A 230,686-nucleotide genomic window follows, 5' to 3' on the forward strand; every position below is an offset into this window, starting at 1 on the left:
TGATAGCACATATATTTATGAATGGGATTTTAAAGAAAATATTACAAAAAAAATTCATGCGTATTCAGGCTCTTTTTATACCCCAAAAGTATTTTTTGATAGAGCAAATGATTTATATTTTTTAAACTTGATTAATAATGTAGATATATATCGAAACAATCATACTGAATTATCTTCTTTTGGAGACATGGATGGATTTATGAAAAAAATTATTCATAAAGAAGATACTGAATACTTTGTTTTAGATACTTACGGTATAAGAATATATTTAATAGACATCCTTTCAAAGAATAGTTCAGAAATATTTCATAACAGGTTTTTAAAAGATATTGTTCTAGTAAATAATCATAATATACTTGTCTCTAATAATTCAAGTGTTAGTAGCCCCTATTCTTCTGAAATTTTCTTTTTAAATAGAAACACACATTCCGTTTCATTACAAAAGAATATTAATAACAAAATACTTTCTTTGAGCTATAACCCCAATCTTGATCAATTAATTATGAGAAATCCTTCTGGGTATAGTTTCTATGACTTTAATAATTTGTGGGAATGGGTTGATAATTGACTCAAACAACCCCAATCCCATCCGGTTCCCACCACAGATCGGGTGTTTGAGCATTACTCAGAAATTCAGTTTTAATTCCGTTAATATTTTCTCTGGTTCGATAAACCGTTTGCACTGAGTTGCCAAATCTACTCTTCAGCTCTTTAACCTTATTATGATCTCCCACAACCCAGTTTAGCACAAATTCCTGATCGGGGAAGTCATCGGTTTCCTGAACCAGAAAATCATCCAACCATGCCTGATCCCTTTCAATGGCTTTATTGAATGCAAACTGATACGCCAGATTTTCTTTGGGCTTTTTAAGCTGAGGATTGTTCAGCCAGAATTCCTCTACATAATCGGTAAAGTGACATTTTACTTTTGAAAGAGTGAACGGACTAACAATGACAGCTACAGAACGACAACCTTTCCCTCCGTATCTGAACACCGCTTCGATCATATCTCTCAAGGTTTCAGGCTCTTCATTATCCAGATAGGCTATGGAGAATTTAGCTGTCCGAATTACAAACTCTGTGTTGTCATTTACAGCATTTAGCTTAAAAAGCTCTTCTTGAACAGGGACAACAGATTCTTCCGAGCCCGCAAACAGAACTTTATCAGCTTGCAGATCTTTGAAATCGGCTAACTCTGTCGAGTATTGAATTTGAATATCAAGATCAACTTCATCCATCATCTTCAAAAAACTTGATAACAAATACGGATCTTTTTTCGAGAGTTTTCCATAATAATCAGCACCGGATAAAATTGTACCTAGTGCATCTTGAAATCCCACCAAGGGAAGATTCCCCGCATGCAAGCAAAGAACTTTTTGTCCTACTGAATTTTTTATTTCTGATAATTCAACCCGCTTAGCCCATTCTTCAACCTGTCCGGAATCCACTTTCTGCTTTAATGTTCTAATCTGAAATTTAATGTCTTCAAAACTGAACATACCTTCTTCCACCGTTTTATCAATGGCTTTTTTTAGCGATAAATTATCGGGTTGGAGCCATTCCTTTGTAGCTTGGGAGACTTTTTGGATGTGATCTTGGAAATTATTTTCCATTGTTTCATTCATGTTGACCCTCCCCTTGTTCCCCTCCTTTGAGGGGAAACTCGTTGTTTGAGTTCAGATAATTACAGCATTCTATGCTTTTGTGATTCTGGGGCATTTCTTCAATCCTGGTCGATGAGAAAATTACAGCCTCGTAAATTCTTTGGATTCCATCTGCCTAAAACCTGAAATTGATTCTCAGCATTCATAATGCCTTTATCCCCTGTTAAAATAAACGAACAGGAATAGAAATTTGCCAGATCCGTCACTCCTATCAACCCTTCTTCTCCTTGTTCAACTTCCTGCATCGGGTTTTCAGGATTTCGAATACTTACATGCATCCAGGAAGGACAATCAAACCATTCGGAACCTCGACTATATGCCTGACTCAATAATTCTGTCATGCCGTATTCTGAATGGATCTGCTCCAGAGGCAATCCAAAGTCCTTCGCTAACTGTTCATGAAGAGCTTGTTTTGTCATTTCTCTTCTGAATGTTTTCATACCACCCGTTTCCATCACAATGGTATCTTTTGCAAGATCAACATTACTGCGTTCGGCCAAGTCCAGAAGTCCGAATGCAGCGCCGAACAGCATCAGATTTTTGCCTGAGGCTCTGATCTTATCTATTTCACTTTGGAGCAACGATTTATCCAGTTCCAGAAACTTACTGTGACCTGAATCTTCTCTTTCTATCAATGCATTCAGCATCCACACCAAAGAAGAATTGGGACTGGAATTATAGCCCGGAGTGTACGCCCAAATCACATAATCATGCAGATCGTAGAATTCCCACATTCCATCAAAAATCGACTGTTTATACAGATCTGGATCAACAACAATATGCTTACTTCTTTGCATCCCTGAAGTACCACTACTTTGAAAAAACTGATAGCCGTCAGCTGACATATTTTTCTTAGATGTCACTATTTCTTTCTCTTTGAATGCCTGAATGGGTAAAAGCGGGATTTCTGCAATATTTATAGAACTAGCAATCCCAAGAGCTTTGCAGAATCGTCCGTAAACAGGATTATTTTCTGATTGGTATTTAAAGATGTTGAGTGCTTTTTCTTCGAAAGAAACAGACTCATCAAATATTTGGTAGGGCTCGAATTCCAAGATTTTAGAAAAAGATACTTGCCGTTAAACTTGTTGCTGTATTAAAATTTATGTTTCCGGGATTACCGAATCTAAATGAACCTTCATCTGAAATGGTAAAATTACCCTGAAGTTCGATTCCAACACTTAAACTTGAATTAAAAAAGTATTCAGCACCACCTCCAAAACCTGCCAAAAAATCCACAATAGCATCACCTGAATTAGGAAATCCAATGATAGCTCCTCCTCTAAAACTCACAAACGGAACTGCTTCAACAGGATCTGATAAATAGAACTTAGGACTCAGTCCCAAAGACAGATCACTTCCACCGTCTTGTGCAGCAATAAAAGAAACAGAAGGCGAAAGTGTTGCTGTTTCACTCACCCATATTGGCAATAGAAATTCAAATTGAGATGATTGAATACTTGCTGTAACTCCCCACGTTTTTTCTTCTTGTGCTTTTACTATAGTTGTGGATAGAAGGATTATTATAAGCGTAATTAATTTTTTCATAGAAATGATTTTGAAATTTTTTAACGGAAGTAAAGATAATTTTTTAACCCAGGAGGAGGATTACTTCCTTCTCCCCCAATATAAATATCATGATATGCGATAAATGAACCCGCCTGAAGAAAAACTCTATAAAAACCGGGAGCAATTCGTTCGCCATTCTCATCAAATTCATCATTATTATTTAGAAGAGTAGCTAGCTGTACACTATGAATTCCAGCTGGCTTATTCTGATCTTTTATCATATACACCTTTCTAAATTTCCTTTCTATTTTACTTTGATTTGGCAATGGGACATCAGACTGATCCAAATATGCTGTTTCATACCAAAGATTTATCGAGGTTGCTACAGGTAATTGGAATTGAACTGTAGCGGAACCAGCGAACGGATTTGGGTAAGGTATATTTAACTCGAAACTATTTGGTGCGTATGGCAGTTCTTCATCTGATAATTCTACCTCTTTTTTCTTTCTTATACCATTCTTATCAGAGCTGGGATTCCCCCAAACACCAATGATTTCTAAAGATTCAGACGTAATATAGATTCCGGTTACTTTATTTTTCCCTTGAGTTCCGGGAGTAGTAGCAAATGGATTATCACAATTAGAAAAGAAAAGTACTATAGAAAAAAATAAGAGATAGCTATACTTCACTTTTATAAAGATATTTTTAATAAAGAGTTACTTGTTAAGATAAAAATATCATCATCAATCACCATTATTTTAGTAACTAGTGTTTCCGATTTAAAATCATATAAGTTTTTTATCTGTCCTTTTCCGTTTGATTTCAAAGAAGAACCTTGAATTAAATAAACTATTTCGTCTTTGTAATAAAAAGTATTACCTCTCTTAGCAGGATAAAACGTCTCATAAAATCCATTTCCTGAAAGCCGATGTATAAACCCTGATTTACGATCTAAAATAAAAACCTTATCACCCGAAATTTGAATTCCATCAACTGATATTACCTCTGAAGGAATCGGAATTTCATCCAGCATTGAGCCGTCTTCATTATACTTTCCAAGTGACCCGGAGCCATCATTATAAAAAATAACTTCCCCAAACTTGTTCACTCCTAAAAACATTGGATTAATTTCTGATCCGGTTTGGAATTGCTCTTTAGCTTTAATGGAACTCAGATACTGCCAGCGTTTATCAAAAACCTGAATCCTGTTATTTCCTTTATCAGATACAAATAACTTCAACCCGTTTGTGGTTGCAATATCCACAGGATTGTCGAATTGGTAGTTGCCGCTCCCTCTTTTTCCATATCTCTCGATCAGCTTTCCCTCAAACCCCAATTTAAGCACACGGTGTGCTCCGGCTTCAACGATGTAAATAGCATCGTTTCCAAAAGTAAAAGAAGTCGCTTTATTTAAACCGGTATATAAAGTATCAACAGAATTTTGTTGGGCGAACGCTGAATTTGCAATTAAAACACTCAAAATCGCTATGAGGTACAAGCGACTCATGCAAGGCGTTTTATTCCTTTTGCTCCAATATCATTTCTGAAAAATGCTTTTTCGAAGCTGATCTTTTTTACCTGAGTGTAAGAATTATCGATGGCTTCATGCAGGGATTCCCCTTCCCCAACGATATTTAAAACCCGACCGCCATTTGTAAGAAGCTTTCCATTTTCGATCTTGGTTCCGGCATGGAATAAAATACCACTGTCAACTTTATCAACTCCGCGGATCTCTTTGCCTTTGTCGTAGCTTTGTGGATATCCACCGGAAACCATAACAACCGTACACCTGTATTTATCGTCCAACTCAATATCTGTTTCTGATAATCTTCCTTCCGTACAAGAAATGATCACCTCCAGCAGATCGGATCTCATCGCGGGCACGATCACCTGACATTCAGGATCCCCGAACCGACAGTTATACTCAACAACTTTTGGTCCATCTTTTGTGATCATCAAGCCTACGTAAAGAATTCCCTGATATGGATTTCCCTCGGATTTCATTCCGGATACTGTAGGCTGAATAATTTCTGACTCAACTCTTTTAAGAAGTTCTTTTGTTACGATCGGAGCCGGAGAGTACGCTCCCATCCCACCTGTATTTAAACCGGTATCACCTTCTCCAATACGTTTATGATCCTGAGCATTGCCGATCACTTTGTAGCTGTCTCCATCGCAAATAGCAAAGACCGAAGCTTCTTCGCCTTCCATAAACTCTTCGATCACTAATCGGGAAGCGGCATCACTTAACGATCCGTCCTGAAGTTCTTCCAGTGCTGAAATAGCATCTGATTCATTTTCAGGGATCAGAACTCCTTTTCCTCCGGCTAAGCCATCAGCTTTTAGAACTACCGGATACTCGCCCTTTTCTATGATATATTCCGCAGCCTTGTCAAATTCATCCTGGCTGAATACTTCATATCCTGCTGTTGGGATGTCGTGCCTTTTCATGAAGTCCTTAGCAAATTCTTTGCTTCCTTCCAGCATTGCTGCTTGTTGCTTAGGGCCAAACACAGCATGACATTTTTCTTCCAGAAAGTCAGCGATTCCTTCAACAAGAGGCTGTTCAGGTCCTACAATTGTTAAATGAATAGAATGGGCTTGTATAAATTCCCAAACCTCATCAAAATCTGAAGCATTAAGTTGCACATTTTTTCCCAACGATTCTGTTCCGGGATTTCCCGGAGCAATAAAAAGCTGTTCAAGTTTTGGAGACTTTGCTATTCCCCAAGCCAGTGCATGTTCTCTTCCTCCGCTTCCCAACAAGAGTACATTGTATTTCATGATTCAGGAAAGTTTTTCGGCAATAGAAATAATTTCAGAAAAGCTGTCGGCTTTTAAACTGGCTCCGCCGATCAAGCCTCCGTCAACATCCGTCTGCGATAATAGTTCTTCAGCATTTGCCGGTTTCATACTTCCACCATACAAGATTCGGATGGCTGATGCTGTTTCTTCATTGTATAAAGCGGCAATTTCAGCTCTAATAAAAGCATGCATTTCCTGAGCTTGTTCAGGTGAGGCGGTTTCTCCAGTTCCAATTGCCCAGATAGGTTCGTAAGCAATTACAACATCTAAGATCTCACTATCTGAAATATCTTGAAGTGCTTTTTTAACTTGATCAGAAACTACATCAAAGTGCGTGTCTTTCTTCCGTTGATCCAAAGATTCTCCCACACAAACAACCGGAGCTATTTTATGTGATAATGCCGTATGAGCTTTTTTGTTTACCGTTTCATCGTTCTCACCAAAGTATTGGCGACGTTCAGAATGTCCGATGAGTACAAAATTACAACCACTTTCTGCGAGCATAGTTGCACTTATTTCTCCGGTGAAAGCTCCGTTATCTTCAAAGTGAAGGTTTTGAGCGCCGACCTGAATGTCCGAGTCGTGAAGATATTTTACGGCCATTCCAAGAGATACAAACGGCGGACAAACCAATACATCTACTTCCTCTGATATCTCATTTTTTGCAGATCTCAATCCCTCAAGCAATTCCGCGGCCTCAAAAGGACCTCCATTCATCTTCCAATTTCCGGCTATTAAAAACTGCCTTTCGCTCATTTAACTTTCTATTTTTGATTGATTGATCACGGTGTTCATTCCTTGAATTACATCTGTAAATTCTGAAGCAACATACTTCCGGACAATATTTCCATTTTGATCAACTAAAATTCTGGTTGGTACGTCAGTAACATTAAAGGTCTCGATCAGTTTTTGGATATCAAAAGTACCAAAAGCAGCAACTCCCCAATGCTTTACACGTTCTTCAAAAAATGCATTTACGGTCACTTCACTTCTGTCGAGAGGAATAGTAAATATCTCCAGATCATAGTTTTGATAGATCTGGTGGATCACCACAGTACGATCGTATTGATCCTGATAAAGGCGACTTGCAACCGGTGTAATTTCAATTATATAAGGCTTTCCAATTAACGTTGATGAATTAATGGAATCTCCTTCCTGAGTCGCAAACGAGAAGTCAGGAACTCTGAAACCCGGAGCCAAATAAGCCAGATCATATCCAATGTTCTTTGCCCATTGCATTGCATTGGTTTTACTGTTGTACTTCTTCTCAAATATTTCAAGAGCCGACTTAGCTTCATCCACCCTTGAGCTATCATATAAAACTTCGATCTTCTTTTGATCCAGACCCAAAATAAGATCTTCACGTTCTGTAAGTTCTGAAAGTGAATCCAGATACGATATTCCTTTGTCCAAGCCCTTTTCTTTAGCTATATATGGAAACCCGAAGCTAACGGCAGCAAAAATAGCATCCTCACTGGTAAGAGCGTCATTGATTCTCTGCATCATCATTGGCTTATCAATTGTATTAAGCAATCTGGCAGATTCTGAAGCTGCTAAGTTCGCAGCTATTGTTTCAGTATGCTTTTCATGGATTTCCCAATACAGATCACTCCATTTTAAAACCTCATCATAAATAAGAGAATCTTCAATTGCGCCTGCAGCAATATATGCGGCTACTCTTTTAAAACCCCGGTCAACCCGATCAAAGGTTTCCATTGCTCGATGCTCTCTTGAATCTAATTCAAAATTAACATTTAAGGCCGGTAGCACTCCTGAAAAAGTAAGAGTGTCATTGTCGGCTAGTATAAACTGAGTAGTTGCAACCTGATTTCCATTTCTGTTAAAGAAAACCGGATAGATTCCTTTTTGAGGAAACTCCACTTTTCCCTTAACGATTCCATTTGCATTAGTTGCTTTATTGAAAATTGTATCAACTTTACTTGTAGCACTTTCCTGATAAGTGATTATCAATTGAATGCCCGAATAATCTTTTGAATCATCAACAGAATCTGCAACAGTTATTGTTCCATTCAGATAGGCCGTCTCGAATTCCGGATCGTTGCTACAACTAGCAAGAGCATATGCAAGAAAAACTAAATAAAATATATTTCTGATCTTCATAATAGTTTGATTCACCTAGAATCAATTTTGTAATTTTTTTGAAACCATTTCTGTAACTAATTTCGGGTTGGCTTTACCTCTAGATGCTTTCATAGCCTGTCCCACAAAAAAGCCCATCAATTGTTTTTTTCCTTCCTTATATCTTTGTACTTCATCCGGGTTATTCGCAATTATTTCATCAACAATTGGCTCTAAGAAACCCGAATCTGAAACTTGTATTAAATTCATCTCTTTTGCTAATTCTTCCGGAGATTTTTTATTGCCTAACATCGCATTAAAAATATCCTGCATAGCAGATGAATTGATCTTGTCTTCCTCTTTAAGTTTTACCAATTCAGCTAAGCGTTCAGGGGTAACCGAAAACTCTCCGATATCGATACTCTGCTCATTCAAAACTCTCAAAACTTCACTCAAAACCATATTAGAAGCTGATTTTGGAGATTTTGTGAACGAAACAACTTCTTCAAAGTAATCTGCCAGATACCGACTCTCTGTCAAGGTAACCGCATCATTTTCGCTCATAGCATATTCTTCCATGAATCGCTTTTGACGTACATCAGCCAATTCCGGAAGCTCTTCTTTTATGTCAGCGAGCAATTCTTCAGTAACAATTACGGGTGGCAGATCCGGTTCCGGGAAATACCGATAGTCATGAGCTTCTTCTTTTGAGCGCATCACTCTGGTCTGATTTTTTGTAGTATCCCATAATCTGGTTTGCTGAACTACTTCACCACCTTCTTCGATCAACTCGATCTGTCTGTAAATTTCAAACTCAATGGCTTTTTCAACATTCCGAAAAGAGTTCATATTCTTTAACTCAGTTCGGGTACCAAATTTTTCTCTTCCTCTTGGACGAACAGACACGTTTGCATCACAGCGCAAGCTTCCTTCTTCCATATTTCCATCACAGATCTCCAGATACTGTACGATTTGCTTGATCTTGGTCAAATAAGCGTATGCTTCCTGTGGAGTTCTTAAGTCCGGTTCTGAAACTATTTCTATCAGCGGAGTACCTGCACGATTCAGATCCACTAATGTGTTATAAGGATCCTGATCATGTATTGACTTCCCTGCATCTTCTTCCATGTGAATGCGGGTAATCCCGATTCTTTTATCATACTCATCCAGTTCAATATCAATAAAACCGTCGAAACAAATGGGAGTGTCGAATTGAGAGATCTGATATCCCTTTGGAAGATCGGGGTAGAAATAATTTTTTCGGGCAAAAATGGATTTCGGAGCAACGCTACAATCTGTTGCCAGTCCCATTTTAATGATATAGCGAACTAAGTTCTCATTAATAACCGGTAACGTTCCGGGGTGTCCCAAGCAAAGTGGTGAAACCTGTGTATTCGGAGCTTCTCCATACTGTGCTGCAACCGGTGCAAAAGCTTTACTTTTGGTTAATAATTGTGCGTGTACCTCAAGGCCAATTACTGCCTCAAACCGTTCATGGGCAATTGTGCTCATTTAGTCCTGTTTCAGAATCGTGATTTATGAAGGGTAAAGATATTAAAGTAAATACTTAGATAGTAAACTTAATATGCATTACTTGTGCTGTTTTAGTATGTTCTTTTAGAATAGTGGTTTGGTCATCATCTTCACTACGAATTTAATTTCAAAAAGGATAAGCATGTCTGAAAAAGTGAAAATTTCAACAAAGAAATACTTCGCTGTATTTGCGGTAATATTCCTTGTAGCTAATAAAGCTTTTGCTTATCAGGAAGAAAACCCTGTAAGTCTCCAATCTTTTGTCATTGTAGACTCGCTTGCAATTTTAGAAAAAGTAATACCTCATGATATCAATCAAGACGGACATACTGACTTAGTTTTCCAGCAAATATTTAACAAAAATTCCCCGGGCGATAAAAAAATTGATATAAAGTATATAAAGGGAACTGAGAACGGTCTCGATTTTAATAATGCTTTCACTTTACGATCAGCTTCAGATATTTCTAACTTTTTCTTGTCAGATTGGAACAATGATGGTGATACAGATTTAATATTTACAAAGACCCGAAAAGAAGAAAATGGAAGTACTTATAATGATGTTATGGAGATACAATTGCTTTCAGGAACCAAAACACTTGAAACCATTTCATTTCGGGTTCCTTATCAGATCTATCTTGGGAATGCATCAAAAGCAAAGGAGCTCAAAAACTTAAAAGACATGGATCTGGATGGTTTTCCTGACATGGTTTTAATTGGGTTTAGCCACGTTACAATTGGGTGGAATAATAAGGGAGGCGAACCGGAATTTGATGAAATAACAAACTTTGGTTTTAATACTTATTCCTCAAAAATACTCGACTATAATCAGGACGGCTATCCTGATTTCATAAATGATGATCAATATTGGAAAGAACCTGTTGTGCATCAGAATAATAGGAACAGAACGTTCACAAGAAAATCAATAAATCTTCCAAAATGGTCTTTTTCTGATGAGTCTTCTCTTTACTGGAATTTTGAACCATTATGGCTGAATGAAGATAAATTTCCTGATCTTATGGTTCAAAAAACCAATCAAGGTTTAACGAATGCAACTTATATTATTTATGAATTTGAGGAAAGCAGCAACTCATTTGTAGAAGCAGATTATCAAATTAAGTCTGAAGATCTGGGCTTACTTAAAGCCTTCCATTTCAATAATGATGGATTAACCGACTTTATCGAGATAAGAGAAGGAGGGCTTAGGTTAAGGGTCAGTAATCAAAATAGCGAATACAATACGTACCAATTAAATTTTGAAACCAGATACGGAATAAAGAATATTTTCAAGTTTGATGGTGATGGTGATGGTGATTTGGAAGTATTCTTTTCGTTCAATAATGGAAATCTTCTTTATCAAGCTTCAAATGAATTGCTTTTAAATAATGAGCGACCCAGTTCAGTTTCATTCAATTATATTTATGAACAAGAAAATTCTCTCGCTACCTCATGGGCTCCAAGTAGTGATATAGAGTCATCAGAAGGACATATTGAATATTTGATATCAGTAATTTCTGAAAAAGATTCTATCTCTATTAATACCAACTCTACTTATTTAAATATTCTAAACTTACCTAAAGGCACTTATCAAGTTAATGTAAAAGCCTTAGATCCATTGGGGTTATACTCAGAAAGTGCAGTTTCTGAACCACTTGTAATCACTTCAAATCTTCAAGAATCTTTACCTTTCAAGTTTAACCTTTATCAAAACTATCCGAATCCCTTTAATCCCACTACAACGATTCAGTTTGAATTAGATAAATCTACTTTTACAAAACTTGTGGTATATGATGTACTTGGAAGAAAAGTTCAGGAATTAGTGAATGAAATTCGTCCGGCAGGTCCCAACACTATTGAGTTCAATGCCACCAATTTAGCCAGTGGAGTATACTTATACAGATTGGAAGCGAATGGAGTTGTGCAAACTAAAAGACTCACGCTGATCAAATGAAGAGGCTTTATTTTATAATACTTTTCTGTTTGTTTGGCTCATCAATTTCAGCTCAGGAACGCTATTTTCATGAATTAAAAGGGTTTGAAGATTCTACCGATACAACTCAACTGTTCTTTCAGATTCATGAAACTCCCGAAGAAGGAGAGCAGTTCAATTACCGATATGATCATATCTATCACTTTGATGTTGTAACTAACACTTATTACAAGCTCTTCAATAATTATTATGAAGAATGGACTATTCCGGGAATGTACACGGCAAGTTATACCACCGACTACCATTTTTTTGATAGTGATCCTTCTAAGTGGATAAGGATGACTACAAATGGAGAAGGCTCTGCCCCTTCGTTTCATGATCATAGAAATGCCGGCTTTGGGTTTCCTTTTCCAATTATTATTAAAGCTCAGATGAATAATGAATTTTATTACGCTGCTAATAAATTTTTACTGAGTATCGCAAATGATTCGCTTTACTATATCACAGACGACTTTACTGTACCATTCTCACCCGATAGTTCAAAGTGGCCTTATTTTGATGACGATGATTCAGGTTATGATGAGATGATTAGCTACTTCGACAGTACTCATTTCGATTATAGTCTTTTGGATATTCATCCGAATAATGATTCTCTTTATTTCGGAATTGATGGGAATGGACATCTATTCAGAAGCGAAAAATATTCTTCTGATTTTGAACTAGCTGACTCTTCTATGTTTTTTTCAGCCTTATTTTTTGATCAAAATCCGAGCTATATATATGGCAGGAATGCAAATATGCTAAGAATTTCGAATAATGGTGGCATTCAAGGCTCATGGGATAAAATTACATTACCTGAAAACCTAAACAAATTACTTTTTGTCTCTACAGATACTTCAATCTCTGGTAGTTTGTTCATTTCCGATTCCGCTTCTGTCTACCACTCTTCTGATTATGGGAACAGTTTCGAAATGCTTCTGGAATTCGATTCTCAAATTACCGGACTCTACAAAAAGCCAGATTCGGATATTTTATATGTATTGACACGAACGGATCTTTACAAGGTAGAAAACGGTCAACCAACTTCCATCAAACAAGTTCCGGTTAGTAATGAAGAATCTCCTGAAATCCCGAATGCGGTTTCTCTAAAACAAAACTATCCGAATCCTTTTAATCCAACCACTACAATAGAATACGAACTAGATAAAACTACATTTACCAAACTGACCGTGTTCGATGTACTTGGAAGAAAAGTTCGGGAATTGGTAAATGAAATTCGTCCGGCAGGAACCAACACCGTTGAATTTAAAGCCACCAATTTAGCTAGCGGCGTATATCTGTACAGATTGGAAGCAAACGGCGTTGTTCAAACTAAAAGACTCACGCTGATCAAATGAAAAGGCTTCTTTTCACCATATCGTTTGTGTTTTTCAGCTTTCCATTGATTGCACAAGAATCAAACCCCAATTTCTTCCATGATCTAAGTGGTTTTGAGGATTCCACGGGAACAACACAATTATTTTATCGACTGTATGAACCTAAAAATAGAATATGTTCTTATCAGGAAGACGGCCAAACTTATACAACTAACATAAACCCATACAAAAATCACATTTATCATTTAAACACCGAACTTAATTCAGATTCAGTTATTCTAAGAGATTACGTTCAACTGTCTGCCTTTTGTCAGGAAGTACCATATAAAATCGAGTCTTATATTTTCGTCGATAATAAGGTCACTAAACCGGTAGCTATCTATGAATCTATTTATGGTTTGAGTGGCAATGCTACTTTAGAAACTTATGACGAAAACATTTTCCAAATCGGAATTGCCAACCCGCTTGGTTTAAGTTATCAAAAAAGTACAAACAGTCTGATTGTTACATCTCCTATTTACGAAATATTAATAAAGGCTGTTTCTGGATATGACGCTACTCTCAAAAAAACCTACCGATTTCCTCTAAACCAAGACAGTTTATGGAATGAAAAAAGTTACTATGATGATTATCCGGATTCACTCTTAATTGACTTCTCTGTTCTTGGAATTGTTGATTATGATGATGAAATCTTTATCGGATTTAAAGATTCAAGTCTAGTATTGTCTTATGATTCAGGAGATACTTCCGAGGTAATCATTGATAATTTTTTTGAAAAATATTCCATGCTTGATGTTTCATTTGAGCCACTAATTATACCACCCTCAAAGGTTTTTTACCTTAGGAATAAGGCAAATTATATTGGAAATGGTATTACTTCCGACATCATTAGAGTTAAAAGATTTGTAATTTTTGATGGTTATGTCTGGGAAGATGATGAGTTATTGGAAAATTCTGAAAACAAAAGAATATCTATAGACTACTCAAACCCTGATCATCTATATTTATCTGATACTACAAAAGTTTTCTTCTCTGAAGATTACGGCGAAAACAGGCAGGAAATTCTGGAATTTGAGGCAGAAGTAACCGGTCTCTACAAAAAACCAGATTCGGATATTTTGTATGTGCTTACTAAAACTGATCTGTACAAAGTTGAAAACGGTCAACCTACCTCCATCAAACAAGTTCCGGTGAGTAATGAAGATACTCCTGAAATCCCGAATGCGGTTTCTCTAAAACAAAATTACCCGAACCCATTTAATCCAACGACAACTATTCAATTTGAATTGGATAAATCCACCTTCGCCAAGCTAACTGTATTTGATGTGCTTGGCAGGAAAGTACGGGAATTGGTGAATGAAATTCGACCGGCCGGAACCAACACCATTGAATTCAACGCCACCAATTTAGCCAGTGGGGTTTATCTGTACAGATTGGAAGCAAACGGCGTAGTTCAAACTAAAAGACTCACGCTTATTAAGTAACTATGAAAACTTTCAAGCTAGTTATTTCTTTGATATTTATGCTTCACCTGACAACCTTGGATAGCTATACTCAGGAAGTAACTTATAATAACCTGAAAGGTTTTGAAGATTATTCCTCAAACTCACAGCTGTATTATGTGAAAAGACATACTACTCCTTGTGATAATGGAATAGAACTAGTTAGAGAATCAAATATTTACCATTTCGATACTTCAAATTCTTCAGATTCATTACGATTTAGAGGAACAAGCAGACAAAATAATTATGAAAACTGCTATAATATTGGATATAAGGATTTGACAGATTTTCATATTGGAAAAGCTGATTCAAATTTTGTAATCAATTTTAAATTCGGAACACATAAATATTCAAGTAATGAAATATACGGATCACTAAGGATGTTTGACCCGGGTCTATTAATTAACTTTATCAGACATCCATATTTACGCGATAAACTCTTAATAGAATATTTAAGCTATTCAGCAGGGGAAGGAAATAAAACCAATGAGCTTTTTTTCAATTATGAAGATGATGAGAATCCAGCTGATACCTTATATTTTTCTTCCAGTTTAGGATATAGATTTTTAGAACCATCCATCCAACGCTCTGATAGTACTATTTTTATACTTGAGTCCGATTCCTTGTTTTTAACTAAAGACCTTAACAAAGCTACATCGCTTAGTTTACCAAATGTCATTAATTTTATAGATTCTTCAAATGATTCATTGAGCATTTACGGTGACTCTCATTTAAATATCTATCATACTAAAAATTCTGACCTCTTTTATTGGTTTGTTGATCTTAAAGATTCCCAAAATGATTCGGTTCAAACTTACTTACTGAAAAATTCTGCTAAAGGGGAAATTGATAACTGGGAAGTTTCTTCACTCTTTACAGATATTGAAGACGCCTCCTTGAATACCAGTTATTATGCTGTTTCTTCAGATTCAGTACTTTTTGCATCTGTGGGAACCAAATTATTTCAGTCGGTAAATGCCGGAAACAGTTTTAATTCTTTCATTACTTTCGATCATACTATTACCGGTTTATATGCTAAACCTGATTCTGATATCCTTTATGTATTAACCAAAAAAGCACTTTTTAAAATTGAAAACGGACAACCTACTTCCATCAAACAAGTTCCTGTTAGTAATGAAGAATCTCCTGAAATCCCGAATGCGGTTTCTCTAAAACAAAATTATCCGAATCCCTTTAATCCAACCACTACTATTGAATTCGAACTGGACAAATCCACTTTCACCAAATTAACAGTGTTTGATGTGCTAGGCAGAAAAGTCCGGGAATTGGTGAATGAAATTCGTCCGGCCGGAACCAACACCATTGAATTTAACGCCACCAATTTAGCCAGTGGCGTGTATCTATACCGATTGGAAGCAAATGGAGTTGTGCAAACAAAGCGATTAACATTGATCAAGTAATTCAATATTGAATATTCATTGTTGGATATTCAATATTCATCTGTTCCATAAAGCTGCTGAGTGATACAATGAATACTCCCCTGTCCCCAAACCAGATCAGCACATTCAATTCCGATGATTTCTCTATCAGCAAAATACTTTTTAAATAGATCCAGCGCTTGCTGGTCATACCGTTCATCATACAGAGGAACTAACACACATCCGTTTCCCACATAAAAATTAGCGTAGCTTGCCGGTACAAATTCTGAGCCGTCTACCGTGGTTCCTTCAATTTTGGTTTTGGGAAGAGGCAGTGTCTCTATATTCAATTTACCACCGCTCTTTAATGTAGCAGTTTGAAGGATCTCCAGATTTTTATGAAGAGCTTTGTAATTGACATCATCTTCATCTTCACAAACCATTGTTAGCACAGTTTCCTCATTCAGGAATCTAGTCAGATCATCAATATGACCATCGGTATCGTCACCAGCTAATCCTGATTTGAGCCAAATAATATTTTCTGCACCTAAATAGCTCTTAAGATTTTGTTCGATTTCATCCTTAGTCAATTTGGGATTTCTATTCGAATTCAGAAGTACCGACTCTGTAGTCAGTAAATCCCCAACTCCGTTCACATCAATGGAACCGCCTTCTAAAACCATCTTTGTGGATAATCTTTTAATCCCAAAAAGCTCAGAAATGAATTCAGGAATATTATTGTCGGAATCCCAGGGCGGATATTTTTCTCCCCAAGCATTGTATTCCCAGTCTGTAATTACAAAGCTGTTTCCATCTTTCACAAAGATCGGTCCGCAATCCCTTGCCCAAACATCGTTTACCGGATACACTTTGATGAGAACTTGTTTAGCATCAACTCCTTCAACTTTAAAAAGCTTTAAAACCCTACTTAGTACTTCGTTATTTTCTACTAAAAGTAAAATTTGTTCGAACTCAGAAAGGCTTTTTATGATATCAAGATATACTCTTTCAACTCTTTGAAGTCTCTCGTCAGGCCAGGTCTCTTTATTTGATGGCCAATGAAGCAAAGTTGCAGAATGCTTTTCCCATTCAGCAGGCATTAAAAGGTTATTCAAATTCTGTTCGATATTCATGATTCCTTGTTCACTATTCGATATTTAAAATCAGTCAATCAACCTTTTCATGATTCCATCATAAACATCAATTCTACGGTCTCTGAAGAATGGCCATTCTCTTCGCTGACTTTCTATGGAGTTAAGATCGACCTCTGCAATAACGATTTCTTCTTTTTGTCCACCCTGTTTGAGAATTTCTCCAAATGGACCTGCGACAAAAGAGTTGCCCCAGAACTTGTTTCCTTTTTCTTTTCCTACTCTGTTTGTAACTGCTACAAAACATCCATTAGCAATAGCATGACTTCTCTGAATAGTTATCCAGGCATCCATAAATATTTTTTTCTGCTTTCTGGTTTCTTTCTTCAGCATTCCAATCGCAGTTGGATAAAAAATGATCTCAGCGCCTTTCAGAGCTGTTATTCGGGCGGCTTCAGGATACCATTGATCCCAACAAATGAGCGCTCCGATCTTACCAAAAGCCGTATCAAAAACCTGAAATCCCGTTTCTTTATCACCCGGAGTAAAATAATATTTCTCGTGAAAACCGGGATCGTCCGGAATATGCATCTTCCGATAGTTCCCTAAAACACTTCCATCTGCATCTATTACTACCAGTGAGTTATGATAAACCCCCTGAGTTCTTTTCTCAAAGAATGGAGCTATTAGCACAACACCTAATTCTACAGATAAATCACTAAGCTCCTGAACCAGCTTTCCGTCAATTGGTTCTGCCCAATCAAAGTTTTTTTCATCATGCTGATTGCAGAAATAGATAGTATTAAAAAGCTCCTGTAGACAAATAATATTGGCCCCTTCTTCAGCAGCAGATCTTATCAATACTTTAGCTCTTTCTACATTTTGTGATGGGTCTATTTCACAATAAGTTTGTATCAAACCCAGCTTTATTACTCGTTTTTCATTTTCCATATCTAAAGTTACAAATTATCCGCTTTTTAAGGATTTTATTTTTCATTCAATCTTTAAAACCACTATGAATATTTAGGTATTTAATCATCCTTCCCTTAATTAAAAAAGCGCTTCCACAAACTTTCTTTAATGCCTAAGAAATTAAGGTTTAAATGGTTTTTTACTTAAAATTAGACAAGTAAATCCTTAACTTTAAGGCTTCACTTAAAACTTCATTATTAAAAATGACACCTAACTACGACAAGCACCCTAAAAGCAAGATCGGATTAGACTATTTAGGACTGGAGAGTAATAAAAATGTACACTGGAATTTATCGCCGGCAGAATTGTATGAAAGAGCTATTGCACGAGGAGAAGCTTTTCTTACTAAAGACCATGCACTGGTAGTACACACCGGGAAATTTACCGGTCGCTCCCCTAAAGACAAATTTATTGTTGACCAACCTTCCATTCATGATGACATAGATTGGGGTGATATCAATCAACCAATTTCTGAAGAAGTATTTGATAAATTATTCAAGAAGGCTCAGAATTATCTTTCTGATAAAGAACTCTTTGTAAAAGATCTGCATTGCGGAGCTGACAAAGCTACGCAACTTCAGGTGAGAGTAGTTAGTGAAGTTGCTTATCACGGGTTATTTGCTCATAACATGTTTCGTCGCCCAACTAACGATGAGCTTGTGAATCATGAGCCTGAGTTTACAGTAATGGCAGCACCATTTCTGGAAGCAGACCCGACTGAAGACGGTACAAAATCCAGTACATTCATAATTTGTAATTTTGAGAAGAAGATCATCCTAATCGGAGGAACATTATACTCCGGAGAAGTTAAAAAGGGAATTTTTGGGGTAATGAATTACCTGCTTCCTAAAAAAGGAATTATGGCAATGCATTGTTCCGCTAACCATGATGAAAATGGTAAAACGGCTGTTTTCTTTGGTTTATCCGGAACGGGAAAAACAACACTTTCTGCCGATCCTGAAAAAACACTGATTGGTGATGATGAGCATGGCTGGAGTGATGATGGTGTTTTCAATTTCGAGGGTGGTTGTTATGCAAAAACGATCAATCTTTCTGAAGAAGGCGAGCCAATGATCTACGCAACCACCAAAATGCCGGGTACTATTTTAGAGAACGTTATTCTGGATGATAATCGCGAACCGGATTTCGATGATGTAAGTCTTACTCAAAATACCAGATGTTCTTACCCGATCGATTTTATTCCTAATGCCAGCAAAACCGGAACGGGCGGACATCCGGAGAATATTATTTTCTTAACTGCAGATGCTTTTGGTGTGCTCCCTCCTATTTCTAAACTGACACCTGAACAAGCTATGTATCACTTCATCAGTGGATACACAGCAAAAGTAGCAGGAACTGAACGTGGTGTTACTGAGCCTCAAGCTACTTTTTCAGCTTGCTTTGGTTCTCCTTTTATGCCTTTACATCCTACTGAATATGCTGAGTTGCTTGCTGAAAAGATCAGAAAGCATGGATCTCAAGTTTGGTTGGTAAATACAGGATGGACCGGCGGTGCTTATGGTGAGGGTTCCAGAATGAAGCTTTCTCATACACGCAGAATGCTTAGTGAAGCAATAGCAGGCAATCTTGAAAATGCAGTTTATACCAAGGATTCGATTTTTGGGGTTGAAGTTCCAACTGCTGTAGATGGTGTACCTTCTGAAGTACTAATTCCAAGAAACACCTGGAAAAGTGCTGACGAATATGACATCAAAGCGAAAAAGCTTGCCAAAATGTTCGTAGACAACTTTAAGAGGTTTGAATCTGAAGCTAGTGATGCATTATTGGCAGCAGCTCCAAAAGGAGACTGAGTTTATTTAATTTCAGTCTGAAGTCTTTCAAAGCCCATTCTGTTCAGGATGGGCTTTTTTTATTTAAATGAATTAATACGTATTTTATGATAAAATTCATACGTATGAAAACGAAACTTACATTAAGCCTCGAAGAAGATGTTATAAAGCAGGCGAAAGCTTACGCAAAGGATCAGGAAACTTCGATTTCTAGCCTCGTTGAGAACTACCTGAAAGTCATTACTTCTGCTAAAAGAAAAGAAGGAGAGCAATTAAAAATTGAAGAAGAATCTGTGAATTACAAATCTGAAAATACTCCTATCGTTCAAAGGTTGAGAGGAATTCTTGATCCAGATAAAGTTACAGGTCACGAACGCTATGATTATTTAATGGAAAAACATAAATGACTAAGACATTTATAGATTCTGATATTTTCCTGGATGTAATTCTAGATCGAAAACCTTATGCAAAGAATTCCTCTAAAATATTTGATCAAGCCATTTATAAAAATATATCTTTGTACACTTCTGCCGTTTGTTTTGCTAACATTTATTACATAGCTAGCAAAAACATAGGAAAGGTAAAAGCAAAAAAGCTAATTACTGAATTCAAAACATTATTTGAAGTAATTCCTACTTCTGATCGGGCTATCCATTTAGCAATACAATCTTCTTTTACTGATATTGAAGATGCAATTCAATATTTCACGGCTCTAGAAAACAGATTAGATTTGATTATAACCAGAAATAAAAAACACTTTAAATTATCTGAAATACCCGTACTTAGTCCGACTCAGTATTTAGCAACTTTGATCTAATCTTCTACCAACTCGTTCAGTTTATCCAGATTATCCTGAACACGGAGTGCATCAATGGCTTCGTGAAGATCACCTTTCATGATGTTATCTAAATTATACAGCGTAAGATTAATTCTGTGATCGGTAAATCGTCCTTGTGGGAAATTATAAGTCCGGATCTTAGCGGAACGATCCCCTGTAGAAACCTGACTTTTTCTTTCGGCCGCTCTCGCCTTTTCTTTCTTTTCCAGTTCAATATCATACATCTTTGAACGAAGCATGGTCATTGCTTTCTCTTTATTCTGATGCTGTGAACGCTCTTCCTGACATTCTACTACAATTCCGGTTGGCTCATGCGTAATTCTGATTGCGGAATCCGTTTTGTTTACATGCTGACCACCAGCTCCACTTGCCCGAAAAGTATCAATTCTCAGATCTGCTGTGTTGATATCAACATCTACTTCTTCTACTTCAGGAAGTACTGCTACCGTTGCAGCTGATGTATGCACCCTGCCCTGACTTTCAGTTGCAGGAACTCTTTGTACCCGGTGAACTCCTGATTCATACTTCATCTTCCCGAAAACTTCATTTCCTTCCAACGAAAACACAATTTCTTTGTAGCCGCCTTTATCTGATTCAGTGATGCTCATTAAACTCATTTTCCAATTTTGAGAATCAGCATAACGTCTGTACATATCAAACAGATCTCCCGCAAAAATAGCAGCCTCGTCTCCTCCCGTACCGGCTCTGACTTCAATAATAGCATTTTTTGAGTCTTCAGGATCTTTCGGAACCAACTTCATTTTGATGTCATCTTCAAGCTTCGCTAATTGCTCCTTGATCTCTTTGTTTTCATCTTTAGCCATTTCGGTGATCTCTGCATCCTCATCCATCTCGATGAGTTCTTTGTTGCCCTCTTGCCTGTCATGCAGATCTTTCCAACTATCGTAATCTTGTACTAATTCTTCGAGATCGCTTCTCTCTTTAGTTAGCTCAGTATATTTATCAGGATCATCAAAAACCGAAGGATCGCTCATTGCTGCGTTCACTTCTTCAAATCTTGATTTTATCTGCTTTAATTTTTCTTCTATATCCATTTACTATCTGTCGAGTACTTTTATTTATAAGGTAAGAATATAGAAGTTAGGAGTTAAGAATCTTTTTTCGATAAGCTCTGAGCATTTTACTTACTTCCATTAGATTTGAGATTAATACTCCTGTCTCAGCATAGTTAAGATCCTGACATAAAATCAAATAGTAATGACACTCTTCCAGCGATCCCTGAGATATATTATAGAATCTGGCTTTATCTTTATCAGTTCTTTTCCTAAATCCTTCAGCGATATTTGCCGCAATTGAAACTGCCGCTCTTCTTAGTTGCGAAGTTAAACCATAAATCTCTGTCTTTGGAAAATTTTCTGACATTCTATAAACATCCAAAACAAATTGGTGAGACTTTTGCCAAACAATCAGATCTTTAAAACTTTGTGCTGGCGTATTATTCATAATATCCTCCTACATTCTAAATTTTACTTTCTGTATCTTAAGTTTAAAACAACCAAAATCTATTAAAGTTGATAAATTCATTAAAAGCAACAACAAAACTCGGTTTTTTAGGGGCCGGACAACTAGCACGAATGAGTGCTCTCGAAGCTTTCAAATTAGGAATTCAGGTTGCTGTTTTTTCTGATCGGACTGAGAACGAACCCGTTCAGTTTATGACTCCATTCTCTACTTCAGGCTCTTTTGATTCTGTTGATGATATGGTTGAATTTGCTAAAGGATGTGATGTTATCACTTTAGAAAATGAGTTCATCAGTTCCGAAATTCTTCAGGAAGTTCAGGATAAAAGCGGTACTCCGATCTTTCCATCCCCAAAAAGTTTTTCACTGATCGAGAATAAGCTGATCGAAAAACAAACCTTTGAAAATGCCGGGATACCGGTTACTCCTTATAAACTGGTTAGATCAGGATCAGATCTGAAAGAATTCGGGAACACACACGGCTGGCCTTATTTGCTGAAATCTTCCAAAGGCGGTTACGATGGTTATGGAAATGATACCGTTCGGGATCTCGAATCAGCAAGAGAAGGATTTGAAAAACTTGGCGGTAACAAAGACCGAGATATATTAGCGGAAGCATTTGTGCCGTTTACTAAAGAAATAGCCGTTCAGGTTGCTCGAAATGAAATAGGAACTGTAGTTTATCCTTGTTGTGAAACGGTGCAGGAGAATCATATTTGTGTAGCTGTTCTGTCTCCCGCTCCGATTGAAGAAAAGTATCAGAAAAAAGCTCAGGAACTTGCTGTAAAAGCAGTTGAAGCTATTGACGGAAAAGGAATCTATGCTTTCGAATTTTTTCTGACAGAAGATGGTAATATTCTTTTAAATGAATCTGCTCCAAGACCACACAACTCCGGGCATTATACTATTGAGGGATGCATTGCTTCCCAGTTTGAAAATCATGTACGGGCTGTACTTGGACTTCCGCTTGGTTCAACTAAAATGAACGCTCCGGCTGTTGCGATGATCAATTTACTGGGAACACATAATCGTCCGACAGAAGCTGATAACATTCAAAAGGGATTAGAAATTGAAAACGGACATCTTCATGTTTATGGAAAAGTACAGAGTAAAGTAGGTAGAAAAATGGCTCACTACACTTTGCTTGGGGATGATTTAGAGAAAATTTTTCATCTAGCTAAAGAATCAACCAAAAATATTGAGATCTAAAACAGAAAACTTGTCTTTAGAAAAAAAGTAAATCTGTGTTCTCGACTAAGTGGGTTTTTCCTGTAAAACTGATCTGTAATATTTCTAAGATCAATACTAAAAGCGAGCTTTTCTTCCCATAAATATTTCTTAAAACCCAAATCCAAAAGAGCTCTGGTATTGAAGTTCGTATCATAACTGTACGTAGATACAGTACCAAATCTCTGCAATCTAATTTCTTTACCATCTAAAGATTCTAAATTAGCCCAACTTGTACGTGACTGTATCTGAAGCCTTGCCCAAATTTTTAAAGAACTTTCAGGCTTCCAATTGATTGAGTATATAAATTTATGCTTTGGTAACATCGAAAAAAACTTCCTATTACCAGAAACTTGTCGGCTCCATGTAAACCTAAGTTCTTGAAAAGTTTTATTATGGTTCAGGTTAATCCTTATTGGAATTCTAAAAAAGTCTGCGCTGTAATTATTAATGAAATCTAACGATTCTGGAAAAATTTCCCCTTTTTCATTTAAGTTCAGATCTATATCAGCAAAGTACTCGTTAACATGCTTTGAAAACACTGCTGAGACTGATAGTAACAAATTCTCTTTTTTTGTTTTCCAACCAAATCTTATATCCTTATAAATAGGGTTGTATGTAAGCTGAACATCATCAAAAGCAGATAGTGTATCGCTACCAAACCCTTTTTTTGCTATCCAATACCATATACTATTGTCTTCAGCTGGTGAACGTTGTGAATAAGAGCCCTCCGTATAAAAAGTATTAGTATTAGATACTTTATAATTCAACCCAGTATGATTCTTTAAGTCATAATCTTCATTTCGACTTAACTTACCGGAATAAAACACGCTAATTTTTTTTGAAAGTTGATAATCTATAAAATAAACAGAGCTAATATTATTCATATTTAATCTGTTTCCTGACAAATCATCCTTCAAAGAAAAAAACTTATACTCTAAACCAATCTGTGCAATTCCTCTTTGAAATTTCTGGTTTATTGATGTTTTCAGGCTAGTAATATCTTGGTTCCAACTAACCCATAGATCATCCTTATTCGGGTAATTTTCTAGTCTCTGCTGATTGTAACCTGCTTGATAAGAAAATGATAAATCCTTAAGTATCTCCCCGTTGCCTTGAATTGAGGCATAACTAAAATTTCTACTTACAGGTACTTCGGAAGTGTAAACCTCTGTATAAATAAAATCTTCCGCTTCAGAAGTACCAGCCAAAATTTCATGGTTAAAAACCTCACCACTATAATCCAGCTTTAGAAATCCTGAGTTCTTAATAATCTTAACTTGACTTGTTGGGGTAACTGTGTGTTTAAAGGGTTTTAGTCGAGCATAGGCTAACAGATTATCTGTTAATGGATGGGTTGTATGTGAGCCTCCAACTTTTATCCCAAATTTGTTATCTCTATAAGATATTTGTCCGTTAATAAATGGACCAATTCGTTCACTATTAGGAGAAATATGTTCTGTATAAGCGTATGGGCCGGGATCTCCTGAATTACTTCCAAAACTAATACTTCCTTCTGATCTTAGCCCCTCTTCATTATCTTTCATATACAGAAAAACCCCTCCTTTTTCTGTAAATACTCCTTCATAAACCATAGGTTTTTCAATTATAACCACAGAATCTAATTGAGAAATATCAAAAGGAATTATATGTAAGCTATTCGTCCCCCATGCTTCTGTTTCTACTTGAACACCGTTTATATAAACCGGCCACCAAGCACCTCCAATTCCTGCAAGACCATTTCTTGAAAATTGAATATTTGCATCATCATTTGTTGAATTGACCCAATTGGAAGAAATAGAAAAAAGATCGAACCATGTTTCTAATTCAATCCTAAGTAAATCCTCTGATTTCCATGTTGTTTTTTGTCCAAAACCAATGTTTTGAAATACTACTACAAAAAAAAATAAAATAATTGATTCCTTCACTTCAATATTTTTTCTATGAAACTTGGAGTTTTAAACACGTGGTAAACCCCAAAGCCAACGTAATTCAATTGTATTTTTTTATTGGTGTAAATAATACTCCGACTAACCTCAATTTGTACACCCCAAAGTTCCGTAAATGAGTACTTTAAGTCGGAACTAAATAAGAATCCTACTTCATTTTCTAAACCATCACTAGCAAATCCTTCTTGAGCAAATCTTTTTTGTTCTTCTGTTAATTCTTCAAAACTAAATATTGAAAAAAGAAGACCAATAGAACCTCCAATACTTACATTTTCTAATATATCTTTACTCAACCCAAAACCGACAGAAAGCTCATAATTTTTAAAGGAAGGAAGCTTCTCTTCTAAATTTGAAAAAGAATTGTATCTACCACTTAAAAACAAGCCTCCCATGTAGAATGGTGTTTCCAAATCTACTTGAAGTGCATTATTACCCTCCCAGAACTCATGAAAATCGGTTCTGTTAAAATTATTCAAGTATGAAAAACCTAAACTGATTTGCTCAAAAGATTCGGTATTTTTTTGGGCAATAATATCATCGTACGATAAAAAAACTATTAATAGCCCTATATATAAGTAAAAATGTTTGAAACGCAATTTTCTAGTTTTTTATCTGAATTTCCGGTTTTATTATTGTGATCATCTCGTTATTTCCGCATCTTTTACAAGCCAAATATCCTAATAATAAAAACTAAAAGATATGAGCAATTCTAATCCAATCATCGGGGTAGTAATGGGCAGCGACAGCGACTGGCCAACCATGAAACAAGCAACAGACATTCTGGATCAATTTGGTGTCAGCTACGAAAAGAAAGTGGTTTCTGCTCATCGTACCCCAAATGACATGGCTGATTATGGCGAAACAGCCCGTGACCGTGGATTGAAAATAATTATAGCAGGAGCCGGTGGAGCCGCACATCTTCCGGGAATGCTGGCAAGTCATACTACTCTTCCTGTTATCGGTGTACCTATTCAAACTTCTGCCCTAGGTGGTTTGGACAGTCTGTATTCTATCGTTCAAATGCCCAATGGGATACCGGTTGCTACAGTAGCTATCGGTAAAGCACAAAATGCCGGGTTACTGGCGATAAGAATGTTAAGTATGAACGATTCCGGTATTTCAGATAAACTGGCTGATTACCATGCAAATCTAGCTGATGAGAGTAGAGAGAAAACTAAAAACCTTAGCTAAACTTATTCTTTTTTCGCACGTATTTTCATCAGGTTTCAACGAATCTGATTAACTACATGGCTTCATCAAAAAAAAGAAAATTTATCCGTTACTTTTTATTGCTGTTCTGGAGTTCAGTAATTCTGTGGCAATTTTTTCAAATGAATGCACGAGGATTTGATAAAGACAGCGTGCTTGCATCAGATCAAGATATTCTATTTGCAGAAACCGATGAATACTTGTCTTTTATTCCGCAAACAGATTCAATGAATACTTCCGTATTATTCTTTCCGGGAGCTTTGGTGCAACCTGAAGCCTATACCCCACTGGCAAAAAAATTAGCTCAAAAAGGTTATTCTTCTTATATACAAAAGATTCCATTCCGCATTGCCATCACAGATAATATGGAACAAGAAGCATTGAAAAAGGCATCTGAATTTATAACTAATTCAAAAGAAGGAAACTGGATTGTTGCAGGACATTCACGAGGCGGAAGAATAGCTGCAAATTATGCAGCGCAGTATCCACAAACGATTTCAGGATTAATATTGATTGGGACATCACATCCCAAAGAAAAAGATCTTATAAATCTTACTATTCCGGTTTTGAAAATTTCAGCCAGTGAAGACGGTTTAGCAAGCCCTTCAGAAATAAAACAATTTGCTCATAATTTGCCTTCTAGTACTAAATTTGTAATGATTGAAGGAGGAAATCACTCACAATTTGGATATTACGGATTTCAATTCGGTGCGGGTTCAGCAATTATAACAAGAGCAGAACAACAAATAATACTACAAGCAGAAATTTTAGATTACTTAAAACACATCAACTAGATTCTAGTTTAGAAAATATCCCACTTACAAAAATAATTGGCGATACGATAATTTAAGCGTACTTTATGCACGGATTGGTTCTGATATCTCGACTACGGTATTGAACTACTTGGGTTTAGGGTTGATCTGATCATTCCGAAATTTAGTTTTAACAAGATATATATACACATGAACATTTATGTAGGGAACCTTAGTTACGGAGTTTCTGAAGACAATTTACGGGAAGTATTTGAAGCTTATGGAGAAGTAAGCTCTTGCAAAGTAATCACTGACAAATATTCCGGCCGTTCAAAAGGCTTTGGGTTTGTTGAGATGGATAATGATTCAGAAGCACAAGCAGCTATTGATCAATTAGACGGAGCGGAAATCGACGGACGTGCAGTTCGTGTAAACGAAGCACGCCCCAGAGAAGACAAAAAGTAATTAGCTTTTTCTCTTTTTAATGAATTTAACCCGATCTGAAAACAGGTCGGGTTTTTTTGTGCCTGAATTTTCAGTAACATTTTTTCTTTGATTCAGTATCACTCAAACATAATAAAAACTTAAATCAACGGAGCACAATCATGATCATGTCAACAACTAACAATTTGGACGGAAGAGAAGTAAAGAAATATCTGGGAGTGGTAACCGGAGAAGCGATCTTAGGAGCTAATATCTTTAAAGACTTTTTTGCAGGCATCAGAGACATTGTTGGTGGTAGATCTGCTGCTTATGAGCGTGAACTTCAGGAAGCCAGAAGATTAGCTTTCGGAGAAATGGAAGACAAAGCCTCCAGAGTTGGCGCTACTGCAATTATCGGTATCGACATTGATTACGAAACTATTGGTGCCAACGGAAGCATGCTGATGGTGTCAGTAAGCGGAACTGCGGTACTTGCTGAATAAGATCTAACCACAGAGAACACTGAGTTTAACATTCTCTGTGACCTCTGTGGTTTATCGATTACCCGAAAACGTCTTTCATTTTTGAAAAGAATCCTTTTTCCTGCTGTTTCATATTTACAGCATCAAAGTTTTCTGATTCTCTAAAGCTTTCCATTGCTTTACGTTGTTTATCAGTTAGTTCGCTTGGCATATAAACATTTACTCTAAGTAATTGATCTCCTGTTCCTGAATTATTCAAACCAACTATTCCTTTGCCACGCATACGAAGAAGTTTACCAGGCTGAGTTCCTTCTTCGATCTTGAGTTTTGCTTTTCCTTTAAGTGTCGGCACCTGAACTTCTGTTCCTAAGACTGCATCAGGTATACTTAAATTTAAGTTGTAATAGATATTATTTCCTTCTCTTTCAAAGTGCTCATGCTCTTTTTCTTCTATAAGAACAATAAGATCCCCGGCAGGTCCACCTCTTCTTCCGGCATTTCCTTGACTGCGAAGAGTAATGTAGTTTCCGTTTGAAACGCCTGAAGGAATATTGATCTTAACGGTTTCTTCACCCTTGATCCTTCCTTCTCCTACACATTTAGAACACTTGGTTTTAATGATCCTTCCATCACCGCTACAAGTAGGGCATGGTTGTACATTTACCATTTGTCCAAGCATAGTTCGGGTAACCTGACGAACTTCTCCCATTCCATTACAAGTTCCGCAAGTTTCAAAGTCTGAATCTGTCTCAGCACCGGTACCGGTACATTTATCACATATCAGCTGCTTCTTTATCTTTAATTTCTTTTCTGTACCAAAAGCGATTTCATTTAGCTCGAGCGGCATTCTGATCTTCATGTCAGAGCCCGGTGTTCCCGGCTGACGTCTTCCACCTCTTCCTCTGGATTGACCACCAAAGCTTTGCTCTCCGAAAAATCCGCTCCCGAAAATATCCCCGAAGCGACTGAAAATGTCTTCGAAGCCCATTCCGTCAAAATCGACTCCACCGCCTCCGAAACCACCTTGATTACCGTTTACTCCGGCATGGCCGTATTGGTCGTAGCGAGCTCTCTTTTGCGGGTCTCTGAGCACATCATATGCTTCTGATGCTTCTTTAAATTTCTTTTCAGCTTCGGCATCCCCTTTATTTCTATCCGGGTGATATTTCATCGCCTTTTTGCGATAGGCTTTCTTAAGCTCAGCTTCAGAAGCTCCTTTGTCTACTTCAAGTATTTCGTAATAATCTCTGTTTGTCATCTTTACTGGCTCACTATCACTTTTGCATGCTTAATTACTTTTTCTCCCATTCTGTAGCCCCGCTCAAGAACCTGAAGAACGGTATCACTTGGAGTTTTTTCATCTGGTGCAGGTTGACGTAACAAAGCATCATGAAGATTCACATCAAAAGGAACGTTGATCTCATCGATTTTTTCGATTCCATGCTTGGCAAGAATATCTTCAAATTTACTAGAAACCATTTCAACACCTGCAAGAAAATTCTCATCTACAGCTGAATCTTTACTTGCATCCAGAGTTCTGAGCAGATCGTCATTAAGTGGTAAAAAGTCTTGAAGCGCTTCAGCTTTTACCTGCTCTCTAAGTTGAAAACGCTCTTTCTGAACTCTCTTTCTAACATTTTCAAGTTCAGCAGCTTTCCGAAGTACGGAATCTTTGGCTACAGCTAATTCACTTTCTAATTCTTCAATCCGAAGTTCTTTCTCATCTTTAACGTCCTCATCAGAAACCTCTGAAGACTCCGTTTCACTTATTTCTGTTTGATCTTCTTCCAGTACTTCGTTCTCGGAATTTTCTAAAATTTCTTCTTGCTCTTTATTACTCATTGATGTCTTTAAAATGGGGTTCTGTTTTCTAGAATATTTAGCAAATATAATGCCAGCACCAGTCACTTTTTCTTTAATGACAATCTTTCGGGAATAAAACCCATAAAAAAACCCATCAGTTTACCTGATGGGTTTTAAACTTCTGTTAAAAGAGGTTCTATTGCTGACTCAAGCAATCTCCGGCACAAACTGAAACACTTGATTTATTCAGCACATTTATTGCGGGAAGATTTGATCCAAATTTTGCTTCAATAGTTGCGATGATTTCATTCACAATTAAAGCATTTCCTCTTGGGTTTGGATGAATTCCATCCGTTGAAAGAACTCCTGTTGGAGCAAAGTCAGGTGATAGATCTACACCGTCAACAGTAATTCCTGGAACTCCATCACTTAAACCAAATAAGTCAGCGAAAACTCCGGTCGCAGAATTTGTATCATACAAAGTTAACCTACTTGAATTTGCAGCGACAACCTGTGCCATTATTGCGTTAAAAGTCTGGCGGCTAGTTTCGATTTCTTGTAACTCGGATGGAATCAAAACGAAACGATCTTCAACCGCATCCTGCAACCCATAAGCTCCTTCACCAAACGCATCTACCCCTAGCAGAGAGCCTAGTGAAAGAATAGTCAGATCCGTTGGTTCAGATTGTCTCAATGGTGGTAATCCAAAAGCACTTAAATCAGTTAATGTTTCATCTTCCATTACAAAAGCATTAGCTCCTGCTGCAAAAGAAATCATTCTTCTATCTGCTTCTGCTTGGGTAATAGCACCTGCAGTAGCTGCTTGCTGAACACCATTATTATAATCTGAATAACCTTGAGTAACCGCATTTGCAGTAGCCGCATCTAAGGGGACTGGGTTATAGGGTACTGCTCTAAAGAAAGCTAGACCTAAGAATGAAGGTATATTAATAACTACCCCATCAGCCGTTGTTTCAGTCATAAGATCCGTAACTACGTCCGTAAATCTAGTCTGAAAATCTGCATTTGAAGTTAATGCTGCTGAATTTGAAGCTCCTCCTCTTGCATAATCTAGCACATCATTGCTTCCAATCCACAGTGAAAAGAACGTTGGATCTGCATTAATAGCATCTCCAAGAACAGTAGATGCTCCCGGATTACTTGCAAACCTTCCGTAAAAAGGATTATTTGCAGTTGCAGGATCTCTTAGTTGCCCCACAGTTACACCCGGAACTCCGAAATTGTTCAAAGCGGGACCAGTATAAGCCGTTGGAGCTTCTCCATTAATCACCGGGGATGGAATCCTTGCATCAGTATCCAATTTAAATCTACCAAAAGTAATTCCGTTACTTGGATTAGGACTGATTCCTATATTATATCCGTTTTCAGAATTAATTACAGGTTGATTAAATGTATAATCTCCGTCAACAGTAGCTGCAAAACTAGTGGCTAAAATTGCACCTATGGAATTAGTTTGACCAATATTATATAACGCTCCATCCATTAAACCCGCTGTTAGCGAGTTACCAATAGCTACATAGTTAGAAAAGTCAGCGCTTCCGGATGTATAAGTTGGAGGCGTCGGAAGAGGGTTATCTTCCAGCTGATCATTTACGAGTGAGTCTTCTATACCATCACAAGAATATGAAATCAATCCTGTGACGATCAGTAATAAAAATAATTTATTTAATTTCTTCATTGTTATATCCTTTTCTTAATTCAAGAATTGATCAAATGTTAGAGAGAAGTAGTAAATAGCTCCTAAAGTCGGATTACCAAACGACGTTTCGTATCGTTCATTTAGAATATTGCTTCCTCCGAATTTCAAGATCGTATTTGCTGATGGAAGCTTGTAACTGATTTGAGCATCCAGCGTTCCGTAAGCCGGTACAACTCCATCACCAAAGGAAGAATCCCAGTAATAAGCATCCTGCCATCTGTATACCATATTGAAACCAATATTTTCGATGAAGTTTCTATTCTCTAATCTTACGTTATATCTCCACTTCGGAGTATTGTAGCTAGATCGGAATCCTTGATCACGTAGATCCTGCTCACTTATTAGCTCATTATAAGCTACGTTACCACCTAACTTATAGCCTCCGTCAAAAGAATAGTCCATACTTACTCCAAATCCTTGTGACTTAACTTCTCCATCAGCGTTTACATCAAATCCGAATTCCTGAGTATCCACCCCACCTTGTATGATATCATCTTTTCCGGCATCACTATCTGCATCGAAAGCACCAGGATCTTCGGTTAAACCATTTGGAATACCTTGTACAAACTGTATTTCAGCTATGAAATCTGTGTACTGGCTGTAGTAATAGTACGCGTCAACTAATAAACGGTCTGTTACAAAACCCTTGTATCCAACTTCGTAAGTACTGATTTTTTCGGTTTTGAAATCATCGAATTCCACCGCTTCTAGCATGGCTCTAGCTGCAGCGTCGTCTCCATTTTGATTAAATTCGGCTTGAGCAGCGCCTACACTTTGTGCAGTATAAACTGTATTGGTTTCAAATCTGTAACGGTCAACCAGATCCTGATTACTACCTATAAGCAATCTGGTTACTACATCAAGTTTAATAAACTGATCCTGAGTAGTCGGCATTCTAAATCCGTTTTGATAAGAAGCTCTGAAGTTATGACGATCTGCGGCTGTATAAATTGCAGAAACTCTTGGTGAGAACTGTCCGTCAAAATATTCGTTCTTGTCGTAACGAACAGATGCAGAAAGATTTAAATCATCTTCCATAAAGTTTTTTGAACCTTGAAGATAACCTCCGAATTCATTGATCCCATATTCATCTCCGTTGTTATCTAACGCAAATAATGTACCTTCAGAATCCAAAGCGTAAATACGATAATTTACACCACCAATAAGCTCAAGAGTAGCAGGATCAATTATATTAGAGAAATTATAAAGTCCCTCTACATGATACATATCTGACTTATCAAGAAATTTTGCTCCGCCAGCAGAAATTGGTGTAGATCTGAGACTCGCTTCCAGATCAGCAAAGTTCTGGGTTCCCGGTAAGTAATCCTGCTGATTTGCAGTGGCTTGTTGTTGAGCAGACGCATGAGCTTGCTCTACTGAAGCACCTTGAGATCTTGCTCCTAAAAATGTTTGGAAATAAGGAGTCAGGTATGCAGTTTGATTAATTCTTGTAGCAACCGTATTTGCTGCATAAGAATCTCCCGCATCTTCCTGAGTAGTATAAGCTCTTAAAAAGAAATTAGGGTTTCTGAGTTCTACTTTAGCGGTCCAGATATTGAAATCATCTAATACAAAACGATCGTTTGCAGTGTATACCGTACTACCAAAACCTGTGTTATATTGTCCCAGAATTTCGTAGTTATCATTGAGACGATAATGTAAAGCTGCTCCAAGTTTTAAACTTTCAGTTGTATTGTCTACAAAAGAATTTTCAGCAAAACCCGGTGCAGAAAAAGCTCCGTCTCTTCCATCCGGCACTAATGATCTTAATGCCTCAACCTGAGCACCTGTTGCCATATCTTCCGGGGAAGCATTTGGATCTTTTCCTGCCCTTATCAAACCATCAGCTATGGCTCCAAGAGTAAACACATCATCGCCATAAATATTTACTCCGTTGAATACACGAGCTCCGTTTCTTTCTGTAGCCCCACGCTCTACAACTCCACCTGTTACAAAACTCTGATCTCTTCTATCCTGAGCAACAAAATCCTGAGCTTTTAAATAAGAAGCAGTGAATTTAAATGCGAATTTATCATTAAAAGCATCCGCATATCTCAAATCATAAGACTGGTATACCTGAGGTCCGTCCTCAACATTGCTGTCAAAATGATTTAAGCCTAATTTAGTATTGAATGAAAGTCCTTTATACTCAAATGGGCTTTTACTATTCATAAGTAAAATACCGTTTAAAGCATTTGGCCCATATAGCGCTGAAGCAGCACCGGGAATCATTTCTGCACTTTCAAGATCCAGCTCAGAAATACCAACAATGTTACCAACTGCGAAGTTTAAGCCTGGTGCCTGATTATCGATCCCGTCAATTAACTGTACAAAACGGGTATTACCATTTGATCCAAATCCACGAGTGTTTATAGATTTGAATGTTAAACTTTGAGTACTGAAATCAACCCCTTTTAAATTTGCAATTCCATCATAAAAATTTGGGGAAGCTGAAGTTTGGATTTCAATAACATCCATTTTCTCAATTGAGACCGGAGATTTTAAAATACTTTGTTCAACCCTCGAAGCAGAGACTACAACTTCTTCTCCTAAAAACGTCTGCTCCTGCATTCTGATCTCTAAACCGGTGGTATTGGCATTAGTAATGTCAACTTCTTCAGTCTGGAATCCAACTATCGAAAAAACCAGAATAAGTGGTGGGTCTTGTTTAATGGAAAGCGAGAACATTCCATTTCCGTCTGTAGTCGTTCCTATCAATTTATCTTTTACGCGAATATTTACACCCGCAAGTGGCTCTCCGTCAACATCAAGTACCTGACCTGATACTTCTGTAATTGCTTCTTTTGGCGATAGAGTATTTTTAGCCATAGAAACAAACGAAAATACGAGAACCATGCTTAACCCAAGCATATATCGTATCAATTTATTCATAGTTCTAATCCTGATTTATTAATGTTGTAGTCTTTTAAACTTTTTGCGTCACCGATGAATTTATTAAATGACACACTTTAGCAAAGAAACGTCGGTTTGTCGGATAATGCAAGCGCTTTCATAAATAAAAAATCAAAAAACAGTCATACGCTTATGCATGATTTAATTCATTTTAAATCATTATTATCTATCCGAATAATTAAAATAATCTCATGTTTAAAAAAACTCATCTCTCAATCTTATTTCTTTTTTGCTGTCTGACAATTTCATGTGCTCAGAAAAACAGCATTTCATATTTGGCATTAGGTGACTCATACACTATTGGAGAAGCTGTTTCGGAAGATCAACGCTGGCCTGTTCAATTAACTGAAAAACTTAATGAAGCAGGGATTAAGGTTAACGATCCGTTAATTATTGCCAAGACCGGCTGGACAACCAATGAGTTGCAAGAAGCAATTGCAGAAAAAAATCCGAAAACTGATTATGATTTAGTTTCGCTTTTGATTGGCGTAAATAATCAATACCGAGGCTATCCTATTGATCAATACAAAAAGGAATTTAAAGAGTTATTGCTTCAAGCTGTTGCATTCGCTGATGGAGATAGCACCAAAGTATTTGTAGTTTCAATACCTAATTATGGCGTTACTCCTTTCGGTATAGAAAAGGGAGAAGAGAAAATAAGGCAAGAATTATTGGTTTATGATGCAATTGCTGATTCTATTTCATCAGAAATGAATATTCCGTTTGTAAATATCACTCCGGTTTCTGAGAAAGCGAAAGAAGACTCAACATATATAGCTTCGGATCAATTGCACCCTTCAGGTAAACAATACAAAGAATGGGTTGATCTGATTCTTCCGGAGGTAAAAATGGTTTTAAAAAAAACTTCTCAGAATAGTAACTAACATGAAGATGTAATTTCTGAGTTATTACAATCCGTTATCTTTTGGATAATTCAGACTATTAATAAATTTTCAAATATATAACTATGGACAGATTCAATAATATTTATTCAAAAAATATCCGCCTTATCCCTGCAGTCCTATTTCTACTCTTTAGTATTAATTGTTCAACAATGGCTCAACCTGTTGCTGAAAACTCTCAAAGAACTATTTCCATTAATATGTCGGCAACTGAATTGATTCCCGCCGATCTGATCATTTTTTCAATTAATATTAACGCCGAAGAAAAAACACCTGAAGCTGCTTTTGATACTCATAAAAAAAGAGAGGCTGTTTTGGCTTCCCTTCTAAAGGAATTTGATATCAAAGAAGAGGATATCAATTTTGAGCCGATCAGAATGAATAAGAGAACCAACTACAATAATCGCCAGGAAGAGGTTACTGTTAATACTAATCAGCAAGTTTCAGTTAGTTTCTCCGACTTTGAGATCTATGAAAAAATTCAGGTAAGCTTGATCAAGAATGGCTTTGATTCTTTTAACGGGAGCTTTTCGTCCTCAAAACTCGATGAAGGAAAAGATAAAGCATTGATCTCAGCAATTCAGAAAGCTAAAGAAAGAGCTGCATTCATCGCTGAACAATCCGGCGTGAAGTTAGGTGAGATAACTACCATCAACTATTCCGAGCATCAAGTAAATTACCCATCGATGTTTATGGAAGCAGATATGGGGCTATTTAAATCTGAAGCTCCTTCAATGATGGATTTTGCTCAGACTGTTTCTGTTACCGCAAATATAACTATAGTATTCCAGATTGAAGATTAACCGTTAAGTATCTAGGCTTTAATCGCCTAGATATTTTTTTATTGTGTTCTCAAGCACCTCTAAGGTTACCGGTTTTGAGATAAAATCTGACATTCCGGCTTCTAAGCACCGTGCTTTGTCTTCCTTAGAAACATTGGCTGTCATAGAAACTATAACGGGCTTCTGTTTAATTTCATCTTCACTTAAAATCTTTTTCGAAGCTTCAATTCCATCCAATCCAGGCATTTCCATATCCATAAGAATTAGATCGTACTTATTTTTTGAGACCTCCTCTACAGCTTCAAACCCATCAGATACAATCTTAACTGCGTATCCCAATCGTTCCAACATTTTTTCTGCTACTTTTTGATTAAAAACATTGTCCTCTGCCAATAATATTCTGGAAAGATTCTTTTTATTTTCGACTTCAATTGAATCTAAATTTGACTCTACAGAATCACTCTCTTTGAGCTTTTCGGATTCTATTGTAAAACTAAACGTTGCACCTTTGGTAACATTATTCTCAACCCAAATATCTCCTCCCATATTATTCACCAATCTCTTGCTTATAGCTAACCCCAATCCTGAACCGCTATAACGACGATTTCTTGCAGAATCAATTTGCGAGAATTCTTTAAATAAAAGACTCATTTTGTCTTCGGGAATACCAACTCCGGTGTCTTTTATTGAAAACAATAAATTACCATTCTTCAATAAAGACGTACCTTCTTTAACTTCTACGATTATCTTTCCCTCTTCGGTAAACTTAAGCGCATTACCAATTAGATTGATCAAAACCTGCCTAAGCCTTACCGGATCGATCATAAAGCGCCTTTGATCACCAACACTATATTTACTAACCAATTTAACTTTATTAGATTCATTAAGAGCGGATAAAATTTGAATGGTATCCTCTAAGAAGACATCCAACTGCACCTTTTCGTAATTCAATTGAATATTTCCGGTATCAATCTTTGAGAAATCTAAAATATTGTTGATCACACCTAACAAGCTTTCCCCACTCTTCTTAATGATGTTGGAAAATTCGATTCTATCCTCATTAGATTTCGTATCAGCTAATAACTCAGAAAAACCTATGATCGCGTTTAATGGAGTTCTCAATTCATGCCCCATTGTTGAAAGAAACTGACTCTTAGCAATGGAAGCTTGTTCTGCTTTCTCTTTTGCTTTTCTTAACGAACTTCCAAATCGATTGGATAGAATAAGTGACTGCAAGAAAAAGAACAGCAGATACCCGAAAAGATTAAGTAATAAGTTTTCTTGAATAATGACAAAATACTCCAGAAGATTATGGAAGAACACCATAAAAATTACTATCCCACTTGCGATAGCATATTTAGCACTTTCATTTTTATTTAATACCGCTTTTAAAAATACCCAACTTGAATAAAATATATATATTGGTATAGCTGAAAAAAAGATATTTATCAGTTGCGTGAAATAGAACGCCGGTGTAAGTAATGCTATAGCAGCCAGCACCAAGAAAAAACTATTAAAGCCATGGATGATTTTCTTTGAGGCTTCTTGAGTGTAGAGGTGTAGTATAAATAGCCCGAAAAGAACCGGTGATAAATAGAGGGAAATATATTCTAGCTTAAGAGTCACAATCCATGGAATATTCTCTAAATAAAGATGTAATGGGTATAATTCTGTCCCAAAAACTCTGTAACTATAACAGAGGCAGAATAACGAAAAATACAAAATTGGTTTTTCATCCCTCCCAAATAGATACAGACCAAAGAAGAAAAGCCCACCCATGACCAAGCTTCCGGTTAAAATGAAAGCGTATCCTAACTTCTTTTCTCTTTTCTCTATTAACTGGCTTTCAGAACCGAAATAAATAGGAAGCCGTGCTCCTCCCTTTTTATGCTGAAAATTGGATATCTGTAATACTATCTCAAGGCTATCTTTATCAAATTGATCTAAAGCAACAGTTTTTGGAATCCATTTTGGAATATGAGTCTCTTTAGTTGTTCCTACAACCCCATTTGATGCGATCAAAACTGTATCCGCATAAAGATTATAAGCAGTATATAGATCAGGAATGCTGAATGCCAGCGCCGGATAATCTTTTGGAAGTAATATTTTCAACCTATAACTCGCAAACCCGAATGAGCTGAGTCCCTCTTCACTCTGCCACATATGTGGAAACTCACGATATTCGATATCTTTTGAGACATTCTCAAAATCCACAAGCTGTTTCCAAAAAAATTCCCACTCTCCATTTAACGGAATAGGCTCTGACTCAGTGAAATCAGTTCCCCTAAGATCTATAACCCCCGACTCTGCAACTTCTTGAGCATTTAAACTGCTTATCGAAAAAAAAAGAATTAGTAATGTTTTCCCTATAACACCAGTTTTTCTCTGCACAATTCGAGGGGTAATTGATACTTCAGTTTTTGTGGAAACTTCTTCACTGAAAATAGATAATTAAAGAGGTATCAAAAAGGAAATAAACATAAATTTACCTACTCATAAATAGCTTTATAAACTCGCTCTATAAGATTTTATACAGATAATCCCACACAGTTTCAGCAACAACCTTATGTCCTTGCACATTTGGGTGAATTTGATCGGGCTGCATGAACTCATCTCTCCCTCCTACTTTATCCAGAATTAAAGGGATCAGGGTGAGATTATTTTTCTCAGCCAATTCCGGATACAGGTCCTGAAACTCTTTAGTATAGTCCGTTCCCAGATTAGGAGGAACCTGCATACCTGCAATTATGATCTCGATCTCCGGATTTTTTGCCTTAGCTCGATCTATAATCTGTTGAAGATTGTCTTTTGTTGATGAAAGATCTATGCCACGAAGGCCATCGTTTCCACCCAATTCAAGGATCATTATGTCGATATCTCTTTGTAAAACCCAATTGATCCGTCTTAAACCTCCTGCCGAAGTCTCTCCACTCAATCCGCCGTTGATCACTTCGTAGTTCAAACCCAATGAATCTATCTTATCCTGAATAACAGCCGGAAATGCTTGTTGAGGCTGAATACCATATCCCGCTGAGATACTATCTCCAAAAAACAAGATCGATTTTTTCTCTTGTGAATATATATTCATACTCATCAAAAGTGAGAAGAGAATAATAATTGAGTGTCTTTTTTTCATAAACAGTATTTTCAAAGCTAAATATTTATAACAAATTTAAACTAATCAACGTAACTAATTTTGCCATATTACGGAATGGTAATACACACATTTTAGGTTAAGAGTTCATTAATAATAAAAGAACATCGTGAATCATATTTTAAAACTGGAAAGCCTTACCCGCCAATTTAAAAGCGGAGATAAAACACTTACCGTTGTAGACAATGTAACTTTCGAAATTGAAGAAGGTATCTCTTGCGCAATTGTTGGACCATCAGGAAGTGGGAAAACAACTTTATTGGGATTATCTGCGGGATTAGATCAACCTACATCCGGAGATGTTACACTGAACGGAATCAATTTGAAACCTCTTAATGAAGACCAAAGAGCAGAAGTTCGTAATCGACATGTCGGATTCGTTTTTCAAACATTTCAGTTAGTTCCCACACTTACAGCCGTCGAAAATGTTATGGTTCCTTTGGAGCTACGTGGCGAAGCGACAAATCAGGTTCGAGAACGGGCGATCGAGCTTCTCGAAGAAGTAGGATTAGGGGAACGCTCCCATCACTATCCTACTCAACTCTCAGGTGGTGAACAACAACGGGTTGCAGTAGCAAGAGCTTTTATTAATAATCCGAAAATACTTTTCGCTGATGAACCCACCGGTAATCTTGATTCTGAAACAGGTGAACATATCGAAAACCTGATTTTTGATCTGAACAGAAAACAGGGAACAACTCTGGTTCTGGTTACACACGATCTTGACCTTGCTGATAAATGTGATCGGGTAATAAAATTGAAAAACGGAGAGGTCGATTCTGATGTCTTTAAATCATCAGGGGAAGCCGTAGCGTGAATAAATTATTCTGGATCTTTAAAATGGCGTGGCGAGATTCCCGTTCCAACAGAAAGAAATTATTTCTTTATCTGGCAGCTATAATCGTTGGTGTAGCTGCTCAGGTGGCGATCAGCTCCTTCAGAGAAAATCTTAATGACAGTATAAATGAGCAATCAAAAGAATTGCTTGGCGCCGATCTGGAAGTTGAAAAAAACTCCCCGTTCCACGACGAATTGGAGATATATCTCGATTCCTTAGGTGGAGAACGATCTGATGCTTTAAGTTTTACTTCAATGGCTTACTTCCCTAAATCAGGGACTACAAGACTTTCTCAAATAACTGCCTTGGAAGGCGATTTTCCTTATTACGGCGAGCTTAAAACCGATCCTCAATCTGCTTCTGATACCTTTCAAAAAACTGCAGGGGCTTTGGTTGATGAACCAATTTTACTTCAGTTCGGATTACAACCCGGTGATTCTGTTAAGATCGGATTAATAACATATGAAATTGCAGGCGCTTTGCAGGAAATTCCCGGTCAACCGGTTGCGGCTTCCTTTTTTGGTCCAAGAATTTATATTCCCAAAGAGAATATCGAAGCAACAGGACTTCTTCAGCGCGGAAGTCAGCTTGAGTATATTTCCTACATAAAATATCCGGAGGGTACAGATCCTATTCTTGTAGAGTCAACTCTGGATGCAATGAATGATTCAGTTCGTTTTGGGTACGATGATGTAGCCGAAAGAAAGGAAGAAGTTGGTGAAGCTATTTTGTATTTGTCGAATTTTCTGAATCTGATTGGTTTTATAGCATTGCTACTGGGAGGGATCGGAGTTGCCAGCTCTATATTTGTTTATATCCGGCAAAAGATAAGCACTGTAGCCGTCCTTCGCTGTGTTGGAGCGTCATCCAATCAGGCTATGAGTATTTATTTGATCCAGGCTGTATTCATGGGTTTTATAGGAGCTTCAATTGGTGCTTTTATTGGTTCGTTGATTCAACTGTATCTACCTGTTTTGGTTCAGGATTTTGTTCCCGTTGATATTGAGTTAGCGCTTTCATGGAGTTCAATTTTTATTGGAATAATTACAGGGGTCTCCATTTCTCTGATTTTTGCTCTTTTCCCGTTGCTCGCCGTTCGTAAAATATCTCCGCTTTTTACTCTGCGCTCAGTTGATATAAACCTTTCCAAACTCCTTAACTGGATAACAAGGTTCTCTTTATTTGGTTTGATCGGTGTTTCTGTAGTTGGTTATGCATGGTTAATGCTTAATGATATTCTGGCAGCTATTTTCTTTACTCTCGGGCTCGTTTTCTGTCTTTTGTTATTATCAGGAATTGCTTTTTTAATTATGAAAGGAGCACAGAAGTTTAATCCTAAAGCTTTTGGTTATGAATTCAGACAGGGATTGGCAAACCTGTATCGCCCAAATAACCAAACCTCTACCTTGCTTCTCACTTTTGGACTGGGAGTAACATTAATAAGTTCTCTTTATCTAACTCAGGATATGCTTTTAGGAACCATTAATTTCGATGATGGTCAGGATCTTCCAAACCTTGCACTTTATGATATTCAGTACGATCAGAATGAAGGCGTAAACAAGATCATTCTTGATAATGACATGGAACTGCTTCAAAATGTGCCCATTGTTACTATGCGTCTGCAATCTATAAATGATACTACCGTAGCTGAGTTCATGGCTGATTCCAACCGTAAACCAAGGAGTTGGGCATTGAATCGCGAATACCGATCTACTTACAGAGATTCTCTGGTTTCTACTGAGACCGTTAATTCCGGAGTTTTTGTAGGAACCGTTACAGATTCGGAAGACCTTGTTCCTATTTCTGTCTCCACTGATCTAATGAGTGATCTAAATGCTCAGGTCGGCGATACTATAGTTTGGGATGTTCAGGGAATTCCAATTTCAAGCTTTATCGCCGGAACAAGAACTGTTGAGTGGCAGACGCCACAACCCAATTTCTTCGTGGTTTTCCCAACTGGAGTACTGGAGCCTGCACCTCAATTTTTTGCAACTACATTAAATACACCAAGCAGAGAAGCTTCTTTAGAATTACAGCAAAAAATCGTTCAGGCTTACCCGAATGTATCTGCAATTGATATAGGTCAAGTACTTGAAACCGTTCGTGATTTCATCGATAAAATTACATTTGTGATACAGTTCATTGGTTTGTTCAGCATTATTACTGGACTGATCGTATTGGCCGGTTCGGCTGCTACGAGTAGATATCAAAGAATACGAGAAGCTGTTTTATTAAGGACATTGGGGGCCAAACAAAAACAGGTTATCAAGATACAAGTCATTGAATATGTATTCTTGGGAATCATGGCAGCTCTAACCGGTCTCACTCTTTCTGTAGGAGCCAGCGCCCTGTTAGGGTACTTCTATTTTGATATAGACTTTGTACCTAACTTTGCCATTCTGGGAATTGAAACTCTGATTCTTATTGGTTTGGTTCTCACTATCGGGTTATTGAATACCAGAGGAATTCACACACGCCCACCTTTGGAAATATTACGGGATCAGGCTGCTTAGCTTTTGATGATATCTTGATCAGATGTTAATAAATGGAACTCATGGGTTTAGAATGAGTTCCACTATGTAAATAATACTAACAAAACATTTGAAATGAAGACATTATCCAGATTAAGTATTTTTGCACTCATATTAACTTTGCCTTTTATAGGCTGTGACAGCATAAGCAAGACCGCTAAAGGAACTGCTATTGGTGCAGCAGCAGGAGCTCTTGCAGGAGCGGTTATTGGTAAAGCAGCAGGTAATACCACAAATGGAGCAATCATTGGTGCTGCGGTAGGTGGTGCATCAGGTGCGGCCATTGGCAACTATATGGACAGACAATCCAGAGAACTTGAAAATGATCTTGAAGGTGCAAAAGTTGAAAGAGTCGGGGAAGGAATAAAAATTACTTTTGACTCAGGAATACTTTTTGATGTTAATTCCTATCAGCTTAAAGATGCTTCCAGAGAAAACATCTCCGAGCTATCTGAAATCCTTCAAAAGTATGAAGACACCAATATCATGTTTTCCGGATATACGGATAACACAGGTAGCGAAGAATACAACCAGAAGCTTTCAGAAGATAGAGCAAAGGCAGTAGCAGAATATGCGGCCTTTACAGGTGTGGATGCTGAAAGAATGACTATTATAGGTTACGGAGAATCAGATCCTGTAGCTGATAACAGTACAGCAAGCGGTCGTCAACAAAACCGAAGAGTTGAAATCGGAATTTGGGCGAACGAGAAGCTCAAAGAAGCTGCTGAGAAAGGTGAAATAGAATAACAGATTTAATTTTTCTTTATCCATCCCTGCACATTTTTATGTGTGGGGATTTTTTTTGCTTACTTTCTGCAGAATTAAACGGATATCTATGAGTATTAGAAAAAAATTATCTCCTGTAAGAATAAAGAATAAATTTTTCAGAAAAGAGATCGGTAGCGCTCCGGGGACCCTAACTCACATTGGGGAGAAAAAACTGGAAGATATAATCATTGAAATACATGATTACAGCAATACTCATCTGGATATAAAAAAAATTACAACCATTGATGAGTGTAAACCCTACGTTGATACAGCAAACCCAACCTGGGTGCAGGTTAAAGGCTTACATGATATTGGATACCTGAAGCAGCTTTGGGATGAATTTGACTTCCATCCTCTTATTCAGGAAGATATTCTAAACACTACTCAACGTTCAAAAATTGAAGACTACGGAGAGCAAATTTTCATCGTACTAAAAATGCTCTATATGGAAGATGGAGTTCTTCAACAGGAACAGGTTAGTATAGTGTTTACTGAGAAATTCATTTTTTCATTTCAGGAATCCGAACGTAAAATATTTCTACCTATCAAAGAACGCCTTGCAGTAGAAAATACCCGCATGCGTAAAGGCGGTCCTGATTATATGTCTTATGCTTTGATGGATATCATTATCGATTATTACTTCGCTGTTCTCGAAGAACTAAATGAGAATATCGAAATAATTGAAGAGGAACTCTGGTCGGGTGAAGACAGAAATGCTTTATCTTCCATTCACAAAATAAGAAGACAGCTTCTTCAATTCAGGAAAAGTATCTGGCCATTAAGAGACAGTATAAACTCACTTACCCGGGATGATTCACCTCTTGTTAAAGACGAAACGAAATTGTTTCTCAGAGACGTTTCTGATCACACTTTACAGATTGTAGACAGTCTTGATAATAATCGTGAAATGGTTTCCAGTTTACATGATATGTATCAAACCAACATCAGCAACAGAATGAACGAGGTAATGAAAGTGCTAACTATAATTGCCACTATTTTTATACCTCTTACTTTTATTGCCGGAATTTATGGAATGAATTTTGAGTACATGCCGGAACTGGGTTGGCAGTATAGCTATCCTATCGCGTGGGGTGTAATGATCTTGGTTACCATTGGAATGGTTATATACTTCAAGAGAAAAGACTGGATGTAAAGAGAACTGGATCTTATTTGTTTCACAAAAAAGAGACCGTAAGTCGTTCAAAACTAACGGTCTCAACTAACTACGGAGGTATTTGGGTAAATTCTTTTCAATCTCTAAAACCTGAATTTAACTCCAGCTAAAATGTTCAACCTTTCTTTTTCCTTTGATACAGCTTGAATATTATCTTCAAACTCATATATTACAGAACGGTCACCTCTGCTGGAATATTGTGCTGACAAATCCAAAAATATATTTTCAGCAATAGGGAAAGTTAGCCCACCGGAATACACAACTTCCTCAAACTGATAGAAATCCTCTTTCCCTGGTAGCAATGCATAGCCGGCTATAATTTTCGTATCATTATTAAATGAGTATGCAGCACTTGCCTTAAAATTTATCACAGCATTATAAGTACTGCTGATCGATTGATTTGTAGCATCTTCATCTTCCTTTAAAATTGCTACATCACTGGGGTCCAGATCTCCGGTATTAATGGTAAAATCAACTTTTGTAGAGCTGTAATCTATATACTCAGCAGAAGCAGAAATGGTCAGATTTCCTATATCCTGTAGCGTAGCTCCTACCTTGAATTCTGCAGGTCTGGTTACTGCATATTCAAATTCTCCAAAAAAAGTAGTTTCGTCTCCATCAGTAAAAGTATCATCATCAAATTCAGTTCTGATGTTCGAATAAAAACTTTCAGTTACAAAAAACTTAGACGGAGATACTATACTAGCTCCTAAATTTAAGAAAGGAAGGGGTTTATATATCATTCCGCCGCGAGCAGTAAAACCAAAAAATTCAGTATCAATTTCATCAGTTAATGTAATGGAAAATATATCTGTTGCAGGATCAGAACCGCTGGGTGGTATTACATCGTCGTTGTAAAAATTGTTTTCGTCAACCTCCTGAAAGCTTCTGTCATAGTTAATTGATCCATTTATTATACCTAGCGAAATTCCTGCAAAAAGGTTCTTCTGAAACTCTGTGGAAGCAAATACGGAAAATTCTCCAATATCTCTTCTGTTTTTAATTTCAGCAAATTGATCTATTCCTAAGAATCCTGCAGGCCGATCATCCACTCTAAAAATGGATTCTATTTCATTGTTCGTGTCATTTCTATAATCAACTGCAAAAGCTTCAAAAGCTATCCCATTGTAGTCGCTGCCTGATTGCTTAAAAAGATCCGTAATAGAATTGTCTTGATTTGTCGCATCTATGAATGTGTCGTCAACATCTTTTGAGATCACATTGTAGCCTCCCCCAATTACAAAACTGCCTCGATCCGTAGGAACTTTGTAAACCAATCCCAAATTACCGAATGTAGTATTTGAGAATTCTGTATCATTTAAAGACCCGATATACCCATTAGATTGAGTATTATTTTGATTTAACCAGCCTAAGCTATAAAAACTTCCTTTCGCCAGAGCCATTGCAGCAGGGTTATCTATAAAACTACCATAACCATTGAAAGAAGAAACCGAAGTTGATACCGATGATAAGGCATCTCCATTTGCATTAAGCGTACTCATTTGTAACGCTAAGCTTTTATAGCTAATGGGCGACTCTCCATCTTGTGCAGCTACTGAAACGGACAGAAAAATTCCACTGAGTAAGAGTATTAATCTCTTCATGAATAGTAGATTATAAAAGATTTAGGTTAAGTTTTTAGTTCCCTCTTTTCTTCTTGGAACTACTTTTTGATCGTTTACTTGATGATGAAGATCTCGATTTACTAGAACTCCCTGAAGATCTTTTTACGCTCGATGAACTTTTGCGTGAAGTGCTTGAAGATTTAACTCTTGAAGAAGAACTTGATCTGGAAACACTACCACTTCTTTTGGACGTTGAGCTTGATCTTTTCACTCCGGAAGAACTTCGTTTAGTAGAACCCGAAGATCTTTTAACATTAGAAGAACTGCTTCTTTTTGATCCGGAACTTCTTTTCACGTTACCGGAAGATCGTTTGCTGGAGTTACTTGATCCTACATTTCCAGAGCTTCCTCTCTTGCTTGAAGACCCACTAGAACGAACTCTTGAGTTATTATTTGATCTACTTCTCTTCGTAACATTTGTAGAACTGTTACTCCTAACTCTGGATGAACTTCTGGTACGACTTACATTTCCTGAATTTCTCTTAGTCAGAGATGAACTGGAATTCCTGTTTGTAAGTCTGACTCTGGAATTTCTGTTGTCATACTTTTGAGTTAAGCCATTACTTCTTGCTCCGTATGAATAGTTTCGGCTATTTCTTCTGCTGTTATTATAATAATAGTTATTGGTATAGCCGTAGTAATAATGATTACTGTAATAGCCTCCATAACCATAGTTGTTATAAACCCAACCATAATATGGATCAAACCTTGCTCCGTACCCAAATTGCAAGTAGAAATCATTCCAACCTCCGTAACCATAAAAATGAGAACTATATCGGTAAGGAACATCGTAATACCATCCATGTGATACATATGATCTAAATGGAGGGTACCAATTATATCCTAAATGTGCATAATATCTACCTCTGAACCAGAAATCATCGTTATAGCCATCATCATACCCTTCCTGATAGCCATCTTCGAATCCTTCATCATAACCGTTCCAATATACACCTTCAAAGTTGTTGTCTTTATACCATTGCTCAACTTCGTAATCCTTATAGTAAAGTCCGGTTTCTTCGGCTGTTGCATAATCATCATCCTCAATTTCTGAAGAATAACTATAAGGTTTAGCAGTTTGTTCTTCATCATCCCAATAATAGCCTGCCTCTGAAAGTTCATCGTCATTCCAGGAATAATATTTAGAATTTCTGTCCGAATCAGAAGAATATCTGTCAAAGCTGCTAAACTGAGTGTAGCATCCTGATAGGAATATTGAAATAGTTACTAAGAGTGAGAGTGATAAAATATTTGAGCGTTTCATAATCATCCTTGTTGGAATGTTCAGATTTCAATATGAAAATGCAGATAACAATCGGCACATTAAATCACATGATAATGTTAGCTGATTTATATTTCTCCGCGTAACGATTTTGCTATAACTTCAGCTTTGGAGTTAACATGCAGTTTCTTATAAATATTTCTGATATGAGCCCTTACAGTATCTATCGATATATCAAATCTATCTGCAATCAGTTTATAACTTAATCCATCAACTAACCCATTTACAATGTCTTGCTCTCTGTCTGTTAACATGCTATCAGGATTTTTTTGGGGAGCCTGGTCATTGAAGTGTGTAATTACCTTTCTGGCAATTTGTGGTGACATCGGCGCTCCACCTTTCAGCAAGTTATCAATAGATTCTTTGATTTCAGGCAGTGAAGTATGCTTCAATAAATATCCGGAAGCTCCTGCTTTTAAAGAATCAAATATTTTATGAGAGTCATGATATATCGTTAACATAATAATGTCTATATCAGGATATTTTGACTTGATGATCTCCATCCCTTTAATTCCGGTCATTCCCGGTAGCTGTATATCCATTAGTAAAACATCTGGAGCTTGATGCTTTTCCAAATATTCCAACATTTCTTCTACGCTGTCTTTTGCAACCGGGCAGCTCATATCTTCCTGCATGTCTAAGTAACGTTGAATTAAATCCCTGATCTTAATATTGTCTTCTACAATTCCGACGATAGCCATAATTACACTTTTAGTTAGTATTTAGTTTTCCTGACACTAGAACAGTAAAGCCATTTTCAGTTGAAACTTCAATATCTGAGTCAATTCTTTTTGCCCGCATATCCATGTTACGTAGGCCATGTCCTGTTTTTTTAGCTCCATTGCTTGAAGTACCATTATCGTGAACTTTAAACCGGAATTCTCCATTCACTGCCTTCATTGAAATATCAACTTTATCCCCGTTCGAGTACTTTGATATATTATTAACAGCCTCTTTAAATATGAGATATAAATTTTCTTTTACAGGAACTTCAAGTTTATTCTCCATTTTAAGATCATCAAAATCGTAATTAACCTGAAAGTTCTTGGGTTCCAGCACATTTAATATATAGTCTTGCATACGATCGGTAAGATCTCCTACTGTATCATTTCTTGCATCTATTGACCATACGATATCGTCGAGGCTTGTTACGATTTTTCTACACTGCTTTCCAATTTGTTCCAGTGATTGTTTAAACTCGGGATCAATTTTACTAGCTTGCAAAAAATCAGATTGAAGAGCTACTTCTGTCAAACTAGCTCCAACATCGTCGTGAAGATCACTGGCAATTCTTACCCTGATCCTTTCAATATCTACAAGCTTTCTCGCTTTATAATAGTTATAGAATAGCCATATAATTCCTACTAAGATCAACACAACAAGCGTGATAAACCACCATTGCATCCAAAAAGGTGCTTTCACAGAAAAGCTGATTTCTGATTTTTCGTCACTCCAAGTCCCGTTTGTATTACGGGCGTGAATAGAAAATGTATATTCTCCATTAGGCAAAGAAGGATATTTTACTACCCTGCTCATAGTTCGTTGCCAAACAGGATCAACACCTTCCATTTTATATTCATATACCACTTGATTTGGAGCTGTAAAGTTAATGCCGGAGTATTCTACTTCAACAAAGTTTTGATCAAAATCTAAGTTAAAATGCTTTACTCCTCTTTGCACCCTACCTGATGTGATGACCTGATCAATTTTCACTTTCGGTGGAAGTGGGTTCCCCTTATAGTTCTCCGGGAAAAAATGACTAACACCTTCTACTGTTCCGAACCAAAGATGACCATTACTATCTTCATACACAGCACCAACATTCATCTCATCTGCGACCAAGCCCTGTTCAACCGTAATTAATTGAAAAGATTGCTCTCGCTCACCGGGGTTGTCACTGAAATATTTTTTAGAGTCAAACTTGACTACCCCATTATTAGTACCAATCCAAAATGAACTATCGTTGCTTTGCTGGATAAAGTAGCACACTCTGTTAGGCAGCCCGTCTTCTGTTGTGATACTTTGGAACTTCAGCCCGTCAAACCATGCAATTCCACCAAATGTAGAAGCCCATATTCTTCCAATATCATCTTTAATTACCATCATAACGGCATTATTTGGCAAGCCTTCTTGTATGGTAAAATTTTCAACTTCTCCTTCAAAGTATCGGCTTACTCCTCCGTAAGTTGCGATCCACATGCTTCCATCATCTCCTTCAACAGCACCCAGAATAGTATTATCCGCCAAGCCATCATCTCTAGTAATTAAATTAAATTCATTGTCATCATACCTAACTATTCCATCTTCGTAAGTACTGATCCATATTATGCCTTTAGAGTCTTCGTAAACCTGACGTACTTTTCTGTATGGGAATTCATCTTCACTAAATACTGTAAGTTCGCCCTCTTTAATATAGGCCAGGCCATTTCGCATTCCGATCCAAATTCTACCACTGGAATCTTTATCTAATGAAAATACTTTGTCATCTAACAAACCTTCTGTTAGGCTCATGGTTGTAAATTGCCCGTCCTTTAGTAGACTTAAACCTCCTCCGTAAGTCGACAGCCATATTTCTCCATCTTCTCCTTCAGTTATTGATGTAACGACATCGTTAGCAAGCCCATCCACTGTGGTATGATTTTCAAAGTAATCCCCAAGAAACATATTAGCCCCACCTCCAAAAGTTCCAAACCACAAATTACCTTCTCTATCTAAAATTGAAGAATAAATAATGTTGTTGGAAAGTCCATTCTCAATTGTAAAATTTTTGAATCTTCCGTCCTGAAAAACACTTACCCCACCTTCAGTTCCCAACCAAAGTCTTTGATTATTATCAAAAACCAATGTTTGAACTCTAACATTATTTAAACCTTGATTATCATCATAAACAATGAATTTATCATTTTTATAGTGAACCAAACCTTCTCTGGTTGCTATCCAAAGTTCATCATTTTCATCAAAAACTATGTCCCGGATACGATTTTCAGGAAGCCCATCAGAAGTAGTAAACGTCCTTATATTTCCATTACTTAATACTGAAAGTCCTCCCCTCGTTGCAAACCAAATGGATCCATCTTCTGATTCCTTTATTTTCCGAACTCTATTATTTAAAAATCCCTGAGAAGTCGAGTATTGAATAAGTTGCTCATCTTGCTCAAAAAGCCAGGCACCGGCTCCGTCAGTACCGAACCATATTTCTTCATTGGAATCCTCGAAAATACTGATGACTCTTTGGTTATCAAGTGCTGATAATCTTGCTAATGTATACAGGCTATCATCTTGCCAGTAATTCACTCCAAATTCAGTGCCTATCCATATCCTGCCTTTACTATCTTCAAATAGTGAGTGTATTTTGCTGCTTTTTAGACCCTGATCTTCAAAGAAATTTTGGATCGTGATTCCATCAAAGCGGTTTAACCCATACCCGGTCGCCATCCAAAGAAATCCCTCGCTGTCCTGAATCATATCATTTACTACCGATTCACTTAAACCGTCTTCAATAGAATAGGTTCTGAACGGATATAGCTGGCCGAAAGCCGAAATGGTACAAAATGTTAAGATTAATATGAGGGAAAGTGTATTTTTCATGTATCAAATGTAACGTAAATCAAAGCAGAATAGTAACTGCGAATTTTATTTCTTTATTTCAGTAATGAGTAAAAAACAAAAAAAAGCTGATTCGAACCTAACGGTTACTACTCAAAAAGGGATTTCAAAAAGCATTCTTTCTCTATTGGAAAAGACAGTACTTGGAACTCCCGGTAAGCTAAGGTACAAACACACTGAAACAGAAAATACTGTAAAAAAACTATCCGGATTACGCTTCATCCAAATAAAAAAAAGAATCCGGGTGTTAGGTACAGCTGGTTTTATTGAAAGAAACATCACTTATGATTCTGCTCCATTAAAAGCTACTTATGTACGATATCTTTCTGTTTACAATCCTTTCAAGAAGAAAAAGAAATCAAGACGGAAGAAGGTTGCTAATAAAACACAAAGCACATTAAGAAATGATATTGAAAATATTTTTAAGGAGGAACTTGAACGACCATTTAAAATTTCTGACCAAAAAGGACTTTTTTATGCATATGTTGAGTCTGATAATTCACTCTCCAGAGATCTTTGCTGCTCTTTCGGATTCAAAAAGATAAGAAAGATCAATACTTTTCTATTCAGTCGTTTTTTCCCAAAAAAACAAACTGGCATCTCGAGTATAGACAGCAATAAATATGAGATGTTCAGAGAATCTTTGCGTCATTTTTATGAAGAACACAATTTTGTATTCACTGATTCTTTAGAAGATTTTGGAACCTGCTTTGTATTAAATCATGGTGGAAAGGGGGTCGCAGGAATCAGAGCTATTCCGATACAATGGAAAATTGTTGAAATACCGGGATTTAAAGGATTTCTGATGCTCAAGGTGCTGCCCAAAATTCCTTTCTTCAACAGGCTTTTTAAACCTGACAAACTTAAATTTTTGGCTTTTGATAGCCTTTGGTTTCAAGAAAAACATTCTGATAAAGCACAAAAACTGATGGAGCATGCTTGTTCAGAATTAGGGTTTTATATGGGGATGGTCTGGCAGGATGAAGGTTCCATCACAACTAAGTCACTGTTAACAAAAAACAATCTTGGTCTTTTGCATAAAATAAACGGTACCGTTAAAGCTGACCTGATGGTCCGGTACATCAATATGAATCCGGAAGATCTCTCGACGATAAAAAACAAACCTGCTTTTGTTTCTGCTGTTGATATGACTTAATATCCAAAATGGAATCTCTGTTAGTAATATTCTTTTTCATATATATAATTGCTATTTCAGTTGAAGCCTATATTGACTTCAAGGCGGAATCTAATATTTACTACTGGAAAGATAGCCTTGTTAGCATTTCGCTTGGTTTTTTAGGAATAATGGTTCGGGTTTTAGGAAAAGGTTTGTGGCTTGCAATATGGTATTTTGTTTACGAATTATCTCCATTTAAAATTCCTGCAACTCCTTTGACGTGGGTTCTACTGTTCTTTTTAAATGAGTTCGTTTACTATTGGTTTCACAGAATCAGCCATGAGAACAGATTTTTTTGGGCAGTCCATGTTAATCATCACTCATCTGAAAAATTTAACTTTTCAGTTTCGGCAAGAATCCCTTTTCTAAACTCGATCTATCATAATGCATTTTGGATCATTTTGCCTTTCATTGGCTTTGAACCAACCATGGTTTTTGCTGTAGAAACAGTGAGTTTTCTTTTCGCTTTTTTTCAGCATACTCAATTGGTCAAGAAACTACCCAAACCTATTGAATACTTGTTCAACACCCCTTCACATCACCGGGTACATCATGCAATAAACCCGGTATACCTGAACAGGAATTATGGTAATGTTCTGATTATTTATGACCGGCTCTTTGGTTCATTTCAAGAAGAATTAACCGATGTTCCTCCAAAGTTTGGAATCACTAATAATATCAACACCTATAATATCATTACCGTTATCTTTCATGAATGGAAGGATATGTGGAAAGATCTTAAAAATAAAAGAACCTCTTCATAGCACCTGTTATATCAAGTATTATAACCCAGATATTCCAATCTAAATTTATAATGCGGGAATTATCTCATTAACCCTACAACAGACTGCAGATCCAGAAGCCTCAGAGCTGACCTTATTCTTACCTTAAGTGATCAAGAACAAACAGCCTTAACCCAAAGTGATGCTGCGCTTTCTAACTCCCGGATGAGCCCACACGAAAAAGATTAACAATTGTGTTATTTAATGGACTAAAGAGTATTTAAAAAACGAATTTTGTGATTGTTAAATACTTTTCCCCATAAAAAAGCCCCACTCAAAACTAATTGGTGAGGCTTAAATTTCTTTTTAGGATCAATTATCCTAAATACGCTCTAAGAGCAGCACTTCTGTTATGATGACGAAGTTTTCTTAGTGCTTTTTCTTTGATCTGACGAACACGCTCACGAGTTAGATCGAAACGTTCTCCAATCTCTTCAAGTGTTAATGAATGCTCGCGACCAATTCCAAAGTACAATCTGATAACTTCAGCTTCTCTTTTTGTAAGCTTAGACAGTGCTCTTTCAATCTCTACTTTCAGAGATTCGCCCATCAACTCGAAATCCGGGTTAGGAATCTCTTCATTTTCAAGAACATCAAGAAGTCTGTTATCTTCACCTTGTGCAAAAGGTGCATCCATAGATAAATGACGACCTGAGATCTTCAGTGTATCAGCTACTTCGCCAACGGTCATTTCCAGACTTTCCGCAAGCTCATGAGCAGAAGGAATACGTTCGTATTCTTGCTCAAGCTTTGAAAGCTCTTTACCAATTTTGTTTAATGCACCTACACGGTTTAGTGGTAGACGTACAATTCTTGATTGTTCGGCAAGTGCCTGAAGAATAGACTGACGGATCCACCATACTGCATAAGAAATAAACTTAAATCCACGTGTTTCATCAAAACGCTTAGCTGCTTTAATAAGACCTAAGTTTCCTTCGTTTATCAAATCACCTAAAGATAAACCCTGATTCTGATATTGTTTTGCAACAGAAACTACAAAACGAAGGTTCGCTTTTGTAAGATCTTCGAGTGCACGCTGGCTTCCTTTTTGAATTTCTTTCGCCAGACGTACTTCATCATCTGGAGTAATAAGTTTCTCTTTTCCAATCTCGTGAAGATAACGATCTAAGGATTCTGACTCACGAGTTGAGATTCCGGAACTTTTTGCCACGGTAAATATATTTTGTGAAAATTAGTACTAAAGCTACAAAGGGCGAGACGTATAAAATTAAGCTGAATGGTTGCAACCTTTTTTCTAAGCTTCAAATGTCAACGCTCCTGATGAAAGCAATACCCAATATACGAATTTTTAAGTTCTTTAGTACTTAAAATTTAAGATCCATGAGTATTCTGAATACTAAAAACATTAGAATTTTTATACCGCTATTTCTTTTCTAGTTTAGCTCTTTTATTAATTAACTGAATTAATATCGATCTAAAAATTAAACTTGAGTCGTGCAGTAATTCCTCTTTCGCCAAACTCATTCAAGTAACTTACACTTGCTTCCGGCATTTTAGATGATGCCTCTCTTGCTTGTGTAAAGGCATTTATCCCACTAAAGATACGATTGGCAACCATCAAAGTAAGTAAAGTTGGTAGTTGATTTTCAGAATTGGCAATTCTATCACGTGTATTCTGAAACTCAAATCTGGCATTATCAGATTCCCAGTTCCATCTGTTTTCAGGGGTATTTGGGAGAATATTCTGCCATCTTCGGGTTCTTAACTGATAGTCATTGTATTCCTCAAGATTATCATAATTTGCAATTGCTAACTCAAACCCTCGATCTTTACCGGATAAAGAAACGCCTGCTTTGGATGTAGCTAAAGTATTAAGATTATTTTCCAGTCGATTTGCCCGAGCACTTAATCCAAAGTATCCTGCAAGCAAAGCAATTTCAGAACCCAGATGTATCTTTCCTCTGGTCCAGTTTTCATTATCAACATAATGATGGCCCAACCCCGGAACTACAAAAGAAAGTAATAAAGCTTTTCGGGGACTTGGAAGATCCTTAAAATTGTCAGATTGTTCTTCTGGGATAAAATCGATCTCCTGAGCGTTACTATTTTCAATAAACAGTACCATACAAGGAATAATCAATATCCATTTTAGATATTTTTTAAATCTGAATTTATTCTGGTTGATCAAAATCGGTTATTGAATGTTGGAAATTCGGTACTGAATATTCTATTTCTTCCTTTCTCTTCCCCAATGTCGGAAAATTGAAACGCTAAATCCAATCATCAGCAAAAAAGTACCCAGCCACACAACGGAAATAAAGGGCTTTTGTTCTGCTACAACTAAGATCCATTCACTTTCATATTCTTCATCTAACCCTTCAATACTTAGATCAATTTCACCACTTTCGGGATATACTTTTGAAAAGCTGAATGTGAGATCATGTCCGGGTAACTCAACAGGTGGCGAAAACACGAATGTCTTGCCTTCTTCATCATTGTATAGTGCAAATAATGGCTCGATCAAATACTGCTGACTACTAGCCATGTGAGTAATTTGGATTTGCGCTCTTACTCCTATGTTTGTATTTGGTGGTAATTTCGAAGTGTCTTCCATTGCATATTCCAAAAATGACATTTCGAATCCACCAACAGTAATAGTCTCCCCTTTTTCGAATTGGATGGTCTGTGTCTCTGGAACTTCGCCTTCTTCTTTTGTAACCGGATCAACATTAGCTCGTCGAGCTATCATATCATTTCTCTGTTTGATAAATGAACTTCCCGCTACATAAAGATAAATATCACTCAATAAACCTGATCGAACATCCGGATCAACAGACCATTGAACGTTTTCCTGAGTAGACGTTGCCAGCATAGGGTACACTTCCGGATTCATATAAAATGGTTCCCCACTTCCCAAAGGCAAGGGCTCAAAAAGAAGTTTATAAGTTTGTTGGCCGGGACGATTCTGATCCTGTAAATCAAATCCGGTATAGGTTACTATATACTTATCATTTACAATTTTCGGCTCTTCGAGTTTTAACTCCAGAAATAGAACAGGTTCAGTAACCGTAAAACCCATTTCATCTTTGATCACGCCTTGCTCAACCTGTTTATTGTAATTGCTGATCCTTTCATCCAACATAGGCTTGTTGTAAACAGATGAAGCCAGAATCCCGATCAATAAAACCCCGAAACCTACGTGTGTTACTGAGCCTCCGATCAGCTTTGGTTTCTTTACACACAGCTGAATAATTACGAAAGTATTTCCAACTACAGCAAAGAAAGCTGTAAACATATAGAATATGTAGTATAAGTCTCTGACCTCACCAAAAAATACAGCCGCAATCGTTAAAGCAGACGTAATTAAAAGCGGATTTATAAGAGCTGATGATAAGGTTTCAAACGAATATTTTTTCCAAAACAGATATTGCCCGATCACAGTAAATACTGCCATCAACATAGCGATAGGCATGCTCCATTGATTGTAAAAACTGATTTCCGGTGGAGTTGGGTTTTCATTGAATAGCAATCCTATAATCGGAGAACTTGTTCCTAAAATGATCACAAGTCCAAGTATGAACAGCAGGATTGCTCCCGTAAAAGTCATGAACTCACGCGATAAGATCTGCGACTCTTTTTCCTGAGATGGAAGTTCTTTGTATCTCCACAGAAACATTCCCAAGCCCAGTCCGGTTATCACTAACATGAAGATCAAAAGCTGATTATATAAACCAAGATCCACAAAACTGTGAACTGAAGAATCTGCCAAAATTCCGGATCTTGTTAAGAAAGTTTCATATACAATGGCTACATAAGCCAGCAATGCAAAAATGATGGACGACTTTTGTGCCACCGAACTTTTTCGCTGAATAATCATAGTGTGAATGCCGGCTGTACCAATCAACCATGGTACGAGTGAAGCATTTTCAACCGGATCCCAAGCCCAAAATCCACCAAAAGAAAGAGTTACATATGCCCAATATCCTCCCAGAAAAATAGCTGTAAGTAGAGCCACATTTGAACTTAATGTCCATGGTAATGCAGGACCAACCCATTCATTGTACTTTCTTTTCCACAGTGCAGCCATAGCAAAACAGTATGGGATGGTCATCATAGAAAAACCAACAAATAAAAGAGGAGGATGAATCATCATCCATGGGCTTTTGAGCAGATCATTCAACCCGCTCCCATCCGGTGGAGCAAAATCAGGGTTATTTTGTACTACGGGAATATCCGGAAAGTTCTCTGCAAATGTTCTGAATGGAGAAGCTCCAATTGTCAGGTCTCCAAATTGCCATCCAACGATCATAGATATAAGGAATAGCTGGGTAAGTGTCAGAAAAAACATCACCGGAGCGCGATAAGGAGCACGTGTCCATCGAATCAAACCCAATCCAAATAACCAGGAAAAGAAGATCCACAGCATAAAACTACCTTCCTGACCACCATAAAATGCAGACCAGATGTATTTCGCAGAAAGATCTAAACTGGTGTAGTTATAAACGTAATAGAATTTGAACTGATGGGTAAAAAGAAGATATACCAGTAAGGCTGAAGCAGCGATCATGAACAAGCCTTGAAAGCCAAAAAACCAATTCCCGATCTTCAGCCTTTGCTCATTTTCATCAGAAGCACTTTTAAAATAGTAGAAAAGAGAGCCTAGTCCAGAAACAAACGCCAGAGTAATTAAAAGTTTACCAACAATTCCGATCATAATCAGCTTTGTGATGCTTTTTCAAATTCAGGAGCATCGTTGTACTTAGAAGGACATTTCATCAACATTTCGTTAGCATAGAATGTGTCTCCTCTCATTTCTCCAATAACAACTAATCGGTCGGCCTGTTCAAAATTGTTAGGCTTAGGTTTTGAATAAACCACTCTTTTACTTGCGCCGTCTTCATCCTTCATATAAAAAGAGAAGATCTTGGTTTCCATTGAAAACCCATAATCTTTTGATTCATCAAGTACTCCGGCAACATGAGCGGTCTTCATTTCTGATGCTTTTTCGAAGTTGGTGTACGTACTGATACTCTCTCCAAAGTTATACATCAACAGAGAGGTAAAACCGATTATGGCAATGATTCCAAAAATTAACTTAGGCTTCATGTTCTTCAGGGGTGTTTATTGTTGATTCGAGCTTGCTCACATTTCTATCCACTTTGATCAGAAAGAACAGTAGCACCAACCAAATGATCAGTGTAACTCCAAGTACTACAAAAATGAGATCGTTAGAATACATAAATTGAATGAATGCGTTTGATTGATCTAGTTGTTCAGCTCCGCTCCACTTGTTTCCATATGTAGAAGTCAGAGTATCAACGGTAGCTTGAGGTGCATCTTGTATGCGAATATTCATTTCTTAAAACTACGAATTTTCTGCGTGATATTGTACCGTTTTATATCGATGGACTACATCGTATATCCAAAACGCCAATGCAATAAATCCTATAAACGCCGGATATAAAACAAAGCGTAATTCAGGAGCTGTAATTTCACTAAAGGCCGGATTTCCTTCTGCTCCGGGGTGCAGGCTTTCCAGTTGGCGCGGAACCACATACAGCAAAAATGGAATCGTTGTAACTGCGAAAATATTATACACTGCTGAAAGCTTAGCTCGCTTTTGTTCGTCATCGAATGCAGAACGGAGTACAAAGTACGCGTAATAGATCATCACTGCCAAGGCTGCCAAATTCATTTTTGGTTCTGCGAATGTCCACCAAGTTCCCCAGGTAAAACGAGCCCACAGTGAACCGGTGAGCAGACCGCAGATTCCGAAGACCACTCCTACTTTAGCTGCAGACTCCGCTTTAATATCAAAACTTATATTCGGGGTATTCAGATATCGGATGCTGTAGTAAAAACTAATTGCAAACATCGAAAACATTGCCATCCACATAGGAACATGGAAAAACAAATTCCGGGCAGTTTGTTCAAGAATGGGAATTTGAGGGATACTGATAAGGATTCCTGCAGCGATCACTCCGGTCATTCCCAGTGCAACAATATATTTCCAGATCTTCAAGGTGAGTGCTCTTTTCTGATTTAATTTTTTGAAGCCCAAATATACGAAGATGAGAACTTTGATGAGGATTTTTTACTAATGTTTTCGAATGAATAAAGAAAAAGCTATTAGTAGTTAGCTGATAGCTATTAGTCCTTTTCTTTATTCTTCTATTCGATGTTCTTCAATTCCCCTTAGCAGGGCTTCAGCCCATGCTAGCTTATGATCTGAATTAACCAAAAATTATCATCATAAAAGACAATCGATATTCATCATTCCTTGTTCATTATTCAATATTCACTTGTTCTTCTTCTCGATGTTTTAACCCGGACGTAAACGTCCTGCTGGTTTAATTTCTCCTATTTCAATTATTGTTTTAAACAGATCCTTCAGGTTCTGCGGGATGTGGATAATGAATATCTTAAGATTCGAAATAAGTTATTTTAAATCCGAACATATTCGTTGGGCGTGAACGCCCTTCTAGCTTAAATTCAAACAAAGGAAATGAATTTTTAAAACTAATTATTCATCATTCCTTGTTCATTATTCGATATTCAATTGTTCTTCTTCTCGATGTTCTTCAATTCCTTTGTTATTTTAGTTTTCAAAAATATATTTGAATAATCTGATGACCAATCCTGAAAAATCCATCATCCTCAACCCTTCCCGTAAAAATTATTTTTGGGGATATCTGATCGGTGTGTTATTGATTCCTCTTTTGATAGGAATTGTTGTGATCTGGTTTATCAACAGGAAAATAAGTAGCATTCAATATCGAATCACAGATACGTCTGTTTCAAAGGTTACAAAAGAAGATAAAACTCAATTAGAACTGGTCAACATACTCAAAACTTCTGTTTCCCAAACCGGTCTTCAAAAGCTTCTGGGAATAGGTAATGTCAAACTTAAGGCGAATGTAAGCGCATTGATCCTTGAAGGAATTGAAAACCCCGAAAGCTTTCTTGAAAAAATTGATACAGCTATCGCCTATCAAAAAGAAAAGCTCAAGGCTTCTGAAAAGATAAAACCACGGAAACCCACTCATGATCCGGGTACACTTGAAAAACTGGATTATCTGACCGGACTTTGGCAGCAGGGATTGATCAGTGATGAAGACTATGATCAGGAACGAAAGAAGTTTTCTTAGTTCTTTTAAATCCCTTTTACAAAAAGAAACCGTTTCTTATCTCCGTACAATAATAACGGAGCATAATGAACAAACTAACATCTTTCTTTTTCCTTTTACTGCTGATTAGCTTTTCCCTGAACAGCTTGTCTTCTGCACAAAATCAAAAGGCTAACTTTGAGCTGGCAGAGCGCTTTACTACCCAGAAAATGCAAAAAATGGTGGGGAGTACTTCAGTATTTCCACGCTGGATCGACGACACCAATAACTTTTGGTACACTTACGAAAATTCCGAAGGTAAAAACTGGTATTTCGTTAATGGTGAACGAGGAAATAAGCGTCTGCTTTTCGACCAGGAAGAAATGGCGGCTCAACTATCTGAGAGTTTCAGCAGAACTTTTAATGCCAAAGATCTGGACCTGAAAGGCTTTGATTATGACACCGATCGTGAGCTATTCACTTTCCATGTAGACAGTGTTGAGTTTACTTATAACTTGAACGGCAATCGTTTGATCCGTGGAGATTCTCTGGAAAAAGATGAGCGTGAAAACTGGAGATCATATTCTCCCGATAGTTCCTATGTGGTTTTTGCAAAACACCACAACCTTTTCATTATGGGTAAAGACGATCATGACAGCACTGCAACTCAGATCACCGAAGACGGAGAGCGTTGGTTCAGTTACCAATTTAGTGATGGTGACACTTCCAAAACTGAAAAACACAGAGCAAGAGTAAACTGGTTTGAAGACAGCAAGAAGTTCTGGGTTAAACGGCAGGATAAGCGCAAAGTAGATGAACTTTGGGTGATCAACTCGTTAAAAAAACGTCCTGAATTAGAAACCTATAAATACTCAATGCCAGGAGAAGAAGATGTTTATGTGGATGAGATCAAAGTCTTTGATCCTGCTACTACCGAATCAGTGACTTTAGATACAGATAAATGGGAAGATCAATCTTTGGGTGGAGCATACTTCAATCAAGGTGGTATTTTTGAAACTGACAGATCTGATTTTCTTTACATCCTTCGTCGTGACAGAACATGGAGTAAAATTGATGTATTAAAAGCGAATACATCAACAGGAGAAGTTGAAGTACTATTTTCAGAAGAAAGTAAGCCGTATTTCAACACAAGGTATGCCCGACTTGCGATCATTAATGAAGGAGAAGAATATATATGGTGGAGTGAACGCACCGGATGGGGACAACTCTACAGATACGACAGCAATGGAAATCTGAAAAACAAGATCACTTCAGGACCATGGGTAGTTGGCAATGTTGTTAAAATAGATACAACAGCTTCCAGAATTTTCTTTGAAGGATACGGGCGTGAAGAAGGACAAAATCCTTATTACTCCAATCTCTATAGTGTAAAGTTTGACGGCTCCGGATTTTCTCATCTCACACCTGAAGATGCTACCCATTCCATCAATGCTTCCGATGAAGGAAATTTCTTTGTAGATAATTATTCCAGAGTAGATCTGCCTACTAAGTCTGTACTAAGAGACGGTTCCGGTAAAGTAATTACAACTCTTGAAGAAGCAGATATTTCTCAGATGGTAGAGCAAGGCTGGAAAGCTCCGGAGTCATTCAAAGTAAAAGCCGCAGACGGAGCCACAGATATTTATGGCGTAATGTGGAAACCTTTCGATTTCGATTCTACAAAAAAATATCCGGTTATTTCTTATGTGTATCCGGGACCACAAACTGAACCTTTCCCGGCTAACTTTACGATCGGAGGCTCCAGAGCACGAACCACAACATTAGCTCAGGTTGGATTTATCGTTGTTGCGATGGGAAATCGTGGAGGAAGTCCGATTCGCTCTAAATATTATCACAATTACGGTTATGGCGACATGCGTGATTATCCGTTAGCTGATAACAAATACGGTATCGAGCAACTGGCCGGCAAACATTCTTTCATTGATGCAGGTAAAGTTGGAACCTACGGTCATTCCGGTGGTGGATTTATGAGTACAGCTCTTCTGCTTACTTATCCCGATTTTTATGATGTAGCTGTTTCTTCGGCAGGAAATCACGATAACAATATTTATAACATCTGGTGGGGCGAAGTTCATAATGGTGTAAAAGAGAAGAAGAAAACTGTTACCAAAATGAATGATGACAGCACGAAAACCAAAGAAGAAGTCATTACTTTTGAAGCTCCTGTGGAAACCAACATTGAGCTGGCTAAGAACCTCAAAGGAAAGTTATTGCTTGTTCATGGAGATATGGATAACAATGTTCATCCTGCCAATACAACCAGATTAGCAAATGCGCTCATCAAAGAAGGAAAGCGTTTTGATATGATGATGTTACCGGGACGCAGACATGGTTTCGGACCAATGCAACCATATTTCGATCGCATGACCTGGTATTATTTTGCAGAGCACTTGTTAGGAGATTACCGAACAAATGTGGAGTTTAATTTACCTCAGGATGAGGACTGATTTAAAATAAAACCAATCAATAGGGACGTATGGCGATACGTCCCTACTTTTTGTGATTTGAATTAACCTCCATCAGAACAGCTACTTCTCATACAGAAGAAACTCTTTCTTCTTTGCATTTCTTGCTGAGCGTAAGATCTTACGTCTTTACTTTTTAACCACTATCTGAGATGACATATTCTGATATGCTTTTTCCTGCTTTGTAACTGAGATAGTCCAAACAGCTCCTGCAATCAGCATCACTCCACCATAGATCATGATCAGTGGTTTTACAGAGATCAGATCCAGTTCCAGACATGCTGCAGCCACCATCACAGAAAATGAATTTGCTATAGTAAACAGCAACCATTCTGTACTGAATATCCTGCCTCGAAATGTATCGGTTGTTCTTTTTTGAAGCAGAATAGTACTCATCACCCAATTGGCTCCCGACGCTGAATGAGCCAGAAAAACAAAAAAGATCATTAACAGAATATTTGTACTCCATCCTACTACCATATACATCAGCCCGGCTATTAGAATACTGAAGCCCATCACCATTACCCAGTCTTTCTGGTCTTTAAATAGTCTTCTTCCAATAACAGGTCCAACTCCCGTTCCAATTCCACGGGCGGCATACAGCAATCCTAATCCGATACTACCCATCTTGAGTACATCTTCGCTGACGATAATGAGTAGATATACAAGACCACCCAGAAACATCGTTGAAGTTCCCTTTGCAATACTCGGTCTTAAAATGTGTTTGTTAGAAAACAAATACTGAGCACCTTCTTTTATTCCAACAAAAGGATTTCTGGTTCTGAGTTTTTCCTCTGGCGTTTGTTCAGTTTGAGGAATAACCGCCCTGTACAAAAACCACGCTGAAATTATATAACTGAACGCGTCCAGAATAAACACCAAATCGGTACCTAACCATTCTGTAGCAAATCCTCCAATAGCCATTCCTGTGGTAAATATAATGCTCCATGTGGCAGTCGAGATCACATTGGCATCAACCAGTTGTTCCGGGGTTGTAACATTAGGGATTGAAGAAGTTTTGGCTGGTTCGAAAAGAGCAGAAAGCATCATCTGAACTGAAGTAAGTGCAAAAGCAATCCAAAGTGTTTCAGGAGATCGAACAAGTAAAATTCCCAACAAAGATGCTGCTCTGGCAAAATCACAAAGGATCATCAACTTTCTGCGATTAAATCGATCTGCTAAATATCCTGCAAAAGGAGAAAAGAACGCCAGGCTCAACATCTTTACAACAATGATCAATCCGAGAAGTAATTCTGAGTCAGAATATTTGGCAATCAGCGCGTAAAGGGCAAGAAGTCCAAACCAATCTCCAAAGTTAGAAATCGCTTGACTGATCCACAATAACCGATAATTTCGGTTATCTTTTATAAGTTGGAAATATGGTTGTAGGCTTCTCAAAAAATCTTTAGGTAATTCAAGTCATCTTGTTGATCACCTAATTTACACTTTTACCATTCAGATTGGTTATTGAGTTTTTGGATGAGGGTGATAGATGGTCAATAAAAAGATTTGTCATTTCTCCCGTTGGTCGAAATGACAGCGTTAATAATTGGGTATTACATTAAAATTACAGACCCATCTTTTATGCATCTTGAACTTTCTTTCTGTGGCTTCAAATCACTGTTCATCAAAAGCCAAAATAGCATTCAGAATAAGTTGAACAGAAGATTTATAGAATTCCTGGGGAATCGTTTCAAATTCATCTGTTGCCTTATGATAATTTTCATGGTCTTCCACTCCGAAATACACAAACGGAACTCCTTTACTGTGAAACGGTCCATGATCGGATGAAAAAGTCCAGTCGTTATAGCCCAGATCCGGAGTATCATGTCCGAATAACAATCTTAATCCTGCTGTATCTATAGATTCAAGAATCGGTTTTGTTTCCGGGTAGTGATAAGTACCTGCGGCATAAATCTCGCTACTGTCATTATTACTGATCATATCCATGTTGATATTCAATTTTACTTTGCTCAATAAAACCGAATCTTCAACAAATGCTCTGGCTCCTTGTAAGCCCATTTCTTCGGCATCAAAAGCAGCAAATATAAGTGTGTGATTGGGTTGTTCTTTAGCAAAATAATCTGCCATAGCTAACAATGCTGCCGTTCCTGATGCGTCATCATCAGCTCCGTTAAAGATCAAAGAATCTCTCACTCCTAAATGATCATAATGCGCCGTTATAACGATCATGGAATCCGTTTTTCCATCTATTTGTGCAATTACATTTACTCCGGACATTTCTTCCTGAGTTCGGCGATTTTCAAAAGTAAATTCGTGGGTGTATGAATCCTGAAACGGTTCCGCTCCTTCTTCCTGAAAACGGGTTATTAAATATTCACGAGCAATTCTATTTCCTTCTGTTCCTGTTCTTCTTCCTTCTGTAGCGTCTGAAGAAATAAATCGAAGATCTTCGATAAGTTGAGTAGTATCCAGGCTTGTTTTATTGTTTGGCTGACATCCCAGTACCGGTATTAATAAAAGAAAGAGTAGTTTTTTCATGAATTGATTGCTTTAATTTTGAAGGCTTAAGATTGAGTTAAATCAGACTCAAAGCAATTCTTAAAAACTAGTTTTACAAAAAAGTGAAATCTTAAGATCGATGAATTGCATTTCCTATTTACCACGATCAGCTAAATAGATTAACCTGTATAGCTACAAAACAAAACTTCAATAAAAAACCCCGATCAAATCAATGACCGAGGTTCGTGGTTAATTTTTAAAAATGAAAAATATATCTGCTACTCTTTTCGCTACTTATAGTCTTATTGACTGTTTTTCTGTAGATATGTGTAATAAAAGCCTGATCTAGATTTTTATTAAGGAAACGTTAAACAACACTCAGAAAAAGAAACTATTTTTAAGTCGATCAATAAGTTTTTGCTTCATATTAGAATCCATTTCCTGTGCTTTCTGTAATTCTGTTTTCCTATTTATATAACAACCTTGACAAGCAAGCATGGTTTTACCCTGATCTTCCAGATTTCTGAGTACGACTTTATAATTACCAATCGGTCGCTCTAATCCCTCTTCTGAACTGCAATAGGAACAATATCTGGTAATTACTTTCATTAATAAATTGACTTTATTTTATTTTGGCTTGGGTGGACCTTAAGCCAAATAGAAAGTTCAATTTTTATGTATAGAAATCAATAGGAAGGAGTGCTCAATTATCTAGGTAGAAGTACCTATTAACAACTATTCTCAAATACTGCAACTATTGAAATAAAAAGTCAAAAAACCCCAATCAAATTAATGATTAGGGTTAGAATCTTTGTTTAGTAAAAACTATTTGATAAGGGTCATTCTACGGGCTTCCACAAATTTACCGGCTACTATTCTGTAGAAATAAATTCCTGAAGCAAGATTACTGGCATCAAAGCTGACTTGATGATAACCTGCGCTTTTTCGCTCATTATCAATCAACGTTGCTACCCTGCGACCAAGCAGATCAAACACATCCAATCGCACTTCTCCGCTTTGTGGAATACCAAAGCGTATCACCGTTGATGGATTAAAAGGATTTGGATAATTCTGTTTTAGCTCAGAAGAAACAGGTAGTTCAGCTATCAAATCTTCCACACTTGTAAACAGAGGACTGGTATGAATTTCTAAAGTATCCAGCGAAACGATATTCTCGTTGTTGGCTACCTGAATGGCTACAGAGAATGTATCCGCGTAAGCAGGAGCCGTAATGGATAACTGACCGTTAGCTGCATCAAAACCGAATACCTGAGCTGAGTCAGACTCAAGAGCAAACTTGAATTTCAACTCATTATCCAGAGTGGCAATATCACTTACATAATTCCATAGTTTAAGAATACGAGTTTCCTCCGTTTTAATTTCGAAAGGCTCAGGTAATTGCGAAAATACCGGTTCATCATCTACGCCTTCTTCCCCACCCCAAGCAACTTCCATATTGTTGGCTTGGCGTAACGTTTTCATAGCGGTTGCACCTTCGTTATTCAGTTCAATAGCGCCAATATTAATACTTACCCCATCCTGAAGGTCTCGCTTCGACCACTCCACAAACATCTTGCTTGCTGTGGCTGATGACATTCCCGAACCTACTAAGAATCCTGCTATAGAATCGGGTTTGGTAGTTGTCATAGCACTTTTTTGAGCTTGAGAATGTTCCCTACTTGCCTGATTAGCTAGTATATTGTCTCCTCCAGATGAAGTTAATTCATCAATATTTCTTTGATCTATGATCTCTGAGTTGGTTTTAGCTTTGGCAGCTGCCTCTGTTGTATCCGGACCAACATCAAAGTATTTCACATCCGAAACATCCCAAGAGCTGATATCCTGATTGAAAGCCGCAGCACCCTGAAACATGCCTGCCATGTTGGTTACGTTAGAGACGTCCCAATCTAAACTGGTAGTTACTTCAACACCATTGACCGTTTTGGTTTTTTGACCAGGTGTGTTTCCGTTATTGAATGACCTTGCTTGATAGAACATGTCCCACATATTTGGTCCATGGCTAACATCCCATTTATTTAAGTTTTGATTAAAATTACGCGTACCCTCAAACATTTTAGACATATTGGTTACCTTACTTACATTCCAATCTCCAATGTCTTGATTAAAAGCATATGCACTAAAAAACATAGCCCTCATACTAGTAACCTTACTTACATTCCAATTACCAATATCTTGATTAAAAGAATATGTATAACCAAACATCACAGACATATTGGTTACGTTACTTACATCCCAATTACCAATATCTTGATTAAAAGAATATGCATAACCAAACATCCCAATCATTTCCGTCACCGAGCTCACATCCCAGCTGGATATATTGCCATTGAAACTAGATTCTAATGAAAAAAGACTATTCATATCCGTAATCCCCGAAGTACAGGTAGTAGCGGCATTTTTTGTTGTGATCTGATCTTTACTTCGCTTGGTGTATTCAATTCCATTCACAGTACCCACATCACCTACTTCAGCATCGCTACACGTGATCGTTACTCCGTTGTCGGCAAGTAAGAATACACTAGCCATTTCCAGCCAATCGCTGGAAACCGCCGCTCCGGAGTCAAGCCCGTCATTCGGGGTAATTTCTACCTTTACAAATAAACCTGCTTCAACTGATGTTGGAATAAAGGTGGAATCGGTCGCTTCAGCAATAGCTAATGAATCCGTACCTAAAGAATCTGCCGCTCGGTACCACTGGAAACTCCCTCCGACGTTGGCATTGCCATCGGCGTCGCTGTAGTCGTAGGTTGCAGCCAGCGTTTCTCCCACTTTTGGTATGCCTACAATAGCTGCGTTACTTGCTACCGGGGCGGTGTTGGCTCTGCCACCATCGGTAATCATCCAATTGTTGGGTTCGCTTGTTAAAATATTTCGAGCCGATGATGCTAACGTAGAATATTTTGTACTATTGGCTCCAAATGGCACATCCGCTTGTAAACTTGATAATCCCGACCAACCGATTAGTAAAGAATCGTAATTAGCTGTTGAAAAAGAAGTGGCATTCGAAAACATATCACTCATACTAGTCACCGAACTCACATTCCAACTCCCTATATTCTGGTTAAAAGAAAAGGCTTCAGCAAACATCCCGCCCATATTTCTCACTGAACTCACATCCCATGCCCCGATGTTCTGGTTGAAGGCGGAGGCTTCTAAAAACATACCATTCATATCGGTCACCGAACTCACATCCCATGTCCCGATGTCCCGGTTGAAGGCGGAGGCTTCTAAAAACATACCCACCATATCGGTCACCGAACTCACATCCCATGTCCCAATGTCTTGGTTGAAAGAAGATGCACCTTCAAACATACGTCCCATAGTGGTCACAGAACTTACATCCCAGCTGCCTATATCCTGATTGAAACCAACCGCTCCAATAAACATACTCCTCATATCCGTAATTCCGGAAGTACAGGTAGCAGCTGCATTTTCCGTGGTTATCTGATCTTTGCTTCGCTTGGTATATTCAATTCCATTAACTGTTCCGGTATCACCTACTTCAGCATCGCTACAAGTAACGGTAACTCCGTTTTCTGCAATCAAGAATACGCTAGCCACTTCCAGCCAATCGCTTGAAACCGCCGCTCCGGAATCAAGCCCGTCATTCGGGGTAATCTCTACTTTTACAAACAAGCCGGCTTCAACCGATGTTGGAATAAAGGTGGAATCGGTCGCTTCAGCAATAGCTATCGAATCCGTTCCTAAAGAATCTGCCGCTCGATACCACTGAAAGCTTGCTCCTGCATTAGCATCGCCATCTTCATCGCTGTAATCATAGGTCGTAGCAAGGATTTCTCCAACTTTAGGTGTGCCTACAATAGCTGCATTGGTTGCTACCGGAGCGGTGTTTTCTTCCACATTTGTGACAGTAATAGTGAGTGTTAAACTAGCCGTATTGTTAATGATCTTCCCGTCATTGACCTGAATTGTGACTATATATTCATTATTACCATCAGCATCGGCTGGGTTCTCAAAATCCGGAGCGACTTTAAAACTCAATGCTCCCGTTGAGCCATCAATAGCAAACACCTCAGAATCTGCTCCGCTGATGGAATACGTTAGCCCAGCATCCGCTGCGCCTCCATCTCCATCGGTGGCATCTACATCCATCACTATTCCCGTACCGTTCTCAGCAAAACTGAGCGTCGTTGGAATACCCAATGTATATTCACCTATGAATGAACCAATCTCATCGTTATCAAGCACAAACATTTTCGTACCATCCCCATTGAAAGACAAACCTGTAAGATTGCTAGCACCTACACCAAATTCTTGCTCGACTCCCGCATACACCGCAGTGGATACATCGTACGCTGTACCCAGAGTATACTCCACTATTGCGTTACCATCTGATCCAAGCACAAACATCTTCGTGCCGTCGCTATGGAAAGCAACGTCATAAGGTTCTGACTCCTCAGCAGCCACACTGAATGCTTCCTCGACTCCTGCATATACCGCTGTGGATATATCATAAGCCGTTCCTAAGCTGTATTCAAATACCGTATCATTTAATCCAAGCACAAACATCTTTGTGCCATCTCCATTGAAACTCATATCCAGTGGAATTGACTCTTCGGTACTTACACTTACCGTTCTTACGTATGACGCCTCGGATACATCATACGCCGGGCTAAGCGCATATTCAACTAACCCGGAAGCTCCAATGATAAACATCTTGCTCCCATCCACGTTGAACACTATACTATAAGGGTCGTGCTCTTCTTCTATCCTAAATTCCTCTATGAAACCCGCGTTTACCGCCGTGGATACATCATAAGGAGTGCTTAATGTGTACTCGATCACCAAATCTAAGGTTGATCCATTTTCAATCACAAACAGCTTTGTACCATCCCCATTAAAAGCAAAACCAAATTTCCTACCCTTCACATTTAACCCTTCTTCATTCCCAGCATATACTGCTGTAGATACATCATAAGCGGTATCAAAAATAGGTGGGTTGTTCACCTCATTGACGGTAACTATAAAACTGTCGTCTACCGTCAATTCACCATCACTAGCACGCACCGTTATATTGGCTACCCCGAATTGGTCGCCCTGATAATCGAGGGTCAGCGTAGAACCACTTATTTCGGAAGTAACCAATGTTGTATTGTCGTTGGTCTCCACTGTATAAGCGAGTGATTCTGACGCCGTTTCTGCATCGCTAAAGAAGGTACTTAGATCTATTACTGTGTTAGCTGCATTCTCATCCACCGTTACATCAGCAAGCGGTGTGCTTACAACCGGAGCGGTGTTTGCCCGTACTTTCCCCGGAATTGGAGTTTGTGGATTATTCTGTAAGTATGGATAACTGATCGAATCGCCCGTTACTATAGCCCAAGTGTTGGTAAAGTCAAAGCCTGCATTTACAAAGGTCAGAGAGTCTTTCATAGCAGAAGTAGAAACATCGCTGGTTTGCTCACCACTCGTATTCCAGTAGCTGTTGGTTGCTGCATCTGACAGGCTACCTGCAAAGTATGTATTAGCTTGAGTTGCTCCAATTCCACCGATAATTCCACCTTCGAAAGTACTTCCGGAAACAGATGATAATGAATAACTATCTGAGATCGTGCCCCCTGATGTTACACCTCCTACAATACCTCCGGAATTAGTTCCCGAAATCGATCCTGCTGAAAAGCTTTTGCTAATGGTTGTATTATCATCGCCATCAGATTCTATATCACCAGCAATTCCACCAACAGTTTCTCCGGTCAAAGAACCATTAAATGAGCTTTCTACAACTTGTCCACCATTCCATAACGCTCCGGATATACCTCCTACAGTTGTTCCTGAAACCATTCCTGTTACATGTACATTTGAAACAGCAGCACCAGATATATAACCCAATGGACTTGTATTAATTTCTCCTGAGGATGTGATGTCAACATCAGAGAATGTTACGTTACTGATACTGCCTCCGACCACATACCCAAACATCCCCATATAATTATAATCGCCACTATTTATATATAATTCACTAATGGTGTGCCCATCTCCATCAAAGTGACCGCTAAAAGATTCGCCTATCTCAGATTTTGCAAAAGGTACCCATCCTTTTCCATCGTTGTATGGGGCAACATCTAGATTAATATCATTCATTAACTTAAAGTGCTGACTGATATCGTTGTCATCTTCTTCATTTATTAAGGTTCTTATTGCATCTAGCTGAGTCGCTGTAGTGATTAAGTATGGATCACCTTCTACTCCTGAACCACTTTCAAATGGAGAAGACAGTGTAACCGTAAAGGTCCAGTCAACAGATAGCTCACCATCACTGGCAGTCACGGTGACATTTACTGTACCAAACTGACCAGCTTTATAGTCAAGGTAAAGTATAGTCCCACCCGTTGTTGTTGTTACTAGTGAGTTATTGTCGTTCGTAACGGTATAGATGAGCAAGTTCGATGCTGTTTCTGCATCATTAAAATAACTGGTTAGGTCAAATGATCTGAATTCAGATGTTATGACCACTTGGTCGATTTCAGCAATGGTTGTCGGTGCAGTGTTTATAGTGAAGTAGTTCGAGGATTCTGTATTACCAAAATCGAATCCATCATTCGGGGTCACTTCTACTTTTACATACAGTCCCACATCCTCACTACTAACGGTATAGAGCGAATCCGTCGCTCCAGTAATCGACGTTACTGTCGCTGTTGTATCCGCTGCTCTGTACCATTGGAAACTCGCTCCTGCATTTGCGTCTCCATCTTCATCGCTATAATCATAAGTCGCAGCTAGAGCTTCTCCTACTTTTGGAGTACCTGAAATAGCTGGGTTGCTTGCCACCGGGGCGGTGTTGGTTCTGCCCCCATCGGTAATCGTCCAATTGTTGGGCGCGTTTGTCAGTACTTCCCACGCCGCCGCCGCCGCCGGGGTATATTCTACCGTTCCCACATCCAGCCTTTGGTTTGGCTGAACGCTTGGTAAAGCTGCCCAGCCAATAAGTAAAGAATCATAATTGGGTGTGGTGAGTCCGGAATTACCCAAAAAACTATAGAAAGCGTCAGTATCTTCAAAACTTTGCACCTTCGAAATATCCCAATCACCCAAATCCTGGTCAAAAGATACTGCCCCATTAAACATTCCAATCATATTAACAACATTTGAAACATCCCACTGGCTTAGATCCTGATTAAAAGAAGTAGCTTCTTGAAACATATTTTCCATGTTTAAAACAGACGATACGTTCCAACTACTTATATCCTGATTGAATGCACTTGCGTAGCTAAACATCAAAGACATGTTTGACACCCTAGAAGTTTTTTCACCCCAGTTATTAATATCCTGATTAAATGCAGTTGCACCTGAAAACATCACATTCATGTATTCAACTGAAGACACGTCCCAGTTTCCAATGGATTGATCGAATGCCGAAGTAGATGCAAACATAGCATCCATATATATCACTGAAGATACATCCCAACTACTGATGTCTTGGTTAAATAAGGTTGCACTATTAAACATAGCTCCCATATTTGTAACAGCACCAACATTCCAACTACTTAAATCTTGATTGAATACCTGCGCATTAAAAAACATGGCATACATATTTGTAACAGAACTCACATCCCAGTTACTTATGTCCTGATTAAATGCATGAGCATTGTTAAACACCTTCTCCATATTAACTACCTGAGACACATCCCAGCTTGAAATATCTTGATTGAATGAGGATTTTCCATCAAATAAATAGCTCATATCCGTAATTCCACTCGTACACGTTGTTGCAGCATTTTCGGTGGTGATCTGATCTTTTGATCGTTTGGTGTATTCAATACCGTTTACTGTTCCCTTATCACCTACTTTAGCATCAGAACAGGTAATCGTTACTCCGTTATTAGCAAGCAAGAATACACTGGCCACTTCTATCCAATCGCTGGAAACCGCCACTCCGAAGTCACGCCCGTCATTCGGGGTAATTTCTACCTTTACAAATAAACCGGCTTCCGCTGATGTTGGAGTAAACGTAGAATTGGTAGCTCCGGCTATAGCCACGGAATCGGTTCCCATAGCATCACTTGCACGGTACCACTGGAAACTAGCTCCGGCGTTCGCATCATTCTCTATATCACTGTAATCGTAGCTTGCTGTAAGTACTTCTTTTACTTTTGGAGTACCTGAAATAGCTGGGTTGCTTGCCACCGGAGCTACATTCGTTCGACCGGCATCAGTAATGATCCAATTGTTGGGTTCGCTTGTTAATACCGCACGAGCGGTAGCGGCGGCAGGGGTGTATTTGACATCTCCAACCCCTAATCTTTTATCAGTCTGCACGCTTGGAAGAGCTGCCCAACCTATAAGCAGGGAGTCGTAGTTGGGTGTGGTGAGCCCCGAATTTCGCAAAAATCCTAATCCACTATTAAATTCTGCTACGTTCGAAATATCCCACTCACCCAGATTCTGATCAAAAGCTGTTGCATCATTAAACATACCACTCATATTTGTCACCGAACTCACATCCCATGCTCCAATATCCTGATTAAACGCCTCGGCTTCTTCAAACATACGTCCCATATCGGTCACCGAACTCACATCCCATGCCCCGATGTCTTGATCAAAAGCCGACGCCTCATCAAACATACGTTCCATATTGGTCACCGAGCTTACATCCCAGGCACCGATGTCCCAGTTGAAGGCGGAGGCATAACTAAACATAGATGACATATCGGTCACTGAACTCACATCCCAACTGGATATATTACCGTTGAAATAAGACTCAAATGAAAAAAGACTGCTCATATCCGTCATCCCGGAAGTACAGGTTGTAGCTGAATTATCCTGGGTGATCTGAAATTTACTTCGTTTGGTGTATTCAATGCCGTTTACTGTTCCGGTGTCTCCGACTGCTGCATCACTACAAGTAATGGTAACTCCATTGTCAGCAAGCAAGAATATACTGGCCACTTCTATCCAATCACTGGAAACAGCGGCTCCGAATTCACGCCCGTCATTCGGGGTAATTTCTACTTTTACAAACTTACCCGCTTGGGCTGAAGTTGGGGTAAAAGTTTTAGCCGTAGAGTCAGTGATGGCTGCTGTGTTAGTTCCACTTGCATCATCGGCAACATTCCACTGGAAGGTACTGCCTGATTCGGCATCTCCATCGGCGTCAGTAAAGGTGTAGCTTGCCATTAGTTGATCGCCTACTTTTGGCGTTCCGGCAATAAGAACGTCAGTGACTACCGGTACCACATTGGTTCGACCGGCATCAGCAATGGTCCAATTATATTCATTAACTAATTTTTCATGAGCTGCTGAAGCCGCCGGGGAATACACTAACGTTTCCATATTCAGTGTTTGGTTTGGCTGAACACTTGACAAGGCCGCCCAACCTATAAGCAAGGAGTCGTAATTAGCAATGGATAACCCCGAGTGACCTAAAAATCCATCTCCAAGTTCATTAAATTTAGTTACGTTTGAAATATCCCACTCACCCAGATCCTGATCAAAAGCAACTGTAGCAAAAAACATATCCGACATATCGGTAACCAAATGTACCTCCCAGCCTCCTATATCTTGATTAAAGGAAGAGGCTCTATAAAACATAAGTGACATATCGGTAACCGAATTTACCTTCCAACCTCCTATATCCTGATTAAAAGAAGACGCATTGGCAAACATACCTGACATATCGGTAACCGAATTCACAACCCAGCTACTTATATCCTGATTAAAGTTATCTGTAAGCGCAAACATACCCAACATATTGGTCACTGAACTCACGTCCCAATCTCCAATATCCTGATTAAAGGCATCGGCACTATTAAACATACCCGACATACTTGTCACCGAACTCACATCCCAATTTCCAATATCTTGGTTAAAGGCAGATTTCTCGTGAAACATGTTAGACATATCGGTAATCAGACTCGTACATACATTAGTTACATCAGCTCCCCCATCTACTCTTGCTCTCAGGCTATCTCCACTCAGGGCTGTATACATTATTCCGCCCACTAAACCGGTATCTCCCGGGCTTGCATCACTACAGGTCATTGTTACTCCGTTATTAGCAAGCAAGAATACACTAGCCACTTCTATCCAATCGCTGGAAACAGTCACTCCGAAGTCAAACCCGTCATTCGGGGTGATTTCTACTTTTACAAACTTGCTCGCTTGCGCTGAAGTTGGAATAAAGGTAGAATCGATGGCCCCTAAGATTACAGATTGCTCATTCAACGTATCTGACGAAACATACCATTGGAAATTAGCGCCTGCATTTGCATCATTCTCTATATCACTGTAATCGTAGCTTGCTGTAAGTACTTCTTTTACTTTTGGAGTACCTGAAATAGCTGGGTTGCTTGCCACCGGAGCGGTGTTGGTTCTGCCCCCATCGGTAATGGTCCAATTATAATCATTAACTAATTTTGCACGAGCTGCTGAAGCCGCAGGGGTATATTCTACCGTTCCTGCATTCAACGCTTGGTTTGGCTGAACGCTTGGAAGAGCTGCCCAACCTATAAGGAGGGAATCGTAGTTGGGAGGCGTCAACCCCGAATTTTTTAAAAAACCATCTCCATAATCATCAAATAAAGTTACATTCGAAATATCCCAACCACCCAGATCCTGATCAAAAGCAAATGCATTGTAAAACAAAGCCGGCATATTGGTAACCGACCGCACATCCCAAGCTCCAATATCTTGATTAAAAGCCGATGCATCATAAAACATACTACCCATACTTGTAACTGAACTCACATTCCAAGCCCCTATAGGCTGATTAAAAGAAGATGCACCAGAAAACATAAATGACATTTCCGTTACGTTACTTACATCCCAACTTCCAATATCCTGATTAAAAGAAGAGGCACCTTCAAACATGAAGCTCATATCTGTAACTGAAGACACATCCCAACTTCCAATATCCTCATTAAAAGAAGTATAGTGACCAAACAATTCCGACATGTTCGTAATTCCACTCGTACATGTTGTAGATGCATTTTCTTGACTGATTCCATATATATTTCGCTTGGTATACTCAACGCCATTAACTGTTCCGGTGTCGTCTACTTCTGCATCACTACAAGTAATCGTAACTCCGTTCTCGGCAAGCAAGAATACACTGGCCACTTCTATCCAATCGCTGAAAACAGTCACTCCGAAGTCAAACCCGTCATTCGGGGTGATTTCTACTTTCACAAACTTGCTCGCTTGCGCTGAAGTTGGAATAAAGGTAGAATCGGTGGCCCCTGAAATTACAGATTGCTCATTCAACGTATCTGACGAAACATACCATTGGAAATTAGCGCCTGCATTTGCATCTCCATCAGCATCACTGAAATCGTAGGTTGCAGCAAGGGTTTCTCTCACTTTTGGTGTGCCTGCTATTGCCAGATTAGCTGCCACGGGAGGGGTATTTTCATGGACATCCGTAACCATAATAATTAAATCGATACTTGCAGTATTGAATTCAGCTTGCCCATCGTTAGCCTCTACTGTTATTTCAAATACATTATCGGTATCAGAATCAGCTGGAATCTCAAAGTCAGGTGCTGTTTTAAAGGTCAGAACTCCTGTACTCGCATCGATATTAAAAGCTCCGGCATCTGTCCCACCACTAATCGAATAAGTCAGTCCTTCATCTGTAGCTCCTCCATCACCATCGGTGGCTTGTATGTCAATCACGGTGCCCGCGCCGTTCTCTGCAAAACTAACTGTATTTGGGTTGTCTAATACATATTCATAAACTCCACCATATGGGATATTATCTAGAATAAACAATTTTGTCCCATCGTTGTTGAAGATTAATCTACTAGGGATTCGTGTACCAAATCTACCATGATAAAATTCTTCAGAAGCACCCGCGTAAATTGCAGTAGAAACATCATAAGATGTAAATAAGTTATATTCTACAACATCTTTGCTTGAGCCACCTATCACAAACATTTTACTTCCATCGTCGTTAAATGCTATATCTTGAGCACTATATTCTTCTGTACTGGTACTAAATTCTTCGTCTAGTCCCAAATACATTGCTGTTGAAACATCAAATGCTGTATCCAATGAATATTCTATGATCACTCTTCTCTCAAAACCTAATAAATACATTTTTGTACCATCAGCGTTGAAAGTAAACCCTCTAGGATCATTCTCCTGAATTGCGATACTAAATTCTTCGTTTTGCCCAGCATATACGGCAGTTGAAATATCGAAGGCAGTACCTAATGTGTATTCAACAACTGCATCACCATCTCGGCCAAGTACAAACATTTTTGTACCATCATTATTGAAATTTAAACCGGTTGGTGAACTTTCCTCTCCTGAAATAATAAAATCTTCTTGTTCACCAGCATGTACAGCTGTAGAAACATTAAAGGCAGTTCCTAAATGATATTCTGCAACAACGTCGGAATCACCTAATGCAAATAATTTCGTGCCATCCGTATTAAATGCAATATCACCATAAGAACTTTGACTGATTACTGTAGCTGAACCATTGTTTGCTTGTACTGCTGTTGAAACATCATAACGGCCTGGAAATATTGGTGGGTCATTCACTTCATTGATAGTAACTACAAAACTGTCTTCGGTAAATAATTCCCCATCGCTGGCTCGAACCGTAATATTGGCTACTCCGAATTGGTTCGTCTGATAATCCAGAGTAAGTGCTGAATCACTAATTGTTGCTGTGACCAATGTGGGATTATCGTTTACTTCTAAAGTGTAGATCAATGAGCCAGACGCAGTTTCTGCATCGCTGAAGTTAGTACTTAAATCGATTAACGTATTTGGTGCATTCTCATCCACCGTTACATCAGCAATTGGGTTGTTTACAACCGGAGCCTTATTAGCTTTCATCTTACCTGGAATTGGGTCCTGAATATTTTGCTTTAAATATGGATAACTCACCGAATCCCCTGTTACTATAGACCAGGTGTTAGTAAAATCAAAGCCTGCATTAGAGTAGGTGAGAGAGTCTTTCATAGCTGAGTTCGAAACATCGGTAGTTCCTATGCCACTCACATCCCAATAGCTGTTGGTTGGTACGTCAGACAACGTACCTGCAAAGTAAGAATTAATGGCTTTATAACTTCCCGTACCAACAATCCCATCAATATTTACTACATCATCATTTCCCGTTATTGTAGCTAACGAATAGCTATTTACAATCTTGGGATCAGTATAATCACCCGTTCCAGATATACCTCCAGCGCTTTCGCTACCTATAACACTACCCATAGAGTAACTTGTTTGTATTTCACCCCCTCTAAAGCTACCAACAATACCTCCCGAATTAGCTCCCGAGACTGTACCACTAAATAGACTATTGATTATTTTTACGTTACGGAAAGTATCACCGGCAATTCCTCCGGCTTTTGTTGTTCCTGAAACAGTACCCACGAATGAACTCTCAGTAATAGTTCCACTATTCCATAAAGTTCCTGCTATACCACCTACACCTTCTGAAGAAGTAAAGGTAGAAGTAACCGTACCGGTTATATGTACATTAGAAACCATCCCTCCTGATACATAACCAACAGCTCCGGTATTATATTCATAAGAGCTTGTAATGTTCACATCCGTAAGCGTAACGTTCCGAATTGTTCCTGAATGTAATCCGATTAAACCTACATACTCACGGGTATTGTTATTGATATACAGACCAGAAATAGTATGATTGGCTCCATCTAAACTGCCTGTAAACGTTTTATAACCCCGGGTTAATGGGACCCACCCTTCTCCTTGGTTATAAGGAGCAACATCAAGGTCAAGATCAGAAGTCAATTTAAAATGATCCTCAATAACAGACCCTACATACATTTCATAAACCAAGGTTCTGATGGAATCAAGCTGGGCAACTGTTGAGATTAGGAATGGATTTGCTTCAGTTCCAATTCCACCATCAAATATATTTGCCAATATATACCCACTGGAAACCGTAGCACCGCCTTCAAATCCATCATTCGGAGTCACATCCAATCGCAGATATTTTAAGTGATCGTTTCTTGTTGGAGTGTAAGTAATGTCTGTAGAGTCAGTTATCATCGTCTTGTTGCTTCCAGAAGCATCATCAGCACGATACCATTGGTAAGTAGTTCCTGATTCTGTATCTCCATCTGCATCTGTAAAATCATATTTGGCAGTAATTTGAGCACCGGTCTTAACAGAACCTTCGCCAATATTTATATTGCTTGCCACAGGGGCATTGTTTGTACGCCCTTCGTCAATAATCGTCCAGTTGTTAGGACTTCCTGTTAGAACTGCACGTGCTTCTTCTGCTGCTGGAGAGTATTTTCCTGGTTCTACATTTAAGGTTAGGTTTGGTTGTACGTTTGGTAAATTTGCCCAACCAATCAATAAGGAATCGTAGTTTTCTGTAGTAGTTGCAGCATCAAATAAAAACCCTTCAAAATTTGATACATTAGAAATATTCCAGCCTCCAATATTTTGATTAAAGGAACGGGCATTATAAAACATGGACTCCATATTTGTTACAGAACTTACATTCCAACCGCTGATATCCCCGTTGAAACTGTTGGCATAATAAAACATAAGCCTCATATTTGTTACAGAGCTTACATCCCAACTACTTATATCCTGATTAAATACGGTTGCTTGATAAAACAAACCTTGCATATTCAACACAGAGCTTACATCCCAATTAGCAAGAGAGCCATTAAAACTGGATGCATTATCAAACATTTGACTCATATCAGTTACTGAAGAAACATCCCAACTACCTATATCCTGATTAAATGAAGATGCGTCAGAAAACATAGCCGACATATCCGTAATGCCACTTGTACACGTTGTTGCTGCATTTTCCTGGGTAATCTGATCTTTGCTTCGTTTGGTGTATTCAATGTCATTTATCGTTCCGGTGTCTCCAACTGCTGCTTCGCTACAGGTTATGGTAACTCCGTTTTCAGCTAATAGGAATATCGGTGGAACACTTACCCAACCACTAGAAACCGCCACGCCGGATTCAAGCCCATCATTCGGGGTAATCTCTACTTTTACAAACAAACCGGCTTCAACCGATGTTGGAATAAAGGTGGAATCGGTTGCTCCAACTATTTCTGCCTCATTAGTACCTGTCGCATCATCGGCTCTGTACCATTGGAAATTAGCGCCTGCATTTGCATCTCCATCAGCATCACTGAAATCGTAGGTTGCAGCAAGGGTTTCTCTCACTTTTGGAGTTCCTGCAACACCTGCGTTACTCGCTATCGGGGCTATGTTTTCAAAAACATCTGTTACGGTTATAGTGAGTGTAATACTTTCTGTGTTGAATTCAGCTTCTCCATCATCGGCTTGAACGGTCACTATATACTCGTTATCTCCATCAGTATCGGTAGGGTTTTCAAAGTCTGGTGCAGTTTTAAATGTAAGAACACCCGTAGAGGCATTAATATTGAACTCATTGGCATCCGCGCTAGCCAAGATGGAGTACGTTAGGCCAGCATCTGCTGCACCGCCGTTTCCGTCGTTGGCATTTATATCAATAACTGTACCTGTGCCATTTTCAGCAAAACTGGCTAAAGTTGGATTATCCAAAACGTATTCAAAGTGGGCTCCTAACGCATCATATATATACATTCTAGTGCCGTCACCATTAAAGACTAATGATAATGGGTTACTTGTTCTAGTACCTCCGTGATCGAATTCTTCACCGGGTCCTGCATATACTGCTTCAGATACGTCGTAGGCTACGGAAAGGTTGTATTCCACCACTGAATCATCTCCATCTCCCATAATGAACATTTTGGTACCGTCTTCATTAAAGGCCAGATCTCTTGGACTTAAATCCTGATCTCCTACATAAAACTCTTGATCCGTTCCAGCAAACACTGCTGTAGATACATCGTAAGGTGTCCCAAGGTTGTACTCAACCACTGATTTACCGTTAATTCCAATTATAAACAATTTGGAGCCATCTCCATTAAATGATATAGATTCAGCGGAACTTTCTTCTGTGCCAATATTGAATTCTTCACTTTGCCCTCCATATACGGCCGTAGATACATCAAAGGCGGTACCAAGACTATACTCGACTACAGCCTTTGGAGAAGCATTCAGAACAAACATTTTTGTACCATCGCTGCTAAATTCAGCATCTTTTGAAAACGAAATTTCTTCTCCAAAAGTGAACACTACTTGCTCATTGCTTGCTGTAGATAAGTCATACGCTAGGTTTAAGGTATGTTCCTTTATTTCAGGTGAATCGAGTGAAAATACTTTTGTGCCGTCGGCATTAAAAATAATCTGGGATCCACCACCCAACGGAATATATTCTGAGGAAGACAAAACAGCCGTGGATACATCATATGCGCCTGGAAATATGGGCGCATTATTTACTTCAATCACAGTAACTATAAAAGTTTCATCTGCAAATAACTCACCATCACTGGCTCTGACCGTTATACTTGCTACCCCAAATTGGTTGGTTTGGTAATCCAATGTTAATGTAGAACCATCGATTGAAGCTGCAACCAGTGTAGTATTATCGTTGGATTCTACGGTGTAGGCTAAATCTCCCGATGTGGTTTCTACATCACTGAAGCTTGTGCTTAGATCTATTACTGTGTTCGGTGCATTTTCATCAACCGTTACATCTGCAATAGGAGTGCTTATAGTTGGCGAATCATTAACTGGATTTACTGTAACGTTGAATGAATTATCTACAGTTAGTCCACCTGAATCTGTAGCACGAATAGTAATAATTGCAGAACCAGAGCTGTCTGCAATTAATGACAGTGTTAATTCATCTGAAGTATTATTTACTGAAACATCTGCTAAACCAGTATTTGAATTCGACTCGACTGAAAAAGTCAATTCACTAGCTGCTTGTTCTGCGTCAGAGAATACAGAAGTCAAATCAATTGTCGTATTTTCTGCATCTTCATTTATAGAAAGATCTTCAATCGCAGCTAACACAGTCGGCTCGGTATTCGACACCGTTATGTTTATCGAAAAATTATCCTCCACACTGGATGTTCCATTTTCCAAAGAAACAGATGCAGAGAAACCTAAAGCATATTCCTGATCAAGTTCGCTCACTGCAATTCCACTCAGATCGTATCCCCATTGTTGGCGAGCTGAACTATAAACTGGGTTACCAGGAGAAGTTAATCCTGTTGCTGGAGTTAAGGTCCAAACCGGATTTAAAGCTTCCGTAACTTCAGTTCCATCCATGGTCAAATCCATCCAAAGCGTATCGGTAACTGATGTGTCTATTGGTGAAGTTTCCGTCGTCGATAAACTCAGCCCATCTGCTGTTAATCCGCCATCGGTAATATTCCATCCAAAAGTGTCTACCAGTATATCCCGCCCTTCAAGTCCGGCCAGATTATAGGTAGTTGGGTTTACAGAAAATTCAACTCCGCTCTGCACATCTAAAGCGCTCCAGCTACTTAACATAGCTGAATAATTTGCCGTACTTAAAGCTGTACCCTCTGCCATTAAGAACATGTCTTTCACATTACTGACATCCCAACCGCTTAAGTCTTGATTGAAAGCCGAAGCATCGGAAAACATAACAGTCATTGTATCTGCATTGCTAACATCCCAGTTCGCCAACCCTGTTCCGGTGAAAGAGCTAGCCAAATTGAACATCCCTGTAAAATTGAGCCCGTTTGCTACCGAGTAGGGCGCACTCGAGAAGGTCCACCCGCTAACATCACCATTGAAAGAAGTTGCGTTGGTGAACATGCTAGAGAAATCGGTAATACTGCTCACGTCCCAACCGCTTAAATCAGCATTGGTTAATCCTGTAAAGGCAAACATGCCTTCCATGCTGCTCGCCTGGGATACATCGGGGGCATCCGTGGCGGTGTAGCTAACCAAATTAGGGGTTTGGTAGAACATATTTTCCATACTCTCCCACGCTATATTCCCCCATTGCTTGAGGCCAATAAGCTTGGCTGAATTCTGGCCATAGCCTGGGTTGTTGCCATAGGTTACTAAATCAGCATTGTCAGTCATATCCAAACGAGGAAATGTCCCTCCAATACGAACTTCATAATCTCCTGCCACCGCGTAGCTATGGCTAGGGTCGGGATCATCACCCGTAATTTCTTCCACCGTGCCATCACCCCAGTCGATAATGGCGTCAAAGTCGGTAACACCAGCCCCCCCATCTGTGTACATAGTGATCGACTCCCCGGGCGTGGTCGTTTTCCATACGGTAATAAATGCTGTTAATGAATCTACCGTAAGTACTTCTTCTACCGTAATGGTGAACACTTGATCAGCAGAGGTATCGATTCCTTCATTAGTTGTCCCGCCATCATCGGAAAGACTAATGGTAACATTCGCTACTCCAAAAGAATCAGCAGCTGGTGTAAAAGTCAGCGTTCCTGTTAACGGATCAACAGCCGGACCTACTTCAAAAAGATTGTCATTGTCGGTGCTTACATTAAATGTTAACCCTTGCCCGCTTTCGTTGGCTAGCCCAGCACTTATTCCACTTGCCCAATTACTTATTGATTGTGGGGCTGCATTCTCATCTACTACTTGGTTTGCTCCTTTCGTAAATAACGGAATGTCATTAACTGAATTCACTGTTACAGTGAATGAAGTGTCTGCCGTCAAACCACCAGAATCGGTGGCCCGCACGGTGATATCTGCGGTTCCAAACTCATTTGCTCCGTAAGCCAGAGTTAGGGTATCTGTTGTGTTATTTACAGAGGCTGTAAGTAATATTGGATTTGAATTGGTTTCTATTGAATAGACCAAATCATCGGCACTTTCATTAGCATCAGCAAAATAGGAAGTCAGATCTATGGTCGTATTGTCTGCATCCTCATCAACAGTAATATCTTCAATTGCTAAAGTTGCAACAGGAGCTGAATTAGGCACTATCACATTTATAGAAAAATCATCCTCGATACTTGCACTTCCATTTTCCAGTGAAACAGAAGCAGAAACTTGCAGTGCATATTCCTGATCCAGGTTAGTAACCGTAATACCACTCAAGTCATAAGCCCATTGTTGTCGGTCTTCATTAAATACCGGGCTTCCTGATGCCGACATACCTGTAGCCGGCGTCAAGGTCCATATTGGATTTAAGGCATCTGTAGCTACGGTTCCATCAATGGTCAAATCCATCCATAGCGTATCGGTAACTGATGTGTCTATCGGAGAAGTTTCGATAGTCGATAAACTCAGTGCCCCTGCTGTTAAACCACCATCGGTAATATTCCATCCAAAAGTGTCTACCAGTATATCTCGTCCTTCAAGTCCGGCCAGATTATAGGTAGTTGGGTTTACAGAAAAATCCAAATCACTTTGAAGACTTAACGCGCTCCAACTGCTGAGCATGTCGGTATAATTTGCTGTACTTAAAGCTGTACCCTCTGCCATCAAGAACATGTCTTTCACATTACTAACATCCCAACTACTCAGGTCCTGATTAAAGGCCGCAGCATCGGAAAACATAACAGTCATTGTATCTGCATTGCTAACATCCCAGTTCGCCAACCCTGTTCCGGTGAAAGAGCTGGCCAAATTGAACATTCCCAGAAAATTCACTCCATTTTCGCTTGTATAATCTGCTGAAGAAAATGTCCAATCAGACAGATCTCCGTTAAAAGAAGTCGCGTTAGTAAACATGCTAGAGAAATCGGTTATCATAGATACATCCCAACCGCTTAAATCAGCTGAACTCAACCCCGTGAAAGCAAACATTCCTTCAAGCGAAGTAGCCTGGGATAAATTCGGGGTATCGGTTGCAGAGTAGGTAACCAAATTCGGAGTTTGGTAAAACATGTTGGACATGCTTTCCCAGATAATATTTCCCCATTGGTTGATAGCAATAATCTTATCTGAATTAGCAGCAAGCGCTGGCGTGTTTCCATAGGTTACTAAATCAGCATTATCAGTCATATCCAAACGAGGAAATGTCCCTCCAATACGAACTTCGTACTCCCCAGCCACCGCATAGCTATGGGAAGGATCCGGATCGTCGCCTGTAATTCGTTCCACTGTGCCGTCTCCCCAGTCAATGATCGCATCAAAATCGGAAACTGTGCCCCCCCCATCTGTGTACATAGTGATCGACTCCCCGGGCGTGGTCGTTTTCCATACGGTAATAAATGCTGTTAATGAATCTACCGTAAGTACTTCTTCTACCGTAATGGTGAACACTTGATCTGCAGATGTATCAATTCCTCCATTAGTTGTACCACCATCATCGGAAAGACTGATGGTGATATTGGACACTCCAAATGAATCGGCAGCGGGAGTGAACGTCAGGTTTCCTGTTGACGGATCTACTGCCGGTAATACTGAGAATAAATCATCATTATCCGTGAATATATTAAAGTTCAATGCCTGACTCGCTTCATCTCCGGCTCCCACACTTATGCCCGTAGCCCAACCGTTAACCGTCTGTGCTCCGGAATTTTCGTCTACAACCTGATTGGCTCCTTTTACAAATACAGGCACATCATTAACCGGATTTACGTTAATATTTACAGTATCCTGAGCAGTTAATCCTTGGCTATCCATGGCTTGAACTATAATTTCTGCTATACCACTTTCATTGGCGGTATATGCAAAACTCAGAGTGTCTGTTGTATTATTAATTGCAGCTGTAACAAGCCCTGTATTCGAATTGGAAACAATGGAATAGGTAAGAGCAGCATCGTTGTCTTCCGCATCCGAAAAAATATTGGTAAGATTAAAGAAACTATCATCGGCATCTTCATCTACACTAAAATCAGCAATCGGATTGCTTACAACAGGATTGGTGTTTGGAACAAGAATCTCCACATAAGCTGAGGTATCAGCTATACCAAGAGAAGTACCATCAAACGGAGTTATTTCAACACGTATAAATTTTCCTGCATCACCTGATTCAACTACATAACTACTATCTGTTTCTCCGGATATCGTACTTTCATTAGTACCAGATCCATCATCCGCAACAAACCAGCGGAATTGAGCACCGGCATTAGGATCATCCTCAAAGTCATTGTATTCATATACTGCAAAAATGGTTTCACCAACATCAGGAGTTCCTGTGATAGTGCCAGCAATTGCGATAGGACGAACATTTATTTTTACGAAATCAGAAGTCGACGTTGAACCATATTGTGTGCCGTCATTTGGAGTAACTTCTACTCTGATGTATGCTCCTTCTTCAGCTGGTGTTACTACATACTTATTTGAAGTAGCATCTGCTATCGGAGTTAGTCCGGTTCCAACTTCATCTACTGCTACATACCATTGAAAGGTAGTTCCTGATTCCAAATCACTTTCAGGATCAGAATAGGTATAATCTGCGGTCAGCGTATCGCCAATTCCCGGAGTTCCTGTAATTGTAACAGTACCGGCGGAAGGAGGTTGATTTGATGCCGCTACTTCAGAATAAGAGCTGGAAACTAAAGTTCCGGCATCAGTTCCATCATTGGGTGTTACATCAACTCGTAAAAATTTATCTAAATCAGCTGACACTACCGTATATATTGAATCGGTTGCTCCAGCTATTTGTACTGCGTTGGTACCACTAGCATCATCTGCACGATACCACTGAAATGTTGTTCCTGTTTCGGGATCGTTATCAGCATCACTGAAATTGTAGGTTACCGCTAATTGATCTCCTAATTCAGGTAAGTTTCCTGCATTTGTTCGGTTATTTATAACAAGGTTTGAGGCAGCAGGGACTGTATTGGCTGATTCTGCATTCGGATTTAATTCCTGCTGTATTGGATAGCCGTTGTTTACTCCACTTACTAACTCCCAAACGTCTGTAAAATCCCATGAAGCTCCTGTATAGGTTGACTCTGTTTTCATTTGTGAAGTAGTCTTACCGGTTATGCCAGAAGTAGACCCTGCACCAACGGCAGTGGTAGTTCCACTTTCATCAGTATCCCAAAAACTGTTTTGTGCAGCTCCAAAACCGCTTTTTAAGCCAACAAATCCTCCAATATTGGTACTTCCACTTACCGTACCTGTCGAAAAACTATTTGTGATTATTCCACTGTCTAGGTTACCAACTAATCCTCCAACTTGAGATGATCCTGATACTGCACCGACAGCAAAACTATTTTCAATATTATCGTTGGCAAAACCAACCAAGCCGCCGGCATTATCTCCACCGTTTACTGAACTTGTAGAATAGCTCTTACTAATAGTTTTTAAATTATGGGTTCCAACCAATCCACCAATATCAGAGCCGGTAGCCGTTACAGACCCAGTAGAATAAGACGCTGTAATATCACCTCCATTCTGCCCCACTAATCCACCAACCTGAGAGGTTCCTGTTACAGAACCATTATAATAACTATTGGTTACGGTTCCATAGTTCTCGCCAGCTAGCCCTGCCGTATTGGAAGTACCTGTAATATCTCCTTGATCAATTCCTAAACTATCTACAACTCCACCTTCACCAATTGTAGCAAATAGTGCCACATTACTATTAGTTGAACGGTTTATGAAAAGACTTGTGATTTTATACCCCTGTCCATCTAAATTTCCTGTAAATGGTGCGCCTGCTCCAATAGGATCAAAGCCGGCACCACTATTCCAGCTTGACGTTCCAGAGGCATCAATATTTTGAGTTAAAATAAAGTAATCCGTCAGATTATTACTGATTTCCTGAAGCTGTTCGGCGGTAGTAATTTGATATGGATCTCCCTGAGAACCTTCTCCACCGGCAAAACTTACCGAGACCGATTCAGCCTGTACAGGTCCACTCAGTGAACTTTCTCCGGAAGTGCCTGCATCAGTACCATCACTTGGAATAACAGAAAAACTTATGTATTTGCCTTCATCAGCATTAACTAATGTATAAGTATTAGCGTCAGCTCCGCCAATTGCTGTTTTCCCATTCCCCCCTGCATCGTCACTTCGATACCATGTGTACACAGAACCACTTTCAGGATCGTTATCAGGATCACTATAATCATATGATCCTGTCAGTAAAGAACCTACTTCTAATGTTCCGCTGATAGAAACATTTGATATTGTTGGCGGATTGTTCCCACCTCCACCAACGCTTCCACTAATAGGGCCAACAGGATCGCTTGGGGTAGGCATCCCGTTATCTGTACCATTAGAAGGAGTTATCTCAAACACTATTAGTTTTCCTTCATCAGCAGCAACTAGTGTATACGTTATTGAGGTTGCGCCATCGATTGGCACCGGTGGTTCAAATTCACTGTCAAACCGATACCATTGATAAGTAGAGCCGTCTTCGGGTATATCATTCGGGTCATTGTACTCGTAATTACCCGTCAGCGTTTCCCCAACTTCTGTGGTACCAGTAATTTCAACAAAGTCAGCAAACGGACCGGAAGGTGGTGGCGGAAACTGAGCCTGAACAGGAACGGCTGCCAATAGTGTTACTAATACGATTAGATTAGATAGAAATTTAATTGAATGTCTCATGTTGTACCCCTGTATTCGTATTTAATTTCTTCGAATTTAAAATTGGTTGTAAATCAGAAAGTTTGTCTTTTGCGACAAAAGCCAATATACCGAGTTCATCTGCTTTGCGCCTAAAACTGGGTGTGTTGTAGCTGCTAACCAATATGATTTTTGCATCAGGATCTTTCTTTAGAATTTCTTCCGAAACAGTGAAACCACTTATACTCTTTAATTCTATATCCATCAGAACAAAATCCGGTTGTTGAGATTCATACTCTAGCATTGCACTTTCACCGGTCTCATATTCTATAATTTGATGCTTTTTTCCCGTAGCTAGTACTACAAAATTTTTTATGATTCGACGTATTTCAGCATGGTCATCAACTATCATTATTTTCATTCTATAATCTTTATTTTTAAATAAAGCAGCTCTAAAGGCTTTTCTATTATATACCCCTTAAGTATTTAGAGTATAAATTCTCTTATATTTTTTCTATAGGAAGGAGTACTCAATAATCTAGGTAGAAGTACCTACAAATTTACCGGACTAACATAAAACAGGGATATTAGCCCAAGATCAGAATTTAAAATTTTAGATATTCCTTAATTCCTGAAAGGTTATCTTTTGAGACAAATCCAATTGCTCCTACTTTTTTTGCATTTTCTCTAGACAAACGAGCATCATTACCGGTCACAATAACAATTTTAGCTTTATTATTCTGTTTCAGAATGAGTTTTGTGGCCTCAAAACCACTCATTTTTCCCATTTCAACATCCATTAGTATATAGTCCGGTTTAACTGTCATATAATTAGCTACAGCATCTTCCCCATTCTCGTATTCAATGCATTCGACAACTTCTTTACAAGAAAAAAGAACTATAGTTTTTATCAGCTTTCGCATTGAAGCATGGTCATCAACTATCATTATTTTCATTAACCTGACCGGATTTGTATTTATCAATTCTTTCTTTAGGTCAAGGGACCCAGACTTTAAAGAGGCAAATTGATTCGATTGAGTTCAATTAGCAATGGGAGAGAGTACCTAAATATATAGGTAATTATACCTATGTATTAAATGAGAAATGCGAAATTACAATGTCTTCGTTACTTCCATTGCATATTTTAGAAGAGCATGTGTGCCACTTAATTCCAGTTTAGAACAGATATTACTACGGTGATTCTGTACTGTCTTGATGCTAATGTTCAATTCTTGAGCAATTTCTTGACTCGTCATCATCTCTGAAACTAAATTAAGTATCTTTTTTTCCGAAGCAGTTAGTAAATGCAATCCACTTTTGTGAGTTGCTGAAGAAGCTGAGTTATCGTTTCTCCGAATCAAAAACCCTGATAAAGAAGGGCTTATATAATAATTGCCCCCTAAAACTTTTTCAACACAATTTGATATTTCGCTGACGGTATTTTCTTTTAAAACATATCCTTTTACTCCAATATCCATTGCTTTATTGAACATTGTTTCATCATTTAGCATTGTCAGAAAAATCAGATCGATTGCCAGACCTTGATATTTTACTTTTTCTGCTACTTCAAATCCACTCATTTCAGGCATTTCAATATCAAGGATAGCAATATCCGGTTTTTCGGATTGAATTAATAAGAGAGCATTTTTTCCATTTTCTGCTTCTATTATTTCAAGTTCAGAATTACTTTCCAGTACTTGCAGTAAACCATTTCTAATTAAAGAATGATCATCCGCAATTAAAATTTTAGTCTTTTTTTTCATACGATATAACCGGTATCACTATCTTTATTGTTGTCCCTTCCATCAAACGGGACTGAATATCTAATGTCCCTTTCAATGTTTCGATTCGCTCTTTCATACCTAAGAAACCCAAACTAGAAATTTTCTTTTGTTTTTCAACGAACCCTCTTCCATCGTCCCAGATAATTGCTTTAACAGAATTTGTTCTTTTTTTCACGATTACAGTTGCCTCTGAAGCATTCGAATGTTTTAAAATATTATTTGTTGCTTCTTGTATAACTCTATAAAAATTGATTTCCTTATCCTTAGCGATAGCGTTATCTATATTATCCACATGATAACTCCATTCTATCTGAGTAGAGTTCTGTAATTGTTCAGCTAAATTATTCAAAGCTTCTGTTAATCCAAATCTTTCTAAATGCACAGGCCTGAGTGCATGGGAAATATTTCGAACATCCTGAATTGAAATTTCTGCACTTTTAGTAATGTGCAGGAGTTCTTCGGTAATTTGTTTAGGATCATTTACTTGATTTTTAGCTAACTCAACTCTGTTCTTAATTACAAGTATTTGTTGTCCTAGTCCATCATGTAGTTCAGACGCTATTCGCCTTCTCTCTGATTCCTGTGATTCTATTAATTGTTCTGTAAATCTTTTTTGGCGCTCATTTTCACTCGTTAGGTTTTCAACTCTTCGATAATAAACAAAACCAACTGCTCCAATAATCAGTAAACTAATCAAAGCATAAAACCAACCCGTATTCCAGAAAGGAGGAGTCACTGTAATATCTAAAGAAGCTCCTACATTATTCCATACACCATCTGAGTTACTTGCGATTACTTTAAATGTATAATCTCCCGGTGGAATTTTAGAATATAAAGCTTGCCTTCTGTTTCCAACCTCAATCCAATTATCATTCAATCCTTCCAGCATAAACTTAAAACGTGTTCTTTCCGGTTTATCAAAATTAATTGCGGTATACCTTATGTCAAGAAATGATTCATCATGCTGTAACTCAATAGTATTTGTAATTGGAATATCATCCTTAACACCTTTTATATGTTCTATATAAACAGGAGGTTTAATAGTATTTATTTTAACATCTCTGGTAGATACTACAGCTACACCCCCAACAGTAGGGAAATAAATGTTGCCCGATGAATCCTGAACTAAATTGGGTTGAAAACCACCGTTCGTTTCTACCGAGATCATTCCATCCTCCTCACCGTAAGAAATTGATTGAACTGAGTTACTTTTGCCATCGCAAAAAGACGAAGCCGAAGATATTGGAACCCTGAAAATCCCCCGGTTGCTGCCCATCCAAAAGTTTTCGTTTTCATCTTTTACTAAATGAGAAACGATATTGTCAAAAAGCCCATGTTGAGTTGTAATATTACAAACCTCTCCATCTTTTAGTCTGAATAATCCATTTCCGTAGCTACCCATCCATAAATCTCCCTCTACACCTTCATAAATTGCTCGGATATATGGTTCGTTCTCCAATTTATTCTCTGATTTCGGTTGCAAACTTACATGAGTAATTTCTTCGTTCTTAATTTTATTTAATCCTGAAATAGTCCCCACCCATAAAATCCCATTAGAGTCTTCGTAAATAGATCTAACGTCATTACTGGAAAGTCCCTCTCCAATGGAAAAGTGTTTGTACCCTACTTCATCATATTTAAATAATCCGTTTAAAGCTCCGATCCATATATTTTCCTTCGAATCTTCCAGCATTGAGGAAATCACAAATCCATTAAACCCGTCGTCTGAAGTAATTTTTTTACCAGGGACAGCAAGATCAGTAGAATTAATCCTATACAATTCCTCTGCACCAAACCAAACACGGTTTTTGGAGTCCTCGAATATTGACCACACACAAAGATTTGGTAAATGAGTATTAACAACCGAATATGTTAGTTTATTTTTGCTCCACCCATAAATTCCACCACAATTAGTTGAAAATAAACTACGTCCATCACTTAGCTGGCTGAGTGAAAGCATAATGTCATTTTCGAATCCCTCATCTTTTCCAATAGTACTAATATTAGAAGGCTTTGCTGAAAACACTCCCTCTCCTAAGGTGCCTAGCCAAAAAGTTCCCTGATTATCTTTAAAAATTTTCGTGTAGTTGATCTCATGATCGGTATTTATAGGATTAAATTCCTCAAAACGATCCCCTTTCCACCTGCTTATGCCATTATAAGTAGTTACCCAAAAAGTACTATCCTGATCTACAAAAAGTCTTTTAATGAAATTTGAAGTGAGTCCATCTTTTATATCAAAAAAAGTAAGCTCTTTATTTTCATATTTAGCTAACCCATGCCTGGCTGTAGCTATATAAATGATACCGGAGTTTTTCGGGTATTCCTTTACATCTATAATTTCACTTCCAAGTAAAGAATTAAAGTCTTTTATAAGGATTATTGAATCATTTAAAGTATGCATGATCTTATTCTCATATCCTAAAAGAACTCCCGTAGTATCTTCACGCACTTTTTGGACAAGCTCTTCTCTATCAATCATTTTCGTTTCTATAAATGAATCTCCGTTATAGAAATAAGGAGTCCCATCTGCCAAAATCCAAATCCTGTCCGCTTTGTCTTCGAGCACTCGTTTAGGATTTATAATTTGTCCTGTTTTATTTATTTGATGAGTTTTGAATTTTCCATCTTTGTATTCGGCAAAACCACTTTCTGTGCTTATCCAGATCTTACCTGTTCTGTCTTCATGTAAGTTTAGTATCCGGTCTGATACCAATCCCTCTGAGTTTGATCTATTGAAAGTTGTAAATGAGTTTCCGTCAAAACGGACAAGACCTCCAAATGTAGCCAGCCAGATATACCCATCTCTGGTTTGAATAATGTCGTTTACTGAACTTTGTGGTAGCCCTTCTTTTAAACCAAATTTTGTGATCACATAATTATCTGAATGTGATATTTGAGAAAATAAGAAATGCGGAAATGCTGTTAACAGAATGCAAAATATTACCAATATTATAGGTTGTATACGTATTGATATCATCTCAAAAACGCTTTCGTATAAAATCGTTTTGTTTTTTTCATGACCTCCCTATTAATTGAACTTTGTAAAGCTTTTAATCAGTGCAAAGTTAACCCTGTACTCTTATGTACTTTGATATAATATTACTCTTGCAAGGCCATTTTACAATAGGAAGGAGTGCTCAATTTAATAGGTATAAGTACCTATATAAAATTAGAACCCTGAGCTATGCTCAACGGCAAATTTCAGAAGGGCGTGTGCTCCGCTTAGATCGAGCTTATTACAAATATTACTTCGGTGATTTTGAACAGTTTTAATACTAATGTTCAGTTCTTCAGCAATTTCCTGATTGGTTTTCATCATAGCTACCATTCTGAGCATATTTTTTTCAGAAGGAGTAAGTAAACTTATACCTGATTTGTCGGTGGCTGAACTTGCTAATCTATTATTTCGCTTTATTAAAAAATCAGAGATCTCAGGACTTAAATAGTAACTCCCTTTTACAACCGTGTGTATACAGTTTATGATTTCTGAAACTGTATTTTCTTTCAGAACATATCCTTTTACACCGATATCCATCGACTTATTGAATAAAGATTCATCTTTGAACATGGTTAGAAAAATGACGTCAATATTGATCGATTCATTTTGAACTTGTTTCGCCACATCGAAACCTGACATTTTAGGCATTTCAATATCAAGTATAGCGATCTGAGGTTTTTGTTCACGAATGAATTCCAAGGCCTGTTCACCATTCTCAGCTTCATAAGTTTCTATATTCGGCTCTGAATCCAGCACTTGTTTTAATCCTTTTCGGATAAGAGCATGATCATCTGCAATAACAATTAATATTTTATTTTCCTTATTCATCAATAGGGATTTCGATCTTAATTGTAGTTCCTTTCCTAGTTACAGATTGTATATCAATGTTACCACCGAGCGACTGAATGCGTTCTCGCATCCCTAAAAACCCAAGGCCTTCTGATATACCGTTCGCTTTTAAATCAAAGCCTTTTCCATCATCCCATATTGTAACTGAGATAGTATTTTCTGTTCTTTTTATCAATACTGAAGCCTCTTCGGCTGAAGAATGTTTTATAATATTTTTTACCCCTTCCTGAATTACCCGATAAAAATGAATCTCCTTATTTTCATGGATTGCTCCGTCAACATCATCAATATGGTAACTCCATTCAATTGAAATCGTGTCTTGAAGTTCTGCGCAAAGATTTTCGATAGCTTCGGTTAAACCAAATTTTTCTAAATGTACAGGTCGAAGACCATGTGAAATACTTCGAACTTCGCTTATTGAGATTACCGCACTTTGCATAATCTCATCAAGTTCACCCTCTAATTCAATTTTATTTCCGCTTTTCTTTTTAGCCAATTCTAGTCTGTTTTTGATAACAAGTATCTGTTGACCTAACCCATCATGCAGTTCAGACGCTATTCGCCTTCTCTCTGATTCCTGTGATTCTATTAATTGTTCTGTAAATCTTTTTTGGCGCTCATTTTCACTCGTTAGGTTTTCAACTCTTCGATAATAGAAAAGTCCAACTCCGCCAATTACCAACAAACAAATAATAGAATAGAACCACGCTGTATTCCAGAAAGGAGGAGTTACTATAACATCCAATGAAGCTCCTTCATCATTCCAAAACCCATCGTTATTGCTTGCTATAACCCTGAATTTATATTCTCCCGGGGGAATTTTAGAATATAAAGCTTCTCTTCTGTTTCCAACTTCAATCCAATTATCATTCAACCCTTCTAAGCGATACCGGAATTTTACCTTATCGGGGTTTGTAAAATTAATTGCGCTATATTGAATTTCCAAGAAGGCTTCATTATGAGATAGCTGAATGTTTTTATTTTCTTTTAGTTCGCCTTCACTTGTCCTGACGCTTTCGATATATATAGGAGGCGGAACCTTATTTACTTCAACCTCTTTTATTGAGACTTTAGCAACACCTGCTACTGTTGGTAACAAAAAGTCCCCGTTTTCTTCTACTATGTAGCTAGGCTGAAATCCACCATTCGTTTCAGGTGAGTTCATTCCATCAACACTTCCATATGAGTACGAAACAATCTCATCCTGTTCCCCATCAGCTACTTTATTCAAGTTCTCTCTGCTAACTCTATGAATTCCACGGTTACTGCCCATCCAAAAATTGCCCTCATCATCTTCTATAATATGCGAGGATGTGTTATCAAACAATCCTTGTTCTGTAGTGAAACGAAATACTTCCTCATTTTTTATTCTGAATAAACCATCTCCATATGTTCCAATCCAATAGATACCATCAATATCTTTATGTATGGTCCGAATATTAGGTTGATCCATAAATTCAGATCCCGATTCATCTACTAAAGGTATTCTGGAAACTTTGTAATCTTTGATTGTATGTAAACCCCCATTAGTACCTACCCACATTGTTCCATCATCATCCTCAAACATTACTCTTGAATCACTGTAGTATAACCCATCTGCTTCTGTAACCTTCCTAATCAGTTTGGTTCCATCATAAATATAAATTCCTTGAGAAGAAGCTACCCAAACGTATCCATTACTGTGCTCTGTAATAGCAAATACAGCATAACCATCAAATCCTTGCTCCAACCCAAATTTAGTTACAGGTTTTCCGTACTCATTAGCCATATAAGGTTCACCTGATCCGAACCACATCCTGCCCCGGGAATCCTGAAATACGGACCAATAACAACCTATTGGCAAATAATCATGTACTTTTGAAAGTGTAGCTTGCCCATTCTCCCACTCATAAATGCCTGTACAATTAGTTGAAAACAACATTTTCCCGTTATCAATTCGCGTTATTGATAGCATCTTTTCATTATCTAAACCAACTTTTTTATCAATCATTGAAATAAACTTTTTTCGAAACCTGAATAAGCCATCTCCATCTGTACCAATCCAATAATTTCCTTCGTTATCATGAAGAATAGATTTAATTCGAATATTTGATTGCTTTCCGAATGGTTCAAACGGGACAAAATTATTCTCTTCCTTTACTGCTATTCCTTCTGCAGTAATTGCATACTGATTATTGAAATCATCGACCTCTAAATCTAAAAAATGGTTATATGGGAGAAGATAAATCTCTTTTTGTGTAAGATTACCTTCGTGTTCATACTCAATGATTTTATTCTGTGTACCAACTAAAATTGTACGGTCTTTAGTAGGATGGTTCCTGACATAACTATGAGCTGAACTTTCATTAGGTATATTATTGTACACTAATACTGGAGATCCGTTAAAAATTCTGTACAGATTTTTATTTAAGCTATACCAACTACCATCAGAACTATTGAGTGCACTTTTAATAATTTCTCCTTCAGCAGTTGGAAGTACTGATTCGAGATCATCGCCGTTAAACTTAAACGACTTGTCAAAGGTATTAATCCACATCGAGCCATCATTACTTTCAATAAAATTTAAGGGTCCTTGAATTCCATCAGCAATTTTGAAGCTTTTACATTTACCATCTTTAAACCTGGTAACTATTGTATTCATTGTTGAAGGCAACAACCAAATACTGTTATCAGATGAAATAAATAAATCATAGAATTCATCAGAGATCAGGCATGGTGTATTAATAAGATTAAATGTTTTAAAATTTTTCCCGTCAAATCTTACCAGCCCTGAAAATGTAGCTATCCAGATATATCCATCATTTGATTGTTCAATCGCATTAATAGAGTTTTGAGGAAGGCCATCTTCCATACCGAAATGCGTAACTACATAGTCTTCAGAATTAGGAATCTGAGAAAATAATGAAATTTGCGAAAGCCCTTGAATAAGCAGAATTGATAAAAGAAAAACTGACAACTGTCGCATCATAGAAAAAGTTTTCAGAAGATAATTAAGAGAAACTCAAATACAAACTAAAACCCTAATCAGCTGATCAATACCACATTTTATTTCTTATTAATACGAATTGAGAAATACCGAATTCACCCAGCGAGACCATTATCACCAGGGATTCTAAAAAAGGCTTGAAGGAAATTTTTAATCTAACTCATCATTCTTATTACCACGTAATTTTTTATAAGCGTATGCTCCACCGGCAGCTGCAAGTAAGCCTAATCCTCCATCAATCGGAGCCTGGGCAGGATCTCCGGGAAGTCCGGGTTGAGCTAGTACCAATTCGGTAAAGATTAACAAGTTTATCAATAGAACAGAACAACGCATTCCGAATTTTTTCACCAATTGAATCATGTCTTTTTTCTTTTCTTTTTGAGTTTTTTTTGAATGATGTATCAGACATATCTGACAATACTTTATATAATCCGGATCACCAGGAATCGAATTAAGCTGAACTATTAAGCCTTTAATAGGATGTTCGGCACCTTCTTTGACTTTGCAACTATTGCAACAATCATTTTCTATTGAGATGGACTTCAGTATACTTTCAAGTGTTTTCATAATTGATATAGATGTAAGATTTAAGACCTTAGATGTAGACTTCTTTTACATCTAAGGTCTTGTGTCTAATGTCTTTTATTTAATAAGGGTTAATTTTTTTGTGATAACTGAGCTACCAGCCTGTAAACGATATATATACATGCCACTCGCTAAATTGGAAGCATCAAAATTTATAGTGTAACGACCGGCTGTTTTGTGTTCACCACGCATTAGTGTTGCAACTTTTCTGCCGATAATATCAAATACTTCCAGAGTTACTTCCCCGTTTTCAGGAACTCCGTATCCAATAGTTGTAGTCGGGTTAAATGGATTCGGATAGTTTTGAGACAGCTCTACTATGACAGGAAGTTGTGCTTCCTCTTCATAGGAAACTGCTTCTCCGGCACTAATCTGAAGTATAAACCTACTCTCATTATCCGATTTCGATTTCATTACTTTAGGCCCTCCTCTTTGAATAGGAATCAGGTTTCTAACATCAATAGATTTTGATCTTTTTTCATGATTTACAACAAATGTAATCTCTGCAACATCATTAAGATCATATTGTTCATCTTCTTGTTGATCAAAAAGTATGAGACTCCAACTTTCGGGCAGTTTATTCAGTTCCCATGATAAAGTTATTTCAGTTTGTGTTTTAGAGGTATCAGAGATACTCAGATCCACATCAACAGGCAGCTCCCACATTCCGGAAAGGTGATCGGGCAAAGCATTAATATCCAATTGTGTGTTTTCCTCGTCAACTTCCAGAGGAAAAGAACTGAATAAGCTTAAATATTCACTGGAAAGAGGTTGAAGTTTATAGGCATCATATTGGTCTTTTTCAGGAACCGCATCTTTATAAAACAAAACTACTCCTTGTGAACTCATATCATCACTTTTAGCTTTGAGTTTTATTGTAGATGCTTCTGAGACTTTCATCAAATTACCACCTGAATTTTTGGTGGAATCATTAATTGAAAATTCCGGTGAAGTTGAATGTGCTTTTATCCAAAAACCTTGCCATGGGGCTATCATCCCATTTTCTAAAGTTCCTGTAATACCGTTCCAACTCAGATAAGAACCATTTCCGTTGTTAGCTGAATCGCTCCAAACATAATAGGTCGCATCTATATTCTTTTTATTCCAACCGCTCTGTGCTCCCCAATTAATGGAAGTTCCATATGGGTTTCCAACCAGATTCCAACCGTCGTTTGCCATAACACCTGAATCTGTAAATGATACTGAAGGTGAAGCCTGACCATTAAACTTACTTGCGCTGTTTATTAGTTTTTTGGGAAAACCTTCCGGGTTCCCATCATTGTCATCATCAGAATAAACAAAAGTTAAAAATCCTGTACCGGACGCTGGCACTTCATTGGCATTGGTAATTGGTTGAAAAGATCTGGCTGATTCGCTCCATGTATAAACGTTGGAATTTCCATGAGAAACATCCGCTCCTGTAAAGCCCTGTGTCCATAAAGAATCTAATAAAGTTCCAAATGACGCTCCTGAAACTGGAGAACTTAGCATTCTCCAGCCTTCAGCTCCGGTAATTATAAGTTCGTTGTATTTTGTTTCCTGTAATTTTGGATATCCTGACCCTTCTTCGATATACCAGGTATCAGTAAAATCAAATCCTGAAAAAGAATTTCTTTGCTTCATTTGAGCAGTTGTTAAGCCTGTTCCGTCAGCAGAAGAGGATTGCCCGGTGGTTTCTGTATCCCAATATGAATTCGTTACCGCGCCTGAGTTTTTCTCGCCAATCAAGCCTCCGTTTCCAGATGGCGCGGATACACTTCCTGTTCCGTAACTATTTTCGATAGTTCCACTTATTAACCTCGCTACTAATGCAGATGCACCATAGTTAGAACTTGTAGCAGAAGCTGTTGAATAAGAATTTGTGACCAACCCATTAGATCCATTATAGTTTTCATTAGCTCCAACCAATCCTCCGGTATGATTGTATCCGGTAACTGTCCCTGTTGAATAACTATTTCTAATCTCAGAGTAATTAATTCCTACCAGCGCTCCTGTGTATTCATCTCCGGTTATATCTGCATTTTCAAGAGCAATATTTTTAAGAATAGCATCGTGAGTAGCTCCAAATAAGCCTATAAAGTTGGAACTGCTTCTGTCTATGAAAAGACTTGAAATTTTGAAACCATTTCCATCATAAGTACCGGAAAACTCATTCCCGGACCCGTTAGTACCAATTGGATTCCAGCCTGAATTTTGGTTGAATGGGGCTACGTTCATGTCAATATCTGCTACCTGAATAAAATGGGCATCCATGAAATAACGTACGCTGTCTAAATGAACGGCTGTAGCTACTTTGTAAGGATTGGATTCAATCCCAAAACCACCACCCAATAATTCTTTTAATTCCTCATAACCGGGATGAGGTGTTTGTTCATTATTTTTTAAGTATGGATAGGCATAATACTCCTGTATTCCCCACACACCGGAAAAATCCCAGCCATTAAATGATGATTGGTCTTTCATTTGTTTAGTTGTGAGTCCGCTCCCTCCATTCGAGCTCGATCTTGTACTGGTCTCTGTATTCCAGTAACTGTTATTAACTGGTGTACCTTGTCTATAACTGATAAACCCTAAAGCCGAACTACTTACACCGGTAACTTTTCCGCTGGAAAAGCTATTTGTGATACTTCCAGAATAAGTTCTTCCGGCAAACCCTGCTACATAATTATTGTTTGTAGTAACTGACCCCGTGGCATAGCTGTTGGAGATTGTAGTTCTGTTTCCGTACCCAATAAAACCGCCTGCATAAACCCCATTGTTTACTAATACTTCAGATTCAGAATAAGATTGGCTTATATTGGTAGAAAATCCAGTTCCAATGAGCCCCCCAACCTCACTTCTACCGGATATTGATCCCGTAGAATGGCTATTGGTTACATTTCCATAATTAGCACGCCCTATTAACCCTCCTCCTCGAAATCCAGTCAAAGTAATGTTTACATTACTGAACGAACTATCAATATCAGCTCTAAAACTATATCCTGACAGCCCGCCTGTATCGTAATTTCCAACTACAGATCCCGAGACTTTAACATTGGTTATATCTGAGTCCGCTATTTGTCCTGCTAAAATACCTGTATAATCTCGTCCGGTAACATCCACACTATCAACTTTCATATTTTTTAAAGTCGCATTAGAATTTATTCTGGCAAACAACCCAACTAAATTAGTGCCGGGGCGATTGATGAACAGGTTTAATATTTGAAATCCATTCCCATTATAACTTCCTTCGAAATAGTTTTCGATGGGCAGCCACCCTTCACCAGAATTAAATGGAGAGACATCTAAATCTATATCTGCAGTTTGTGTAAAATATTTATCTCTTACATGACGCACACTGTCGAGTTGTGTAGCTGTGGCAATTTGAAAAGGTTTTGTTTCTGTTCCACACCCTCCATTAAAAAATTTAACGAAACTACTTTGCCCTGAAGTGGGATGGTTAATTTGCTCATTTGTTCTCAAATAAGGGAAAGAGCTGTTTGCATCAATATTCCAAACTGTAGAAAAATCCCACTCAGAAAAAGATGCTTGTTGCATAAGCTGAGTAACTGAAAGTTCAGAACCACCTGCTGAACTTTCCTGACATATAAACTCATTGTTCCAATAACTGTTTGCAACTGTTCCTGCATTTTTCTCGCCAATTAAACCCCCGCTTCCGGATAGAACAAAAGCCTCGCCTGCCGCATAGCTATGCTCGATCGTTCCGCTTAGTTGGCGACCAACCAAGCCTCCTGCACCAAAATTAGAGCTGTATGCAGAAGCAGTAGAATAAGAATTAATAACTAGTGCAGTTGAGCCATCCCAGGTCTCTAACCCACCAACTAAACCACCTGTATGATTAACACCTTTCACAGAACCCGTTGAGTAACTATTTCTTACTTCAGAATAGTTTATACCAACCAGAGCTCCTACATATTCTTCACCCGTTACATTTACATCTTCTACACCAATATTTTTTATCACAGCGTTTTTAGTTGCTCCGAAAACTCCATTATAATCAGTGGAAGGTCTATTTATAAATAGATTTTGAACTTTGAACCCATCACCATCCAGTGAACCCGAAAATTCTTCAGCTGAACTATTGGTTCCAATAGGTTCCCAACCTTCTCCTGTGTTAAAAGGTGAAACATTCAGATCAATATTTGAGGTCAATTTGAAGTGAGCAGTAAGATGATATCTAACACTATCTAATTGTTGAGGCGTGCTAATAAGATATGGATTCGCAATCGTACCCAACCCTCCTGCATAATTAATAATTTTAAACTGTTTGCCGGGAGGAGGATTTTGTTCTGTGCTAACCAGATATGGATAACTGGTAGAATCTCCGGTTACTATATTCCATACCGAACTGAAATCCCAACCGGCATCGGTGTATGTACTTTTTGTTTTAAGCTGTTGAAGCGTTTTGCTTACACCGCCGCCCAAACTGCTTGTTTGCCCAGTAGCTGTAGTGTCCCAGAATACATCATTGGCAACAGTTCCTGATTGATACATTCCAACAAGTCCACCAACATTTGAAGGAGCTGAAACCGATCCGACTGCGTATGATTTGGCAATATCTCCTGATAGAAATCTACCAATAAGCCCACCGGCACTTGTAGATGTGGCCGTAACTGATGCAAGAGAATATGAATTACTAATTTCGCCTGCACTGGTGTAAGTTTCTAATAAGCCTGTAAGCCCACCGGCATGATTTTCAGCTGTTACTGAACCTGTACTATAGCTTTCAGAAAGATGTGTGTAATTTATTCCGGTTATGGCACCTACATAATCTTTCCCTGTAACATTTACATTTTCAAATCCTACTTTTTTGATGTACCCGTATCTGGTGGTTCCAAATAATCCCACAAAATTTTCTGTAGGTCGGTTTATGTACAGATTTTTTATTTTTTTCCCATTTCCATCAAAACGCCCGTGAAATTCTTGTCCTGATGAGTTTGTGCCAATCGGCTTCCATCCTTTCCCTGAATTGAATGGATAAATATTTAAGTCAATATCATGAACCAGCTTGTATTCATATGTGTTGCTGTCATATATATTCCTAAGGTGGAATGTGTTTTTAATTAAATAGGGATCTCCGGAAGTTCCTGAACCACCACCATATTTCTTTGTTATTTGATGCATTGGATATCCAAAGTTATATACATCTGTAACTTCCCAATTAGAGCTAAAATCCCATCCTGCTCCGGAAAAGGTAGATTGTGTTTGCATTTCCGCTGTCGTTTTCCCCGTTCCTTGTCCTGCACTTGTAGCCAACCCGCTACTCTCTGTATCCCAAAAGCTATTAGTAACGGTTCCGGAGTTTTGCTCCCCCACTAAGCCACCTGCTCCACCATTGGGTGCACTTGCAACTCCGGTCGAAAAACTATTTAAAATTGTACCTCCTTGTAATCGTGCAACTAACCCGGAAGCACCATAATTAGAAGAATTAGTTTTAGCATGGGAGTATGAATATTTCAGATTAGCGCCAATTCCACCCAACATAGTTCCAAGCAAACCACCGGTATGATTTCTACCATTAAGCTCTCCTGTTGAGAAAATATACTCAACTGTACCGTTCAGATGCCCTGCAAGAGCACCAACATATTCATCCCCTGTAATATCTACATCAACCAAACCAAGGTTTTTTACACTAATTACATTACTGCCTCCACTGATATGACCAAATAAACCAACATAGTCAGTTCCCGCCCTGTTAATATAAAGCCCATAAATAACGTGTCCATTTCCATCAAAACTAGCTCTGTACCAATTTGGTGAATCAGCGGTACCTATTGGTTCCCAACCCTGTCCATTATTCCAATTTTTAGTATCTCGGGCATCAATATCATTCATCAGTATAAAATGAACTCCCCAGGAATCATTATTTCTTACCTCGTTTAGTTCTGTAAGATTTGTTATCTGATAAGGATCTCCCGAAGAGCCATCACCACCGGCGAACTGGGCTGAAACTTCTTTCTGCATTAAGATCAGAATGAAGACCAGCATGATGTACCTGACAGCCTTACTTAACTTTTGTAGTAATTTCTCTTTTCCTTTTAACCGTAAAACGTATTCTTTTTTCATTTCAGCTTTATGAATTATTAAGAGTCTATTGACTCATTTTCCTCCACAAAGCTATATGCATCACCTAAAACAAACGTGTCAAAAACCTGAACAATCGTGTCAAGTTTGTACTTTTAATACACCATAAAGGCTATTTTTATTTTTATACGGTTATATTATAGCTATCATGATTTAAGTTATTTTAGAATTTCAATGGACTTTTTCTCACAAAGCCTTATACTCTTTCCTAATTAAAAGGACAGATTTTTCATCAAAGTATGGGCGGCTTTTTATTGACTCCGGAATCCATTCCGATGCTTGCAAAATTACTGCTGGCAATTATTGTAACCGGATACATTCTTATTTTTTTTAAGAAGACCAACTCAGTAAAATGGTTTTCAAGATATTTAATCGGTTATACCCTTCTTGATATTTTAGTCTTTCTTGGAGAAGTTGCCGTATCGGATTGGGCTCTCCTGAGTCTACCATTACAATATATTGCCAGTATTGTCTTCACTTACTGTTATCTGCAATTTGCCTACCACTTCAAAGAGAATAATTTCGAAAAGGAACATCGCAGAGTTACTTTATTTGTAAACTATTTAACGGTTCCCGCAATTCTGTATACTATTTATATGATGTATGATATAGGGTTCGGCGACTACACCATGGTACAGGTCTTGCTCCCTTACCCATTGTTTTTGATATGCTGGTCCGGAGCTATTTTCTACAGAAAGTATCGGGTGTCACAAAATGAACACAGTGAAAATGAGCTGAATGCCTCGGCTTATAAAGCTTTCTTTATTATTACAATACTGGCCATTTTTATTTCAATTTTCCCTGCTATGAGAGCATTGGAGGTAATTGGACACGCTTTGTTTACCGTGACTTTTTTCATTCTGAATCTGACTGTTTTCTGCATGCTTACTGCTGCAGCGGTTAACTATTTAACAAGTCGTACTACAATGCTGATAAAGCTTGTGGGAATCTCTTTAGTATTATTTATCACCATAATTGGCTTACAAGGTTTTCTGATCATACCTGATTACGAATTCCAGACAGGGCAGGATATTTCTATTGAGAATCGACGAGAAGTTCATTCTCAGGTTCTGCCTTATGTCTGGTTTCTTTTGGGTTCATCCGGCGTTATTCTTTCTCTGTTTCCGATTTTCTTTAGCAGAACTGTATTACTTCCTTTAAGAAGGTTATTAAAAGGTGTTGATGAAGTGAATAAAGGAAATCTTAGTTATAGAATTGGAAATCAAGGGTATGATGAATTGGGAGTAATGAGTGAACACTTCGATACTATGACCTCAAACTTGCAAATAGCCAATGTAGAACTTAAAGAATACACAGAAGGGCTTGAAGAAAAAGTACGAGAAAGGACTGAAAAACTGCATCAGCAAACTGAAGAACTGGAACGTCTTCACAAAATGCGCTCAAAACTATTTCAGGATATTTCTCATGAATTAAGAACGCCTATTACACTAATTTCAGGGCCTATCCGCCAGCTGTTGAATTCCAAAAAAGAACTTGATGAGCATACTCATAAACAGCTACAACTTTCTTTTCGAAATTCAGAACGTTTAAAAAAACTGGTAGAACAAATTATAGAGTTGAACAGATTGGAATCTGAGCAACTGACTTTCCATTCTACAAAAATAAATATCTCCGGGCACCTGCAAATCCTTTGCGCTTCTTATGAAAGTTATATTGCAGAACAAGGCTTAAAACTCAATACCTCTATTCCGAAAGAAGCAGTTTATGCAGAGTTGGATGAAGATAAATTTGAAAAGATCATCAATAATCTTATTTCCAATGCTGTCAAGTTTACCTCAAAAGGTGGGATCATCAAAGTGAGTTTAGTTTCGGAATCAGAATTTTTCTCAATCCGTGTTCAGGACAACGGAATCGGAATTCCGGAAAGTGAAATACCACATATCTTCGACCGCTTCACAAGTGCATCTAAAACTAATGTTGATTATAAAGAAGGTCTTGGGGTTGGTCTTGCCATTACTAAAGAATACACTGAACTACAAAACGGATCTATCAATGTCCAAAGTTCACCAGGAAATGGAAGTACGTTCATAGTTCGGTTTCCTACAGCTGATGCTCCCATCACAGAAAAAAACGCCGAAACTTTTGAAACGATCCCTAAAGGCATAACATCAGACACTGAAAATGAAAAACCAATAACTCCTGAGCAACCGAAAACAAGCTCCGGCACCATATTATTAGTTGAAGACAATCCGGATATGGCTGATTATATCGTTTCTGTACTGGAAGAAAATCACTATAAGGTTCAGTATGCAGCTAACGGGAAAAAAGGCCTTCAAAAACTTACGAATGTCAAACCTGATCTGATCATCAGCGACATTATGATGCCGGAGATGGACGGCATGACCTTTTTGAAAAAAGTCAGAGAAATGACTGACTTTACAGATACACCCACTATTTTCCTTTCTGCACTGTCCGGGATTGATAAACAATTGGAAGGATTACGTCTTGGGGTAAATGATTATCTGGTGAAGCCTTTTAATCCTGAAGAGCTTATTTGCCGGATTCAAAATTTAATTGAGTTCAGAAAAGTTCGGGATAAATTTACAGTATCCGTTTCGCAAGATATAAACCCAGATCTGGATGACGAACTTATACAAAAACTTACTAAGCTAGTGGAATCCAAGTTAAGTAATACTCAGTTTAACATGGAAGAACTATCAGCTGAAGTTGCTATGAGCAGAAGTTCTATGTACAGAGAAATAAAAAAAATCACAGGTCTTTCTGCCGGAGCATTCGTTAAAGAAATACGTTTACAGAAAGCACGTCAAAGATTGGAAAACAATTCTGTTAAAACATTGAACGAGATAGCCGGAGCTGTCGGGTTTTCTACTCCCAGTTATTTCACTAAACTTTATAAAAAGCGGTTTGGGAAACATCCTTCTGAATATTTAGACCAGACTAATTAAAATACCTTGTTAATCAACTTCTTTTAATCAGAAAAATATAAATAACATGAAAATCACACCTGATGAGCTCAAACCCGGAGACCTTTTGCTTTGTGAATTCAGCCATCCCGGTTTTGACGGATACGCAGAAGCATTCATTTCTATTCTGAAATTCCGCAATGCTAAGTCAGAAGAAGAACAAAAGAAATTCATGACTGCCGCTTTCACTATTCTTCGGGGATTGATCATAACCTTTGATCAGGATATTTATACCCATGCTGCCTTCTGGGATGGGAAAGGAGTAGTGGAAGCTGGTGGAAATGGTGTTGGCAGAAATGCTATTGATCATTACAAAGGAACTGAAACGGATGTATATCGTTTTGTAGAAAATGGTAAACAAGTTCTTGGAACTCAGGAATACCCCGTTGAACCTTTACTTGCACTTGCCGATGAAATTGTGAATGAAAACCTTAATTATTCCTACAACACGGCTATTCTGATGATCTTTCTATGCATCACTCGTTGGGAAAGAGAAACTTGGATCAATGCTGTAATGAACTTTTTAAAGTCTCATCTCAAAGCTCTTGATCCGGACCTCATCGATTTTTTATTCAAAGCAAATCATGACAAATTTATAGAACTATTTGAATGGATGGCCGATGAGATGATCCGTAGGATTGTTGCTTTCAGAAATGATAATGGATTGGTTTGCTCAGAAACCGTAACAGCTATTTTTAATCAGGCAAAGCCTGAAGGGAAATATAAACTTGAAAAGCCTCTGAACTTAGCTACTATTCCTCATAAAAAAGAAGAAAGCATTCAACTCTCGCCTGAAGATTCTAAAAATGAATGGACTGAATTTTTTAATCTGTTGGATCGATCCGAGTTCCCATTAAAATCATCCTCACCTGAAAGTTCGGATTGGAGGAAGCATGCAGATATCATTTATACTCCTCATGATATTGCAAGGTCTGTTAATACCATGAAAGTTGGGAAGTTAAATCTTAAATAAAAACTTCGCTTTGCTAAACTGATGAAGATTTCGAGCATTCGTAGCGAAATGAATTACAGATGTGTTACATCATCCCAAATCATCTTCTTTGTTTTTGCCACGGAGCTTTTTGTAAGCATACGCCCCACCTGCCGCAGCCAGTAACCCAAGTCCGCCATCTATTGGTGCTTGGGCAGGATCACCGGGAAGGCCTGGTTGGGCAAGGACAAAAGATGTGGTAATGAGTAAAACTATAATTAAAGCGAAGATTATAAGCGTTGTTTTCATGTTGTTGGGCTTTTAGCTCTTAGCTGCCAGCTATTAGCTTTTGGGACTGACCTCAAAAGCTAATAGCTAAACGCTAAAAACTGATTACTTGATTAGAGTTAATTTCTTGATCATGACTACATTCCCTGCTCGAAGGCGATAAATATACATCCCTGAAGCAAGGTTTGAAGCATTAAAGTTTAGCGTGTAGCGTCCGGCGGTTTTGTTTTCGCCGTTCAACAATGTGGCTACTTTCCTTCCCAGAATATCAAACACTTCCAGGGTTACTTTTCCGGTTTTCGGGACTCCATAAGCAATGGTTGTACTTGGATTAAACGGGTTTGGATAGTTTTGTTCAAGCTCAAAAGTTAGTGGCAAATCGGATTCGGGTTCGTTGGTTACCGTCTGGCTTTGCTTTATCAGAAGTTTAAACCTTGAAGTTTCACCCTTCTTTTTCCTGAGTATTTGAATTGGAGAAGCAGGTTGTTTTTGTGTGGATTTTACACTCTCTTTTGAATATTCCAAGAGTTCGAAATTAAGAGTGTCAGCACCAGTTATTTCGTAAGTGCTCTCATTCTTTTCATCAACAAGAATAATATGCCAATCTTCAGGGATACTTACTGTTTTCCAATCAAGCATATGGTCTCCTGATAAATTATTACCATATATATCCAAGTTTAGCTCAAGATCACTATCTCCGAAAGGAAGTGCCTGAATATCCATTGTTGGGTCATTATCTGAGCTTGTTCCAAGAGACAGGAATTCGTTTGTTAACGGCTGTAATTTAAAAGCATCCAGATTGTCTTTACCAACCTTAGCTTGTTCATCAAAAAATATTACCGATTCGGAAAAACTACCCCCTTTTGATAATCTTAGTCGTATCTGCGGATTCGAAACCTTTTTTTCAAAAACCCCACCCGAACTTCTCACCGAATCAGATAAAGACAGAACGGGTGATTCTCCGTTAGCTTTTACCCAAACTGACTGCCATGGAGCAATTTTCCCGTCTTGTAAAGTTCCAGTAACCCCATTCCAACTTTTATAAGTACCATCTTTTTGACTCCAGACATAAAAGGTTGCATCAAGGTTCGTACGGTTCCAACCATGTTGGGCATCCCAGTCAATCGATTTTCCATAGGGGTTCCCAATTAAATTCCAGCCATCGTTCGAGGAATTACCAGTATCAGTAAATGAAAGTACTTTTGAAATTTCTCCCCGATATTGAGCATTACTATTAGTTAAGAGCTTTGGAAAACCAACATTCCCGGAAGCATTTGGTCCGTTATCATCACTAAAAACATATACGGCAAAACCTGAACCCACGAAAACACTATCTGATATATTGGTTGGTAGTTCCCAGCTTCTTGTTGCTTCATTCCAAAATAACACATTCGGAGTTCCTGATGGAGCATTTGAACCCGTAAATCCCTGAGTCCATAGCGAACCTAAAACCGAAGAAAACGTGTGTTTACCGGATGGTGCAGCCATTAAACGCCAGCCTTCATCCCCGCTTAGAACTACTTTTTTGTGTCCAAACTCTCTCAGATAAGGATAACCTATCGAATCTGATTTTGCCCAATGGTTTTCCCAATCAAATCCTGAAAAATTTGAACTATTCCACATTTGAGCTGTCGTCATTCCCGTTCCGTCAGCAGAAGTCGTTTGGCCGGTTGTCTGGGTATCCCAATAACTGTTCGTTACCGTTCCGGAATTTTTTTCTCCTATAAGACCTCCGTTGCCTGATGGAGCAGATACACTACCTGTTGCAAAACTGTTTTGAATAGTTCCGCTTATCAACCTTCCAACTAAACCTGATGCTCCATAATTAGAGCTGCTCACAGAAGCTGTGGAATAGGAATTAGAAACTAATCCATTTGAGCCGTTATAGTTTTCAGTTGCGCCAACCAATCCGCCGGTATGATTATATCCCGAAACAGAACCGGTTGAATAACTATTAAGAACTTGAGAATAATTAAAACCAACCAATGCTCCGTTATATTGATCACCCGTAATATTCACATCTTCAAGAGATATGTTTTTTAGTACAGCATTATGAGTAGCACCAAATAAACCATTAAAGTCTGAACTACCTCTATTTATAAACAGATTTTTGATTGTATAACCTTTTCCATCTAAAACTCCCTTGAATTCCGATCCACTAGAGTTAGTTCCAATCGGCTCCCAACCGCTAGCCGCATTATAAGGTTCAACGTCTAAATCAATATCTGAGGCAAGTTCATAATGACTGTTCATATTGAATCGAATAGCATGTAACTGTAAGGGAGTTTTTATCTTAAAAGGATTTGCTACGGTACCTTCCCCTTCGTAACCAATCAAATCTTCATATCCGGGAAGTTCATCGGGCTCATTAAACCTTAAATATGGATAGCTTTCTTCATAGCCGGACTTAATAGCCCAAACAGAACTAAAATTCCACCCTCCGAAAGTGCTTTGTGTTTTCATTTCCTGGGTTGTTGCTTCAGTAGCATCATAACTATCATTTTTGCCTGAGGCTTCACCGTCCCAATAGTTACCTGTTGCAGTTCCACTTCCGGTTCGGTACCCAACAAAACCTAATGTTCTGGAACCACTTCCGGTTACTTTTCCTGCTGAATAGGAATTAATAATTGTTCCGTTATTTCTTATCCCTACAAACCCGCCAATATGTGTGTTAGATTCACCATCTACAGAAGCCAGAGAGTAAGAATTGCTTATTGTTGATGATAGTAACTGTCCTACCATACCACCGGCATAACTTCCACCTCTAATTGAGCCCGTTGTGTAACTTTCTGATACTGAGCCGCCATACATAAAACCTACCAATCCTCCTGTATTTCCCGCCCCGATAATAGATACCGAATCTAACCCAACTCGATGTATTGTACCTGATGAACTTCCGAATAATCCAATATTTGAAGTTCCGGGTCTGTTAATCGTTAACCCTTTTATAGAATATCCACTTCCATTGTAATTTCCTCCAAAATCTACAATTGGCTCCCAATTATCGAAAACAGACAAATCAATATCCGCACTTTGAACGAATGCACTATCTCTATTTAATCGCACCCGGTTTAATTCTTTTGCTGATGAAATCTGATAAGGATCGCCAGTTGATCCTGACCCATTTTCATATGTTTTTTCTTCTCCAGGGTTAGACACAGGATCTACTTCACGAAGGTATGGATAACTAAGTTTTGGCCCACTCTGGAGTGTCCAGATTGAGCTGAAATTCCAACCTGAAAAAGTTGCCTGCGTCTTCATTTCTTCGGATGTCTTCCCTGTTCCAAGAGCCGAACCAGATTGTTCTGATGTCTCAATATCCCAATAAGAATCGGAAACTGATCCGGAAGAATTAATCCCGATTAGTCCTCCGATGTTTGAACCACTGCCTCTTACTTCTCCTGCTGAATAGGTTTCGTCGATCGTGCCACTTATCAATCTACCTACTAGCCCACCTGCATTAGAGCCGGCAGCCTCAACATCAACCAAGGCATACGACTCAGAAATATCTCCTGTTGAGCCGTTATAGTTTTCGAGAATTCCAACTAAACCACCTACATGATTACTTCCTTCAATATGCCCTGTTGCAAATGTGCTTTTGACGTCCGAGTAACTAATACCCACCAAAGCACCTACTATATCTTTTCCTTCGATGTCAACATCAACCAAACCTACGTTTTTCACTTCACCGTCAAATATTGCCCCGAACAAACCTACCACGTTTTCTGTTGAACGACGGATCCTTAAGTTTTCAATGATATATCCGTTTCCGTCAAAAACACCTCTGAATTCAGCACCGGAAGAATTTTCACCGATAGGATCCCATCCCTGAGGATAGTTGTATCCAAAATTTCCCACATCGATATCATTTGTGAGTTTAAAATGACTGGTTAAAAAATTTCTTACTTCATTGAGATGTGTTGCGGTAGAAATTTGATACGGATTACCGGAAGTTCCATCACCGCCCCCAAATACAGGATCTTTCTGTAAATTCGGATATCCTGAATTAACTCCGGATGATATAGACCACCTCGAAGAAAAATCCCATCCTAAATTTGAAAATGTAGATTCGGTTTTCATTTGAGATGTAGAAACTCCTACACCACCCTGACTCTGGGTTTGGCCACTTACATCTTCATCCCAAAGACTATTGTTTACTGAGTTAGTGCCCGAAGAATTAACTTCAACGTACCCAACCAAACCACCAGATTCTATGGATCCCTGAACATCTGTTGCAGCGTAACTTACAGATATGTCATTTAGTCCACCTGCGGTAACAATTTGTGCACCAACCAAGCCTCCTGATCTTACCGATGTTTCTACTGTACCTTTTGTAAAACTATTTTGTATGTAATTTGCACCCGCTTCTCCGAATTGTCCTCCTACAAGTAAACCCACATAAGTATTTCCATCTACAGTTCCGGTTACATAACTATTAGATATAGTTGATGTTCTTGAGGACGCGTGCTGTTGACCTATAAGTCCACCTGTATAAACATTTCCGGTTACATCAATATTTGTAAGCCGAACGTTGGTAATTTGAGCAGAACTGGTTTTTCCGAATAACCCGGTATAATCCGTTGATCTGTCTATAAACAAACCATCGATTGTATAATCATTTCCATCAAATCTACCTCTGAATGGTTCGGTTTGAGTTCCGATTGGTTCCCATCCACTGCCCGAGTTAAATGGTGAGACGTCCAAATCAACGTTATCTACCAATATAAAATTAGCCGACAGATAGTTCCTTACTGCTTTTAGTTGAGTAGCATTTGAAATTTGATACGGATCTTCAATAGTACCTGAACCGGGAAATACCGCTATTGGCGATTTTATCTTTACGGTTGGATATCCATTGTTTGCAGAACCGGAAATTTCCCATTCATTAGTAAAATCCCAATTGTATGCTGTATAAGTTGATTGGCTTTTCATACTGGAAGAGGTTTCCCCAATTCCTCCATCACTTGATGACCGACCACTGGTTTGTGTATCCCAAAAGCTTGTAAATGTAGAGTTCTGCCCGCTACCCAGCCGTTGCCCTACAAATCCTCCAACATTTGTATTACCACTTACTGCACCGGTTGAATAGCTGTTATAAATTCTATTCGTACTTGATGAACTACTAGCGTTCATAGCTCCGATAAAACCTCCGGCACCGTATTTACCTATAACCTGAACTCTTGCATAACTATTACGAATGGTATTGGTTCCTCCGGATGCTTGCATTCGTCCGATTAGCCCACCTCCATCAGAATAGGAACTGTTCACAACTCCGGTGGCGTAACTGTTTTCAATGATACTTTCCTTGGAAGGGCCTGCATATTGGAATCCGATTAAAGCTCCAACAAAATCTTCTCCTGTTATATCAACATTAGTCAAACCTAGATTATAAATACTTGCGTTTTCGGCATTTCCGAAAAGCCCAACGTAAGTTTCTTCCGTGTCAATAAATAAACCATCGATAATGTAACCGTCTCCATAAAAAGTACCTGTAAATGGACTGCTTTGTGTACCTATAGGATCCCAACCTGAACCCGAGTTATAAGGAGCTACATCCAGGTTAATATTCGCGGTAAGAATAAAGTGAAATGACGGATAGTTTCTTATTTCATTCAATTGTTCTGCTGTAGCAATTTGATAAGGATTAGCTTCTGTCCCTGCCCCTGCATCAAAAACTCCATAAACAGGTTCTTCAGGTGCGGGCCCTATCAAACTACTTTCGTAGATATTACCTTGACCGAATTGATCTCCGACGGTAACTTCAAAACTGATATATTTTCCGTTATCATCAAATTGATTTACTACATAAACTCTTCCTGAAACACCTGATATTGTTGTTTTCCCATTACCTTCTGCATCGTCAAATCGGTACCATTTAAACACTGTGCCTGTTTCCGAATCACCATCTGTATCGTAATAATCATATTCACCAACAAGAGAAGCTCCGGCTTGATGAATCCCATTAATATAAACATTGGTTGCAAATGGAGCAGTATTTGTGGTTAATCCGGGAACTAAACTTGGACTGGGGTCACGTAAATAAGGATATGATAAACTTCCATCCTCATCTCTTTCTTTTATATCCCAATTACTTGAAAAATTCCATCCCGAGTAACTCTCTTTTTGTAACATTTCAAGTGTAGATTTTGAAGAACCTCCTCCACTGTTAGTAGATTGTCCTGTTTTTTCTCTGTCCCAATAGGAATTTGTAATATAATTTGTAGACGGGTTGTATTCGCCCACTAATCCTCCTGCGCCATTAGGAGCTGATACAGTTCCTGCTGCATAGCTTTCTTTAATATGTCCGTCATAAAAGCGTCCTGCAAGTCCACCTGCACTATAACTTGACGCTGAAACAGTAGCTACAGAATAAGATCTCTCCAAACCAATGCTACTTGCTTCTGTTTGCTCAATTCTTCCTACTAATCCACCGGCATGATTTATTGCGTTCACGGAACCAGTACTGTAACTATTGGTTACATCGTCATAAATAGCACCGGCAATAGTTCCCACATAGTTTCTTCCTGTTACGTTGGCATTTTCAATTGCAATTCGATTCAAGATTGCTCCTTCTTCAACGATTTCAAAAAGACCGACATTATCTTCTGATGATCGGTTGATAGTCAAATTTGAAATAATCCAACCGTTTCCATCATAAGAACCTTCGAAATTTTCAATTGGATTCCAGTTACTTACCGAAGACAAATCAATATGTTCTGTTTGGATGAAATAAGCAGTCAGATAATTTCGTGCTTCATTCAGCTGATCTGCAGAACCTACATGAAATGGATCAGATGAAGTGCCTAACCCTCCATCAAATACAGGTGGTGGAAGCAACGTAGGATAAGAGCCGGAATTAATTGTCCAAACTACTCCAAAATTCCAACCTGCGTTTGTAAATGTGCTTTGATTTTTCATTTCCGAGGTTGTTTTCCCCGTACCTCCAGCACTGGAAGATTGCCCGCTGGTTTGCGTATCCCAAAAACTATTCGTTGTTGTACTTGCGTACGAGTAGCCAATTAGTCCACCTGTGTTTACACTTCCACTTACAGATCCTGTTGAATAACTTCTGTTTACAGTACTTGTAATTGAAGCATTGCTAGACATGGTCCCAACCATACCACCAACTCTTCTGTAACCGTTTATTGTTCCTGATGAATACGAATCTGATATATGTGAAATATAGAGGTTCCCGGTAATTCCTCCGGAATGATCAGAACTACTTGTAACAGATACTGCAGAGGATATGTTAGTTAATGTAGCTTCCCATGATTGCCCCGTAACTCCTCCTGATGCACCAGATGATGCAGTTACTGATCCTGAAATACTTACAAAACTAATATTTGTTCCTCCGTTAAAACCAATTAGGCCACCTACATTTGCACTTCCAGTAACGTTTATATTAGTAAGATTGAGATTTGTAATACTGCTCCCTCTATCTGTTGCTCCAATCAAACCTATATAGTCGTATCCGGATCTGCTTATATGGAGATTACTTATGGTATGACCATTTCCATCTATAGAGCCATTAAATCTATATCCGGGGTTGAACCCACCTATGGGTTCCCAACCTGATCCGGAGTTATAAGGAGACACATTTAAATCTATATCTGCAGTAAGAATAAATGAACTGCTTAAATAATTTCTGATATTGTTTAAATCTGATGCAGTGGCAATTTGATAAGGATTACCTGAGCTACCATCCCCTCCCGAGAATTGAGCATTTACTATTTGGCTAAAGCCTACCATTATCAGAAATACAAACAATTGTATCTTTAAAACTGCATTATATTTATCCATAGTTCTCATCATCAAAAGTTTAAATTTGTCCCACTGTTTTAATTGCACAAATTTCCCTTTTCGATATTGAACAGACGTGTCAAAAACCTAAACAAACGTTTCAATAATTATTTATTTAAGCCTTTTAAACCGTATAAAATGAGATTCGGTTCAAGATTGCCACCTGATGATAGTTACTGGTAAGCTTGATAGAATTTAAATCATCTTTTCTTTAGGAGAGACTCCAAATCTTTCTTTATAGATTTTGGAAAAATACGCCGATGTTTTAAATCCAACACTATTTCCTACTTCTGAAACTGACTGTAACCTTCCTTCTTCTATTATTAGTCGGGCTTGCTGTAGCCTTATTTCTTTTACAAAGCCGGCCGGTGTAAACCCTGTAGATATTTTCAAAAATCTATATAATGAACTTCTACTTTGATTAACCTCTGAGGCAAGCATTTCAACTGTTATGTCTAAGTTTTTTATATTTTCTATCACATATTGCTTTAAAACTTCTACATACCCCACAGCTGCACTCATCTCATCAGAGGTTTCTGCTTTTTCTTCTCTTGCCTGATTCCTTTCCTCAGTTAGAATTAGCAAATTTTTAATCCGAACTAACAATTCATTTTTATTGAAAGGCTTTTGTACATAGTCACTGACACCAATTCTGAACGCATGCACCCTGTTATTTTCCCCCGAAAGCGCTGTTAGCATTATCAGAGGTATGGATCTAAACTCCGGTACAGTCCGGACATATTTAGCAAATTCGAACCCATCCATTTGCGGCATCATTACATCAGATAGTATCAACTTCGGTTTTAGCAGTGCAAGCTTCTTCTTCCCATCTATTCCATTTTGTGCTAAAGTCACATTAAATCCTTCACCCTCCAGAATAGAAATAATGTAATCTTGCATATCTCTATTATCCTCGAGAACCAGAATATCTTGCTTTGTATAGCTGAGTACTTTACCTGTGGTTAACTGTTGCTCATTACTTTGTTCGTTCAATTTTACAGTTGAAACTTCAGACTCATTTACGAACTTCGATATTTGTTCATCTTCTGTATTAACCGGAATAGAAACTTTAAATAAAGTACCCGAACCAATTTTACTTTCTACATGTATTTTACCATTGTGTAAATCAACAAACTCTTTGGTAATACTTAACCCAATTCCGATACCCTCTCCACTACCAATAACTTTAGTATGATTTGTATGAAAGCGGTCAAAAATTAGATCTAAACGATTTTCTTCTATCCCGGTTCCGCTATCCTGTACCGAAAGAATAAAGTACTTATTATCTCGCTTTAAGCGAACCTTAATATGGCCACCTTCAGGTGTGAACTTTACCGCATTAGAAACAAGATTTGTAACTAATTTTTGAATTTTATCTCTATCTATTTTTGCGTTGAAATAATCACCATTGTATTCAAATGTCAGCTTTATTTTCTTTTGAAGAGTCAGACTTTCAAAGGATTCAACAATAAGCCTTAAGAACTGTGAAACCTCAAGAACTTCCTGATTCAAACTCAAAGCATGTGTATCTAATCTTGCTAGATCCAAAATCTGTTGAACTAATTCCTGAAGTCTTCTCCCATTTCTTCGCGCCATTGCATATGGCTTTTGCCATTTCTCTTCTGCCTGATCAATTTTTTCTTTTAATAGTTCTAATGGCCCAAGTGTTAGTGTTAGCGGAGTTTTTAACTCATGAGATATATTCATGAGTAAATTAGTTTTCATTTGGTCAATTTTGTTTAATTCTTCAAGTTGCTCCGCCTTCAATCTCAATTCTAATTGTCGGTTTCTGTACGAGGCAATTTGATTAGCTAACCACCAAATCATCAGTAAAATCAGTATACCATAAAAAAATATACTCACTTTACTCAGATACCAAGGGGGTGCTATCCGAAATGTTAAAGGAGTTGCTTTCTTAAGCATTCCCATTCCATCAATTCCTTCAGCTTTAATTGAATATGTACCTGATTTTAAATTTGTAAAACTGAATTCCGAATCAGATTGCCAGTCACTCCATTCATCGTCATTAACTTTAATTCGAAACCGATCATGTTGAGTATAAAAATTAGAAGTAAAACCCAGACGGAATTGGATATTAGATTCTGAGGAAGAAAAACTGATTTTTTCATTGGAATCAGATTCAGGTGAACCTTTAATCCACCGAATTAACTCTATATTTTGTTTCTGGTACCATTGTTTTAGTTCCTCAACTGTCTCAGACTGCATTAAATTTTTAGATCCTGCAATCATTAATTCATTACTTGGAGATGAAGCTACCTCATAAAAAAAGCTACCCGCATTGACAGGAATTCTTGAAAAATTTTTGTCCTTGTATTCCCAAATTTTACCTGACCATGAATCGAAGCCAAATAAATAAACACAGTCATTTATAACCTGAATTCCTTCCACTATAATATTAGAAAACACAATTTCGAATCTTTTATCTCTACTCCAAAAGCTTGGGTTATCAATCGAGGATGAAAAAGCTTCATTACTCGTTAAAACAGTATACCTATTATCAACTATTTCAAAACCTATTACCTCTGATACCCCGAATAACTCATTCAAATTTGCAACCTCTACAACCGAAAAGGAGTTCTCTTTTTGTCTGATTTCAAAAATAATACCACCAGATGTAGCTCCTATCCATTTTTTATTTTGACTAGAAAGGAGATTTACTACCACAGCGTAGCTTTCATCTTTTACTATTAGCCCCTGAACCCATTCACCATTTTCATTTCTTTGCAATCTTCCAAAGCCCCCTTCCATTCCAATAAAGAATGTATCATCCAAATCATCAACCGGAATAAAACTATTTATTCTAAAAGAAAGCTCTGAATCAGATTTTTTTTCTTCGCCATCATATTCCAACAACTGATACTCAAAAGGAAAATACAGTTGCCCTTTATGGCTATATACTCCTATAGCTGCTCCTATTCCGGGCTCGTAATAAATAGTATCCTGATCGGTTATTTTTATAGGACCACTAAACCCGCTTAATACCAAGTCATTCTCATCCCAAACAAACATCTGCCCTAAGCCAGACTGCGTGTAAGCCGATAACTCATGTGTTTGAAACGGCATTTCAGGATACAATTTTAGAATACCTGTATCATCAATTAACCACACAGTTCCATCAGAAGTTATTGTACTACCTATATAACTTTCTTTTAGTTGAAGTTCTTTTATCTTTTTTGAACTATACAGTATCTCATTACTCCCGTTCAATACATATGCATAATTCTCTGAAAGTAGTAGTTTATTTCCGTCTTTCATCTCTTCAACAGACATATAAAAACGTGAGTTATCATATTCGGGAAGAGAGACATCCCATTTCTCCCATTTTTCATTCACTCCTTTTTTTATGAAAATACCAACTAAAGTAACCGCCCAATAAGTTGAATCTTTAAATTTTTCTATTTGTAAGATCAAGCCATTTAATCCATCAATAAAACCAGGGTCTTTGTTGAATGATGTTCCATCAAATACTACATACCCAAAAGGTTCAACTTCCAGGTACATTTTATCATCCACAATATGGGTCATATTGAGCAACAGACGAGGATATTCCGAACTTATCTCTGAAACACTTTTCCCCAATACTTCAGCAAGTATCTCCCTTTCATTAATTGCCTTCACAGACTTTCCATCCCAAATATACTTGTCATGAAATGTACTCAGCACAAGTTTTTCATCAATATTGAACAATCCTATTATCTGATTCTGAATCTTGACAGAATCGCCGAGTATTTTCTTCATCGAGACAAATTCCCATACACTTCTGCTTGTTTTTTCAATTACACCGAAATCGTTGTCCATGCCAAGCCATACTTTATCTTGGTATTCTGTGTAGGTGAGAACATTTTTTCCGATCAGATTATCGACTTTATTCCACTGACCGCCATCGTAAATTCTTGTATAACCTGTTCCTGTAATCAGGAGTTGTTTATTTGAGAGCTCCATAATTCCGGAAAAAGGAGTAAACCAATCTGGTGAAAGGTATTCGTAAGGAGAAATAGTGGTCTGCTGAGAATATAACCCGGTTGTATTTCCCACAAATACAAACCCAAAAAAAATTGCCACACATATTTTAATATTCATTCGCAAATTAAACGATACTTTTCTGAAACCTTGAATATATTTTAATAATACACTTTAAAGTTGATTTTTTCTATTCCCTAATAACCTCATGTGGCTTTCCTGCAAATATTAACAGACCTGATATTTTTCTGACCTTTAGAATAGATTTAACCGAACACAAAAAACCCTTGCTCAATTTAATGAACAAGGGTTTATAAATTCTAATACTTGTTAATATCAATCAGACGCCCCCCTAGCCGTTAGACAGATTTTTCATTTCTCCATCACTCAGTGAAAATCAAACTAATCACAAAAACCTGTGATCAAAAAAGCCCCAACCAAATTAATGACTGGGGCTAGAATCTTTGAATAAGATTTATGAGGGATGATTTACATCATTCCGCCCATGCCTCCCATTCCCGGCATTCCGCCACCCATACCGCCTGGCATTCCGCCGCCATTGTCATCGTCATCAGATGGCTTGTCAGAAATTACAGCTTCAGTGGTAAGTAATAATCCGGCAACAGATGCTGCGTTTTGAAGCGCTGCTCTGGTTACTTTAGTCGGATCAATTACACCGGCTTTAATTAAGTCTTCGTACACTTCAGTACGTGCGTTGTATCCGAAAGCACCTTTTCCTTCAAGAACTTTCTGAACTACAATTGCGCCTTCAACTCCGGCATTGTTTGAGATAGTTCTCAATGGAGCTTCAAGAGCTTTACGAACGATCTGGAAACCAACAGCTTCGTCATCGTTGATGCCTTTTAGTTTATCAAGAACTTTCATAGTTCTTAAGTATGCAACTCCACCACCTGGAACAATTCCTTCTTCCACAGCAGCACGCGTTGCATGAAGTGCATCTTCAACACGATCTTTCTTTTCTTTCATTTCAACTTCAGAAGCTGCGCCGATGTACAATACTGCAACACCACCGCTTAATTTAGCTAAACGCTCCTGTAGTTTTTCGCGATCATAGTCAGAAGTTGTATTCTCTATCTGACCTTTGATCTGATTTACTCTTGCTTTGATGTCATCAGCTTTTCCGGAACCACCAACAATAGTAGTGTTGTCTTTGTCGATAGTTACGTTGCTTGCCTGACCTAAGAAATCAAGAGTAGCGTTTTCTAATTTGTATCCACGTTCTTCAGAGATCACAGTACCACCAGTTAAGATAGCGATATCTTCAAGCATTGCTTTTCTTCTGTCGCCGAAGCCCGGAGCTTTAACAGCTGCGATCTTCAATGAACCACGAAGTTTGTTAACTACTAAAGTAGCTAGTGCTTCGCCTTCAATATCTTCAGCAATGATCAATAATGGTTTTCCTGACTGAACTACTTTTTCCAAAATTGGAAGTAGGTCTTTCATCGCAGAAATTTTCTTATCGAAAATAAGGATGTATGGATCTTCAAGATCAGTTACCATTTTTTCAGAATCGGTAACGAAGTAAGGAGAAAGGTAACCACGGTCGAACTGCATACCTTCTACAGTTTCTAGTGTAGTTTCAATTCCTTTTGCTTCTTCAACAGTGATTACACCTGTGTTGTTGAATGTACCGTCGTCAGATTTTCCTACTTTCTCATAAGCATCAGCAATAAGAGATCCGATCTCGTCATCACCGTTTGCAGAAATAGTAGCGATCTGCTTCAATTTGTCGATGTCTTTGTCGATATCGATCTTTACATCTTTCAAACCTTCTACAATTGCGGCAACTGCTTTTTCGATACCGCTTTTCAAATCCATTGGATTTGCACCCGCAGTAACGTTCTTCAATCCTGCGCTGATAATTGCTTGTGCAAGTACAGTAGCAGTAGTAGTTCCATCACCGGCATTGTCATTGGTTCTAGAAGCTACTTCTTTGACCATCTGAGCTCCCATATTCTCGATCTTGTCAGAAAGCTCGATCTCTTTAGCTACAGTAACACCATCTTTTGTGATCTTTGGTGCACCAAATGACTTTTCAATTACAACATTTCTTCCGCGTGGTCCCAACGTAACTTTTACAGCATCGGCTAGTTTGTCGACACCTTTTTTTAGAGCGTCACGTGCTTCCACATCATAGTGAATTAACTTAGACATAGTATTCTTTTCTTTTAATTTTTGATTTTAATTCTTTGTATTTGGTCTGATGTACTTACGATAGGATTCCAACAATATCAGACTCACGCATAATCAGGTACTCTTCTCCGTCAAAACTTACTTCAGTACCGGCGTATTTACCGTAAAGAACTTTGTCGCCTTTCTTTACAGTCATATCAATTTTATTTCCATTTTCTACTTTTCCTGCACCTACAGCTACAACAGTACCTTGCTGTGGTTTTTCTTTAGCTGTATCCGGAATGTATAGACCAGAGCTGGTTTTTTCTTCAGCTGCGTCCGCTTGTACAAGCACGCGATCGCCTAAAGGTTTAATACTAGCCATGTGTATGACTCCTCTTATTTTGTGTTAGTAGTTAATTTGAGCAAATGCTCTTTTCATTGTTTCATTGGCAACAATGCAACTACCGTACCAAATCATTCCATCATTCCGATGCTCTCCAGATGGGCTGTCAATTTTGCATAGGTGGCGGGCTTCCAGTTTTCCGGACGAAGATCAAAATCATAACCTTCGGGTTGCAAATCTCCAAGAACAGGTTTCAAAGAATTGCTGATCTTTTTTCTCCTTTGATTAAATGCTGTTCTCACTACTGTTTTTAAATTCTTGTCAGAGCAATCCATTTTTGGTTGATCAAAGGTCAATCTCAGAACCGAGCTTTGAACTTTTGGAGGTGGACTAAATGAATTTGGAGATACATCAAACAGCATTTCAACGGAACTCATAAGTTGTGTTTGAACAGAAAGGATTCCATAAGCTTTTGTTGAAATGTCAGCTGCTAAGCGTTCTGCAACCTCTTTCTGCATCATCAAAATGGCATCTTCAAATAGATCCCGATGTTCAAGTAATGAAAAAAGGATCGGACTAGTGATGTAATAAGGAAGGTTTCCCACTACATAAGTCTTCCCTTCTTTAGAAACCAATTCTTTCCAATCTACTTTCAAAACATCTTGTTGATGAATAGTGATTCCTTCAATTTCAGTCTCTAAAACATCGATCGCTCTTTGGTCAACTTCTATTACATGAACGTCGTCATACTTTTGAACAAGATACTTTGTTAAAGCTCCTGTTCCCGGTCCGATCTCTATTATGCGGTCTGACTTCTCTGCCTTAATAGCATCAACAATTTTATAAATGATGTTATTATCAGTTAGAAAATGTTGTCCGAGACTTTTTTTTGTTTTAAATGACATTAAATACTTTGAAGGTTATGTTCCCAAGCAGAATTAAATTTAACAGAAGTTTTAAATCTGGAAACTATTATCTGTAAATTAACGAACGCTTGCTTTACTTGTAAGCGAAACTAAGATTTATTTATGAGTTTACTTGATAAAATTGGGTTAGGACAAAAAAAGAATGATCTCGCTCCACTGATAGGTGAAAAGCTTAAAAAAGAGCAAGAGAAGTATTCTTTAAAAAGAAATCCTTATCTCAGAGCTTTTATTTTTATATGCTTTATTGGTATTTCTATTCTGTCTTTACCAAATGCTACCATTAACTCCGGTTTAAATTATACCGTTGGGCAACCATGGAGAGCGGAAGACCTTGTTGCGCCTTATACATTTGCCATCAATAAAACCACTGAGGAGATTGAGACGGAAGAAGAGCAAATTCGAAATACAGTTTCCCCTGTATTTAATATTAATCCGAATATTGCAATAGGTGTTCAAACCAAAATTGATTCTTTATACAGAAACATTCAGCCTGTTATTGAGAGCTATTATAATTGGCAGGAAAGTAAACAACAAAATCTTTCCCGTAATTTTGATGACAGTGTTCGATTTGCTCAGGAATATGCTAACGCCGAGATTCAATTAACAGAAAGTTCCTGGACCGTACTTTTTGACAGTTATTATTCTGCTCTGACAAACAATCGCCCTGTAAGTTCATTTATTGGTGTACAGGTAAAACAACGTCTCGAGTCCGTCATTGAAACTTTGATGAATGATGGAATCATAAACAGGACCAAAGCCAGTATCGATCAAAACGAAATTGTAATACGTGATGTGGTAAACAGTACAGAGAGAATAGCTACCAAGACCAGAGTCCGTGACCTCCGTGAAGCAAATGAATATGCTCAATTTCAATTAAACAGAGATTTTAATCAGGGCGTAGCTCAGCTTGGAATGGAGATGTATAATAAAGCCATTCAATCAAACTTAATTTTTAGTGAACAGGATACTCAGATAAGAATTGAAGATCAGCTTGCTCAGGTTTCACCAACCAAAGGTGCTATTGCTCAGGGACAGATGATCATCCGGAAAGGTGATATCGTAACGCAACAAAGCGCGAATGTTTTAAAAAGTCTATCTGCAAGCAGATCTCAAAATGCCTCTGTTGTTGAAAAATGGCTCCGGTTTTCAGGTGGAGTGATCGCTATTTGTATGATCTCTCTTGTCTTTTTTATGTACTTGTTCTTATACAGAAGACCTATAAGCACCCATAACGGATTATTCTTTTTGGTTTTCCTTACCATGGGGCTGATCGCTTTAGCCAGTGCAATACTACTCCGTTACGATATATCAAATATCTATGTAATTCCGGTTGCCATAGCTCCCATTATTCTGACCATCATTTTTGACTCCAGAGTTGGGATAATAGCATCGGTAACATTAGCAGCACTGATCGGTTTGGTAAATGGAAATGATTTTGAATTTACTATCGCAACTATTTGTGCCTGTAGTATGGGAGTTTTTTCAGTTAGAGATATTAAAGATCGATCTCAATTCTTCTTTACTACTCCCGGAGTTGTTTTTATCTCATACATAGTAGTGATTGGAGCTTTTTCTCTAACCAAACTGGGTGGATGGGAATCTTTCTTTAGTCAGATTCTATTTATAGGTATCAATTCGCTTTTTATCCTCTTCACTTACCCGATTATTCTTCTTTTTGAAAAACTATTCGGCATAACAACTGATTTTACCCTTCTGGAAATGAGTGATACAAACCGTCCATTGCTAAAAGAGTTAATGAACAAAGCTCCCGGCACTTTCCATCACAGTTTACAGGTTGCTAATTTATCTGAAGCAGCAGCGGCAGCTATCAAAGCAAATTCATTGTTGTGCAGAGTGGGAGCACTTTATCACGATATCGGAAAAATGGTAAAGCCATCATACTTCGTTGAAAATCAAGGAGGCGGAACCAATGAGCACGATAAGCTAAAGCCACAAATGAGCGCCATGGTTATTAAAGCTCACGTTAGTGAAGGTGTTAAAATGGCAGAAGAAGCCGGATTACCAAAAACCATAATCAGTTTTATAGAATCTCACCACGGCACTTCTGTTATCCGGTATTTTTATGAGAAAGCTAAAGAAGATGACAATCTGAAAGAAATGCTGAATGAAGAACAATTCAGATACGAAGGTCCGCTTCCCTCAACCAAAGAGACCGGAATTCTATTGTTAGCTGATGGAATTGAAGCTGCTTCAAGAGCGATGAAAAACCCAAACTACAGCAAGCTTGAAAATCTCGTTAATAAAATGGTTGATGACAGGGTCGCTGAAGATCAGCTAAGTCAATGCCCTTTGACTTTCAGAGACCTGAGCATTATCAAAGAAACATTTATAAACATTCTTGTTGGAGTATATCACGGACGTATTGAATATCCTGAAGAAAAGAAGGCCAAAAAGAAACTTCAAAATGAAGAAACTCCTCAAGAACAACAGGAACCTTCTGAAAACCAAGGGCAGTAGTCACTTAAATAATGGAGAAATTCAAACAAGAAGTTGACCTTTATATACAGTTTATAAAACTCGAGAAAGGTCTCTCTGAAAACTCCATTAATTCTTATAAAAATGATATAAGCCGTTATATTGATTATTTAGTTTTTCAAAAGAAAATCTCTGACTTAAGTGGAGTCACTCTTACTCATATAGAAGATTTTTTGGATTACCTGATCGACACAGAATGTTTATCTACCAGTTCGCTGGCTCGTAATATTTCCAGCATCAGAAGCTTTCATGAATTTGCCACTGTTGAAGGATTCTCTAAAGCTAATCCTGCAGAATTAATTGAACTCCCGAAAAAAGCAAAGAAACTGCCTGAAGTTCTGGATGTAGTAGAAATTGAAGCACTACTTTCATCACCAAATACAGAAAAACCTGCCGGCATCCGTGATAAAGCTATTCTGGAATGTTTATATGGAACAGGTATGCGTGTAAGCGAACTCACCGGATTAGAAATGGATCGCTTGTTTTTTGAAATAGGATTTATTCGCGTGATCGGAAAAGGAAATAAAGAACGACTGGTTCCGGTCGGTGAAGTTGCACAGGAAGCCATTGAACATTATGTAGAACATGTGAGGCCTCTGTTCTTTAAACCTCAGAAAGCTGATAAATCAAAAAACAGAGTGTTCTTAAACCAAAGAGGTGGCGCTTTAACCAGAATGAGTATCTGGAATATTGTTCAAAAAGCTGCAAAAGCTGCTGACATCAAAAAGCCGGTTTATCCTCACATTTTTAGGCATTCTTTTGCCACTCATTTATTAGAAGGCGGAGCCGATCTCAGAGCAGTTCAGGAAATGCTGGGACATGCTTCTATTCTTACTACGGAAATTTATACCCATATCGACCGTTCTTTTTTGCATCAAGTACACAAAGAATTTCACCCACGAGCTTAATTATTATGACACGATTCTTATTTCTTCTTTTATTTCTTATCCCGACAAGTTTATTAAATGGACAGTCCCGCTCCACTCAGGTTTACGATAACGGGCTGGTTGTATCTGCTGAAGTCTACGCATCAGAAGTAGGTAAACAAATTCTTCAACAGGGAGGTAATGCCGTTGATGCTGCAGTTGCAGTTCAATTTGCATTAGCGGTTACTCTGCCCAGAGCCGGAAATATTGGCGGTGGTGGTTTCATGGTAATTCAGTTAGCAGATGGCACATCCACTACACTGGATTTCAGAGAAAAAGCTCCTCAAAGAGCCTCCAGAAATATGTACGTTCGAAATGGAGAATTTGATCCCGAGCTTAGCTGGGAAGGTATTTTGGCATCTGGCGTTCCCGGAACGGTCGACGGTATGGTTACCGCATTAGAAAGATATGGGAGAATGCCGCTGGAGCTTGTAATTCAACCTGCAATCGATCTTGCTCAAAATGGATATTACTTGTCATACACTCAGGCACAAGAGTTGAATAGCCGGTTTAACACCTTCAGTAAATATGAAGGCTCCAAAAAATACTTTACAAAAGAAGACGGAACTCCTTTCAAAGAAGGTGATCTGTTTATTCAGAAAGATCTCTCAGAAGTTCTTGAACAAATAGCCAGATACGGACGTGACGGTTTCTATTCCGGATCAGTAGCAGATGCTATTGTGCAGCAAATGAGAGAAATGGGTGGATTAATATCTTATTCAGATCTAAGAAATTACAGCAGCAAATGGCGTGAACCTGTAAAAGCACGTTTCCAGGATTATGAATTGTCAATTATGCCTCCACCCAGTAGCGGAAGCATTGCTGTATATCAAATTTTAGATATGATGGATGACTATGCTCTTTCAGAGTTGGGACATAATTCAGCCGACTATGTTCATCTAATGGCAGAATCTATGAGACGAGCTTTTGCTGATCGCTCCTTTTATTTGGGAGATCCTGACTTTAACGACATTCCCAAACAAGATCTGCTAGATCCAAAATATAATCATGCACGAATGATAGATTTCTCTATGGATACTATCACTCATTCTTCTGCCCTTTCTCACGGAGAATTCTCAAACAATTACGAGTCTGATGAAACCACTCACTTTTCCATTATTGATCGGGATGGAAACGCCGTAGCAGTTACAACTACACTTAACGGATCTTTCGGAAGCAAAGTGGCTGTTAACGGAGCCGGCTTTCTTTTAAATAACGAAATGGACGATTTTTCAGCTCAACCCGGCGAACCAAATGCATATGGCCTGATAGGAGGCGAAGCCAACTCCATTGAACCCGGCAAAAGAATGCTTAGCAGTATGACTCCTACAATAGTTACTAAAGATGGAAAGGTCAGAATGATACTGGGAGCGGCTGGCGGTCCAAGAATAATTACAGCGACTCTTCAGAACTTTTTAAACATCGCTGTGTTCGGCATGAATGCTCAGGAAGCAATTGCTGCAAACAGAGTCCATCACCAATGGTTACCTGATATTCTTTTTTATGAAAACTATGGATTGAGCCCGGATACTATTCGCCTGTTGGAACAAAAAGGGCACCAACTCAGAACCATGTCAATTGCCCGGGGACATTTAATTTATATCGACCCGGATGGAAAGAAATCAAGTGGTGTAGATCCACGGGGTGACGGGCACGCTGCCGGTTTTTGACCTTCCAAACCGTAGGGACAATTCATGAATTGTCCCTACGGTTTGGATTCTAAATATGGCTCAATACATTCTTCGCAGTTACTGAATTGTGTGAATCGTGCCAGATCACTCCTCCCTTATTCAAGACAAATATTTGTGGTGATTCATGTCTCACATTAACCCTTTCAGCAAAACTTTTTGAAATAGCACGTTCGCTGATCACATCTATTAAATGAAAATCTATTTCCGGATTACCAAGAAGTTCCTGGTCATTCAAATTTCGAAGAGCAAAATAGCTCACTCCGCAACTCGGGCTGTGTTTGTACACAATCTGCTTGCGCTCGTTTGAAGATCTCAGAATTTTATCTATCTCCTCTTCAGATGAAACATGATTCCAGACACTCTCCTCTTCTGAAGGAGCTTCCACTCCGGTAAATGCATTAGCAAGTTTTTCTAAAAATCCCATTGTGCTATTTTTCAATAAATATATTACAATTATGACACTTTATGGAACTCATCTCCTGAATCATTCATTATATGTACTAAACTAACAAACGATTGGAGACTATGGATACAAAATTACAAGGTTACTGGTTAGGACATTCCGCATTTAAATTTGTAAGCCCAAAAGGAAATATAATTTATGTCGATCCTTTTTTGAAGGACAACCCCTCTACTCCGGACGCGCTTAAAGAAGTAGAGAAAGCAGATTTCATTTTGCTCACTCATGGACATGAAGATCATGTTGGTGATACATTAGAAATTGCAAAGAAGACCGGATGTAAAGTAGTTGGTATAGTTGAACTGATTGGCTTATTAACAGATAAAGGTCTAAGTGAAGATCAAGCCGTAGCTTTCAATAAAGGTGGTACGGTTCGTTTTGATGATTTTTCCGTAACCATGGTATCTGCAAACCACAGCTCTTCTTTTGATGGTAAATATGCCGGGGATCCAGCCGGATTAGTACTTTCCTTTGAAGATGACCTATGCATTTACCATATGGGTGATACTAATATTTTTACTGACCTGACTTTATATGGAGAGTTGTATGAGCCACATGTAGTTTTAGCTCCAATTGGAGATCATTTTACAATGGGACCTCAGGAAGCTGCTTATGCTGTTGAAATGGTTAATCCAAATTTAGCTGTTCCAATACACTATGGAACCTGGCCTCCAATTGATTCTGATCCGAATGAATTTAAAGAAGTGCTGCAAGAAATTTCAGATGTAGAGGTTTTAATTCCTGATGTCGGTAAAGAATTCTTAAACACTGACTGAGTTTTAAGATTGTCCTTTTAATTCGGTTTCATCTTTTAGCCGAAGATGGAAGAATTTTATATCATCATCCCGAATTACGGAAACACTGAAGCTCCTTGTTGAATGGAAAAGCTCAAGAAGTTCATTTAAACTGTATTTAGCTACCGGTTCAAAGTTTATTTCATAAAGAACATCATTTGCCTGAATACCGATCTTTTCGGCGATGGAATTTTCACGCACCTTTGAGACAATATAATAAGGAAGCCTTAAAAAAGGAGTCGTAATCTCCAGTCCGCTGGTGTTGTAGCTAAAGTCGTCTTTAAAATCGCTGTTTGGCCGAAGTAACATACTTGGCTCATTATAATTGAATATTACACTAAATCTTCTGAAAAAGTCAGCTCCGATACTACCGTTTCTGTTTCCTCTGTTTGCAACCTGTCTGATGCCTTCAATATCCGGATATGCAATTATTGGATAATCCAGCTCTAACCCATTAACTGAAAGTTTTCTAGCTCTCCCTATGTCTCCATAAATTTCTCCGCTCAACCCACTACCCAAATATGATCGAACAGTTTTAGAAGGAATATGAATGCCTTCCTTAGAATTGGGATACAAGAAGATATTATGACTTGCTCCTGAATCTATTAAAAGCTTTACATCAATATTAGTAGAGTCGCTTTGAGTAATCTCTGCATTCATATAAATTTTATAGTCATGCTTCTCTAAAGGAACATAAACCCATTTTTTATCCTTCTTTTTTTCTTCATATTTCTCTTTGAAGTAATCAGGATCATGAAAGTAGAGTTTCTCAGATTTGTAATCTATTTCGACTATAAAATTTTCAAATATATCATAACCCATCAGGCCGTTTACTCTTCTGCCCATAAAATTTGAAAGTCGAAGAACACTTTCCATTAATAGTACCACAGAATGGTTTTCACCCTCGATCCCATCCAGATAAATTTCATTGTTGCCGGATGTGAGTGCCGATATAGGACCACCGTTTCCTAATCCACTTAGCTCAATATCACCTTCGTAATTAATAGTAAAGCTTTGGTCTTCTCCCAATTCCGTGATAACCGTTCGACCGGCTCCGGTATCCAGAATAAAGTACAAATCACCGGAGTCATTAATTTGTGTTGGAATGACAACAAGATTATTAATCAGATCAAAAGACATTGAGACAGTGCCTTTATGAAGCTTTTCAATTCTGATATCTCGCTCCTCTCGATTACCTTCTAAAACATGCTTAGTGCAATTCAAAGAAAATAATACAGCCCCAAAAACCAATATGAATATCTTGTTATTCTTCAAATTCTTTTTTTTGATGGATACGCAATGTGTCTTAAGTGTTGCAAATAGCATATTAATTAGTTCTGTAACTTTTCCAAAACTTCTTTTATACAATCCTATCGGTTTTGGTTTATTACAACAGATGCTTCACCTTTCTGTTCAGAATCTGGAACCCCGAATCCAGGTGTCCGATCTTTTCCAGCTTTTCTGAAATTTTAAATCTAATTCTGAATCATTTTTACCCTGAGCTTTTAAAGCTTGTTGTATTCCAAATAAAGACCAGCCATTATTCGGATGATTTTCTAACTCTTTTTCATGCACTTCTATTGCCCTATCATGTTCTTCTGTCTCCAGCAAAAGAGCTCCGTACCAGTGTCTTGGAGAAAATGGTATCGGTTCCGGTTCATCATACGCTAAAGAATCGTAGTATTTTATTGCCTGTTTGAATGATTCTTCAGCTTTTTCGAGCTCTCCTTTTTCCCAGAATATTTCTCCTTCTAAAATATAACCCACCGTACTCAAAAGGTTTTCAGCGGAATGAAATCTGAATCTAGCGGAAGAAGTTGAAGCTTCTTCTAAAATTTTTTCTTTCATCTCAATTGCTTTCTCTTCATCATCGTTTTTTAAAGAAGCATAACCCTGAGCAAAATCCCACATCCCACCATGTACAGAATGTGACGGTCTGTCTTCTATAGCCGGCACTTCATCAAATCTTCCAAACCGTATCAATGTGAGTACATGATACATGTTATTTCCGGTAAGTTTAGCGTAATCCTTTCCGGCTTGTATCGCTACCGCTCCTTGTCCATCCATACTAGCTGCAAAAGCCAACATATGCAGATTATGAGATGGATAAATAGCAAATCCTTCTCCCACGGATGCTTTCATATCAGAATGCCACGCCATAATATTTGCAGTTACAGCATCTCCCCAACGTCCGATTTCATTCCATGTATGCGAAGGCATATGATTAATATGACTTGCCCCCGGAATTGAAGTTCCAATATATTCAGCGCATGGTTCTGCCCATTCGGGGTTTTGCGTTGACTCTGTAGCATGAATATATAAATGACAAGCTCCCGGATGCTTGATATCCGTTTCTAATATTCCTTCCAGCACAGAGTGTAGTTTTTCTACATCAGGATCGTTCACATCTCTGGTTCCTCTTCTTGGCTCTAATAAAAACAAAGATTCTGCATATAGTGTAGCTATATCCAGATCATTCGGATATTTTTGGGACAGTTTCGCCATTTCCTTTGAGTAAAGAGTATCCTGAACTGCTCTGGTTCCCCGATCATAATCTTTGATATATCTAACTGAAAAAGCTTTTATAAGGTCTTTTTCTTTATCACTGCCGTTATTCTCTGAAACTTCTATCGCTTCCTGAATTTTCTCATAAGCTCTGGGGGCCTCAGCTGTAGTCATTGCGCCGTTCAGATAAGATCCCCACGCCCATGCTTCTCCCCAATAACAAACTGCACATTCAGGATCTGCTTTTTGGGCTTCCCGAAACGAACGAGCCGCATCTACTTTTGTAAATGCATACATCATCTGAAAACCCTGATTGAAATAGGCTTGTGCTTTTTTATTATCTGATGAGATCGGATATTCAAAATCTCCCAAGGCTACATCAAAGAGAAGAATCGGCTCATCAAAATCGGATGGATAATTTACATCCTGAGCGATAAGTATAACCGGAAAGAGCGGTAACATCATTAAAAAAATAACTTTTCTCATAGTAAAAATATTGAACTCTAGTTTTCAGATTATAATAGATAAACAGCGTCTAAAAAGTAAATGTTTGTACCCTGACATTTGAATCTATGTTGTATATCTTGAGTTAAAATTAATTTCAAACAATCTTCTATGGCTGACTTGATTGGTGTTTTCGCTTTAATTGTAGGACTTGAGCTCGTTCTCGGTGTTGATAATATTCTTGTTATTACTATTCTTGTAAGTCGGCTTGAGGAAAAATATCAGCAGCGTGCGAGAGTAATAGGGCTGGTTCTTGCCATGGTAGCTAGAATTGTTTTACTGTTTCTACTGCTACAGCTCACTGAACTGACGAATCCGATCGTAATGGGCTTATCTGTCAGAGATCTGATACTAATTATCGGGGGATTATTTCTTCTCTACAAAGCAGTGAAAGAAATTCATAATACCATTGAACTAAAAGACGAACACGATGCTGCAAAAAATGTCAAAGATTCTTTCAGTTCGGTAATTACTCAAATTGTGCTCCTAGATATGGTCTTTTCTGTTGATTCAGTAATAACAGCTATAGGGTTAACAGATGTAGTTTGGGTTATTGTTACTGCAGTTATTTTAGCCTTTGTTGTGATCTTAATTTTTGCAAAACCAATAGGTGAGTTCATCCTCGAAAATCCGGCGCTGAAAATTCTTGCTCTCTCATTTTTGATCACCATTGGAATAACCATTTTTATGGAGGGTTTACACAAAGAAATCCCTAAAGCGTATATCTATCTTCCAATGGGTTTTGCTCTATTTGTGGAACTACTTCAAATGCGATATTCAAAAAATAAACAAGATTATAATCAGGAACTCAAAGATAAACTTCCGGATTAAGCATTATTGATCACTCAATTATAGAGATTGGTTTTCATCCAATGAGCAAACTTTTACTTTTTTAAAGAAACTACATCAGTATAATTGTTCAAATACTAACTATTACATTTATCCATGAGATTCTTTCTAATTCCTCTAATCTTTATTCTTATTCAATGTCAGCCCCAACCCTACGAATTCAGTGAAGACAATTCTTCTGAAATTCTAAAAACCTTAAGTTCTGATGATATGAGGGGGCGACAGGCCTTTACTCCTGATATCGACAAAGCAGCTGATTACATCAATGACAAATTCGACCAAATAGATCTTGATGAATTAGATGGCGAATCTGACTATTTGCAAAAATTTGAAGTACTGTCTATAAAAGTAAAAAACGCTGACATAGAAGTTGGAGGCACTGAGGTAAGTCCTGCTAACTTTTTTGTACTCGGTGATACTGCAAACATAGAATGGGCTGAAACCAATCAAATTGAAACCGTTAAGATTGCAGAAGGCGAGAACTTTCAGCAAAGATTTAACGAGATCCGTGAAAAAAATGTCGAAGCTTTTGTTTTTATAGATGAAAGCCATGAAGCGATATTCCGCCGATACCAACCTTTCTTTTCCAGAGCCTCCAGAACATTTCCTGAAGAGCAATCTTCAAATAAAGTTTTTGTTCTTTCTTCCGGATCTTCAGAAACCTCATTCAGCGCATACGTTACAAAATCGACTGATCGCCTGGAACTGGCCAATGTTGTTGGAAAGATTGAAGGAAATCGCAAAGATGAATATGTAGTTTTCTCAGCTCATTATGATCATATCGGAGTGAGACAACCAAATTCAGCAAATGCCGATTCTATTGCTAACGGAGCAAATGATAACGCCTCGGGAACAACAGCCGTAATTGAATTGGCTAAGTATTTTAAGAGTAAGGGTACTCCTGAAAGAACTTTATTATTTGTTGCTTTCACGGCAGAAGAATCAGGTGGATATGGTTCTAAATATTTTTCCAAACAACTTGAGCCGGATCAGATCATGGCTATGTTCAATATCGAAATGATAGGAAAACCGGCAGTTGAAGGACCAAACACAGCTTGGATCACCGGTTTCGAAAAATCCAGTTTCGGTGAACTGCTCCAAAAAAGTGCTGAAGGTACTATTTATGAATTCTATCCGGACCCTTACCCAAATCAAAATCTTTTCTACCGTTCTGATAACGCCACTTTAGCAAGATTAGGAGTTCCTGCTCACACTATAAGCACAACCCCAATTGATGTTGATCCTGACTATCATAAGGTTTCTGATGAATTTGAAACGATCGATATTGCGCATTTAACAAACACGATCCGTGCTATTTCACAAGCTGCAGTTGGCATAGTATCCGGACAGGATACTCCAACCAGAGTAGATGCTTCTCAATTAAACTAGTATTTATCATTTCAAAAAAGTAAAATGAAGCGATCATAAATCAATAAAACTATTATGAAAGCTTCATTTTCTTTATTTCTGTTTTCTCTCCTCTCAATAAGCCTGTTTGCTCAGGATTATGCCATTCAACAACTGGAAAACTCCCCAAGACATCATGAATGGATTGAAATTGAATCAAGTGGCAGGACAATGCACAACTTTGTGGCATTCCCTGAACGGTCTGACAAAGCTCCCGTTTTCATTGTTATCCATGAAAATCGTGGATTGAATGACTGGGCAAGAAGTTTTACTGATCAATTAGCAGAAAAAGGGTTTATTGCCATTGCCCCGGATCTGATATCAAATACAGTTGAAGGGATCGAAAAAACCGGTGATTTTGAAACTTCTGATGCAGCGCGTTCTGCAATTTACGCTTTAGATGCTGATAATGTGACCCAAGATCTAAAAGCCGTTTTAAAATATGCGAAATCAATAGAAGCCGGAAATGGAGAAGTCTACATTGTAGGATTTTGTTGGGGTGGATCGCAATCATTCCGTTTTGCAACTAATGCCGGAGATGAGATCGAAGCGGCAATGGTATTTTATGGCACAGGACCTCAAGAAGCCGAAGCTTACTCTACTATTCAAGTACCGATTTTTGGTTTTTATGGTGGAGCCGACAACAGAGTTAATGCTACTATTGAAGGATCCGAAGAAGCTATGAACTCATACGATAAAACATATAATTATGAAATCTATGATGGTGCGGGACATGCATATATGAGACGAGGAGATGACCCTGAAGCTTCTAAAGAAGACCCTAATGTAAAAGCCAGAAATGCTTCCTGGGAAAGGTTACTGAACATTGTAAAGGACAATTAAATTGAAATCCAAAGATCAAATAGAGTTGGAAATTCATCAGGCTTTTGATGAAGTGATCAACTTTATTCGTCAACAGGATGATTCTCTGTTTGATCGACCAAAAGCAGAAGGAAAGTGGAGTACCGGTCAACAGCTTGATCATTTGATCAAAAGTGTAAAACCACTAAGTACCGGAATGGGATTACCAAAGATCTTACTTAAGTTCCGGTTTGGGGTCAGAAACAGAGCAGAAAGAACATATGATGAGGTGGTTAGTAAATACCATCAAAAACTGGAGGAAGGCGGACAAGCAAGCGCAGCTTTCATTCCACTTAAAATTTCTATTGAGCAAAAAGATCAGCTTTTATCAGCCTACGAAAAAGAAAAAATCAGGCTTGTTAAGGTGCTCCAAAAATGGTCTGAAAAACAACTCAGCACCAATGTCGCCCCGCACCCTCTCTTAGGTAAATGTACCGTTCGTGAGTTATTGTACTTTACTATTCATCACAACTATCATCATCTGGAAAGTATTAAGGATATTCCATAATTCTCTTTGTGGGATTTTTTAGTTAAAATGATGCGCGCCTTTTATTTGTAATCCGACTTTTAAATTTAAACTAACCCGTTTATTATGTCTGAAGAATCAACTATTTCTAACGTACCTAAATGGTTTTTGGGTGTAGCTATTGCGGCACTAATCTGGAACCTATTAGGAGTTTTTGCATATCTGGGACAAGTGTATCTGATGTCAAATCCTGAAATGCTGGCCGAACTTTCGGTAGACGAACAAAATTTATACAAAAACACTCCTATTTGGGCAACTATTGGTTTTACACTGGCAGTTTGGGGAGGAGCTTTAGGCTCTCTATTACTAATACTTAAAAAGAAAGCCGCTAAACCTGTCCTGGTCGTTTCTTTGGCAGGTATTATAGTACAAATGTATCATTCATTTTTTATCAGTAATAATTTTGAGGTTTATGGTCCCGGAGCAGCAGTAATGCCTGTAATGATCATTATATTCGGAATTGGACTTGTTTGGCTTTCTGATAAAAGCGTTAAAGAAGGTTGGCTGCATTGAAGTTGCTAACATTACGTTAGACGGCTAATATTTTACAATCAATAATGTATTTTTTTCTGGCTAGGTCTTAATTTCCTTACTTAATCTAAATTCTAATTATCATTTTCATTGGGAAAAAGAAATTACCTCCTGGCTATCGCATTAATTTTTATCCTTGCTGGTTGTTCTACACAAAAATCAGTTCAAATTGTATCTGAAGGATATAAGACTACAAAAATCAATAATGCCAGCCTTGTTATTTTACCATTATCAGAAAAATTTGTCGACTCAGAAGTTTGGGAAAATCACTTTCAATTTGATTCCACGAATTCTAGTGATATAAGTATCCATAACAGATTTCTTTTCTTTGAATACTATGGAACTGCTTTTTCGAGAGTTTCTACCTCTAATGTTAAAGACTTAAGCACTAGTACAAACCTTGAAAATGTTAATAGTTCTATAGAATATGAAAATGTGAAACTTGCTACTGATAAAGAAGGAGAGTTTCTGACATTTTTAGCCCCTAAGAATGGCACACTGACCATAGATAACCAAGAACCGGATTTTGTTCTTTTTACACAGACCCTGAGATGGAAAAATGAACTCAAATCACAGGGTACAGTAATAATGGGGAGTGAAAACGAGTATTCAGTAAATATCAATATTAAGCTCAAGTATCTTATTTGGGATAATAAAAATGAAAGTATAGCCTCGTATGGAGTGATTTTAAAGACTGAATCTTTGATGGGAGTTCCTAAATCGCCTACTTACGAGAAAATAGCAACTGAACTTGCTCAAGATATAATAGAAGCTAGTCCGATTTTTTAAACCGAATAGTACCATTAGGCTGAACTTGAGCAAGTCTATTCAAATGGATATCCAAAACCTTTCCGATCCTTGGGTATCCACCAACCGTTTGACCATCCTTCATTAATATTATTGGCGATCCGTTTGGAGGCAATTGAATGATCCCGGGAATAACCCCGGATGACACCATTTCTCTTTTCTTTCCTTCGATCTGAAAATCAGAGTTGAGCCGAATTCCCATTCTATTACTTTCAGAACTTATCTTAAATTCAGTACTTAAAAATTTATCTTGCTCTTTTTTTGACAGCCAATTCCATTCCGGGCCGGGAATAAACTCAACGGTGAGTTTTGAACTGTAATATGGAATTTCTTCTCGAGATGAAGTGTAAGACTGAAAATCAGCCTGAATTTCTTTCCAATGTAGTTGATCACCTTTTTGAAGAGTCCGACCTTCTATTCCTCCAAAATCTCCTTCGTTGTAAGTGGAATAACTACCCAGTATTTTTTCGATCTCCCAGATTCCCCTAACGCCCAAATAACAGCGACAACCTCTTCTTGCATATTCAAAATCTAGAATATCTCCTGACTTTATATCTAAACTAGAATTCAACTCTACGCTTATTCCGTTTACCGTTGGGTTCATATTAGCCCCTGTTAAAGCTATTACTGAATCTGACTCAAATCTGTACTTCCCTCCTTTCAGGGTCATTTCCAAAACGGGAGTCTCCGGAGAATTTCCGACCAGACTGTTTACCAACTCAAATGCGGAATTATCCATGACTCCCGAAACGGGAACACCATACTTTCTGAACCCAAATCTTCCCGCATCCTGTACAGTTGTAAATAACCCTCCGTCTATAACAACTAGCTTACCCATTCTTCGCTACCACTTTGTCAAACTCTTCTTTGGATATTGGTTTGAATCTTATCCTATCACCGGCTTTTAACTTAGTTGGGAGTGTTTTTTTGACATCAAAAAATGACTCTGTAGTTCTGCCGATGATTTGCCATCCTCCCGGACTTTCCAAAGAATAAATTCCTGTTTGATTTCCCCCAATCCCAACTGAGCCTGAAGGAACTTTGATTCTGGGTTTTTCTTTTCTTGAAACAGCAATACGATCATCCAGCCCTTCCAGAAATATAAACCCGGGCATAAACCCCATCATAGCAAGTGTGTAATTTTGTGTTGAATGTATTGAAATAACCTCTTCTTTCGATAAACCTGTTTTTACCTCAACCTCATTCCAATCCATACCTAGCTCATAGCAGACATTGATCTCAAAAATGTTCTTTTCTCTACTTAAATGTGGTTCCCTACTTGGAGAAATTTCAGAAATTTTACCGGGATCGTACTTAAACTGTGAGTCGTAAATAAGTGTGATAGAATCATAAGCAGGAATTATGTCCTGCAAGCCATCTATTTTTGACCGTTCTAACAGATCTGAAGCAGAATGAATGTGTTCTAAAACATTTTCCGATACTTTCGGTTGGAGTAACCAAGCTGTTTCCCCTAATCTGAAAACGGACCAGGATATTCCATTAAGGTGCAGTGATCCTGACTCCATGATTCTTTAGAAATTGATGAATATTTCTGGCAAGCACTTCAGAGCCTTTAGTATCGCTGTGCAAACAAATAGTTTCAGCTTTGATAGGTAATTCTTTGCCTGAGTATGCGATAACTTTTTCTTCGATCACCATTTTAAAAATCTGAGACAAAACTTCTTCCTTTTTGTGAAGAACTGCTCCTTCTTCACTCCGAGAGCGTAGCCTTAAGTCATCTTCATATGCCCGATCTGCAAATACCTCTGCACAAAATTTCAGATCATTTTTCAGAGCTACTTTTTCGAACTCTGATCCGGATTGTCCATAAACAACAACACCCAGACTCAATTCTTTGATAGCTTCAGCTACCGTTTTCGCAATATCTCTATATACTGAAGCTGCATTATATAATGCTCCGTGAGGTTTTATGTGATGAAGCTCCACTCCCTCTAAATCAGCAATTTCTTTTAAACTTAAGATTTGATCTTTGATACTGTTTTTAAGTCGATCTCGGTTCATTTCCAGCTGCCTGCGTCCAAATCCTGCTCTATCAGGATAAGAAGGATGTGCTCCTACCTTCACTTTGTTTTTTTTAGCCAGAATTACAGTCCATCGCATACTGATCTCATCTCCAATATGTCCTCCACAGGCAATATTACACGATGAAATGTAAGGCATAATAGCTTTATCAAGATCAGGACCCTCTTCGGATATCCATTCTCCCAGATCACAATTTAGATCAATACTTGTTTTCATAAGAACTGAAATACATTGTTCAAGCTTCTGAAACCAACCAATAACGCTACCAAAACCACTAAGCTTCCCAAAATATTCTGAATGGTTGTATTCACATAATCCCCCAAAATTTTCTTTTGGTTTACGACATACATCAAAAATATTGCAACCAACGGAAGTAAAATTCCATTGGCTACCTGAGCAAACTGGATAATACTTACAGGACTAAAACTCAACATTGAAAACAAAACGCCAATGATGAGAATGATCATCCAGACTGCTTTAAATTTTGGATGTTTCATATCTATATCCCAACCCAGAATTCCCTTCGCTGTAAATGCAGCAGCCAGTGGTGCCGTAATTGCAGATGAGATTCCGGCAGCAACCAAACCCAGTCCTAAAAAATCTTTTGCCCAACTACCCAGTAATGGTTCCAGCTGTACAGCCATATCAGCGGCGTTCTTAATTTCTGAACCTGAACTTCCTGATGCCGCACTTGTTATCACTATGCACATAGAAATAATTCCACCTAAAATAATGGCAACCATATTTTCTTTTCTCAAATCAGAAAGCTGACCGGTTTCAGAATATTTTTGCTGAACCGATGATGCATGAAGAAACAGATTATAAGGAACAACCGTCGTTCCAATTAACGCCACAACCAATAGAATTTCGTCAGCTGAAGCAGTAGGAATAAATAGCCCTTTTACTATTTCTGAAAGATCAGGAGCGATCATAATTGCTGTCGCCAGAAAAATCACACTCATTACTACAACCAGACCTACCAGGAAGTTTTGAATTCGTTTAAAGTTTCCTGAATACAACAACCAAAAAGCAATCCCACCTATGATCAGTGGCACTAATCTGATTTCTGCTCCTTCTATAATGATGTTTACAGCAGGAAGTACTTCGTTCCAACCAAGAACAGCCCCGGATATATTTCCCCCTTCATAGGCTGCATTACCGATAACAATTGCACCCAAAACCAATGTGATCCCAAAGATCCTTAATAACGGATTTTGTAGTTCGCCACGAATTGCTTCACCAAACCCCTTTTGAGTAATTAAACCCAAGCGAGCGGTCATTTCTTGTAGTACAATCGTTGCAATTACTGAAAAAAATAAAGCCCAAAGCAACGTATATCCTGAGTTCACTCCGGCTAGTGTACAAACGGTAACGGTTCCGGGACCAATGAAAGCTGCTGTGACTAAAGTACTTGGACCGAAATATTTTTTAACTTGCAATTTCATGGTTAAGAATATAGAATGTACCGTTTACAATCACGAATTCAGATCAAAGATTCTTATGGCTAAAGCAAACAACAAAACTGTCCCAACTCAACTCAAGGTACAGGATTACCTGAATGCTATTGAAGATCCTCAAAGAAAAGAAGATTGTATCAGAATTCATGATATGATGAAAGAAATTACAGGGCGAGAGCCAAAAATGTGGGGAACTTCCATCGTTGGTTTTGGGACCTATCACTATAAATACGAAAGCGGTCGGGAAGGTAATATGCTTATGACCGGATTCTCTAACCGGAAGCAATCTATTACTTTATATATTCTTGGCGGATTAAACAAAAGAGAGGAACTTTTAAGTAAACTCGGACCTTATAAAACCGGTAAATCATGTCTCTACATTAAAAGACTTGAAGACATCAATACTGATATTCTAAAAAAGATGATTGAAATAGATTTCAAACATGTAACAGAAAAATATGAGATCGTTGATTAATACAGATTAACTATGATCAGAACTTTTAAATCTAATATTCGTTTAACTCCACAGTTATTCATCAGCATTGAACCATTCTTAATTGAGTAATGACTTTAAACGATTTCACTAAACAGACTCTGGAATTCCCTGACGACTACGAAGGAAAAGTAATCGCTACTTTGATTCGTTCTAACGAAAACATCAAGGGAAGAAAATCCATACTCTATATTCATGGTTTCAATGACTATTTCTTTCATCCTCATTTAGCCGAAGGTTTTCATAAAAACGATTACAATTTCTTTGCGCTTGATCTCAGAAAATATGGGCGATCCCTTCTCCCTCACCAGCACCCGAATTATTGCAGAGATATTTCAGAATATTACGAGGAGATTACTGAATCTCTCAGCATCATACACAAAGAGAATGGAAATGAAATTGTAATTCTTGGACATTCTACCGGTGGTTTGATTGCAAGCATGTATGCGAATTATGGTGAAAAAAGTAATCTGATTTCTGCATTGATTCTGAACTCCCCTTTTTTCGAGTTTAACATTTCTAAAGCAGAACGGGATTTAAATCTGTTTTTTGCCCGGATAATTTCTTTTTTTATGCCCTATGCTAATAAAAGTAAACCTTTATCAAGTTTATATAACCGAAGTTTACTGAAATCATATTATGGAGAATGGGAGTTCAATGAAAACTGGAAACCCGAACGTGGTTTCCCCGCATACTTTAAATGGTTGATTGCTGTTTTTAATGCTCAACAAAAAGTGAGATCATCATCGGATATTTCAAAACCGATATTGGTTATACACTCTAAACGATCTGATATAGCAAAAAAGTGGTCTCCTGAGGTTCTTGGAATGGATATGGTATTAAATGTTGAAGACATAAAAGAAACTGGAAAGAAATTGGGAAAAAAAGTTACCTTCCTCCCTGTGGAAAATGCTATCCACGATATTTTTCTATCAAAAAAAGAGGTTCGTGAAAAGGCCTTTAATGAAATGATTAACTGGTTAAATAAGACGATTAAATAATCACTATGGAAAACAGTATAGTTTTTGAAACTACAATTGATGCATCGGCAGAAAAAGTTTGGGAAACACTTACAAATCCCGATAAAATTGAACAATATATGTTTGGCTCTCGTTGCGACAGCAACTGGACTCCGGGAAGTAAAGCCAACTATTATATCAAACAAAACGAAAAAGAGATTACTGTTGTAAAAGGAGAGGTGATTCGATCCATTCCTAACAAACTATTGGAACACACGCTTTTTCCTGCTAATTCAGGAATCGAAGATACTCTGGAAAACTATCTTGTGATCATTTATGAAATGGAAGAAGAAGATGGGAAGACTGAATTGACCATCACTCAAAAAGGCTACAAATATGTAGAAAATGGTAAGGAGCGCTACATAGATACTCAAAAAGGCTGGAAAGCAGTTCTCCCTAAACTAAAGGAAACTGCCGAAAAAGCGTGAGTCAGGAACAACCGAATAATCCTCTGCATGGCGTAAAATTAGCACAAATTGTAGAGGATCTAGTTGAATATTATGGCTGGGAACAGTTGAGCTATCACGTAGACATCAATTGTTTTAAAAACGACCCGAGTATTAAATCCAGTCTTAAGTTTTTACGAAAACACCAATGGGCACGAGATCAGGTCGAAGAACTTTGGGTTGACGTTTATGGGAGTTAGATCGCAATCTTTATAATTACCGGAAAATGATCTGAACCGATATCAGCGCCTGTCCTTCTGTCTGTCACTTCTATTTCTTTACTGACCAGTACATGATCAATAGCTACAGAAATAAACGGAATTTGAGCGTTCCAACTTGGCTGCAAACCGAAGCCCAGTCTTGAATCTCTCAGGCTCGTTCCATCAGTAATTCTGTTAAAATTGGGAGAAAAGCTGGTCGTATTCAGATCTCCTATCAAAACCGTTCTACAATTTAGAGTTTTAACCATTTCGTTTAGGTTTGTAAACTGCTCATTCCGGTAATCGAAATAATCAGTTCCAATTGGTGGTAAAGGATGAGTAGCGATCAAATAAGTTTCTTTACTATCCATGTTGATCTTAAAATAGAATGAAGGAACACCGCTATTAGACAGAATTATCTTTTCCGGATCTATTAACTCTACCTTACTCAGCACTACTAATCCAAAGTTATCTTCTCTTATTTCTGTTAGCTTAAATGGGAACTTTGATCCTAAAGAAGACAGATTAGTATCCCATTTTTGATTTACTTCTTGTAAAACAATTAAATCGGGGTCTTCATTTATGATAAAGTCTAAAACTTCATCAGAATTGTTATTTGATGATAATAGATTTATAGAAAGGATCTTGATATCAGCTACTGAATCGACTTTATCTATCGGGACATAATATTTAACCAACCCGATTCCGCTAAGCAAAAAGAAAACCAACCCTGCTATTGCTTCCTTTTTCATTTTCAAACTTAAAGCCCCGACTCCTAAAAACATAAAATAGAAGCAGTAATAAACTCTGAAATGTGAAAACCCGTCTAAGACCCAATGATATTTTCCTAAGAAGCCTATAAGAAAAGGAAGCAGACCTAAAACAAACATCCCCCAAAACACTTTTGCTTTCAATACAGCTTCTCCATTTGTTCGTCGTACTTCTCAATCAACTCTTTCCAATCGTATTTTTTAACTATGCTTTGATAATCCACCTGACGAATTCCCATTACACTCTCTATCGCAGTTTCTAATCGGGCAGGAAGCTCTCCTTCTTCATATAAAAATTCTCTATCCAATTCTTCCGGTAAATGTTCAGGATACGCTAAGCGATTAGGTAACAACGGAAAACAATCACAATACATCGCTTCGATCACACTTCCTCCAAAAAAATCCTGATTTGATGTTACGGGAAGAATATCTGCGCGCCATAGCCATTTAGCATAGTCGTCAAAAGAATCAGCATATCCCCAATGTAAGATCTCGTCTTTGAGTTTTTCTTTTGCTTCATCAAATATCGGAGGGTTTACATCATTTTGTTCTCCCAACACAACCAGCTTGAATCCGATCTCTTTTTCCTTTAACTCAAATAACGTCTCGAAAAATTCTTCCGGATTTTTGTCATACTCCCATCTGTGATTCCATAAAATGGTCGCCTCGGATTGTTTTTCTTTATCTGATGAACGGAAATCTTCAAATCTTTTCAGATCTAATCCTAAATGCAGTACTTCGCTTTTCTCTCTGATAACTTCGATGTTATCTCTTTCTCTCTTATCCGGAAACTGTTTTAAGAATTTGGGTAAAGCTCCCAAGAAAGAATCCATATGATATTTTGAGTTAAAAAAGACTTTATCTGCTGAAAGTGCTGAAGCATAATTGATAAAGGAATAGTGGTTATTTCGCTTCTTCTTCACATCTCTGTCTTGTGGCGACCATGGGTAAGTCAACTGGTTCTCATGAAAGTACATGGCTACCGGAATGTTTGCCGATCTCTTTCTGGTAAGAGAAAGAAATGTAGTGAGGTCCAGCATCGAAGTAGCGAGAATCAGATCAGGAGATTCTTCTAATTGATTAAATTGTTTTGCTAAAGAAACCGCACCACCGTGCATTCTCCATTTCCAGTGTCGACCGGGCAAACTTAGAATTTGAACGTTGTGCTTCGAATGTTTCTGTAATCCTTCCGCCCACTGCTGATGAGATCCGGAATAAAAGGGTTCTAATAATAAAATATTCATTTCGTCCTTTTCATTATGGATCAAACATATTTATATAAGAGACCAAAATCGATATTAATAAGTGTAATTTTTTAAACAATAAATATTAATATTCTAATGAGAATATTATATTTAAGCATGAAATTAGTATCTCAAGGGGCTCAGTATGCAATATCAGCTATAATAGCTCTATCAAAAAAAGAATATGGAAAGGCAGTATCAGCTGCCGACCTTGCAAAAGCTTTAGACTGCCCGGCAGCTTATCTTTCTCAATTACTTTCAAAATTGAAGAAGCCCGGAATTTTAAAGTCTCAACGTGGTTTAAATGGAGGTGTACTCTTAGCCAAACCCGTAAAAGAAATTTCCATCTATGATGTAATTGTTGCAATAGATGGAGACAGTTTTTTTAATAATTGCTTTATGGGAATTGAAGGATGTGGGCATATTGAACCTTGCCCGTTTCATAATTTTTGGTCAAATCAACGGCAAAAAATTAAAAAATGGTTGATTGATACAAATTTTGAAGACGCCGAAAAGGCAATGTCTCAAGTTTGGTTCGAGCAACAACTTAACTTCACTTCCTAGCTTTAGTGCCAAGAACTCCTAAATAAAAAATTAAGTATTGCATAATTCTAAAATCATTCTTAAAATCTAATATTGATATTAGAATATGATTATTAGATTATGAAATTTATATCACAAGGCACTCAATATGCGATTTCGGCGATAATTGCGATCTCTAAGCATCCCTCTGATATAATTTCTGCTGCTGAACTAGCCAAATCTTTGAACTGCCCGGCTGCTTACCTCTCTCAAATCCTTGCAAAATTAAAAACACCCGGAATTTTAAAATCCCAACGTGGCCTTAGAGGCGGTGTATATCTAACCAAAGAGTTGAAGGATATTTCGATTTATGAAGTAGTTGCCGCAATTGATGGCGAAGTATTTTTTAATTCATGCTTTATGGGAATTGAAGGGTGTGGACATATTGAACCCTGTCCTTTCCATTCATTTTGGGCTATTGAAAGAGATAAGATTAAAAAGTGGCTTCAAGAAACAACTTTTGAGAATGTAGATGAACTAATGACACAAGTTTGGTTTGAACAACACCTCTCATTTGTAACTGGTTTAAGAAGCTGATGGAAGATGTAATAGCAAAGCATACTATATGTTCACATTGTGGTGAGCCTGCTGAGTTTAATACTAACTCTGAATTAAGTTTTTGTTGCCAAGGCTGCGAATCAGTGTATCATCTTCTGGCAGATAATAATTTACACACGTATTACGACTTAGATTCCACTCCGGGCACTACAATAAAGCAGAGTATAGAAAGAAAGAGATTTGATTACCTAATCGATAAAGACGTTCAAGAAAAACTTATTGATTTCAAGAATGCTGAAGTTGCCTCAGCATCTTTCAATATCCCGAATATCCACTGTACTTCTTGTATTTGGCTGTTAGAAAATCTTCAAAATTTGAATGATGGTATCCTTCAGGGAACCGTAAACTTTCTGAAGCGCCGGTTAACTATTGTTTTTGACACAAAAAAAACGGACCTCAGAAGTATCGTTGAGCTTTTAACTACCATTGGGTACGAACCAAACCTGAAGCTTGATCAACTTGAAGAAAAAGATCAAGTTTCTATTCCCAGAGACCTCTGGCTAAAGTTAGGAGTGGCCGGGTTCTGTTTTGGCAACATCATGCTTTTCAGTTTTCCCGAATACCTGAACATGTCGGTTTCTGATTCTGTGGATACATTTAAAGTACTCTTCGGAATCTTAAATATCTTATTAGCTATTCCGGTGCTGGTTTACAGCTCCATAGACTACTTAAAATCTGCTTGGGCAGCAATAAATCAAAAAGGTATCAATCTTGATGTTCCTATCTCTATCGGTATTATCGCATTATTTGGCAGAAGTCTATACGAGATATTAAGTGGAACAGGAGCCGGTTATTTTGACTCATTTTCGGGATTCATATTCTTTCTGTTGATCGGAAAAATAGTCCAAAAGAAAACATTCCAAGGACTTTCTTTCGACCGTGATTATAAGTCCTACCTGCCTATTTCGGTTTTAAAACTTATCAACGGAGTTGAACGCTCTGTTTCTGTAAAAACTCTAACAATTGGTGATGAAATAATTCTTAGGAATAATGAATTGATTCCATGTGATTCAATTTTACAATCTGATTCTGCCATAATTGATTACAGCTTTATCACAGGAGAATCTACTCCGGTAACAAAAATACATGGTGAAATAATTTTTGCCGGAGGCAAGATCTTGGGTTCGCAAACCCGAATGTTGGTTTCCAAAAAAGTTCAACATAGCTATCTCACTCAATTATGGGAAAATGACGCTATAAATTTAACTAATGATAAAACCCATCAATCGTTAGCTGATCGAATTAGCCCCTATTTTACATTTATCGTAATTGTAATTGCTTTTGCCTCGTGCCTGACTTGGTTTTTTATCGAACCATCCAAAGCTTTTACGGTATTTACTGCCGTGTTAATTGTTGCGTGCCCTTGTGCTTTGGCTTTGTCAGGACCATTCACATTTGGTTCAGCAACAAATATTCTTTCCTTAAATGGCTTATTCCTTAAAAATATTGAAGGAATTGAAAGTATCGGAAACGTAGATACTATAGTTTTTGATAAAACAGGAACCATTACTGATTCTGAAAAAGCTGAAATTACATTTATTGGAAATGCTCTTACTAAAGAGGAAAAAGAACTGATCTTTTCATCAACAAAGAACTCTACTCATCCTTACAGCAAAAAGATATACGGGTTTTTTAAAGAAGAAGGTTTGAACTATTCGATTCCGGAAAGGATCGAAGAAATCAGAGGAAAAGGTATTCATGCATCTTTCCAACAAACTAATGTTCATATAGGCAGTAAGAGCTTTATTGAAGAATACACCGGTATTAAAATCTCAATTTCAGGTACAAAGAGTTCACATGTTTATATAGTTATAGATTATAAATTCGTTGGCTCTTTTGAATTCAAAAATCATCTCAGAATCGGGGTAGATAAACTCCTTAATAAACTTAAAGCCGCTTTTAATTTATATCTCCTGTCAGGAGACAATCAAAAAGATGGCATATGGCTTGCTAAGTATTTTGATGCGGATAAGAACATGTATTTCAATCAATCTCCTCAACAAAAGTTAGCATTTGTTGCTTCCCTTTCGGATATCCAAAAAAAGGTGTTAATGATTGGAGACGGATTGAACGATGCCGGAGCACTGAATAAGAGTCATTTTGGAATTGCTTTATCTGATAAGACCAGTTCTTTCTCTCCCGCTTGTGACGCAATTCTGGATGGAAATGAGCTCCAAAACATTGATAAACTTATAGAATTCTCAAAAGCATCAATAAGCATTGTACATTTTAGTTTTGGGCTTTCTTTGTTATATAATATTACAGGACTTTCTTTTGCTGTAACCGGACATTTATCGCCCTTGGTTGCTGCTATTTTAATGCCATTAAGTTCTATCACAATAATGGCTTTTACCACATTTGCTACCCGCTTAATAGCTAAAAAAATGGGGTTAAAAATATGGGCGTAATATTCTTTTTAATTCTTTTCAGTATTTCTGTAGCACTCATCTTTTTAGCAGCTTTCTTCTGGGCTGTAAAAACAGGACAATTTGACGATCAATACACGCCATCTGTCCGCATTCTTTTTGATGAAAAAAAATCATCAACCAAAAATAAAACACAAACAACTAAACGGGATTCGTAATGTCTGTAGAAACCTTTCATTATGACAATAAAATAGTTCGGAATTTTGGAGTTGCAACCATGATATGGGGAGTCATTGGATTTCTTGTAGGTTTGATTGTAGCCCTTAAGTTTATTTGGCCTGATTTTCTAGGCTTTATTCCCGAACTATCATTTGGTCGATTAAGACCTTTACATACTAATGCAGTAATTTTTGCATTTGCCGGCAACGCCATTTTTTATGGTGTTTATTATTCACTACCTAGACTTTGTAAAGCTTCTATGTGGAGCCAAAAGCTAAGCAAGATCCATTTTTGGGGTTGGCAGACAATTATAATCTCTGCTGTCGCCACTTTACCATTTGGTATTACTACCAGTAAAGAATACGCTGAACTTGAATGGCCTATTGATATTGCTATTACTCTTATTTGGGTAATTTTTGGTGTAAATATGATCATGACCATCATGAAGCGACGTGAAAAACATATTTACGTAGCTATTTGGTTTTACATCGCCACTTTTGTTACTGTTGCTGTACTGCACTTAGTTAATTCTTTTGAAGTTCCTGCAACTTTCTTAAAAAGTTATCCTATTTATGCTGGCGTTCAGGATGCTCTTGTACAATGGTGGTACGGACATAATGCCGTGGCTTTCTTTTTAACTACTCCGTTTCTGGGAATTATGTACTACTTCATTCCCAAAGCTTCTAATCGTCCAATATTCTCTTACAGACTTTCAATTGTCCACTTCTGGTCATTGATTTTCATTTATATCTGGGCAGGTCCTCACCACTTACTTTACACCGCGCTACCGGGCTGGGCTCAAACGCTTGGTGTTGTATTTAGCTTAATGCTTATCGCTCCGTCCTGGGGAGGTATGTTAAACGGACTTCTAACGCTAAGAGGTGCCTGGGATAAAGTTCGTGAAGATCCAGTCTTGAAATTTATGGTAGTTGCCGTAACTGCTTATGGTATGGTTACTTTTGAAGGCCCGATGTTATCCATAGCAAATGTAAACGCGATTGCACACTACTCAGATTATATTATTGGTCACGTGCATAATGGAGCATTACTCTGGAATGGCGGTTTAGCTTTCGGAATGTTGTATTTCATTACTCCGCGAATTTACAAAACTAAGCTTTACTCTATAAAACTCGCCAACATTCATTTTTGGTTTGCAACGATGGGTGCCATCTTCTATGTAATACCGATGTATTGGGGTGGAATTACCCAAAGTTTAATGTGGAAAGATTTCACAGACCAAGGATTCCTTACCTATCCAAATTTCCTGGAAACTGTTGTTCAAATAGTTCCGATGTATGCCTTAAGAGCTTTCGGTGGTAGTTTGTTCATTGTAGGTGCGTTATTTGGAATCTATAACCTCTTTAAAACAGCGAAAAGTGGTTCTTTACTTGCATCTGAAGAAGCTCAAGCTCCTGCGTTGCAAGTTCATCAAGAAGACGAGAACGAAAGTTGGCATAGAAAGCTGGAAGGTCGTCCACTGAAATTTACAGTTTTAACAGTGATCGCAATTTTGATCGGTGGAGTTGTGGAATATATGCCAACTGCTCTAATCGACTCAAATATCCCAACTATTGAAAGTGTACAACCATACACTGCTTTAGAAGTTGAAGGGCGAGACATTTACATAGCAGAAGGATGTAATAACTGTCACTCACAAATGATTCGTCCATTCCGTTCAGAAACAGAACGCTATGGTGAATATTCCAAAGCGGGAGAATTCGTATACGACCATCCATTCTTATGGGGATCTAAGCGAACTGGTCCGGATCTGCATAGAATTGGTGGAAAATATCCCGATTCCTGGCATTTACGTCATATGTACGATCCTAATTCAACTTCACCCGGTTCCATTATGCCGGCATACCCTTGGATGTTAACACAGGATATGGACATGGAATCCATGCCGAATAGAATTGAGGCACTTAGAACTGTTGGGGTTCCCTACTCTTCCCGATATCCGGAATATGCAATTGATGACATGAAAGCTCAGGCTGAACGAATAACACAGGGTCTTAGAGAAAATGGGTTTGATACCATTGAAGGCATTGAAGGCATTGAAGTTACATCAGAGAAAAAAGTAATAGCATTGATTGCTTACTTGCAACGGCTTGGAACAGATATTACCGGAGAGAACGATCCTTTTGAAGATCTGCCATCAAGTAAAAAACTTTCAAACGTAATTGTGGAGGACAACTAATGTATAAAGAAGTATTACGCTCAATGGATGGAATCGAACTATTTCCAAGTATTTCGCTAATCCTTTTCTTTTCATTCTTCTTGATCCTGATCATTTATTTAGTGAGAACCGGAAAAGATTTCTGGAAAGATGCCGCAAGCATTCCGCTTGATTCAGAAAGAATTTTTAATCCCAAAAAATCAGATCAATGAAAGTTTTAGATGATGAAAAAGACAAACTGTTAGAACACGAATATGACGGTATTCGTGAACTTGATAATCACATGCCCGTTTGGTGGCTGTGGCTGTTCTACTTTACCATAGCGTTTGGCATCGGTTATGCACTCTATTATGAAGTATTTGAATGGGGACCTGATCAACATGAAGAATACGAAATGGAAATGGCTGCCGCTGCTGAAAAGTATAAGTTCAATGAGCAACAATCTGCTGAAGAAGCTTCATTTACTTGGACATACAGCGAACAAGCTGAAGTTATAGAAAAAGGAAAAGAGATTTTCATGGGAATGAATAATCTTTGCTTCACATGTCATGGAAGTGCGGGAGAAGGCTTGGTGGGACCAAACTTAACCGACGATAAATGGTTGCATGGTTGTTCTGCTGAGGAAGTTGCTACCAGTATTACAGAAGGGTTTCCTGATAAAGGAATGGTTGCTTATGGAAGCGGTGCGCCAATGCCGAACGAGGATGTAAATGCTCTCATCAGCTACATAGGCTCGCTAAAAGGAACCAATCCACCTAATGCAAAAGCAGTGGACGAAACAAGAGCTAAACCGTGTAGCATACAATAAGGACCATAATGTCTCAAGAACAAGGAAGACAAATCGGAAAAGAAGAATTCAGAGATCGGCTTGCTACAGTTAGCGAAACCGGAGGCAGAAACTGGATTCATGCCAAAAAACCGAAAGGGCGTTTTTACAACGCCCGGTCCATTGTAGCTATGTTTCTTTTAGCATTTTTCTTTTCCGGTCCTTTTATCACAATTAATGGTAATCCGTTACTATTGATTAATATACTGGAACGTAAATTTGTGATCTTTGGAGTCGCTTTTTGGCCACAAGATCTACACCTTCTTGTTTTTGGGATGCTTTCCTTTATCGTATTCATTGTTTTATTCACAACGATATTTGGAAGACTTTTTTGTGGATGGGCTTGCCCACAAACTATCTTTCTGGAAATGGTTTTCCGCAGAATTGAATACTGGATCGAAGGTGACTCAGCATCACAAATTCGATTAAAAAAAGCTCCTTTGAATGCTGAAAAGATCTTTAAGAAAGGATCTAAACATGCAATCTTCTATGCATTGGCATTTATTATCTCAAATCTGTTTTTAGCTTATATAATAGGTAAAGATCAATTTTTTGAAATTGTAACAGACCCTCCTTCTGAACACCCGGGTGGTTTAGCTGCAATGATTATTTTTAGCGGTGTTTTCTATGGTGTTTTTGCATTCATGAGAGAACAGGTTTGTCATTTTGTTTGTCCATATGGACGTATGCAATCTGTTATGCTCGACAATAACTCCATTAACGTAATGTACGACTACAAAAGAGGAGAACATCGCGCAAAAATTGCTAATCGAAACAAAGTGATTGCGGGGAAGGCAACATTAGCAGATCTCGGACTTCCTTCCGGTGCTGATTTTGGTGATTGTATTGAATGTTCACAGTGTGTAAAAGTATGCCCAATGGGTATTGATATCCGAAATGGCACCCAACTTGAATGTGTACATTGCACTGCATGTATTGATGCTTGTGATGCTGTGATGGATAAAATAGATAAACCACGAGGATTGATTCGCTACGCTTCAGAAAACAGCATCAGAAATGAAACCAAAAAAATACTTACTCCAAGAGTTGCCGGGTATTCCGGAGTTCTTATAGTCTTACTCACCGTTTTTATAACTCTTATGAGTATGAGAACTGATTTAGAAACTACCATTCTTCGTCAGCCCGGAACCCTGTATCAGGAACTTCCAAACGATATATACAGCAATATTTATGAGATAAAAGTAATTAACAAGACTTTTGATACTCAAGACTATGAGCTCAGATTAATTGCACCGGCGGGAGAAATGGTATCACTTGGGAATATAGATTCTATAGAACCTCAAAATCTTGCTGAAGGCAGATTTCTAATAAAACTAAACAAGAACCAATTAACCGGTTTGCAAACCACTCTTACCTTTGGAGTGTATTCGGGTAACGAACAAATTGAAACTGTAACCTCCGGATTTATTGGTCCGGCAAAATAAACAACAATGAAAAAATTAAACTGGGGCAGCGGCTTAGCATTGGCGATTACGGTTTTTGTAATAGCCACATTAAGTGTAGTAAGCTACTTAATAAGTCTCGACTTCTTCTTAGTAACAAATGAACATTATGAAGAAGGCGTAGAATATCAGCAGACAATAGATCAGAAAAAACGGTCTTCTGAGTTAGAGGATCCTGTGGTTATTGTTTTTGATGAAAAACTTGAAGCTTTACGCGTGGTTTTCCCGAATAATTTTGTTGGAAAAGCACAAGGAGACGTTAAACTCTACCGCCCTAACAATCCTGAAATGGATAAAAAATTACCACTTAGCGTAAATGCTAACGGTATTCAACTTATTTCTACTTCAACCTTAGAAAAAGGAAAATGGGTATTGAAAATAGAGTGGAATGCTGACGAAAAAAGCTATCTGGAAGAGAAAACTATTATTATATAGATGGAACTTTGGACTGCATTAGGATTAGGATTTTTTGGAAGCTTTCACTGCGTTGGTATGTGTGGTCCTATTGTACTCAGTTTACCAAAATCTAGTTCCTCATTCTCAGTAATCACCTTTAATGCAATAGTTTATAATCTCGGGAGAATCCTGATTTATGCTTTCTTTGGACTGATTTTCGGGTTTCTGGGAAAACAAATTACTTTGGCTGGTTTTCAAAGTACGCTTTCTATTGTTCTAGGTATTTTGATTATTCTCGGGGTCTTATTTTCTACGAAATTATATCCCAAAAAAAGACCTGAAGTTTTACAGAAGTTTATTTCTGCTATTAATCAAGCATATGGAATTCTGATACGGAAGCAATCAAAAAGTGCACTTTTTAGTATGGGATTACTAAATGGGTTACTTCCCTGTGCTTTTGTATATACAGGTTTAGCTGCGGCGGTATTAACTTCAACTCCCTACCATAGTATGCTTTATATGACTCTCTTCGGGCTAGGTACTTTACCCGCACTTTTTTCGATATACGTTTCGCCTAATTTCATCTCAATGGATCTAAGAAGCAGTATTAAAAAATATATGCCTTATCTCGCATTTGCCTTGGGTTCTTTTTTGGTATTAAGAGGAATTTTATTGCAAGATCTAAATGTATCCGGTGCTTTTATGAACACCATTGAAGCATTTTGTGTATTTCCGTCTAAAAATATTTAACCCATTTATTTCTTCATCAAATCTTTACATAACAACCTTAAATTAAATCATCTTAAACAAAACAAAATTAATAAGTCATGAATATTATAATTCTATTTTTATCAGCATTTTTATCTTTTTCTACAGCTACTAACCCGGCAACAAATGTAGCAACAGAAATTACTGTTGAAGCAAATGACAGAATGCAATTCGACACTAAAGAGATCAGCGTAAAAGCTGGAGAAAAAATCACTTTAACTCTAAAGCATGTTGGAAAGCTACCTAAGCAAGCGATGGGACACAATTGGGTTCTTCTTAAAGAAGGCGTTGTTGTAAAAGACTTTGCAATGGAAGCAATGAAAGCTAAAGACAACGACTATCTACCAAAAGATTCAAAAGATATTATTGTTGCAACCGAGCTATTAGGCGGTGGTGAAACTGACACCATTACTTTTGAAGCTCCTGCAAAAGGTACATACACATTTATTTGTACTTTTCCCGGACACTACGGCATCATGCAGGGCACATTTGTTGTGAGCTGATTCTAAAATCCGCACTATTTACAAGCCTTGATTCGAATCGAATTAAGGCTTTTTTTATTCAACATCCCATGTATAAAAATTGTGGTCTTTGTCTAAACTCCAACCGGTTACCGGATAAAGCTGATTTCCAACGTGATTATCCTTCGCCGTTTCCAGCATCATACCACAAGCATCAGTTTCATGACAAAGCTCTTTAGATCTTTCAATAAGTGCTTTCGAAAACCCTTGTCCCCTGAAATTTGAGTCGACGTACAAATCATTCAACAACCAAAATCTTTTCATTCTGGTTGACGAAAACAATGGATATAACTGAACAAAACCGGTAGCAACGCCGTCATTATTTCGAGAAATAAAGATAACTGACTCATTTTGTTCGATACGTTCTTTCAAAAACGCTTTACTCGACTTTTTATCTGATTCCTTTTCATAAAAAACTCGGTATCCATCAAATAATTCATTGAGTTCTTCTAAATCTGATAATGTTGCTTTTTTGATGATCATAATCCCCTATTCCTAATTCTCATATTCGCTTATTCCTAATTCTTACATTCCTAATTCAAAACCTCTCACCCACCGGCAATATCAATTTCAGTTCCACTTGGTTTTCCATCAATAATGGGCATTGCCTTTCCAATCAGTTCACGAACACCATCAATACTAAGTGAATCATCGTGATCTTGTTTAGAATCCCACACCTCAAAAACGTGCACGATATCTTTATCATCAGACTGTTGTCCTACAATATAAATCAGACATCCTTTTGCTGATTTCATCAAGTTAGCCGCTTCTTCTAAGATCGAAGCCAGCTCATCCCCTTTCCCTTCAACTGCCGTAAAACTTCCCGAAAGCCCGTATTTCATAATTTTGGTTTTTATAAGTACTGCGACCCTGAAGGGTCTTACTTGTTTAAATTTGAATTAAAATCTTGCGATATAATTTAATTTCAAATTCATTATTGTGAGATTCTTAATTCTTCATTGAGTAATTCTTAATTGCTTCAACGCATTTCCTACCATCAATAGCTGCCGACACAATTCCACCCGCATAACCCGCTCCTTCTCCACAGGGAAATAAACCTTTTATCCTGACATGTTCTAATGTTTTATGATCTCTAGGGATTCTTACCGGACTGGAAGTTCTGGATTCCGGTGCATGAACTACCGCTTCATTGGTTAAATATCCTTTCATGGTTTTCCCGAATTTGAGAAACCCGTTCTTCAAAGCTTCATACATGAAATCAGGAAAAACTTCCTGTAAGTTAGCGGATGTCAATCCCGGAGTGTACGATGTATTCGGTAAGTCTTTGGATACAATTCCTTTGGTGAAATCCACCAATCTTTGAGCCGGAACTTTCTGGGTTTTCCCTGCTACTTCCCACGCTTTTTTCTCGATAGCTTTTTGGAATTCCATCACTTTCAGCGGACCGTATTCTTCAAATTCCTTGAAATCATCCATTTCAAGTTCTACCACAATTCCTGAGTTGGCTGTCGGACGAGATCGTTGAGAACCTGACCATCCGTTTGTGACCACTTCACCGGGTTTTGTTGCACAAGCGGCCACTACTCCACCGGGACACATACAAAAGGAATACACTCCTCTTTCATTAACCTGCTTCACGATCTTATAAGGCGCCGGGGGCAAATACTCTCCACGCTCATCACAATTGTACTGAATGGAGTCGATCAAAGATTGTGAATGTTCTACCCTAACTCCTATCGCAATGGGCTTAGCTTCAATTTCTATTCCTTTTTTATGAAGTAATTCGAATATATCTCGGGCTGAATGTCCTGTTGCCAAAATTACGAACTTTGCATTAAAGACTTCATCGTTGGCCAGTTGAACTCCATTGATCTGATCATTCTCGATCAACAGATCAGTAACTTTCGAATTGAAATGAATTTCTCCGCCATATTCTAATATGAATTCACGGATCTTTGCGATGATTCTTGGCAGCTTGTTCGTCCCGATATGTGGATGAGCGTCAACCAGAATATCCTTTTTTGCACCGAACGCCACCAACAATTCCAGAATTTGATTAACATCTCCTCTTTTTTTGGATCGTGTATATAATTTTCCATCAGAATATGTTCCGGCTCCTCCTTCTCCAAAGCAGTAGTTAGAATCCGAATTCACAACGTGATTCACATTGATGTTTTTCAGATCCTTGATTCTGGATTTCACATCTTTTCCTCTGTCCAAAACAACCGGTTTTAATCCCAACTCAATGCACTTCAACGCAGCAAACAGTCCTGCCGGTCCTGCCCCAACAATGATTACAGTTTCTTTGTCGTGTACTTTTTCAAACTTCGGAGGAGTTACTTTCTCTTCCTCGAATGCCTCTCCTATATAAACACGAACTTTTAAATTGATCTTCACCTGTCGCTGACGGGCATCAATTGAACGCTTCAGAATTTCAATATGATTGATTTCTGATACATCAATTTCTGTGGTTTTGGAGATATAGGCTTTTAACTCATCTTTTTGAGCGGCTACTTCCGGTATGACTCTGAGCTGTAATTCTTTTTGCATAAACTACTTTTCTTGGATTTTCATCTTTGCATAGCTAGACTTCCTTGATGAATTAATCTCATGTAAACTGTGTAAATAATAAAGCTCGTTAGGGTGCTTAAAAAAAGCAAAGGTAGCGAACCATTTGCTTTTGATTGTAACTAGGTTTTTTAAACTATCATTTTCAATTTGATAAAAAGAGGTCTCTGTTGAATCCCTTAGCCTATTCAAAAAATTATCTGAATAAAATACTATTTCTTCATCCGGGTAAGTTGCTACTGAATCTCCCCATTTTGTATAAACTACTTTTCCATTTTTTGAACTTATGAAGTAAGTATTTACATCTTCAAATTCCATAGCTTGAATTATGTGCAAGTTTCCTCTTCTACCCTCGTAAAAGTATTCATCTCTTACATTTTCGGTGAGTATATAATTCTTAGAGTTACCAACTAATACTAACGAATCATTCTTACGATAGGCATTTTGACCAAAGCCTTCATTTATCTTTTCTTTTCGTGAAAAATGCTTCTGCAAATAACCTACAGATTCAAAAGCTTCATAATATTCTTCTGGTGAAACTGAATAGTATTCAACTAACAAAGAATCATTTCCAAAACTACCATTTACTTCTATTTCATTTTCTTCTACCAAAATATAATTACCACTTTTTAAGTGGTCGATTAGTTCTTTGTTTTCATGACGGATTCTATTTTTTTCACCATCACAACTTGTGAAAAATAAAGATAAGCTAATAAGAAGTATTAAAAGGGCGACACGCATAAATGAATATTTCTCTAAATAAAAAACCCTGATACAGAATTTAATCCACATCAGGGTTTTAAAATAACTAATTATAAATGCTACTGCTTATTGATTTGAAGCTAAGCCTCGCACAGATTCAGCAAGCATTTTTACTTTTTCATTATCTGAAGCCATACCATCCATTTTATCAGCAAGCTCAGTAAGAATTTTCTTTCTCACCTTCGGATTTGCAGCTTCAGCATTAGCTAAACTCTGTCGAGCCATTTTAACAGCGGTATTGTCCAGCTCTTTATTTCTTTCAAGCTGATCCACATAAGCCTTAGAAAGAGCAAAAGTTTTCGGCCAAACAAACTTAGGCTGACCCTGAGCATTCAGATATTCAAGCTTAACTGTATTAGCGGCATCAATTTCATTTTGAGTAATGTATGGAGTGGCTTCGAGTTCAAAGATATCAAGTCCTCGAGCGATCTCAGAACTTACGATAGCGCCATTGTACCAATACACAGACCAACTTCCACCGTTAGCCATGCGGTCTGCCGCTATAGGACCATAATCCTGAAAAGCGATCTCAATCGGGTTGTTAGGATCAGTCCAGTCAAATACTGAAATTCCACCTTGATACCACGATTGAACCATGATCTCTCTTCCGGGTACCGGAATCATTGAACCGTTATGTGCTACACAATTTTCCTGTGAAGTTTGAGGAGCAGGAAGTTTATAGTATTCCTGAAATTCCATTTTGCCATTTTCAATAGTAAAGATTGCATTCGCTCCCCATTCCATTGGATCTGCTTCACGGCATTTAGGCTGTCCGCCACCGCCCCACTCATCTGTAAACAAAACTTTCTTCCCATCATTACTGAATGTAGCTGAGTGCCAGTAAGAGAAATTAGAATCTGCTACTGCATCAATTCTTGTTGGGTTCGCCGGATCAGAAATATCCAGCAAAAGTCCATAACCTTCACAAGCCCCACCTGCTAAACCAATTTCAGGATACAATGTAATATCATGACACTGAGTTGGTCCTCCACGATCATCTTCTTCGCTATCACCATCACCTCCACCAAACATTCGTGCAACAATAGCCGGTAATTGCTCTCTTAATGCAGCACTATCTGCGGCTGTCGGCTCACCTTGCACTCCCAAAGCATTAGACATTAACTGAGTTACAAACCTATCAGGAACTACAGTTTCCTGTCCATTAAACTCTATAATAAATGCGCCGGCTTTTCTAGCTTTTTCGATCTCAATTGCATCAGCCGGAGACATTCCGTGAGTTGGTGGTGCTTTCAGGTCTTCGAAAATTCTAGGAGAACTTACGATCTTTGACATTTCCGGATTACTCAAGGGAACCTTTATTACTTCTATTCTGAATAATGCAGAATTCGGATCGTCGTCTGGTGACATATCAGAACAACCAGGCAACTCTTCCTCAGGACGTACAGAAGCTGATCCTGATACATACACATAAACGTTTTCATCATCATTCGGATCTTTAAGAACTGAATGCGTATGTGAGCCTCTGCAAGTCTGAACGTTAGCTACATACTCAGGTTCTTCAATATTGCTGATATCAAATATTCTGATTCCACGAAGTCGCTCGTCACTAACTGCTTGCTGAACACCTTCTGTACCACAATCTAAACGACCGCTTAACCCTTCTCCTGAAACAAACATAAGATCACCATATACAGAAACATCACTTTGCGATGCCGGGCATAAATAATCTTTAACCAATACAGGATTTGCAGGATCAGAAATATCCCAAACTAAAACTCCATTATAATTTCCCTGAATGGCATATTTACCTTTGAAAGCAAGATCAGAGTTTGTTACTCCAAGAAATGCCTCAGGTGGAGGTGTGCTTGATAATTTATTCAGATTCCAAATTGCTTCTTCAGCATCGAAAAGTCCGGCACCCAATCCAACTCTGGGATCAGGTGTTGGAGAATCTACATTAGAGAGCGAATTCACGGTTGGAGAAGTATAATCTACATCCATCATTGGCTCGGTTGATGAACAAGCATAAGTCATCAACGCAGCTGAAAATAGAAATATCCAAACACTCTTAAATACTCCCGTTTTTGTAAGTTTATTAAGTTTCATAATTGACCTTAAAGTTTATGTTTTGTCTGTGAAAAATTTGAAGATGATATTGATGCTCAATCTTTAGATTCTGATTCTATTTTATTCAGCATTAATTTCATTCGTTCAATTTCTGTGATTTGATCTACATTAATATCTGTAGACAGCCTGAATGCCTGCTCATCTTGAGCCGCACCATCAGTACTTATCAAAGTTTTAACCATCGTAACTGCCCCTTGATGATGTTGGATCATATAGGTAAGAAATAAGCGGTCAAATTCTTTTCCTTTTGCTTCACTTAACTCCACCAATTGTTCCTGACTCAGCATTCCTGCCATATTCATATGGTTTGAGTGATCCATACCCGCACCATGGATCATTAGATTTAACCCTTCTATATGAACTTCGGGTACCGGTTGATCTCGGTCGCGCAACCAGGTTTGCATTGAAGCAATTTCATCTTTTTGGGCATTAATTATTCGTGCTGCTAATGTCTGAACCTGAGAACTTGCTCCATTTTCCGGAGCCAATCGGGACATGATCAATGCCTGTGCGTGATGACCGATCATTCCAGTCATGAATTTTACATCCGCTTCTGTGAAATTCATCTTTGAGCTGTCAATTCTCGCCCAATAAATCTCTTCTAATTCTGCATTGCTGGGTCGATTATTTCTTTGTTCAGATGCATTTTCTGAACTTGTATTCTTACTTGAAGAACATGCACTAAAGATCAGAGTTGAAACCAATAATGCATTTATTAATAAAGTCTTTTTTGCCGATGGCATAGAATTTTAAAATTTACCTGTGTATAGCTTCTATTCAAAGCACACAGGTTAACCAATCGAGTATTAAAAGACAAAACAAAACCTTTTTAAGACACAATTTATCCCCGCCAAATAAACGAGATTATTTCTTTGCTTATATGAATTAAAAAAGGTTCCGGATTGTTGAATGTGCAAATAACAAATTAGTATCTATGAAAAAAATAATATCCCTTTTAACAATCATTGCATTTGTTTCCATCTCGGCCATTGCACAACTATCAAATTCACCTGATACTTATGAGACCGAAAAAGGGAAGCTGCTCATACATCCTGTAAATCACGGAACGGTAGCCTTCACTTTCGATGGTAAAACTATTTTCGTTGATCCATATGGTGGAGCACAGAAATTCTCTGATTTTAATTCCCCCGATCTTATTCTGATCACAGACATCCATGGTGATCACTTGAATTCGGAAACCATTTCGGGATTGGATACCAAAAACACCATATTTGTAGTTCCACAGGCAGTTGCTGACCGAATGGGCGAAGAAATGCAGGATCAGATCGTGATAATCGGAAATAAGGAAACTACTACTCAATTGGGAATTGAGGTTACCGGAGTTGCAATGTACAATCTGCCGGATGATGAATCTTCAAGACACAAAAAAGGAAGAGGAAACGGCTACGTTATCAATTTTGGAGGAACGAATGTATATCTGTCCGGAGATACAGAAGATATCCCTGAAATGAGAAATCTGGAAAGCATTGATATCGCTTTTGTCTGCATGAACTTGCCTTATACGATGGATATCTATCAGGCGGCTAGTGCGGTTATAGAATTTTCTCCAACTGTAATGTATCCATATCATCATCGCGGACAGGACATTCAACGATTTAAAAAAATTATGTCGGTTGGTAATCCTGAAGTGAATGTAGTTTTGAAAGACTGGTATCCAAGCAACTAAATTCAATTAATAACCCATAACCATTTATCTAAATCTATGCTAAACTTCGAATTCCAAAATCCAACTAAGATCATTTTCGGGAAAGACCAGATCTCGAAACTTTCATCTGAGATTCCTGAAAACGCAAAAGTACTTATGGTTTATGGAGGTGGAAGCATCAAAAAGAATGGTGTTTATGATCAGGTTTCACAAGCCCTCAAAGATCATGACGTAACAGAATTTGGCGGAGTTCCTGCAAATCCGGAATACGCTGTTTTACTTGAGGCTTTAGAAATCATCAAAACTAAAGACATCGATTTTATCCTTGCCGTTGGTGGTGGTTCAGTTATTGATGGTGTGAAGTTTCTGTCCGGAGCTGCCACTTATGAAGGAGATGAGCCATGGGATATTCTGGCAAAAGGAATTCGTACTTATCAAGGAATGCCCTTTGGTACCGTTTTAACACTTCCTGCCACCGGTTCTGAAATGAATTCCGGTTCTGTGATCACGCGCAAAGAAACAAAAGAAAAAAGAGTTATGGGTGGACCGGGATTATTTCCACAATTTTCAATTCTTGATCCACAGGTCGTTCATTCGATTCCTAAAAGACAGATAGCTAATGGTTTAGTGGATTCCTTCTCCCATGTAATTGAGCAGTACATGACTTACCCGGTCGCTGCCAGACTTCAGGACAGAATTGCTGAAAGCGTGATGCAAACTTTGATCGAAGTTGCTCCTAAAGTTATGGAAGATCCTTCGGACTATGATGCTGCTTCTGATTTCATGTGGAGTTGTACGATGGCTCTAAATGGTTTACTAAGAGTAGGCACACCAAACGATTGGTCAACACATATGATGGCTCATGAATTAACTGCTCTTTATGGGATCGATCATGCACGAACTTTGGCCATTATTCATCCCAGTCAATTGAGATATAAACTTGATGATAAAAAGGAAAAACTTGCTCAATATGCGGAAAGAGTTTGGGGAGTATCAGAAGGTTCTTTAGAAGAAAAGGCAGAAGCGGGGATCAGAAAAACCGAAGATTATTTTCATTCTCTGGAAATGGAAACTAAACTTTCTGATTATACTGATAAGTATGAAAAAACAGCTGCTATTGTGAAAGAACGCTTCGAAGAGAGAAATTGGAAAGGCTTGGGAGAAAAGCAAAACATCACTCCTGATGATGCAAAAAAGATCGTTGAAATGAGTTATTAACTCGTTCTGATCTAATAATTCGTTTTTTTGTAAAATCAATAAATTCAAAAATGTATAAAGTGTTGTAGTACGGATTACCCTTAGATCTAACTATCGTAGCTAATGAATTAGTAACTTTTAGTAAAGTTTATGCGTGTGTAGTTAAAAAAAGACGTAATTTTGCACAATTTTCCGAGCTCGAAGTAATTATATATCTTCAAGCTTAATTCATCTGCAAACACTTTATATGAGGGAACTGCTACTACTTAGCATATTTATTGGGTTGTCATCGATAATAGCAAACGCGCAAACTATTACGGTTACGGATAATACTACCGGATTACCTATTGAATATGCCACTCTCTTTGATGCAAAAAATGACATCTCAACTGTTACTGATATTCAGGGACAAGCTGATATTTCAGCGTTTAAAGAGTCCAAAAGTATTTCTATTCGGTATGTAGGTTACAGAGAAAAGGTCTTCAGCTATAAAGAACTTAAAGAGCTAAAATTCATGATCGCTCTGTCTCCATCAGATATCGCACTGAATGAAGTTGTTGTTTCCGCTTCTCACTGGAAACAGGAAACCAGAGAGGTTCCACTTAAAGTAACCTCCATTAATCCAGAAAGTATTCAGCTTCAAAACCCTCAAACAGCAGCTGACCTTCTCACAGTTTCCGGCGAAGTATTCGTTCAAAAAAGTCAACTTGGTGGAGGTAGCCCAATGATAAGAGGATTTGCTACCAATCGTGTTCTTATTGCTGTAGATGGAGTTCGAATGAACACAGCTATTTTCAGAAGCGGAAATGTTCATAATGTTATATCTCTGGATCCATTTGCGATTCAGAATACAGAAATTATTTTCGGTCCCGGTTCCGTAATTTACGGAAGCGATGCTATCGGAGGTGTTATGAGTTTTTATACATCTAAACCTGTTTTCTCCACCAATGATGAATTGTACGCCAGAGGTAATAGTACTGCCAGAGCATCTACTGCTAACAATGAACGAACTATTCATGTTGATGTTAATCTGGGAAGACAAAAATTTGCATCGCTTTCCAGTATAAGCTATTCAGATTTTGATGATCTAAGAATTGGTTCATTCGGGCCTAATGAATATTTAAGAACTTTTGAGGTTACTCAAGATCAGAATGGTGACTCAGTGATCTCTAATTCAGATCCACAGATACTCACTCCCACCAGATTCAATCAACTTAACTTGATGCAAAAACTTCGTTACTCACCTAATGAAAACTGGGATATCAATTTAGGATTTCATTATTCAGAATCCTCAGATCTGGATCGCTTCGACAGACTTACATTAACCAATGATACAGGAACTCCAAGCTATGCTGAGTGGTATTATGGCCCTCAGATCTGGCAAATGACCAACTTGAATATACTTCGTACATCTGACGGAAGATTTTTTGATCATGCAAGTTTAACTCTTTCCCAGCAGTACTTCCGTGAAAGCAGACATACCCGTAGGTATCAGTCTGATGAAAAAGTATCCAGGGAAGAAAACGTAGATGTGTATACCGTAAATCTGGATCTTGAAAAGAATATGAACTCAACTAGCAGGCTTTTTTATGGAGGAGAAGTTGTTCTAAATGACATTTCCTCTTTTGGGTTCAGTCAGGATATGGACGATAACTCTACTTCTCCTACTTCCACTCGTTATCCTGATGGATCTGATTGGAATTCATTTTCAGGATATTTAAGTCACCGATTAAAATTTTCTGATAAAATTAACATTCAAAGTGGTGTTCGTTATAGTCATTTCTTCTTAGACGCAGAATTTGATCAAACTTATTATCCGGTATCATTCAATAGCATTTCTATAAATGAGGGTGCGTTTACCGGAAGTTTAGGATTGGTTTATTCACTAAATGAAACTCTGCAGATAAATGCTAACCTGTCAACAGGATACCGCGCTCCGAATATTGATGACGCAGCAAAAGTCTTTGATTCAGAACCTGGTTCCGTAGTAGTACCAAATTCAAATCTTAAACCGGAATACGCCTATAACGCAGATATCGGCTTTGCCAAAGTCTTTAGCAAAGCAGTTAAAATTGATGTAACAGGCTACTATACGATTCTGAAAGATGCTTTGGTAAGAAGAGACTTCACCATTAATGGACAGGATAGTATTCAGTATGATGGTCGTTCCAGTAGAGTTCAAGCGATACAGAATTCTGCTCAGGCCACAGTATATGGAATACAAGCCGGAGTAAAATTAGAACTCTCGTCAGGTTTTAGAGTTTCGAGCCAAATTAATATTCAAAAAGGAGAGGAAGAACAAGATGATGGTACTATGGCTCCTTTAAGACATGCGGCACCTACTTTTGGAGAAACACATCTTAGTTATACCTATGATAAACTGGAAGTAGATCTTTATGCAGAATACAATGGTGAACTTTCTAATTCCGAATTAGCCCCATCAGAGAAAGGAAAAGATTATCTGTATGCAAAAGATATTTCAGGTAATCCCTATTCTCCCCGATGGTTCACTTTGAATTTGAATTCAGCTTATGAGGTAAGTTCTACTGTAAAAGTTAGCGCAGGCGTTGATAATATAACCGATAAAAGATACCGACCGTATTCATCAGGAATTGCAGCCCCCGGAAGAAACTTTTTTGTAGCCGTAAGAGCTAACTTTTAAGCTTTAATTCGGTCTATTAATTCCTCAAAATCATTAAATACAATATCTGCTAATTCTATTCCTTTTTTATCCGGATTTGAAGTATACCAGGCCACTTTCCATCCTGCCGCTTTACCTCCTTCTACATCCGAAGTAAGGGAATCACCTACATATAGGATGTCTGATCTTTCAATACCAACTAACTCTGTACTGTGATCAAAGATCTTGGGATGTGGTTTCATTACACCTATTTCTTCAGAGATGACAATTTGACTTACCATTTCTTCAAACCCAAACTGCTTGATCTTCATCCATTGTGTTTCAGCAAATCCATTTGTTATTATACCCACATTATATGTTGCTCTGATTCTGTCGAAAGCTTCTTCTGCACCTGCGATCCATTCCCAGTGATTACGATAATAATTCATATAGACTTTTCCGGCTTCTTCATAAAGTGCTGCAGAAATGCCTAATTCGATAAAAGTTTCTTCAAACCTTCGTCTGTGCAGGATATGCCGATCGATCTCTCCCCTTCCATATTCCTCCCACAACCCTTTATTGATGGTATGATAAGTAGCGATCAGACTATCCAGCGAAATGTCATTAAATTCTTCAAAATGTCTATGAACATCCTTAAGTCCATTTTGTTCTGCCTTTTTGTGATCAAGAAGTGTGTCATCCAGGTCAAAGTAGATGAATTTTGGTTTTAGGTCTGACAATGGAATAGTTTTTGATTATTGTTGAATTGAATGAACCAAAATAAATTTAGGCTCGTAAGCGGGCTTAAGTTAAACAACTAAATACAAAATCATGAAAGGTAAATTAATTATAGGGCTTGTTGTTGTAGGCTTGCTCGTTTTTTTTGGCATAAGCATAAATAACGGGTTAGTTGAAAAAGAAGAAGCAGTTGAGGGAGCCTGGGCACAAGTGGAAAACCAATATCAGCGAAGAGCGGATCTGATACCAAATTTGGTAAATACCGTTAAAGGTGCTGCTAACTTCGAACAAGAAACTTTAACTTCAGTAATTGAAGCCAGAAGTAAAGCAACTTCTGTAAACATCAACGCTAGTGATCTTAGCGATCCTGCTAAATTTCAACAGTTCCAGCAAGCACAAGGTGAGTTGAGCGGTGCTTTATCCAGACTTTTGGTTTCTGTTGAGCGCTACCCTGAGTTGAAGGCAAATTCTAATTTCAGAGATTTGCAAAGTCAGTTAGAAGGTACTGAAAACAGAATTTCTACTGAGCGAAAACGATTTAATGATACAGCTCAGAATTACAATAGTTCTATCAGAAAGTTCCCGACAAGTATTTTTGCTTCTATCGGTGGGTTTGAAAGAAAAGCTTACTTCGAAGCAGATCAAGGTGCAGAAAATGCTCCGACAGTAGATTTTGGTAATTGAAAAGACACAAGAACTAAGACATAAGATGTAAGACATCAGAACACTCTTACATCTTATGTCTAATATCTCACTACTATTCCCATGAAAGAATTCCTTAACGAAGATCAAGAGAAAGCAGTAATCCGTGCAATCAGAGAGGCCGAAACATCTTCTTCCGGAGAAATCCGTGTACACTTAGAAGCAAAATGTGAGCAAGAAGATCCTATAGAAAGAGCAAAGGAAGTTTTTGCAGAACTCAATATGCATGAAACAGAACTCCGGAACGGAACCATAATTTATGTAGCTTCCGAAGATCATAAAATTGCAATTTGGGGAGATGAAGGAATCCATTCGAAAGTTGGACAGGATTTCTGGGATGACGAACTTGAACTCCTTACCAAGTATTTCATGGCTGATGATTATGAAACCGGGTTAAGAGAAGCTGTTCTGAAAATAGGTGACAAATTAAGAGAATTTTTCCCCTATCAAGGCGAAGATGACATCAATGAATTACCGGATGATATAAGTTATGGAGATAATAAAGATGCGTAAATTATTTTTACTTATAACGATCTTATTTATCTCATTGAGTGCTTTAGGTCAGGATATTCTTCCTGAGCGAGCAAAAGGAATGGTTAACGATTATGCCAATATGCTTTCAAGTTCTGAGGTTAACAGACTTGAGCAAAAACTCCGAAATTATAGAGATACTACAACGAATGTAATCGCTATAGCTACGATTGAATCGCTTGATGGTATTGCAATACAACCTCTAGCAACAGAAACTTTTTCGAAATGGAAAATGTGGGAAGGGGATCGATACAACGGGGTTTTAATACTAATTTCAGAGACAGATCGGGAAATGTGGATCGAGGTTGGTTATGGACTTGAAGGAGCAATCCCCGATGTCATGGCAAATCGTATCTATGAAAACATACTTCGACCAAATTTTAGAAATGGTGATGTATACGGTGGCTTAGACAGAGCTACTGATGCACTCATTGCACTTGCTACCGGAGAGTTTGAAGGTGTACCTGAATTACAGTCTAATTCAAACGATGGTTCATTTCCTGTAGAAATAGTCATTTTTATAATTGTGATCATCTTTGTTCTAATAAGGAAAGGAAGAGGTGGTAATCACGGTGGAGGAAAAAGAACACTAAGTGCCGGTGAAGTTCTGTTTTGGGGAAGTTTACTAGGCGGAGGGCCACGAAGAGGTAGTGGTGGATCGTCATTCGGAGGCGGTTTTGGTTCCGGAGGTGGTGGGTTCGGAGGCTTCAGCGGAGGTGGCGGATTCGGTTCCGGCGGCGGTGGTGCTGGTGGAGGCTGGTAGCGCCAAGTCTTCGGCTTGGAATTAGGAATGCAGAATTTAGAATTAAGAATTCTTTGTGATTTCGAATTAAAACAGAGCCTGTAGAATATTACAGGTCTCTCTAAGCAATGTTTAGATTTCTCCCTTCGGTCGAAATGACAAATCTAATTCTTAATTTTCCAATTTCAATTTTAATTCCTAATTCAAAAGTGCTTGCTCCAGATCAGCAATAATATCATCCGCACTTTCAATTCCCACTGACAATCTCACCAATCCATCTGTAATACCGGCATCACAACGAAGCTGCTCGTCAACAACAGAATGTGTCATTGAAGCCGGGTGCTGTATTAAGGTATCTACGGTTCCCAAGCTTACTGCCAGAGTACAAAGCTTAACATTATTCATCAGAGATTTTCCCGCTTCCAAACCATCTTTCAATTCAAAAGAGATCACTCCACCGAAACCCTTTGTCATAATTGAGCCGGCAAGAGAATGTTGGGCATGAGATTCCAAACCGGGATACCAAACCGTTTCCACTTTTGGGTGTGACTCTAAAAATTCAGCAACTTTCATCGCATTGGAAGAGTGTTTTTCCATTCGTAAAGCAAGCGTTTTAACTCCGTTCAATGTTATCCAGGCATCCATTGGACCAGAGATTCCACCCAGATTTTTTCTGAACAGATAAACACCCGTTTCATCTAATAATTCATTCTTTGCTACCAATGCTCCGCCAATGATTGTTCCATGTCCACCCATATATTTTGTAGTAGAATGAACAACAACATCCGCATCAAATTTCAGCGGCTGCAAATGATAAGGAGTAGCAAAAGTGTTATCCACCATAACCAAAGCACCATGTTCTTTAGCCAGTTTTGAAATTGCTTCAATATCACTCACTTTCATAGTGGGGTTAGCAATACTTTCTAAATAGATGAGTGCAGTATCAGGATTTTTCTTCAATTCCATTTCCAACAGGAACAGATCTGTCATATCAATAAAAGAAGTGCTCATCCCAAGCATTTCAGTTTCTTCTTTTAAGAATTGACTAGTACAACCATAAAGTGCATCCTGAGCAATGATATGCTTTCCTTTAGCAAGACTGATTATTCCTGTGGTTATCGCAGCCATTCCACTTCCGAAAGCTACTCCCGAAAAAGATTCCGGGGTTTCCATTCCATAGGTTTCCAGCTCACAAATAGCTCGTTCTAATTGCTCGACCGTTGGATTTCCCAACCTAGAATAAATATGAGAAGCTCCTCCTTCTTCATGAGCGAAAGCTTTTGATCCTTCATCAACATTCTTAAATACGAAAGTAGAAGTCTGATAAATTGGTGTGGTATGCGAACCATATTGATCTTTTTTTCCGGATCCGGCATGTACTGCACTAGATTCAAATGAAAGTTGTTTAGCTTTTGTGTCTATCATAATACTGGAATCACTGTTTCGTCTTTAATGGTATTTAATACAATATTGGTATGAAGCCTTTGCACATCAGGTAATGTGGTGAGTTTTGTTCTCATCAACTGCTCATAATCTTTCGTGTCTTTAGCCACAACATGAAGTAAAAAATCTCCTTCGCCGGTTGTGTTATAGCAAGCTAATATTTCAGGAATTGCTTTAACTGCTGAAGTAAACTCCTTCATTCGGTTTAACTGGTGAGCACTTAATGTAACTGTGACAAAAACCGTAAGACCCTTATTAACCGCTTCACGATTTATCTTAGCAGAGTATCCTTCAATTACTCCATCTCGTTCCAAGCGCTTTACACGCTCAAGAGTCGGAGTTGTAGTTAAACCTATTCTGGAAGCAAGTTCATTATTAGCTATTCTTCCTTCTTTTTGAAGAATGTCCACTATTTTAAGATCTGTTGCATCCAATTTCATGGCATTATTTGGCTGAATTAACCTAATATTTAACTATTCATTAAATATAATGCCATAGATTGAAAATTCCGAAGAATAATATTCTAAATTTAGAACATATACAGAATATTAAACTAAAAAAAGCCCCTCAAGAATTAACCTGAAGGGCTTTAGATGTAGAATGAAAATTCAGACGCTTATACCAAGCTATCCACTTCTTTGGTTTTCAACCCTTCCCCATCCGGAGATTTAGGAGTTGCATTCATATACTCTTCCAAAGTAAACTCATCAACCTGTATTGCATCTGTTCTGGCTGTTTCTGCTTTTTCAACCATTTCAGCTTCTGCTTTTGTGATTATATTTTTCTCCAAAGCCGGTTTCAACAAGTTCAGAAACGAATCTTTAGGAAGCTCTCGCTTTTTCATAGCCGTATAGAGCTTTTTGTATACAGGATTCGTGTTTGTTATTAAAGTTAAAGCATTCTCGTAGCGTCCAACAGCTTCTGTTGGATCTGAAGGTATATACATACCGTCTGTCATACGATCTCTTGCCTTACCGGGCTCTTGCATAGCCTGTGCTACTCTGTGTCCTAATTCATCAGATGGGTAAGTTCCAATTGGATTTAATCGTGACCAAACACCTACTAACCTAAATCCCCAACTTAGTCCCGGAACTTTGATCTCTCTTAAAATACCATCAAAAGCTTCCTGAATTCTATAGAAAACATAATCCATCGACCATTTGAAATAATCGAGATCTTCTTTGCGTCTTCCTTCAGCTTCAAACCTTCTTAGTGTAGCTGTTCCCAAATACATAAAGCTCAGGATATCAGCATAACGACCTGCGATCTTTTCTTTCATTTTCAAACCGCCACCGTAAGAGCCTAAAGCGATATCAGCAAAAAATGCAAAGGACGCTGAAGCCCAAGCCATTTTTCGGTAATACTTTGCAGCGGGTCCACTTACAGGAGAACCTGCCAGATATCCACGCGTAATGCTAAGCATAAACGAACGAGCTTTGTTTCTTCCAACATGCCCAATGTGCGCCCAAAAATTATCATCGAATCCTTTTACATCCTTATCCATCAAAGCATTGATCTCATTGAGAGCGTATGGATGGCAACGAATAGCTCCCTGTCCGAATATCATCAATGTTCTTGTGAGGATGTTTGCGCCTTCCACAGTAATAGCAATCGGCAAAGAAATATATCCATGAGCAAACACATTTCGTGGCCCTCTGGAAATTCCGGCTCCTCCCACTATATCCATCGCGTCATTTATGATCTCGCGGGTATGTTCTGTGAAATTGTATTTTGCGATCGCTGTTACAACTGCAGGTTTCTCTCCTTGATCCAGCCCTCCGGTAGTATATTTACGGGCAGCTTCCATAAAATAGGTGTACCCGCCAATACGAGCCATTGGCTCTTCAATACCTTCAAATTTTCCAATATTTAAACCGAATTGTTTTCTGATTGCCGCATAGGCTCCAACAACTCGGGTAGATAATTTTGCTCCCGCCAAACTGGATGCCGGCAGTGAAATACCACGGCCAACCGCCAGAGATTCCATCAACATTCTCCAACCATTACCTGCTCCTTCTTTTCCGCCGATTATTGAGTCCACAGGCACAACTACATCATGCCCATGAGTTGGGCAATTATAAAACGGAACTCCAAGTGGATCATGACGCTTTCCCAATACAACTCCCTCAGTATCTGATGGAATTAATGCACAAGTAATTCCAAGGTCTTCACCTTTGCCAAGTAAATTCTCCGGATCACGAAGCTTAAATGCTAATCCCAAAACAGTTGAAATAGCTGCTAAAGTAATATATCGCTTATTCCAGTTCAGCCTCAGATAAAGTTCTCCATCTTCCCCTTTAAATACCTCACCATCTGAAGTCATTCCTCCTGCATCAGAACCGGCGTTTGGCTCCGTAAGTGCAAAACAAGGCATTTCAACTCCTGCCGCTAACCTGGGCAAGTAATAGTCTTTCTGCTTTTGAGTTCCGTAGTGATTTAAAAGCTCTGCAGGTCCTAAAGAATTAGGTACCATAACGGTAGTTCCAAGTGGACCGCATCTGGATGATAATTTTGCTACTATAGCAGAGTGCGCTGTCGCTGAAAATTCAAGCCCACCATACTTTTTGGGAATAATTAATCCGAAAAAACCTTCTTTCCGAAGAAAGTCCCATGTTTCTTCGGTAAAATCTTTTCTTACAAAGACATCCCAATCATTCACCATCTCACAGACTCTTTCAACCGGTCCGTCAAAAAACTCTTGCTCTTCTTTAGTCAGATCGGGATAAGGTTGCTCCAGTGTTCTTTTGAAATTCGGTTTTCCGGAAAATAGCTCTCCTTCGATCCAAACATTACCCGCTTCTATTGCGGTTTGCTCCGTTTGAGATATTGTAGGCAGGAAGTTAAGTGCATCCAGCAACTTCATAATAGGCCCACTTAATAATACCCTTCTTACCGGTTTGATATTAAAAACCAATACAGGTACTGTATAAGCGATAAAGAGCCATTGCGGAGCATCGAGACCTATCAAGCCCGCATAACCCGCTATAGCCCAAAGCCAAAGTGGTGCTCCTGTATAAGCAAAACCAATAGCTATTATTACTGTTGCAGTGATCGAAGCCCAAAGTGGTACTTCGCTAAAAAATCCGAATAATTCTGATAATGCTTCCATAATGCTCTCCAAATTTTAAGAAACCTGAGTTCTTACCAGGAATCCTTCAATAATATGTTGAATAGATTTTTCAATAAAATGTTCTCTGTTGATCCTGTTATCTAATCTTTGATTTAATACTACCGATATTACACCATGCAATTGAGCCCAAATAGAATAAGCCGCTGTTACCGGATCTTCTTCTTCCATCAAACCTTCACGGACTCCCGATTCGATAATTTTTACTAAAAGCTCGTATGATCTTCGCGCCCTTCTGAATTTTTCTTTGGGGTAGCGAGCCATTGATTCTGACTTTACCATATATATGATCTGGTATTTCTCAGGATGTGCAAGTGCAAAATCTGTATAACTTCTGATCACAGATTCAAACTGTGTGATTACTCCTGAGTTTGAATCTACTTTTTGTTCTATGGATACACTCAAAGCTTCTACTGATTCTTCGATCAATGTATGCAAAAGGTGATCTTTGTTATCAAAATAGAGGTAAATACTAGTTGCAGATACTCCTGCTTCTTTCGCTATTCCACGCATTGAAAGTGCAGTATGTCCATCATTGTATAAAAGATGACGGCTTGTATCTAATATTTTTTCCCTCAAAGGGACTTCTTTTTTGCTCATTTTCAAGATTGGTTAACAGTGTTAACTAAACGAAGTTAACTAATCTGAGGCGAAAATCAAGCAATTGTAAAATAAAATTTAGTTTTACTTCTTTTCACTCCGTTTAATTTCAGTAAGACTTATTTATACTTGAAATAATATATGTCATGAATTTTCGTGTAATTAATAAAACTAAATCCCTATTTGTATTAATACTTCTAACATTAAGCTTGTCACCAATTCTGGAGTCTCATCCTTGGGGAGGGCTTGTTATAGACTGGGACGGCAATATATACTTTACTTTTATCTGTCCCATTGATGATGATAACAACCATTATGCTTGTGTATGGAAGATAGCACCGAATAATGAAATGGATCATGTTCTGAGAGCTCGAAGATCTCCAAGTGATATAATACTTTCCAGAAATTTAGACAGAGAAATATTTGCTGCAGAACGAAGTGGTCAAAATCCTAACCATAATAATATACTTTGGAAAATTGATGCTCCAACCAATCGCGCTTTGATTCCTGCTACCTCTGATCAAACCCAATTCCATATTCAATCGATTTCTGTAAGCAAAGCTCAAGAAATCTACTTTAGCAAAGATTCTGATATTTTTTTCAGAGACAGCCTAAATAAAACAACTAAATTAAATACACCTGATTTTGAACGAATAAATCTCACTGCCTGGGGGCCTGACGAAGAACTTTACATTATGTCCGGGGATGATATTTATATTTATGATGGTGAGGAATACAAATTACTAGCTTCGAATTTAAAGAAGCGAAATCCTGAAGACATTCCCTTTTCCGGAGCAAATATATTTTTCGATATGGTAGTTGATGAATCTAAAAATGTATATCTGGCATATTATGGAAATAGAGAGGTAATAAAAATATCACCTGATGGTATTGCAAGTACAATTTTGAAATCTGAAAGGCCATGGTCTCCACACGGAATAGATATCTATAATGGAGAAGTTTATGTATTAGAATCCACTATTGGCGATGGTAAGTGGTGGAGGTTTTGGGAAGAAGACCCGGGGATCATACCAAGAGTAAGAAAAATATCAACAGACGGAACTGTAAGCACCATCTATAGCTTTAAACCTCACTAAGGCCTGAAAGAAATGAACTTTATTAGTTTCCCTTTCTCTAAATGCATCTTTTCGTAGTACGTTTTTATTGAAAGTTCGGGGTCGTCCGGACATTCTTTATGAACGTCTTTTATATCTCTTAACAGCTGCAGGTTCTGTTCTTCGATCACTTCTTTGGTGAACTCATAAAGTTCCTGACTATCCGTTTTTAAGTTGATGGTCGCTCCGGATTTTAATAAAGGCCGATACAACTTTAAAAATTTTGGAGAAGTAAGTTTCTTCCTATCCTTCTTTAGTTGCGGATCCGGAAATATTATCCATATATCTGAAACTTCTTCCTTTTTAAAAAACTGATCCAGATGATCTATGTAAGCTCTGAAAAACCGAACGTTTTCTAATTCCCGATCCAGTGCACGCTGGGCTCCAACCCACAAACGATTTCCTTTTAAGTCAAAACCTACAAAGTTTTTATCGGGATAGAGTTTTGCCAAACCCGTCGAATATTCTCCCTTTCCACAAGCCAACTCCAGAACAATAGGGTTTTCATTTTTAAAGATATCAGCATTCCAGCTTCCTTTGGGAAATGGGTTCTTGCTGTTATAATCATGCCAGTCGAATGTATTTTCGAATGTCCTGACTTCCTCCATCCTTTTTTCTTTGATCTTCGGCATTTCAGGGAGCTAATCTTTTAATGATCCAATTCTTCTTTTCCTTCTCATACTTAATTCTGTCATGTAGTCTGCTGCGCCGTCCCTGCCAAAACTCAATTGATGTTGGCTCTACAACATAACCACCCCAGTGATCCGGCATGGGTACATGTCCTGTCGAATATAATTTAGTAAGCGCTTCAAACTTTTCCTCCAAAATTGCTCTGTTCTCAATTACAGAACTTTGTTCAGAAGCCAAAGCACCTATCTGGCTTTTAACCGGCCGAGAAACAAAATATTCTTCACTAGCCTCTGAGCTGATTTTTTTTGCAACCCCTTCTATACGAACCTGACGCTCCAATTCTTTCCATAAAAAGCATATAGATACATTGGGATTACTTTCTATATCTCTCCCTTTGTCACTTTTATAATTCGTATAAAAGATAAAGCCATTCTTCTCTATCCCTTTCAAAAGTACAATTCTGGAATGCGGTTTTTGGTCACTATCCACTGTAGAAAGCGTCATTGCATTTGGCTCCGGTAACATCGCCTTTAATGATTCATCCAACCAAATTTTAAATTGTTGAATTGGATCAACATGCACATCATTCTCGTCTAAAGTGCTCAGGGAGTAATCCTCCCTCAATTTTTGAATATGTTTATTATCCATTATTTAAAGTACTCCGGTTCATTACCGCTTTTCCATTTTATATTACATCCCATACTCGGTATTTGTGGCTCAAAATTCTCCTCTCCTTCTATCAATGAATTTGTTGCTGCTCTCATGTCATTTCCTGTTACAGGCTTTCCGTTTCCGGGTCTGCTATCATCAAACTGACCTCGATAAAATAATTTCAGATCTCTATCAAACAGAAAGAAATCCGGAGTACAAGCAGCTTTATAATCTTTTGCCACTTCCTGAGTTTCATCATACAAGTAAGGAAAAGGAAAATTGTGTTTATCAGAAAGTTCTTTCATTAAGTCCGGAGAATCCTGAGGATAATTTTCAACATCGTTTGAACTTATTGCGATACACTCGATCCCTTTTTGTTTGTACTCATTCGCAAACTCGACCAAACCTTCATTTAAGTGTTTAACATAGGGGCAGTGATTACAAATAAACATCACTAATACGCCTTTATCGAACTTGAGATCATTTAAAGAAACTTTACTTCCATCCGTATCCGGCAGTTCAAAAGATGGTGCTTTAGTTCCAATTTCCAACATTGTTGACAAAGTAGCTGACATGTTATTAAATCCTTAATTACCTTTGTTAAAATTATAGACTACGATGAAGCCTACTACTAAGATATTAAATGATAGAGACAAAATTTTGTTTGAGAAAGCTCTCAAATTCTATTTTTTTGCTCGCCAAATAGATGTTAAGAAACTTTCAGAAGACGTTGGAGAACGATTACATTATTCAGGTTCGGTAGCATACTCCCTTATAATTACGTTTGCTAAATCAGGATCCTTGAAAATCGAGTATATGGATTTCCTCAATCAGGAATTAAAAACCATGCTTGCGGCCGATGTTTCAACTTTTGAACCTCTTCAAATCAAGCCCTCAGAAATTGACGATATCGAGTTAATGAAAGAGACCAAAATTTCTTTTTTTGATGAAGATGAAGAGATGAACTTACAACTAATTTACTATCCTGAAGAAAAGAAAATTCAGCTAGCAAAATCTTAGACATAAAAAATCCGATATCCTTAGCTTTTATGAAAATGAGTTCTACTATCTTTTTCTTTTTAGTTAGGATATCGGAGTACTACATTAATATAGACTGAGTAAAAACTATAAAGTTTCAAATCCAAATAAGGTATCTACCCAAATTATGTAAATAGTTGCAATTGCTTGCCTGAACTACTTATAAAATGCTCAGTAGTAAGCCTGACATGATCATTATTCAATCCCAATCGTTTGGTTTGAACTTTAAAAAGATCCCTTATCTGGTTAGCAAAATTACCTTCCCCTCTCATTCTTTTCCCAAACTCTGCTTCATATAATTTCCCACCTCTCATATCCTTGATCTTATTTAAAACCTTATCCTTTCTGTCCGGAAAGTTTTGCTGTAGCCATTCTTCGAATAGATCCTTCACCTTAAATGGTAACCTTACAATAATAAAACTTGCTCTTGTTGCTCCTGCATCCGCAGCCGACTTTAAAATATCGGCACATTCATGATCTGTTAATCCCTGTATAATTGGAGCTACATTTACCCCAACAGGAATTCCGGCGTTGGCAAGTTTTTCTATGGCTTTTAGTCTTCTGTATGGACGAGATGTTCTCGGCTCCATTACTTCCGTAATTTTATTATCTAAGGAAGTCACCGATATAGTCGTGCTCACACAATTATACTCGTTTAACTCTTTTAACAGATCTATATCCCTCGTGATCAAGTGGTTTTTAGTAATTATGCCAACCGGATTTCTAAATTCAGCTAATACTTCAAGACATTTTCTAGTGATCAACAATTTCCTTTCAATAGGTTGATAGCAATCTGTAATTCCGCTCATAGCTATGACCTGAGGTTTCCATTTAGGAGAATTAAATGTCTTCCTCAATAATTCAGGAGCTTTATATTTAACCATGATCTTGGTTTCAAAATCCAATCCAACAGAAAAACCTAAATATTCATGGAAAGGTCGGGCATAACAGTAGATGCAACCATGCTCGCAACCTCTGTAGACATTTAATCCGGCATTGAAAGGTATGTCAGGACTGGTATTGTAGGAAATGATCTCCTTGGTATGATCTCTGATAAGCTTTGTTTTCGGATTAGGTTTTTCGCCGGTTTCCTCATCCAAATTGTAATCAATATAGTTTCCTTCAAATCTGTTGACCGGATTATCTGAAGAACCCCTTCCCTTTATATTTTGATGAAGCTGTTTCATGTACACATATTTTATACATATAAACTACTTCATTCTGATATAAATACAAAAAAAAGTCCGTACTTAAATTAAGCACGGACTTTGATCTGTTTAACCAAGAATTAATCAGCACAAGGAGCATCTTCCAGGTTCTCATCCCAGCATGATTTTACTCCTTCATTGTAATTTGGTGAAATAATAAACCCGACTTTCGTCTCTGTATTAAACTCTATAGTTGTAGTATTTCCATTAGAGCCGTCTACATAGACTATAGTTTTTATGGCGCCGTCGAAATCGTAATCAATTTCGCTACCCATATTTCCATTACGGTCGCTTAGTACTGAAAAATCTAAGTCAATACTTCCGTCATTATCTATGTCCCATTCTATTTCGGAAACAGCTCCTTCTTCCTGAGCATCATAATACGTCCATTCACCTTCAGATCCATCGTACTCAGCTTCTCCTGAAAATAGAAGGAAGTTGTTTAGAGGGGGATCAGTAGCCGAGGTTGTTACGAAAAAATTCCATTCAACTTCATCTTCAGAATCCACTTCCGCTGTTAATAAAACTGAAAAATCTTTGTCTTCATTTTCAGCTGTATACATCCACTGATATTCTCCTTCGGCTACTACTTCAGGATCCTTATTCTGAGCAGCTGTAATCAAAACCTTCGGGATAATCAGGTTTGCATCAACGATAAGCTTAGCGATTCCTGCTCTGAAAAGAGCGGCGTTAAAATTTGAACCAGCTTTTAACTTAGAATTACTATTGTTGTTAAAATCTGACAGATCTATTGCCATCGTTTCTGCCGATGGGATCTCAGGTGTGATTTCATTTGTATTATTAGAATCACTACATGATATAAAAACAGCCATAATCAGTATTATAGCTGTTAAGGATTTAAAGCTTCGAAAATTCATTTCAAGTCGTTTTGTTCAAGTTTCTTACTTAAATCTAAAGACCTGACATTTGTTCCGAATTCTATTTATCTGCAGAGTATACTTTTTTACCTGCAACCCAGGTTTCCAGGACTTTTATTTCCCAAATATCACTTGCCGGAACTGAAAAATAATCCTGATCAATCAAAATAAAATCAGCCCATTTTCCTTCTTCAATTGATCCCAAAACATCTTCCTGATGGCCTGCATAGGCAGCATCAAGAGTAAATGCACGAAGCGCTTCTTCTCTGGTTAAAGATTCGTTTGGATACCAGCCTCCATCAGGATTTCCACTGTGATCCATTCTTGTAACTCCAGAATACAATCCGAAAAATGGATTGGAATGCTCAACAGGAAAATCAGAACCCGCTGCTACTACAGTTCCTTGCTCCAAAAATGTTTTCCATGCATAACCACCTTTTATCCTTTGCGGACCAACCCGGTCTTCGGCCATATTCATATCACTTGTTGCGTGGGTTGGTTGCATAGAAGCAATAAGATCCAGTTCCTTGAATCTTGGAATATCATCCAGTGCTACTATCTGAGCATGTTCAACTCTGTTTCTTAATCCTTGATCACCGTGTTCATTCTGCGCTTTTTCGAGTGCATCTAAAACTTGTCTGTTTCCGGCATCTCCAATTGCATGAATATTTGCTTGAAAGCCTTTACCTACAACTTTTGAAACTGCAGCATCCATTTCCTCTTGTTCCATAAATAATAAGCCTACATTGCCCGGATCATCAGAATAAGGTTGTAACATAGCTGCTCCTCTGCTACCCAAAGCCCCATCAGAATAAAGTTTAACGCTTCTTAAAGCTAACATATCATCAGCATAAGATTCTATTGGACCATTTTTTGAAAGCTCGTCAAATGTATTGCCGGAGCCTGAGATCATACCATAGATTCTGGTCTTCGCCATATCCTGATCATTGAATTCTTTATAAAGATTCCAGGCCTTAACCCCTACACCTGCATCATGGACGGAAGTTATACCCATTTTAGCCATTTGCGCGTATGCTTTTTCCAAAGCTAATCGCTGTTCTTTTTCTGTTGGAGCCGGAATTTCGGATTCTACAAAACCTTGTGCAGCATCTATGAATACCCCTGTGGCATTCCCGCTACCATCTCTTATTACCTTTCCTCCTTGTGGATCAGGAGTGTCTTTGCTTATTCCTGCCATTCTTAATGCCATACTATTTCCCCATCCTGCATGCCCATCAACTCTGCTTAACCAAACCGGACGGTCTGAAATGACTTTATCAATGTCTTCTGCTGTTGGAAATTTATTCTCTTCCCACAGAGTTTGATTCCAACCCCTGCCTTGAATCCATTCCAAATCCGGATTTGCTTCCGCATAATTTTTTAAAGTATCTAAAGTCGCTTCAAGTGAATTGATTCCCATTAAATTTACATTTAATTGCTGGAAACCTAATCCCATCACGTGCCCGTGTGCGTCTATCAATCCAGGTAATAATGTCTTCCCATTTCCATCGATCACTTTTGCATTCGGAAATTCATCTCCAAGAGAAACATTGCTGGTTTCTATGAACTTACCATTTTTTATTGCAACGGATTTAAATTCGACCAACTCATCACCGATAATTGTGTATCCGTTAATATTTTCGATTAGTAATGTTTCATCTGTCGGACTACATGCAAGAAGAATTGTTGCTATAGTTATCAATAGTATTTGTGTATACTTCATATGGATTTTTATTAAAATATTTAACGTAATATAGGTATTGGTAATCGTTTCCTTAAATCAAATTTAAAGCTTTTACAATAACTAAACTTTACTTTGCTACGGCTTTTATGGGATTTCGAATATTTATCTTCATACTTTTTTTTACCGGGACCACTAACTCAATTGCGGAACCTTTTACTGTCTCAAATATTGATAGTTTAGATACTCAACTTAAAAGCCAGAATGGCCTAGAACTGGCTAATACGCTTATTGAAATTCTTGAGTACTATCAAAACATAAATGTTGACAGCTCTGTTTTTTATGCTACAAAACTGATTACCCTATCTGACTCTCTCAAATACACTGATGGAATACTGGCAGGCAATGCAAGTTTAATTAATGCTGATTTTACCAAAGGTGCCTACTATTCAGGAATAGAAAGAGGACTTCCACTTGTAAATCAGAATTATGAAGAAGAAGGATATCACCTTGCGAATCTTTTTCTGGCAGTTGGTAATTGCTATGGTTCCCTTGGTCTTTACAGATCAGGTATAGAGTATTATTTAAGAGCTCGTGAAATCTTTGCTCCACTAAATTCATTTGAAAAACTGAATACTGTAGCTAACAATTTGGGTGCACTTTATATACGACTTGGAAATTTTGAGTCCGCATTAGAAGTTTTCAGTAATATGAATATTGCGGCCGGAAGTAAAGCGCTTAGAGTTACCACTAAAGTTAATTTCGGGTTTATCTATTTTGGATTAAATGATCTGGAAAAAGCCGAAAATTACTTTTTGGATGTTTTTGATTTCGGAGATGACGCTATTGAAGTAAGAGCCAAAGCAATTTCCAGTTTCAAACTAGGCGATCTTTACACTCAAAAAAAGGATTATCAGCAAGCTCTTACTTATTTCAACAGATCCCTTGACTATTTTTCGATTCTGGAAAATGAAGCCCAAACTATGAATCCATTAAATGGTATTGCTGAAGTTTATTATAAAACGGGGAAACTTGATCAAGCAAAAGAGATAGCTCTACAATCAGAAAGAATCGGAGAAAAAACTCAAACACTTTCGGAATTAAACTCTGTTGTTAGCCTCCTTGCAGACATTTATAAAGAACAAGGCGATTATAAAAAAGCTTTTGAATATTCTATAAAAAACAGGGCGCTGAACGATAGCCTGAATATTAATCAGAGAAATCAGGAAATTCAGGTTAAAGAGGCGGAATACAATTTTGAAAGAAAAGAAGAAGAACTCAGAAGAGAACAAAGTGTAAAACTTAAAAACCAAAGAATAGTCCTTAGTGGGGTTACTTCTTTTTTTCTGATTAGTTTAGTATTCATATTTGTTTTTTATAGTAGTAAGAAGAATAAAGAGAAAGCGAATCTCCGTCTTGAAAGTTTAAATAAAGATCTTGAAGAGACTAACAAGATCAAAAATCAATTATTTTCAATTATCGCTCATGACCTTAGAAATCCTTTGAGTTCGCTTTACGGATTAGTGACGCTATTGGAAATGAAAGTAGCGGACAAAAAAGAATTAGAGCGCCTCATTCCTGAACTGGTTTCACAATTTAAACACACATCAACACTCTTAAATAACTTATTGAATTGGTCAAAAAGCCAGATGCAAGGGTATAAAATAGTTCCAACTAAATTCGATGTAAATGAGTTAGTTAGAACTAATATTGAATTGTTATCTCACCGATTTAAGGAAAAAGAAATATCAGTTGTTATTAAAGATGAAAACTCTCTGTCCGTTTTTGCCGACAAAAACATGATTGATTTGGTAATTCTCAATCTGCTTTCTAATGCTCTCAAATACTGTGATAAAAAAGACGAGGTAACAATTTATTCTGAATCAAAACCGGACTTTATTACTTTTTCTGTTAAAGATACAGGCACGGGAATCCCTGAAAATAAAATCGGATTGCTATTTACAAGTTCTTTCTATTCAACAAATGGCACCCGTAACGAAGCCGGCACAGGATTGGGGCTAATGCTCTGTAAGGAATTCATTGAAAAAAATGGCGGAAAAATTTGGGTTGAAAGTGATTTTGGGCAAGGCACAACCTTTCATTTCACTCTTCCTGTTACTGACTATAAACTTGATTCGTAATCAGTCCAAAATTCTTCTTTCAAATATTCAGGAACTACTTTTAAATCCTTAAGTTCATTTTTGTTCTTAAAAGCTACATCTTTAATAATTTGAGAGCTCTCACTTAATTCCGGGTCGGTTCCGGTTTGTAATTTCCCGGACAAATATTCTACTTTGTAAAACAATTCAATAGCGTGGAATTGGCCTTTGATCACTTCATTCACATGCATCAGACTTTTTGCTTTTACATGCAATCCTGTTTCTTCGAGAAACTCCCTCTTCAGTGTTTCTTCCAAGGTTTCTCCAAATTCCAAACCACCACCCGGCGGCATCCATGTCAACTCATTGGTAATTGGTGACAAAAGTTGAACAAGTAGTATCGAATTTCCCTTTACGAGCAATCCGCAACTTCTTAACCTTAACTTACCTTTATAGGATGACAACTATTTTGCTACTTTTCTCTTGGTTTTTTTTATCGGGCTGTAAAGCTCATTTGCTTTAGCATATTTCAAACTTGCCTTTACAAAATCTACAAATAAGGGCTGAGGATTATTCACTGTGCTCTTAAGCTCTGGGTGAAATTGCACTCCAACAAACCAAGGATGATCAGGAATTTCAACTATTTCTACTAAATCTCGTTCAGGATTCATTCCTACTAAAGAGAGACCTCCTTCAACAAGCTTATATCTTAAATTGTTGTTTACTTCATAGCGGTGTCGGTGACGTTCAAAAACGAGTTCTTCACCATAGGCTTTATATGCTTTCGAATCTTTGTCCAGCTTACAAGCATATTTACCCAGCCGCATTGTTCCTCCCATATTTTCGATATCCTTTTGATCATGCATGATATCAATAATCGGGTATTCGCATCCTTCTTCAAATTCAGTACTGTTTGCATCATCCCAGCCACAAACATTTTTAGCATATTCTATAACTGCACATTGCATTCCTAAACAAATCCCAAAGAAAGGAATCTTATTGATTCTAGCGTATTCAACTGCAGCTAGTTTCCCATCAATTCCTCTTCCACCAAAACCTGGAGCAACTAATACTCCGGAAATGCCATCTAGTTTTTCGGAAACATTTTCTTTTGTGAGATCATCTGATTGAACCCATCTAATTTTAACCTTACAGTCATTTACCGCTCCACCATGTATAAACGCTTCTACAATTGATTTGTAAGAATCATGATGCTCAACATATTTTCCAACCAGTGCAATTTCAACAGACCCTGACGGTGCTGTTACTGCCTCAACAAAGCCAATCCAGTTATCAAGATTATAATCTTTTGTTTCCAGTTGAAGCTTTTCAATGACTCTCTTATCCAAACCTTCTTCCTTCATAAGAAGAGGAACTTCATAAATACTTTTGGCGTCAAGAGAAGCAATAACATCTTCCAGATCTACATTACAAAAACGTGCTACTTTACTTCTGATTGAATTATCCAACGAGTATTCTGATCTGCACACAATAATATCAGGCTGCAAACCACTTTCTGAAAGAGTTTTTACAGAATGCTGAGTTGGTTTTGTTTTTAATTCACCCGCAGCAGCTAAAAATGGTACTAAAGTTAAGTGGATAGACAGTGTATTCTTTCTACCAACATTATACTTAAGTTGGCGAACAGCTTCGATGTATGGTAAACTTTCAATGTCACCTACTGTGCCACCGATCTCAACAATTACAACATCATAATGCCCTGATTTACCAAGCTCTAATACGTGAGATTGTATTTCATCAGTAATGTGAGGAATTACCTGCACTGTTTTTCCTAGATAAGCACCTTGTCTCTCTTTAGTAATTACGTCATTGTAAATTCTACCAGTAGTAACATTGTTCGACTGAGAGGTCTGTATATCTAAAAATCTCTCGTAGTGGCCTAAATCAAGATCTGTCTCAGCTCCGTCATCGGTTACATACACCTCACCATGTTCGTAAGGATTCATAGTACCCGGATCTACATTTATGTATGGATCAAGTTTTTGAACTGTGACCTTTAAACCCTGAGCGACCAGTAATCGCCCCAATGAGGCACAAATTATTCCTTTACCCAGAGATGATGCAACCCCTCCGGTTACAAAAATATACTTAGTAGACATGCGAAATTTGAGTGAAGTTGATGGATGGAAAAGATAGTATTCTAATGTGCCCTATTCAATTTAACTTTCAAAGAAATTTAAATTTATACTGCATTCTTTATTACTTCTTCAACTACTTTATTCAGCACATCCGGTTTATCAGTAAAAATACCTTTTGCGCCAACTTGTATGAGAGACTTCATTGTAAGTTCATCATTAACTGTATATATGAAGAACGGTATTTTATTATTATTCAACTGTAATACCCAGTTATCTGTTAGCTGCTCACGGCTACAATTAAAAGCATCAATATTATAATCCTTCGCAAGGCGTGAAGGTTCTCTTCCATGAGATTGAACTCGTTCGTATAGTAATGCACTTTTAATGTTAGTTTCTCTCTTACTTAGCCTTTCTAATACTCTGTAATCAAAGCTGGAGATCATTACTACTTCTTCCATACCCAGCTCTTCAACTAAATTTAACACTAACTCAACAATCCCGGATTCTTCGTTCTCTGTTACTACTTCCGGTTTGATTTCAATGTTTACTAATATTCTATTTCTTGAAAACTCAAGAACTTCTCTTAACGTAGGAATTCCTTCATTTTTAAATTTTGTATCAAACCAGGACCCGACATCAAGCTTCTTCAAATCTGAAAGTGTGTGATCTAAAACGAATCCACTCCCATTGGTTTTTTTATCCAGTCTTTCATCATGAAACACAACCGGTATGTTATCTTTGGAAAGTAAAACATCCAGCTCAATCATATCTGCGTTCATATCTACTGCAGCTTTAAAAGCAGACATCGTATTTTCAGGATAATACCAGCTTGCGCCTCTATGAGCTATTGTATAAAATCTTTTTTTAGAAAAGTTCATTCTTTAGGGATCAATACAAGAATAATTAACCCTTCCAATAAACTAATTTCGGAGGCTAAACGTAACTACAACTTACAGAAAAACGGACATAGTTCGTTTAATCAAGTTAAGATAACTTAGTTCAGAAAAGTTAATTCTGAAACGTTATCACTCTCTTTATTGCTTTATTGATCAATGAATTAAAACTGCCGGAACTTGAGAATGTCGAGTAAGATAAAATCAAACCTGAAATTATTGAAACACAACCTAATAAGCTTACAACTGTTGCCAACCACACAGGTTGTATTAGTTCCAGTATTGAAAGCGCTACCACCGTTGTACCCAATAAGATTTGAATGAATGCAGAAATTATCTGGAAACCATTGAAAGGAGCAAAATCATTTTTAGAAGAAAATGATTTAAATTGTCTATTCAATTTTATATCTAACTCTTTCTCAGAATCCTTTCCCAGTAAAGAATTCATTTCTTTTTCTTCTTTGTTCATGTCCTTACCTTTTACTAACCACTTTACTTTAACTAATCTAATAAATCAGCGCGAACAAAAAAATAAAAATGAGTAAAACCGATAATATTTACATCTACGGTCGTAATCCAATAATTGAAGCGCTAATCAATCGGCCTAATGAGGTTGAAAAAGTTTTTATTAAAAACTCTATTCAACTTAATTCCATTGACGGCTTAGCTGATTTAATTTCAAAAAACTCGATTCCGGTTTCCAAGGTTCCCCAAATTAAAATCCAGAATCTAGTAGGAAGAGTAAATGATCAGGGGATTGTTGCATTATTAAGTCAAATATCTTACACCAACTTCTTTGATTGGGTCTCAGAGTTAGATTTAAAATCAAATCCTGCTGTTGTTCTTTTGGATGGTATAGAAGATCCATATAATTTTGGTGCTATTCTCAGAAGTGCCGTTGCTGCAGGTATTTCTGCTGTGCTTGTACCTACTCAAAAACAAGCACCCGTTAATGCAACTGTATTTAAGACTTCTTCAGGAACTGCCGGAAGAATACCTATCATCAGAGTTCATGATATTAACCAAGGAATTAAAGACTTGGAACTTGCAGGATTTAAGATTTTTGGTTTAGATGGGGATTCTAAAAGATCTTTTTGGGAGGCTGAATTTAATACACCTACCGCTTTTCTGATTGGGAATGAAGGCGAAGGAATAGACCGAAAAACTTTAAAGAAAACATCCGAAACACTTAGAATACCGATGGTTAATAATGTAGAATCTTTGAATGCTTCCGTTTCTGCAGCTTTAATCTGTTACGAGTGGGCCAGAAAGCGCATATAAAAAAAGCAGGCTTTAAAAAAGCCTGCTTTTAACTTAAACCTGAATTTGATTAGGCTACATTTGCAACCACTTCAGATTCAGCGAAAAAATATGCAGCTTCTATTTTTCCATTTTCTACAGAATCAGATCCATGAATAATATTTTCTCCAAGGCTGTCTGCAAATTCTGCTCTTATTGTTCCTTTATCTGCTTCTTCAGGATTGGTAGCACCAATTAAAGTTCTGAAATCAGCAACTGCATTTTCTTTTTCTAAGATCATAGGAACACAAGCACCGCTACTCATAAATTCACACAACTCACCATAGAATGGTCTTTCTTTGTGAACTGCATAAAATCCTCCTGCAGTATCAGCAGTTAGTCTTGTCATTTTCATTGCTAAAATTTTGAACCCTGCTTCCTGAATTCTTTTAGTAACTTCGCCGATAAGTTCTTTACGAACACAATCAGGTTTCAAAATCGTCAACGTTCTTTCTAATGCCATTATATTTTTTCTGAAATTAATTTTTTTGTAACAACCCTTTTGAAAATCCCTCTTCAAAATGGTATTTAAAGATAAGATTTCGCACATTAATTGTCGAATATAAAGGGCGAGCAATACAATATTTATGCAAAATGATTACGAACATAGTTTTAGTTGGAATTTCAGCTTAAAAGCTACTCCAACACAATTATGGCCTTTTATTTCTGACACAAATAAATTTTTAAAAAAAGCAGGTCAGTTCTCTGTTCGCAAAGAGTCTTTTCTTACTGATACTAAAAAAGGATTTCTGGAACTAACTTCTACTAAAATGAATACCGGTTACGCTTGGGTGGAACAACCGTATTCGTGGGAAAAGCCATTTAGATTTGGAACATCCAGACAGTACAAAGCAAGTCTTATAAAAAATTTAAACTTTACCGTAAATTTGATTCCGGATGAATCAGGAACCAAACTTATTATAGACTTAAAGTTCACTACTTCCAGAAAATTTATCAGATATTTCCTTGTTCAATACATTGAAAGAATTGTTAAAAGAAAAGTGTACAACTTTGTACAGGAATGTGACCGATCTGCTTTTACGGAAGCATTTCCTTATGAGTATAATCCAAAAGCCCGGCTAAACAGAAGAGCTAAAAACAAAATTTCTGAAATTGAACAGGAACTTCAGGAAAAAACCCGCCGACAACGTATTATTAATCATTTAATCAGCTATATGCTTCGCGCTGAAGATGAAGATCTAAAAACAATTCATCCGTATACCTTAGCTGAATATTGGGGTGAAAAAAAATATTCTGTGCTTAACGTTTTTCTAAACGCAGCAAAACTTGGATTACTGGATTTCAGATGGGATGTATTTTGCCCGAATTGCAAAAGTACAAGACAAAGCTTTAGAAGAATGAGAGATATACACTCAGATCTTCACTGCGACGAATGTGACTCCAGTTATTCTATTGATTTTAACGAAAATCTCCATCTTGTCTTTAATCCTAACCCGCTTGTTCGTAAAATTTCCAACAGTACTTATTGTTATGGCGGGCCTCAGAATACACCACAAAGAGTTACACAGCATTACCTTAAGCCCGGCCAACAAAAATACTTAAATATAAACCTTGAGGAAGGAACCTATCTCTTTAAAACCTCTGCTAATGAAGGGTTTTTGAAACTTCATCTCAGAAAAGATATTGATGATGCAGCTACTATTTATATAACCAATGATGACTTGGGGGGACAGGAAGCCACAATATCAGTTACACCAAACCTGACAATTGTCAATGATTCAGATAATGATCTGATCTGTTATATAGAAAAAGAGAACTGGCGTGAGGAAGCAATCTATGCCACTGAGGTAACCTCCTCACATGACTTCAGAACATTATTTGCTCAGGAAACCCTGAAAGATGGTGAAAAGGTAACTGCTTCAAATCTGACGATCTTGTTTACGGATTTAATGAACTCTACCGATCTTTATCTACAAGAAGGAGATGAATTTGCCATCGGTCAATTGATGAGCCACTTTAAAATTATTCAACAAATAGTGGCTGAGGAACGTGGTGGTATTGTTAAAACTATCGGCGATTCAGTTATGGCTGTTTTCAAAGAACCTGTATCTGCTTTGAAAGCCGTAGAACGCATTCAACAAATATTTTCTTCTTCCACAGCGATGGGAGATTCTTTCAAACTCAAAGCCGGTATTCATTTGGGAAATTGTACGGCTGTAAATTTAAATGATCGAATTGATTACTTCGGTACAACGGTAAACATAGCTTCTAGACTTGTTGATGTAGCCGAAGAAAAAGAAATCGTGGTTTCTGAACCATTTTATAATTTTGGCGATACGGATCTTTATTTAGCTAATAACAGAAAGAGTTTATTTATAAAAAGTAGTGAAAAAGAGTTAAAGGGTTTTGAAAAAGAAACCTTCAAAGTAAAACAAATCAGTATGGAAAGAACTTCGTTACGACTTGTGATTTAAGCACTGTACTTCTATGCTAGTTTACAGACATTGTTTTATATTAAAATAAAAATGCCTGTTAAAAAACATCACCCCTCTATCAAGGACTCTACTTTGCATATGAAAGCAAAGAAAAATATAGCCTTGATTGCTCATGACCACAGAAAAATGGATCTATTGGACTGGGCAGAATTCAACAGTGAGTTTCTCAAAAATCACAATTTATTCGGAACAGGCACAACCGGGGCCTTGGTTGCACAAAAATTAAATCTACCGGTTTATACTTTTAAAAGTGGTCCTTTAGGTGGTGATCTCCAAATTGGAACTGCTATAGTAGATAATGAAATTGATATGATGATCTTCTTTTGGGATCCTCTTCAGGCTCAACCTCACGATGTTGATGTTAAAGCATTACAGCGAATAGCTATCGTTTATAACATTCCTTTGGCTTGTAATAGATCTTCGGCGGATTTTCTGATAACATCCCCACTTATGAATTCCAACTATGAGCGGTTTATTGTGGATTACAGCCAAAGATTTAAGAAAGATTTAGACGATTAAAGTTTTGATTCCGATTTATCACTATTGAAATATAAATTAGCTATAGAACTGCTTATTTTAACATTATTCAATCAATAGAAGAATCAAATTTTTCTCATGTCACTAAACAGACTTCAATTCGAAAAAAGCCCCTATTTACTTCAACATAAGAATAACCCGGTAGACTGGTATCCCTGGTGTGATGAAGCTTTTGAGAAAGCAGCATCAGAAAACAAACCCATTTTTTTATCCATTGGATATGCTACGTGCCATTGGTGCCATGTTATGGAACATGAGAGTTTTGAAGATGAAGAGATCGCAAAGTTACTGAACGATACGTTTATCAATATCAAAGTTGATAGAGAAGAGCGCCCAGATATAGATAGTACTTATATGACGGTGTGCCAAATGGTGACCGGTCACGGAGGTTGGCCTTTAACTATAATAATGACACCGGATAAAAAACCATTTTTTGCTGGAACCTATATCCCCAAAGAACCTAGGTTTCAACGTGTTGGTTTAAAACAACTGATCCCAGGTATTGCCGGAATGTGGAAATACGAACCTGAGAAGATTAAAAAAGCTACCAGTAGTATTCAGGATGGATTTGACAAATCACTTCATTTTGAAAAAGGAGTTTTTCCCGGTCTGGAAGCCGTAGATTTTGCTGCGGAACAGTTAACCAAGCGATACGATAATAAGCACGGTGGATTTGGAGGATCTCCAAAATTTCCATCGCCCCATAATTTAAATTTCCTGCTTCGTCAATGGTATGCCACAGGTGAAGAACGGTTTAAAGATTCAGTTGAGCACACGCTTACTAAAATGCGCCTTGGAGGAATCTGGGATCATGTGGGTTATGGATTCCACAGATATTCTACTGATGAAGAGTGGTTGCTACCTCATTTTGAAAAAATGTTATACGATCAAGCCCTGATGATGATAGCATACACAGAAGGTTGGCAGGTAACAGGAAACCCTTTATTCAAGCAAACTGTGTTTGAAATATCTGAATATGTAGCTCAGAACCTTACTCACGAAGAAGGTGGCTTCTTTTCTGCGGAAGATGCAGACTCTGATGGTGAAGAAGGAAAGTTTTATGTTTGGGAGACTAATGAAATAGATGAGATTTTATTGGATTCTGAAGCCGAAAACTTTAAATCTGCTTTTAATTTAAAGCCGGAAGGAAACTTTGAGGATGAGGCAACCAAACAGTTAACAAGCAAAAATATACCACATCTTACAGAACCTTTAACTGACGCAGACCTCAAGAATTTTAAATCTATTCGTACAAAACTTCTTACAGAAAGAGGTAACAGAACCAGACCTCTTCTTGATGATAAAATTCTCACAGACTGGAATGCACTTATGATCGCTGCTTTTGCAAAAGCAGGGAGTGTATTTGGAGAGGAAGAATTTATCAATAAAGCTGAAACTGCTTTCGGTTTTCTTGAAGAAAATCTATTTAAGAACGGAAGCCTTTATCATCGCTATAAGGATGGTGAGTATAAAATCAATGCATTTGCAGATGATTACGCATTTTTGATTTGGGCTACTATCGAATTGTATGAAGCAACACTGGATGTTAGTTATTTAAAAAAGGCTATTCTATATACTGAGCAGTTCATCGAGAGGTTCTGGGACAAAAATGATGGCGGTTTCTATTTTACAGATACAAATACCGAAGAACTATTAGGCAGACAAAAACAAATCTATGATGGAGCGATTCCTTCTTCTAATTCTGTAGCTATAATTTCTTTAATCAGACTAAGCAGGATAACAGGAAGAACTGATTTTGAAAGTTATGCTAATTCTATTGGCGAGTACTTTTCTTCAGATATAATCAGATCCGGATCTAGTATCACTCATGGATTGCAGGCCATCCAATATCTTAATAACAGTCCAAAAGAAATTGTGATTGTTGATGATACTTTTCCAAGTAAGAAAGTGCTTTCAGAAATAAGAACTGTTTTCTCTCCGTTCAAAGTCTGCTTATTCAAGAATTCAGAACGGATTGACATCTGCGAATTTGCCAACTATACTCAAGCAATGGAACGAATCAACGAAAGCATCACTTTCTATTATTGTTCAAATCACACTTGTGAAAACCCGACTAACAACCTGTCTCAACTACAAAATCTTTTGAAATCAAATTCTTTAGGTTAATTTATTGATCAAGTTTCAATCCGGTGTGAGACATAACTCGTAATATTAATTCAGGAACATAAGGTATGCTGTTTTTCATTATATCTGCTATTGGCAGGTTTTTAAATCAGGACAATTCCAGGGATAAAGACTTGCTCAGGCGAATAGCACAGAAAGACCCTGTAGCACTTTCGCTTTTATATGATCAATACAATCGGCTTTTATTCGGTTTGCTTATATCCATTCTTAAAAAGAAAACGGAAGCGGAAGATATATTGCAGGAAGTTTTCAGCAATATATGGGAAAAAGCAGATCAGTTTGATCCGGATCGAGGAACCGGTTACACCTGGATTGTTTCGTTAACAAGAAATAAAGGAATAGATCGGTTGCGATCTAAAGTATATAAAGAACAGAAAAAACAATCGACCAGTTTGGACAATGATGATGTTTACCATCCATTATATTCAAGTGAAAATAACCCACTTGAGGATACAATTTTATCTGACAGAGCAGACATGGTGAGAAAAGCATTGCAACAAATTTCTGAAAAACAGAGAAAAGTAATTGAGATTTCATACTTCAGCGGATTAAGTCAATCTGAGATTTCAGAAGAATATGATATTCCGTTAGGGACAGTAAAAACAAGAATGCGAGATGGCATGATGAAACTAAGAGATATTTTATCGGGAGCAGAACAATGAGTACACAAGACAATACTTTATTCGAAGAACTCTGTGTTGGTTTTGTATTAAATTCGATAACCAGCGAAGAGGAAAAAGAATTTAAATCACTCTTGAACAATGCAACTCAGGAACAGGAGCAACTTTATCAGGATATGCAAAGTATTGCCTCTGAAATGGCTTTACTTGCTTACGATCAAAAGCCCTCAGAGTCTGTAAAAGAACAGTTGTTAGAAATGGCTTGGGCCTCTGTTCATGCAAGAGGTGGAAGTGCTAATGTTCACTATCTTTCCAGATACAGAATTTCAGCAGCTGCAGCAGTCTTATTTCTTGTAAGTTCATTAGGTTTATTCTTCTTCAATCAAAACCTGGAAACTGACCTTGAAACCCAAAAGGAACTTGTAGTTCAGAAAGAAAACACCATTCGCATTTTGGAAACTGAAGTTGAGCAAAAGTCTGAGCTTTTAGCCATTCTAGAAGCTAGAGATGTTGATCTCATATTAATGGATGGCTTGGAAGTTAATCCGAATGGCTTCGGTAAAGTTGTTTGGGATAAAGAAAACGGACAAGCATTACTTCAAGTTGCCAATATGCCTGCTGTACCAACGGCTAAGGAATACCAACTGTGGTTTGTAATAAATAACCAGCCTTTCAGCGCCGGGGTATTTGCGGTGAATGACCCTGAAAGAGATAACTTTTTCAAAATTCAGGAACTGAACCAATCTGCAAGCCAAGGTGCTTTTGCAATTACACTGGAACCTGAGGGTGGTTCACCTCAACCCACCGGGGATATGTATATGCTTGGTGCTATGTAGTAGATTTTGGCAACTTACAATTCAAGAATTAAAAAACTCCTTCTTACCGGTGGGAGTTTTTTTTGTACATACAAGAAACAAATACCAATCCGTCTTAAAAGGAGCTTCGTACTTGCTATTACATATTTGTATTTAGTGATAGAGATAAGGAGTTGTAGCTTGAAAGCGCAACTCCTTTTTTATTATCCGCTTAAAATCCAATCTGAACGGAAACTCCTTTCGTATCGTTAGTTAAGTATAATAATAACTAAACTTACGAGAATAATGAAAAAACAAAAGATACCATTTTTGGTAACTGTTTTATGCTTACTGGTATTTGGTACAACCCAAATAGCTAACGCACAAACAGTGTTTGAAACTACGCTTAGTGGGAGTAACGAAGTACCCACTGTTACAACTTCTGCAAACGGAAGTATAACTGCTACACTTAACGGAAATGAACTAACTGTTGAAGGTTCTTTTGAAGGACTTAGCAGTGCTTATGCTGCCTCTCATTTGCACGCAGGCATGGCTGGTGAAGCTGGTGGCGTACTTTTCACTTTAAACGCTACAGTAGACGCTGACGGAATGGGCGGAACATACACTACCGCAAATAACACTTTCACACTATCAAGTGGCCAAGTGGATACATTAGAAGCGCGCGGAATTTATGTTAATATACATTCTGAAACTTACGGAGCCGGAGAACTTAGAGGTCAATTGGCTCCTCAAGCAGATGTTGTATTCAGAACTAACGTTTCCGGTGCACAGGAAGTACCGGTAGCAAAAACCATGGCAAGTGGTGCTCTCATCCTTGAACTAAATGGGGATTCACTATTTGTTTCAGGTTCATTTAATGGACTTTCAAGTAATTATGCAGCTTCTCATTTACATACTGCAATGGCTGGTAGTGCCGGTGGTGTTGCTGTAACTCTAAATGCTACTGTTGCAGCTGACAATCAATCAGGAGTTTATTTAGCAGCTGATAACAGATTTGAACTTACTACAGATCAAAAAGAAGCACTTATGAATAGAGGCGTATATGTAAATATACACTCAGAGAATTTTGCTTCCGGTGAATTAAGAGGACAAGTTACTCCTCCCGTTACAGCTTCGTTCTTTGCGAGCTTATCAGGAAGTGCTGAAATTCCTTCTGCGAATACAAATGCCGGTGGTGCAGTTGTAGTTGAACTAACTACAGACGATTCATTAGTTGTTACCGGTACATTTGCTGAACTGCAAGGTGATTTTGATGCCTCTGTAGCTGGTGGTTCTCATCTGCACGCAGGACATTCAGGAACAAACGGAATGGTTGATATATTAATTAATGCTGAAGTAGAGGCTAATTTAAAGGCTGGTGCTTATTTAGCAAAAGACAATAAATTTGCTGTTGATGCTTCCCAGATTGAAACTCTACTTAACAGAGGTTACTACGTTAATATTCATACTACAACATTTGGAGCAGGTGAGCTTCGCGGACAAGTACTCGGTGATGCTTCTGCTTATTTCAAAACAAATTTGAGTGGTTTACACGAACAACCTACTCCTGTAATTACAGAAGCATTCGGTGCTGTTAACGTAGAGATCACAGGTGACAGAGCTATTGTAACAGGTGGTTTTGATGCGCTTTCAAGTGCTTACGCAGCATCCCATTTACATTCTGGAAGTGTTACCGCTAGTGGTGGAGTTGAAGTTACATTAGACGCTACTGTTTCCGGTGATACAAGTGGTGTTTATGAAGTATCTAATAACACTTATACCCTTACCGAAACACAATTAGAGACGATGAGTAGTCAAGGTTTGTATGTAAATGTACATTCTCAAACTGAAGCTGCAGGAGAATTAAGAGGACAACTCCTTTTTGGTGATAACTTATTCCCTGAGAAAAGTTCGTTATTAACACCGATAGATAATGCTGAAATCAGTATTGCAGGTGATGTGTCTACAAACTTGGTGGCTACCTGGTCTGCAAGCTCAGATATCGAAGGAGATAGCTTGACTTATACTTGGCAAGCAGCTACAGATTCTTTATTTGCTGACATTATAATCAATGCAAATGTTGGATCAGACCTTAACTACAATATTTCGTATGGTGACCTGGATACAATCTTAGTAGACCTTGGCGTTGAGTCTGGTGCTTCTGCAACAGTGTACCATAGAGTTATTGCTTCTGACGGAAGCGACGAAACATCAAGTGATACAAGATCAGTATCTATGGAAAGAGGAACATTAACATCTAATGAAAATGATGGAATAGATGCTCCAAACAGATTTGTACTAGATCAAAATTACCCAAATCCTTTTAATCCAAGTACAAAAATTAGCTTTTCTTTAGAAGAAGCAGCACCAACACAATTGGTTGTTTACAACATGCTTGGACAAAAAGTTGCCACTTTGGTTAACGAAAGATTAAGTGCAGGTAATCACACCTTCAACTTTAAAGCTGACAATTTATCTTCAGGTATTTATATCTACAGATTACAATCAGCTAATCAAAGCTTAACAAAGAGAATGACACTGATTAAATAGTATATTAATTAGTACAAATTAAAAGGGAGTTTGGTAAACCAAACTCCCTTTTTTTATATCTCTATTTTCTGATGTTCAGATACTAGTTCCCTGACATCATCTTAAACATTAGATCTGTTACACTGATAAGATTAACTCCTGTTGGTATCTGAACCATCGCTTTCGCAATACTGGACTTATTAATATTGGTAACTTCCATCACGGTTTCAGTACCTTTTTTCCCCGTCACTTCAACAAGCATTGGAAAATTTTTCCCCGTAAAAACTGCGTCTCTTGATTGATTAACTGCTCTGTTTGCTTCAGCCGGTATATTTTTCCAAGGCTCAGCTAGCATTCCCCAGTTTATATCTATATTCGGTGTAAGCCAAACAGACATTTTAGAATCGGCTTCTTTACCTGAAATAACCAACTCGTATGTTTTATATCCATTTATAGTTCTTTCCCGATCAGTATATTCAAAATTCATTTCCTCATTTTCTGAACTGTTTGGTGAAGAATCGCTTCCCCATGAAAGAAACATTTTAAATAACCCTTCCACTTCTGATTTAGTAACCTGAAGTGCATCATTATTCTCCATTAACACTACAAAGTCTTTTTTGTCATTACGAATCAGCATCCCTCCGGAATTAAATGACTGACCAAAATTCATCTCATCTTCTCCTTTCAAAAAGATCCGATCTGCAGTTACATACATATTAAGCTGATTAACTGAAGTCTTACCATTTTCATTATCACCATATAGGTTCATGGATATATGACCTTCAAACTGTGCCTGAAGAGGATTAGAAAAAAAAGTGACACATAAAAATAGAAGTGTACTTAAATATATTTTGGTTCTCATAATTATCTCTGGATGTTTTAGATTGAGGAGTTTAACGAACTTCATAGTTGGATGTTACGCAGAAATTAGATCTTCCATTCCCACGTTCACTTTTTTGATCCAACCACCGGCTACTACGTCATCACTTTCGTAACAAACTATAGCTTGTCCGGGAGTTATGGCTTCTCTTCCGGTTGGGAAATGAACTTTGATCTCATCTTCTCCCAGTTGAGTTAAATATCCCATTGCTCCGTCATCGTTATATCGAATTGCGCCGGTGATCTCCATCTCAGTTTCCGGAATTCTGTCGTACTTCACTAAATTTATTTCTTTAGCTGTCAGTGTAGAACTGACAAGATCTTCCTTCTCTCCTATAGTGATCGTGTTTGTTATCGCGTTTATATTTGTTACGTAGACAGGCTTACCCATGGGCAAATTTAATCCGCGTCTTTGACCAATTGTATAAAAAGGATAGCCTTCGTGCTCGCCTAAAATATTTCCGTCTTTATCTACAAACTTTCCTCCTTTCATTTTCTCTTCCAGACCCGGAACTTTGTCTTTTAGAAATCTGCGATAATCATCATCCGGTACAAAACAGATTTCATAAGAATCTGGCTTATTGGCTACGTTTAATAATCCATGATCTTCGGCTATTTGACGAATTTCCGGTTTTGAATATCCACCCAAAGGAAAAATGGTTCTTTCAAGGTGCTTTTGTGCAACACCCCATAATGCGTACGATTGATCTTTCTTCGGATCTAATCCTCTGGAAATGATGTGACGTCCGTTTTCTTCTCGTACTCTTGCATAATGTCCTGTAGCAATGAAATCACATCCCAGGTTGTCTGCTCGTTTTAACAAAGCAGCCCATTTGATATGAGTATTACAAAGCACACAAGGGTTAGGAGTTCTTCCGTCCATATAATCACCCACAAAGCGATCAATTACCCAATCACCAAACTCTTCCCTTATATCTACGATGAAGTGTTTAAAACCATGGTTTACGGCAATGTGGCGAGCATCATTCATAGACTCTACCGTACAACATCCCGTTTCTTTCCCGTTATCACCACCGCTTCGGTGATAATCCCAGGTTTTCATGGTAATTCCAATTACCTCGTATCCTTGTTCTCTTAGCATTACAGCAGCTACAGATGAATCTACACCGCCACTCATTGCTACAAGAACTCTGCCTTTTTTACTCATTTCAAGATGTGAGTTTCTCTTTGAATTTAATTGATACTAAAGATAAGGCTTTTGTTAACTGATTGCGATATTCGTTTAAATATCTCTGATAGTGTTTATCGATGACTTAGATTAGCTTCTAAAAACACATTTAATTTATTCTCTAACAACCATTGCTATAGTATTCTGTAACTGATATGAAATAGAGTTCTCAATATTGAATATTCCTTGTTGGATATTCAATATTCCCTAAGTCATATACAAATACGGCTTCCAGGGTTCCTGAACTCCACCATTTATATCTCTGAAAAATGTAATTGGTATAGGACGATATGGTTTACTACGAAGTTCCATATTTGCTTCTTTAGGCGTTCTGTTCCCTTTCTTTACGTTACATTTATCGCAAGCAGTAGTCAGGTTTTCCCAGGTATCTTTACCGCCTCTGCTTTTGGGATGAATATGGTCAATGGTTAGCTTAGATTTCTGCCCGCAATACTGACATCTAAAACTGTCTCTGCGCATCACATTTCTTCTTGTCAGAACCACTTTTGTATAAGGTAAGCGTATGTATCTGCGTAACCTGATTACAGAAGGGAAATCAAATTGGTCACTGGGCGTTCTCAGTTTCTTTTCCGGATCATCATGCAGCAACTCTGCTTTTTCCAAAAAAATAAGCTTCATAGAACGTTGCAAAGAGCAAACGCTCAAAGGTTGATAATCTTGATTAAGAACTAATACGTTTGCATTCATTGCATTCGGTTAAGTTTCATGTCTTTAATTTTTCTTTCATAGAGAATGCAGATATGAATCGAAATTCAACCAGTTAACGCTGGCAAGCCTTAGTATGATATATTTATCTCATAAAAACAAATACACACGTGTTACCTTTTTTTTAACAATGTGATGATTTTAATGAATAATTATCTGAGTTAGTTTTTATATTTGGAAGCGCTTTTTTAACAGAATTGAAATTAAACTAACATAATGTCCGAGATTAAAGACGCCCTCACAAAAGAGTACTACAAAGAACCTGCCCCACTAACTCAAGACGACTCCCCTTTTTCATCCATGATGGAAAGATTCAGATTTGCCGCTGATATTTTAGATCTGGATGAAGGCATGTTTAAATATCTTTCTACTCCTGAAAAGGTAGTAATGGTTGCTATTCCGGTTATTATGGATGATGGCAGAATTGAAGTATTTGAAGGCTATCGTGTAATTCATAACAGCATTTTGGGACCTTCCAAAGGTGGAATTCGATACGCTGAAGATGTACATCTCGATGAAGTTAAAGCACTGGCTGCATGGATGACCTGGAAATGTGCCTGTGTAAATGTTCCTTTTGGTGGAGCCAAAGGCGGTGTACGTGTTAATCCCAAGCTCCTTTCAAAAAATGAGTTAGAAAGATTGACCAGACGGTACACTTCAAACATGAGTGATGTCTTTGGACCGGAACGAGATATCCCGGCTCCTGATATGAATACCAATGAGCAGACTATGGCCTGGATCATGGACACGTACAGCATGAAAAGTAAAAGAAATGAAACTGCTGTGGTAACAGGAAAGCCTATAATTCTAGGAGGCTCTAAAGGAAGACGTGAAGCAACAGGACGTGGAGTAATAACCACGGCTTTGGCTGCCATGAACAAGCTCAAAATTTCCCCAAGTGATGCTTCCATTGTTGTGCAGGGTTTTGGTAATGTTGGATCTGTTTCTGCTCAGCTGATTTATGAACAAGGTGCAAAAGTAATCGCTATAAGTGATGTAAGCGGCGGATACTATAATAAGGAAGGAATAGATATTCCGGCGGCAATCCACTATTCCCAAACTAATAATTATTCATTGGAAGGTTTTGACGGAGCAGAATCTATTAGTAATGCGGATCTGCTTGAACTTGAATGTGATGTATTAATTCCGGCAGCAAAAGAAGATCAGATAAACAGAGAGAATGCTTCTAATATAAAAGCAAAGATTATCGCCGAAGGAGCAAATGGTCCCGTAACTGCAAATGCAGATTCAATTCTGGATGAAAACGGCGTAATGGTTGTTCCGGATATTCTTGCAAACGCAGGTGGTGTAACTGTTTCTTACTTTGAGTGGGTACAGGACAGACATGGATATTTCTGGACCGAAGAACGCGTTAATCGTCGTTTGAACAGAATGATGAGAGAAGCTTTTGATAACTTGTTTATGGTGAGTGAAAAGTATAGTATTACGCTAAGACAAGCAGCGTATGTGTATGCAATTGATCGTGTAGCAACAACGCTGAAACTACGTGGTATTTATGCTTAATAATTGATGAGTTACAGAAAAGAACTTGTTCTGAGATCTACCTATGAAGACCTGGATAAACTGGAAGGTTTTCTGAACGACTTACAGACAGACTTAAAATTTGATGACGAGTTTTATGCACGATTAATGCTCACCGTTAGTGAAGCTGCAACTAATGGCGTTGTTCATGGAAATGAATTGGATGAATCCAAAAAGGTAACCCTCATCGCAGAACATGACGGTTCAAATCTTGTAATTACTACTCAGGATGAAGGTGGGGGATTTGATCCGGATGAAGTTCCAGATCCGCTTGCAAATGAAAATATTCTGAATACAAGCGGTCGTGGTGTTTTCCTGATGGGAGAATACGCCGATGGAGTTGATTATCAGGATGAAGGAAGGAGATTGATCCTAAGTTTTGATCTCAAATCTTAGTGCTTTTTTAATTCACTCTTCTCAACAAATCTCCACTTAGTCTTAACAATTCGGTTTCTGCATTTTTTGCTTCAATTTGAGCTATTATCAATCGGTTTTCAGCATTCAGTAAACTAAGTTGAGCTTCTCTAAGCTCTACAGAGTTAATGGTTCCCAACCTGAATCTTTCCAAAGCAATATCCAGACTTTGTTTTGTGAATTGCAGATTCTCCTGTTCCAGTTCGATCAAAGAAAGAGCATCAATATACTGTTCATACACTTGCTGAATTTCAGACCGCAGTCTCAGTTTTAACTCTTCCAGCTGTAACTGTTGATTCTTTAGTCGTATTTGAGCGTTTTGGGATCTTCTGTTTTTATTAAATCCATCGAACAAATTAATTCTTGCGGTAATACCATAATTAAAACCGGACGTATTAGAGAAATCCACAAAACCTGTACTCGTTTCTGTTTTACTGTATCCATATCCCCCGCTTACATCAACCTGCGGAAACCAGTCTCCTCTTAGTTCATTGATCTCTTCACTTGCTGCCATTTCATTCAACCGCGCTACCGACAATGATTTATTTTCAACCAATGCTCGTTCAGTAAGAACTTCCAGATCCATCATTTCTCCCATTTCAATCGCAGGCTCTACATCAAAGTTTTCAAAAGATGAATTAGATAAGATCTGATTTACGATGATCTTTGATTGCTTTAATGTGGTTCCTGATCGGATCAAAGCAGCCCTGTCAGCATTAAAATCTGCACGTGCCTGTAACAGATCATATTCAGAACCTGAACCCAGGTCCTTTTTTGTTTCTGCAATTCTTATGCGTTCTTCTGATACCTGTACAGTATTTTCAAGTATTTTATGCGCCTTTTGTCTTGCAACGATCTGGTAATAACCATTGATTAGTTCAGCAAGTAAATTTTCGATTTCAAGACGAGTTTGCTCTTCCCCAATTTCTGCTTCCAGATTCAGTCGGTCTTTAGTTGCAAACATTGTCAATCCATCAAAAATGGTCCAAGTTGCATCTATGCCATAATTATAGCTAGTGGTTTCAACTCCTTTATCATTTCGGTCAGGTATTGAATTAGCCGAATATTGAGTCTCATTATCTTCGATTCTTTTGGAGATGGTTCCGTCAGCAGTCACTACAGGGAGAAGCCCTGCATTCCCTAATGAATTATTATTCTTTGCTATTTGTGCCTCATTTTTTGCTATTCGGATAGCGAAATTCTTTTCCAGTCCCTTTTGGATGGCTTCCTCTATTCGCAAGGTATCTTGTGCCATGACGTTTGAAAGCCCAAATGAAAACAACATACCAAATAGTACTAAATACGATCTCTTATATACCAATTTCATCATGCTATTTGAGTTTCAAGTTCGTTTTCTGCTTTTTTTATCATTTCATCGCTGATCATATCATCTTTCGATTTTTCAGGTGACAAATAAGAGTACATTGCCGGAATCACATAAAGTGTTAAAAAGCTACCGATGATCAATCCTCCGATCACCGCAATTCCCATTGAAGTTCTGCTTTCTGCACCTGCACCAAGAGCTAATGCAATAGGCAAGATTCCCAACACTGTTGAAATACTTGTCATTAATATCGGACGGAAACGAGCAGCTGAGGCGTCCATAATTGCATCCATTATAGAAAGACCCTGAATCTGTCTTTGGTTTGCAAATTCTACAATAAGGATTCCGTTTTTAGTAACTAATCCGATAAGCATGATCATCCCGATCTGACTAAAAATATTCAGAGTTTGACCAAAGTACCACATACTTACCAAGGCTCCGGACAAAGCCAGAGGAACTGTAAGCATAATCGTAAACGGATCTCTGAAACTTTCGAATTGTGCAGAAAGCACTAAGTAAACCAATAGAAGTGCCAGAAAGAAAATAAATAATAAGCTGGAAGAACTTTCTACGAAATCTCTGGAAGGGCCTGATAAACTGGTCGAAAAGGTATCATCCAACACATTTTCAGCAATAATCTCCATGGCATCTATTCCATCCTGTATAGTTTTGCCGGGAGCAAGTGCCGCCGATACTGTTGCTGAAGCATATCTGTTATATCTGTACAGTTGTGGTGGGCTGCTTTGCTCTGCAACTTTCACAAGATTATCCAGTTGGATCAAACTTCCGGAACTGTTTCTCACATACAGACTTTTTAAATCAACCGGTTCGTTTCTGTTTTTTCTTTCTACCTGTCCGATTACCTGATATTGTTTTCCATTCATTATAAAAAAATCAAACCGCTGTCCACTTAACGAAAACTGTAATGTTTGAGCAATATCACGCACAGAAACTCCTAGATCCTGAGCACGTTCTCTGTCAATTTCTACCTGTAGCTCGGGTTTGTTGAATTTCAGATCCACATCCTGATAAGTAAAAGCAGGATCATTTCTAACCGCTTCCAGAAAATCCGGGATTACGCTTTTTAGTCGCTCAAAGTCCTGATTTTGAAGTACAAACTGAACCGGTAAGCCTCCTCTGCTGCTCCCGATGGTTTGTTCCTGAGATACAAAAGTCTGGGCTCCGCTCAATAGTTTTACTTTTTCTGTCAGATCATCGGCTACATCATTTTGTGAGCGATCTCTCAGTTCCGGATCCTTTAGAATAGAAAAAGCAAAACCTGAGTTTACAGAACTTGAAGCGCCGAAGCCCGGCGAGGTTACTGAAATAACAGATTTTGTTTCAGGGATACTATCCTGAACCAAAGTCACCAAACGGTCCATGTAATTATCCATGTACTCATAAGATGCTCCTTCGGGAGCCTGAGCAAACATTCTAACACGACTTCGATCTTCTAAAGGAGCTGTTTCCTGAGGAAGCGTACTCATCAACAAAAAGATCAATCCGCCACTGGCTAAAATAGTTAGAGGAGCCAACCATCTTCTTTTCATAAAAGATTGCAAAGAGCCTTTGTAAGCTTTATTCATTTTAATAAAGAACGGCTCTGTTGCAGCGTAGAATCTGTTCTGCTTTTCCCTTTTCTTTAGCAACTTGGTTGACAGCATAGGAGTTAACGAAAGTGCAACAAAGGAAGAGATCATAACAGCTCCGGCAATTACAACACCGAACTCCCTGAATAAGCGACCGGTAATTCCACCTAAAAACAGGATCGGCATAAATACTGAAACCAAGGCCGCAGTGGTAGCAATTACGGCAAAGAATATTTCTTTGGAACCCAATATTCCCGCCATCATAGGTTGTTGCCCGCTTTCTATTTTTGCATAAATATTTTCAAGCACCACGATTGCATCATCTACCACTAAACCAATAGCTAAAACAATTGCTAGCAATGTTAATACATTGATCGAAAACCCGGCTAAATACATGATAAAGAACGAACCGATAAGAGCGATCGGAATTACCAATACAGGAATTATAGTAGTTCGCCAGTCTCTCAGAAACAGAAAAATAACCGCTATCACCAGAAAGAAAGCAACGAAAATGGTTTGTTTTACTTCATCTATAGAAGCCCGAACATATGTTGTAGAATCAAAGCCAATTGCTGTTTCAATATCAGCGGGAAGGTCCTTCTCGATATTTTCTGCTCTTCTGTAAAACTCATCTGCAATATCGATCTGATTAGCACCGGGCTGAGGAATTAAAACCACTCCAACCATTGGAACACCATCTCTTTTTAAGATAGTACGTTCATTCTGGGGACCTAACTCGGCATATCCAATATCCCTCAATTTTATCGTACTTCCGGCTGTCTTCTTGACGATCAGATCATTGAATTCGTCAACATTCGTGATCCGTCCCATTGTTCGGACAGTTAGCTCGGTGAGATTCCCTTCAATTCTTCCCGAAGGCAATTCCACATTCTCACTTGTTAATGCATTTCTGACATCGATCGGTGTTAAGTTATATGCAGCCAGTTTCATCGGGTCTAACCATAATCTCATCGAATAGGTTTTATCTCCCCAGATCTGAACATTACTTACTCCCGGAATGGTTTGCACACGCTCTTTAAAATAATTCTCAGCCACTTCAGAAAGCTGCAACAGATTTCTGGAATCACTTTTGATATTGAAGAACAGAATAGGTCTGGCGTCTGCATCAGCTTTAGAAACGATCGGAGGATCTGCATCAGGAGGAATATTCCCTACCGCTCTGGATACTCTGGACCGAACATCGTTGGTTGCGGTTTCCAGATCCACATCCAGATCGAATTCAACCGTTACAGTACTTCTTCCTTCCCTGCTTACCGAAGTAAGATTCTTAATCCCGGCAATTCCGTTAATTTGATCTTCAAGAGGTTCTGTAATTTGAGATTCTATAACCTCTGCATTTGCTCCAATATAACTGGTACTAACGGTAACAATAGGCGGGTCGACAGCCGGGTATTCTCGGATAGGCAGATAATTGAATCCGATTATACCGAACAAGACAATTACAATTGAGAAAACGGTTGCTAAAACAGGTCTTCTAATGCTCAGTGAAGATAAACTCATATTATTCTCCGTTTACTTGCTTAACTGAAACCTGCATTTGTGGCCTTACCTGAAGCAGTCCCGTTGTTAAAACAGTATCTCCGATCTCTACACCTTCTGTGATTTGGATTTTAGACTCATTTCTTAAACCTGTAACCACACTTTGTGGATGTACTACCCCATCCTTCAACAAAAATACTTTTTGACCTTGTAACTCCGGAACCAATGAAATTGTAGGGATCATTTTGGCATTTTCGATAGTTTGAAGTGTCAGTTCCAGATCAGCAAAAGCTCCCGGAAGTAGCTTACCGTCAGGATTAGAACTCCTCGCTCTTACTTGTAATGTCCTTGTGTCTGAATCAATTCGTGGTTCTTTGGCATACACTTGAGCGACTAAAGGCTCTTCAATCCCCTGAACTGTAAATCTCACCTTGTTACCTACTTCGATTTGTGCGGCATATCGCTCAGGAATAGAAAAATCAATTTTGATAGGGTCAATATCCTGCAGAGTAGCAATTCTGGTATTCGGAGTTATGTAACTTCCGTCGCTTACATATTTAAGTCCTAATTTTCCGGTGAATGGTGCTCTGACCTCTGTTTTTTCGATCTGTGCATTGATCAACGACACTTCTGCTCTTAGAACATTTACTTCATTTAAAGTAGCGTCGTATTCCTCCTGACTGATGCCTCCTTTTTCTAGCAATTGCTTTTGACGCTTTTCCCGGTCTTCAGCCAAATTCAATCTGAAATCAGCACGTTTTAACTGAGCTTTCAGTTCACTGTCATTTATTTTTACGAGCAACTCCCCTTTTTTAACATCTTCTCCTTCACGCAAATATATTTCCTGAATCAGTCCGGAGCTTTCACTCGCTAATTCCACTTCTTCGTTTGAAGTCAGTGTTCCTGTCGTAAATATTTTGTTCTCAACGATATCAGGTTTTACTATATATACTTCCACATTCAGAGGGGCGGCACTACCGGAATTATTTTGAGAAGCCGTCTCTGATGCTTTTAAATAATCCTTTACTTTTGGAAAAGCCAAAAGCCCCAGAACTATAATTATCCCTGCTATACTTGCTGCTCTTTTCATTAAGTCATCAATTTATTGTTAATCAAATAAAGATAACTCTATTATTCGGAGAAGCATTCTTAAGCAATGCAAAGCCTTGTAAAACCCTGAATCTATTTACAGGTAATCACGCCCGATAAAACCTTTGAGAACTTCAGGAACTCTCACTTTACCGTTCTCTTCCTGATATGCTTCCAGAATAGCAGAAACAACTCTCGGGAGTGCTAATGCCGAGCCGTTGAGCGTGTGTGTCATCTCAATTTTTTTCTCTCCTTTTCTGTAACGTAGTTGCATTCTTCTGGCTTGGAAACTCTCAAAATTAGAACAAGAACTTACTTCCAACCATCGCTGCTGTCCCGGGCTCCAAACCTCAAGATCATATTTCTTACTTTGCGTAAAGCCCATATCGCCTGTACACATCAATAAAGTTCTGTATGGAAGCTCCAAAGCTTGCAGCAGTTTTTCAGAATGTTCTCTTAAACTCTCCAGTTCTTCGTAAGACGTCTCAGGCTTTACGATCTTTACCAGTTCAACTTTATCAAATTGGTGAAGACGATTCAATCCGCGAACATCCTTTCCGTAAGATCCTGCTTCTCTTCTCCAGCAAGGAGTGTAGCAAACGTATTTGACGGGTAGCTCACTTTCGGAAAGTATCTCATCTCTGTGAAAATTAGTAACCGGAACTTCAGCAGTTGGAATTGCGAAAAACTCATCTCTCGGAATCACATACATCATATCTTCCTTATCAGGAATTTGTCCTGTGCCGCGAGCTGAATCTTCATTTACAAAATATGGAGCCTGCAGTTCGGTATAACCTGCATTTCCGGCTTCATTTATGAAATAGTTGATCAAAGCGCGTTGAAGCTGAGCAACCGGACCAACATAAAACGGAAATCCTGCGCCTGTAACTTTTACTCCTCTTTCAAAATCTACCCATCCGTAGCGTTCAGTAATTTCCCAATGCGGTTTTCTCCACTCTTCTTTATTGGGTTCGCCCCATGTATCAAATGTTTCGTTGTCCTCTTCTTTAGAACCTACAGGAACAGAAGGGTGTGCAACATTCGGAATTTTAAGAAGCATATTTTCTCTTTCTTCGGCGAGAACTTTTAGTTCTTCTTCAAGCTCCTTTACATCTTCTTTAATTTGTGATGTTTCAGCTATGATCGCCTGAGCTTCCTCCTTCTTTCCCTGCCCCATCAATGCCCCGATCTGCTTAGCCTTGGCATTACTTTCAGTTCTTATTTCATCAACTTTTTGAACAAGGGTTCTCCACTGCTCATCTTTTTCAATTACCTCATCAACCAGAGAATTTGACTTCTCTCCTTTATTGAGCATTCCTTGCTTTACGGCTTCTTTATTTTCTTTGATGAACTGAATGTCTAACATTTGATCGGTTATTTAAAAGTTTGCGTTCAAAGATAAGACCTATTCTAATCTTCCTGAACCTTTTTTTTAAATTTCATTGTGAGCAAAATATTATCACTTTCATTATTGAAAACTTAAATTTTTAAGGATATCATGCTCATTGCAAATAATATTTAAGTTTATCAGTCAAAATGAGTCATTTATTAGATGATATCGATATTTCGATACTCAACCACCTCCAGGAAAATGGTCGCGCCCAGAGAAATCAAATTGCAGAATTAGTTGGACTGTCTGTGCCTTCAGTCTCTGAGAGAATGAGGAAATTAGAAGAGCGTGGATTGATCACCGAGTATAATGCCATTCTGAGTTCTAAAGATTTTCATTTTGATATTACTGCATTCATGTTTGTTGAAGTAGATGGCTCAGAGTATTACCCCGTTTTTGTGGAAAAAGCCCAACAAGAAAAAGAAATTCTGGAATGCCATTCTATTACCGGCGATGGTTCTCATTTTCTGAAAGTACGAACGAAGAATACCGGTTCTTTTGAGCGTTTACTTTCCCGTATTCAAGCATGGAAAGGCGTAAAAAAAACAAGGTCAAATCTTGTGCTTTCCAGTTTTAAGGAAACCAGAGCTTTACCTATCGAACAGGCTACCGAACTAATAAAATAGCTCTCAAAATTTATTGAGATTAAAGTTACTTGGTAATGCATTAATCGTTAAATTTACGTCAAAATGACAGACGAAATTATATAGTTAATGGACCGCGAAGTATTTCAGGAACAATTTGGGCTATTAGGAACTTCTCAGGAAATGCGCCATGTGATCGATAAGATCATGCAGGTTGCAAAAACTGATATTAGTGTACTGCTTCAAGGAGAAAGTGGTGTCGGTAAAGATGTTACAGCCCGCGCTATTCATGCTTTAAGCGAGCGTAAAAGAAATAACCTTATCATTGTTAATTGTGGAGCCATTCCCGAAGGCATCATTGAAAGTGAGCTTTTTGGACATGAAAAAGGTGCGTTCACAGGAGCCAATGAAAGCCGTGAAGGATATTTTGAGAAAGCCAATGGTGGAACCATTTTTCTGGATGAAATTGGCGATACTCCGAAAAATGTTCAGGTTAAACTTTTACGTGTACTTGAAAACGGAGAATTCTTTCGTGTTGGATCAAGTAAAGTCCAAACTACTGATGTCCGTGTAATTGCAGCTACCAATCTGAATCTTTGGAAACTTGTTCAGGATGGTTCATTCAGAGAAGATCTCTACTATCGTTTAGACACCGTTCAAATTCATCTTCCCGCTCTCCGTGAAAGACAAGAAGACGTTGTTCCTATATTCAGAAAGTTTGTTCAGGAATTTTCAGCGAAATATGATTCCGTTTTCAAAGGGTTTTCTGATGAAGCCAGAGAATTACTTATCTCCTATCGTTGGCCCGGAAATATCAGAGAGCTGAAAAATGTAGCTGAACAACTTGTTGTACTTGAAAAATCTCAATTCATAGATGTAGAACGTTTACAGAAATATCTAAAGGGAAGGCAACGACAAGGCTCTGCCGATAACTTACCAATGATTCCGAATGGTGAGGAAAAAAGATCCGACTCTCAGAATGATTTTGAAAGAAGAGATCGTGAACTGGTTTATCGAGCTTTAGTTGAATTGCGAACAGACATCTCTGATGTTAAGAAGATGCTTGCCAACTTTATGTACTCAAGTATGTCGAGCAAAGACATTAAAGCTTTGCCTCCGGCCTTACAAAGCAACATGGAAGAATCTGATGTTTCTGAAATGAAAATTAATCTTAACGAGCATGCAACACTAGGGATGCATGAGATGCCCGGAGATGAAACTAAAGCTGAGAACGAAGTTCAGGAAAGTGAACAATCTGCATTGGTTAATTTCTTTGGTGGTGACGAGATACCTTCTATCGAAGCAACTGAGCAATTCTTAATAAAACAAGCTTTGGACAGATTTGACGGAAACAGAAGAAAAGCATCCGAGACTTTAGGAATCAGTGAGCGAACACTTTACAGAAAACTAGATCAATACGGACTTGCGTAAAATTATAGTCATATCATTTTTAGCCTTAATTTCTTTTTCAAGTTGTTTGAGATATAGTTTTACAGGAGCATCTATTCCTCCCGGAGTAAATACCATATACATTCCCTTTTTTGCTGACAGATCCAGAAGTGGGCTTGGAGATTTGAGTGACCGCTTAAATCGAATTCTCATTGATCGTTTCATCAATCAAAGCAAACTGCAACTTGCAAGCTCCGAAGAAGATGCCGATGCTATTCTGGATGGATTTATATCGAGCTACAGTAACAGACCTTTTAGCATCGGTGGAAATGAACAAGCTGATCAGAATCAGGTACAAATTACTGTAAGTGCTAGTTTTTTATATACTAGTAATAGCGAACCGGAATGGGACAAGCCCTTTAACGGCTCTTTCACATTCGATCCAACCGAAGATCCTATTTCGGGTGAACAAAGCGCCGCTGATGAAGCTCTTGAACAAATTGCTAACAGTATGTTCAACGACGCGGTAAGTAATTGGTAATGCTTTTGAATCTAAGATCATCATAGCGTATTATTGCAAACCAAATAATGGCAGAATTACCTTTCAACATACCACAGTCGCTTCGTTCTTTTAATGAACGATTTGAGAAAAATCCTAAAACAGGGATTACCAAATTAAGCAGGCATCTTAAAAAAAGAGGTCCTGATGCTGTCGGGCATTTTCTCTTAGCTTGGTTTTATCATTTAGATGATCAAAACTCCCTGGCTATAAAAGAAGCTTTAAAGGCAAAAACATATGCCCCCGGAAGTCCCTTAATGGAACATCTGCATTATTTTTTGGTTCATCCCGAAAAATTTGAAGCTGCTGTTCCGGTAAAAAGTTATTCCTCGTCAAAAAAGCTGAATCAATCGAACAGAAAATCTCCGATCCTGGATTTGGATAGTTTGATCGCTATGCTTGAAGCAGTAGAATCCAAAAGAATTAAAATTCCTGCTGAGGGAGAGCCGTTTGATGATACTGATCTGGCTAAACAAGCCGAAGCTGTAGATGATATTATATCAGAAACACTCGCGAAGATTCATGTGGTTCAAGGAAAGAAACAACAAGCGATTGAAATGTATCATCAGCTTAAAGAAATTAATCCTGACAAATCAGATCACTACCAATCAGAAATTGATAAGTTAAACTGAATTCAGATTGTTTAACCTTTCACAAAAGGGTTACCTGCTTTCTCAGCTTCAATAGTGGTTACAGGTCCATGGCCAGGGTAAACCTTGGTATTTCCCGGTAAAGTATACAGTTTTTCTTTAATGGATTGTTCCAGCACTTCGAAACTTCCTTGATACAAATCTGTTCTGCCAATACTTCCATTGAATAAAGCATCGCCTGCGATTACAAAACCTTCATCTTTAAAATAAAGTGAAGTATGATCGGGAGAGTGACCGGGAGTGTATAAACATTCAAACTCAAATCCTCCCACTTCAAATTTTTCATCTTTTGGTAAGCTTTCAGGAGTAAAAGAAAAGGCAACCTGATTGAGACCAAACATAGTGGCCTGACTTCCAAAATTGTTCCAAAGAAAAAGATCATCGGTGTTTACATACACTTTCACATCATGATCTTTTAACACTCTTTGTAAACCCAAAACGTGATCTACGTGAGCATGCGTAAGTACTATTGCATCCAAAGTTACTTCTTTGAGAGCGCTCTGAAAGGATTGGTATTCTGTTTCGTTTGAGAATCCGGGATCGATAAGAATGGCAGAATCTTCCTGAATGAGCAAGTATGTGTTTTCTGCGAAAGGTCCTACTTCAAAAATTTTAATGTCCATAGACGTATATAAAAAAAGGATGCTACCAGTTACAGTGCATCCTTTAATTCAAAAAAATAAACTTACTTTTTCTTGTCGTACATGCGCTTAAAGCGATCCACACGACCTGCTTTAGCAGAAAAGTTGTTGTTTTTGGTATAAAAAGGGTGATTTTTAGAATCTACCTCACTTTTGTAAATACCGTCTTTAGTGTTCATAGTACTTCTGGTTGTTACCTCAGTACCGTCACTCATGACAACTGTAATTTCTTTGTAATCTGGATGAATACCGTTTTTCATAATACTGGCTGTTTCGAATTTTTCAAAGGCTTTAAATATAAGATTATATCTGAGCTAATTCAATCATTTTATATATCAAAATCATCATCATCATTTAAGCCGCTAATTGATGAAAACATAGAGCCTAACATATCTGTATATAAAGCCTCGTCGTCTAAGTCCTGCTTACTGAGAAGCGAGTTTTGGTGCATGGCTTCTAATACCAGATCCATCCAGGAATAAAATTCATCTTTATCAGCGTCTTTAATGTGTTTGCTTACCAGGTCTTTGAGTCCGCCCACACCATCCAGTGCTTTCTTGTATTCTTTTGCTGATAATGTGTCGGGCAAATTCACTTCATTTCCCTGAGCAAACCAGTCGGTGATCGGTTTATACATTTCTTTAACATTTTCAGCCTTGCTTTGTGGGTCGGGAAACACTTTTTTGAATGTCTTATTTATTGCCTTTCCAACAATATGTTTGGCAACACTTATTGCTCCCTCCTGTTCACCTTCATAAACCAATTCAAGCTTTCCGGTGAGAGCCGGTATCATGTGGAAAATATCGGCTATTCTAATCTGTGCTGTATTTTCATTATTGATCACCGCTCTTCTTTCAGCAGAAGAAAAAACCTGCTCCATGGCAGTAATGGTCATTCTGGTAGACACTCCACTTTTTTGATCGATATACTCAGAGTTGCGAGCTTCAAATGCTGTTTGCTCTATGATCTCCCTGTAGATCTCCGGAATTGATACCTTTACAGAATCATCTCTTTCTTGCCACGCCTCCTGACTGGTTATCTTTAAGCCTGTTTCAATTTCGCGAGGATAATGAGTAATTATCTGAGCATCAATTCTGTCTTTTAAAGGAGTAATGATGTTCCCCCGGTTGGTATAATCTTCCGGATTAGCAGAAAAAGCCATGGATACATCAATTGGCATTCGGATGTTAAACCCTCTGATCTGAATATCTCTTTCCTGCATTATGTTCAGTAAGGCAACCTGAATTCTGGGCTGTAAATCGGGTAATTCATTGATCACAAATATTCCCCGGTTTGTTCTTGGGATCAGTCCGTAGTTGATCACATTTTCATCGGCCAGATCTAATTTTTTGGTTGCTGCTTTTATAGGGTCAATATCTCCAATAAGATCGGCGACTGTTGTATCCGGAGTTGCCAGTTTTTCTCCATATCTGTAGGAGCGGTGAAGCCAACTAATTTCAGTTTCTTCACCTTTTTCTTCAATAAGGTTTCTCGCAAATTTTGAGATCGGGTTAAAAGGATCATCATTAATAACCGAACCTTTAACGACCGGAATATATTCATCCAAAAATTGAACCAAAGATCTTAATATACGGGTCTTAGCCTGGCCTCTTAATCCCAACAAAATCATATCGTGTTTTGATATGATGGCGTGCTGAATTTGAGGGACAACCGTCTTATCATAGCCAATAATACCAGAGAAAAGCTTTTCACCGGTTTTTATCCCGGATATCATATTTTTTCTTAACTCATCTTTAACTGAAAGAGATTCCCAGCCGCTTTCTTTGAGTTCTTTTAGCGTTGAAATCCTATTGTGCAAATCATTCATAAATATCCTATTTAATCAATTAACCGAGATCAATAACTCTTCATTCACCATATCAAAAATTAGTCTGAAATATTTGTGAGTGCTTTGGCTTTCAGTAAAGTTTCTTCCCATTCTAGTTCTGGTATAGAGTCTGCTGTTATAGCACCGCCAACAGGATAAACCAGCTTATTACTCTTTATTAAGGCCGTTCTGATAACAACGCTAAAATCGAAATCATTTTCAGGATCAAAATACCCAATGGCTCCAGAGTACACTCCTCTTTTATAGTCTTCAATTTCTTCAATTGCTTTCATTGCTGCGATCTTTGGTGCTCCGGTCATTGAACCCATCGGGAAACATGCTTTTAATATGTCTATAGGATCTACTGCTTCTTTTACTTCTGCTTCAATTGTTGAAACCATCTGATGAACAGTTTCAAAACTTTGTATTTCAAAAAGCTTTGAAACTTTTACAGAACCCTCTTTTGCTATTTTACTTAAATCATGGCGAACAAGATCAACGATCATCAGATTCTCAGCTCTCTCTTTTTCAGAATTACTTAGTTCTTCAATTTGTAAACTGTCTTCCTCTTCAGACCTGGAAACCGTTCCCTTAATTGGTTGAGATATTATTTTATTCCCTTTCTTTGATAAAAACCTTTCCGGGGATGCAGAACAAATTTCTAAACCATTAAACTTTATGTAACTACCAAATGGAACCGGTCCGACCGCTTTCATTTTCTTGTAAAGATCCCAGGCTTGTCCTGTTAATTTAAACTCAAGTGGATGAGAAATATTTATCTCATAGAAATCTCCTTCTCGAATCGAGTTTTGAGCAGTAATTATTTTCTCCAGATATTTTTCTTTTTCCAGTTGATGAGTAGAGATAATAGAAATCTCGCCTTCAATTTCAGTCATTGGAAGATCTTTGCTTAACTCACCTTTAATAACCTCCACTCCATCATCCGAAATCTTAAATACTAATTCCGGTATAAAGAAGTAAAGATCCGGAGCTTCCAATGATGCAGGATTCTCAGAAACAAGGTCTTCTATCGAATTTTTAAGATCGTACCCCAAAAATCCAAACATCCATTCCTCTGGATACTTTGTCCTAAAATCCTGAAAAGCATCCCATGGGTTTTTCTCCAGTTCTGCCACGCTCCCGTTTTTAAGGAGATGAATTTTGTTTCCATATGCTCGTATTGAGGCTTTAGAGCCCACAGCAATAAATGACGCAGTGCTGGAAGGATGGTTTTTCATCTGAGATTCTAAAAGAATAAAATCTTCATTCTTAGAATAGTGACGATGAATGGATGATATTATTTGGTCTTTATCAGTCATATAATGATGAAAGAATTATAAGAGTTATCCATCATTTTTTTCAGCGATTTCTTATTATTGTCAGAAATAATTTTATGCTATATAAAAGCCTGATCAAACCACTTATTTTTAAGAAAGATGCGGAACAAGCTCATGATCTTGCTTTAAAAATTTCAGGTGCCACCAACCAATCTGTTATACTCCAAAAACTAGCTTCTCTGTTATATGGGGGAGGAACAGATCTTGAGAGAGAATTTTGGGGACTCAAGTTTAAAAACACAATCGGCTTAGCCGCAGGGTTCGATAAAAACGGACGTACTCCAAAAGCTATGCAGGCACTGGGATTCGGCTTTATAGAGATAGGAAGTATTACCGCAAAGCCCTCAACCGGAAATCCAAAGCCCAGAGCTTTTCGACTTCCCAAAGATCACTCTTTGATCAACAGAATGGGATTGAATAATGAAGGTACTGATGTAGTAGTAAATCGTTTACGATCACAAAATTTAGACATCCCGCTTGGTATTAATATCGCTAAGACCAACGATTCTGCGATCCACGGCAGAGATGCAATTTTAGATTATGCTTACAGTTATGAGAAAGCTCAAAATGTAGCCGATTATATTACAGTAAATATCTCATGCCCAAATACCGGCGAAGGCAAAACTTTTGAAGACTCTGAAGCGCTGACATCGCTTTTAAAAGAATTAGATCCCTCATCAAATACAACTCCAACACTGGTTAAGTTTTCAGTTGATACCAAACCTGAAGTGCTATCTAAGCTTGTTGAGATATGTGAAGGCTTTGGTATTGACGGATATGTTGCTACGAATACTTCTTCAAACAGAGAAGATTTAATTACTTCAAAAGAGAGATTAGCCTCTATTGGAAACGGTGGACTTAGTGGCTCGGCCATAGCCAAAAAAAGTGACGAAATAATTCTAACTCTTTATGAAATACTCCAAGGTTCAAAACCAATTATTGGAGTTGGAGGCATCGATAGTGTTGAATCTGCACAAAGAAAAGTTGATGCAGGTGCTGATCTGCTTCAGGTTTATACCGGACTAGTTTACGAAGGTCCGGGTTTAATCCGAGGTTTAAAAAAAGGAATAAAGTTTAGATGACTTATACTATTTCAATGGAAATCGAAATTTACATTGAAACTGTATTGCTTCCCCATCTATAATTAAAGGCTCAAAGGTCAGGTCATTTTCGATCGCAGAGTTAAAAGATCTCTCTATACTTTCATCAACCTCTTCAGAAACCATGTTATATTCTTCCACTACTCCCCTCTGGTTCACGTTTAGCAGATAAATAACTTGATCGTTTTCGGAAGTACTATATTCTATTTTGCTTAAAAAATCTTCCAAGCCACCTCTGATCAATGGCGTTGGTTCAAGTTCGCTGCAAAACAGGTTTACACCAGAACTAACGGGTTCATTCTTTATTTCGGGATTTCCCTGACCCTCGGGTTCATTTTCTACCGGTTTCTGCAATTCATTTTTTAAAACTCTAACCCTTGGAAGCAACTTAGAATTTCTAAAATTCGATATAAACAGATCTAAATTAATTCTGGCTTTATCCCAATATTCCCCCCGATATGGAAACGAATCAGAGAAATCCGGTTCATCTAAAGTTGAATCCGCAAGTTGTTTAAATTCTATTCTTTTCGATTCGCTCAAGGAATCATCTTTCAGACTTATTTTAGCTGAGTCCTGAAGTATCTTAAAATCCTTCTTTTCTTGATCCCAACTTTGTTTTTGGCTAATCCAGTTTGTGTAATTTTCCAGATAAATCTCTCGTTCTTTTGCCAGATTTATATAGATCTGAGTAGCATCGAAAAGAATAGAAGCAGATTTTATATTGTTGGTGTTTTCTAAGGCTAGTTTCGTACTTTTTTCTGCTAATTCTTCTCTTGTAAGCAAGGTATCTGCTTTAAATTGCCTGTACCGTTCTGCTAGCTCGATATCATTTGAGTCGGACCCATCCACTTTTTCAATACCATATTTTTCTGCAACTCTATCTGCATACCGAGAATTTGGGAATTCCATTACAAGTTTTTCCGCATTTTTAATGGCTTCTTCCTCATTTCCTTGTAAGCTCTGAATTTCAATTAATGAATAATAGGAAATCGGAATCTCTTTGCTTTCAGGATAATTTTGAATTACATCAATAAAATACACTTTAGCGCTGTCAGGCATTTCAAGAGAGATAAAAAACAGATTACCCAATTCATATTTAAGCTTAGCTATTTCATTTTTCGCTTCAATCTTTTTTGATTCCTGAAAAGGCACTTCCGATAAATCCACTGATGTTTGGATGTTGGCAAAAGTTCTTGATTGTTGATTAACTTGTTCTCCTTCATTAGCATTCTCAATTCCCGAATCAGAAGATGTCATCAATTCTCTGACTCTCCAATTATCTACAAGAGGTCGGTCCCCCCAAACAGCTATAAATTGATTCCTTGCATTAGCTTGAAGATTAGGACTATTCACATTCAGGAAACCATTCCGCTCTGTATTGGTAGCCGTTTCAGAATTACTGGAAACATTTATCAATGTATTATTTTGTTCTCTTAGGCTTTTTCTTTCTTCCTCTATCTCCTTTAGTTTCCTTTTTTTGATTTCTGCAACTAATGAGTCTAACTGAGGTTGAGACAGGTTTGAAACCCAAAGTAAACTATCCCTGTAATGAAGTTCGTTTTTTAATCTGGCGTATTCACCAAAAGAGAGAGCGAGTTCTTTGGCATTATAATTTTCCGGTAACTTTTGAGCAGAAGCATTTTGTCTTGCTGATGTATCATAGTATGCCGCAGCTAATTCAAAATCATTATATCCGTACCTATAGATTTCAGCTAACTCATAATATGTCAATGCTTTTGTTTCAGTGCTTGGCCTATCAACTTTATTGTTTAATAATCTTTTATACACATATACTGCTTCTTCAAATTCCCCTTGTTTCTGGTAAGTTTTTGCGATCTCGTAATCCAATTCTGTTTTGAATTCGGTGTTTTTATCATCTCTAACCATTTTGTTGAATGTACTTAACGCCGATTCATTATCACCTAAAAGCCTCGCTGTTTCTGCTCTTTTCCGCAGAGCTAAATATTGAAGATCATAATCAACATAAAAATTTTCTACATTTCTGTAAGCATTATAAGCGTCTCTGTAATTTCCTTTCCGCTCATAAAGTTGTCCCATTAAAAAGTATCCCCTTTCTTTATACTTCTTTTTGCTGAGGCTTGGTAGTGATTCACTAAGATGATCAATCGCATCTTCCAAATTCTCTTGCTCCACATAGTATTGAGCAAGTATGATCTTCAATTCTGCTTTTTTGTTTGTTTTCCAAATACCTTCCCGCTCCAAAAGCTGCTCATTGATGTATTGTATCCCTTGTCCATAGAGTTCCATCTCAAGTAAAACTCTGCTTCTCCATAAAATGGATTCCTGAATAAGCTCTTCATCGCTGGTTGTCAGGGCTATCTCCTGAAACTTTTGATCTGCTGAAAAATATTCCTCTTTAAAATAATATGACTTTCCGATCAAATGCAGAGAGTTATCTACCCATTTCGAATCTTCATATTTTCTTAAGATCTCTGCTCCCTTTTCAATGGCTTTGTCAAAATCTTGTGCACCGGCATTTATGGGTGTTTCATGAATTCGGATAGGTTGCTGTGGATTATAATTGACTTTGGAATCTAAAACCTTTTGAACACCTGCGTTATAGCTTTTTTTGGCGTTATAATAGGTATTATAATATGCAGTGAAGTTCCCCCAACCAGACTTTAACCCTGATCCGCATCCAAGAAAAATAATACTTGTTAGTAAAAGTAAGAGTCCTTTTTTCATACAAAAATTTCTAATATCAAACTCAAAACTACATGTTTTATTCTATTGTACTAACTTTTATCATATTCGTACTACCTCTTTTTGCAATTGGTATTCCTGTTGTCAATATGGCTCTGTCTCCTTTTTTAACAAAACCATTTTCTTTCAAGAATTCTTCCATTAATTTAACACCCATATCTGTATCAAATATTTTTTCTACCCTTACCGAATAAACTCCCCATACCAGATTAAGTTGTCTTCTTACTTTTTGACTTTCAGTAAATGCTATAATTGGTGCGTTTGGTCTGAACTTTGCAATTCTTCTAGCGGTACTTCCTGAATTTGTAAGTGTTCCAATAACTTTAGCTTCAACATTTTCAGCGATACTTACACAGGAATAAGAGAGACTTTCTACAACCTGTTTTTCTTTCCATTCCGGTTTATCAAAAGCTAAGCTATTGTACAAATTTGTTCGATTTTCTTCTACTTTTCGGCAGATTTTATCCATCACATTTACTGCCTCAAGAGGATATTTTCCTGATGCGGTTTCTCCTGAAAGCATAACTGCATCAGTTCCATCAATAACTGCATTTGCAACATCTGAACTTTCAGCTCTTGTTGGTCTGGGATTATTGATCATCGAGTCCAACATTTGAGTTGCAGTAATTACAGGCTTTCCGGCCATTCTGCATTTTTCGATCAAAGTTTTTTGAACTATCGGAACCTCTTCTGTCGGAATTTCTATTCCAAGATCACCTCTTGCAACCATGATTCCATCACATTCTTCTATAATCTCATCTATTACTTCCAAAGCTTCCGGCTTTTCAATTTTAGCAATAATTGAAGCGTTACTTCCTGCTGCCCGAACTCTGGATACGACATCTCTTATATCTTTTGCGGAACGAACAAAAGAAAGTGCGATTATATCTACATCCTGACTTATACCAAATTCTAAATCAGTAATATCTTTTTCAGTCAACGCCGGAATGGAGATCTTTACATTTGGAAGGTTGACCCCTTTTCGGGATTTAAGTAATCCACCAACTACAACTTCTACATTGAGTTCTTTTTCATTTTTGGAGATCACTTTGAATTCAAGCAAGCCATCATCCAATAATATTTTGTTGCCTACTTCTGCTTCTTTTACAAGATCAGGGTAATCGATTGGGATCTTTTTTGGAGTACCTTCGATATTCTCACCGGTTATTACAATTGAGCTACCCGTTTTAAGAACCTGCCCCCCATTTTTCATTGTACCTACACGGATTTTTGGTCCTTGCAAATCCATCAAAATTGGAATACTGTACTTATTAGCTTTTGCAACTTTTCTGATATGACCAATAACCTGAGCGTGATCTTTATGGGTTCCATGCGAAAAGTTCAACCGTGCAACATTCATTCCATGCAATAGTAAATCTTCTATTCCCTTTTCTGAATTGCAACTAGGCCCAATTGTACAAACAATCTTGGTTCTGCGTCTTGTAGATATCATATAATTATTTAAATAGCTTTTTGTTATACTAAAGATAACCGATTTGTCGTTATCATTTCGGATTGTTTTTATTCAATATTATATAGCTAACATGAATAATCTACCCACAAAATATATTTTAAAAATTTTACTAGCACCGTTGATTTTATTCGCTGCTTGTTCTAATTCTTATGTTAACAACATTGACAAAGGCGCCGGTTATAAATACATACCCGGATATCCTGAACTAAGAGTAGTAGCATCGGGATTTATTGAACAAGATAACACGGCTTCAATTAATATAGCGAGCGAAATAGTTGAAGGAAGCTTGGTATTCAAAAGAAAGAATGCTGTTTATCAGGCAGAGGGTATTATTGAGTATCAAATCATCGACTTAGACAATTCCAAGAATGTGGTTAGCACTCAGCAATTTCCGGTTGTTCTAACCGACTCTTCAAATAAACTCTCTTTTAGTCAAAACACACATAAAGTTGAACGAGATTTTAAAGTTACTCCGGGAAGTTTTAGAATCGTAACCACTTTAACTGACAATAATACCGGTAAACAAATAGAACGAACCTCCAATGTCTATATACCCGATCCCGATGGAGATGTTAATAACATTACTAACATCAAAATTCTAAGCAAAAAAACTCTTGAAAATGCTTCCTACGATCCGGTTACAACGTATGTAATTCAGAACGATTTTGACTCTTTAAAATTTGTATTCCAGATTACTAATAACAGATCTACTGATCCTCTTACCATCAATACCCGATTACTTAAATTTGAGTCTGACACTTCTATTGCCCGACCTATGAATTTTAACAACTACGGTCCAAGTAGTATTGAATATAAAGGAATAGAATACTCTGATGAAATCGAAGTTAACACGAATAGACGTGTTTTGACAAATCAGGGAAACGTAATGATAGAGTTTACATTTCCAAATTTAGACAGAGGCAATTACAGATTTGAAGTTTCATCAGAATTAGACACCGAAAACGAATTATATAAAGCGAGGGATTTTTCAATCAAGAGTAAAAATTACCCCTCACTACGAACTCCTAAGGAACTTGCAAAACCTCTTTATTACTTAATGTCAAAAGATGAGTATGAAGAACTAATGGAAATAGAAGATGATACTGAATTAAAAAAGGCAATAGATAGATTTTGGCTTTCTAATATAAATAATTCGCAAATAGCTAAAAGTGTAGTAGAATTATACTACCAAAGAGTAGAGGAAGCGAATAAACAATTCTCAAATTTTAAAGAAGGATGGAAAACAGATCGGGGCATGATGTACATTTTATTTGGCTCTCCTTGGTACGTCGATGTTACTTTAAATCGAACAGTTTGGAGATATTCTTACAATTCTTCTGACCCGGAAAAAAACTTTGTATTCGTGGCTCCAAAACTGAAAAATAAATTCTTCCCCTTTGAAAATTACTTACTAGAGAGATCCTCAGATTATTATACGGTTCAATACCAGCAAATTGAGTTTTGGAGAACCGGACTAATTATGAAAAGACTATAACTTATGAAAAAATTTCACCTACTATTAATCCTACTTTGCTTTGCACCATTTACCTTTATGTGCAACAATGCTTATCTGGATGAAATAGGAAGAGGAAATGATACAGAATTCAAACCCGGATATCCGGAAACCAGAGTTTTTATTGGTAGTACATTTGATCAGTCTTCAGATAAGAACTTACTGATAGCAGGCGAAGTTGTTCACAGCAGTTTAATCTATAAGTTCAAGGAAAATCAATTTAGTGCACATCTGGACGTTAGCATTGATGTTGTTGATCTGGCAGAAAAAAAAGCCAAAAACACTCCTCCAATTACTTTTCCCATTGAAGTAACTGATGTCAGAACCGATATACTGGTAAGTGAAGGAGTAAAAAGATTTAAGAAACTTGTGCCTATTGATCCCGGTAAATATTCTATATCAGTTTCGGTAACGGATCTTACGTCTGAGAAAACTACAAAAACTACAAAAGAGGTAATAATCCCAAGTCCGGATGACGGAAAAAGCTTTTTAACTGACATTCAAATGGTTGGAGTATTAAAACAGGATAATGAGACTATTTATGAGGACCTTGTCTCATATCATATTTCTGATAAATACGACTCTCTCCGATTCAAATTTCAAGCTAATAACAAATCTCTCGATGATCTGATATTACGTACTCGACTTTTAAAGTTTGACTCTGACACTTCCGTATCCAGATCTATAGGAGATCGCAGGTATAATAGCTCAAGTATAGAACATTTGGGAATTACTTATTACGACGAAGAATTATTGGAAAGCAGAAGACGTGTTTTAGTTAATCAAGGAAATGTTTCTGTATTTTTTAACTTTGCAAATCTGGAACGTGGAAACTACAGGTTGGAAGTAGAATCTACAGATACTGATGGGAAGGAGATTTATAAAGCCAGAGATTTTTCAATAAAAAGTACAAATTTCCCTGCGCTTATAGATGTAGATGAGTACGCCGCCCCTTTAGTTTACTTGATGAGAAAAAAAGACCATGAAGAGCTAATGTCTATTAGTGACCCAAGATTAATGAAAATAGAAATGGATAAATATTGGCTTAAAGGAATAGAAAACAAAGCTAAAGCCAGTCAGATTATTGAACTTTTCTATACAAGAGTAGAACTAGCAAATAAACAATTTTCAAATTTTAAGGAAGGTTGGAAAACAGATATGGGGAGAGCCTTCATATTGTTCGGACCTCCATTATATGTAGACTATCAAATTGACGGTATGAGATGGATATATCCATTTGATTCGGGAAGCCGGAATGTCTCAATAGTGTTTCAAAAAAACAAACAAGAGACAAAACACTTCCCTTTTGATCACTATCTTATAGAACGAGACCAATCGCTATCTAATTTAGAATATAAGTACATACAAGCATGGAATGATGGCTCCATACTTTTCCTGAACCAATAACCAAATTCATAAGGGTTTTATAGGCTGAAAAAAAGGATAAAATGTTTGTTTTTAGTTCCCTTTTTATCCATATTTAAAGCTTGTAAATACGGCTCAATGCCGTTTATTATTAACTAAATCACATAACTATGTTTAAAAAGCTACAACTTTTAACATTGGCTTTGTTTTTACCTGTTTTAGCGATTGCTCAATCAGGCTCCCTTACAGGGAAAGTAACAGATGCCAAGACTGGTGAACCTTTGCCAGGTGCTACTATTTACATTCAGTCCCTTCAAAAAGGTGACCAATCTGATGTAGACGGTGACTATGCAATAACTCGAATCCCTGCTGGCACTTATGAAGTAAGTGTTAACTACATCGGGTACAAGAGATATACTTCTTCTGTGGAAATTGGTTCCGGAGAATTAGTATTAGACGTTAACTTATCTGTCGATCTCGTAGGATTAGATGAAGTAATCGTTACCGGTTACGGGTCTATTGACCGATCTACTTTCTCCGGTTCTGTATCTTCAGTTCAAAGTGATAAACTTGAAAACGTTCCTGTTGCTTCTATTGATGCAGCTCTACAAGGAAAGGCTTCCGGTGTTCAGATCACTGCTTCATCCGGTACTCCTGGAGCTACTCAGGATATTAGAATTAGAGGGATAAGCTCGATCAACGCTGGAACTTCACCATTATTTGTAATTGATGGAGTTCCTGTTGTATCCGGAAACGTCAGTACAAATGGCGGAACTAGTTCTTTAGGCCTTCTTTCTACTATTAGTAACTCAGATATCGAAAGCATTACTGTTCTTAAAGATGCTGCTTCTACTGCTCCTTATGGTGCTCGTGGAACAAACGGTGTAATTGTTATTACAACAAAAAGCGGACGTCAAGGTAATACTACTTATTCTGTAACTGCTCAAAGAGGTGCTAATAACACTGCTATTGATGGACCGGATCCGTTAAATTCTCAGCAATGGGACGAGATCTACCAACAAGCTTATGGTGTTGCTTCCCCATGGGATGGTACTACTGACAGTGACTGGAATAAAGCTGCTACTAATGAGAACGCTCTTCAGCAAGAATATTCATTCTCTGCAAGAGGTGGTAATGACCAAACTCAGTTCTACGCTTCTATGAGTGTTTTTGATCAAGAAGGTACAACTGTAGGAACTGAAATTAACCGATACACCGGTAAATTTGATATTTCTCACCAGCTAGATGACCGAGTTAGAGTACAAAACTCTACAACCGGTTCATTTACTGAGCAAGATGGTATTCTGGAAGGTGCTGGTTACTTTGGTAGCCCGGTATTAGCTAAATACTTCATGCTTCCAATTGACCCTGTTTATAATGCTGATGGATCATTCAACATCACTAATCTATCAAACGCAATCTACAATCCTCTGTATACTCAGGCGAATGATATTGATAGAAACAAAACTGCACGTTTATTAAACAACACTAAAGTAGATATTAAGTTTAACAACAACTTAACTTTCACATCTAAGTTCGCTATTGACTTTGTTTTAAGTGAAGAAAAGAACTACAACAACATCTTTTACGGTGATAGTGATGATGAAAGTGGTAGAGTTGATGATTACACATACAGAAACTTTAACTATGTGTGGCAAAACATGATTAGCTACAACTACCTGCTAAACACTGACAACTCTTTTAATTTCACAGTTTGGAATGAAATTCAAAAGAACTCCCAGTTCCAAGTTGGTGGTTCAGGTGAAGGTATTGCTGCTACTGGTCTTATAAACCTAGCTACAACTGCGAATCCTGTTGCTGCATTCTCTCAAACTACTGATTGGAGCGTGTCTTCTTTCACAGGTTTAGTGAACTACGGATTTAAAGACAAAGTTTTTGTGGATGCAAGTTTACGTTATGAAGGTAACTCAAGATTTGCTGAAGATGAGCGTTGGGGTACTTTCTACTCTGCAGGTGTTTCTTATGTGCTTTCAGAAGAAGAATTTTTAAGCGACCTAAGCTTCCTTGACTTCTTAAAAGTTCGTGCTTCTTATGGATTAACAGGAAACTCTTCTGTAGGTCTAAATCAGTACCAAGCAACAGTAAGCTACACTGGTTCTTACTACGGTAATCCTACCATCAGAAACAACACTTTAGGTAACTCAATTTTAACTTGGGAGAAAGCTCAGTCTTTCGATCTTGGTCTTGAGTTTGAAATGTTTGAAAAACTAACAGGTTCTGCTACTTTCTTCAGAAAGAACAGTAATGAACTTCTGTTTGCTGTACCTCTTTCAAGAACAACTGGTCATAACAGCCAGACTCAGAATATTGGTGAGTTATATAACCAAGGATTTGAGTTCGAACTTGGATACGATGTACTTAGAACACGTGATTTCAAATGGAACCTTGGTGGTAACTTAACATTATTAGAAAATGAGGTAACAGAATTACCTACTGACGCTAATGGCGAAGACATCGAGATTACATCTTCTACAAGATATATTGCTGTTGAAGGGTTTGAAACAAATGCTTGGTTCATGAGAAAGTGGGCTGGTGTTGATCCTGACAATGGTGATCCTCTATGGTACATTGACGGTAAAGGTGGTGCAACTACAAACGATTACAATACTGCTCAAACTGCTTATCAAGGTGCAAGTGCACTTCCATCAGCATTTGGTGGAATAAATACTCGTTTCGATGTATTCAACTTCTACCTTAGCGCTGATCTTTACTACAACTTTGGTAATAAAGTGTATGATTCATGGGCATTCATCAATTCTTCTGATGGCCGTTATTCATTCCTTTACAATCAGTACGCTTCTCAGTACGACAGATGGCAACAACCGGGTGATAATGCACTCAACCCAAGACCACAAAGTGGTAATGCCAGACAAACTGCCGGAACTTCAAGCCGTTTCTTATATGATGGCGATTACTTAAGACTTAAAAATCTTAATATCGGATACAATGTTCCTGCTCGTTACTTAGAGACTATAGGCGTTAAATCTGCAACCGTATTCTTCTTAGGCCAAAACCTATGGACATATACTTTTGACGATTTATTAGAATTTGACCCTGAAGTAGATGCAGGTGGTTTCTTAAATCTAAATTCTGCACCACTTAAATCTGTAACTGTTGGTATTAAAGCTAACTTCTAAATTAGATTACAATGAATATTTTTAAAAAATCATACTTATTACTCTTGGTTGCAGGCCTGCTTACAGCAGCGTGTTCAGATTTTCTTGAGCCTTCTGTAGACCAAGCGAAAGAAACAAGTACTGCTGTTAGTACAGTTGCTGATTTACAAGCAGTTGTATATGGAATACTTGACGATATGAATTCTACTGCTCTTTATGGTAGAGACCTAATAGTTGCGAATGAAGTTCGTTCTGATAATATGTGGAGTTCTTCTGCATCTAACAGATTCGGTGCTCCTTCACAACACGTTTACACTACTCAAAATGGAAATGCAAGTAGCTTTTGGACTAACTCCTATGGAGCTATTGCAATAGCTAATATCGCAATTGCAGCAGAAGTAGGTTCTTCTGCTACGATCGATGACCTTAAAGGTCAGGCATATGCACTACGTGCTTTACTTCATTTTGACTTAGTAAGAACATTTGGACAACAGCATGCTATTCCGGGTGGAACTGCGAACTTAGGAGTTCCTTATGTAACTACATACAATGAGCCGGATAACTTTCTACCAGCTAGAGAGTCCGTTGCTGATGTTTACACTAAGGTGTTAGCAGATCTTACTACAGCTGAAGGTTTGATCAGTACATCTAACACTTCTAAGACTTCTATGTCTTACTATGCTGTTAAAGCGTTGCAATCCAGAGTAAATCTGGAAGTTGGTAATTACCAAGCTGCAATTGATGCTGCTGATGTAGTTATTAACTCAGGTGTTTACACTGTTCCTGCTGATCAAGCTGCTTTAGTTGCTGCGTGGTCTACTGATGAGGCTAGCAATAGCATCTTTGAATTAGGCTATACTGCTACTAATAATGCAGGTACTAATAGTATTGCTCGTATTTATCAAAATACAAACTATGGTGATGTTGAGTTAAATGAAGAGACATACGACCTATACGATCAAGCAAATGACTTCAGATTTGCTCTTGTTGGTACAAATGCTAATGGTACTGATACTCAATTCAGACTTACTGGCAAATACCCTGATGAGATCAATGGTGAAGATAACATTCGTATGATTCGAATTGAGGAAGTAATCTTGAACAAAGCTGAAGCTCAAGCCAGAAATGGAGCAGCAGGTGCTGTCATTGCAACTACACTCAATACTCTTGCTAACAACAGATATACCGTAAGTCCATATATTGGTACTGCTGATTTGGCTGATGTTCTGTTAGAAAGACGTCTAGAGCTTTTAGGTGAAGGACATTACTTTGCTACTCAAATGAGAAATGGTGATGACATTGTTGCTGATGAAGATCCGGGAGGGTTTACTACTCTTGCGTATCCTGATTTCAGAGCTGCATTCCCAATACCTCAAAGTGAGATGGATGCAAACTCCAGCATGGATCAAAATGAAGGTTATAATAACTAATACATTTAGTTCTTTTAACTAATTAAAAAGCCACTCTTTTCAGAGTGGCTTTTTTTATGCTATTAATCTTAGCTGTATTAAGTAGACAATTGGTACAGTCATTCATAATACCCTTAAGTCAAAACAACAAAGAGAGAATACAAAGTTTAATTAAATTCCGATTCAAATTATCGGTTATTCACATAGCAAAGGAATATCTTTTTCTGATAATAATTTGAAACATATAAGTTAAAGAAGGAACAACCAGATAAATGTTAGTTTTTTAATCTCTTGGAAGTATATAAGACAGATATTAATGCTTCTCTTCTATTAACCGCTAACATAAGTATCGTAGTTATCTACTTATCATTCTTCAAACAATAAGTTTATTTTTAGCTGCATTTTATAGTAAGCTTTCTATCTCGCTCGCCATAGTGTATTACACATCTAATCGTTTACAGGATTATCTGAGATCCTCTAATTAGTCTATAAAAAGCAATAATAATGAAAGCTATTACTAACTAAGTCTGTTTTTAGGGCTTTACAACTGAAATATGGGAGTGGATTATAAGCTTTTCTGTAAATACCGCTATTAGCTGACTATTCAGATACACTTTAAAATATATACAGCCGGATTTAAACAAAACCTAAAGCTAATTCTCTAAATTCCATCTAGCTTAGTGGCACTTCTCACTTTATTCTTTATTTCTCTTTCGTTCTTAAAAAAATCAGAAAAAAAAATTAACTCGTCAATCAAGTAAGGTCGGAAATAATGTGTTGAATAGTATTAACTTAACTAAGTTTAGCTGAAGCAGATTTGTAAATAATAGTACTAGCTTAAGAAAGCTAAAATCATAACCGTTATTAAAAAGTCCAAAGTAAAGTATACTACTTCCACTTTAATAGTAATTAATGATCTTTAAAGAGTAAATTCGTTTGGATCAAAAGTAAATTATGAACCGCCTCTATTAAATACACAACTTCTCTATTCCTGCACATTCACTGAATAAGCAGTTTACTAGTATTTTCTTTATTTGAATCTAACCAAAGTGCCAAATCCAGAGAAAGCCTATCAAAAAAAAAGCTACCCTTTTAAAAAGAGTAGCTTTCAATTTTAAATAAACTTAAAGTTTATAAGTTGTTTGGATTACTGATCCCACCAAAGGTTGGTATCTAATTCATCCGCACCCTGAGCAGCAACAGCTGCATCATAGTTTTCTGTATTCAGATCTGTTTCTGATGTTGGATAAGCATGACGAACAGGAATTAATCCACTGTTGTTCAATGGATCAGGAGCAGGAGTTAAAGCAGGAAATCCTAACCTTCTCCACTCAGACCATGCTTCATATCCCTGTGGGAATAAAGCGATCCATTTCTGATATCCAATTTGCTCTCTCCAATTAGCTGCGTTATAAGCAACGGCTGGATCTGCTTTATATGCTGTAAGCGCAGCAGCATCTCCATCAACACCCCATTGAGCCCAAGAAGCATCAATACCTGCATTATAGAATGTTGCAGCAGTACCGCCCCATCCTCTTGCAGCTGCTTCAGCTCTGGCAAAGTTAACCTCTGCCACAGTAACGATTGGAAGTGGAGCATCTTGTTGACCTACTGAAGGACCACCTGCTCCAATTGCTGAACCTGGAAAAGAAATAGAAGCATTAGTAATATCACCTGCATTAGCGATACCGTAAGGCATTCCGTTTATTTCAGAAAGCTCAACAGTTCCATCTCCGTTATCCAGATCAGGAGCCGGGTTAGCAAAAACAGTTAGTCTCATATCGTCTAATGCCTTCATAGTATCAGCTAAAGTAGAAGATATAGCGTAATCTGTTCTTGTTTGGAATCTGCCGTACCATGGATTCTCATTGGCAGCTTCAGCCAAGTAAGGATACATAACATCAGAAGTAATAACACCGGCTGAAACAGCAGCGTTAAATTCTGTCTGTGCAGTAGCAGCATTAGCTTCTGACATCCTAAGTGCGATACGCATTCTTAGAGTGTTTGCGAAGTCTTCCCATCTGTCCATGTCTCCACCAAAGATGATGTCACCACGTACGCCTGTTCCTCCATCCATAGATGCAACAGCATCTTTTAGACGTTGGATCATATCTGCGTAGATAGCATCCTGAGCATCATATGCCGGAGTTAAGTTTTCGTTACCCTTAAGTGCTTCAGAGTAAGGAACTCTTCCCCATCTATCAGTTATGAAGTGATAGTAATAGACCTGCATAATATTAGCTACTGCTAACTGGTTTCCGTTACTACCACCGGAAAGTACATCCGGAGCAGTTTCAGGGTTGCTATTCAGATCAATAATGGTTTGAAGATCCTGTAATACTCCAGAATACCAGCCATTAAAGTCAAAACTAGATGTCTGATATCTTGAAGACTCAGTATACTGAGTTTCAGATATGTACTGGACATATAATGTACCTGTAGTTGCTCCTACAACAGCACTTATTGAAGTAAGTGAGTTGGTAAGAAGCAAATCAGTTTTTACAGTTGAAGGGTTATTTGGGTCAACGTTAATATCTCCAAAATCACTACAACCGATTATCAAAAAGGTTAATAAACCTACAAATAATGATTTTTTCATAATACTTAATTTGTTTTTTCTAGTTCTAAATATCATTTAGAAGCTTAAGTTAAGATTAAAAGATACTGAACGTGTCCCTGGCAGACCGCCACCTTCCCAGAAAGAGAAACCGGTTGTACCGTTTTGGATAGCGGAAGGATCAAGACCGTCAACAGAAGAGTAAATTAGTAAAGCATTATACATACTTACACCAACTGACGCTCTTTTGATAGAAATCTTGCTTAACAGATCCTGTGGCAAGTTATAATTAAGATTTACTTCTCTTAATTTTATATAACTAGCATCATATAACCAGTTTTCCTTAACACCAAACATACGTGCATAATGTGTTTGTGCTTCAGTTAAATAAGAAACAGGATTTCCGTTAGAATCAACACCTTCTACAAGTACACCAC

General features: G+C 37.9%; 172 protein-coding genes (1 of these 172 cut by a window edge). 77 read left to right on the forward strand and 95 right to left on the reverse strand.

The genetic code is table 11. The features are described from left to right. Positions 1–568 (forward strand): hypothetical protein (locus tag A8B79_RS16195; RefSeq protein ID WP_161485181.1); only part of this gene is annotated, 568 nt, incomplete at its 5' end. Position 569: 1 nt separating this feature from the next. On the opposite strand, the gene A8B79_RS14605 is transcribed toward A8B79_RS16195, so the two are convergent. From A8B79_RS14605 to gatB, 9 genes are all read right to left on the reverse strand, one after another. Next, positions 570–1,625 (reverse strand): acyl-CoA reductase, encoded by a 1,056-nt coding sequence (locus A8B79_RS14605; RefSeq protein ID WP_235603757.1) that lies wholly within the window; start codon positions 1,623–1,625, stop codon positions 570–572. A 98-nt stretch (positions 1,626–1,723) separates the two neighbouring features. After that, complete coding sequence (locus A8B79_RS14610) at positions 1,724–2,719, reverse strand: LuxE/PaaK family acyltransferase (protein WP_066224120.1); 996 nt, start codon at positions 2,717–2,719, stop codon at positions 1,724–1,726. Positions 2,720–2,723: 4 nt separating this feature from the next. Further along, complete coding sequence (locus A8B79_RS14615; RefSeq protein WP_066224122.1) at positions 2,724–3,212, reverse strand: hypothetical protein; 489 nt, start codon at positions 3,210–3,212, stop codon at positions 2,724–2,726. A 20-nt stretch (positions 3,213–3,232) separates the two neighbouring features. Next, complete coding sequence (locus A8B79_RS14620; protein WP_066224125.1) at positions 3,233–3,862, reverse strand: hypothetical protein; 630 nt, start codon at positions 3,860–3,862, stop codon at positions 3,233–3,235. Positions 3,863–3,864: 2 nt separating this feature from the next. Next, complete coding sequence (locus A8B79_RS14625) at positions 3,865–4,680, reverse strand: hypothetical protein (RefSeq protein ID WP_066224126.1); 816 nt, start codon at positions 4,678–4,680, stop codon at positions 3,865–3,867. Then, a complete protein-coding gene (gene purD, locus A8B79_RS14630; RefSeq protein ID WP_066224128.1) occupies positions 4,677–5,957 on the reverse strand; it encodes a phosphoribosylamine--glycine ligase in 1,281 nt (426 codons plus the stop codon). The genes A8B79_RS14625 and purD overlap by 4 nt, the downstream gene beginning before the upstream one ends. Positions 5,958–5,960: 3 nt before the next feature. After that, positions 5,961–6,734, reverse strand: a complete 774-nt coding sequence (gene tpiA, locus A8B79_RS14635; RefSeq protein ID WP_066224129.1) for a triose-phosphate isomerase — start codon at positions 6,732–6,734, stop codon at positions 5,961–5,963. Then, positions 6,735–8,099: a TlpA family protein disulfide reductase gene (locus tag A8B79_RS14640; RefSeq protein ID WP_066224131.1), complete on the reverse strand. Its 1,365-nt coding sequence runs from the start codon at positions 8,097–8,099 to the stop codon at positions 6,735–6,737. Between the two features lie 21 nt (positions 8,100–8,120). Next, positions 8,121–9,569 carry an Asp-tRNA(Asn)/Glu-tRNA(Gln) amidotransferase subunit GatB gene (gatB, locus tag A8B79_RS14645; RefSeq protein ID WP_201118645.1) on the reverse strand — a complete coding sequence of 483 codons (1,449 nt, stop codon included), beginning with the start codon at positions 9,567–9,569 and terminating at the stop codon, positions 8,121–8,123. A gap of 163 nt (positions 9,570–9,732) precedes the next feature. Here gatB and A8B79_RS14650 point away from each other — a divergent pair, with 163 nt between their 5' ends. From A8B79_RS14650 to A8B79_RS14665, 4 genes are read left to right on the forward strand one after another with little or no spacing between them, the layout of a single operon-like run. After that, complete coding sequence (locus A8B79_RS14650; RefSeq protein WP_066224134.1) at positions 9,733–11,538, forward strand: FG-GAP-like repeat-containing protein; 1,806 nt, start codon at positions 9,733–9,735, stop codon at positions 11,536–11,538. Next, positions 11,535–12,914, forward strand: a complete 1,380-nt coding sequence (locus A8B79_RS14655) for a T9SS type A sorting domain-containing protein (RefSeq protein ID WP_082894203.1) — start codon at positions 11,535–11,537, stop codon at positions 12,912–12,914. The genes A8B79_RS14650 and A8B79_RS14655 overlap by 4 nt, the downstream gene beginning before the upstream one ends. Beyond that, positions 12,911–14,377: a T9SS type A sorting domain-containing protein gene (locus A8B79_RS14660; RefSeq protein WP_066224138.1), complete on the forward strand. Its 1,467-nt coding sequence runs from the start codon at positions 12,911–12,913 to the stop codon at positions 14,375–14,377. Before A8B79_RS14655 ends, A8B79_RS14660 begins: the two co-directional genes overlap by 4 nt. A 2-nt stretch (positions 14,378–14,379) precedes the next feature. Continuing rightward, positions 14,380–15,816 (forward strand): T9SS type A sorting domain-containing protein, encoded by a 1,437-nt coding sequence (locus A8B79_RS14665; RefSeq protein ID WP_066224140.1) that lies wholly within the window; start codon positions 14,380–14,382, stop codon positions 15,814–15,816. A 29-nt stretch (positions 15,817–15,845) separates the two neighbouring features. Here the strand turns inward: A8B79_RS14665 and A8B79_RS14670 are convergent, their stop codons facing one another. Together A8B79_RS14670 and A8B79_RS14675 are read right to left on the reverse strand one after the other, a co-directional pair. Continuing rightward, entirely contained in the window at positions 15,846–16,907 is a 1,062-nt protein-coding gene (locus A8B79_RS14670) for an agmatine deiminase family protein (RefSeq protein WP_066224144.1), read from the reverse strand. A gap of 30 nt (positions 16,908–16,937) precedes the next feature. Next, positions 16,938–17,816 carry a carbon-nitrogen hydrolase gene (locus tag A8B79_RS14675; RefSeq protein ID WP_066224146.1) on the reverse strand — a complete coding sequence of 293 codons (879 nt, stop codon included), beginning with the start codon at positions 17,814–17,816 and terminating at the stop codon, positions 16,938–16,940. Between the two features lie 224 nt (positions 17,817–18,040). On the opposite strand from A8B79_RS14675, the gene pckA reads away from it, so the two are divergent. The 3 genes from pckA (at position 18,041) to A8B79_RS14690 (ending at position 20,444) form a co-directional block, all read left to right on the forward strand. After that, a complete protein-coding gene (pckA, locus tag A8B79_RS14680) occupies positions 18,041–19,648 on the forward strand; it encodes a phosphoenolpyruvate carboxykinase (ATP) (protein WP_066224148.1) in 1,608 nt (535 codons plus the stop codon). A gap of 104 nt (positions 19,649–19,752) precedes the next feature. Further along, positions 19,753–20,034: a DUF6364 family protein gene (locus A8B79_RS14685; RefSeq protein WP_066224761.1), complete on the forward strand. Its 282-nt coding sequence runs from the start codon at positions 19,753–19,755 to the stop codon at positions 20,032–20,034. After that, complete coding sequence (locus A8B79_RS14690; protein ID WP_066224150.1) at positions 20,031–20,444, forward strand: type II toxin-antitoxin system VapC family toxin; 414 nt, start codon at positions 20,031–20,033, stop codon at positions 20,442–20,444. Before A8B79_RS14685 ends, A8B79_RS14690 begins: the two co-directional genes overlap by 4 nt. Here A8B79_RS14690 and prfA read toward each other — a convergent pair. Then, entirely contained in the window at positions 20,441–21,514 is a 1,074-nt protein-coding gene (gene prfA, locus A8B79_RS14695) for a peptide chain release factor 1 (RefSeq protein ID WP_066224764.1), read from the reverse strand. The genes A8B79_RS14690 and prfA overlap by 4 nt on opposite strands. Positions 21,515–21,566: 52 nt before the next feature. Then, positions 21,567–21,929 carry a four helix bundle protein gene (locus A8B79_RS14700; protein ID WP_066224153.1) on the reverse strand — a complete coding sequence of 121 codons (363 nt, stop codon included), beginning with the start codon at positions 21,927–21,929 and terminating at the stop codon, positions 21,567–21,569. Between the two features lie 68 nt (positions 21,930–21,997). On the opposite strand from A8B79_RS14700, the gene A8B79_RS14705 reads away from it, so the two are divergent. After that, positions 21,998–23,155, forward strand: a complete 1,158-nt coding sequence (locus A8B79_RS14705; RefSeq protein ID WP_076782621.1) for a 5-(carboxyamino)imidazole ribonucleotide synthase — start codon at positions 21,998–22,000, stop codon at positions 23,153–23,155. Here the strand turns inward: A8B79_RS14705 and A8B79_RS14710 are convergent. Next, entirely contained in the window at positions 23,152–25,101 is a 1,950-nt protein-coding gene (locus A8B79_RS14710) for a hypothetical protein (RefSeq protein ID WP_066224155.1), read from the reverse strand. The genes A8B79_RS14705 and A8B79_RS14710 overlap by 4 nt on opposite strands. Next, on the reverse strand, positions 25,098–25,598 hold the full coding sequence (locus A8B79_RS14715; protein WP_153038455.1) for a hypothetical protein: 501 nt from the start codon (positions 25,596–25,598) through the stop codon (positions 25,098–25,100). The genes A8B79_RS14710 and A8B79_RS14715 overlap by 4 nt, the downstream gene beginning before the upstream one ends. Positions 25,599–25,821: 223 nt before the next feature. Here A8B79_RS14715 and purE point away from each other — a divergent pair, with 223 nt between their 5' ends. The 4 genes from purE (at position 25,822) to A8B79_RS14735 (ending at position 28,009) form a co-directional block, all read left to right on the forward strand. Continuing rightward, entirely contained in the window at positions 25,822–26,313 is a 492-nt protein-coding gene (gene purE / locus A8B79_RS14720; protein ID WP_066224160.1) for a 5-(carboxyamino)imidazole ribonucleotide mutase, read from the forward strand. A 56-nt stretch (positions 26,314–26,369) separates the two neighbouring features. Next, a complete protein-coding gene (locus A8B79_RS14725; protein ID WP_066224162.1) occupies positions 26,370–27,125 on the forward strand; it encodes an alpha/beta fold hydrolase in 756 nt (251 codons plus the stop codon). A 168-nt stretch (positions 27,126–27,293) separates the two neighbouring features. Beyond that, on the forward strand, positions 27,294–27,548 hold the full coding sequence (locus A8B79_RS14730; protein ID WP_066224164.1) for an RNA recognition motif domain-containing protein: 255 nt from the start codon (positions 27,294–27,296) through the stop codon (positions 27,546–27,548). A gap of 140 nt (positions 27,549–27,688) precedes the next feature. Continuing rightward, the gene (locus A8B79_RS14735; RefSeq protein ID WP_066224165.1) at positions 27,689–28,009 is read left to right on the forward strand and encodes a heavy metal-binding domain-containing protein; all 321 of its coding nucleotides are present in this window, start codon (positions 27,689–27,691) and stop codon (positions 28,007–28,009) included. 58 nt (positions 28,010–28,067) lie between these two features. Here A8B79_RS14735 and dnaJ read toward each other — a convergent pair whose 3' ends face one another. From dnaJ to A8B79_RS14755, 4 genes are all read right to left on the reverse strand, one after another. Continuing rightward, positions 28,068–29,246 carry a molecular chaperone DnaJ gene (dnaJ, locus tag A8B79_RS14740; protein WP_066224167.1) on the reverse strand — a complete coding sequence of 393 codons (1,179 nt, stop codon included), beginning with the start codon at positions 29,244–29,246 and terminating at the stop codon, positions 28,068–28,070. 2 nt (positions 29,247–29,248) lie between these two features. Further along, the gene (locus A8B79_RS14745) at positions 29,249–29,830 is read right to left on the reverse strand and encodes a nucleotide exchange factor GrpE (protein ID WP_066224169.1); all 582 of its coding nucleotides are present in this window, start codon (positions 29,828–29,830) and stop codon (positions 29,249–29,251) included. Between the two features lie 157 nt (positions 29,831–29,987). Then, positions 29,988–31,490: an SGNH/GDSL hydrolase family protein gene (locus A8B79_RS14750; RefSeq protein WP_066224170.1), complete on the reverse strand. Its 1,503-nt coding sequence runs from the start codon at positions 31,488–31,490 to the stop codon at positions 29,988–29,990. Between the two features lie 15 nt (positions 31,491–31,505). Further along, positions 31,506–34,403, reverse strand: a complete 2,898-nt coding sequence (locus A8B79_RS14755) for a TonB-dependent receptor (protein ID WP_235603759.1) — start codon at positions 34,401–34,403, stop codon at positions 31,506–31,508. A gap of 212 nt (positions 34,404–34,615) precedes the next feature. Here A8B79_RS14755 and A8B79_RS14760 point away from each other — a divergent pair, with 212 nt between their 5' ends. Together A8B79_RS14760 and A8B79_RS14765 are read left to right on the forward strand one after the other, a co-directional pair. Next, the gene (locus tag A8B79_RS14760; RefSeq protein WP_066224172.1) at positions 34,616–35,308 is read left to right on the forward strand and encodes an SGNH/GDSL hydrolase family protein; all 693 of its coding nucleotides are present in this window, start codon (positions 34,616–34,618) and stop codon (positions 35,306–35,308) included. Between the two features lie 83 nt (positions 35,309–35,391). Beyond that, positions 35,392–36,129, forward strand: coding sequence for an SIMPL domain-containing protein (locus A8B79_RS14765; RefSeq protein WP_235603761.1), 738 nt, complete (start codon positions 35,392–35,394; stop codon positions 36,127–36,129). 18 nt (positions 36,130–36,147) lie between these two features. On the opposite strand, the gene A8B79_RS14770 is transcribed toward A8B79_RS14765, so the two are convergent. Together A8B79_RS14770 and A8B79_RS14775 are read right to left on the reverse strand one after the other, a co-directional pair. Next, positions 36,148–38,499 (reverse strand): ATP-binding protein, encoded by a 2,352-nt coding sequence (locus tag A8B79_RS14770; protein ID WP_066224173.1) that lies wholly within the window; start codon positions 38,497–38,499, stop codon positions 36,148–36,150. Between the two features lie 127 nt (positions 38,500–38,626). Continuing rightward, entirely contained in the window at positions 38,627–39,196 is a 570-nt protein-coding gene (locus A8B79_RS14775) for an arylesterase (RefSeq protein ID WP_235603762.1), read from the reverse strand. Between the two features lie 175 nt (positions 39,197–39,371). Between A8B79_RS14775 and A8B79_RS14780 the strand changes: the two genes are divergently transcribed. From A8B79_RS14780 to corA, 4 genes are all read left to right on the forward strand, one after another. Further along, a complete protein-coding gene (locus A8B79_RS14780; protein WP_066224178.1) occupies positions 39,372–40,079 on the forward strand; it encodes an ABC transporter ATP-binding protein in 708 nt (235 codons plus the stop codon). After that, positions 40,076–42,613, forward strand: coding sequence for an ABC transporter permease (locus tag A8B79_RS14785; RefSeq protein ID WP_235603764.1), 2,538 nt, complete (start codon positions 40,076–40,078; stop codon positions 42,611–42,613). Before A8B79_RS14780 ends, A8B79_RS14785 begins: the two co-directional genes overlap by 4 nt. Before the next feature lie 93 nt (positions 42,614–42,706). Further along, complete coding sequence (locus tag A8B79_RS14790) at positions 42,707–43,378, forward strand: OmpA family protein (RefSeq protein ID WP_066224182.1); 672 nt, start codon at positions 42,707–42,709, stop codon at positions 43,376–43,378. 88 nt (positions 43,379–43,466) lie between these two features. After that, complete coding sequence (corA, locus tag A8B79_RS14795; RefSeq protein WP_082894204.1) at positions 43,467–44,552, forward strand: magnesium/cobalt transporter CorA; 1,086 nt, start codon at positions 43,467–43,469, stop codon at positions 44,550–44,552. A 104-nt stretch (positions 44,553–44,656) separates the two neighbouring features. On the opposite strand, the gene A8B79_RS14800 is transcribed toward corA, so the two are convergent. The 4 genes from A8B79_RS14800 to A8B79_RS14825 form a co-directional block, all read right to left on the reverse strand. Then, positions 44,657–46,177 (reverse strand): hypothetical protein, encoded by a 1,521-nt coding sequence (locus A8B79_RS14800; RefSeq protein ID WP_066224184.1) that lies wholly within the window; start codon positions 46,175–46,177, stop codon positions 44,657–44,659. 34 nt (positions 46,178–46,211) lie between these two features. Further along, positions 46,212–47,462 (reverse strand): hypothetical protein, encoded by a 1,251-nt coding sequence (locus A8B79_RS16060; protein WP_153038456.1) that lies wholly within the window; start codon positions 47,460–47,462, stop codon positions 46,212–46,214. An 86-nt stretch (positions 47,463–47,548) separates the two neighbouring features. Further along, positions 47,549–48,181: a response regulator transcription factor gene (locus A8B79_RS14820; RefSeq protein WP_066224194.1), complete on the reverse strand. Its 633-nt coding sequence runs from the start codon at positions 48,179–48,181 to the stop codon at positions 47,549–47,551. A gap of 10 nt (positions 48,182–48,191) precedes the next feature. Beyond that, a complete protein-coding gene (locus A8B79_RS14825) occupies positions 48,192–51,068 on the reverse strand; it encodes a sensor histidine kinase (protein WP_066224197.1) in 2,877 nt (958 codons plus the stop codon). 64 nt (positions 51,069–51,132) lie between these two features. On the opposite strand from A8B79_RS14825, the gene A8B79_RS14830 reads away from it, so the two are divergent. Continuing rightward, positions 51,133–52,242 (forward strand): hypothetical protein, encoded by a 1,110-nt coding sequence (locus A8B79_RS14830; RefSeq protein ID WP_066224200.1) that lies wholly within the window; start codon positions 51,133–51,135, stop codon positions 52,240–52,242. Between the two features lie 8 nt (positions 52,243–52,250). Next, the gene (locus tag A8B79_RS14835; RefSeq protein WP_066224202.1) at positions 52,251–53,027 is read left to right on the forward strand and encodes a sterol desaturase family protein; all 777 of its coding nucleotides are present in this window, start codon (positions 52,251–52,253) and stop codon (positions 53,025–53,027) included. 334 nt (positions 53,028–53,361) lie between these two features. On the opposite strand, the gene A8B79_RS14840 is transcribed toward A8B79_RS14835, so the two are convergent. The 6 genes from A8B79_RS14840 to ccsA (A8B79_RS14865) all read right to left on the reverse strand — a co-directional run bounded on the left by A8B79_RS14840 (position 53,362) and on the right by ccsA (A8B79_RS14865) (position 59,097). Continuing rightward, positions 53,362–54,216 (reverse strand): sigma-70 family RNA polymerase sigma factor, encoded by an 855-nt coding sequence (locus tag A8B79_RS14840; protein ID WP_066224205.1) that lies wholly within the window; start codon positions 54,214–54,216, stop codon positions 53,362–53,364. 264 nt (positions 54,217–54,480) lie between these two features. Then, complete coding sequence (locus A8B79_RS14845; RefSeq protein WP_235603765.1) at positions 54,481–55,194, reverse strand: hypothetical protein; 714 nt, start codon at positions 55,192–55,194, stop codon at positions 54,481–54,483. Between the two features lie 39 nt (positions 55,195–55,233). Further along, the gene (gene ccsA, locus A8B79_RS14850) at positions 55,234–57,720 is read right to left on the reverse strand and encodes a cytochrome c biogenesis protein CcsA (RefSeq protein WP_066224212.1); all 2,487 of its coding nucleotides are present in this window, start codon (positions 57,718–57,720) and stop codon (positions 55,234–55,236) included. A 2-nt stretch (positions 57,721–57,722) separates the two neighbouring features. Then, on the reverse strand, positions 57,723–58,112 hold the full coding sequence (locus tag A8B79_RS14855; protein WP_066224215.1) for a cytochrome c maturation protein CcmE domain-containing protein: 390 nt from the start codon (positions 58,110–58,112) through the stop codon (positions 57,723–57,725). Beyond that, complete coding sequence (locus tag A8B79_RS14860; protein WP_066224220.1) at positions 58,102–58,362, reverse strand: CcmD family protein; 261 nt, start codon at positions 58,360–58,362, stop codon at positions 58,102–58,104. Before A8B79_RS14860 ends, A8B79_RS14855 begins: the two co-directional genes overlap by 11 nt. A 9-nt stretch (positions 58,363–58,371) precedes the next feature. Beyond that, positions 58,372–59,097, reverse strand: a complete 726-nt coding sequence (gene ccsA / locus A8B79_RS14865) for a cytochrome c biogenesis protein CcsA (RefSeq protein ID WP_328514346.1) — start codon at positions 59,095–59,097, stop codon at positions 58,372–58,374. A 538-nt stretch (positions 59,098–59,635) separates the two neighbouring features. Here ccsA (A8B79_RS14865) and A8B79_RS14870 point away from each other — a divergent pair. Both A8B79_RS14870 and A8B79_RS14875 read left to right on the forward strand, forming a co-directional pair. Then, on the forward strand, positions 59,636–60,154 hold the full coding sequence (locus A8B79_RS14870; protein ID WP_066224224.1) for a hypothetical protein: 519 nt from the start codon (positions 59,636–59,638) through the stop codon (positions 60,152–60,154). Between the two features lie 65 nt (positions 60,155–60,219). Then, positions 60,220–62,580 (forward strand): S9 family peptidase, encoded by a 2,361-nt coding sequence (locus tag A8B79_RS14875; protein ID WP_066224227.1) that lies wholly within the window; start codon positions 60,220–60,222, stop codon positions 62,578–62,580. A 147-nt stretch (positions 62,581–62,727) separates the two neighbouring features. Here A8B79_RS14875 and A8B79_RS14880 read toward each other — a convergent pair whose 3' ends face one another. The 12 genes from A8B79_RS14880 to A8B79_RS14935 all read right to left on the reverse strand — a co-directional run bounded on the left by A8B79_RS14880 (position 62,728) and on the right by A8B79_RS14935 (position 103,651). After that, positions 62,728–63,996: an MFS transporter gene (locus tag A8B79_RS14880; protein WP_066224229.1), complete on the reverse strand. Its 1,269-nt coding sequence runs from the start codon at positions 63,994–63,996 to the stop codon at positions 62,728–62,730. Between the two features lie 219 nt (positions 63,997–64,215). After that, positions 64,216–65,100 (reverse strand): M20/M25/M40 family metallo-hydrolase, encoded by an 885-nt coding sequence (locus A8B79_RS14885; RefSeq protein ID WP_066224232.1) that lies wholly within the window; start codon positions 65,098–65,100, stop codon positions 64,216–64,218. A 339-nt stretch (positions 65,101–65,439) separates the two neighbouring features. Continuing rightward, the gene (locus A8B79_RS14890) at positions 65,440–65,670 is read right to left on the reverse strand and encodes a hypothetical protein (protein WP_066224236.1); all 231 of its coding nucleotides are present in this window, start codon (positions 65,668–65,670) and stop codon (positions 65,440–65,442) included. 216 nt (positions 65,671–65,886) lie between these two features. Further along, positions 65,887–88,422, reverse strand: coding sequence for a BspA family leucine-rich repeat surface protein (locus A8B79_RS16245; RefSeq protein WP_066224238.1), 22,536 nt, complete (start codon positions 88,420–88,422; stop codon positions 65,887–65,889). Next, positions 88,406–88,801: a response regulator transcription factor gene (locus A8B79_RS14900; RefSeq protein WP_066224241.1), complete on the reverse strand. Its 396-nt coding sequence runs from the start codon at positions 88,799–88,801 to the stop codon at positions 88,406–88,408. The genes A8B79_RS16245 and A8B79_RS14900 overlap by 17 nt, the downstream gene beginning before the upstream one ends. Before the next feature lie 184 nt (positions 88,802–88,985). Continuing rightward, the gene (locus A8B79_RS14905; RefSeq protein ID WP_066224245.1) at positions 88,986–89,336 is read right to left on the reverse strand and encodes a response regulator; all 351 of its coding nucleotides are present in this window, start codon (positions 89,334–89,336) and stop codon (positions 88,986–88,988) included. A 156-nt stretch (positions 89,337–89,492) separates the two neighbouring features. Next, the gene (locus tag A8B79_RS14910; RefSeq protein ID WP_066224248.1) at positions 89,493–90,143 is read right to left on the reverse strand and encodes a response regulator; all 651 of its coding nucleotides are present in this window, start codon (positions 90,141–90,143) and stop codon (positions 89,493–89,495) included. After that, a complete protein-coding gene (locus A8B79_RS14915; RefSeq protein ID WP_066224250.1) occupies positions 90,127–93,039 on the reverse strand; it encodes a ligand-binding sensor domain-containing protein in 2,913 nt (970 codons plus the stop codon). The genes A8B79_RS14910 and A8B79_RS14915 overlap by 17 nt, the downstream gene beginning before the upstream one ends. Before the next feature lie 297 nt (positions 93,040–93,336). Next, a complete protein-coding gene (locus A8B79_RS14920) occupies positions 93,337–93,993 on the reverse strand; it encodes a response regulator transcription factor (protein WP_066224254.1) in 657 nt (218 codons plus the stop codon). Further along, positions 93,986–96,982, reverse strand: coding sequence for a sensor histidine kinase (locus A8B79_RS14925; RefSeq protein WP_082894206.1), 2,997 nt, complete (start codon positions 96,980–96,982; stop codon positions 93,986–93,988). The genes A8B79_RS14920 and A8B79_RS14925 overlap by 8 nt, the downstream gene beginning before the upstream one ends. Positions 96,983–97,150: 168 nt before the next feature. Beyond that, complete coding sequence (locus A8B79_RS14930) at positions 97,151–97,333, reverse strand: PID-CTERM protein-sorting domain-containing protein (RefSeq protein WP_066224782.1); 183 nt, start codon at positions 97,331–97,333, stop codon at positions 97,151–97,153. A 309-nt stretch (positions 97,334–97,642) separates the two neighbouring features. Continuing rightward, a complete protein-coding gene (locus A8B79_RS14935; RefSeq protein ID WP_066224260.1) occupies positions 97,643–103,651 on the reverse strand; it encodes a T9SS type A sorting domain-containing protein in 6,009 nt (2,002 codons plus the stop codon). A gap of 257 nt (positions 103,652–103,908) precedes the next feature. On the opposite strand from A8B79_RS14935, the gene A8B79_RS14940 reads away from it, so the two are divergent. Further along, entirely contained in the window at positions 103,909–106,596 is a 2,688-nt protein-coding gene (locus tag A8B79_RS14940) for a response regulator (protein ID WP_066224263.1), read from the forward strand. 46 nt (positions 106,597–106,642) lie between these two features. Then, positions 106,643–107,587 carry a hypothetical protein gene (locus A8B79_RS14945; RefSeq protein WP_066224266.1) on the forward strand — a complete coding sequence of 315 codons (945 nt, stop codon included), beginning with the start codon at positions 106,643–106,645 and terminating at the stop codon, positions 107,585–107,587. Positions 107,588–107,656: 69 nt separating this feature from the next. On the opposite strand, the gene A8B79_RS14950 is transcribed toward A8B79_RS14945, so the two are convergent. The 6 genes from A8B79_RS14950 to rsmA all read right to left on the reverse strand — a co-directional run bounded on the left by A8B79_RS14950 (position 107,657) and on the right by rsmA (position 122,998). Next, positions 107,657–107,854 carry a PID-CTERM protein-sorting domain-containing protein gene (locus tag A8B79_RS14950; RefSeq protein WP_066224268.1) on the reverse strand — a complete coding sequence of 66 codons (198 nt, stop codon included), beginning with the start codon at positions 107,852–107,854 and terminating at the stop codon, positions 107,657–107,659. An 84-nt stretch (positions 107,855–107,938) separates the two neighbouring features. Further along, entirely contained in the window at positions 107,939–115,633 is a 7,695-nt protein-coding gene (locus A8B79_RS14955) for a T9SS type A sorting domain-containing protein (protein ID WP_161485182.1), read from the reverse strand. Positions 115,634–115,828: 195 nt separating this feature from the next. Continuing rightward, complete coding sequence (locus A8B79_RS14960) at positions 115,829–119,734, reverse strand: ATP-binding protein (RefSeq protein WP_066224274.1); 3,906 nt, start codon at positions 119,732–119,734, stop codon at positions 115,829–115,831. 369 nt (positions 119,735–120,103) lie between these two features. Continuing rightward, entirely contained in the window at positions 120,104–121,789 is a 1,686-nt protein-coding gene (gene groL / locus A8B79_RS14965) for a chaperonin GroEL (protein ID WP_066224277.1), read from the reverse strand. A 55-nt stretch (positions 121,790–121,844) separates the two neighbouring features. Continuing rightward, positions 121,845–122,132 (reverse strand): co-chaperone GroES, encoded by a 288-nt coding sequence (gene groES / locus A8B79_RS14970; RefSeq protein WP_066224281.1) that lies wholly within the window; start codon positions 122,130–122,132, stop codon positions 121,845–121,847. A gap of 92 nt (positions 122,133–122,224) precedes the next feature. Continuing rightward, positions 122,225–122,998 carry a 16S rRNA (adenine(1518)-N(6)/adenine(1519)-N(6))-dimethyltransferase RsmA gene (rsmA, locus tag A8B79_RS14975; RefSeq protein ID WP_066224285.1) on the reverse strand — a complete coding sequence of 258 codons (774 nt, stop codon included), beginning with the start codon at positions 122,996–122,998 and terminating at the stop codon, positions 122,225–122,227. Positions 122,999–123,121: 123 nt separating this feature from the next. Here rsmA and A8B79_RS14980 point away from each other — a divergent pair, with 123 nt between their 5' ends. The 3 genes from A8B79_RS14980 to ggt are packed head-to-tail and all read left to right on the forward strand — an operon-like array spanning position 123,122 to position 128,111. Further along, on the forward strand, positions 123,122–125,497 hold the full coding sequence (locus tag A8B79_RS14980; RefSeq protein ID WP_082894208.1) for an HD family phosphohydrolase: 2,376 nt from the start codon (positions 123,122–123,124) through the stop codon (positions 125,495–125,497). Between the two features lie 11 nt (positions 125,498–125,508). After that, positions 125,509–126,423, forward strand: a complete 915-nt coding sequence (gene xerD, locus A8B79_RS14985) for a site-specific tyrosine recombinase XerD (protein ID WP_066224289.1) — start codon at positions 125,509–125,511, stop codon at positions 126,421–126,423. 5 nt (positions 126,424–126,428) lie between these two features. Continuing rightward, positions 126,429–128,111: a gamma-glutamyltransferase gene (gene ggt, locus A8B79_RS14990; protein WP_066224292.1), complete on the forward strand. Its 1,683-nt coding sequence runs from the start codon at positions 126,429–126,431 to the stop codon at positions 128,109–128,111. Between the two features lie 49 nt (positions 128,112–128,160). Here ggt and ytxJ read toward each other — a convergent pair whose 3' ends face one another. Further along, a complete protein-coding gene (ytxJ, locus tag A8B79_RS14995; protein WP_161485183.1) occupies positions 128,161–128,571 on the reverse strand; it encodes a bacillithiol system redox-active protein YtxJ in 411 nt (136 codons plus the stop codon). Between the two features lie 86 nt (positions 128,572–128,657). On the opposite strand from ytxJ, the gene A8B79_RS15000 reads away from it, so the two are divergent. Then, positions 128,658–129,368, forward strand: coding sequence for a metal-dependent hydrolase (locus A8B79_RS15000; protein WP_082894209.1), 711 nt, complete (start codon positions 128,658–128,660; stop codon positions 129,366–129,368). 3 nt (positions 129,369–129,371) lie between these two features. Here the strand turns inward: A8B79_RS15000 and A8B79_RS15005 are convergent, their stop codons facing one another. Together A8B79_RS15005 and A8B79_RS15010 are read right to left on the reverse strand one after the other, a co-directional pair. After that, on the reverse strand, positions 129,372–130,661 hold the full coding sequence (locus A8B79_RS15005; RefSeq protein ID WP_161485184.1) for a PDZ domain-containing protein: 1,290 nt from the start codon (positions 130,659–130,661) through the stop codon (positions 129,372–129,374). Between the two features lie 138 nt (positions 130,662–130,799). Next, on the reverse strand, positions 130,800–132,377 hold the full coding sequence (locus tag A8B79_RS15010) for a tetratricopeptide repeat protein (RefSeq protein ID WP_066224304.1): 1,578 nt from the start codon (positions 132,375–132,377) through the stop codon (positions 130,800–130,802). A gap of 129 nt (positions 132,378–132,506) precedes the next feature. Between A8B79_RS15010 and A8B79_RS15015 the strand changes: the two genes are divergently transcribed. The 6 genes from A8B79_RS15015 (at position 132,507) to A8B79_RS15040 (ending at position 137,358) form a co-directional block, all read left to right on the forward strand. Beyond that, the gene (locus A8B79_RS15015) at positions 132,507–133,226 is read left to right on the forward strand and encodes a TerC family protein (protein ID WP_066224307.1); all 720 of its coding nucleotides are present in this window, start codon (positions 132,507–132,509) and stop codon (positions 133,224–133,226) included. A 114-nt stretch (positions 133,227–133,340) separates the two neighbouring features. Then, positions 133,341–134,633, forward strand: coding sequence for a M20/M25/M40 family metallo-hydrolase (locus A8B79_RS15020; protein WP_066224312.1), 1,293 nt, complete (start codon positions 133,341–133,343; stop codon positions 134,631–134,633). 54 nt (positions 134,634–134,687) lie between these two features. After that, on the forward strand, positions 134,688–135,494 hold the full coding sequence (locus tag A8B79_RS15025) for a dienelactone hydrolase family protein (protein ID WP_066224316.1): 807 nt from the start codon (positions 134,688–134,690) through the stop codon (positions 135,492–135,494). Position 135,495: 1 nt separating this feature from the next. Further along, a complete protein-coding gene (locus A8B79_RS15030) occupies positions 135,496–136,020 on the forward strand; it encodes a DinB family protein (RefSeq protein ID WP_066224320.1) in 525 nt (174 codons plus the stop codon). An 84-nt stretch (positions 136,021–136,104) separates the two neighbouring features. Beyond that, positions 136,105–136,551: a hypothetical protein gene (locus tag A8B79_RS15035; RefSeq protein WP_066224323.1), complete on the forward strand. Its 447-nt coding sequence runs from the start codon at positions 136,105–136,107 to the stop codon at positions 136,549–136,551. Between the two features lie 108 nt (positions 136,552–136,659). Further along, on the forward strand, positions 136,660–137,358 hold the full coding sequence (locus A8B79_RS15040; protein WP_066224327.1) for a hypothetical protein: 699 nt from the start codon (positions 136,660–136,662) through the stop codon (positions 137,356–137,358). Here A8B79_RS15040 and A8B79_RS15045 read toward each other — a convergent pair. Genes A8B79_RS15045 through A8B79_RS15060 form a run of 4 tightly spaced genes read right to left on the reverse strand, consistent with a single transcriptional unit; the run spans position 137,342 to position 140,864 of the window. Beyond that, positions 137,342–138,214: a biotin-dependent carboxyltransferase family protein gene (locus A8B79_RS15045; protein ID WP_066224330.1), complete on the reverse strand. Its 873-nt coding sequence runs from the start codon at positions 138,212–138,214 to the stop codon at positions 137,342–137,344. The two genes, A8B79_RS15040 and A8B79_RS15045, sit on opposite strands and share 17 nt — an antisense overlap. Further along, positions 138,207–138,902: a 5-oxoprolinase subunit PxpB gene (gene pxpB / locus A8B79_RS15050; RefSeq protein ID WP_066224334.1), complete on the reverse strand. Its 696-nt coding sequence runs from the start codon at positions 138,900–138,902 to the stop codon at positions 138,207–138,209. Before pxpB ends, A8B79_RS15045 begins: the two co-directional genes overlap by 8 nt. Continuing rightward, positions 138,877–139,635: a 5-oxoprolinase subunit PxpA gene (gene pxpA / locus A8B79_RS15055; RefSeq protein WP_066224340.1), complete on the reverse strand. Its 759-nt coding sequence runs from the start codon at positions 139,633–139,635 to the stop codon at positions 138,877–138,879. The genes pxpB and pxpA overlap by 26 nt, the downstream gene beginning before the upstream one ends. Then, positions 139,632–140,864, reverse strand: coding sequence for an Nramp family divalent metal transporter (locus A8B79_RS15060; protein WP_066224343.1), 1,233 nt, complete (start codon positions 140,862–140,864; stop codon positions 139,632–139,634). Before A8B79_RS15060 ends, pxpA begins: the two co-directional genes overlap by 4 nt. Here A8B79_RS15060 and A8B79_RS15065 point away from each other — a divergent pair. The 4 genes from A8B79_RS15065 (at position 140,863) to A8B79_RS15080 (ending at position 143,034) form a co-directional block, all read left to right on the forward strand. Beyond that, positions 140,863–141,351, forward strand: coding sequence for a DUF1801 domain-containing protein (locus A8B79_RS15065; RefSeq protein WP_235603770.1), 489 nt, complete (start codon positions 140,863–140,865; stop codon positions 141,349–141,351). The genes A8B79_RS15060 and A8B79_RS15065 overlap by 2 nt on opposite strands. 89 nt (positions 141,352–141,440) lie before the next feature. Beyond that, positions 141,441–142,370 carry an alpha/beta hydrolase gene (locus A8B79_RS15070; protein WP_066224346.1) on the forward strand — a complete coding sequence of 310 codons (930 nt, stop codon included), beginning with the start codon at positions 141,441–141,443 and terminating at the stop codon, positions 142,368–142,370. A gap of 5 nt (positions 142,371–142,375) precedes the next feature. Further along, positions 142,376–142,816, forward strand: a complete 441-nt coding sequence (locus A8B79_RS15075; RefSeq protein WP_066224347.1) for an SRPBCC family protein — start codon at positions 142,376–142,378, stop codon at positions 142,814–142,816. Continuing rightward, entirely contained in the window at positions 142,813–143,034 is a 222-nt protein-coding gene (locus A8B79_RS15080; RefSeq protein WP_066224351.1) for a VF530 family DNA-binding protein, read from the forward strand. Before A8B79_RS15075 ends, A8B79_RS15080 begins: the two co-directional genes overlap by 4 nt. On the opposite strand, the gene A8B79_RS15085 is transcribed toward A8B79_RS15080, so the two are convergent. Together A8B79_RS15085 and A8B79_RS15090 are read right to left on the reverse strand one after the other, a co-directional pair. Next, positions 143,031–143,786, reverse strand: a complete 756-nt coding sequence (locus tag A8B79_RS15085; RefSeq protein WP_161485185.1) for an endonuclease/exonuclease/phosphatase family protein — start codon at positions 143,784–143,786, stop codon at positions 143,031–143,033. The genes A8B79_RS15080 and A8B79_RS15085 overlap by 4 nt on opposite strands. A gap of 158 nt (positions 143,787–143,944) precedes the next feature. Then, positions 143,945–145,048, reverse strand: coding sequence for a tRNA-queuosine alpha-mannosyltransferase domain-containing protein (locus A8B79_RS15090; protein WP_066224357.1), 1,104 nt, complete (start codon positions 145,046–145,048; stop codon positions 143,945–143,947). Between the two features lie 117 nt (positions 145,049–145,165). Here A8B79_RS15090 and A8B79_RS15095 point away from each other — a divergent pair, with 117 nt between their 5' ends. The 11 genes from A8B79_RS15095 to azu all read left to right on the forward strand — a co-directional run bounded on the left by A8B79_RS15095 (position 145,166) and on the right by azu (position 154,905). Further along, positions 145,166–145,612, forward strand: coding sequence for an RrF2 family transcriptional regulator (locus tag A8B79_RS15095; protein WP_066224360.1), 447 nt, complete (start codon positions 145,166–145,168; stop codon positions 145,610–145,612). A gap of 99 nt (positions 145,613–145,711) precedes the next feature. Then, a complete protein-coding gene (locus tag A8B79_RS15100) occupies positions 145,712–146,167 on the forward strand; it encodes an RrF2 family transcriptional regulator (protein ID WP_066224362.1) in 456 nt (151 codons plus the stop codon). Beyond that, positions 146,167–148,596 (forward strand): heavy metal translocating P-type ATPase, encoded by a 2,430-nt coding sequence (locus tag A8B79_RS15105; RefSeq protein ID WP_066224365.1) that lies wholly within the window; start codon positions 146,167–146,169, stop codon positions 148,594–148,596. Before A8B79_RS15100 ends, A8B79_RS15105 begins: the two co-directional genes overlap by 1 nt. Next, on the forward strand, positions 148,587–148,772 hold the full coding sequence (ccoS, locus tag A8B79_RS15110; RefSeq protein ID WP_066224367.1) for a cbb3-type cytochrome oxidase assembly protein CcoS: 186 nt from the start codon (positions 148,587–148,589) through the stop codon (positions 148,770–148,772). Before A8B79_RS15105 ends, ccoS begins: the two co-directional genes overlap by 10 nt. Beyond that, positions 148,772–150,970, forward strand: a complete 2,199-nt coding sequence (ccoN, locus tag A8B79_RS15115; RefSeq protein WP_066224370.1) for a cytochrome-c oxidase, cbb3-type subunit I — start codon at positions 148,772–148,774, stop codon at positions 150,968–150,970. Before ccoS ends, ccoN begins: the two co-directional genes overlap by 1 nt. Further along, positions 150,970–151,161, forward strand: a complete 192-nt coding sequence (locus tag A8B79_RS15120) for a hypothetical protein (protein ID WP_066224373.1) — start codon at positions 150,970–150,972, stop codon at positions 151,159–151,161. The genes ccoN and A8B79_RS15120 overlap by 1 nt, the downstream gene beginning before the upstream one ends. Next, positions 151,158–151,757, forward strand: a complete 600-nt coding sequence (locus tag A8B79_RS15125; protein WP_066224376.1) for a cbb3-type cytochrome c oxidase N-terminal domain-containing protein — start codon at positions 151,158–151,160, stop codon at positions 151,755–151,757. The genes A8B79_RS15120 and A8B79_RS15125 overlap by 4 nt, the downstream gene beginning before the upstream one ends. A gap of 8 nt (positions 151,758–151,765) precedes the next feature. After that, positions 151,766–153,220 (forward strand): cytochrome c oxidase accessory protein CcoG, encoded by a 1,455-nt coding sequence (gene ccoG / locus A8B79_RS15130; RefSeq protein ID WP_066224379.1) that lies wholly within the window; start codon positions 151,766–151,768, stop codon positions 153,218–153,220. Positions 153,221–153,226: 6 nt separating this feature from the next. Beyond that, positions 153,227–153,673 (forward strand): FixH family protein, encoded by a 447-nt coding sequence (locus A8B79_RS15135; protein ID WP_066224382.1) that lies wholly within the window; start codon positions 153,227–153,229, stop codon positions 153,671–153,673. Next, complete coding sequence (locus A8B79_RS15140; RefSeq protein WP_066224395.1) at positions 153,674–154,384, forward strand: sulfite exporter TauE/SafE family protein; 711 nt, start codon at positions 153,674–153,676, stop codon at positions 154,382–154,384. It abuts the gene before it with no gap. A 77-nt stretch (positions 154,385–154,461) separates the two neighbouring features. Further along, complete coding sequence (gene azu / locus A8B79_RS15145; RefSeq protein WP_066224398.1) at positions 154,462–154,905, forward strand: azurin; 444 nt, start codon at positions 154,462–154,464, stop codon at positions 154,903–154,905. Positions 154,906–154,959: 54 nt separating this feature from the next. Here the strand turns inward: azu and A8B79_RS15150 are convergent, their stop codons facing one another. From A8B79_RS15150 to A8B79_RS15175, 6 genes are all read right to left on the reverse strand, one after another. After that, positions 154,960–155,406, reverse strand: a complete 447-nt coding sequence (locus A8B79_RS15150) for a GNAT family N-acetyltransferase (protein WP_066224399.1) — start codon at positions 155,404–155,406, stop codon at positions 154,960–154,962. A 65-nt stretch (positions 155,407–155,471) separates the two neighbouring features. Beyond that, positions 155,472–155,765, reverse strand: coding sequence for a putative quinol monooxygenase (locus A8B79_RS15155; RefSeq protein ID WP_201118652.1), 294 nt, complete (start codon positions 155,763–155,765; stop codon positions 155,472–155,474). A gap of 106 nt (positions 155,766–155,871) precedes the next feature. Next, positions 155,872–157,434 (reverse strand): NAD(P)/FAD-dependent oxidoreductase, encoded by a 1,563-nt coding sequence (locus A8B79_RS15160; protein ID WP_066224404.1) that lies wholly within the window; start codon positions 157,432–157,434, stop codon positions 155,872–155,874. 3 nt (positions 157,435–157,437) lie between these two features. Beyond that, positions 157,438–158,193, reverse strand: a complete 756-nt coding sequence (locus A8B79_RS15165) for a hypothetical protein (protein ID WP_153038459.1) — start codon at positions 158,191–158,193, stop codon at positions 157,438–157,440. Positions 158,194–158,280: 87 nt separating this feature from the next. Then, positions 158,281–160,281, reverse strand: coding sequence for an LVIVD repeat-containing protein (locus A8B79_RS15170; protein ID WP_066224409.1), 2,001 nt, complete (start codon positions 160,279–160,281; stop codon positions 158,281–158,283). Between the two features lie 56 nt (positions 160,282–160,337). Next, positions 160,338–161,045 carry a DUF305 domain-containing protein gene (locus tag A8B79_RS15175; protein WP_066224412.1) on the reverse strand — a complete coding sequence of 236 codons (708 nt, stop codon included), beginning with the start codon at positions 161,043–161,045 and terminating at the stop codon, positions 160,338–160,340. Positions 161,046–161,236: 191 nt separating this feature from the next. Between A8B79_RS15175 and A8B79_RS15180 the strand changes: the two genes are divergently transcribed. From A8B79_RS15180 to A8B79_RS15190, 3 genes are all read left to right on the forward strand, one after another. Further along, complete coding sequence (locus A8B79_RS15180; RefSeq protein ID WP_066224415.1) at positions 161,237–161,989, forward strand: MBL fold metallo-hydrolase; 753 nt, start codon at positions 161,237–161,239, stop codon at positions 161,987–161,989. A 36-nt stretch (positions 161,990–162,025) separates the two neighbouring features. Then, the gene (locus A8B79_RS15185; RefSeq protein ID WP_066224417.1) at positions 162,026–163,186 is read left to right on the forward strand and encodes an iron-containing alcohol dehydrogenase; all 1,161 of its coding nucleotides are present in this window, start codon (positions 162,026–162,028) and stop codon (positions 163,184–163,186) included. A 226-nt stretch (positions 163,187–163,412) separates the two neighbouring features. Further along, positions 163,413–165,827 carry a TonB-dependent receptor gene (locus A8B79_RS15190; RefSeq protein ID WP_066224420.1) on the forward strand — a complete coding sequence of 805 codons (2,415 nt, stop codon included), beginning with the start codon at positions 163,413–163,415 and terminating at the stop codon, positions 165,825–165,827. On the opposite strand, the gene A8B79_RS15195 is transcribed toward A8B79_RS15190, so the two are convergent. After that, positions 165,824–166,525 (reverse strand): YjjG family noncanonical pyrimidine nucleotidase, encoded by a 702-nt coding sequence (locus tag A8B79_RS15195; RefSeq protein WP_066224422.1) that lies wholly within the window; start codon positions 166,523–166,525, stop codon positions 165,824–165,826. The genes A8B79_RS15190 and A8B79_RS15195 overlap by 4 nt on opposite strands. 91 nt (positions 166,526–166,616) lie before the next feature. On the opposite strand from A8B79_RS15195, the gene A8B79_RS15200 reads away from it, so the two are divergent. The 3 genes from A8B79_RS15200 (at position 166,617) to A8B79_RS15210 (ending at position 168,519) form a co-directional block, all read left to right on the forward strand. Beyond that, positions 166,617–167,207, forward strand: a complete 591-nt coding sequence (locus A8B79_RS15200; protein ID WP_066224425.1) for a LemA family protein — start codon at positions 166,617–166,619, stop codon at positions 167,205–167,207. A gap of 81 nt (positions 167,208–167,288) precedes the next feature. Next, positions 167,289–167,738, forward strand: a complete 450-nt coding sequence (locus tag A8B79_RS15205) for a TPM domain-containing protein (protein WP_066224427.1) — start codon at positions 167,289–167,291, stop codon at positions 167,736–167,738. Continuing rightward, positions 167,731–168,519 carry a TPM domain-containing protein gene (locus tag A8B79_RS15210; protein WP_066224788.1) on the forward strand — a complete coding sequence of 263 codons (789 nt, stop codon included), beginning with the start codon at positions 167,731–167,733 and terminating at the stop codon, positions 168,517–168,519. Before A8B79_RS15205 ends, A8B79_RS15210 begins: the two co-directional genes overlap by 8 nt. Before the next feature lie 177 nt (positions 168,520–168,696). Here the strand turns inward: A8B79_RS15210 and A8B79_RS15215 are convergent, their stop codons facing one another. The 4 genes from A8B79_RS15215 to A8B79_RS15230 form a co-directional block, all read right to left on the reverse strand. Beyond that, entirely contained in the window at positions 168,697–169,923 is a 1,227-nt protein-coding gene (locus A8B79_RS15215) for a trans-sulfuration enzyme family protein (protein ID WP_082894214.1), read from the reverse strand. Further along, positions 169,920–170,381, reverse strand: a complete 462-nt coding sequence (locus A8B79_RS15220; protein ID WP_066224434.1) for an Lrp/AsnC family transcriptional regulator — start codon at positions 170,379–170,381, stop codon at positions 169,920–169,922. The genes A8B79_RS15215 and A8B79_RS15220 overlap by 4 nt, the downstream gene beginning before the upstream one ends. A gap of 176 nt (positions 170,382–170,557) precedes the next feature. After that, positions 170,558–173,050 (reverse strand): acyl-CoA dehydrogenase, encoded by a 2,493-nt coding sequence (locus A8B79_RS15225; RefSeq protein WP_066224439.1) that lies wholly within the window; start codon positions 173,048–173,050, stop codon positions 170,558–170,560. A 15-nt stretch (positions 173,051–173,065) separates the two neighbouring features. After that, positions 173,066–173,668 carry a TetR/AcrR family transcriptional regulator gene (locus tag A8B79_RS15230; protein WP_066224442.1) on the reverse strand — a complete coding sequence of 201 codons (603 nt, stop codon included), beginning with the start codon at positions 173,666–173,668 and terminating at the stop codon, positions 173,066–173,068. 209 nt (positions 173,669–173,877) lie between these two features. Here A8B79_RS15230 and A8B79_RS15235 point away from each other — a divergent pair, with 209 nt between their 5' ends. After that, complete coding sequence (locus A8B79_RS15235; RefSeq protein ID WP_153038460.1) at positions 173,878–174,765, forward strand: hypothetical protein; 888 nt, start codon at positions 173,878–173,880, stop codon at positions 174,763–174,765. Here the strand turns inward: A8B79_RS15235 and trmB are convergent. From trmB to A8B79_RS15250, 3 genes are read right to left on the reverse strand one after another with little or no spacing between them, the layout of a single operon-like run. Beyond that, positions 174,762–175,415: a tRNA (guanosine(46)-N7)-methyltransferase TrmB gene (trmB, locus tag A8B79_RS15240; protein ID WP_066224449.1), complete on the reverse strand. Its 654-nt coding sequence runs from the start codon at positions 175,413–175,415 to the stop codon at positions 174,762–174,764. The two genes, A8B79_RS15235 and trmB, sit on opposite strands and share 4 nt — an antisense overlap. A gap of 1 nt (position 175,416) precedes the next feature. Beyond that, positions 175,417–176,061, reverse strand: coding sequence for a pyridoxamine 5'-phosphate oxidase (gene pdxH, locus A8B79_RS15245; protein WP_066224451.1), 645 nt, complete (start codon positions 176,059–176,061; stop codon positions 175,417–175,419). Continuing rightward, complete coding sequence (locus tag A8B79_RS15250; RefSeq protein WP_066224454.1) at positions 176,061–176,639, reverse strand: thioredoxin family protein; 579 nt, start codon at positions 176,637–176,639, stop codon at positions 176,061–176,063. The genes pdxH and A8B79_RS15250 overlap by 1 nt, the downstream gene beginning before the upstream one ends. Positions 176,640–176,682: 43 nt before the next feature. On the opposite strand from A8B79_RS15250, the gene A8B79_RS15255 reads away from it, so the two are divergent. Further along, positions 176,683–177,084: a hypothetical protein gene (locus tag A8B79_RS15255; protein WP_066224456.1), complete on the forward strand. Its 402-nt coding sequence runs from the start codon at positions 176,683–176,685 to the stop codon at positions 177,082–177,084. Positions 177,085–177,227: 143 nt separating this feature from the next. Here A8B79_RS15255 and A8B79_RS15260 read toward each other — a convergent pair whose 3' ends face one another. From A8B79_RS15260 to A8B79_RS15270, 3 genes are all read right to left on the reverse strand, one after another. Next, positions 177,228–178,289 (reverse strand): PA0069 family radical SAM protein, encoded by a 1,062-nt coding sequence (locus tag A8B79_RS15260; RefSeq protein WP_066224459.1) that lies wholly within the window; start codon positions 178,287–178,289, stop codon positions 177,228–177,230. Between the two features lie 101 nt (positions 178,290–178,390). Then, a complete protein-coding gene (locus tag A8B79_RS15265; protein ID WP_235603771.1) occupies positions 178,391–179,143 on the reverse strand; it encodes a hypothetical protein in 753 nt (250 codons plus the stop codon). Positions 179,144–179,249: 106 nt separating this feature from the next. Further along, positions 179,250–180,911: an amidohydrolase gene (locus tag A8B79_RS15270; RefSeq protein WP_066224465.1), complete on the reverse strand. Its 1,662-nt coding sequence runs from the start codon at positions 180,909–180,911 to the stop codon at positions 179,250–179,252. 107 nt (positions 180,912–181,018) lie between these two features. Here A8B79_RS15270 and A8B79_RS15275 point away from each other — a divergent pair, with 107 nt between their 5' ends. Then, positions 181,019–183,010: an ATP-binding protein gene (locus A8B79_RS15275; protein WP_066224468.1), complete on the forward strand. Its 1,992-nt coding sequence runs from the start codon at positions 181,019–181,021 to the stop codon at positions 183,008–183,010. Here A8B79_RS15275 and A8B79_RS15280 read toward each other — a convergent pair. The 4 genes from A8B79_RS15280 to A8B79_RS15295 form a co-directional block, all read right to left on the reverse strand. Further along, positions 182,992–183,432, reverse strand: coding sequence for an NUDIX domain-containing protein (locus A8B79_RS15280; protein WP_076782626.1), 441 nt, complete (start codon positions 183,430–183,432; stop codon positions 182,992–182,994). The genes A8B79_RS15275 and A8B79_RS15280 overlap by 19 nt on opposite strands. Further along, positions 183,433–185,088: a CTP synthase gene (locus tag A8B79_RS15285; RefSeq protein ID WP_066224472.1), complete on the reverse strand. Its 1,656-nt coding sequence runs from the start codon at positions 185,086–185,088 to the stop codon at positions 183,433–183,435. Between the two features lie 83 nt (positions 185,089–185,171). Continuing rightward, on the reverse strand, positions 185,172–185,945 hold the full coding sequence (locus tag A8B79_RS15290; protein ID WP_066224475.1) for a glycerophosphodiester phosphodiesterase: 774 nt from the start codon (positions 185,943–185,945) through the stop codon (positions 185,172–185,174). A gap of 130 nt (positions 185,946–186,075) precedes the next feature. Next, positions 186,076–186,429, reverse strand: a complete 354-nt coding sequence (locus tag A8B79_RS15295) for a hypothetical protein (protein WP_066224477.1) — start codon at positions 186,427–186,429, stop codon at positions 186,076–186,078. Positions 186,430–186,497: 68 nt separating this feature from the next. Here A8B79_RS15295 and rlmB point away from each other — a divergent pair, with 68 nt between their 5' ends. Then, entirely contained in the window at positions 186,498–187,241 is a 744-nt protein-coding gene (gene rlmB / locus A8B79_RS15300) for a 23S rRNA (guanosine(2251)-2'-O)-methyltransferase RlmB (RefSeq protein ID WP_066224480.1), read from the forward strand. Positions 187,242–187,290: 49 nt separating this feature from the next. Here rlmB and ndk read toward each other — a convergent pair whose 3' ends face one another. Continuing rightward, positions 187,291–187,722: a nucleoside-diphosphate kinase gene (gene ndk / locus A8B79_RS15305; RefSeq protein WP_066224484.1), complete on the reverse strand. Its 432-nt coding sequence runs from the start codon at positions 187,720–187,722 to the stop codon at positions 187,291–187,293. Positions 187,723–187,846: 124 nt separating this feature from the next. Here ndk and A8B79_RS15310 point away from each other — a divergent pair, with 124 nt between their 5' ends. From A8B79_RS15310 to A8B79_RS15335, 6 genes are all read left to right on the forward strand, one after another. Then, positions 187,847–189,694: an adenylate/guanylate cyclase domain-containing protein gene (locus tag A8B79_RS15310; protein ID WP_066224487.1), complete on the forward strand. Its 1,848-nt coding sequence runs from the start codon at positions 187,847–187,849 to the stop codon at positions 189,692–189,694. Positions 189,695–189,745: 51 nt separating this feature from the next. Beyond that, entirely contained in the window at positions 189,746–190,234 is a 489-nt protein-coding gene (locus A8B79_RS15315; RefSeq protein ID WP_235603772.1) for a methylglyoxal synthase, read from the forward strand. 96 nt (positions 190,235–190,330) lie between these two features. Next, positions 190,331–192,379, forward strand: coding sequence for a thioredoxin domain-containing protein (locus A8B79_RS15320; RefSeq protein WP_066224489.1), 2,049 nt, complete (start codon positions 190,331–190,333; stop codon positions 192,377–192,379). Positions 192,380–192,444: 65 nt separating this feature from the next. Continuing rightward, on the forward strand, positions 192,445–193,059 hold the full coding sequence (locus A8B79_RS15325) for a sigma-70 family RNA polymerase sigma factor (protein WP_066224492.1): 615 nt from the start codon (positions 192,445–192,447) through the stop codon (positions 193,057–193,059). Beyond that, entirely contained in the window at positions 193,056–193,853 is a 798-nt protein-coding gene (locus A8B79_RS15330; protein WP_066224495.1) for an anti-sigma factor, read from the forward strand. The genes A8B79_RS15325 and A8B79_RS15330 overlap by 4 nt, the downstream gene beginning before the upstream one ends. Before the next feature lie 264 nt (positions 193,854–194,117). Further along, entirely contained in the window at positions 194,118–196,361 is a 2,244-nt protein-coding gene (locus tag A8B79_RS15335; RefSeq protein ID WP_066224497.1) for a CHRD domain-containing protein, read from the forward strand. A gap of 82 nt (positions 196,362–196,443) precedes the next feature. Here the strand turns inward: A8B79_RS15335 and A8B79_RS15340 are convergent, their stop codons facing one another. The 3 genes from A8B79_RS15340 to A8B79_RS15350 all read right to left on the reverse strand — a co-directional run bounded on the left by A8B79_RS15340 (position 196,444) and on the right by A8B79_RS15350 (position 199,047). Continuing rightward, the gene (locus A8B79_RS15340) at positions 196,444–197,202 is read right to left on the reverse strand and encodes a DUF4412 domain-containing protein (protein ID WP_066224501.1); all 759 of its coding nucleotides are present in this window, start codon (positions 197,200–197,202) and stop codon (positions 196,444–196,446) included. A gap of 54 nt (positions 197,203–197,256) precedes the next feature. After that, positions 197,257–198,387 carry a tRNA 2-thiouridine(34) synthase MnmA gene (mnmA, locus tag A8B79_RS15345; RefSeq protein ID WP_066224506.1) on the reverse strand — a complete coding sequence of 377 codons (1,131 nt, stop codon included), beginning with the start codon at positions 198,385–198,387 and terminating at the stop codon, positions 197,257–197,259. A 228-nt stretch (positions 198,388–198,615) separates the two neighbouring features. Next, complete coding sequence (locus A8B79_RS15350) at positions 198,616–199,047, reverse strand: HNH endonuclease (protein WP_201118655.1); 432 nt, start codon at positions 199,045–199,047, stop codon at positions 198,616–198,618. Between the two features lie 303 nt (positions 199,048–199,350). Between A8B79_RS15350 and A8B79_RS15355 the strand changes: the two genes are divergently transcribed. Both A8B79_RS15355 and A8B79_RS15360 read left to right on the forward strand, forming a co-directional pair. After that, complete coding sequence (locus tag A8B79_RS15355; RefSeq protein WP_066224512.1) at positions 199,351–200,658, forward strand: Glu/Leu/Phe/Val family dehydrogenase; 1,308 nt, start codon at positions 199,351–199,353, stop codon at positions 200,656–200,658. 6 nt (positions 200,659–200,664) lie between these two features. Further along, a complete protein-coding gene (locus A8B79_RS15360; protein ID WP_066224517.1) occupies positions 200,665–201,072 on the forward strand; it encodes an ATP-binding protein in 408 nt (135 codons plus the stop codon). A 7-nt stretch (positions 201,073–201,079) separates the two neighbouring features. Here A8B79_RS15360 and A8B79_RS15365 read toward each other — a convergent pair whose 3' ends face one another. The 4 genes from A8B79_RS15365 to serS form a co-directional block, all read right to left on the reverse strand. Then, positions 201,080–202,345, reverse strand: a complete 1,266-nt coding sequence (locus A8B79_RS15365) for a TolC family protein (RefSeq protein ID WP_066224519.1) — start codon at positions 202,343–202,345, stop codon at positions 201,080–201,082. A 71-nt stretch (positions 202,346–202,416) separates the two neighbouring features. Continuing rightward, the gene (locus A8B79_RS15370; RefSeq protein WP_066224522.1) at positions 202,417–205,524 is read right to left on the reverse strand and encodes an efflux RND transporter permease subunit; all 3,108 of its coding nucleotides are present in this window, start codon (positions 205,522–205,524) and stop codon (positions 202,417–202,419) included. Between the two features lies 1 nt (position 205,525). Further along, the gene (locus A8B79_RS15375) at positions 205,526–206,593 is read right to left on the reverse strand and encodes an efflux RND transporter periplasmic adaptor subunit (RefSeq protein WP_066224528.1); all 1,068 of its coding nucleotides are present in this window, start codon (positions 206,591–206,593) and stop codon (positions 205,526–205,528) included. A gap of 96 nt (positions 206,594–206,689) precedes the next feature. Further along, positions 206,690–207,958: a serine--tRNA ligase gene (gene serS, locus A8B79_RS15380; protein ID WP_066224531.1), complete on the reverse strand. Its 1,269-nt coding sequence runs from the start codon at positions 207,956–207,958 to the stop codon at positions 206,690–206,692. A gap of 170 nt (positions 207,959–208,128) precedes the next feature. On the opposite strand from serS, the gene A8B79_RS15385 reads away from it, so the two are divergent. The 4 genes from A8B79_RS15385 to A8B79_RS15400 all read left to right on the forward strand — a co-directional run bounded on the left by A8B79_RS15385 (position 208,129) and on the right by A8B79_RS15400 (position 211,146). Beyond that, the gene (locus tag A8B79_RS15385) at positions 208,129–208,608 is read left to right on the forward strand and encodes an Lrp/AsnC family transcriptional regulator (RefSeq protein ID WP_066224535.1); all 480 of its coding nucleotides are present in this window, start codon (positions 208,129–208,131) and stop codon (positions 208,606–208,608) included. Between the two features lie 87 nt (positions 208,609–208,695). Then, complete coding sequence (locus A8B79_RS15390; RefSeq protein WP_066224537.1) at positions 208,696–209,997, forward strand: sigma-54 interaction domain-containing protein; 1,302 nt, start codon at positions 208,696–208,698, stop codon at positions 209,995–209,997. Between the two features lie 46 nt (positions 209,998–210,043). Next, the gene (gene lptE, locus A8B79_RS15395; RefSeq protein ID WP_235603773.1) at positions 210,044–210,496 is read left to right on the forward strand and encodes an LPS assembly lipoprotein LptE; all 453 of its coding nucleotides are present in this window, start codon (positions 210,044–210,046) and stop codon (positions 210,494–210,496) included. 47 nt (positions 210,497–210,543) lie between these two features. After that, positions 210,544–211,146 (forward strand): hypothetical protein, encoded by a 603-nt coding sequence (locus A8B79_RS15400; protein ID WP_066224548.1) that lies wholly within the window; start codon positions 210,544–210,546, stop codon positions 211,144–211,146. 11 nt (positions 211,147–211,157) lie between these two features. Here the strand turns inward: A8B79_RS15400 and A8B79_RS15405 are convergent, their stop codons facing one another. The 4 genes from A8B79_RS15405 to pabB all read right to left on the reverse strand — a co-directional run bounded on the left by A8B79_RS15405 (position 211,158) and on the right by pabB (position 214,952). Then, positions 211,158–211,787, reverse strand: a complete 630-nt coding sequence (locus A8B79_RS15405; RefSeq protein ID WP_066224550.1) for an MBL fold metallo-hydrolase — start codon at positions 211,785–211,787, stop codon at positions 211,158–211,160. A 62-nt stretch (positions 211,788–211,849) separates the two neighbouring features. Beyond that, positions 211,850–212,065 carry a 50S ribosomal protein L31 gene (gene rpmE / locus A8B79_RS15410; protein ID WP_066224552.1) on the reverse strand — a complete coding sequence of 72 codons (216 nt, stop codon included), beginning with the start codon at positions 212,063–212,065 and terminating at the stop codon, positions 211,850–211,852. A 68-nt stretch (positions 212,066–212,133) separates the two neighbouring features. Then, the gene (locus tag A8B79_RS15415) at positions 212,134–213,633 is read right to left on the reverse strand and encodes a sigma 54-interacting transcriptional regulator (protein ID WP_066224555.1); all 1,500 of its coding nucleotides are present in this window, start codon (positions 213,631–213,633) and stop codon (positions 212,134–212,136) included. A 59-nt stretch (positions 213,634–213,692) separates the two neighbouring features. Further along, entirely contained in the window at positions 213,693–214,952 is a 1,260-nt protein-coding gene (gene pabB / locus A8B79_RS15420) for an aminodeoxychorismate synthase component I (protein ID WP_066224558.1), read from the reverse strand. A 74-nt stretch (positions 214,953–215,026) separates the two neighbouring features. On the opposite strand from pabB, the gene A8B79_RS15425 reads away from it, so the two are divergent. Further along, a complete protein-coding gene (locus tag A8B79_RS15425; protein WP_066224797.1) occupies positions 215,027–216,052 on the forward strand; it encodes a quinone-dependent dihydroorotate dehydrogenase in 1,026 nt (341 codons plus the stop codon). A gap of 6 nt (positions 216,053–216,058) precedes the next feature. On the opposite strand, the gene porW is transcribed toward A8B79_RS15425, so the two are convergent. Continuing rightward, on the reverse strand, positions 216,059–218,776 hold the full coding sequence (porW, locus tag A8B79_RS15430) for a type IX secretion system periplasmic lipoprotein PorW/SprE (RefSeq protein ID WP_066224560.1): 2,718 nt from the start codon (positions 218,774–218,776) through the stop codon (positions 216,059–216,061). Positions 218,777–218,813: 37 nt separating this feature from the next. Next, positions 218,814–220,247: a pyruvate kinase gene (gene pyk, locus A8B79_RS15435; RefSeq protein WP_066224563.1), complete on the reverse strand. Its 1,434-nt coding sequence runs from the start codon at positions 220,245–220,247 to the stop codon at positions 218,814–218,816. 91 nt (positions 220,248–220,338) lie between these two features. Between pyk and A8B79_RS15440 the strand changes: the two genes are divergently transcribed. The 4 genes from A8B79_RS15440 (at position 220,339) to A8B79_RS15455 (ending at position 227,713) form a co-directional block, all read left to right on the forward strand. Further along, positions 220,339–221,763 carry a GWxTD domain-containing protein gene (locus A8B79_RS15440; RefSeq protein WP_082894217.1) on the forward strand — a complete coding sequence of 475 codons (1,425 nt, stop codon included), beginning with the start codon at positions 220,339–220,341 and terminating at the stop codon, positions 221,761–221,763. A 3-nt stretch (positions 221,764–221,766) separates the two neighbouring features. Next, positions 221,767–223,188 carry a GWxTD domain-containing protein gene (locus tag A8B79_RS15445; protein WP_082894218.1) on the forward strand — a complete coding sequence of 474 codons (1,422 nt, stop codon included), beginning with the start codon at positions 221,767–221,769 and terminating at the stop codon, positions 223,186–223,188. 128 nt (positions 223,189–223,316) lie between these two features. Continuing rightward, positions 223,317–226,304: a SusC/RagA family TonB-linked outer membrane protein gene (locus tag A8B79_RS15450; RefSeq protein WP_066224565.1), complete on the forward strand. Its 2,988-nt coding sequence runs from the start codon at positions 223,317–223,319 to the stop codon at positions 226,302–226,304. Between the two features lie 11 nt (positions 226,305–226,315). Next, positions 226,316–227,713 carry a RagB/SusD family nutrient uptake outer membrane protein gene (locus A8B79_RS15455; protein WP_066224568.1) on the forward strand — a complete coding sequence of 466 codons (1,398 nt, stop codon included), beginning with the start codon at positions 226,316–226,318 and terminating at the stop codon, positions 227,711–227,713. A gap of 1,126 nt (positions 227,714–228,839) precedes the next feature. Here the strand turns inward: A8B79_RS15455 and A8B79_RS15460 are convergent. Both A8B79_RS15460 and A8B79_RS15465 read right to left on the reverse strand, forming a co-directional pair. Beyond that, on the reverse strand, positions 228,840–230,291 hold the full coding sequence (locus tag A8B79_RS15460; RefSeq protein ID WP_066224812.1) for a SusD/RagB family nutrient-binding outer membrane lipoprotein: 1,452 nt from the start codon (positions 230,289–230,291) through the stop codon (positions 228,840–228,842). A gap of 36 nt (positions 230,292–230,327) precedes the next feature. Further along, positions 230,328–230,686 carry the end of a SusC/RagA family TonB-linked outer membrane protein gene (locus A8B79_RS15465; RefSeq protein ID WP_066224571.1) on the reverse strand. It continues 2,899 nt past the right edge of the window, so the window shows 359 of its 3,258 coding nt (coding positions 2,900–3,258); its start codon lies beyond the right edge, outside the window; it ends in the stop codon at positions 230,328–230,330.

The organism is Balneola sp. EhC07, from assembly GCF_001650905.1.
Classification (GTDB): domain Bacteria; phylum Bacteroidota; class Rhodothermia; order Balneolales; family Balneolaceae; genus Balneola.

What these genes read in the sequence shown, in the direction of transcription:
- A8B79_RS14605 (WP_235603757.1), bottom strand. Translation starts at nt 1,625, where the DNA reads ATGAATGAAACAATGGAAAATAATTTCCAAGATCACATCCAAAAAGTC.
- A8B79_RS14615 (WP_066224122.1), bottom strand. Translation starts at nt 3,212, where the DNA reads ATGAAAAAATTAATTACGCTTATAATAATCCTTCTATCCACAACTATA.
- A8B79_RS14625 (WP_066224126.1), bottom strand. Translation starts at nt 4,680, where the DNA reads ATGAGTCGCTTGTACCTCATAGCGATTTTGAGTGTTTTAATTGCAAAT.
- purD (WP_066224128.1), bottom strand. Translation starts at nt 5,957, where the DNA reads ATGAAATACAATGTACTCTTGTTGGGAAGCGGAGGAAGAGAACATGCA.
- tpiA (WP_066224129.1), bottom strand. Translation starts at nt 6,734, where the DNA reads ATGAGCGAAAGGCAGTTTTTAATAGCCGGAAATTGGAAGATGAATGGA.
- A8B79_RS14640 (WP_066224131.1), bottom strand. Translation starts at nt 8,099, where the DNA reads ATGAAGATCAGAAATATATTTTATTTAGTTTTTCTTGCATATGCTCTT.
- gatB (WP_201118645.1), bottom strand. Translation starts at nt 9,569, where the DNA reads ATGAGCACAATTGCCCATGAACGGTTTGAGGCAGTAATTGGCCTTGAG.
- A8B79_RS14650 (WP_066224134.1), top strand. Translation starts at nt 9,733, where the DNA reads ATGTCTGAAAAAGTGAAAATTTCAACAAAGAAATACTTCGCTGTATTT.
- A8B79_RS14655 (WP_082894203.1), top strand. Translation starts at nt 11,535, where the DNA reads ATGAAGAGGCTTTATTTTATAATACTTTTCTGTTTGTTTGGCTCATCA.
- A8B79_RS14660 (WP_066224138.1), top strand. Translation starts at nt 12,911, where the DNA reads ATGAAAAGGCTTCTTTTCACCATATCGTTTGTGTTTTTCAGCTTTCCA.
- A8B79_RS14665 (WP_066224140.1), top strand. Translation starts at nt 14,380, where the DNA reads ATGAAAACTTTCAAGCTAGTTATTTCTTTGATATTTATGCTTCACCTG.
- A8B79_RS14670 (WP_066224144.1), bottom strand. Translation starts at nt 16,907, where the DNA reads ATGAATATCGAACAGAATTTGAATAACCTTTTAATGCCTGCTGAATGG.
- A8B79_RS14675 (WP_066224146.1), bottom strand. Translation starts at nt 17,816, where the DNA reads ATGGAAAATGAAAAACGAGTAATAAAGCTGGGTTTGATACAAACTTAT.
- pckA (WP_066224148.1), top strand. Translation starts at nt 18,041, where the DNA reads ATGACACCTAACTACGACAAGCACCCTAAAAGCAAGATCGGATTAGAC.
- A8B79_RS14685 (WP_066224761.1), top strand. Translation starts at nt 19,753, where the DNA reads ATGAAAACGAAACTTACATTAAGCCTCGAAGAAGATGTTATAAAGCAG.
- A8B79_RS14690 (WP_066224150.1), top strand. Translation starts at nt 20,031, where the DNA reads ATGACTAAGACATTTATAGATTCTGATATTTTCCTGGATGTAATTCTA.
- A8B79_RS14700 (WP_066224153.1), bottom strand. Translation starts at nt 21,929, where the DNA reads ATGAATAATACGCCAGCACAAAGTTTTAAAGATCTGATTGTTTGGCAA.
- purE (WP_066224160.1), top strand. Translation starts at nt 25,822, where the DNA reads ATGAGCAATTCTAATCCAATCATCGGGGTAGTAATGGGCAGCGACAGC.
- A8B79_RS14725 (WP_066224162.1), top strand. Translation starts at nt 26,370, where the DNA reads ATGGCTTCATCAAAAAAAAGAAAATTTATCCGTTACTTTTTATTGCTG.
- A8B79_RS14730 (WP_066224164.1), top strand. Translation starts at nt 27,294, where the DNA reads ATGAACATTTATGTAGGGAACCTTAGTTACGGAGTTTCTGAAGACAAT.
- A8B79_RS14735 (WP_066224165.1), top strand. Translation starts at nt 27,689, where the DNA reads ATGATCATGTCAACAACTAACAATTTGGACGGAAGAGAAGTAAAGAAA.
- dnaJ (WP_066224167.1), bottom strand. Translation starts at nt 29,246, where the DNA reads ATGACAAACAGAGATTATTACGAAATACTTGAAGTAGACAAAGGAGCT.
- A8B79_RS14745 (WP_066224169.1), bottom strand. Translation starts at nt 29,830, where the DNA reads ATGAGTAATAAAGAGCAAGAAGAAATTTTAGAAAATTCCGAGAACGAA.
- A8B79_RS14750 (WP_066224170.1), bottom strand. Translation starts at nt 31,490, where the DNA reads ATGAAGAAATTAAATAAATTATTTTTATTACTGATCGTCACAGGATTG.
- A8B79_RS14755 (WP_235603759.1), bottom strand. Translation starts at nt 34,403, where the DNA reads ATGAATAAATTGATACGATATATGCTTGGGTTAAGCATGGTTCTCGTA.
- A8B79_RS14760 (WP_066224172.1), top strand. Translation starts at nt 34,616, where the DNA reads ATGTTTAAAAAAACTCATCTCTCAATCTTATTTCTTTTTTGCTGTCTG.
- A8B79_RS14765 (WP_235603761.1), top strand. Translation starts at nt 35,392, where the DNA reads ATGGACAGATTCAATAATATTTATTCAAAAAATATCCGCCTTATCCCT.
- A8B79_RS14775 (WP_235603762.1), bottom strand. Translation starts at nt 39,196, where the DNA reads ATGAATATATATTCACAAGAGAAAAAATCGATCTTGTTTTTTGGAGAT.
- A8B79_RS14790 (WP_066224182.1), top strand. Translation starts at nt 42,707, where the DNA reads ATGAAGACATTATCCAGATTAAGTATTTTTGCACTCATATTAACTTTG.
- corA (WP_082894204.1), top strand. Translation starts at nt 43,467, where the DNA reads ATGAGTATTAGAAAAAAATTATCTCCTGTAAGAATAAAGAATAAATTT.
- A8B79_RS14800 (WP_066224184.1), bottom strand. Translation starts at nt 46,177, where the DNA reads ATGAAGAGATTAATACTCTTACTCAGTGGAATTTTTCTGTCCGTTTCA.
- A8B79_RS16060 (WP_153038456.1), bottom strand. Translation starts at nt 47,462, where the DNA reads ATGAAACGCTCAAATATTTTATCACTCTCACTCTTAGTAACTATTTCA.
- A8B79_RS14820 (WP_066224194.1), bottom strand. Translation starts at nt 48,181, where the DNA reads ATGGCTATCGTCGGAATTGTAGAAGACAATATTAAGATCAGGGATTTA.
- A8B79_RS14825 (WP_066224197.1), bottom strand. Translation starts at nt 51,068, where the DNA reads ATGAAAAATACACTTTCCCTCATATTAATCTTAACATTTTGTACCATT.
- A8B79_RS14830 (WP_066224200.1), top strand. Translation starts at nt 51,133, where the DNA reads ATGAGTAAAAAACAAAAAAAAGCTGATTCGAACCTAACGGTTACTACT.
- A8B79_RS14835 (WP_066224202.1), top strand. Translation starts at nt 52,251, where the DNA reads ATGGAATCTCTGTTAGTAATATTCTTTTTCATATATATAATTGCTATT.
- ccsA (WP_066224212.1), bottom strand. Translation starts at nt 57,720, where the DNA reads ATGATCGGAATTGTTGGTAAACTTTTAATTACTCTGGCGTTTGTTTCT.
- A8B79_RS14855 (WP_066224215.1), bottom strand. Translation starts at nt 58,112, where the DNA reads ATGAAGCCTAAGTTAATTTTTGGAATCATTGCCATAATCGGTTTTACC.
- A8B79_RS14860 (WP_066224220.1), bottom strand. Translation starts at nt 58,362, where the DNA reads ATGAATATTCGCATACAAGATGCACCTCAAGCTACCGTTGATACTCTG.
- A8B79_RS14870 (WP_066224224.1), top strand. Translation starts at nt 59,636, where the DNA reads ATGACCAATCCTGAAAAATCCATCATCCTCAACCCTTCCCGTAAAAAT.
- A8B79_RS14875 (WP_066224227.1), top strand. Translation starts at nt 60,220, where the DNA reads ATGAACAAACTAACATCTTTCTTTTTCCTTTTACTGCTGATTAGCTTT.
- A8B79_RS14885 (WP_066224232.1), bottom strand. Translation starts at nt 65,100, where the DNA reads ATGAAAAAACTACTCTTTCTTTTATTAATACCGGTACTGGGATGTCAG.
- A8B79_RS14890 (WP_066224236.1), bottom strand. Translation starts at nt 65,670, where the DNA reads ATGAAAGTAATTACCAGATATTGTTCCTATTGCAGTTCAGAAGAGGGA.
- A8B79_RS16245 (WP_066224238.1), bottom strand. Translation starts at nt 88,422, where the DNA reads ATGAGACATTCAATTAAATTTCTATCTAATCTAATCGTATTAGTAACA.
- A8B79_RS14900 (WP_066224241.1), bottom strand. Translation starts at nt 88,801, where the DNA reads ATGAAAATAATGATAGTTGATGACCATGCTGAAATACGTCGAATCATA.
- A8B79_RS14905 (WP_066224245.1), bottom strand. Translation starts at nt 89,336, where the DNA reads ATGAAAATAATGATAGTTGATGACCATGCTTCAATGCGAAAGCTGATA.
- A8B79_RS14910 (WP_066224248.1), bottom strand. Translation starts at nt 90,143, where the DNA reads ATGAAAAAAAAGACTAAAATTTTAATTGCGGATGATCATTCTTTAATT.
- A8B79_RS14920 (WP_066224254.1), bottom strand. Translation starts at nt 93,993, where the DNA reads ATGAATAAGGAAAATAAAATATTAATTGTTATTGCAGATGATCATGCT.
- A8B79_RS14925 (WP_082894206.1), bottom strand. Translation starts at nt 96,982, where the DNA reads ATGATGCGACAGTTGTCAGTTTTTCTTTTATCAATTCTGCTTATTCAA.
- A8B79_RS14930 (WP_066224782.1), bottom strand. Translation starts at nt 97,333, where the DNA reads ATGCGTTGTTCTGTTCTATTGATAAACTTGTTAATCTTTACCGAATTG.
- A8B79_RS14935 (WP_066224260.1), bottom strand. Translation starts at nt 103,651, where the DNA reads ATGAAAAAAGAATACGTTTTACGGTTAAAAGGAAAAGAGAAATTACTA.
- A8B79_RS14940 (WP_066224263.1), top strand. Translation starts at nt 103,909, where the DNA reads ATGGGCGGCTTTTTATTGACTCCGGAATCCATTCCGATGCTTGCAAAA.
- A8B79_RS14945 (WP_066224266.1), top strand. Translation starts at nt 106,643, where the DNA reads ATGAAAATCACACCTGATGAGCTCAAACCCGGAGACCTTTTGCTTTGT.
- A8B79_RS14950 (WP_066224268.1), bottom strand. Translation starts at nt 107,854, where the DNA reads ATGAAAACAACGCTTATAATCTTCGCTTTAATTATAGTTTTACTCATT.
- A8B79_RS14955 (WP_161485182.1), bottom strand. Translation starts at nt 115,633, where the DNA reads ATGGATAAATATAATGCAGTTTTAAAGATACAATTGTTTGTATTTCTG.
- A8B79_RS14960 (WP_066224274.1), bottom strand. Translation starts at nt 119,734, where the DNA reads ATGAATATTAAAATATGTGTGGCAATTTTTTTTGGGTTTGTATTTGTG.
- groL (WP_066224277.1), bottom strand. Translation starts at nt 121,789, where the DNA reads ATGTCTAAGTTAATTCACTATGATGTGGAAGCACGTGACGCTCTAAAA.
- groES (WP_066224281.1), bottom strand. Translation starts at nt 122,132, where the DNA reads ATGGCTAGTATTAAACCTTTAGGCGATCGCGTGCTTGTACAAGCGGAC.
- rsmA (WP_066224285.1), bottom strand. Translation starts at nt 122,998, where the DNA reads ATGTCATTTAAAACAAAAAAAAGTCTCGGACAACATTTTCTAACTGAT.
- A8B79_RS14980 (WP_082894208.1), top strand. Translation starts at nt 123,122, where the DNA reads ATGAGTTTACTTGATAAAATTGGGTTAGGACAAAAAAAGAATGATCTC.
- xerD (WP_066224289.1), top strand. Translation starts at nt 125,509, where the DNA reads ATGGAGAAATTCAAACAAGAAGTTGACCTTTATATACAGTTTATAAAA.
- ggt (WP_066224292.1), top strand. Translation starts at nt 126,429, where the DNA reads ATGACACGATTCTTATTTCTTCTTTTATTTCTTATCCCGACAAGTTTA.
- A8B79_RS15000 (WP_082894209.1), top strand. Translation starts at nt 128,658, where the DNA reads ATGGATACAAAATTACAAGGTTACTGGTTAGGACATTCCGCATTTAAA.
- A8B79_RS15010 (WP_066224304.1), bottom strand. Translation starts at nt 132,377, where the DNA reads ATGAGAAAAGTTATTTTTTTAATGATGTTACCGCTCTTTCCGGTTATA.
- A8B79_RS15015 (WP_066224307.1), top strand. Translation starts at nt 132,507, where the DNA reads ATGGCTGACTTGATTGGTGTTTTCGCTTTAATTGTAGGACTTGAGCTC.
- A8B79_RS15020 (WP_066224312.1), top strand. Translation starts at nt 133,341, where the DNA reads ATGAGATTCTTTCTAATTCCTCTAATCTTTATTCTTATTCAATGTCAG.
- A8B79_RS15025 (WP_066224316.1), top strand. Translation starts at nt 134,688, where the DNA reads ATGAAAGCTTCATTTTCTTTATTTCTGTTTTCTCTCCTCTCAATAAGC.
- A8B79_RS15035 (WP_066224323.1), top strand. Translation starts at nt 136,105, where the DNA reads ATGTCTGAAGAATCAACTATTTCTAACGTACCTAAATGGTTTTTGGGT.
- A8B79_RS15045 (WP_066224330.1), bottom strand. Translation starts at nt 138,214, where the DNA reads ATGGGTAAGCTAGTTGTTATAGACGGAGGGTTATTTACAACTGTACAG.
- pxpB (WP_066224334.1), bottom strand. Translation starts at nt 138,902, where the DNA reads ATGGAGTCAGGATCACTGCACCTTAATGGAATATCCTGGTCCGTTTTC.
- pxpA (WP_066224340.1), bottom strand. Translation starts at nt 139,635, where the DNA reads ATGAAAACAAGTATTGATCTAAATTGTGATCTGGGAGAATGGATATCC.
- A8B79_RS15065 (WP_235603770.1), top strand. Translation starts at nt 140,863, where the DNA reads ATGGTTAAGAATATAGAATGTACCGTTTACAATCACGAATTCAGATCA.
- A8B79_RS15060 (WP_066224343.1), bottom strand. Translation starts at nt 140,864, where the DNA reads ATGAAATTGCAAGTTAAAAAATATTTCGGTCCAAGTACTTTAGTCACA.
- A8B79_RS15070 (WP_066224346.1), top strand. Translation starts at nt 141,441, where the DNA reads ATGACTTTAAACGATTTCACTAAACAGACTCTGGAATTCCCTGACGAC.
- A8B79_RS15075 (WP_066224347.1), top strand. Translation starts at nt 142,376, where the DNA reads ATGGAAAACAGTATAGTTTTTGAAACTACAATTGATGCATCGGCAGAA.
- A8B79_RS15085 (WP_161485185.1), bottom strand. Translation starts at nt 143,786, where the DNA reads ATGAAAAAGGAAGCAATAGCAGGGTTGGTTTTCTTTTTGCTTAGCGGA.
- A8B79_RS15090 (WP_066224357.1), bottom strand. Translation starts at nt 145,048, where the DNA reads ATGAATATTTTATTATTAGAACCCTTTTATTCCGGATCTCATCAGCAG.
- A8B79_RS15095 (WP_066224360.1), top strand. Translation starts at nt 145,166, where the DNA reads ATGAAATTAGTATCTCAAGGGGCTCAGTATGCAATATCAGCTATAATA.
- A8B79_RS15100 (WP_066224362.1), top strand. Translation starts at nt 145,712, where the DNA reads ATGAAATTTATATCACAAGGCACTCAATATGCGATTTCGGCGATAATT.
- A8B79_RS15105 (WP_066224365.1), top strand. Translation starts at nt 146,167, where the DNA reads ATGGAAGATGTAATAGCAAAGCATACTATATGTTCACATTGTGGTGAG.
- ccoS (WP_066224367.1), top strand. Translation starts at nt 148,587, where the DNA reads ATGGGCGTAATATTCTTTTTAATTCTTTTCAGTATTTCTGTAGCACTC.
- ccoN (WP_066224370.1), top strand. Translation starts at nt 148,772, where the DNA reads ATGTCTGTAGAAACCTTTCATTATGACAATAAAATAGTTCGGAATTTT.
- A8B79_RS15120 (WP_066224373.1), top strand. Translation starts at nt 150,970, where the DNA reads ATGTATAAAGAAGTATTACGCTCAATGGATGGAATCGAACTATTTCCA.
- A8B79_RS15125 (WP_066224376.1), top strand. Translation starts at nt 151,158, where the DNA reads ATGAAAGTTTTAGATGATGAAAAAGACAAACTGTTAGAACACGAATAT.
- ccoG (WP_066224379.1), top strand. Translation starts at nt 151,766, where the DNA reads ATGTCTCAAGAACAAGGAAGACAAATCGGAAAAGAAGAATTCAGAGAT.
- A8B79_RS15135 (WP_066224382.1), top strand. Translation starts at nt 153,227, where the DNA reads ATGAAAAAATTAAACTGGGGCAGCGGCTTAGCATTGGCGATTACGGTT.
- A8B79_RS15140 (WP_066224395.1), top strand. Translation starts at nt 153,674, where the DNA reads ATGGAACTTTGGACTGCATTAGGATTAGGATTTTTTGGAAGCTTTCAC.
- azu (WP_066224398.1), top strand. Translation starts at nt 154,462, where the DNA reads ATGAATATTATAATTCTATTTTTATCAGCATTTTTATCTTTTTCTACA.
- A8B79_RS15150 (WP_066224399.1), bottom strand. Translation starts at nt 155,406, where the DNA reads ATGATCATCAAAAAAGCAACATTATCAGATTTAGAAGAACTCAATGAA.
- A8B79_RS15155 (WP_201118652.1), bottom strand. Translation starts at nt 155,765, where the DNA reads ATGAAATACGGGCTTTCGGGAAGTTTTACGGCAGTTGAAGGGAAAGGG.
- A8B79_RS15160 (WP_066224404.1), bottom strand. Translation starts at nt 157,434, where the DNA reads ATGCAAAAAGAATTACAGCTCAGAGTCATACCGGAAGTAGCCGCTCAA.
- A8B79_RS15165 (WP_153038459.1), bottom strand. Translation starts at nt 158,193, where the DNA reads ATGCGTGTCGCCCTTTTAATACTTCTTATTAGCTTATCTTTATTTTTC.
- A8B79_RS15170 (WP_066224409.1), bottom strand. Translation starts at nt 160,281, where the DNA reads ATGAAACTTAATAAACTTACAAAAACGGGAGTATTTAAGAGTGTTTGG.
- A8B79_RS15175 (WP_066224412.1), bottom strand. Translation starts at nt 161,045, where the DNA reads ATGCCATCGGCAAAAAAGACTTTATTAATAAATGCATTATTGGTTTCA.
- A8B79_RS15180 (WP_066224415.1), top strand. Translation starts at nt 161,237, where the DNA reads ATGAAAAAAATAATATCCCTTTTAACAATCATTGCATTTGTTTCCATC.
- A8B79_RS15185 (WP_066224417.1), top strand. Translation starts at nt 162,026, where the DNA reads ATGCTAAACTTCGAATTCCAAAATCCAACTAAGATCATTTTCGGGAAA.
- A8B79_RS15190 (WP_066224420.1), top strand. Translation starts at nt 163,413, where the DNA reads ATGAGGGAACTGCTACTACTTAGCATATTTATTGGGTTGTCATCGATA.
- A8B79_RS15200 (WP_066224425.1), top strand. Translation starts at nt 166,617, where the DNA reads ATGAAAGGTAAATTAATTATAGGGCTTGTTGTTGTAGGCTTGCTCGTT.
- A8B79_RS15205 (WP_066224427.1), top strand. Translation starts at nt 167,289, where the DNA reads ATGAAAGAATTCCTTAACGAAGATCAAGAGAAAGCAGTAATCCGTGCA.
- A8B79_RS15210 (WP_066224788.1), top strand. Translation starts at nt 167,731, where the DNA reads ATGCGTAAATTATTTTTACTTATAACGATCTTATTTATCTCATTGAGT.
- A8B79_RS15215 (WP_082894214.1), bottom strand. Translation starts at nt 169,923, where the DNA reads ATGATAGACACAAAAGCTAAACAACTTTCATTTGAATCTAGTGCAGTA.
- A8B79_RS15220 (WP_066224434.1), bottom strand. Translation starts at nt 170,381, where the DNA reads ATGAAATTGGATGCAACAGATCTTAAAATAGTGGACATTCTTCAAAAA.
- A8B79_RS15225 (WP_066224439.1), bottom strand. Translation starts at nt 173,050, where the DNA reads ATGGAAGCATTATCAGAATTATTCGGATTTTTTAGCGAAGTACCACTT.
- A8B79_RS15230 (WP_066224442.1), bottom strand. Translation starts at nt 173,668, where the DNA reads ATGAGCAAAAAAGAAGTCCCTTTGAGGGAAAAAATATTAGATACAAGC.
- trmB (WP_066224449.1), bottom strand. Translation starts at nt 175,415, where the DNA reads ATGCCGAAGATCAAAGAAAAAAGGATGGAGGAAGTCAGGACATTCGAA.
- pdxH (WP_066224451.1), bottom strand. Translation starts at nt 176,061, where the DNA reads ATGGATAATAAACATATTCAAAAATTGAGGGAGGATTACTCCCTGAGC.
- A8B79_RS15250 (WP_066224454.1), bottom strand. Translation starts at nt 176,639, where the DNA reads ATGTCAGCTACTTTGTCAACAATGTTGGAAATTGGAACTAAAGCACCA.
- A8B79_RS15255 (WP_066224456.1), top strand. Translation starts at nt 176,683, where the DNA reads ATGAAGCCTACTACTAAGATATTAAATGATAGAGACAAAATTTTGTTT.
- A8B79_RS15260 (WP_066224459.1), bottom strand. Translation starts at nt 178,289, where the DNA reads ATGAAACAGCTTCATCAAAATATAAAGGGAAGGGGTTCTTCAGATAAT.
- A8B79_RS15265 (WP_235603771.1), bottom strand. Translation starts at nt 179,143, where the DNA reads ATGGCTGTTTTTATATCATGTAGTGATTCTAATAATACAAATGAAATC.
- A8B79_RS15270 (WP_066224465.1), bottom strand. Translation starts at nt 180,911, where the DNA reads ATGAAGTATACACAAATACTATTGATAACTATAGCAACAATTCTTCTT.
- A8B79_RS15275 (WP_066224468.1), top strand. Translation starts at nt 181,019, where the DNA reads ATGGGATTTCGAATATTTATCTTCATACTTTTTTTTACCGGGACCACT.
- A8B79_RS15285 (WP_066224472.1), bottom strand. Translation starts at nt 185,088, where the DNA reads ATGTCTACTAAGTATATTTTTGTAACCGGAGGGGTTGCATCATCTCTG.
- A8B79_RS15290 (WP_066224475.1), bottom strand. Translation starts at nt 185,945, where the DNA reads ATGAACTTTTCTAAAAAAAGATTTTATACAATAGCTCATAGAGGCGCA.
- A8B79_RS15295 (WP_066224477.1), bottom strand. Translation starts at nt 186,429, where the DNA reads ATGAACAAAGAAGAAAAAGAAATGAATTCTTTACTGGGAAAGGATTCT.
- rlmB (WP_066224480.1), top strand. Translation starts at nt 186,498, where the DNA reads ATGAGTAAAACCGATAATATTTACATCTACGGTCGTAATCCAATAATT.
- ndk (WP_066224484.1), bottom strand. Translation starts at nt 187,722, where the DNA reads ATGGCATTAGAAAGAACGTTGACGATTTTGAAACCTGATTGTGTTCGT.
- A8B79_RS15310 (WP_066224487.1), top strand. Translation starts at nt 187,847, where the DNA reads ATGCAAAATGATTACGAACATAGTTTTAGTTGGAATTTCAGCTTAAAA.
- A8B79_RS15315 (WP_235603772.1), top strand. Translation starts at nt 189,746, where the DNA reads ATGCCTGTTAAAAAACATCACCCCTCTATCAAGGACTCTACTTTGCAT.
- A8B79_RS15320 (WP_066224489.1), top strand. Translation starts at nt 190,331, where the DNA reads ATGTCACTAAACAGACTTCAATTCGAAAAAAGCCCCTATTTACTTCAA.
- A8B79_RS15325 (WP_066224492.1), top strand. Translation starts at nt 192,445, where the DNA reads ATGCTGTTTTTCATTATATCTGCTATTGGCAGGTTTTTAAATCAGGAC.
- A8B79_RS15330 (WP_066224495.1), top strand. Translation starts at nt 193,056, where the DNA reads ATGAGTACACAAGACAATACTTTATTCGAAGAACTCTGTGTTGGTTTT.
- A8B79_RS15335 (WP_066224497.1), top strand. Translation starts at nt 194,118, where the DNA reads ATGAAAAAACAAAAGATACCATTTTTGGTAACTGTTTTATGCTTACTG.
- A8B79_RS15340 (WP_066224501.1), bottom strand. Translation starts at nt 197,202, where the DNA reads ATGAGAACCAAAATATATTTAAGTACACTTCTATTTTTATGTGTCACT.
- mnmA (WP_066224506.1), bottom strand. Translation starts at nt 198,387, where the DNA reads ATGAGTAAAAAAGGCAGAGTTCTTGTAGCAATGAGTGGCGGTGTAGAT.
- A8B79_RS15350 (WP_201118655.1), bottom strand. Translation starts at nt 199,047, where the DNA reads ATGAAGCTTATTTTTTTGGAAAAAGCAGAGTTGCTGCATGATGATCCG.
- A8B79_RS15355 (WP_066224512.1), top strand. Translation starts at nt 199,351, where the DNA reads ATGTCCGAGATTAAAGACGCCCTCACAAAAGAGTACTACAAAGAACCT.
- A8B79_RS15360 (WP_066224517.1), top strand. Translation starts at nt 200,665, where the DNA reads ATGAGTTACAGAAAAGAACTTGTTCTGAGATCTACCTATGAAGACCTG.
- A8B79_RS15365 (WP_066224519.1), bottom strand. Translation starts at nt 202,345, where the DNA reads ATGGCACAAGATACCTTGCGAATAGAGGAAGCCATCCAAAAGGGACTG.
- A8B79_RS15370 (WP_066224522.1), bottom strand. Translation starts at nt 205,524, where the DNA reads ATGAGTTTATCTTCACTGAGCATTAGAAGACCTGTTTTAGCAACCGTT.
- A8B79_RS15375 (WP_066224528.1), bottom strand. Translation starts at nt 206,593, where the DNA reads ATGAAAAGAGCAGCAAGTATAGCAGGGATAATTATAGTTCTGGGGCTT.
- serS (WP_066224531.1), bottom strand. Translation starts at nt 207,958, where the DNA reads ATGTTAGACATTCAGTTCATCAAAGAAAATAAAGAAGCCGTAAAGCAA.
- A8B79_RS15385 (WP_066224535.1), top strand. Translation starts at nt 208,129, where the DNA reads ATGAGTCATTTATTAGATGATATCGATATTTCGATACTCAACCACCTC.
- A8B79_RS15390 (WP_066224537.1), top strand. Translation starts at nt 208,696, where the DNA reads ATGGACCGCGAAGTATTTCAGGAACAATTTGGGCTATTAGGAACTTCT.
- A8B79_RS15400 (WP_066224548.1), top strand. Translation starts at nt 210,544, where the DNA reads ATGGCAGAATTACCTTTCAACATACCACAGTCGCTTCGTTCTTTTAAT.
- A8B79_RS15405 (WP_066224550.1), bottom strand. Translation starts at nt 211,787, where the DNA reads ATGGACATTAAAATTTTTGAAGTAGGACCTTTCGCAGAAAACACATAC.
- rpmE (WP_066224552.1), bottom strand. Translation starts at nt 212,065, where the DNA reads ATGAAAAACGGTATTCATCCAGATTACAAAGAAATTACAGTTGTCATG.
- A8B79_RS15415 (WP_066224555.1), bottom strand. Translation starts at nt 213,633, where the DNA reads ATGAATGATTTGCACAATAGGATTTCAACGCTAAAAGAACTCAAAGAA.
- pabB (WP_066224558.1), bottom strand. Translation starts at nt 214,952, where the DNA reads ATGACTGATAAAGACCAAATAATATCATCCATTCATCGTCACTATTCT.
- A8B79_RS15425 (WP_066224797.1), top strand. Translation starts at nt 215,027, where the DNA reads ATGCTATATAAAAGCCTGATCAAACCACTTATTTTTAAGAAAGATGCG.
- porW (WP_066224560.1), bottom strand. Translation starts at nt 218,776, where the DNA reads ATGAAAAAAGGACTCTTACTTTTACTAACAAGTATTATTTTTCTTGGA.
- pyk (WP_066224563.1), bottom strand. Translation starts at nt 220,247, where the DNA reads ATGATATCTACAAGACGCAGAACCAAGATTGTTTGTACAATTGGGCCT.
- A8B79_RS15440 (WP_082894217.1), top strand. Translation starts at nt 220,339, where the DNA reads ATGAATAATCTACCCACAAAATATATTTTAAAAATTTTACTAGCACCG.
- A8B79_RS15445 (WP_082894218.1), top strand. Translation starts at nt 221,767, where the DNA reads ATGAAAAAATTTCACCTACTATTAATCCTACTTTGCTTTGCACCATTT.
- A8B79_RS15450 (WP_066224565.1), top strand. Translation starts at nt 223,317, where the DNA reads ATGTTTAAAAAGCTACAACTTTTAACATTGGCTTTGTTTTTACCTGTT.
- A8B79_RS15455 (WP_066224568.1), top strand. Translation starts at nt 226,316, where the DNA reads ATGAATATTTTTAAAAAATCATACTTATTACTCTTGGTTGCAGGCCTG.
- A8B79_RS15460 (WP_066224812.1), bottom strand. Translation starts at nt 230,291, where the DNA reads ATGAAAAAATCATTATTTGTAGGTTTATTAACCTTTTTGATAATCGGT.